The following is a 230,686-nucleotide window of genomic DNA, read 5'->3' as shown; positions in this document are numbered from 1 at the left end:
GGCCATGTAGCGGCGCATACTTCGACTATTCGTGTAGGATCCGGTGGAATCATGCTTCCAAACCATTCGCCATTGGTGATCGCGGAGCAATTCGGTACCCTCGAAGCAATGTTTCCAGGCAGAATTGATTTAGGACTAGGGCGTGCACCGGGAACAGACCAACGAACGGCCCATGCCCTTCGTGGGGCAAACTACACCAATGGCGATGATTTCCCAGAACAATTAGAGCAACTGCAAGCCTATTTTCAGGGTTCTGGACCAGTACGAGCAATCCCTGGGGAAGGAGCCAATATCCCAATTTGGTTGTTAGGTTCTAGTGGGTTTAGTGCAAGGTTATCAGCACAACTCGGCATGCCGTTTGCTTTCGCCAGTCATTTTTCACCTGAAAACACATTACCAGCCCTGAAATTGTATTATGACAACTTCCAACCGTCGGAGGAGTATAAAGAGCCTTACGCAATGGTAGCAGTAAACGTTATCGTGGCAGATACGGATGAGGAAGCAGAATTTCTCGCCACTTCCATCAAACAAAGCTTCCTAAACATGATGAGGAATACACCAACACAGTTGCAACCACCAGTAGAGAATTTGGATGAGCTCATGAGCCCATATGAAAAGGCCGTTTTAGAAAAACAATTAGGTTCCACAATCATCGGAAGTCCTAACAACGTAAAAAGAAAGCTCCAATCCTTCTTAGATGAGACAAAGGCAGATGAAATCATGGTGAGCACAATGGTCTATGACCACAATGCTCGACTCCACTCCCACCAACTCTTGGCAGAAATAATTGGGTGATAGGAAAACAACACTGTGTAAACAGGGGACGGTTCTTATGCTTCCTTTTGGAAGCATAAGAACCGTCCCTTTGCTTTGGAAACACAGTATATAGAGGGGGGCCTATGCTTGCAGAAGGAAATAATCCTTTTTCGTCGAATAATGCTTTCGATAGGATGAAAAGGGGGATGTAACATGCATTTAAAATCAAATAAGTTAATGGCAGCGACCAATTACATGTTAGATGAAGTAAATGAAATTTATTTAAATTGTCGAAATGTATTAATACAAAACAGGGTATTTCAATGGGATGACCAATACCCGAACAAAGAGTATTTTAAAGAATGTATAGAAAATGAATGTTTATTTGTTTTAATGAACGATTCGAAAATAATAGGGCATGTTGTTCTTAATGAGTGGGAGCCAGAAGAGTGGGAATTGGTGACATGGCAAGCAAGTAACCCGATTATTATTCACTCTTTAATGGTTGATCCTCGCTTCCAAGGCAGGGGGGTAGGAAAGGATTTTGTTAGACGATGTGAGGAGTTTGCTATTGAGAAAGAATACAATAGCATTCGATTAGATGCATTTTCAGGTAATGAAAATGCGATCCGATTATATCATCATCTTGGTTACCAAAAGAGGGGCAGAGTTTCTTTTAAGACAAAACCGGAGGGATACCAAGAGTATATTTGTTTTGAGAAAACACTTTAAACGTTAATAGGTTCCCGAGTTGATGGTGTTTAGGCTATGCGCAGGAGCATGCTCGGGAGTGCTCACTCCACTAGTTACAATTGAAACAGCTGAACGTTTGCTACGAAACTTGCACATGATGGTGAAACGAAGCAGTTGGTTAATACCCTAGAGCTCCTTTCCTTGTTCCTTCGGTCAACCCTGCTGGAGCGAACTATAGCTTTTATGATTATATGCAATGGAAAAAATATGACCAATCACTGTAGGCCAGAAGTCTGTAATTATTGGTGCGTTGACCTTCCCACCCCATCCTTCCTTTTAAATTCGTAACGATGCTGGTGATTATGATAAACTAAATTATCTAATTAAACTTCTCTCGGAGGTTAAAATGATCTATTTAGAAACGTCGAGATTACGATTTCGCGATTGGCTAGAAACAGATTTAGAACCGTTTAGTCAATTAAATGCAGATGAAGAGGTTATGAGGCATTTTCCTAAAACCTTATCAAACGAAGAAACACTTAGTTTCTATCATTCCATTTTATCCGAGTTTAAGGAATGTGGATTTGGTTTATATGCAGTGGAAGAAAAGGTAAATAAAGAGTTTATTGGATTTATTGGATTTCATCGGGCTTTATTTGAGTCTGACTTTACACCGTGCATAGAGATTGGCTGGCGTTTGAAGAAAGAGGCATGGGGAAAAGGATATGCAACTGAGGGAGCGGAAGCCTGTTTGCGCTATGGATTCAACGAATTGGGTTTTAGCGAAATTTATAGTTTCACAGCCGATACAAATCAACCTTCCAAAAACGTAATGAAAAAAATCGGGATGAATTTTGTGAAAACGTTCAATCACCCGAAAGTGGAGAAAGATAGTCACTTACATAAGCATGTTTTATATCATATGAATCATAAAATAAATGCATAAATAGGATCACAGCGGGGGCGACCCTTATAAGGAAGGAAATGTAGGAAATGAAAGCTAAAACCAATAAAGGATATGAGAAATTAAAGGTTATCTATGAAAAAAACTTAAGTGTGGACCTGCTTGCTGAGGATCTTACTACATGTAATCTTCACGACTCTTCCCCTGCAATCAAACAAGAAATGACCGAGAAGGACTTTGATATCTATGGAGTAGAAGAGAATGGGAAGATAATTGGTTATGTTTTGCGAGATAGGCTGACAGATGGGAAGGTTGAGGACAATTATCAAACTTTTCACTCGGGGGATCTCGTTTCTGATTCTACTTCTTTAATCGAATTGCTAGAAATTCTCCAAAATAAAAATTATCTTTTTGTTTTAGAGAGGAATAGAGTGACGAAAATTGTGACCTTTGCTGATTTGCAAAAACAACCTATTCGGATGTTGGCCTTTAGTTTGATTTCTCTTTTAGAAATGCTATTGATTTCACTCATAAGAGAAGAATATCCGAATGAAAGTTGGAAAGAGAAGATTTCGAAGGAAAGGCTCAATAAAGCAGAGGAAATGTTGAACATTCGAATTGAAAAAAATGAAGCTTTAACCTTATTGGATAATACCCAATTAGCTGATAAGGGAACAATCGTCGTAAAAACGGATAAGTTAACGGAACAACTAGGCTTTGAATCTAAAAGCAGGTGTAGGGAATTTTTCAAAAATATAGAGACATTAAGGAATAATACCGCACACGCTCAAGAAGAAATCTATCATAATTCCGCAGAATTAATCGATATTATTTTGGAACTAGACAGAGTATTAGATAGCAATGCTAGAAGTGAAAGGTAACCTATGTGACCTATTTCTGTGACAAGAAAACTCAATATGCCACAATTACTGTTTCCAATAAAAAAAAGAGACAAGTTCAAGAACATATACTTGAATTCGTCTCTTTTTTGTATCTCGATGTTTGAAGGCAGCCCATTGCTTATCCAAATATTACTAAGACAAGGAACCTGTCCCTGTGTCTTTCCCTTTGATTTCTAACATACCTCTTTTTGAGAGAAAATGCTTTTTAAAATACGGGATAACAAAGCGATCGAGGCCATAGTAATATCTACTTTTTCCAATTAATAATAGAATCATTGCTATGACGAATAGCTGTCCATCTAGGCTAGAAAACCCAACGCCGGCCATGATAAAGTTCGCATTCATGAAAGCACCAGCAATTAACGCAGGAACTGTCGCTAATCCTGAAATTAATCCCAAGCCAACTAGAAGTTCTCCCCATGGGACAAGAATGTTAAATAACTCGATATTTGGTAACGCAACTCCTTCGAGGAAGCTGGCATACCAACCTTGAACTCTAGGATTCTCTCCACTAGCACTTGCAATTGCTCCATGTAAAAACCCACTTGCATCAAATTCAGATCCAAGTTTAGAATAACCTGCCTGTAGCCATTGAACACCTAACCAAATTCGTAGGGCCGATAGCCCAAGTGCTACTATTCTTCCATTTAAATGTTTTCTCATGATGAAATTCTCCTTTTATTTTCTATACGCTTATTTTAACGAGCCAATTCATCTATTACCGTGATTGAGGTCAAATTTCAGGATTTTATTAGAGGGACAAAATACCTTGTCCCAGCTGTCCTCGGACCGACATGGATTTTACGGCCTAAGTTGCCGGTCCAATGGACAAGGGACTGTCCCCAATTCTTTAGATGAAAAATAAAATGAAATTGCAGAATAGTATATTATTAATGTTATAATTTTATTAAAAAGTTCTCTTATAATGGAAGCATTACTTTGAGGTAACATGACGAATCAGGAAAGGGAGGCTTAACTAGTGAATACAAAGTACCTAGATTTGCTGGCACAAAAATATGATAACGAAGAAAAAGTAGTTACTGAAATTATTAATCTAGAAGCCATCCTTAATCTACCAAAGGGGACAGAGCATTTCGTTAGTGATTTACACGGGGAATATCAAGCATTTCAACACGTGTTAAGAAATGGCTCGGGGAAGGTAAAAGAGAAAATTGAAGATCTTTATAAAAAGGTATTAACGGAAAAAGAGATAAAAGAATTTGCAACCTTGGTTTACTATCCTGAGGAAAAAATAAAGTTAATTAAGAATGGGTTTGACAATGAACAGGAATTACATCAATGGTATACAGTGATCATTGAGCGGATGATTAAACTCATTTCTTATGCCTCCTCTAAATATACCCGATCGAAATTACGTAAAGCATTGCCTAGTCAGTTTGTTTATATTATCGAAGAGCTTCTATACAAAGCAGATGAATTCACCAATTTTAAGGAACCTTATTATACAAAAATTGTTCAACAAATTATATCTCTCGGTCAAGCGGATAAGCTGATTACCGGTCTGGCCTATACGACGCAGAGATTGGTTGTTGATCACCTTCATGTGGTAGGGGATATTTACGATCGTGGACCTGAGCCTGATAAAATTATGGAGGCGCTCATTCAACATCATTCGGTTGATATTCAGTGGGGAAATCATGATGTCCTATGGATTGGTGCCTTTGCGGGTTCAAAGGTTTGCCTTGCGAATATTATTCGGATTTGTGCTCGTTATAATAATTTGGATATTATTGAAGATGTGTATGGAATTAATCTTAGACCACTGCTGAATCTGGCGGAAAAGTATTATCAAGATAATCCGGTCTTTAGACCAAAAGTCCAACCAGGTGAAACCATCTCCGAGGAAGAAAAACTACAGATTACGAAAATTCATCAAGCGATTGCGATGATTCAGTTTAAACTTGAAAGCCCAATTATTAAGAGGCGACCTAATTTTGACATGTCTGAAAGACTTTTACTGGAGAAAGTCGATTATGATAAAAAGGAAGTATGGATTCGTGGTACTGCTTATCCACTTGAGAATACTTGCTTTGAAACCGTGAACCCTTTGCAGCCAGATCAGCTCTTGGAGGAAGAAGCACAAGTGATGGACAAGTTGTTATTTTCGGTTCAGCATTCAGAAAAGCTCGCCAGACATATGAATTTTCTGATAAAAAAAGGCAGTCTTTATTTGAAATATAACGGAAACTTGCTTATACACGGCTGTATTCCTTTGGATGAAGAAGGAAATATGGAAAAAATGATGATTGAAAACAAAACCTATGCAGGTCGTGAATTGCTGGATATTTTCGAACATTATTTACGCCATGCGTTTGCACATCCTGAAGAGACAGATGATCTTGCGACAGATATGGTCTGGTATTTATGGACAGGTCAATATTCCTCTCTTTTTGGTAAAAGAGAAATGACCACCTTTGAAAGGTATTTCATTAAAGATAAGACCACCCATAAAGAAATGAAGAACCCTTATTACTATTTACGTGAAAATGAAGAAACGTGTCGTAGCATCCTAACAGAGTTTGATCTTGACCCCAATCAAGGTCATATTATCAATGGACATACACCTGTTAAAGAAATCAATGGAGAAAATCCAATTAAAGCAAATGGAATGATGATTGTCATTGATGGCGGCTTTTCAAAGGCTTATCAATCCACAACGGGTATTGCTGGTTATACGTTATTATATAATAGCTTCGGCATGCAGCTTGTCGCCCATCAACATTTCAATTCGAAAGAAGAGGTACTACTCAACGGCACAGATGTTTTGTCCGTCAAAAGGGTGGTAGACAAAGAGCTTGAACGAAAAAAGGTTCTCGAAACGAATGTTGGAGCGGAATTATTACAGGAAATAAGTATTTTGAAAAGTCTGTTGGAATATCGCTATATGAAGCGTGAGAAGGGGCCAAAGGAAAGTGTTCCTGTAATTAAATAAAAAATCCCACTGCTAATTTTTCTACTTGAAAATTGCAGTGGGATTTTTTTTATGTATGTGATAGTTAAGGACGTCTAACTCTTTAATACCCAAAGTATATGATTCAACAAACTCTACAACTTTCGGGAATGCCAGGCTTCCGGAACAAGAAAAGCATCGGCTATCACAACTTCATACTATGCAACAAAAATATTATCACTTACTTCTTAAAATGGTAAAATCATATATGGAGGTGTAATTGTGAAAATATTTAGTTTATTTTCAATCGCCTTGATATTTTTAGGGTTATTATTATTCGGATTAAATAATAGATGGCTATTCTGAACCGATTGTCCTTTTTAGTTTTATTTCTTTTTTAGTTGGAGTTGCACTAAGCTTTATAGCAATTGCTAAACGGGAAAAAGAAGTTTCGGGGTCAGTCCCCCAGTTGGGTATCGCTTTACTTTCATTGGGGGATGCCCATTTTTTTAGAAAATTGTCTGACATCTATAAATATAAAAAAAGTATTATAAGTTGAATAGAATTTATTTGGAGGGGTTATTTTGAAAGGAGAAAAAAGTTTAAGGGTTTGTAATAAAGGACATAAGTTTTATAAAAGTAGTGATTGTCTAAGTTGCCCTACTTGTGATAAAGAGAATAAACCTCTAAGTGGCTTCCTTTCGAAACTAAGTTCGCCTGCTAGAAATGCCTTGGTTGACAAAGGGATTGATACATTGCAAAAACTTTCAACGTACACCGAAAAAGAAATTTTAAAAATTCATGGGGTTGGACCAGCTTCCTTACCAGTCATGAGAACTTCCTTAGAAGAAGTAGGTTTATCATTTAAAGAATAATTTTGGGTTTTCCTATTTTTATACAGAAAAAAATGGGACACGCCCCACCATTGCCCTAAAGAAACGCCAGCTACCTATCCAGGCAGCTGGCGTTTTTGGAACGTTAGTTGTTAAACAAGCGAATTAAAAAACCTTCTTCTTCTACATGAGGCATAAAAGAGGTGACTCCATAGCTAGAAGCAACAGCCATAATGACTGTCCATAGCGCTAAACTGATCATCATCCAGCTGGTCACCAGCTTCTTTTTCGATCCGAAGCTCATCCCCATAAACGCCGATATATGAGATCCAACGAAAAAAGGGCCGATTATCGTTAAGCCAGGCAGGCCGTATTTATCAAAAAGTACCCTTGCACGTTTTTCCTTTTTCGACTCCTCCATAACTTCAGCATCAGCTTCTTCCATGATGGACTCCGTTTGTATACCACCTTGCATCCGTTTTTGTTTTCGCTTTCTCAGCCATTTCTTTACATAGTCGACAAAAACAATTAACAGTATCACCGTCAGTGCATTTCCTAAAAAGGCCAATATTGCTGTCGGTACCGGGGACAGGCCTCCGATGACAGCCAATGGAATCACAGCAACAAGTTCAAATAACGGAATGGCTGCCAAAACAAATACCAATAGATACGATAAAAACATAGTCACTATTCTCCTCTTTATTCATATAGTTTTTTTATTTCCGACCAGAAAATAACATATTGCCCGATTCCAAGTAGAGTCAGAACGATGACAGGAATCAACTCAATCTCTTTAAACAGAGCGACCACAACAATGGCTGCCGGAATCGAAAAATAATAATAGATATACACTTTTCGACAAGCCCGGTACGTAATATGTTGATGCCCTTCATCTTCTTCCTTCAACTCATAGGGGATAAGGGTGAAAATACGAAACTTCTGGTCTGGGAATTTACGATTATAATAAACCATCACCCCAAAATAGATCGTGACAAAAATGGCATAAGCAACGGAAATTATTATAAACAGGTCATTCCACTGCTCCATAACTATGCTCAGTGAATAGATCAACGCAATACCAATCAGGAATATACTCATTGTAAAAGGTGAACGTAAAAACCGTTCCATCATTCTTCATCCTCTCCCTCTATCCAAAACACTTCCTCTAAATCGACTTTCAACGCTTTAGCAATTTTCAACGCCAACAGCACGGAAGGGGCATAGTCACCTTTTTCAATCATCCCAATGGTTTGGCGGGTGGCTCCAACTAATTTACCTAAATCAGATTGACTATAACTATGTCTTGCTCTTAATTCCTTCACTCTATTTCTAAGCATATAAAAACAACCCCTCTTACCGTTTCCTGCCAATTTATTGTAAAGTAAACTTAACATTAAGTCAAATATAATTGTCATTTTGTTAAGTATTCATACCAATGATTTTAGTTTCTTTCCATAACTGAACCCGTAACACCAATAAACAAGTCTCTAAAAATGTTCTATCACTATACCTTAATTTCCTCATAGGAGTATTAATCTTAATGAATAAGCGCCATGTACCATCCAATAGTGATGATGCATTTTTTAAAAAACCAAAAAAATCTGTAATGCTTTTCTTGCAACAAACAGCTGAATGGTGTTGCTATTATTCTTTTACTAACGCCCTGTCCAAAATGAGAAAACATGTCTATATAAAAGATGAAAAGTTCTTTCAAACTGACTAATTGTTTTGGCCAAAGGAGGGCTATCAAGATGAGTATACTTTTGATTAATGAAACACAGATGTTAGTAATGCCGAAGTTAGCAAAGAGGATTGGTTTAAATGAAGCGATTTTTCTACAACAGCTTTATCAAAGGTTGAATGAAAGCAAGCATGTCCATGATGGACATCAGTGGGTGCCTACCTCTTATGAAGGCTGGCATGAGCAATTTCCGTTCTGGTCCATGAGTACCATTCGCCGAATCATCTATAAGCTTGAACAAGAACAATTGATTATCACAGGAAAGTATAATCAATTAAAAATAGATAAAACCAAATGGTATCGAATTAATTTTGACGCATTAGAAGCAGTCTACGGCGAAGGGATTTTTGCCAAAGTTGTTCAGAGATGAGGGGATCTGAGCGTTCGGACAATTAGAGAGGAACTGTAGTGCCAGGCACCACCCAGAATTTGGATGGTGCCTGGCACTTTTTAATAGACCCTGAGAAAAGGAACTTGACCCAATGTCTCACTTCATCTTTTTCCGAATGACGGCAATCAAAAACAAGAATGGAATATAGCCAAAGAGAAAAATGAGTCCGCTATAGTTGACGATTTTGGCAAATGGAATGGAATATTGAATTTCATTTAATTGAACATTTACAAAGTGAAAAACGACGAGTAAACCTACTAATAGGTAAGTCGGTTTTACCTTAGGGATGGTTAATTTTATGGATCTAATCGCCGACCACATTGTAATACAAATGACAGGCATCACGACTAATAGCCAGGTGAAAATAAAGATAAACTCAAATCGTTCTAAAAACGGAAAGGTAATAATTTTTATCATCGTTAAAGTAGGCCAGGTTAAATGTTCTAGCTTGCCTTGGGAAAAAAATAAAAAGGTAATGATGGTGATGGATGTATATAATATGGTTGTATAAAATAAAGCGATATGCCCCCATTTGCTGGACGTTTCACGATTTTTAATAAAAGGATAGAAGACGAGGATTGTCTCAAATCCTAGAAAGACTGGTGCAGCTTCTTTCGCAGAGATGAGGTAGTCCTTCATTCCATATTGTAAGACCGGCTGGAGATAGGAAACCTCAGCATATTGCAATAGATAGAGGAAGGAAAGCAATAGGAAACTAGGAATAACCACACCCCAAAAAGAAATGGCCGTTACAATTCTAAAGCCACCGGAAACAATGTATAGGATAATAACAGAAAGCAGCAAGGAATATTCCCAAGGGGTGATTCCATCAAATACCCAAACCGGGAGAATATCGATATAGTTATGGAACGCAAATAAACTAAAAAGCAAAAAATAGCCCGCAAGGAAAAGATTTAAGGCCCCACCAAAATACTTTCCAAAAACATCTTTGTGAAAGGAAAGGATGTCCCCATTGCTTGATTGTTTTAAGATGTACAACATCATGAAAAAGATTATATGCAGTAATAACCCAAAAGCGAGTACAGATACCCATGCATCATGCCCTGCTCCCTTAACGATATGTGATTGGAATTTTAATACACCAATTCCCGTTTGAGTGCTATGCATCAGAAAAAACAAAAAATAGGGAGAGACCATATTACTTTCTTTCACAATTGAGTTCATAAGAATCCATCCTAATAAGCTAGCCTTCGAGGCCAGAATGTATGATTTGTAAGTTCACGTTTACATGGATTGGTAGGGTTGGATACAGTTGATAGAAGGATTCTTCATCCCAGTTGCGATCCTTAGAACGCACGATATTCCCAATCCCAAGAGGGTCCACCTCATTTTCTTTAAAGGTTTCTAGCAAGTCGCTAACACCCTTTTCTAGATTCGTTACAATGATTTTCTTCAGCTTGTTAATATCTTCTGCTTTTTCAAGATTATATTTACGTGAGTGCTGAGAAAGGGTCATTTCTAGTTGTAAACGTAGATTGATTTGTTCTTCCTTCGAATCCCAATCCCAGTTGCTTTTACTTCGGAACCCCTTAACGATGATGATTTCACTACGATCCTTCTCACCAGGAGGTATTTTAAAGGTTGCTAGTGATTGATAATCTTTAATTAAGGAAAATAAAGCCGTTTGTTCTGGATTTAATTGGAGCTTAAATTTATCATCTTTAAACACCCCCATTCCTTCTGCAGTTACCATCTCTTTTTCGTCTATGGTTACGATAGGAACGTAAGCATCCAATCCTTCGCCATAAAAGTGATTTAAAAAAACATGGAGGTTCATGGTCGGGAGGCTTTGTCCTTCCATATTATGTTCGATGCGCTCAGCTAAGGTAAGGGATTTTTCCTTTTTAAAAGTGTTTAACGTCTCCTTTGCAGAATGGGTAGAAACAGCGATTTGAATATTTGTCCCGAGCTGAGGGGTTGTCATAAATCGGTCCACCATATCTTGAATTCCCGCTTCCGCATATTCTTTCCCGAACAACAAAACCCTGATTTTTGATAATTGTACAGGAGTGCTGGTATGTGCACCCATTCTAGGGACAAACAGAACGCTAGAAGGAGTTTGTTCCTCCAAATATTGAATTTGATCACTGCCTTTGCTTTTTGTGTATACAGGAAATAACGCCGTACCAACTAAATCACCATTATCTGCTTGATCGAACCCAAATACATGAACAATACTGATTTTGTCGATGATTCTTGTTCTAGCGCAGCCAAGAAGACTAACGATACATACTAGAATTAGGAAAAAAACAAGATGCTGTTTCCGCTTTTTCATTGATTCCCCAGCCTTTATCGAAAATTATTCGGTATTCAGACCTTCATCTGGGTCTTTATCGTTCGCTGGAAAGTACCTCTTTAAACTTAAAGGTCTTAAATACCAAGGTCGTTTGTTGTAGTTTACATAATTGGGTCTTACAAAAGAGCCAACCACACCGCCTTTTCGATAAGGATAAAGCGGGAGAAGATAGGGAACCCCTAATGATTTTAACCGTGATAAATGAGTAATCAATAAGATTAAGCCTACATAAATACCTAAGCCTCCCCAAATAGCCGCTAGTAGGATAAAAGGATACCGCAATAATCGTACGGCATTGGACATTTTATAGATGGGAGTGGTGAAAGAAGACAACGCGGCAAGGGCGACAATAATTAATAAAATATTACTCGTAAGGGCTGCTTCAACAGTTGCCTGACCAATAACGATGCCTCCAACAATCCCAAGAGTTTGTCCAATTTTGGTTGGGAGTCTGGCGCCTGCTTCTCTCAATAGGTCAATCGTAACCTCCAAAAATAACACCTCGATGACAGGCGGGAACGGGACATTTGCCCGTGAAAAGATAATCGGCCCTAGGAGGTCCTTAGGGACTACCTCAAAATGAAAAGTAAAGATTGCGATATAAAAGGCACTAGCAAAAATGGAAAACAGCATCCCAAAGATTCGAATCAATTTAAAAAACGATGCAATGATAGAGGGGAGATAGAAATCCTCAGGGTTTGAAAAGAACTCCATCAATGTGCCCGGTCCGATAATTGCATAAGAAGATTTATCACTTATCACTACAATTTGCCCTTGCAGTAGGGATCCTACTGTCCTGTCTACTCGCTCTGTTGTGATAAATAATGGAAAAGGCGTTTTCGTATTGTCTGAAATTAACTGTTCTAGTTGGGTATTGTCAAAGGAAGTATCAACATCAAGCTCCTGAATTCGCTGTTTTGCTGTGTCTATATAATCTGGATTTGTAACGCCGTCTAAATAGGCGATGACGACCTTTGTCTGTGCTCTTGACCCAACCACTATCTCTTCAAAAATCAGATCAGAAGTACTAAGGTGGTCTCTTATTAAATGAAGATTTGTGGTAAGGTCCTCAATAAAGCCGATTTTCGGTCCAATCACGCTAAATTCGTTTTGGGTGTCATTGGTTTCTCGTTGCCCCAACCGAGCATAATTTATATTTAACAGGGCGAATTCGTCTTTCTTGTCTTTAAAATAAACAGCTACTGAACCATTATGAAGGGCTTTTTCTAACTCAAGGTAATCTTTTGTGAATTTGATTCCTTCGATTGGGATCATATTCGTTAAATCAGAAAGCTCCATTATGGCAGAAGCTTTTTCCTTAAGAAAAGGTAAGACCGACTTTTGAAGAACACTTGGATCGATTAACGTTTTATAAAAACTGATTTGCAATGGATGGTCTTTTTCAAAGGGAGAAATGGTCGTAAAATCGCTTGATTTGTTTGCTCTTTCAAATACATCGCTGACTGTCTTATCTACTGTTTCATACTTTCTTTTGTCTAATGGTTTTCTTCTGCGCTTTCTAAACATGTCTCCACCTTATCCCAAACAGATTACATAAAGTAAGCTTAGTATTTAACAACAGAACTGGAATTATGTTCATAATAAGGAAAAACTGTGAGAAGCGGATAGGCAATCTTCCTGGACGGATCTATGAATCCTTGGGGAATTATAATGGTTGTTTTTATATAAATGGTTACACAAACGCCCAGAAATTTTCTGAGCGTTTTTGCATGTTGTTGGTAAGTCCCCTGTGGAGTATAGGGTTTCTTCAATGGGGGCTTAGTACCTACAAACTATAATATTTTTCATTCCCATGTCCTTTCCCTCTCCTGCTCACTATATAAAAAGTGAAGGGAGGTGAGGGACAATGGCACAAGCAATGTTGAAGGATTCTCGGATGACGTTAGTTTTTGAAACAGGCTTAAATGAGAAAGGCGAGCCGATTTTCAAAGGGAAATCTTATGCGAATGTGAGAAAAGAGGCGACTGCGGATCAGCTGCATCAAGCAGCAACAGCGCTAGGCGGACTTAGTGCGTATCCGCTTAGCTCGGTGGAACGTACCGACAATCACGACATTATCTAATTTTAATTTCAGGGTAGGAAGGAGGTGAACAAGATGGCGAAGACATTGGAATTGCAATTTGGTACCGACCTTGGAAAAGTCGCTCGGTTAACGGTAGATAACCCAATTGAGCCGGTAGATCCAGCTGCCTTAAAGGTGGCAATGGACTCAATTATTGCCTCAAACGCATTCTTCTCGGCTTACGGAAATCTCGTTTCCGTTGGCGGTGCGCGCGTGGTCGAACGTAATGTCACAGAGTACGAAATTATCTAATCATAAACAGGCCGGATTCCATTAGGAACCGGCTTTTTCTATAAAACGGTGAAAAATTAGAAGAGAGGAGGAAGGAAGATGCAAGAGCTCATTCCGCTAATAAGTGAAGTAGGGTTTCCAATCATTGTCACCTTATACTTGCTTCATCGAATTGAAGCCAAGCTCGACAATGTCGTCCAATCGATTCAGAACCTACCGTATCAGATGAAGGAGAGCGAGTACCACGAAAGAAAAATTATGTAGGTTTTTTTGTGGGTCAGTCCCCCGGTGGAGTAAAGAGTAACTCACTGGGGGTCTGCCCCCATTTTTCAATTCTTTTATTTGTTAAAAATATGGAATTTATCCGTAAGAAAGGGCAACCTACAAATACAATAACTTGAACTTATAATTCTCAACGAAAAGTATAGATAAATGGGGGATACATAGTGGAGAAAGGTCAACTAGAGCTGATAGATCAACTCATAAAAGCAGAGGTGGAACAGACTAACAGAATAACCGAATATTGGCAGGGATTCTCTGATTTCTCCCATTGGCAGACCTGGGTTGTCCTTGCTATGTTTGTGATTCCACTCGTAATCCTTGTTCTGTTTATTGATCGGAAAAAGGTTTTTCATCTTGGATTCTACGGGTATAGTGTGCATGTGTTTTTTGCTTACACGGATATCATTGGGATTGAAAGAGGAATATGGTTTTACCCATATAAACTTCTCGCGCTCCTTCCTTCTAGTTTTACTCTTGATGCCTCATTGGTGCCGGTCATTTATATGCTCTATTACCAATACATCCTGAACAGAGGGAAGAATTATTATTTATGGATGTTACCTTTATGCTTACTACTAGCTTTTTTCATGAAACCACTTATGGTTGGTATCGGATTATTTCATTTTCACGGCAAGGAGAACTTTTGGTTACTTTTCGCGGGTTATGTGTTTGTCGCCTTAATTTCTAAATGGTTAACGGACTTTTTTATATTTTTAAGTAAATCGTCAAAATGGAGTTTAAACACAAGGAAAACGACGTAACGGGTAAATACATTGTTTCGGAGTAGGGGGATGTTTCTCTTTGCTTGCTAAAAGAATACTTATAATATAGAAGCAAAGGGTACGTCTCTTTAGGGATAGCAAAAGACCTGTTGGCGCAACTAAAAGCCTACGGTCTTTTTTTATTAGTTCCCCATTCCTTAAAAATGATGGTTTAAAGGCTATTTCTTTAAAGAGAGTAAACTTATCGGTAAGATAATTTCTACGCTTGTGCCATTCGTATCGCTCCAAAACTGAACACTTCCGTTATGATTCTTTATGATTTGTTTAGAAAGCATCACTCCTAGTCCAATCCTGCCTTCTTTTGTCGTAAAGAATGGCTGCCCCATTTTCTTTACTATTTCTTGAGGCATTCCAATACCCGTATCTTTAATGGAAATTTTGATATTTTTATCATTGTAATGTTTGCTTTCAATCGTTAGTGTTCCACCATCGGGCATTGATTCAAAAGCATTTTTTATCAAGTTAATAAAAACTTGTTTTATTTGATTTCTATCACATAGTAAGATTCCATTTTCAAAATCATAACTCACGTCAATTTTTATATTATTACTAATTGCCTGGGTATGAAATAAAGTTTTAACATTTTCAATTAGTGATTTTAAATTTTCGTTTTTAAAGTTCGCATCATTAGGATTTGCTAGAACTAAAAGCTCACTTAAAACAACTTCTATTTTCTCAATCTCACCTTCTACTATTTTGAAGTAATCTGAATGCTGCACTTCCGCTTTCATCAACTGCAGGAATCCTTTAATTGAAGTGATTGGGTTTCTAACCTCATGAGCAATTCCAGCAGCTAACTGGCTAGAAACGGATAACTTTTCAGAATTAAGCAGATCCTCATGTGTTTGTGTCCTTTCTAAAATGATGGATTGGAAACCAACAATTTCATCAAGAACACTTATAGGCATACTTATCATCTTTATCTCGAAAGTATCATTCAGCTTATTAGTCATTGTGCAATCGTATGATTGAACTTGACCAAGAATAGACCTTTCAAAATTTTGAAAGACCTTATCTTTATCGAGGGGAAACAGTGACTGTAATTCCATATACTTTAATTCTAAGTAGGAATAACCCGATAAAGTTTCGAAGGCAGAATTGACTTTTACAACCTTCATATCTAAATCCAAGATACACATGGCATCGTGATTGTGTGTAAATAAGGGAGAACCCTTTACGAAGTCTTCTTCTAAGTACTCCATTAATATAGAATTCTTTTCACTTTTCCTACGACTTGTGTTCGTTGCTGACATTTCTAACTTTCCGCCTTTCTTATAAAAAAAAGCCAAGATGGAATAAACCCATCTTGGCTTGTGTTTAGCTCTTTGTCTAACTCACTGCTACCTTCATTTGTTGTGGAGAGATGATGAATGCGATGACACTTTTATCTAAAGTGAAGTCCCAATCTACAAAAGAGTCATCAATCTTCGTATTAAGTATTTTTTCGAAGTTTTCATTATTATGTAATAATCGTTTTTCAAGTTTTCTTTTTGCTAACTTTAAAGTTTCAGAACTCCCCAAACGAATTAATTCTCTTTCTATCGGTACTAATATTCCTTTACGGGTCACAACTAATGTTCGATTGTTTAATAAAAAAGAGGTGATTGCTTCGGGTACCTTTTCAGCCTGTTTACTGACATTCGAAATTTCGTCATGAATTTCGGCTTTTCCATCAAATTGGTTTTCTAGATTAGGGTCTGGGGAAGAGGCGATACAAACAAACATCCCACTTCTATTATGTAAATTCCAATCATAGTAAAATTCCTTAACATCCAGTTCCGTGAGGACTCGAATATAGGCCTTAAACTCAGGAATGAGTGTTTCCATTAACATATCCCTAGTCGTTTGAACAATTTCCTCTTGATCCTTATTTAGCAGTATATTTTCGGTAGGTGAAGTGAAATTCCGTAAATAAACGGTTATGATACTCTGATTGATCGAAACAAAAACGGATTCGGGGCCCTTACCAAAATTTTCACGAAGTGTTCTGCCAATATAACTTGCCAATTCTGTCTGAATCTTTTTGTTATCCAAGAGAACCATCCTTATTCAGACAAAAGCATTGTATCTTTTGTCCAGTTTTATTTTAGGTTTTATAATAAAAAAAATCAATACTTTAAGTAAACTTGGTAAGAATGTGGATAAAAGTCTATAGGTGTATGAATAAGGGACTAACTCATTAGAGTATTATTTCTAGGTAGTAAATATTGATAGAGAAGATATTTTTGTGAAATAGTCATATCTAACTCAATCTCTATGCTTAAAAAGTAAACTTCCTATGTTTACCGTAACTTAAATGTGGAATAAGTATACTGTTAATTATTTTGTGAAGGAGTTTACCTATGCATTTGGTACCAGACGAGTTGTTACTTGATAGCTATCAGAAAGCAATGAAACGAAATTTAGATCAACAATTCATTGAATTATTGGAAGAAGAAATAAAGAGAAGAAATCTGGTTGCAAGAACAGCAAACGATTCAGTAGAGAAAAAGAAGTTTAATTTCTAATAAAAATTCCAGGGTGACCTCTATATTAAATAGGGATACTTATGGTTCCCCCAAAAACCAATGAATGGAGTATGATATTGGTAGTTGACTTAAAAAACAGCCAAAGGTATGTGACCGTGTTCAAGTTCTAGAAAATCTAGTAAGTTCCCCAAATCTTCGTGGTTAGGGTTAATAGCTCCACGGAAGGTTCCCCCTAAGTTTTTGGGGGGCTGTCCCCCAATAATGGCGTAAAGTGTTACTTCAGTAGGGGACTGGCCCCATTTTATTTTTCTTTTGCAATTTCAGTTCTATTAGGTGCAAGTGGCGGCTGTTCCAACCATTTATTTTTAACCATAAGATTGTACCATTTCTTTGTTAACAGAAGATTTTTTAGAATCGTACCTTCATAAGCGGTCACAAGGTCTGTTCGCATGGCTGATGCTAGACCTGCCCCGTGATAGTTTTGTGCAGCTTGAAATAAGAAACCGATATGATACAACATTAACTTATCTGAAAAAGGAGAGTCCGTCGAAGTTGTCACTTCTGTTTCCCAGGATTTTGGAACTGGTAAATTATCGGTTTGCATTATTTTTGAAAATGTTTTTATTTGACCATCAGCCACGTCCTGGGAATAGGTTAAGAACTTTTTTACTTCCTCTGTTTGTGCGACTTGACTGAATGCGATTGAAAGAGTTTTTGCCATAATACTTTTCTTAAGGTTGAAAGAAATGCTTATGATCTCTGTTGCTGCTAACTTTCTACCCTTTCCGAAAAATCCATCTATGAAATCTTGGGTAGTAACAAATTCAGGGTTTTTAGTTGGATAAAATAAAGGGTCTCTCTGAAAACTTCCTTTCTCAAGCAATAAATCAATTGTTTGATGATACATTTTTTTCCCATCATTATCACAGGAATCGTAAAAATACCGTAGGTCCTCTCTTACAGAAACGCCCAATGAAGTGGAGTGTCCTAGCAAACCATGCAAAGTCATGATGTGTAAATAATTTAGACAAAATATATCTGTGAATAATCTTGGTTTACCTTTAAAGAGGTCAGAATCAGTAAATCCAATTGGAACTGGAAATCCATCGTTCTCCATAAAAGTTACGATTTGTTGTTTTTGCTTTTCGAATGTCTTGATAGCATCCTCAAAAATAGCCTTAATTTGCTCATCTTCAATAATGGAAACCATATATCTGTTTATAATATCAACGGCTGTTCCATTTACATACTCTCCCCACAGAGTTCCTATTTCGGAAGATGTGAGTTTTAATTTTTCCTTTTCCATCTTGTCACCCTTTTCCTTTTCTTACATCTTGGATATTATTTACCAATTGGGCAATAGATATGAAATTCATGGACTTAAAAATATAGAAAAGCTGAAATTACTAAAAAGGCAAACAAAAACTACGCTCACCTTTTTTTACAATAATGCAATTTAGACGACACTACTCAATGCTTAAGTTAAAGACGGCATTCTTAATAAGGATGTCAATCTAGCGGTTAATTTGCTTGCTGGTTAAGACCCTAATCTAGTCGCCAATATCATTATGGTTGAGAACGAGCTAAAGAGAATCCCTAGGCATTGAAGTATAATGGTAATTGATGAGACTATGGTTATTGTTAATCTGTGAAACAATTTTATTCAGGTTAATACCACAAATAAGGAAAACCTATTATTTAACGAACTTTTGGCGGTGAATTATTTTACTAAGTTTTTATTGTTGTACTGCATATATGCAAAGTTAGCGGTGCACTAATAAAGATAAGGTTTACTTCAGAAAAATAAGGTATATTATATTGGGTGAATAGATTCTCTTTAAAGACAAGAAAAGTAGGTGAACAAATTGGGGAAATATCAATTGGATACCAAAGGTAAGGTAGCTGTGACAAAGTTTCATGAAAAACAGAAGCCTGCCAAATTTGATAAAAAGCAGCATCTTGAAAAAATACGTGCAGAGTATTTGAAAAAGAAGCAAAAACAAACAGATCAATAAGATGAATGAAAACATAGGAAGACTTACATCTCCCTACGCTTGAAATACGAGGTTTTTCGTAACGGTCAATTAGAGAAAAGCACGAAAATAGTTTTATGGTATTGAATAATGTTTAAAAGATCCTTCTTCAAGTAAAGAGGCTGTTAAAAAAATGAACCAACAAGCCACAATGAGTACAGAATAAAAATAAGGTATAAAAAAGCATTGGTAATAAAAAACCAATGCTTTTTTCCTCTTGAACTAATGACGAAAGAGTATGATGTTGTTTAAAATTTCTTTGTAGTTTAATCCTTAACTTTTAAATCCAAGATTCAAACATATTCCTAGGTAAAATTAATTTAACCAGGCTTTTGCTTTATCTTTTTCATGATCGTTAAAATGTTTAACCTCAATCGTGGGTAGAATGTCAGTTAGTTTGCTCCCCAATTCTATCCAATTATCATCACTAACAACGGCAATCTTATGAAAATCATTCCAATGTTTAATATCAAACTTAAAGTCTTCTATTAATCCATTCAACGAGTATTTGGCATCTTCCACAGCCAATAACAAATTAAGTTCTTCCTGATTCTCTTTTTTTTGGTTGAAATACTGTTCAAATTCATGAATATCGTTTTCACTGATCTTACCCTTAACTTCTACTTCAATAATGTGGTTCATTTCATTTGAGTTGATTGAAATCATAAATTCATACCTCCTATATTTGGTGGATTCCCTAGTTCACAAGAATAAAACATAATCCATCATGAAATCTATTTAATCCATAGAGTAAAAAGGATGTTCTAAGGAAGAAATAAAACCAGTACAACTTTATCAAAGGAATTCGTAGTTTCGATTAGCAAGAACAGAGTAACATAATTTCATATCTTTCACCTAACTTTCATCAAATTTTGACAATCAAATGAACATAGCCTTTATTGTGAGAAATGTCACATCCACTCTTTGTGATAGTTGTTAAAGTTTAGACTGTTAATAATTAAATATGTCAGGCTAACTAATTATAAAAGAGTAGGAGATAGATAAAATGAGTATGTTTTGTTATCAATGTCAAGAAACAGCAAATGGAACAGGCTGTACGATTGCTGGTATTTGTGGGAAAAAAGATGATTTAGCGAATATGCAAGATTTACTGGTTTATGTAGCAAAGGGACTTGCTATTGTTAGTACAGAAGCTAGAGAACTAGGATTGAAGAATAATGAAGCAGATAAGTTTATTGTAAATAGTCTTTTTATGACAATCACAAATGCAAACTGGGATAAAAATGACTTTTTTAATAAAGTAAGAACAGGTCTAGCCCTTCGTGAAGAGATCAAGTTATCGATTCGTGAAGCTGGCTCTGAAATTCTCAACAGCAGTGACTTTGTTACTTGGTACGGGGAGTCTACCTTTGAGTTTGAAACGAAAGCCGCTTCCCAAGAGGTAAGCATTCTTGCAACAAAAGATGAAGATATTCGCTCTTTAAGAGAATTAATTACGTATGGGTTAAAAGGATTAGCTGCATACATGAAACATGCCGAACATTTAGGTTATACAGAGGACAGTCTTTATGCGTTTATGCAAAAGACTTTGGCGCAAATCACAGATGATAGTGTGACAATGGAAGACTTGATTGCCCTTTCAATGGAAGTTGGAAAATATGGTGTTCATGGCATGGAATTATTAGATACCGCAAACACTTCCACTTATGGACATCCGGAGGCAACAAAAGTAAACATCGGTGTTGGCAAAAACCCAGGAATTTTAATCAGCGGCCATGACCTTAAAGATATTGAACAATTATTAAAGCAAACCGAGGGCACTGGTGTGGATGTGTATACACATAGTGAAATGCTCGTTGCCAATTATTATCCAGCATTTAAAAAGTATGATCACTTCGTTGGGAACTATGGAAATGCTTGGTGGGAACAAAAGCGTGAATTTGAAAGCTTTAATGGTCCAATATTAATGACAACAAACTGTATTGTGCCACCAAAAGATTCTTATATAGACAGAATGTACACAACTGGGGCTACAGGAGTAGAAGGGGTTACGTATATCGCGGAGAACGAAGATGGAACAAAAGACTTCTCAGTGATCATTGAGCATGCAAAACAATGTGAACCTCCTACTGAAATTGAGAACGGTGAAATCATTGGAGGCTTTGCTCATAATCAAGTGGCACAAGTGGCCGACCAGGTGCTTGACGCAGTGAAAAAAGGAGATATTAAACGATTCTTTGTTATGGCAGGATGTGATGGACGCCATAAAAGCAGAACGTATTATAAAGAGTTTGCAGAAGAGCTTTCTAACGATACCATCATACTAACAGCTGGCTGTGCGAAATATCGATACAATAAGCTTAACCTAGGTGATATCAACGGAATTCCAAGAGTGCTTGATGCCGGTCAATGTAACGATTCTTACTCACTTGTGATGACCGCATTAAAACTAAAAGATGCCCTAGGCTTAGAAAGTATCAATGATCTGCCATTGTCTTATAATATCGCATGGTATGAGCAAAAGGCAGTCATTGTCTTCTTATCCCTACTATACCTAGGTGTGAAAGACATTCACGTTGGTCCTACATTGCCAGCATTCCTTTCACCAAATGTAACAAACTTCCTAGTAGAAAACTTCGGTGTAGGAAGCATTACCAATACAACAGACGATATCGATATGTTCATGGGTGCGGTGACAGTCTAATCGGGGACGGTTCTCCTGCTTCCAAGGAGAAAGGGGACCGGGCCTATGTCCCGGGGTCCCGTCACTAGATACGAGTCTCAGATTAGCTCCCTAAGTTGATATAAATAATGAGAGACTAGCCGCCAGCTAATTCGTTGGCGGCTTTATTATGGTTGTCATTCTTGAATTGTTACCGAGTAAGATGGTAAGAGATAATTTGTGGGTCTGACCCAATAATCTAGTTATAAGTGGCATTGCAACTTTGATTGTTTCTGACAATTTTGTTAACTAACAAAAAATTTATATATATCCTATAATAAGTCTGTTACGATTTGATTAGATTAATATCCTTCTATGATTTCTCCACACTTTTATTCCTCTAAAAACCTCGAAAGGAAACCACATTATGACAACTAAATACCTCGACCTAAAAATGGATTTTATGTTCAAGCAGCTTTTCGGAGACCCCCGTAGAAAATCAATTACGATTGCATTTTTGAATGACTTGCTCAGGAGGAAAGGTGATAAACTTATAACAGATGTCCAATATGAAAATACTGAGAAAGTGAAGGAAGAATCTGATGGAAAGTCAAGTCGTCTTGATGTAGTTGTTTTTACTTCCAATCATGAAAGAATCAATGTAGAAATCCAGGTTAAAAGTCAACTGGATCTGCCTGAACGGCTTCTATATTATTGGTCGAAGCTGTATTCCTCTTCAATTGGTTCAGGTGATGAATATGATCGCCTTGTTCCCACAATTATGATCACGATTGTGAATTTTCCTTTATTTCTACAAGAAACAGATGAAGTCCACAATGTATTCAAATTATTCGAAGAAAAAGCGCATTTTCAGTTGAGCTCTCATATAGAATTTCATACACTTGATTTATACCAATTTATTTTAAAATGGAAAAAATATAGACGTGAGTTGAAAAAGAAATCATCATCTGAATATCCATGGCTTATGATGTTAGCAGCAACCAATATCCAAAATAAAATGGTAAACGAAGAGATGATTCAAGAATTGGAGGAATTTGCGATGAAAGAACAAGAAATTCGCGAAGCCTTAATAGAATGGGAAACGCTTAGCAGCAATAAAGAAAATAAAGTGTTGTATGAAGCAAGAGCGAAGTTTCTACGAGACGAACTTGCATGGATCTGTTCTGAAAAGAAACGGGCAAGGGATGAAGGACTGAAAGAGGGCAGAGAAGAAGGAAGGCAAGAAGGAAGACAAGAAGGAAGACAAGAGGGTAGACAAGAGGGGGTAGCGCAAGGAATTGAACTAAGTCTTAAAAAGGTTGTTAAAAATGCGTTAAATCAAGGGATGACATCTTCTATGATCGCTGAACTAACAGGGTTAAGCGAGAAAGAAGTAAAAGAAATGATAAAGTCCCTGTGACACCCCATTACGAATACCACAGATGATATCGATATGGTTGTTTCACAGTTTAAGAATCTTGGGGTCAGTCCCTCGGTAGAGTAAAGCGTTACTTCGGTGGGGGCTGCCCCTTTTTCATTATAAATAGTACTATTTTTCAAGGTTGCCTTTAATAAACGGTTTAAATTCCACAACAGAAGATAATTTTATTAAGGTAGACGGTTCTCCGTAAGGTAAAGTAGCATCAATAAACTCCTCAAGTAATTTCACTGATTCCGTTACCACTTTAACTAAATAACTATATTGACCTGCTAATCGATGGCATTCTACTACTACTGGGTGTTCCTTGCAAAAATCCCTGAAGTCCTTTCCTTGTTTCGTGTCGAACAAAATAAAAGCTGTTACATTTTTATTGAGCTTTTCAGGATCAATGATCGCCCTATACCCTTTTATCACTTCTTTATCCTCAAGTTTTTTTACTCTTTCGTTGGTTGCATGAGTAGAAAGTCCAATCTTCTTTCCTAATTCTGTCATTGATATTCGAGCGTTGTCTTGAAGTTGAATAAGAATGCTTTGATCAATTTCATCCAAGGGATCCGCCACCTTTGCATTAAAAATTTAAGTGTAGATGTATTATTAACGTTAAAATTTAAGTAACTTTTAAAAAGACCTTAAAATAGTTATGTAATGAAATTAATATACCATATAAAATTATAATCAATAAAGTTATAGAATTTTTATCTAATGGGGAGAGAAATCAAATGGAAGTATTTCAAGCTAAAATGGAAGATTTAGAGGGAGCATCAAATTTATTTAATTTGTATCGTTTGTTTTATCAACAAACATCAGATTTAGAAGGTGCCAAGACTTACATAAAAAATCGTTTAGAAAGCAAGGATTCGATTATTTTCGTTGTTAAAGATAAACAAGAGTATGTCGGATTTACTCAACTCTATCCTACGTTTTCATCCATATCCATGAAAAGAGCATGGATATTAAATGACTTGTATGTAGGTGTAGAAGCAAGAAACCAGGGAGTAGGAGAAATGCTCTTACAGAAAGCAAAAGATTTCGCTATTGAAACTGGTGCTAAAAGTATTAGTTTGGAAACAGCACCAGATAATTACGGTGCTCAAAGATTATACGAAAAAAATGGATACAAAAAAGACTCTCAATTTTATCATTATGAATTAGATCTGGCAGAATAGCCTTTCCACATCAATTTAGATAATTCTGCTTCATTCAACCTAGCAGAGAGTGTAGGGATGAAATATGAGTGTACAAAAAAAGGATTTATTTTTGAACATGGAGGATGGACAGATCATTTCATTATATTATATTATAAAAATTCTATTGACTAAATCCTGCTAAAAGATAAGGCGATTGTTCACTGAGAACAGTCGCTTTTCACTATCTGCAGGTTTTGGGGTCAGTCCCTCGGTGGAGTAGAGCGTTACTTCAGTGGAGCTGACCTCATTTTTTATTTTATTTCTGATGGTTGATGAAACTGTCTTTTAATAGTCCTATTCGCTTGATTTCATCCAAATGAATTTCTGATAATGTTTCGATTAGTTCACTTCCCTTTGGAGTCACTTCAATGAGGACACTCCGGCCGTCTTCTGGATTTTTGCGTCGGGAAACCAATTCTAAAAGCTCACAGCGATCAATCAATCCAACACATGAATGATGCGTAATCTGTAATCGTTCCGCAAGTTCTCTCGGAGTGGCATAATCACGGCCTGGGAACCCTTTAATGGCAAGAATTAATTGGTGTTGCTGAGGGGTCAACCCAACCGCTTGAGCCGCTTTTTCACTAAACTTCTGAAATTTTCGTAATTGATACCGATATTCTGCTAAATATTCATAAATGTCTTTAGATAACAAAAATTCCACCAACTTTCCACTATCCTTCTCTTGTTAAATATATCTTAACACGATATAATTGAGAAAACAAAATATCGTAATGCGATATTTTTATGGAGGTGTCATCCATGGATATGTGGACATTGCTTTTCCCAACCTCGGTGACGGGTGTCATTATTTTTATTGTCGGGTTTTTGTTAACCATTTATTTGCATCTTAAAGTGTATAAACTTTAATAATTATGCCTAACCATGCTTAGATTTTTGGGGTCAGTCCCCCGATAGAGTAAAGCGTTACTTCAGTGGGGCGCTACCATCTTTTCCGACTTAATTTTCTACTGAGAAATCTAGTCGGTTTTTTTGCGTTTCCGTTATTTAAGGATGTTGATCATATAGTACTCATGATAATTTTTTTGTGAAAAAAGAGTGTGTCTGGCAACAGATTTTATGAGTAAACCATGCTACTATGAAGTTTATAAGGTCGTTTATAATAACAAAGCCTTATCGAATTTAGCCTAAGTGAAGTAGCATACTAACAATAGAAGAACGAGGGATTCAATTGAGTAAAAGAACAAAATTAAAAAAGCGAAAAGCAACCGATTATTTTGAACAAGATACAGACGACAACTTTTATTTTATAGCGGGTTACACAGATGGTGGTGCACCTTATGGAACGACCCGGGAAGAAATCATTGCAGAAGAATTGAAGATTAGGGGAGCAGTGAAGAAGGATGCCAAGAAAGCTGTAGAACTTATTCATATTGCCATTACCGATATTGCTGAGCAACTGACCGGACAAACGAAGAAAGAAAATGTCCGTAAAACACTATCTCAATTCTTTTGCGAGGACAATAATCGTCTTAGCTATCAAAATATGATTGTAGCCGACCTTATAGGTGAAATAGCCGGGATTATCCTTACCTATCCTGGAGAAGAAGCTACTCGACTAGATGAGCCAATCTTGAAACGTTTAAGAAAGAAAAGAAGGAATGAGGAAATATTCTTTGATAAAGAAGCAAACGAAAACGACTTTTATATAGACACCTTATGCGTGAATGATCTGTACAGGGGTTATGGAATCGGAACCATTCTTTTAAAAGAAGCAGAAAAAATGGCAATAGAAAAAGGATATTCCAGAGTTTCCTTGAATGTAGCGCAGGATAATCAAATGGCAAAAAAACTATACCAACGAGTAGGATATTCGGAAGAGAAAGTCATTCAAATTAATAAACATTCCTATGATTATATGGTCAAGAATCTTAAGGAGGTAGAATAAATACGGAATTTTGGGTCAGCCCCCCGGTGGAGTAAAGCGTTACTTCAGTGAGGGACTGACCCCATTTTTCATTGTAAATAACAAATTTAATTTAAACCTACATACATAACTATTCCATTAACTACGGCTTGCTAGTATATAATATCTACTAAAACAAAATTTTTTACATACCCAAGGAGAGTAGATCATGCAATTTCAATATGAACAGATTAACTATTCAGCTGATCTGCCTGTAAATATATTTACCCAGACTGTTGAACGTTTCCCATATCATTGGCACGAAGATACAGAAATCCTTCTTGTTTTGGAGGGAGAACTGGAGATACGGATTGACCGAAATAGCTATAAACTTGAGAGTGGAGATATTTTTCTTGTAAATGGGAATGAGCTTCATTTTATTCATTCGCATACTAGCTATGGAAAAACTCAGGTATTAGCTATGCAGATGGATAGCAGGTTTCTAAAAGAACATGGAATGGATATCGAGCAAAAACGATTCTACCTGAACTCAAGAGATGAGTATAATGCACCTAAAGTGGTTATGGATGAGCTGAAATACATTCTTGCCAATATGATGGATTTGGTCATAAATAAAAAGAGTCTTTTTCAACTAAAAATAAAGAAATGGTTATTAGAGCTCGCAGTGATTCTCTTGGAACATTTTGAGGTAAAGGCCAAGGTAGATGATAAGCAGCTAGATAATGACCAGAGATTACTAGAGATTTTAAAGTTTATGAATAAGAACTGCATGAAGGCAGGTTTAAGCTTACAAGATATTGCGGATGAATTTAACTTGAATCCTCAATATTTATCTCGATATTTTAAGGCGAAGGTTGGCGTGTCATTTAAAAAGAAATTAGACAATATGCGATTGAATAAGTCGTTACTAGCCTTGCAAATAACAGATGAAACAGTCACTGAAATAGCCTTGAAGTATGGTTTTCCTGATAGTAAAGCTTATTATCGAGTATTCAAAGAAGTTTTAGGGACTACACCTAGAGAATACCGAGATGCCTATAAGGTGGAAGTCGAGAACAACATTTCTAAGGATTATCTTAGTATTAATAGCAATGAATCACTTGCCAATTTGTTTAAGTATCTCAAAAAGGGTGGGAATAACCAGGAAATACAGCAACGTGAGTCTCAGTCTGTGACTGTTGATCTAACTAAAACTAAAAGATCAATCAATCATACCTTTACCAATTTGCTGACTTTTGGCTATGCTCCACTTGCTCTGAGAAATGATTTTAAACAACAATTAAATCAAATTCAAAAGGAAATAGGCTTTAAGTATGTTCGATTTCATGGGATTTTTGCTGACCAACTCCTTGTATACAATATTAAATCCGATGGAACATACTACTTTAATTTTAATAACGTCGATGTGATTATAGATCACTTGCTCGAGGCAAAAGTTAAACCTTTTATTGAAATAGGGTTTATGCCCAAGGACTTAGCCACGACTGAGCATACGATTTTTTCGTGGGAAGCTTACGTGTCACCCCCAAAACAAATGGAGAGATGGAAAGAATTAATTGAAACATTTGTTAGGCACTTGATTAATCGGTATGGATTGGATGAAGTTAGAACATGGTATTTTGAGTTTTGGAACGAGCCGGAAGTTCCATTCTTCTGGAGAGGGACCAGGGAGGAGTTTTTGACCCTATTTGCCGAGACGTACAAATCAATCAAATCAATTGATTCCAAAATGAAACTAGGTGGGTTTAGTAGTATTAATTTTGCAAATTACCAATCATGGATCGATGATTTTAATCAGTTTGCATCAAAAACAGAAATAGATTTAGATTTGGACTTTTTCGCTTTTCATGTTTACAACCTTACTCGAAAACCAAACGTTGATCGACAAGTAAATAAAAAAACTTCCTATGAGGGGATCAACAGTGTGACAGCTTTTAAGACCATCATGATTGGCGATGAACAAAATCTGACGTTAAATATTGACTCAGTTATTGAAAAGAGTAGAGGTTTCCACAAAGATACGAAAGAGATTTGGATCACTGAATGGAATGGCAATAGTGATAGCCAGGATTTACTGCATGATACGTGTTACATGGCAGCTTTTATTGCCAAAAATGCCATTGAAAACTTCGAAAAAGTAAATGGAATGGGATACTGGACGTTTACCGATTTATTTGAAGAATTTAAACAGAAAATTCACCTGTTTCATGGCGGGTTCGGTCTCATGACCTACAACGGGATAAAAAAAGCTGGATACCATGCTTTCTATTTTTTAAGTAAACTCGGAGATGAGTTAGTAGTAAAAACCGAAAATATGATTGTTACTAAAAGAGGCGTGGATTATCAAATATTAATTTTCAACTACAGTCATCCTAACTATTTATATCGCACCTTTGACTACTCACAATTGTCTCCGACTAGTCGGTATTCTGTTTTTGATGATGAAAAAGTCCAGGCTTATCAAGTGACTTTAAATGGTATCCATGGGAACTATCGCATGAAAAAACAATATGTAAACAGGGAGCAAGGTTCATCCTACGATGCCTGGGTTGATATTGGTGCGCCCGTAGATATAGACGATGAAACGGTTTGCTTCTTAAGGGGAAAAGCGGAGCCTGGAATGAAGATAGAGGATATAACCGCAAATGATACCTATTCTCTGATAACAGAACTGCAACCACATGAAATTCAATTAATAGAATTCAAAAAACGATACTGAAGTTGTTATCAAGCCATTCGCTAGGAGATAGAGCGAATGGCTTATTTATATACTTGAGTTCGTATTCACCTAAACAAATCAGTTTTATGTCAAAAATCGTAACAATCACTCATATGATTCACTTCTATAGTAAGCCCGGTTTTTCAACTATCTTAGAAATAAGTCATTAATTGGAGTGGATATTCTATTGTATTGGAATGAAGTATATCCTAGTCCTCTATATACTTGACTTACCTGCTTCGTTAGATGGTGCAATCATTTGATAGCGTTTTCTATTTCCACTCTATGCGTAGAAATTGGCCGTTTCATTACGGTGGACAAGCGGGCTTTAAAAGTTCAAATGGAATATCACTTAGAACCAAGTAGGCATCTGTATGTTTTATATGAAAGTTAACAACGGGATTTTTCTTTAAATGAAAACAGGGAAAAGGGTAGGAGGAGTTCATCATGATGGAATACTTTAAAAAGAGAAAAGCCTGGAAGCAAGAAATCGTTCAACGAGTGCGGGAGGATAAGGCAAAGCATAAAGAGAGAAAGCAAGAAATAGCTGCGTTGCCTACTTCAGAACGAAAAGAAGCGATTAAAAGCGATAAGCTTTTGCAAAAAGGACAAAAACAACAAAGAAAAGACGAACTAAAATCATTGAGCCGTAAAGAAAGAAAAGCAGCGAAAAAAGAAAATAAAATGTACAAGAAAATAAAAAATCGACCAAGACGAATCACAGGCTGGTCCGTCGTTGCTCTACTGATACTAACTGCTGGCGTAACTGTAGGACCAACAGTTTCTAGCCTCGTTGGAAACATAACTGGAAAACATATTACCATTAACACAACAAGTGCAGAAGGTGTCAAAGCCAGAGAAGCTGCTGATGTTGTCGCAGAAAAAATTGCGAATGAAGGAATCGTTTTATTAAAAAATGAAAACAACTCACTTCCCCTTGTAGATAAAAAACTCAATGTATTTGGTTCTACGGCCTTTAGTTTTAAATATGGCGGGGGTGGTTCTGGTGCTTCAGACCAATCTCGTGCAGTAAATTTATTTGAGGCCCTTACGAATGCGGGGATTGACTATAATCAGGAATTATATGACTACTATACAGGATTGCCAGAGCTACAGGAAGTAACAGGTCAGTCTGATACTGGACTTGTTCAAGTCGTTAAAGGAATGGTAAGTGGTGAAGGGGCAGCTGGAGAACCAGATGTAACAGAGGCTGCATTAAATCAAGCGAAAGAGTACTCTGAAAATGCGATGATTATTATCCAAAGTGAAGCTGTAGAAGCATCCGATGTAAGTAGTGATCAATTAAAGTTATCAGATGAAATGCATGATTTAATTGTAAAAGTAGCTGAGAATTTTAGTAATGTGACAATCGTTGTAAATGCCGGTAACACTTTAGAGTTAGGATTTGTAGATGAATATCCAAGTATTCAGTCGGTTCTTTGGGTTGGAACCCCTGGGCCATTTGGAACGAATTCACTTGCAAAAGTATTATCAGGTGAATTAAATCCTTCTGGCCGTATTACTGATACCTATGTCTATGATGTTAACTCCTCGCCAGCGAGTGAAAATTTCGGGGACTATAAATATGAGAATCTAGATAAAGCTTACCTAAATTATGAAGAAGGAATTTATGTAGGATATAGATTCTATGAGACGTATTTTCAAGGAGATGACCAAGGATACAAACAAACTGTTCAATATCCTTTCGGTTCTGGTCTGAGTTATACGACATTTGATTGGAATATCGTCCATTCACAATTAAATAATGAATCTATTGAATTACAAGTTGAAGTGAAAAATACTGGCGAAGTAGCGGGTAAGGACGTAGTTCAAGTGTACTATTCTGCTCCTTACACACCGGGTGGAATTGAGAAGTCTGCTATTAACTTAGCTGCCTTTGCAAAAACGAAATCACTAGAACCAGGAGAGTCTGAGATATTAACGATTAAGTATGATACAAGAGATATGGCTTCTTACGATATGGCAAATGAGAACTATATTTTAGAAAAAGGATCCTACCAAATTAAACTCGGTAAAAATGTCCATGTAATAGACAGTACACTAAATTTGGATTTACCTGAAGATATTGTGTACAAAACAGATGCTGATACAGAGACAGAATACAAAAATCGGTTTACTCAATCAGAAAACGAGTTAAGTATTCTTTCTCGTAACGATTGGGAAGGAACATACCCATCCGATCAGGATGATTCAAAAGTTGCGACAGATAAAGTGATTGAAAGAGTTGAAGGACATGAATTCAATAATGATGTGGAAATGCCTACAACAGGTGCTGACAATGGGCTCAAATTAGAAGATTTAAAAGGATTAGATTATGATGACCCTAAGTGGGATGAATTCTTAGACCAATTAACTGTTGATCAAATGATCGATTATGTGTCAGAAGGTGCTTATCACACAAGAGCAATTGATGAACTTGGAATTCCGAATACAGTATTATTGGATGGACCGGCTGGATTTAATTTCTTCTTTAAGAAGTTTGAAGCAGGCGCATACCCAACTGAAATTGTCATTGCATCCACTTGGAATAAAGAGTTAGTCTACGAGATGGGTGAAGCGATTGGAAAAGAAGCAAAAGCATACGGAATTCACGGATGGTACGCTCCAGCTCTTAATATTCACCGTACAGCACAAGGCGGTAGAAACTTTGAGTATATGTCAGAAGACCCTGTATTAAACGGTAAGATTGGTGGAAATTTGTCGAAAGGTGCTCAGGAACAAGGTGTGATCGTATTTATGAAACACTTTATCATGAATGAGCAAGAAACAAATGCACGCTCCGGGTTATTAGTATGGTCGAATGAACAAGCCATGCGAGAAATCCACCTGCGTCCTTTCGAAATGACCGTAAAAGAGGCTGAAGTAAATGGTGCGATGTCTAGTTTCTCTTACATTGATGGAAAATGGGCAAACCCAGAATTATTAAATGGAATGCTACGAGATGAGTGGGGCTTTGAAGGCGTAGTTTCTTCAGATGCGGTATTCGGATTCATGGAACCACAAAAAGCCATCACATCTGGTAATGATTTAATGTTAGATATTTTATCGGTTACAAAGAACAAAAAACAGTTAGAAGAAGCATATGATGAGCATCCAGAAGCCATTACAACAGGACTGCGAAATAGCATGCATAACTCACTATATGCAACACTTCAAACGTATCTTTTTAACTAAACCTATTATGATAAATTGATAGATTAGAGAAGGCGGTCTTAGCTCGCCTTCTTACTATTTTTTAGGCTGTGTTAAAGTACATTGTTGATATTTCACAAGTTGATTGGAGCGGAAGGCACGAAGACTCCTGCGGGAGTACGGAGCTGGGGAGACCCCACAGGCGCTTTAGCGCCGAGGAGGCTCCCCGCAACGCCCGCGGAAAGCGAAGTGCCTGGAGCGCAAATCAACAGCTACCTTTAACAGAGCCATTTTTAAAAAAAGAGTGGCGGTGTACTATGAAATATAAAGATTTAATTAAACAAATGACTTTAGAAGAGAAAGCTTCCCTCATGTCTGGACAAAACTTTTGGAATACAAAGGCAATCGATCGTCTTGGAATTCCTTCCATTATGCTAACCGATGGACCACACGGACTTCGCAAGCAAGGTGGAAAGGCTGATCACCTTGGATTAAACAAAAGTTTACCAGCAACTTGTTACCCAACAGCAGCAACGCTAGCAAATAGTTGGGATAAGTCACTTGTATTTAACGTAGGAAAAGAGATTGGTAAGGAAGCTCGCAGTGAAAAAGTAAGTGTCTTGCTTGGCCCGGGATTAAATATTAAACGGAATCCACTATGTGGACGTAATTTTGAATATTTCTCTGAAGATCCCTACCTAACTGGTGAACTAGCGAGTGAAATGGTAAAGGGAATTCAGTCGAATGGGATTTCAGCTTGCCCTAAGCATTACGCAGTCAATAGTCAAGAACATATGCGAATGACCATTGATGAAATTGTCGATGAACGGTCACTCAGAGAAATTTATTTAACAGGATTTGAAAAGGTTGTAAAAGAAAGTAATCCGTATACGATGATGTCTTCTTATAATAAGGTAAATGGTGAATTTGCAAATGAAAATCAACATTTGGCTAATGACATTTTGTATTCTGAATGGGGATTTGACGGGGTTGTTGTAACTGACTGGGGAGGGAATAATGACCGTGTTGCAGGGTTGAAAGCTCATAATCAGTTAGAAATGCCATCTACTAACGGAATTACGGATAAAGAAATTGTAGATGCAATCAATGCAGGAACACTAGATGAATCCATATTAGATGAAGCAGTAGAACAATTGCTGAATCTTATCGATAAAGTACGTTTAGATGATAAAGAATCCGTGCAAGTTGATTACGAAGAACATCACAACAAAGCTGTTGAAGCAGCGCGTCGATCAATCGTACTTCTTAAGAATGAAAATAGTATTCTTCCACTAAAAGCGGGAACCAATGTAGCAGTTATTGGTGATTTTGCTAAAAATCCAAGATACCAAGGCGCAGGGAGTTCATTAATTAATCCTTATAAATTAAGTAATCCGTTGGATAGTTTACAAAAGTCATCTTTAAATATTGCTGGCTACGCACAAGGATTTAAACGGATGGGAACCAAGAGGAGCAAATTAGTGCAAGAAGCAACGAGTCTTGCAAAATCCGCTGAGGTAGTGCTTTTATTTATTGGTCTTGATGAAAGCAAAGAAGCAGAAGGGGTAGATAGAGAAGATTTAACACTAGCTCAAAATCAGTTAGAACTTGTTGAATCCTTAGCTAAGGTAAATAGAAATATTATTGTTGTATTATCTGGTGGAGGAGCCCTTGAATTACCATTTGCAGATAAGGTACAAGGAATTCTACACACGTATCTTTCTGGACAAGGCGGGGGTGAAGCTGTCGTTGATCTATTGCTTGGCAAATCCAATCCAAGTGGTAAATTGAGTGAAACATTCCCTTTGTTGTACACCGATGTTCCATCCTCCACATACTACCCTGGACATCAAGCAACTAGTGAACATAGAGAAGGACTATTCATTGGGTATAGATATTATGAAACGGCCATTGTACCTGTGCGTTATCCATTTGGATATGGGCTATCATATACTACATTTAAGTACAGTGATATGGTGATAGACGGCTTAAATGTAAGTTTTCATTTGACAAATACAGGTGAAATTGCAGGGGCAGAGATTGCTCAATTGTATATTGAAAAGGTAGATTCGGTCATTTTCCGTTCTAAAAAAGAATTAAAAGGTTTTGATAAAATCTACTTGGAACCAGGTGAAACGAAGCAAGTAACTATAGAATTGACAGAACGAGATTTCGCTTACTATAATCCTGAAATCAAGGATTGGGAGGTTGAATCTGGGAATTACAAGATTCAAGTAGGCAGTTCGATTCAAGAGATTCATTTAGAGGAAACTGTTGAGATGGCTGGAGTTTCTCCGTCTATATTCTTAAAAAGTGAATATCCACACTATGCATTGGCTAACGTAAAGCAAGTCCCTGATGGAGAATTTGAAAAGATTTTAGGGAGAAAAATCCCCCCTAAAAACTGGGATCGTCATAAAGATTTAGGAATGAATGACACGATTAATCAAGCGCAGTATAAAAACTGGATAGGAAAATTGCTCTATCGTTCGATTATGTTCTTCCATTTCTACTTTAAAAAGATTGGAAAACCATTAACGGCAAACAACGTGTACTTTGTGATTAACATGCCATTTAGGCAGATTGACCGCTTTACAGGTGGTAAAGTAAGTAAAAAGAATGTTGAGAGGCTGCTAAGGTGGATCAATCGATAGAGGTGTTTTGTGTTTTGGGGTCAGTCCCCCGGTGGAGTAAAGCGTTACTTCAGTGGGGGTCTGACCCTTTTTTCTTTTATGGTTCCTAATCAGCTATTCGGATGTTGCCAAGTAAAAAAAAGCGTCCCTTAAGAACGCGCGTACTCTAATTCATTTAATAATATGGTGAAATCATTACGTAAATAATTACACCTGTTAAGCTTACATATAACCATAAAGGCATTGTCCACCTAGCTATTTTTTTGTGACGCTCATTTTCCATATTCCAAGCTCTTGCAACTGAGGTTAGTGCCAGAGGAACAATAATGGCTGCCAAAAGAATATGTGTGATTAATAAAAAATAATAAATATAGGCCACTAATCCTGTACCACCGAATGGTGTTGATTCTGCTATATAATGGTACGTCGTGTAGGTGAGGAGAAAGAGTGCTGTAGTTGTAAAAGCAGCATAAATAAAGCGACGGTGTATCTGTACTTTTTTCTTTAAGATGGCAATAAGCGCTCCAACAAGAAATAGAAACGTGAAGCTATTTAAAATGGCATTCATTAAAGGTAGAATAGTAGGGTCGAAAGCTGTAAAATTCTCTACTCCTGGTATGCCCGCTAAAACAAAGATTACCCCATTTAACAAAATCGTCGTAGCAATAATAAATGGTTTGTAATTTCTCTTCTTTTTTAATTGTTTCTCATCATAGTTCATTGAGTTACCTTCTTTCTAGATGGTTCTAAATTATAGTTAGTCAATACAATATTAAGTGTCATCTTAGTAAAGTGCAATATATTAATTGACTAAGGTTTTTTTTCATTTTGTTACAACGACGTGCTAGGGTCATTCCCCCGGTGGAGTAAAGCGTTACTTCGGTGGGGGTCTGCCCCCTTTTTCCCTATAAATTGGGTTTTCAATGATAGTTGATGTACGAACAAAAGAAGCAATGGGGACGTAGCCCATTGCTTCTTTTCATAGATTTTAGTGCTAGGTTTGTGAACCGTGACAATGAAACAAGGTTCTTCAGGGGTGAACGATTAGGTTCTTATTTAAGGATTGTGACAGGTTAGACCTCCTACTGAAAAAGTCGATTATTTTTTGGTTTTTCTACCTTTTTAGTACTAAGCACAAAGCTGGCGATGGCTGCAATGCTACAAACATATGGGAGTAGAGAATATCCCCAAATAGATATGACATAACCTCCAATCATTGAGCCAATGGTGATTCCAATATATAGAGCGGTATTATTCCATGCCATAACAATTCCTCGTTCTCTTGGGTATTCCACTGCTAATCGTGCTTGGTATGATGTAAATCCTGCGTATCCAACCAAAGCCCATATAAACAGAAAAAAATAAATCCAATCAGCAGATGAAAAAAATACACCTAAACAAATGAGTGATAAAGTTAAGAAAATTAGAGTAGTCTTCGAAATCTCCCTCTCTCCGAATTTATCTGTTAATTGTCCACTGGAAAGACTCCCTAAAACCGCACCGACACCATAAAAAGTAACAGCCAATGCGATTTCTGAAGAGGAGAATCTATTTTCGGAGTAAAGAGCTGCGCCTAAATAAACATAAAGGGCATACATTGAAATCGCCCAAAGGGTTGTAACACTTACGGAACCAAGTATTCTTAGAATATTTCCTTCTAATCGCTTTGTTGTTGTATCACCTATAGGAATAGATTTCCACGTTTTGAAATTCACTACCGCCAATATGGCTCCTATGATAGCCATTACAACAAAAACTGAACGCCAACCTAGAAAATGCTCTAGTAACGTACCGAATGGAGCTCCTGCCCAAAGAGCCGTTAAGTGTCCTGAGACAACAATCGAAAGCCATGTTCCTCTTCGATCTGGTGGCGCGATATCTCCAATGACTGCGTAGATCAAAGGAGTGATTGAAGCAACGGACAAACCAGCTAAAATACGGCTAATAATTAGCCATAAAAATGAAGGAGCAAAAGCAGTTAGTGCATTAGAAATAGTGAATAGCAATAAGCCAAACGTAATAAATGCTCTCCGTCCCTTTTTATCTGAAAGCCACCCAAAAAAAGGAGCCGAAAAAGCATATGTAACCGCAAAAACAGTGACCATCCATCCAGCCATCGCTGGATTAACATGATAGGCTTTTGAAATGAACGGTAATAACGGGGACACCACAAATAAGTCAGTACCCATGAGAAACAAAGTTATGCAACCAACGCTTAAACTTACCCTGCCTTGCAACTCAAACATCCCCCATATAAAATGATTTTTACATGTATATTCCCCTGGGACGTAAAAAGGACCTTATGTAAGTTTTATTGATTATCAAGAGAGGGGTTCTGCTATTCTTAGCAGACAGCAAGCAAGTAATCTAACTCCTTCTTCAATTTCTTCAATGGATTAATTTTGGGGTCAATTTTGGGGTCAGTCCCCCGGTGGAGTAAAGCTTTACTTCAGTGGGGGACTGACCCCTTTTAGGGGCCATTATCATGTAATTGCACATGTCACGGCTAGAGAGATGCACAATATGCCAAAAGTTCAACTAGAGGTAAGTGAATAAATATCAATAAATGATCAGCTTGAAAAGAATGGACTTCCATTCTTTTTTCTTTTTATAAGAAGTTAGCAACTTCATTAACATTTCCTACACTTTGGTCAATAATTGCTTTGGGAAAGGCAACAATAAAAATCAATTGGCAAAAATCATGTGAATATTCAAATGATCCTTTGACTGTTTGAGTGATATTGCATATACTAATAATCAAATGAGTATTAGAGTGAGGCGGGATACATTGAAGAACAATGATGTTTGTGAAATTACCTGTTTCGATGAACCTAAAGTAAACCGACTAAAGCAGGAGATTTCTCAACAAAATCCTGCAGAAGTTTCGAAAATTTTTAAAGCATTATCGGATGAAACTAGAATAAAGATTGCTTACTCACTAAGTCTTGAAGGGGAATTATGTGTATGCGACGTTGCAAATATCGTCGGGTGTTCAACCGCAACTTCTTCCCATCATTTAAGGCTTCTTCGAAACATGGGATTAGCCAAGTACCGAAAAGAAGGGAAGTTGGTTTTTTACTCCCTAGATGATGATCATGTAAAACAATTGATTCACATCGCCTTTGCGCATCAAAAGGAGGTGGCATCTCGTGGATAAAGCACTAGAACAAGAAAAGAACGTCTACCGAGTTCAAGGGTTCTCTTGAACAGGCTGTGCTTCTAAGTTCGAAAAGAACGTAAAACACCTGGATGGTGTTTCAGATGCAAGTGTCAATTTTGGAGCTTCCAAGCTAACGGTATATGGAAATACAACCATTAAGGATCTGGAGAAAGCGGGAGCTTTTGAAAATTTAAAGGTCATTCCTGAAAAAGAAAGATTTGATGAAGTGAAGGAACCATTCTGGAAGAAACACTCAACCGTCATTGCTTCGTTTATCTTCCTTTTAATTGGATGGTACTCAGGACATTTAGATGGAGAAGGAACGCTCACTTCTGTTTTAGCCTATGCCGCTTCAATTCTAATTGGAGGGTACCGACTCTTTATCACTGGGTTAAAAAACCTCTTGCGCTTCCAGTTCGATATGAAAACGTTGATGACGATTGCCGTCATCGGTGCAGCTTTTATTGGTGAATGGGGAGAAGGAGCGACCGTCGTTATTTTATTTGCCATCAGTGAAGCGCTTGAAACCTATTCAATGGACAAAGCCCGACAATCGATCCGTTCATTAATGGACATTGCGCCAAACGAAGCACTGATTCGCAAGGGAAATCAAGAAATGTTGATCCCAGTGGATGAGGTTGAGATTGGGGACATCATGATTGTCAAACCCGGGCAAAAAATTGCCTTGGATGGAATGGTTGTAAAAGGAAATTCAGCGGTCAACCAAGCAGCCATTACTGGAGAGTCTGTACCTTTAGCCAAAGCAATAAATGATGAGGTATTCGCCGGTACTCTGAATGAAGAAGGACTGCTCGAAGTTAAAGTAACCAAACACGTGGATGACACTACGATTGCGAAAATTATCCATTTGGTTGAAGAAGCTCAAGCAGAACGAGCTCCTTCTCAAGCGTTTGTGGATAAATTCGCAAAGTATTATACTCCGCTCATTATGCTCATTGCTTTAGGAGTGGCTGTGGTTCCTCCGTTGTTCGGAGCCGATTGGAACACTTGGATTTATCAAGGATTAGCGGTATTAGTGGTTGGATGTCCTTGCGCGCTCGTTGTCTCAACACCAGTATCGATTGTGACGGCCATTGGGAATGCGGCCAAGAACGGTGTCTTGATCAAAGGTGGAATCTATCTCGAAGAAATGGGCTCCATCAAAGCCATTGCTTTTGATAAAACAGGAACCTTAACAAAGGGAGTTCCTGTTGTCACCGATTATCTGCCCCAAAATGGAGCTACAGACGAACTGTTCAAAATGATTGCGGCTCTAGAAAATGGATCACAACACCCATTGGCTTCAGCCATCATGAAGAAAGCAGAAGAAAAAAACTTAGATTATCAAAAGGTTGAGATCAGTGACTTTACTTCAATCACGGGGAAGGGCATCAAAGGAAAGATTCAAGGCGAGACTTATTATGTAGGAAGCCCGAACTTATTTGAAGAAATCCTTCCGAACGGGATAACCCCCTATGTAAAAGAAAAAATTGAAACGCTACAAAACCAAGGGAAAACAGTGATGGTTGCTGGAACATCAAAGGGAATTATGGCATTAGTCGCTGTTGCCGATGAAGTACGAGAAAACAGTCAGAAAGTAATTGAAAGCCTGCACTCTTTAGGGATCGAAAAAACAATCATGTTAACGGGTGATAACTCAAGGACTGCACATGCCATTGGTAAACAAGTTGGCGTTACCGATATTAAAGCAGAGCTGTTACCGCATGATAAACTCAACTATATCAAAGACCTTAGAAAAGAATTTGACCGTGTTTCCATGATTGGTGATGGCGTAAACGATGCTCCTGCACTTGCTGCCTCAACAGTAGGAGTGGCAATGGGTGGTGCTGGGACAGATACAGCTTTAGAAACAGCTGATATCGCCCTAATGGCCGATGACTTAGGGAAGCTTCCTTTTACGGTGAAACTAAGTAGAAAAGCATTAGCCATCATTAAGCAAAATATCGCTTTCTCAATAGGGATAAAGCTCATCGCATTGTTGCTCGTTATTCCAGGTTGGCTTACTCTCTGGATTGCAATCTTTGCGGATATGGGCGCAACATTACTTGTTACCTTAAACAGCTTACGACTTCTCCGAGTGAAAGATAAATAACCAAGAGCTTCCCAGCAATGGGAAGCTTCTTTTAAATAGAGTAACATCACCTTCAATTAATAATATCTTAAACAACGTAGACACCTACACTTTCACTAAAAGTATAGCAAAAACATAAGAGAAGGGGGAAATGTGGTTGAGGGAGTAGGTAAAGATTTAAGGAAATTGACTTAGTTGAACATGAGCTATCATTTATATATGTATCTTACTGCACAGTACAATGATACTATTGATTAATTTGTCGTCTTGATTTCTAATTTTGGGGTCTAATTTAACTCTTTTCAAATCAAATATCATCTTTAGAAGAAAATAATGACCTATTTGATTACCCCTCAATTACAGATACAAATTTGGAAAATTTAACAGTTCCAACATTAGTGTTAAACGGTAGTAAAGATTTTCACGAGGTTGAGGCGGCTACCTACATAAAAGGGAAAAATAAAGATATTGAAATTGGGTTAATTCCAAATGCGGGGCATACAGCAAATATTGACCAATCAGATATTTATAATCTTTTGGTTAAAGAATTTATAAATAATACAATGAACTAAGATGGATCTTTTTCAAATTAAGATGCAGCATTAATTCCAAGTTAACAAGAGGATTGTTAATCGTGGCGATCCTGTATATATATTTATATAAAGAATAATAGGAAACCTGCGTTAAAATTAATATGTGAACAGTTGTACTTAAATTAACGGGAGCTAATTTTGAATTAAAGGTTTTCCACTTTGTTTAGAAATGAAATTTAATTATGAAATCATTGAAGTAATGGTAAAATTAAGGTAGGGAGGCGATTGTATGAAAAAGGTGGATGCACAAGCCGCAAAGGTATTGGAAGATATTTTTCAAGAAAAAGATCAGTCCTTTGAATTAAACGGACGGAAGTATAAAATTGTGGCTATTGATAATAATGATGAGTTTGAAACTACTGTAGCTGAAGATGTTGAAAGAGATCCAGAGTTAAAACGAAAATTGTTACAAGCTAAACAGGATATAGAACAAGGGAATTATTTTACTTCGGAAGAAATGCGAGAAATGATACGGAGCGGTCAAGTATAATATGAGGTTCATTTGGTTGGAAAACACAAAGGAATCATTTGAAAATATAAAAAGTCAGCATTTTTCCTATAGTGAGACCATTGAATATAAACTAAACTTATTAGAGCGTATTGAAGACAAAATATTAACACTTGGTACAAGTACAAGAGTAGATAAACCTGAATGGAAAGGAACTCATAAAGTTCTCGTAGATAAATTTGTTATTTACTATTCCTTTTCTGATGACAAACAAACGTGCTTCATAGAATACTTTAAGCACTCTAGTCAGAATTATTAAGCTATCCTTAATTGTTAGGGATGGCATTTTTGAGTTTCGCCATACATTAAAAAAATTTCTCGGATTGTGAAAAGTTAAATATACTTTTATTGAGCCGATTAAGTGCCAAGTGAAGTATAGGAATCTAATTAAAGCTGGGTTACTTCGGATACCGTCATTTGTCGAATGAAAATAAACTAAAGGGTAAGAATGGGATCACAATGATTCCGTCCTTTTATTAGATATACATATAGGTTCGTATAAAATTTATTAAAACAAGAAACCAGCTAAAGTAAGCAACAGATTAAATATAATCATTTTCTATTGAATTGGTGCTTATGTTCAATAAGAAGTAGGAAAGACACCTGATTCATATGCTGCGCAGTAGACTTATACTGAGCAGCATTAGCATTATTTTCAATTGAGTCTGTGAAACGATGCACTTAAGCTAACTGGCAGATTACCACAACAACGGTAATACTTCTTTTGTAGGTATTGAGCAAAAAAGCACATGAAGTATGTATGTTAGGATTAAGTTATATATCTTTTTAAGGAGGGGTTTTGTATGGGGGCCTTTGTAATTGACGGCTTTATATGGCAGTTAATCATCGTGCCTATCATCACGATTGTACCAGCACTTATTGTATATTTTAAAACAAAAAAATGGTGGTTAGCACCATTAGTAACACTCGTTTTAACAATGATTACAGATATAATTTTTTCTGCGCTATATCATTCTTCTGTTTCTTTAAGTTCTTGGTGCATAGCATTGCCAATAACTGTTACAGCAATTGTTTGGTTGATAAAAGGAATTAAATTCGGTTTTGCCTCAAATCATTAAACATCTTCAACTATCGGGCAGTTATGTTGAAGAACATAGAAGAGAAAGCAGTGCCATTTGTGCGTAGTACAACCATTCTGCCCAATAGAAAAGAATATTTCATAAATTGGCCCGATTACGAAGATCAAAAGTTTAATTCCTTGGAAAACAAAAGGAAGATCAGGACTTTCCCTCTTGAAAATCGTTGAGGCTCTTCTAAAGCTAACAGCAAGTGGTAATGTAAGCCACATCCAATATCTCTATTACAAATCAACTGATAACAAGAAAGGAACGCCACTACGGCGTTCCTCTTTCAATTAAGCCGCTGCTTTCCTCTTTACTTCTACCTGACCACTGGCCTTTGCTTCTTTCCAAGCATAATAACCGAATAACACAGCTACAAGTAGATACCCGATTGTGTAATCAGGTGCAGCATTTATCGCTAATTTTGGTGCATGAATAAATCCGATGAATGATAATAATGAAGCAATAAGTGAGAAAATAATCGCCTGTTTAAAGTTGCGATCAATAATCGCTACTGTCATGGCACCTAGTAAAATAGCAGTAAACAAGGCACCTTGTCCTAATGGAACAATTCCAAGAGAAATATTTGAGACGACCTCGCCTGCTGCATTATTAAAACGCGTCATGACGTAATTAGCGAGATATGGCAACATGGCAATGGCAACAGCAGGATAATACTTTTTATCATTTGACGTGAACGCGGTACCAACCATAGACATTCCAACAAATACAAGGATTGGAGCAACGGCTGCTAGTGGAATAATGGCTGCCATCGCAGCAATGACACCTGACATAGCAGCAAGTCCAAAGACAATCGCATTTAAAATACTATAGCCACGACCCGCACCCATTTGTTTTGAACCAACCGTTGCAATATACACGGTTGTTGGGAACAACCCACCAAAAAGCGCTCCAATCATGGTTCCTGCCCCGTCAACAGCTTGGCATTTTCGAACATCATACGAATCACCAACTGCAGACATGGCATCAACATTATTCATCGTCTCAATTGCGTTATAGAGAGTAATCGGAATCAAGACAGCTAGGATCCCGATGAGGCTACCAAACAAATACGTCATTCCTTCAAAAGGAGCAATGGTTGGTAGAATAGGATAAAAACCAATATTCGCTAAGCCTTCTTGAATCGCTGTGGGGGACTGATAGCCTAGAGTAAAGGCTAAGATCGTCCCAGCGACGACAGCAAATAAGGAAGCAGGAATACGAAATGGCATTGCAAGCTTACCGACGATTCCAATAAGAATAATGGCTAAAGAAACGAGACCGACAACTGGGATTGAAAATGTATTAAACAGCATTTCACCCGCAACAAAGGTTAAAGCGACACCAGCAATTGCCCCTAGAAGAGCAGCTCGAGGAAGGCGGTCGCGAATCCAATTCCCACTAAAGCTTACTAGAACTTCAACAAGTCCACTTAAAAAGGCAGCACCAACCGCAATTTTCCAGGCGAGTTCATGGTCACCCGTTAGTGCATTGGCAGGAGCTAGAACACCGAATAGGAAGACAAACATGACGGGTGTACTGATTCCATATGATAGAGCTGTTACATCTGTTCGGCCTTCACGATGGGCAAGTTGCTTCGCCATATAAGCATAATAGAGGTTCCCTGCCATGACAGCAACGGCAGCACCAGGAATGACCTTTCCAAATACAATACTTGCTGGAAATCCCATTCCAAGCATGGTGACAGCAATCACGACAAAATTGGCTAAGTTATTTTGAAACAGAGCAAAAAAAGCATCGGTATCTTCTTTTTTATATAAAGGATAATGAATCGTTTTAGAAGTCATGGTGTACTCCCCTTTTAAATGTTTGATAGTTGTAATTCATCAACAAATGTGACTTGACCCTTTTCTAACGAATGGATTCTTGCAAGTGACTCAACACGGTAGCCTTGATCTTCAAGTTGTTGTCGTCCATCTTGGAATGATTTTTCGATGACGATACCGAGACCCACGACCTTAGCACCAGCTTGTTGAACAATATCAATTAATCCAAATGCGGCTTGTCCATTCGCAAGAAAATCATCAATAATTAGCACGCGGTCATTTTCAGTAAGAAAATCCTTAGAAACGGTAATATCGTTCGTTTCTTGTTTTGTAAATGAATACACCTGGCTCACAAATACATCACTACTCATCGTTAGAGATTTCTTTTTTCGTGCAAAGACAAGTGAGGCCTTTAAATCTCTTGCAGCCGTCATACTTGGCGCAATTCCAGAAGATTCAATGGTTAATACCTTTGTAATTGAATCTGTTTGAAATCTCCTAGCAAACTCTTCGCCTACAGACATCATTAAATCAACATCAATCTGATGATTTAAAAATGAATCGACCTTCAATACGTCTGATGACAACACTCTTCCTTGTTCTCTAATCGCCTGTTTTAACTGATTCATTCTCCTCACTCCTGTAACAAACAAAAAACTCGAATACCAAGGTCTCTACACGTACGACGAGTGAGACTTTGATATTCGAGAAAGAACATCAAAACATCACTCGTAGTCGAACCATTTAAGGTAGTCCGGTAGAAACTTGTAGGCCATATCCCCACGATTATACGAGATTGTTTGTATGTATTTTTCTAATGGAGTAAGTATATCTAAGATTCTAGTAAATTTAAAGCATTTTTTACTAAAAAGCGAATGAAATTATTTTTACCAAATTCATTGTTCGTATTTATCTAAAACGCAGGGACGGTTCTCCTCATACTATCTAAAACATTTGACTTTGAGTTAGATTTTTAAATTTCACGCTGATTATTATTCATGTGGAACCACAAAGCTATGTTCAAAAAGATTTTCATAAACGAATGTATCAGTATTTCAGCTTACTTTATAATAAACACAAGAAGCCAGTATTGCCGATTGCCATCTTCGCTCACAATCTAAAGCGAAATGAACGCAATCAATTTACCGTAACATTTCCATTCTTCCATGTATTGACCTTTGATTTTCTAAAAGTAGAATTAAATAAAATAAATTGGCGTGATTATATTCAATCAAATAATCCCGTGGCTGCGGCTCTATTAAGCAAAATGGGCTATAGTGAAAAGGAAAAGGTTCAGGTAAAAAAAGAATTTCTGCGAATGCTAGTAAAGATGGAATTAAATCCTGCAAAGGCAGAACTCATAAATGGTTTTTTCGAAACGTATTTATTCTTAAATAAACGGCAGGGAGGAACAACTCATGGAAGAGATTAAACAGTTGGATAACGAAGAAGCAGAACAAATCTTTAAACTGCCCAATTCTTGGAGAGAGAAAGGGGTAAAGGAGGGAAAAATGGAAGGGAAAATAGAAGGGAAAATAGAAGGGAAAATAGAAGGGAAAATGGAGGAGAAGAGACAAATAGCACTTGAAATGTTAAAAGAAGATCTATCAGTCGAACTCGTTAGTAAAATTACAAAGCTCACTCGAGATGAGATTGAAGAGTTAAAAAAGAAACTATAGAAGTGTACAAAAGAAGTAGAGCAAAACCGAAAATGTAGAAGGCTAACGATTAGATAGCCGTTTTTCAATGGGGAAAAACGACTTATACATCTTAGTTGAAATGGGTGTTATCCTTCATGATTTAAGGGGAATTCTTTTATAATTTTCACACCGTCTATTATTAGTACCGTGGAGTCAAATGCCCATTTCTTAACCTCTTTGGGATCTCCCCCGTCTTTAATTCTATACTCTACATGGAAAGACCCTTCTTTTCCTGAATCAATCATACCAGTTCCACCACTACCCATTGGCAGCATTTTCATATACTTGCTATCCTCAACCAATTCCATTTTTGAAGCTAATTTTTCACCTGGCCTAACAACGACCTCAAGACCATAATAATACTGACCAGGATAATCGAACTCACTTTTAAATGGTTTTGGACCTTCGTTCTTCATTTTAATATCATAGCGGAGAATATTTTCAGCCTTAATGATTGTAGTATCAATCGAAGATAGTGATATTTGTTCCGTTTGATCGAAACCAGGAAGGATGAAAAACGCAATAGTCGAAATGAACAATAATAGCTTTCTCATAATCACTCAACCCCTTATTTATTCTTTGCTTTCCTCAGTAAATGTAAATGTTTCTTTCAACGATCTCCCTTGTCCACCTTCAGTCCAAACCACTTCCACTTCTAACTCGGTTGCTTTCTCTGCCAAAAGAAAATTACGAAATAGATAAGGTTTTCCGTCGTTCATTTGTTTTGCTAAGGCAATGGCCCATTCATCATTCTCCCTGCTACAAGGAACACTGTTTGGACAACTCACTAGGGAATATTTTGTTTTGGAATTGGGTTCATTTCTATATAAGTGAACTTTGACCGAATCCACGTCATTTCCAATTTTATCAATTTTCAAAGAATAGGTAACAAATTTCCCTTTGATGGGTTTTACCAAATCCTTCTCCTTTTCGGCTTCGCCAACATGGACTGCCCACTGTTTTGATTTTTGGGCCTGGGGTAACTTCTCAAAGATTAAAGCCTCTGCTGCTAATGACGTTGAGATAAAGGATGTAAGTAAAAGCATACTAATACATAGAAACAGCTTTTTAATGACCACACACCTCCTGATAAAATCAGTATATTTTGCGTGAAATCATGGAGAATATGTAAATGTTCGATATTAGGGAGGAATTAGCCATGACAGAAAGACCGATCAACCAATTTAATTTTAGTCTCGAAAATGAAGAGGGAGAGCTTGTGGTAACAGGGAATATTAGCGGAGAATCAGAAGTTCCTTCATTTGACGATTTAAAATTTGAAGCAGTGATTGCTTTATTAAATTCAATCGATAAAAAGAACTTCAGCGAAGTTGAAAAAAAACATCTTTTTGAACAATACATAAATGAAATAGAGGATACCCTTACGGAAATAAAAATACATGACCAATTTCAAGGCGAAATTAAATGAAAGAAGGGGCTAGAAGGTTTGGGGTCAGTCTCCCGGTGGAGTAAAGCATTACTTCAGTGGGGGTCTGTCCCTTTTTTAATCCTTTATGACTATAAAGGATTACCTTGGTAATGAGAACAAACAATGGCTTTGAAATGCCTTGGAATTACACGAACCAGAACATAAGTGGCTTCAATTTTTATTCTAACTTGTTCAACAAACGCAGCAGGTTAGAAAAATTTGAAAGAGACCATAAATAGGATAAAATTGATAATAATAAACCATGTTAGAGGTGTTTCAATGGATGATACAATTAAGTCTTATTTTACAAACCTTGAAGGGAAAGACAAAAATTTACAATATGAAGCATTTCAGAATATAATGCATGCTACAAAAGAAAAAGTAGACTGGTCTTATGAAGTATGGGATCAATTGATAGGGTGGCTTTCTGATCGCGATAATCACCGTAGAGCTAGAGCAGGACAGTTTCTATCTGCTTTAGCAATCAGTGACCCTGAAAAACGGATGCTTCATGATTTCCCAGCGTTATGGGAAGTAACAAAAGATTCGAAATTTGTAACTGCTCGCCATACTATACAATCAATTTGGAAAGTAGGGTTAGCAGGACAAGAACAAAGAGAAATGCTTCTCGATCATATGATTGATAGGTTTAAAAATGGAATGGACGAAAAAAATTATACCTTGATTCGATACGATATGATTGTGGGTTTAAAAAAATTATATGATGAAGTAAAAGATGAACAAATTAAGGAAATAGCAATGGATTTGATTGAGAACGAAGAAGATAGCAAATATCAAAAGAAATATATGTCCGCTTGGAAATAATGAGTGATTAAACTTGGATTTTGGGGTCAGTCCCCCGGTGGAGTAAAGCGTTACTTCAGTGGGGGTCTGACCCCATTTTTGGCACTGCTTAATCAAACAAACCGGTAGCGTTCCTTTGTCATTTGTTTATCCTTTAGTTTATAATTATTATTAAACATTCTAACTAAAAAACTTAAGGAGCTAAAAACATGTTAAATTCAGATTTGGATAGGCGGTTAGAACCGCGCATTAAAGAATTGTATCAATTACATAAGGAACGATCGGCAAATATTGATTGGAGTTATCATGAATTTATTCCATGGGATAAGGCGATGTCTTTTAAACGTGTTCCATGGGAGGAAAGTCAAGTAACCCTACCAGAAGGTGTCATTGTTGCAGTTGAAACAGCCTTGCTTACCGAGGTGAATTTACCTTGGTATACTTCACATTTGGATTATACTTTCAAAAATTCAATGGAAGTAATCAATGATTTCGTGCGCACTTGGACAGCAGAAGAAGATCAACATTCGAACTTACTAGAAACGTATTTATTAGTTACCCGGAACGTAAATCCTACAAGATTGCATGAATTAAGAAGGAGAGTCGTTGAAAACGGGTGGTTTCCAGATTTCACGAACCCACTCGCAACTATGGCCTATACGTCATTGCAAGAGTTAGCGACACTAGTTTTCTATAATAATGTAGCCAAAATAGCTGGTCCACACGACAAAGATCTATCGACATTGCTTCGGCGTTTAGCGAAAGACGAAGCGCTTCATTATGCATTCTATCGTGATACCGTGAAAGCGCATCTTGAACTTGATCCGAATTTCATTGTTTTCTTTGAGGACGTAATTATTAATTTCTCCATGCCAGGTGCTGTTATGCCTGACTTTACCGAGAGAATGAAAACCATTGCCATCAATGCCAATTATGGTCCGCTACAATATTTTGACCAAGTATTAGATGTGGTTGTGACTTATTGGGATATTGCGAACTTACAACCTACCACCGACGAGGCAAAGCAATCACAAGCAAATATATTAAACTATCATGGCCGTTTAAAAAGAATTAAAGATCGCCAACTTCAAAAAAATAAAAAGTAGACAGATGAAAGGATTATGAATCATGAAAACAATGTGCGAACTATGTGAAAAAGAAACGAATGACAAAGTAAGTTATTTGGAACTTGAAACATGGGAATTTGAATTTTTAAAAAAGGAACAAAAAGATTTTTACGCCATCTGTTACGATTGTTTTGACAAACATACCAATCATTTTATCGATCAAGAAGTGGATCTAGAATTGAGGAAAAAACGTGCTCTTTCTGTAAATAAAGAGGTTCAAGATGAAATTGAGGCTATTCTTGAAATGGAAAGCTAATCACTTAGGCATTTTGGTGTCAGTCCCCCGGTGGAGTAAAGCGTTACTTCAGTGGGGGACTGACCCCATTTTTCTATTTATGGACCTACTGAGTTTGCTATCTCAACTAAAATTTCTGGTTTTACTTTGTCTGAAACAGCTTTATTAATGCTTAGAATATACTGCCAACCCTTTTTTTCGAAGATCAATAGGTTAAATCCTTCTGCAAAATCCGTACTATATAAGGCTTCACTTCCGTCTTTTAGTTTGAAGGTTTGATCAATAGACTCTTTCCTTAGCTCAAGACCGTACTTAATGGGCTTGACGTCAATAGTATAGTGATTTTTTGGTTTATCTTTATGATGGTATACAATTTCGAAGCCATCATTTACGTCACCCTCGAGGTCATTAAGCCTTCCGAAGCTGTGAGTGAATTCAATTGGCGGAATTTGGACTGGCAATTCAATCTCATGTTTGAAATGCGCTCTACTTTCTACCAATGCTTCATGAACTTCTTTGTAACCAATATCATAAAATGACTTCTGATATTCCTCGCTAGTATAGTTCGCTTTAACTACATGTGAAAGAGAAAAGGATAGCACAATGAATAATACCGTAAATTTTATTATTTTGATAAGGATCTCCTCCGCGTTTTTTTCCAATTTATATTCATGCGTTATTATCTACCATTATTCTCTTAAATATAATAGAAGTGTTGGGGTCAGTCCCCCGGTGAATCAAAGCGTTACTTTAATGGGGGACGTATAGGCATCTAACTAAAGCTGGGTTACTCCGGATCCCGTCATTTGTTGAATGGAAATAAACATTGGCTAGAGAGGATAATACATGTATTTGATAGGCTAAGTATTTTCCATGAATAATTAAAAACATAATACAGGAATACTACTCCTTATTATGATTGTTAAAGGAGCGTCCCATGCTTGAAAGACAAAAACACCTTATTAAGCATTGACCTAACCAAAGAGGATATACATTCTACTAACATCAACCTTATTTTAGATTCCATCAATCAAATTGAGGCAAATCAAAGCTTGAATAATCGGTTCGCTTCTATTGAATTACATACTATTGAGGAAGATGAATCAGATTCAAACCAGAGGAGGACGAAGAGGAGGTTGTATTTCACGGAACTAGTTAAAAAATTGCCCTACTTCTTGTTTTACATCAACCCAATAGGAGATTCTCACCTTAAGATCATCACATATTTAGCTGATGATATGAAAAGTAATAGGAAAGAAGAACCTCGTCTGTCAGGAAAAGTAGGATACAAAATGATTGAGGCCATTGAAGATCATGTAACTAGAATTGGCTTTGAACCTGAACATGAGGGATTATTGGAGCTTTATCAACTCATCAGCGATTCAATTAAAGAAGAAGACCTTCAATGTGGATTTCTGTAAGATTATGTAAGCATAAATCTTAAGAATATAAGGAGAAACCTGAGTTCCTATTAGAACTCAGGTTTTATCTGTTTTTAAAAGACGATGATGGATCTTTTCCCAATTTTAAATGTAAGACCTGCTTTTAAAACAAGAAAAGTCGAATTGTCCAGGCAGCGTTAAGAGTGAGCATTTAACCAGTCATAAAATGGCACTGGACGGGTGGGAATTGTTTGTGCCACGGGTATCTTTTGGTTCTTTTTATCGTTGAAGAAGGCCATTTTACGAATGGCTGCTTCTGTATAGGCCCTTATCTGGTTTCTAGGAATATTCTTATACCGATTTGTTTCAATCGTTTCTTTTATAAAGGCATGGGTGAGTGTGTTCCATGTGACAAGTCACAGTGACTTATCACTAAAAGGTTTTGTGTAACTTGTAGAGGATAATTCAATTGGTAGGTTGAATGAATATAGAGAAACCAGTAAATTATATTGGAACAGAAAGGTACTAACAATGAACTATGAGATAATTAAAGCGAGTTTGGATCATTCGGAAACACTTACAAACTTAATGCAATACTATATTTATGACTTTTCAGAGTTTATTGACGCACACGTTGAAGAAAATGGGAGATTTGGTGAGTATCCCTTAAATGACTATTGGGCAGAAGATCATCATTTTCCATATCTAGTTAGATTTAGCGGAAATTACGCAGGTTTTGTCTTAGTAAAATGGATAAAAACAGAAACTAAATCATACTTTTCAATTGCTGAATTCTTTATTATGAAAAAATATAGGAGGACTGGACTGGGTAGATCAGTTGCAAAAGATATATTCCGTTTACACAAGGGGAACTGGGAAGTTTTTCAGGTTTTAAAAAACGAACCAGCACAATCATTTTGGAAGAGCGTAATAAAAGAGTATACAGGCGGACACTTTATTGAACGATTAGAGGCTGGAAAAAGAATCACACAAGAGTTTGTCAGTTGATTTAATAAACGCAAAGGTTTGGGGGCAGACCCCCGGTGGAGTATAGCGTTACTTCAGTGGAGGTCTGACCCCTTTTTTTATTTTTTATTTTTTTATGAAAAATTTTTTCAGTATTGCTGTAAACTTTTTGAAGGGAAATGACTCTTTATTAGTGAGGGACGTTAGAAAGGGGGGAGCTATGGATTCTCAGCTACTGTTGGAAATATACAAAAAACAAGCAAAAATGATTTATTTTTATTTGAAAAAGAACGGTTGTAGCCATGAAGATGCAGAAGATATTGTTCAAGAAAGCTATATGAAGTATATGGCCTATAGTAGTGGTGTTCCTTCGGATAAAGCTCTTTCATATATTTTTACCATTTCTTTAAATGAATTTAAAAAATTGTTAAAGAAAAAAGGAAAAGAACAAGTGATTTTAATTGATGATGATCGCTTCTGGAACAACTTTGCGAATGACCAAAACACCGAATCTAGCGTTTTGAATATCGAGATGAATCATGAAATCGCACTTACTCTAGAAGGTATTCAAGAAGTCTTTAAACAGTTACTGGTATTAAAATATGAATTTGAACTTAGTTATAAGGAGATTTCATTATTACTAGGAATGAAGGAAGAAACGATTAGGACGTATTTATTTCGGGCTAGAAAAGAATTTCAAAAGAATTGGAGGGAGCTACATGGATGAATACTCAGAGGATATTTTTGATGAGAAGAAGATAAAAAAAGCTATAAACAAAGGTAAAAGGAAGTCGTTCATAACGATTGTTTTCGTTTCTATCATCGTGTTCGTTCTACTAACCATAGCCAATTTCGCAATTTCAGCTTATTTTAGCCAAAAGGCATTTAAGCAATGGGATGCTTATGTACGACTTAGCACACCGAACGGATACATCAGTGAAACAGTGGATTCAAGGGGTATTCTAGGAGGTATGAGCCATTATAAGATTTCAAAGGACATGAAAATTAAATCGATTGTTATTGAACAAAAACAATATCAATTCGGTTTGAATCCATCTGTATTGATTTCAAGAGGTGCAGGTAGCAGCATCGGAGTCACGGGAGAGGATTGGCAATTATCTTATAAAGAAAATGGTTGGAGGGAAATGCTGTTTTTTCATCCAGAGGTTGATTACAAAAAATATAAAAATGATGAAGAATTGATTGAAAGTATGGATGGGGAAAAAATATATGAGGTAGCTCTATCCTTTGATCAGCCATATAAGCCAAGTGAGCTTCCTACCCTGCAGCTACCAGAAATGACTTGGTTTTGGCTAAATACCTATAGCAATACCCAATTAAACACGTTCAAACAAGAGGCGAAGGAATACGACTGGTCTGCAACGTTTATTAGGGAGAATGAAGCATTAGGCTTTTCCATAAGAAATTCTTATCCTTCAGCGTCAGACTGGGCATATGAATATGAAGAGTTCCTAGAGTTGCTGAATACGAGTGCTTCCAGTGAACACCAAAAAACCTACAATACTATGAAAAATATTGGTATAGACGATGTAGAAATACTAGGCGTAATCGTTTATGGGACGAAGGATGAAATCGTAGAAATTATGAAGGATCCGACCATTAAAGCCTCTTCACTAGGGGGGATCACTGAGAACTATTAGTCGAAATACGAGGTTTTTCGTTAATGAAGGTTTGGGGTCAGTCCCACGGTGGAGGAAAGCGTTACTTCAGTGGGGGGGGCATTTTTCATAAAAACTTGACTCAAACCCCTATTATTAAATTATTTTTATTTGGACCATATATTGATGTATAATTAATTTAGAAAGTATATAAAATAAAAATTGACCGAGCACTGGAATGCTCAGTCAACACAACTACATGCCGCATGAAGAGCGGCTGACCTAGAAAATCTAAAAGGTGTTTTGAAAAAGGTAACACCCCTTTATCCTTTGGTCGGGCTGGGGGCGGTTACTTTTTTCTATTTACGACAATCATTATGATTACTGTAATCAATCCAATTAGAACTAAATTCGATTGAAAGGTTTGGGGTCAGTCCCACGGTGGAGGAAAGCGTTACTTCAGTGGGGGTCTGACCCCTTTTTTCAAATGCTTTACGCTTTAATAGTTTTGTATTAGGTCTACATAATTACTTTAATAGAGCAACACATGTCAATTTAGCGTTCTCACGTCTTGCCTATGAAATACGTGCAATGATGTACAATCGTCTTAAGCCTATCGGGAAATACGCACATCCAACGAATCCACCACCAACCTACAAGAAATTTTATAGTTTAGGATTCAAGACTTTTAAAATTGCAGGTATTCACCTTTTCCCTATCGCGAATGTTCAGACAAAAAACGTGATTAGTTTTACACAAAGTCTAACACCATTCACGGTGAAAGGTCGAGCGCAGATTCATAAGAACTTGCACAAGAATATCAAGCAAGAAATAGCTCTTTTAATGGAGTCGAAAATCCCGACACGCAGTGTCGAATATATGGATAATCGAATAAGCCGATATAGTATGAAAAATGGAAAATGTGAAATCACAGGATTATTTCTTCAAGCACATGACTTGCACTGCCATCACTTTATTCCTATACAACTCGGTGGAAGCGACAAGTTTCATAACCTACGCATCCTTCATAAAGATGTACATAAACTTATCCATATGACAGATATAATTAAGATGAACCTACTCATGAAAAAATTGGGTATCACAGAACCGGTGCTACAGAAAATTAATAAATATCGGGAAGCATGTGAATTAGAACAAATCAAATAACCCAAAACAACAAGAGTAACTTGAAACTTATAATTAACAAAACCATCGTTAGATGGAACGCGGAATGCTAGGAAACTGGCACGTTCCGTGTGGAGCAGGGGAAAAGCCGGAGATAACTTCAAACGCTTACCTTTAGTGGAATAATGGCTTTCATATATCGAGTACACTCACCATTTCTTAAAGGAGATTTGGAATACTCCTTAAAAAAAACAAAAAGCTACCGTACTTTGGTAGCTTTATTTTTCTTTAGTCTTGAGCAAGCTTATCCCTATTTAGTGAAACAGGAGGTTTCTCCATCCACTCATTTTTTATCATAAAGGATTTTATATTTTCTTCATATTGATACACATCTGCAATTATCTTTGCATATGTAGTTTTTAAATCTTTTCGGATACTTACTGCTGCACTATACCCATAACTGGCGATACCATCACGATTAAGTTGGTCTAATAGATAAGATATTAATTTATCTGAAAAAGGAGAGGTTTTACCATCCAAAACATTCGTATCCCAAGTCATTGAAATAGGCAAATCATTTTGAACTAAAATATCACCTAATTTGTCTATAATATTTAAAGCTAATTCTTTTCCATGTTGCAATAAACTCATTAATTGCTGATTAGATGTAGATTGAATAAATCCAATTAATAAGTTTTTACCAATATAATTCATAAAAACATTTTTGTGTAGCTCATTTGCTTCTCTTGCCGTTAATTCTCTATTATCATTAAAGAAGTTACCCAAAAATCCTTTATCTGCAATTGGGTTTGTTTCATGAGTGTAGGTAATTGAAGGAGGTCTTACAAATACTCCCTTTTCCAATAGAATAGTTGTTGTACGTTCAAATAAACTTGAAATGTTTTTTAATTGTTCATGGAAAAAATTACGGATATCCTCCCTTACTGAATCGGATAGTGCCATACTTGTTAAGGACATTCCAATTTTAGACATATTATTTAAATAAAATAGTATAAAAACATCCGTATACATCTTAGGGGCATTTGGGTTTAAATCATCTTTAATGTTAAAACCTTTGGGGATTGGATAGTTTTCACTTCGTAGAACAGATTCAAAAAATTGTACAGCAGATTTAGAAATAGAACCCGCCTCACTACAAAGAGATTTTACTTCTTCTAATTCTGTTGTTAAGGTCAGATACTCCAAAACAACACTTGACATACTATTATTCATTAACTGTTCCCAACAGTGTGCTAACTCACCCGCAGTTAACTTTACAGCCTTTGTATTATCCATATAATCAATTCCTTTTTAAGTTTAATTTTATATTCTATAACAAGTATCTGGTATTTTTTTATTAATTATGTAATATTGCATGGAAAATTAATATTTTTTGGTTTGACAAGGGAGATATCATAACTAAAAGGGCTTTTCAAATATTCAGCTAAAATGGGGGACTTTAAAAAAGTTTGTGAAATATTGCACTTAAAACTATCGGAGGCTTTAGTTTAAGAAGACATTTAAATGAATGCAAAAATAGCTTGGTTCTTAAACCAAGCTATTTCTATATTAATAATCAACACAATTCTTTAACAGAGCCTTAATTTAAATATTTGTAGCTTTTTCTATCTCGAAAATAATAATTTCACCCATATGATATGGGAAAAAATATGTACAAGTATAGAGGAATTAAACTTTGTTATATTTATCCCAGTAAATTCAGATGTACAATATACTTTAATGGGCAACAAAATCGTTGATACATTTGATAATGTGAACCCTGATAAAGTTAACGAATCACTCGGTTTAACAGACAGTGAGCCTTCCAATTCAACCAGTTCAAACACAAACGGTGATATTTCTAGCGTTGATACAAACGGTAATGGACAGGTGACAATTAAAGAAGCAAAAGCAGCAGGTTTCAGTATGCCAATAACGAGTGATCACTGGTTATACCCCTATATGCGCGATAATGATAATGACGGTATGGTGGGTGAGTAAGGTTTTCACAGAGTATTATTTACGAAGGGTAGTGTCAGGATCAATCTTAATAATGTAGGGAGAACCTGAGTTCCTATTAGAACTCAGGTTTTTATCTGCCTAATGAGATGGTGTGATGAATCATTTTCCCGATTTTCAATATCGATGACTTGCTTGAAACAAGGAAAAGTTCGGTTGTCCAAGCAACGTTAAGAGTCGGCATTTAACCAGTCATAAAATGGCACTGGACGGGTGGGAATGGTTTGTGCCACGGGTATCTTTTGGTTCTTTTTATCGTTGAAGAAGGCCATTTTCCGAATGGCTGCTTCTGTATAGGCCCTTATCTGGTTTCTAGGAATATTCTTATACCGATTTGTTTCGATTGTTTCCTTTATAAACTCTTGGGTGAGTGTGTTCCAGGATCGTTTGCTCCATCTACCTGGGGCATATTCGACATAGAGCTCATTACAAACATTTTTTATGGCTTTTTCAAATTCATCTAAATGGGAGAGAGGGTGGTCATCTTGTGAATTCACAATGTTTGTTTGATCTCTATTTATTTGTTCTCTCTTTCTTTTTTTCTCTTTATTTAATAGCTGTCGATTTTCAACTGTTGAAAATGGACTGTTCAATTTCAACTGTTGAAAATCAACAGTAGAAAAGGGGTCTACATATCCTTCGATTGGAGCGATGAGTAAGTGATGATAAGGTTCACTGATGTGTTTCACTTTAAAGCCAGCCTTTTCAACCTCTAAAATCAATTCCTCTACTTCACTGTCTGTAAAGGGAACATCGGAAAGATGGTAAAGATGAATATTCTTCCTTCCATCCCGATAGGTCAGTTCAACCCAGTATCCAAGTTGTTCAAGCACCGCAATCCCACTGGAAATCGGGCCCCGACCATACGTGCTGTATAGATGGGTTTTACGAATGACCCAATTTTCGGGCATAGACATTAAATGGGCCAGTACGCCAATGGCTCGAATATCGGTCAAACGTTGTAATGGGTGATTGTGAATTTGAGCAAAATCTTTCCTCTTTTGTCGTTTAATGATTCCGTTCACAGATGGGGTTCTCCTTTTTAAAAGGAGATAAATGGCTTATTATCTCCTCATTTTTGGTGTTTTATTTTTAGATGGGAAAAGCGTATATAACACTCACCCACAATCGTTCATATTTATTGTCGTTGCTTCTTCTTTTTCTTGCGTTTTTTTGGATCTAGAATGAAGGAGAAAGTACTATTTGGCCCACGTGCGGTTATATCCTCAAGTTGTTCAGCGTTTTGGATTTTCGTGTTGAAGGAAGAAAGTCTTGATGGAATGAGTAATGTGGTGCCGTTTGTGAATCTTACAAGTGTTTGTCTGTTCATGCTGATGGTGCGTCTAATATGGGCCGGATTAAGCCATGTTGTTTCAGCATTTTTATGTGATTGCGTCGGAAACAGAACGATTCGTTCAACCGGATTCACCATGATGGGGCACATTTGAATATCCCCAAGCAATCTCTTTGATGCGAGTATGGCTCCTTTTAAATCGTAGCCAACCCAGCAAATGCTTTCATCTAGGATTTCGATGGGAGATTTGTCAACTATAAACGTCCTTTCGGTTTCACGAACTAAGGTGCACAGTTTGCCATGGCGATCATAGAAACCAGCCATGCTCATAAATTGCTGATTAATTAGATAATGCCTTTTTATTAACATCGATTCGGCTCCTTTGACCCGCAGTTAGGAGGTCGGTTGTAATGTATCGTTTGATCTTTTTTCTGTTGAAAGGCACTAGTTGTTAGTCACTCATATAGGATTCATTCCACCTTTAAACGATATATTTACTTTTATGGGAAGGATCAACTAAAACCGTATGTGTTTAGTTGATCAAAAGTAGTTTAGATTTTGAAAGGGTTTACAAAAAAGTGTGAGAAAATATGAATTCGTATTTGTTGGCTCGTAGGTGAGTGGAGAGAAGGGAAAGTATTGAGAGCTTTCCCTTTCATCTCTTTCTTTAGGTGGGATAGGACTGTATTGGCTGGTATTATAATTCTTTTTTTATTTCAACTACTAGATCAAGAATATCGATATCTAGTCCAATAGCCAAATTGTAGAGTGTGCTAAAACGGGGGTCCTCCTCATTATTTTCGATGGCTGAAATGGTTCTTAATCCAAGCGAGCTATGCTCTGCCAATTCCTCCTGAGACATCAACTTCTGCTTCCTCAGTCTTTTAATTGCAGGACCAATGTTCATTACTTTATGTTTCGTCACATTCAATCTCCTTTTAAGACTATTGAATAATAAGGAGAATTTATGTGACATGCAGATAAGTGCGCATTTGTTTATTGGGGGCAAAACTTTTGTCTAAGTGCAAACTATTTGTCGCAGTAATCGAAATTTTGTTTGAAAAACCCTGATTTTATACGGTTTTAATGAGGGCTTTTTTTTATTTCTGAAGACTGAAAAAATTGTCGAAAAAAGGACAGTTGTGGTAAGTGCGCTACTAAGCTAAAAAAAGCCATGCTAATTTAGGAAGCAGTGCGCTGTCGCCTCGGATTTTTAGAAGATTGAGAGGTTTTGAGCGGCATTTGGGGCAGCCACCTGATCCCAATATTTTTGGAGATTTTAATACCTTTGGAATTGTGGTAAACGACAGGGCGGCTTAGTTTACCCTCGGGGCGTGCCAGGCACCACAAATTCTTATAAACTCTTTATCTGATAAAATTCGAGCTTGTTCCAGTTCATTTTCGAACCTAGTTCTAACGAAAATTAAAGGCTCTGGTGAAACTAAGGTGATTGGCGGGATTATAAATTCCCGTTCTTCTTTTAAGTAGTGTTTAATATCCTCTTTGTGATTTTTATCGAGAAACCGATTTTTAATTTCCGACTTAATGATTTCCTGATTTTGTTTTTTCACGCTTGAGGTGCTAACAAAATTTCCGACAGCCTCAAGGGTTTAGGGTCAGTCCCCCGGTGGAGTAAAGCGTTACTTCAGTGGGGGTCTGAGCCACTGGCCAATTGAGCCGATTAAGTTTAAGAGTGAAATATAGGCACCTAACTAAAGCTGGATTCTTAAGGATACCGTCATTTGTAGAATGGAATTAGTATTAGTATTTCAAGATGAAATCACATTGGTTTCATTTTTTTTTTTTTTTTTGACTTTTGCATGTTTTTCTGTTGTTTAGCAGCTATAATTTTTTTCAATGTTATTCTATATATGTTAAGTGTAAAATTTTTATAGATATATGGACGGATCAAGGGGGGATTAATAGATGTATAACGGTAAGTACATAAAATTATATGAGTATCTTAAACAAAAATCTAAGGAGGCATCAGAACAAAAACTTACATTTACTGAAATAGAAGAAATTTTACAGTTTAATCTACCTAAATCAGCATATAATTATCCAGCATGGTGGGCAAATGAATTACATGGAACTCATTCCCATGCACGTTCATGGATCGATGCTGGATGGAAAACATCTGAAGTTAGGATGGGGGATCAAATTACATTTCTACTTAAGAAGAAAGATATAACTGAAAAGAAATTTGTTGAAGCTTTAAATGAAAAGTGTAAAAAGTTAATGGAATTTAAAGTATATACATATAATTGTGACTCCAATAGGTTAATGGATTTTGAGGCTGAAGTAGATTTAAAAGGTGAGAAAATTTATTTGAGATGTGAGGCTAAAATTGGAACTAAGCCTAACGGTATAGCATCAAATGATAGACCTAATTCTGTTCATAAATTATTTGGCTTAATATTAAAAGGTAGAAGTCTTCCTAGAGCAACGGAATCAACCGATTATAAAGACGCCTTTGCTTTTGTTATTCCTAAAAGGGATTTTGAATATTACCAAGGCAGATACGAAGAAATCCATGATGACTGGGTTTTATTTGGATCTATTTTTAATTGTAAGTTTGTAATTACATTTGATGAAAAAACTCAAATCCTAGAGTTTTACAAGTGGGATAAATGCTGGATGGAAGAGGAGGTTTACGCATCCTACTAAATAAGAGCAGATAAATAACTGTCCAATGTGAAAACAATGCCCCAAAGTTGCGTTTATCCAAGAAGGGATAAACGCTCTTTTTGTCGAATTAATACGAACGGACAGGCTAGTTGAATCAAAAAGCGACGTAGGGGTGAATTGATGAAACGATTTGTTATACCAATTTTAAAGGCAGTCGCAATAGAGCTTTTAGACGGAAAGAAGGATGAACCTATGTTTAGCATTAAATGTTTAAAATGTGGGTGTGTTAGAGAATTAGAATATAATTTTTCTAAAAGATCCGGGGATATAGAGATTTTTAATGACGATAGCACATTAAGTACTGATGAAATCATTGTATCTCTTAAATGCTTCAAATGTGGAAATAACTTAAACAGTTCAGAATATTAATGCACAGTTCAAAACTGTTCAGCTGGAAGAACTAAAAGGCCATGTAAATCATAGTAATCATGTTTAAATGTCAATTTGTACATATAAGGTAATTAAAGGAGAGACCAGCGTGCTTGAAGAAATAAAAGAGCTTCCACCACGGAAAGTAGCAATTGCCCAACGTCAGTTAGATCAACGTTATATCAATAAATCTCAATTTTTCCAAGGATTTACATTATTTATTACCTTCGCGAAAGCTATATCTTATGTATTTCTTGTTAATTGGATTTGGAATCAACTATCAGGGCCATCTCATACAAATATATTTGGAAAATATATAAGCGAATGGTATCAATCAATGTCTGATTTGTTTGGAGTAGCTCATGAATCGAATCAAAAAGTGTACGAAGAAGCTGATATAGCACTAGTGGTTCTATGGATTACAGGTGTAGTTGCTGTTTTGGAGGTTATTTCAAATCTTATTGAGATTTGGAAACCACGAAAAGGACATGAAATCTCTTCATTTACTTTAGGGTGGATAAGCCCATTCCTAATCACTGTAATTATTTTTCTAATTGTTTTTCGCAGGTAATAAAATAGCTCTATAAAATTCCCTTTGATACTTTTCTTCTCACCCTCGAAAGTAAAGGCAAATACTTCTTATTAATCTTCTTCGAACACAAAGTGACAAGTCACAGTGACTTGTCACAATCAAAACTTGGAGGGTGAATAAATGGAAGAGGAAAAAATAATTGATTTTATGATGAAAAAGGGTTTTAAGAATCCTGAGTCCCTTAGTGATAAGGAGAAACTAAAAAATTTATGGATGATCTATAAATCTTAAGACGAAACACAATTTTGGGGTCAGTCCCCTGGTGGAGTAAAGCGTTACTTCAGTGGGGATCTGACCCATTTTTCCATTTTTCGACTAAATGCTATATTAATAATTTCGACAAAATCTATCAATCTTCTGGTGGTGCCAGGCACCGAAACCAATAGCTTTTATATGGAACAACAGAGGTTGATTTTTAGGAGCGTTGCAGTCTTTGAGAGAAGTGGGGTAAGAAGACAGACAGGCAGATATAGGGAAATGATATTGGTTTATACCTATTAACCGAACAGGTGTTGACATGTTGACCAGTAACATTGGAGTAAGGAGATGAATAAGCAGAGGATTGTAAACTTATACTTAGTCTTTCAATTCTATGGAAGAAGGCGTAAGGTCATACTCACGAATGATGTCTTTTATTGGATTGCTGTTCAAATATAGCTGAACCATCTGATTTTTGAACTTATCTGTAAACTTTCGTCTCGCTCTTTTGTCATCGTAAATTCTCCTAATTTGTATTAGATGCTGTCTACGTCACCTTAACTTTTCTGTCCAACTAAGTGTAGTGCTTAGCCTATCCATTCATTCTTTTAAAAAAAGTCCTAGAAAATAACTCCATGCTTTAGGGCAATATAAGAAAAGGGTTATTTTTAATTTTGGGAAATTAAAAAGTTAGGGAGAAATGAAATGTATTGCAAAGTAAAAAACGGATATGCGGAAATTGGTGATATTGTCACTAGGATTGATTTTTATGGGGAAAGTGGAGTTGATCCACATAACCTATACAAAGTAACCGAATTTGATGAATACCAGGGGATAAAACAAGTTAGATTCCGGAGATTAAAAAAGGGCACATTGGAATTTTTAACGGCTAATGGACAACTAGCTGGCGGTGATATGATGAGTTTTGATGAGGCTACATTTAATTTAAGGATCATAGAAAAGGCTGAGAAGACTCCAACTTTTTGGAGCAAATTAATTAAAATGTTCCAAAATAAATGAAATGGAGTTAGTATAGTTTCGTGGGCACAGTTTAATTAAGTCCTTACAATTATTTTGAGAGGACGTATCCAAATTGGAACGTAAAGCTACAGGCAAAAAATATAATGTTGACTTTAAGAAAACGATTTTCGATTTGTATCATTCCGGTAACTCAGTTAAAGAATAAGCAGCGAATATGGAGTAGCAGAAGTAGCAATTTATAAATCGGTGAAAGACTTTACCTCCGAATTTTGGGGTCAGTCCCCCGGTGGAGTAAAGCGTTACTTGGGTGGGGTGTCTGACCCATTGACCCATTGGCCTTCAGGATCCAACTATCTTTATCTCTAATTACTACACTACGCACGTCAAACCTTCAAAACATGTGGAGTGCTGCGTCTTGCTTAGATAACGTTAAAGAGTTGCAGATGGTAACGAGAACCTATAATAGATTCCCGTTATTCCGACTGCTTTTATTTCAATTGAGAAGGCGGATAATGAATCATTCAGCGTGCTCTATTATTGAGGTGTAGTTTTTATAACAGGCCAAATAGTTTTGGTAAGTACAATGCAACCTCTGGAAAGACAGTAGTTATGAACAATGTTGGAATCCATGCGAAAAGAATTATCCACATTGTCGGTCTCATCATTTCATTGATTGGTGTATTGCCAATTCTTGACCCAAGGTATAAGAATGGAGCGGTTGGGGGGGTTACGCAACCTAGTCCAAGATTAACGCCCATGATAGCTGCAAAGTGTATTGGATGAAGATCAAGTGAAATTGCTACTGGTAGTAATATAGGTGTAGAAAGAAGGATGGCACTTGTATCGTCCATTAGCATTCCTATAATAATCATGAATAAGTTAAGCATGAAAATTAGAATGAGTCTATTTTCTGTAACTGACATCATAAATTCAAGAATCATATCAGGTACACTTTCCATTATGTATAATCTTGAAAGCATCATAACAGATAATAGCATGATCATAATAACACCAGCTGTAGTTCCAGCTATTATTAAGGCCGTTTTGAATGTTTTCCAATCGAGCCCTTTGTAGAAAAGTATTCCAATAGGAATTGTATATAGTACTGAAACGGCTGCAGCTTCAGTTGGAGTTAGGAAACCGCCATAGATACCACCTAAAATGATAAAAGGTGCAATTAAGGCAGGTATAGCTCTTCCAGTTCTGTTACCTAATGTTTTAACAAAAACAGTCTTTTCTATTTTTTCTGGTATTACTAATGTTTTGCAGTCTCTTAGCATCCACCAGTTGGTGAAAATTAGTAAAATTACGAGTATGATTCCAGGAATTAGAGTGGAAAGGAATGTAGCCAATACGGATTGGCCAGCGATAAAGGCAAATAAAATCATGTTCAGACTTGGTGGGATCAAAAGTCCCAGCAAGGCAGCACTTGAGATAAGTGCAGTAGAAATTCCTCTTGGATATCCTGCAGCTGCCATTCGCGGAAGCATAATAGTTCCGATACTTGAAAGGGTAGCAAATCCACTACCAGAGATGGAACCGAAAAGGGCACAGGATATAACCATTACCGCTCCAAGTCCTCCCCTGATGCGTCCTATAAACGTTGTGACAAAATTTATTAAACTTTCACCAATTCCGCTCTTTTCCATAAGTTGACCTGCAAGTATGAAAAGTGGAATTGCCACAAGGATTAGGGAACTTACCTTACTAAACCCATATGGTAAAAGGAAAGTATAATCATATCCACCAAAAAAAACAATTACTAGGATAGAAGCAAAAAATGCATAGGGTATTTCAACACCAAGTAATAGAATGACAATTAATACAAGAACGGCTACTAAAGAAATCAATTAATATCCCTCCTTCCTTTAATCATTTTTATCATTGAATTGGATCTTTTTTACCCATATTAAATAGAATCTTTTTATTCCATCATACAAATAAACTAAGTGGAAAAAGCTTCCTACACCTAATCCAAATAAAAGTGAAGATTGACCCACTATTACTGGAATACGCCAAACTGGGGTTGCCTGATCATTAATCAAATTCCACTGGAATAATTGAATGGCCCATAGAAAAAATACGATACCAAGAAAAACACTCAAGGTATCACGTACTAGTGAGAGGATATCCTTTAAAAGTCCCTCTTTCATCATAATAACGATGATATCCGCTTTTATATGGCTTCTTTCATAAGAACCATAAGCGCTTCCAAGCATATAGAGCCAGAAGGCACAAATAATAAGTATTTCTTCGTATCCAAGTAAATTGTAGTCAAGGGAACGGGCTATAACAGCAGCAAAAGCAATTAGTGTTACAAGTATATTGCTGACAATTAAACCAAACCTTAAAAACTTTACTAAGGCTGACCAAATAAATGATTTTTCTAACTTGTTTTCAAGGTTATCCATTATACGTCTCCCTCCTTTGATAGTAGAAATAATAGGGACGGGAAGGGGTACCCTTTCCCGTGTGTTAAGGCAATTGTTAGCTTGTTAGTTTGACTTAAGTTTTTCAATTTCAGCTCTCATACCATCCATTAATTCCTTAGATAACTGCTCCTCAAGCTTAGGCCAAGTAGTTTCTCTAACAAAATCAGCATAAACATCTATTTGTTCTTCAGTGAATTCAATAACTTCAACGTCATAATCTTCAGCTAATTTCTTCTTGTAGGTTTCTTCATTTTCTTGTGCTAATGTAAAGCTCTTTTCACTTTGTTCATTGAATGCAGCAATAACGATTTCAGCATCTTCAGGGGAAAGTTTTTCAAGGGTCTTTTCACTCATAACATAGCTTGTTGCTTCTGCATGTAAATAGTTTACATACATGTAATTGATTACTTCACCAACCCATGCATAGTTGATGTTTGGTGTTCCACCTACCCAACCATCAACAACTTTTGTTTGAATAGCTGTAGGTACTTCTGCATATGGAACGGTAATTGGAATGAAACCAAGTTCTTCTTGAGGGATACGGAATGTAACCATGCCAGGACTTCTTGTTTTAACCTCTTTGTTTACCCCTGGAGTAAACATATCAGTTGGTTCTTTTACAAACGCTTGACCAATAAATCCTTCAATCACGAAACCAAGGAATTTAACATCGCTTTCAGCTGTTAATTCACCTATTTGATTAGAAAGGTAGGAATCTGGAGCATACAGGATTTTGGCTTCATCAAAGTTTTTAGCGTAGTATGGAACATACGCTGCGCCAAGCCTTGCGTCTAAAGCATCTGGAATTGTTATTTGTCCGGCATCGATTGTACCTCTCATGATTTCTTCATAGACAGTTTCATATCCACCTAACTGGCTGGCCGGGAAGTATTTAATTTCAACTCTGCCTTCTGTTCTTTCCTTTACGATTTCAGCAAGTTCATTGTTTAAACCAGTTGCAATGTGCTCTAATGGAGCATCAGATGCTAATCTTAAAACGATAGGATCGCTAGACCCATCACCAGCAGTTTCTTTTCCACCGCCACAGGCAGTAAGTGCCACAATTGCCAGACCAAGCGAAAGAATGAATGCCGCAAATTTTTTAGTTCTCATTGTTCTCCTCCTTTTGTTTAACTGCTAATTAATTAGCAGTTAGTGTTTTATTAAGAGCCTTTTCAACGGCTACATATTCATATCCAAGGTCTCTAGCTATAGCTTCATAAGTAATTTCTCCGTTTGCTGTGTTTACTCCGAGTTTTAATGCGCTATTTTCTTCTATAGCTTTTGAGATTCCTTTATTCGCAATCTGTAAGCTATAAGGTATAGTTACATTTGTAAGTGCGATTGTTGATGTCCTTGGAACAGCTCCCGGCATGTTGGCAACTGAGTAGTGAACAACGCCATGCTTAATGAATGTTGGGTTATCATGAGTGGTTACATGGTCAATAGTTTCAACAATGCCACCTTGATCAATGGCAACATCAACGATAACTGATCCAGGTTTCATGGTTTTAACCATCTCTTCTGTTACTAGTTTTGGAGCCTTAGCTCCCGGAATTAATACTGCGCCAATCAAAAGGTCCGCTTCTTTCACTAACTGGGCAATATTATACGGGTTAGACATTAGTGTCTTAATCTGGCTTCCAAATATATCATCCAATTGCCGCAAACGCTCGGCACTTAAATCAATAATGGTTACATCGGCACCCAACCCAATAGCCATTTTTGCAGAATTTGTTCCAACAATTCCTCCGCCAATAATTGTTACTTTGGCACAACTTACACCTGGAACACCTGCAAGAAGAATTCCTTGGCCCCCATTCGTTTTTTGTAGAAATTGAGCACCAATTTGGGCGGCCATTCGCCCAGCAACTTCACTCATTGGGGTTAGAAGTGGAAGTGTATTTCTTACGGCGATTGTTTCATAAGCTAGGGCAATCACATGTTTTTCCTTCAAGGCATTTGCTAATTCAGGCTCAGCTGCTAAATGTAGATATGTAAATAGAATTAATCCCTCGCGGAAAAATTGATATTCACTTTTTAAAGGCTCCTTAACCTTTAAAATCATTTCTGCCTGGTTCCATACGTCTTTCGTGTTATCTATGATTTCTGCACCTGCATTTACATAATCCTCGTTATTAAATCCACTACCAATCCCGGCATCCTTCTCAACAAACACTTTATGACCACTTTTAATAAATAAAGTAACTCCTGCTGGTGTTATAGCTACCCGATTTTCATTATTTTTTATTTCCTTTGGTATCCCTATAATCATTCTGAATCCCCCTAATTCATGCTTAATAGATACAGTGACATACATATTTAAGAGACTCTTGATTTATCCATAAACTACCCCCAATTAGTAGATTTGACTATTCTGTATTTTCCGAATATTAATCTCACTTTATCATGAAAGCGTTTTATTTACACTGGACAAAATATATAAAAAATTAGAGAATAATATTACATAATGTAAAATTATTCTGATAAGTCGGACAATTAATGCGTGCAAATGCTATAATTTCTCACATATTGTTTAATGCAGGGTATTAATTGGATTGGGGGAGACATAGGTATGAAAAAAGATGTCAAGTTATCGGTAGAGGAGATATTGCAACAGAAAAGTTTTCAAAGCGCAATAATTGTGGCAGGGAAAAAAGGTATTACAAGAACGATAAAATGGGTTCATGTTATGGAAATTACGAATATAGGTAATCTATTAAACGGAAATGAACTGATACTAACAACTGGTGTAGGGTGGGGTGCTAGCAAAGAAACTTTGCTTTCGCTTGTAAGACAGTTAATAGAGCGTGATGTGGCTGGACTCTGTGTGGAATTAGTGAAATATGTAAATGAGATCCCCAGTGAAGTAATCCAGTTAGCAGACCAATTGCATTTTCCGATTATTGTTTTTAATGAAGAAGTAAGGTTTGTTGATATCACCGAAGAGATACATACATTAATTATTAAAAAGCATTATCAAATGGTATCGGATTTAGAGGAGTACTCACGAAGACTAAATGAAGTGATGCTGGAGGCAGATCCTAAAGAGAGCGTTTTAAAAATGTTGCAAAAACAATTACATATGCCTGTTATTTACTTATCAAATGATGGTCACTATAGTATTGCTTCCAATAAATCTGAAAAGGAAAACCAAAACCTCCTTCGTTTGGTAAAAGAAAGCAGTTTAGGAAAAAAGGAATATATCTCCCGGCAAAAAGTTAAAGTATTTAATCAGGAGTATGCTGAGTTAGTCATTATAGACAAGGAAGATTCTGTAACTGAATTTGAAAAATTATTATTGGACAGAACGGTAACAGCACTTGCTCAACTCATTTTACGTGAATTATGGACGGAAGAAAGAAGAAAGACAAAACAAATAGATTGGATTCAGAGATGGCTAAATGGAGAACAAAACGAAGAACAGGTAGAGAAATCACTTCAAGAGATTGTTCCAGGTATAAAGCCGAAAAGGGCGATTGTCCTTCTGATCAAGGTGGATTTGGAACCAGATGATCCAAACATGACCTATTTAAAACTATTTTTACGCAATATTTTTCAGACCCAAGGGTTTCATATATTACCAGCACCGATGGAAGATTCGCTTGTAATAATACTGATTGATAATAGATTGCAAGAGCATTATAAACATAGAGTATCGACAGCGATTGAACAAATAGTAAAATCAAAATATTTCACCAGTTATCCTTATCCCCATTTAAAAATTAATGTTGGTACACCAGTTCTCCGTTTGGCAGATGTAAAGAAAAGCTACGCATTTGCAAAAGAGGCCTCCGTTATTAGAGAAAAGATACCAAATGAAGTGACTAGTTATTTTTATGAAGATCTACACATTTATAGAATCATTAATGCCGCCCAACATCAAGGAATATTATATGAATTCATTTCAGACTATTTAAAGCCCATCATAATATACGATCGTCAAAATAACGCGAAACTTATGAATACATTAAAGTATTATTTACAATTCAATGGCTCTAAAAAAGAAACAGCAAGTCAGCTTTTTATTGTAAGGCAAACACTTTATCACAGACTTGAAAAGTTAAATGAGTTACTTGGAGAGGACTTTATGGAACCGCCAAAAAGACAAGCGATTGAATTTGCTGTTGCAGCATATGGGTACATGGATGGGGTGAGGAAAGTGCCCTTCAAGGATTTCGAAGACTCACTGTAAGAAATAGACTTGAAATTGTGCTGAACGTAACGTAGTTTTACAAAAACAATTTACACTTTGTCTAATGAAAACGCTTTATTTGATTAATATACTTATGTTAGATAGTTTAAAATTTTGTAAAATTATGAATTATAGGGAGGCTCTTTTATGGTTGTAGTTAAAGAAATACAAACACTAAAAAATTTTATTGGTGGCCAGTGGATATTATCGGAAAGTAAGAAAGTAGATGAAATTCCAAATCCGGCTACTGGCACAATAATTGCCAAACTGCCAATCTCCACACGTGAAGATGTTAATCAAGCGGTTACGGTTGCACAAGAAGCATTTCAAACTTGGAGGAAGGTACCGGTTCCTCAACGTGCACGCATTCTATTCAGATATCAGCAATTACTAGTTAAAAACTGGGATGAGTTGGCCAAACTAATTACCGTTGAAAACGGCAAGAGTTATAAAGAAGCATACGGGGAAGTGCAACGCTCGATAGAATGTGTCGAATTTGCTGCAGGAGCTCCTACACTAATGATGGGCAATCAGTTACCGGATATTGCGACAGGTATTGAATCTGGTATGTACCGATACCCAATTGGGGTAATTGGTGGCATTACGCCATTTAACTTTCCGATGATGGTACCTTGTTGGATGTTCCCACTAGCCATTGCGTGCGGAAATACCGTTGTGTTAAAACCATCTGAACGCACCCCGCTTATGGCTAATCGCCTAGCTGAGTTGTTCAAAGAGGCTGGACTACCGGACGGGGTACTAAATATTGTTCATGGAGGGCATGACGTTGTAAATGGCGTCCTTGAACATGAGGATGTGCGAGCGATTTCTTTTGTTGGCTCACAGCCAGTAGCAGAGTACGTTTATAAAACAGCTGCAGCGAATGGAAAAAGAGTTCAGGCACTTGCTGGTGCAAAAAACCACTCAATCGTTATGCCAGATGCTGACCTAAATAATGCGGTTACAAATATTATTGCATCTGCCTTTGGATCAGCTGGTGAACGTTGCATGGCTGCATCTGTTGTAGTAGCCGTTGGAGATATAGCGGATGAGTTAGTTAACCGGTTAAAACAAGAGGCTGATGAGATACAAATAGGAAATGGAATGGATGAGCGTGTGTTTCTTGGGCCGGTTATCCGTCAAGCACATAAGGAGCGAACCATTCAATATATTGAAATTGGCGAAAATGAAGGAGCCCTCCTTGTCCGTGATGGCAGGGGAGAAGGGGACCAAGATCATGGCTATTTCGTGGGCCCAACCATCTTTGATCATGTGAATACAGATATGAAAATCTGGAAAGATGAGATATTTGCCCCTGTATTATCAATTGTCCGTGTAAAAACCCTTGAAGAAGCAATCAAGCTTACAAATCAATCTGAATTTGCTAATGGTGCATGTCTATATACAGATAGTGCAAATGCTATTCGCACGTTCCGTGAGGAAATCGATGCCGGTATGCTTGGGATAAATTTAGGTGTACCAGCCCCAATGGCATTCTTCCCATTCTCAGGTTATAAAAATTCATTTTATGGTGACTTACATGCCAACGGCCGTGATGGAGTTGAATTCTTCACTCGCAAAAAAATGATGACTGCTCGTTATTAATAAAAAAATTTTGTTGAAGTGGGGAGATAAAAGTGCTAGGTACGGATCAAGGAAAGGATCTACAGAAAAAAGATGAACAATATATCTGGCATTCTATGAGGGGGTCGGCTCCTTCACGGGGAAACTTAATCATACAAAAGGCCAAAGGTGCTTGGGTCGAGGACGTTGAGGGGAATAAGTATTTAGACGGGATGTCTGGCCTTTGGTGTGTAAATGTAGGCTATGGGAGAAAGGAACTGGCTGAAGCCGCTTATAATCAGCTTCTTGAAATGCCCTATTTTCCACTTACCCAAAGTCATGTTCCAGCCATAAAATTGGCCGAGAAGCTTAACGAATGGCTTGGTGATGATTACGTTATATTTTTCTCAAATAGTGGATCAGAAGCAAATGAAACTGCGTTTAAAATTGCGCGCCAATACCACCAGCAAAAAGGGAACCCTGAACGATACAAATTCATTTCTCGCTATCGCGCGTACCATGGAAATTCAATGGGTGCCCTTGCAGCAACGGGGCAGGCCGAAAGGAAATATAAATATGAGCCATTAGCTCCGGGATTTATCCATGTGCATCCACCAGATGTCTATCGCAATCCAAATGACGAGCAAACCCTTGAAAGTGCTCAGGAAGTGGACCGGGTAATGACATGGGAATTAGGCCATACTGTGGCGGCTATGATAATGGAGCCGATCATAACAGGCGGTGGTTGCTTGATTCCACCTCAAAACTATATGAAAAAAGTCAAAGAGATTTGTGAAAAACATGGGGCTCTACTAATCTGCGATGAAGTCATTTGCGGATTTGGACGGACAGGTAAGCCGTTTGGTTTTATGAATTATGATGTAAAACCAGATATTATTACGATGGCTAAAGGAATCACAAGTGCCTATCTTCCACTTTCTGCTACTGCAGTAAAAAGAGAGATTTATGAGGCGTATAGCGGTAATGAACAATATGATCGCCTTCGCCATGTAAATACATTTGGCGGAAACCCAGCAGCTTGTGCACTTGCACTAAAAAACCTTGAGATTCTTGAAGAAGAAAAACTAATTGAACGCTCACAAACTCTAGGAGAACGACTACTAAAAGAGCTAGAAGAACTAAATGATCTTCCTTATGTAGGTGATATTAGAGGAAAGGGGCTTCTTATCGGTATTGAATTGGTTGAAGATAAAGGAACGAAAAAGCCAGAAAATTTTGATATCGTTAATAAAGTCATTAGCGCTTGCAAAGAGAGAGGGTTAATTATTGGAAAAAATGGAGACACTGTCGCAGGCTACAATAACATCCTACAACTCGCACCGCCATTAAGTATTACTGAAGATGATTTTACCTTTATTGTCAAAACACTAAAAGAAAGCTTTCGTAGTATTGAAGTTTAAAATTTTTTATGCCTTGGTGGGGGGACTTTATGTCCCCTATTAATCTTGGAAATCCAGGGGACCAGGTTTTCTTAAGGAGTTGGGATGTACCCAATTTTTTGCTTTGTAGAACACATATAAACCATAATTAATTGGGGAAAGCCAGGGAAGACAACCAATCCTTTTTGGATTGATCAGGTGTTAAACAGATTGTAGCTAGGGAAAAAAGGCAATCAAAAAATCAAGAGATTTGGGGTCGAGATCTGGGGTCAGTCCCCCGGTGGAGTAAAGCGTTACTTCAGTGGGGGTCTGACCCTTTTTCCCCATTTCACAAAGGAGTTAAAGCAAATCGCAGAACAATACCAGGTACCGATTATTCTTCTATCACAGCTTTCAAGTGGAGGTCATCAAAAGGAAAATAAACGGTCACGAATTTCTTACCTCAATGAATTAGCTAGCATAGCAGAGAATGCCGATATCATGCTGATCCTGAATCGGGATGAATCTCTCCATAAAGAGAGTAATGGAAATAGCATTGTAAAACTCGATATTGTTAATGACGCATCTGTTTTGACAGTTAAGTTTTTGTATGTGAAGGAGGTTGGGGGATTTGAGGTGGTTTTGTAGAGTAACTAGTAATGTTTTGTAGGTTATATAACCTTTAAGATAAAATCACAAGCTAAAAGACTAAACTAGTTCTTCGACAAAACCCATCAATCTTCGGGTCGTGCCAGGCACCGAAACCACACATAATGCCTTTTGTGAACTGTTATGTTGGGAAAGGAAAACTTAATTATAACTTCTAAGAAATGTAACATTGATTTCTTAGAAGAGGATAGGTAAATAATAAATAATGATGGATTTATTCAGTTAATTCGATATTATGATATTAGGAGTGCTTGTCGCTTGGTGTTGTTTTAACTTTCATTATTTTTATTTTTCGATTAACATTTGAAATATATTTTCATATCACTAATTTTCATGGGGAGTCCGTTTATGAAAACTATCTATCATTGGATTGCTGTTGTTATTTTACCTTTATTTGGTTTGGCTGCAAGTTTATTTACACAATTTTTTGCTGGAACTATAGAAGATATTTCTATTGGATTAATCGCTTTCATATTATTTGTATTTTTAGAGATAATTGCACTGATAATACTTTTCCATAATGAAAAATATGAACGAGTCGAATTGTTACATGGAAAGGACTTAGAACAAAAAAAAGATCAAATAAATGAAATAAAGCTTGAACTTGCTAAAAGAGAACAGGATTTACGAGAACACACTCGAGGATTGTGGCGTGAATTTGGGGTTCTTAATCGAATTAAGCAAAGTGAGATGATTTATGAAACGTTGGAAAATTTCACAAAAGCAAATTCCTCGGTAATTGCTGTTCAAAGATATAGTTACTTCATTCAACGTAATAAAGATGTAACTAGAATAAAAATTCAGCATCAAGAAGGATATGCAATGGAGGGCATTAATCAGAATGCTTTGTTGCAGCAATATTTTGAATTACCATCTGATTTATTGAAAAGATATGAAAAAGCAGTCTTATTATATAGAAAAACTAATGATAATGACTCAGACGAAGAAATTGTTAAGTTATCTATTGAATTATTACAAAAACTCAGTAAAATCCCACCGGGGAATGCATCAGTAGAAAACGCAATTGAGTTTGCGTTTTACCAAATATTGTTAGACCTGACAAACTTACAAGCACAACTAAGAATGAGTAGTTTGGAAAAAATAATTGATGAGTTAAATTCCTTGTCTCGAACAGGTATATTGAGAGGGATCATTTACGACAAACCTCTTTATGAATTTAATTACTCAAGTAAAAGCGATGTTAAAAATGGCAAAGAAGAAAGGAAGTACTTAACAATTAAGTTAAAGTTGTCAGACGGAACTCAGAGTATTTTTGTTCTCACTTTAGAGAACAGGGGCACAGAGACTGAAGTTGGTAACTTGTCTGCGGAGTTAATTAATATTCTGACCAGTAAGCAAATAGCTGTTGAAGAAGGTTTACAAAGGGTTTATAATTAAGTTATGTAAGGAGGTTGTATCATGGAGAAGACTGTTGTAGTTAAAGAATCGCGTGGTAAAACAACCCTCGAGAAGTTTATGGAGCTAAGTAAAAGTTTAGGGCTTGATGTTGAATTGAGAAAGGACCCCCTTTCGCCTAATGATCCTCATTATTCAAGAGCAATCCCACTTAATTGGGAAGATATTGCTGGTAAGAGATACAATAGTAGATAAATATAAGATATGTATATTTTTACAATAAGAAAAGAAAGGAAGTAAGCACATACTTCCTTTTTTCGTATTTCTTAAAATAATTACTAATATACTGATATTACTAATAAAGTATGTCTTCTTAAACCAATTCAGGTTGTAAATAAAATATGGTACCTAATTTTGGGGTCAGTCCCCCGGTGGGCTAACGCTATACTTCACTGTGGGCCCCTTTTTTCTCATCGAGAGAGATAGAGAAGTGTTAGAAGTGGTTATGTAGGGGCTAGTGAGATTGAGCAGGTAAGTTTGTTTTGAATAAAAAGGTGTGAAACATCATCTAATTATCCAGATGGTGTTTCACACCTTAATCGTGTGTTGAATTTAGTTCTTTAGGGTCTGCTCTCAAAAGGAAATGCTGTTTATATGTAAAAATTACTCTGTGCTTTCGTGAATATGTTCTATTTCTTTTAATGTCTTTCCATTTTCTGCTTTCCATTCAGTTAATCCGTTTGCATGACCGCCAACTACAAAGGCAGCTGCATATGAGGGACTGCGGAAAAGAACATCCTCTTGCAATATACCATTAACATCAACTTGTGATTTTTTACGGATATCTTTGATACCAGAGGGTATGCTTTCAGAATCGATGGTTTCAATGTGGCTGCCTTTTAGCACCACGAATCCCTCGTTGGTTTGTTTGCACGTAGCTTCAATGGTGATACCACTTTTTCTGCTTTTTCGCTTCAAGTACAGTAACAACTTATCTTCATTATATGAGGTTTCTGGTTTTTCGATTTGCGTTTTTACCTCAGTCAAATTTTCAAAAACCTTATGGCCCAGTGTACCCATAACCAGTTTGGCGTAATCGATGAGCTCCTCAAGTTCACTTTCTTTTTCCTCCGTGATGTTCCCAGAGGTAGGGTCATTTCCATTCTTGACAAGATATCGTTTGGCATCCGTGGCTATTGCGCAAAAACGATTCTCAAGATAACTTATTTCAGTTGGACCAAAAGAGTTGTTTGAGGTCGGATAAATTTTGGGGTCAGTCCCCCGGTGGAGTAAAGCGTTACTTCAGTGGGGGTCTGACCCATTTTTTATCTAGAAACTTCTTAAGAAGTGGAGCACATACCACAATTTATTGTTGTGTGGAACATTTATGTGAAACAAGATTAATCGGGTTGTGACAGGCACGGCAACCTAGACTGGTCCTTTTAATTTTGTATACATGGGAACGTATGTTCCTGTATAATAATATCAAAGGAGATGATTGATATCGCATTACGTGATAGAGGGAAAATGAAATGGAAAGGGGCGTTTTTTATGCCCGAACAGGTAAAGGCACAGCATGAGTTATGGCGAGATACTCAACGGCAAATAAAGCCGATCATCGACGAAGATGAAAAGGAGGAATTTGACCAGCAAATAGGATATGCGATGGAGTATAATTTGCCGGTGAAGTTAACGATTTGGGGCGATGGATTCACGGAGGTTATAACAGGTAAGGTGTATTATATTGACCAGATTACACATCAACTACGGATAGAAACAAAGCCTGGTGAGTTTGAGCGAGTCGCATTCGCTAGTGTGATTGGGGTAGCTGTCGGAGATTAGGCGTCCTCACATGCTAATGTGTGACCTCAAGGTGAATACCCATGATAAGATGCTCTTTTTATTGTTATAGGGTCCATTGTGAGAAATTCCATATATGTAAATTAGATACCAATGAAACTACATTCAATCCATCTTATAATTATTAAGAGGTGGTTTATGTGTTTGTTTCACCAATGCTATTACAAAGGTCAGAACAGCCTTTTGATGATGATTCGTATATAACAGAACTCAAGCTAGATGGAATAAGGCTGTTACTTTCTAAGTTTGATAACAAGGTGCAGCTATATACCCGTCATAACAATGAGGTTACAGACAAGTTTCCAGAGCTTTTAACAATCGATATTCCAGATGGTACGGTTTTAGATGGCGAGATTATCGTTACAGATCAAGATGGTAAACCCGACTTTGAAGCCATAATGAGCCGGTTTATGTCAAAACGTAAATTGATAGACAATGGAACTTTAAGTTATGTTGCTTTCGACGTTATACAATATAAAGGTGAATCTCTTACTAAATTGCCGTTAATGGAAAGGAAGAAGCTGCTAGAGGAAATTATTAAAGAGGATAGTGGTCTAGTAGCTAAAGTGAAATATATAGAAGGTCACGCTTCTCCCTACTTTGATTTGGTCCAGCAACAAGGTTTAGAAGGGGTAGTCCTAAAGCGTAAAGATTCTCGATATGAGGTCGGTCAACGTAGTCAGGCGTGGCTTAAGGTGATTAATTACCAATTTGAGGACGTTCTTATTTCGGGGTTTAGAAGAGGAGAATTTGGGCTGCTGCTGACCTTCCTAGATGGTAAACCAGCTGGAATAATGGAGTTCATGCCACCAGATGCATGGAAAGAATTATACAGAAGTCAAAAGGTTATTTCAGAGGATAAAAAATATACTTTTATTGAGCCAGTTAGATGCCGGGTGAAGTATAGGAATCTAACTAAAGCTGGGTTGCTACGAATTCCGTCATTTGTTGAATGGAAATAAACTAGAATTTTAGGGTCAGTCTCCCGGTGGAGTAAAGCGTAACTTCAGTGGGGGTGACCCCATTTTTTAAATTAGTCAAGAATGGTACATTTCCCCTCACTGGTTGTAATCATGTTGTTATTATATTTATTGAAAGTATAATAAAGGTATAATTTATTCCGCTTTTTATAAGACTGTGCGGTAATAAGAGAAGGGGTGATGTTTTGTTAGTATCAGAGGTAAATTATATGAAGGAAGCATACGGAATGCTTTATACTCTCGAGAACTCTCTTCGTATCTTCGTTAGGCAAAAAATGATGGAGGAATATGGTGTAAATTGGTTTCATGTAGCCCCAAGACTAGAGTTAAGACGAGGACCCAGAAAAGACTTTGAGAGTTTATGCTTACATGAACTTGAAAGTGTATATATACGAACGTATGAGAGTGCATTTTATAAACTACCTCTTGAATTCTTCATGAGACTCCGCGATGTTTACCCACTCAGAAATAAAATTGCACATTCTTTTCTCTTAAGTGAAGAGGAGTTTTCAACTTTATTCCAAGCATATCATTTTATTTTATCAGTTATAAAAGAAAGAGTACCAACATGAATAGATGCCTAAATATATATTTATTATTAGTTTCAGAGTCTCAGCAAGTAGAGAACTTTTTTTTTAATGCTATAAAGCTAATCAGACCTAGGTTAACAACGTTAATCTATGTAAACATTCCGATATCTTTAGAATAAACATTATAATACTATTATAGGAGAGTCCTAAAATGAAAAAGACAATGAACTATTTAATTTTACTATTAACAATTATTTTTATGGCTGGTTGTACCAACGCAGAAGATTCATCCATTACAAATGTAGAAACAGATCCAAAAGAAGTAGCTACAGTTGAAACAAATGATAATAACGAAAAAGAAGAAACTGTCACTATGGATGTTGATGAACGAGTAGTAGAGGAAACGACGAGTGTTCCGGTTGTGAAGGAAACACCAACCCAACAAAATAATGAACTGTTCTCAGGATACGAACTTATTGTAGTTGATGGTGGTGATTTGTCTGGATATCGTGAACCTAACGTCGCCGTTGACATTGGATATGGGGACCGTGAATATTGGGCATTTACTAATGAATACGGGCAACTAGTACGCGTCATTGCTGACGAAATCATTCTACAAGATGACAGTACCGAACCTGTATTATCGTCTGGCAGATACTATTCTGATGAGGCAAAGGTTCCTGGTGTCGAAAGTGACGTTTTAGATGAAGGACATATAATTGCTGATTCTCTCGGAGGGGTATCGAATGCTTATAATATTACCCCACAAGATAGTACGCTCAACCGACATGGGGATCAAGCATATATGGAAAGAGTAATCCGTGACGCAGGTGGAGCTACTAATTTTGAGGCAATTATCACATATCCGAATACAGAAACGCAGATTCCTTCAAGTTATCAGTATACCTATACTTTAATGGGCAACAGAATCGTTGATACATTTGATAATGTGAACCCTGATAAAGTTAACGAATCACTCGGTTTAACTGACAGTGAGCCTTCCAATTCAACCAGTTCAAACACAAACGGTGATATTTCTAGCGTTGATACAAACGGTAATGGACAGGTGACAATTAAAGAAGCAAAAGCAGCAGGTTTCAGTATGCCAATAACGAGTGATCACTGGTTATACCCCTATATGCGCGATAATGATAATGACGGTATGGTGGGTGAGTAAGGTTTTCACACAGTATTATTTCCGAAGGATAGTGTCAGCATCAATCTAAATAATTTAGGGATAAACCTGAGTTCCTATTAGAACTCAGGTTTTATCTGCTTTTATGAAACGATAATGGATATTTTCCTGATTTTATATGTGGGTGACTTGCTTTTAAAACAAGAAAAATCGGGACGTTCAGTCGGCGTTAAGAGTCGGCATTTAACCAGTCATAAAATGGCACTGGACGGGTGGGAATGGTTCTTGCCACGTGTATCTTTTGGTTCTTTTTATCCTTGAAGAAGGCCATTTTACGAATGGCTGCTTCTGTATAGGCCCTTATCTGGTTTCTAGGAATATTCTTATACCGATTTGATTCGATCGTTTCTTTTATAAAGGCATGGGTAAGTGTGTTCCAGGATCGTTTGCTCCATCTACTTGGTGCATATTCGACATAGAGCTCATGACAAACGTTCGTTATGGCTTTTTCAAATTCATCTAAATGGGAGAGAGGGTGGTCACCTTGTGAATTCACAATGTTTGTTTGATCTCTATTTATTTGTTCTATCTTTCTTTTTTTCTCTTTATTTAATAGCTGTCGATTTTCAACTGTTGAAAATGGACTGTTAAATTTCAACTGTTGAAAGTCAACAATAGAAAAGGGGTCTAGATATCCTTCGTTTTGAGCTAAGAGTAAGTGATGATAGGGTTCACTGATGTGTTTCACTTTAAAGCCAGCCTTTTCAAGCTCTAAGATCATTTCCTCTACTTCACTGTCTGTAAAGGGAACATCAGAAAGATGGTAAAGATAAATATAAATATTCTCCCTTCCATCGCGATAGGTCAGTTCAACCCAGTACCCAAGCTGTTCAAGCACCGGAATTTTGGGGTCAGTCCCCCGGTGGAGTAAAGCGTTACTTCGATGGGAGTCTGACGCTTTTTCAAAGGTATTTACTTACTGCGTGTATATCGAGACACGTATTTCTCCAAATCGAAACCATAATCTGTTGTACTTTCCTTTCCGAAAACACTTCCCAATAATTTTCCACCCATTTATGAACCCTTTTCCACTTATTTTCAGTATAATAAAGAGAAGAAGTATTAAAGGAGATTTTATAGATGGGCTATCAATCCGAAGCGCAACTCGAGAAAAAGTTACATACACATCTCGTTAATAAAGGCTATATACCCGTAAAGATTACAGATTACGATGCACTCCTTGCTAACTTTAAAAACCAAACTTAATAAATTTAATGAACACAAATTAGATGGACAACCTTTAACTGATACAGAATTCAAACGTACTTTAACCCTGATTGAAGGCAAAAGTATTTACGATTCTGCCAAGATCTTGCGCGACAAGTTATTGATTGAACGTGAGGATGGTTCGCAGTTATATGTAGAACTCATGAATACAAAAGACTGGTGGAAGAATTTGTTCCAAGTAACAACACAGACAACAGTCAAAGGCACCTATATAAATCGTTATGATGTGACGATCCTAATCAACGGGCTACCACTCGATCAAATTGAACTGAAACGTCGCGGTTTAGACTTTAAAGAGGCGTTCAATCAGATTCAACGTTATCGCCGTCATGATTTTGGGGTCAGTCCCCCGGTGTAGTAAAGCGTTACTTCAGTGAGGGTCTGACCCAATGTCACTTAAGCAATTCCGAACAACAGGTTATGCTTGTTTTTCTAAAGAAGATTTTTCCAGCTTTTAAATATACGAAATGAAGTTATTGGAATAAATCTGCTAATGTGGAGTCTCGAGTTATTAAGCCTATAAAAGAGAAATTAACCCCCTTGTTTTAAGGGGCTAACTATTCGCAAGAAATATGGTAAAGGTCGTGGAAAATAATGAAACAGTAGAAGATGATATCTAATTAACATCCAAAAAATGGTGGCGATTTTGGTAAAATTATTAAGGTAACACAATTCAATTTAAAAGGAAGATGACGATGACACATAATCCCAGTATTACAGGCTTCGACGTACTAATTGATCAAATTAATAGCACTGCGGGTGATGTTCAAAGAGAGCGCGGAACACTCTTTGAAAAATTAGTATTGGCCTATTTAAAAAATGAACCAACCTATAAGCGCCTTTATCAAAGCGTTTGGCTTTTACATGAAGTTCCTGAAGAATATGGGATTCCTAAAAAGGATACCGGTGTTGATCTAGTTGCCCAACAATTCAATGGAGACCTAGTTGCTGTTCAGGCTAAGTTTTATCAAAGAAAAGTTGGTAAGTCTGAAATCAACTCTTTTGTTGCTGAGTTGGGTAAGACTTATTACCAAAGAGGACTTATTGTTTCGACAGTCGATGATTGGAATCAAAATGCACTGGAGACGGTTGCTAATAACCAAAAAGGGATCGAAATAGTCGGTCTGTCTGACCTACGTAATTCTCAAATTGATTGGTCTCAATTTAGTTTTGAACTTCCTGAAAAAGTAACTGTTCGCTCACCTAAACAACTACGTTCTTACCAGCAATTAGCTTTAGAATCAGCCGTTAAACACTTTCAAGAAAATGATCGTGGCCAATTAATTATGGCGCCGGGTACAGGGAAAACATTTACGAGTTTAAAGATTTCAGAAGCACTTGCTAAGCAAAGTAACAAGCAATTTAAAGTTTTATATCTGCTACCTAGTATTCAACTCTTAACACAAACATTGCGTGGTTGGAACAATGATACGGAACTTTCTATGTCAAGCATGGCGGTTACTTCAGATCGTGATGCGTCTCGTGGTAGTGATGGCACTGAAGATATTAAGTCAACGGATATTGGTTATCCCGCTACAACTTCTACAAAAAAGCTATTAGCCAATTGGAAAGATATTGAAAAACATTCCCAACAAGATGATCTAGTTATCGTATTTAGTACTTACCAAAGTATTGATGTGATTGGTAAAGCACAAAAGCAAGGATTCCCTGAGTTTGACCTGATTATCTCCGATGAAGCTCACCGGACTACTGGAGCTCATGAATCAAGTAAGGAAGCCAGTGCCTTTTCTAGGGTGCATAGCAATAGCAATGTTCAAGGTGTCAAGCGGATGTATCAAACCGCTACACCTAAGATTTATGGAGAAGGCGCGAAAAAGAATGCCCAAGAGAAAAGTATTTTACTCTCTTCAATGGATGATGAAAGTAAATATGGTCAAGTATTCTACCGCATGGGATTTGGTCAAGCCGTATCGCATGGGATTTTGACGGATTACAAAGTTATGGTACTTGCGGTAGACGAAGCCGCAATTCAAAAGGATATGCAACGTACGTTAGCAGATCCTGACAATGGATTAAACATTGATGATGTTGGTCGTATTGTGGGAATTTGGAACGGCATGATGCGCCGTAATGGCTATAAAAACCCGATTAAAAATAGCGCCTATGATGGTGCTCCTTTAGAACGAGCAATTGCTTTTACCCGTACAATTGAGGATTCAAAAAAGGTTTCACAACAGTTTGAAGAAGTCGTTAATGAATATCTTGGTGGGGAAATTGAAAGTGAAACTGTTCATCTATCAATGCGCCACGCTGATGGTTCGATGAACGCTTTACAAAAGGGAGAAGTGTTGGATTGGTTAGCTAATCCAAACAAACCTGCCAATGAAGCACGTATTGTTTCAAATGTCCGCTTCTTAACTGAAGGGATTGATGTGCCAACTTTAGATGCCGTTATATTCTTAGCACCTAAAAAATCACAAGTTGATATTGTCCAAGCAGTTGGTCGTATCATGCGAAAAGCAGAAGATAAGGATTACGGATATATTATCCTACCCGTTGTCATTCCTGCAAACGAAACACCCGAAACGGTCCTTGATAATAACAAAAATTATGATGCTGTTTGGCAAGTCATCAATGCTTTACGTTCAGTTGATGAACGTTTCGAAGCCATGGTCGACAAGCTTAATATCGCCAAACCTAAGCAGCTTAAAGTCATTGGAGTTGGTAGTGCCCCAGAAAAAAGTAATGATCTTGACTCATCCAATGCTAATGGTCAACCAGCGTATGTTCAAACTGAATTGAACCTAGAATGGGACAAGTTTGAAGGGGCCATTTACGGTAAAATCGTTCAAAAAGTTGGTGATCGTAAATACTTAGAAAATTGGTCAGCCGATGTTGCTAAAATTGCACAACGTCAAATTAGTTGGATTAAAACCAAATTAGCGGATAAAAAAGACCCAATTAGTATTGAATTCAAAAAGTTCGTGACATCATTAAAGCACAACATCAACGAAAGTATCGATGAAAATCAAGCCGCTGAAATGTTGTCACAACATTTGATTACGAAACCTGTGTTTGAAGCCTTATTTGACGAATACAGTTTTGTAAAGAATAACCCTGTCTCAATGGCCATGGAAACGATTGTTAAAGAACTCGAGCAGGCTGGATTTGCCAAAGAACAGGAAAGCCTTGAACCCTTGTATGAATCCGTTCGAATGCGAGCAGAAGGCGTTGAGAAGTCAGAAGATAAGCAAAAAATCATTGTCACTCTCTACGACAAATTCTTCAGTACGGCGTTTAAATCAACTACTGAACGATTAGGAATTGTCTTTACCCCAATTGAAGTTGTCGATTTCATTGTGAAATCAGTGGATGACGTGTTGCAAAAACACTTTGGCAAGTCATTAGGGAGCGAAGGTGTTCATGTGCTGGATCCATTTACTGGAACCGGAACATTTATTGTACGCACTTTGACTTATCTAAAAGACAAAATGGATGCGGGTGAAATTACCTTATCTGATATTACGCGTAAGTTTTTCCAAGAATTACACGCCAATGAAATTGTCTTGTTGAGTTACTATATTGCGGCGATTAACATTGAGGCAACCTTTGATGATATTAACGGTGATGAACAAGGCTATGTGCCATTTGAAGGCGTTGTTCTAACAGATACCTTTGAGAGTACAGAAAATGAAGATACACAAGATGATACTTATTTTGGAACAAACGATGAACGTTTGAAACGTCAGCAAGAAGTGCCAATTACGGCAATTGTTGGAAACCCGCCGTATTCAAAAGGACAATCTAGCGAAAACGATAATAATAAAAATCTCGAATATCCAAAACTGTTCGAGTCAATCGCTAAGTCATATGTCAAAAATTCTAAAACTACTAGTGTCCTGGGTATGTACGATAGCTACGTTTTATCAATTCGCTGGTCATCAAACCGTATTAAAGCAAAAGGTGTAATTGGATTTGTATCAAACGGATCGTATATTGATAGTCAATCCGCTGACGGTCTCCGAAAATCACTCTATGAAGAATTCAACCACCTTTACATTTTCAATTTGCGAGGCGATCAACGTACGCAAGGTGAAACTTCACGTCGAGAAGGTGGTAAGATATTTGGTTCAGGTAGCCGAACGCCAATTGCGATTTCTATCCTTGTCAAAGATGGTAGTGAAGATCATGAAATTCACTACCATGATATTGGCGACTATCTCAGTCGTGATGAAAAACTGTCAATCTTACGTAATAGCCAGTCAATTACAGGTATCAATTGGAAAACTATTACGCCTGATAAGAATAACGACTGGATTAATCAGCGTGATGAAAATTACTTAAATTATCCCGCTTTGGCAGATGAAGCCAATGCAATTTTTGGTATGAAAGATATTGGAATTGTTACCAATCGTGATGCTTGGGTAAGCAATTTTTCTAAGCAAGCTGTATCTCATAATGTGGCACGTATGATTGACAACTATAATGCTGAAGTTGATAACTTATCAGATTTAACAATCAAATTAAATGATAAGACTGTTATGGATTATGTAACCGATGATGAAAGGAAAGTATCTTGGTCACGAAGTTTGAAACAACGTGCTGCGCGACATGAAAAGACGGTATTTGCGTCAGAAGATATCTTGTTATCTATGTATCGACCATTTACTAAGAAGTATTTGTACCGAAATCGTTTCTTAAACGAAAACGTTAGAAAGACTTACCAAACTTTCCCGAAATCTAATTCGAAGAATTTATTGATTAATGTTGCTGGAGCAGGATATAAAGGTGATTTTTCAACACTTATTACTCAAAATGCAACATTTATGGATATGATTAGCAAGTCACGTAATTTCCCACGTTATGTTTATGAAGAGAGCGGACTGTTCAACGGTCGTGTCGATAATGTTTCAGGTGATGATGAATTTTACTATGTCTATGCTGTTCTTCACACACCGGCATATCGTCAAAAGTACGCCAATGACTTACGAAAAGCATTACCACGAATCCCACTTCTCAAAAACAAAGAGAAGTATGTCGAGATCGGTCGTAAACTTACTGATTTGCATTTGAATTACGAGGATCAACCTAGTTGGCCAGAAGTTGAGCTTCAACTAACTGGATCAACCCCAAATTATCGTGTTGACAAAATGAAGCACAAAAAAAAGCATAATGAAAATGGTAAGTCAGTTAATGATAATTCAACGATTATTTACAACGATGCTATTACCATCACAAATATTCCGGAAAAAGCGTATGAATATGTCGTTAATGGACGTTCTGCTATCGAATGGATTATTGACCAATATCGTGTGAAAAACGATAAAAAATCAGGGATTACAGATGATCCAAATGAATTTAGTGATGATCCAAAATACATCTTGAATCTCCTACTTTCAGTGATTACTGTAAGTATGCGTACGCTCGAATTAATTGATCAGCTACCTGAATTTGAAGTAGATGAACAAAAATAGGGGTCATATTACACAATATTCCCTCGAAAATCCTTGACAAAACAACCCCCGAAAACGTTAATACATTTAACGGGAGTGTCAATTTGAGATTTATATTGCACCAATTTTAGAACTTATTTTGCGTCATAATACACAAATAAACAAGAGTTTGTATCAATTAGATACAAGCTCTTGTTTTGCTAAAGCCTCCTTTAATTGAAGATATAACTGGGCAGAAGTTAAGTTGACAATATTCTATTTATTATAAACGCATATAATCCGATGAAATCAATCCATTCACTTATGTTGTTTGGGAAACTAAGAAGCAACACATATAACATCGAGTATAAAACAACAAAATTACTTGTTTTCACTAAATTACTTCTTAACTCTCTCTTATACGAGCTTTTCAATGTTCATGAAAACCTTTTTATAATCAAGATTTTTAGCTGGTGGCGGGTTGGTGGCAGATTGGTGGAAAATTTGAAAATACTGCCACCAATTACATTTGTTTAAACACTACTAAACAAAAACTAGAGCCTATTAAATCAACGTTTTCCGACACAAACTGTTATAATCCTATCAATCTATCCACCTTGACAGGTTGGAGGTGGTTTTGAAAGTGAAATAAACACCCAGCTTGACTAGGGGTTAGATTTTATAAGTTGAACAAAGCTACATTTCTAATTTGGCTTCTTATCTACAATCAACACTCAACACATGTGGAGTGTGGAAACAAAAGTAGCTAGAAATAACACACCAGCTTTACACTTCCAAATAAAATAATTTTACACAAATTTTACACATCACCTCAGCAAAACCTTATAATATCAAAACTTTAAGACCTATCTCGACCCCGACCACCAGTATCGATAGTATTATTGGAGTATCCTGAGTATAATTCCTTGGATTTGGTGCCTGTCACCACCCGAGTGGTGTCGAAATTTGTAGAGCAAAGAACTCTTTTATCTACTGAAAGGTTATTTAGTTTAGAAATCGTTTTTTACATTATAGTGAAGAAGTTGGCATTTTCGGGAACGGGTGCATATATGGAATTACTAGGAGCAAAGGGACGTACCATTTGCTCTTTCGGCATGTTTTAATTCGGAAAAAAATTCTTAAGCCTTGTTGATAAGGAAGTATAAACACTAGTGCCCCTAACTACATAATTATATAAAAAAGTCAGTTATCACTTTATTAAGGATAACTGTCTTTTTTTATATAAACTTACTAAAACGTATGTTCGCTGACAAACTGTTGTCATGATGATGTGTTACAATAAATGTAAATTAAATTAAAATGCATGGAGGCAAACTGTGGAACGTTTAATTCGTCTATTGAGGATAATTAATATAATACAAGAATCCCCCGGAATTAAGGCAAGGGAACTAGCTGATCTCTGCGAAACATCGGAGAGAAATATCTATCGGGACTTGGAAATCTTAAATGCTACAAACATACCAATCATGAATGAGGGTCATAGTAAGGGCTACAAATTTCTTGGGAGATTTAAACAATACCCACTTAATTGGGACGAGGATGAATTGCAGGCTTTTGAAGTCCTTCCGGTATTGCTAGGTGAAAAATATAAAACCAAGGCATTTATGTCTGCTTACGAAAAAGTGATGGCAACCCATAAAGTAGAACAAGTAGAAAGAAAAACATTTTTATCTAATATATCAAAGGCCATCCAGAGTGGAAAATCAGCTGAATCCCTTGAGGAAAAGGATTTATTACCATTCATAATTGAAGCTGTCTTATCATCACGCTCTATTGAAGCTATTTACCATACACAAAGTAGGAATACAACAACCACACGTAAAATCGATCCATATTTCTTAATGCCACGCAAAGATCGCTTGTACATTATTGGCTATGACCACAAGAGTAGTGAAATTAGAACCTTTCGTTTAAACCGCTTTCAAAGTATAAAAGTAGTAAATGAGAAATTTACTAAAGACGATATAAGTTTGGAAAAATATTTGCAAAATACATGGTCGATTATACGTGGAGAGAAGAGAATTGATTTTAAAGTCAAATTCAGTCAAGAAATAGCCCGCTATATAAAAGAAGAAGAATACAACCTTCCGCCTAAGTTGACAGAACTGACAGACGGCAGTTTATTGTTCGAGGTTACAGTAAATGATGACCGTGAAATCTTAAAATGGATCATGCAATATGGACCGGATGCTGAGATACTTGAACCGGAATCCTACCGATTGAAGATGAAAGAAATGTTACAAAAGTGGAACAATTTCTATCAGTAACAGAATTAACTTATTAAAAAATAGTTTACAAAAATGACAATTCTATGTATGTTTGAATTAAAAAGATTCTCTAAAGAATCTTTTTTGTGGAGGTATATATGGAAAGGCATTCAATTTATTTATATAAAAAATTATCTAAGGTAGCTCAATCAAAGCAATTGGGGGAGGATTCAACAAAGTTTAGTATTCACCTCAATAAAAATTACACCCAGATGCTAGAGGAATTTGCAAATAGAACGGATACATCCAGGGCAGAAGCAGCGAGGCTTCTTTTATCTTCTGCATTAGATGAAATTGACAACCTTTATAACTTGAAAAAAGACGAGGGCTTTGATTACAGTTATACGGCTGAAATGGAAAAGTTTCTTGAACAGGAAGAAATAGAGCTATTGGTGTACCAGTATAATCGGAAGACAGATCGACTTAGTGAATTAGAGTTAATAAAAAAATCTTTAGACCGGAATGATGAAAACTATGAATTACATATCAATTTGATTGAAAAGGAAAAAGAGATTCTTACAAATAAACTAAAGGAAGCCGGGTGGATAAAAGAATGATTACTTTAGATGTTTCTGAAAGAGATGAGGTATTAAAAGGCTTAAGTACTCAACAAAAGGAATTTATTGATCTATATGTGAAAAGAGGGAAAAGGACTTCATTCGCCAATGTTTTAGCGAGGGATAAAGGTATCGTTTTACCTCATTCTGCCACCATTGAAGAAATAGAAATGATTTTAGATGAGTGGGTATTAGAAGATTATATAGATAATGGCTTTGTTAACCCTGAAACCCCATGTGAATGTGGGAAACCTCTTAGGTACCAGTATATTGTTAAACATCTAACAACAAATCAGATTCGTCGCTTTGGTATTACTCACTTCGAGGAGCATACTGGATTACCTGCCGATATTATAGCATCGGTTAAAAAGGGATTTAATCAGATTGATTATGAGCGAGATGAACTGCTTTCTAAAATTAGAGACGGCTGGTCATTAATTGATTATATTTCAAATATTCCAGAAGATTTACAGCTGGCGAAGGATATTAAAAGTCATTTAGATGCAGGTATACCTCTTCTCGATAGGCAACTAAACAGATTGAAAAGAGATATTGATAGCCATCTCGAAAGGAAAGAGGAAAAGGTTATTTTAACACCACCAAATCCAACTCGGCATGTATCTCAAGTAGAAAAAAACACAATTCGAGAACAGGCTACCTTTGATTTGTTTAAAGATTTCAATGAAGAATCCCCACCATCTACCAAGAGAATTCAAAGGTCAAATTATAATAATCTAAGTGCAATAAACCAGTATCTAGATGAAGGGGTTACTAGTGCAAGAATCATATCCGAACTTTTAATTAAGCACCACGGAGCAAGTAATAAAAGATATATTACAGGCAAACCGAGAATTTATGTTGAGGTTTGTCAGTACCTTGAAGGTTTAGTTGATGATGGGAAATTATCGTTAGAAGAAGTTGTAGAAAAAGTAGACCGCTCTTACAAAATAGTAAAGGGAGAATGGTAAATTTGATATCTATCAGTCTCTTTTTTCCTAAAAAGTATAGTCTGTATCAAGAAAATTTTGCTAATAATATAAGTTAACAAATAAAGATGGGGATAATATGATCTCGAAGGAAGTAGTTAATTTTATAGAGCGGTTTATGTTAAAAAGTGGTGAAAGGCTTGAATCTTACGATAGCCAAAAAAATGTTGATACTTCTTTGGTTGATTTAAAAATAGTTAAACAGACTGAAAGAACATTACGGGTAGTTGGGTTTATTACTTTATCAGTTCTACAAGGAGAAGATGAACCAATTGTTTTGGAAGAAGAGATATTAAAGTTGAAGCTAACCACAAAAAAGAAAATACAACTAAATGAATATGACCACAAAACCATTAAATGGTTAGAACAAGGTATTATTTTCAAAGAGATACGATTTAAGAAGGATGGGAGAACACTTGATGTTCAACAGTATCGAATCGGATACCGATTGTATAAATACCAGCAGGACCAACTTCGAAAAAAGGAAATGCAAATAAAACAAGAGTTTAATAGTTGGAAAGAAGGAAGCGAGTTATTAGCACAAAATCCTGAGAAATCCTTTTCTGAGGTTCGGAAAAAGGGTGTTACCTATTGTCTATCATTTATTAATGAAATTTCAATGAAAGATGTTTCTGAACTTAAAGCACTGTCCAAATTTCCAAACTTATGGTCAGTAGAGAAAATAATTAAATTCCTTCATTTTCTTACTGGCTTTTTAAAGTTAAGTATGAAAAAAGCAGATTTTGATTGGAAGGAAATAGGTGCATCGTATTATAAGCAAATTGGTGGCTCTAAAGAGTTTGATCAATATAAAAACGAGTTCATTGAGCAATTGGAATCGGTTACGCAGTGTCCGATTGCTATGCTTGGAATGACTAGCCTAGGCAAAATTACTCCATTATACTTTGCTGGAAAATTAACTGGAAAATACTCCTCTTATGAATATGGGCCAGTCCAAGCGTTAACGGACTTATCTATTGCTGAAGAGGAATATGCAACAAATGCAACTACGCTTTGGCTTGTTGAAAATCGGGGTATTTTAACAAGATTAGCTGCAGAAAAGAATTTTCTTAAAGGGAATCGCTCCCTTGTCCTGTGTGTAGATGGTCATCTTCGTTCGTCTCATAAGTCTTGTATTGTTCAGCTATTAACAAACAGCAACATAAGCCAAGTGATTTTATGGAGTGATTATGACCCAGATGGTGTTAAAATCTCAAAAGAACTATATATGGCCATTTCCAAGATTCATCAGGATAAAGTCATAAAATGGGTTGCTGCGGACCAGAGTGTAATTTTGACCTGGGACGATTATGAGAAATATATGGAAGCGTTCCTGAAAGATAGAAAAATGGAGCAAGAAGAAGTAGTAGGAGGTGTTGGAGATTGGAAAAAGTGGATCAATCATTAATTTCTATTTTTCAAACAAATCAATCTGCTCCTGAAGTACTTCAAACAATGCGTGATATTGCCTCTTTATCTGGTGTTTTAAGCGAGTTAGGCTCCCAAAGTTCTTTTCAATCACCTGCGGAAATTTTGCGTTTTCTTAAAATTATCCAATTAATTAACGAAGCTGCCCTTGGTTTGGGTGACCCAATCGAAAACGCAGAGACCGTTTTTTATCGATACCGGAATCGTTACAATGACTCCGAGCCACCTTCTAAAAAAAGAGTGGACCAAGTGATTAATGTCCTGGTGAAATATAACTGGATTTCCAAACAATCAAGGCAGTTGAAAATGAGGGAAGTTGGGAAAAGGATGATGGATGCTTTAATCCGTTTAGCGAATGATTCCTTGGCCTACTATATTCAAGACGACATTGGTCGTTCGTTATTTCAAGCAAGGCGTGATGCTGAGTTAAGTGAAGCCTATGATGATAATGGAATTTCTGGTGGCAATAAGATTGCAAGTATGATACGTAATGTAGAAGATGCTGTCCAGTTAATGAAGGAACGAGAACTGGAGATGCTTGCTGACCGAAATGCACTCCCCCAGCTAGAGTTGATTCACAATTTAATGGAGGATTTAGAAGGAAGATTAATAGAACGCTTCCGGCAATTTCAAACCGTTGAAGATAGCTTAATACTATCTAATTTAATGCAGAAAGGTACAGCTGTTCTCGCAGAGGGTACAAACTTAAGCTTAGGAATGATTAATAAATATTTAAAATTTACCCATATGCAAAAAACACCTTTAGCGACAACGATTCAACCCGAAAAAGTCAGGGGATTTATTATTCAAACCTTTGATCCTCCTTTAGATTCCGATATCCCTAATGTCTATCAATTGTTTAGTTTTATGGAACAAGGGCAATACGAAGAAGAAGCTACAGATGGGATGTGGATGCCGGTGAAGTTTGCCGCACCACTGTCGCCTATAGCCATTGATGAGGCAATGCAATTCATAGAATCATATGAACCGGTTCTATCTCCGGTAAATGAAACGGAAGAAGAAATAGAGTATGGTGCTGAGGTAATTTCAGAAGAAGAAATGGATGATTTAATGGGTGATTCTAAATGGCTATTAACTAAATCCATGATAGAAACAGAGGCAATTGAAACTTATTTAGAAGACCATGATCAAGCACCGATGGAACAAGTTGTCATTGAAGCAACCTCCAACCAATGGAGTGACGCTGTAAACGCAATTACCGCGATAGCTGCATTGGTTGGAAGTAAAAAAATAAAGATTGAAAAATCGAAAGAAAATAGGAATCTCTTAAAATACGAACGAGATTGGGAGTGGATGGACCGTGACGATGGATCGAGCATTATCCGGAACCGACAAAAAGAAAGAAGACTATAATTGGTTGGACCAAGAAGAGGATATAAATGTGAATCCACTTCATGTGATGCAATCTTTGAAAGGGATGTTAACAGAAGCGGAAGAATTAGCGTTTATGAACATCTTATTTTCATCATCAGCTTCCATCCGTTCTGGAAATTTTGGACTATCACGTAAAGAAGTAGAAAAATTGTTGCACATTCAGGGAGAAGATGAAAAATTCTTCTCGTTCCTAATTAGGGTAAATCAGGCGGTTAGTCGTTACATGAAGGTTATTTTTGATGACCGACGTGACCAGGTGATTGTGATGATGAGGGTGCCAGCAAGAGCAGCTAGAAATACACTAACAAAAGAAAGTCTTTCGATTCTTTTATATATGTTCTATCAGCAAGAGGTACTCCAGCATGAGTTCACGTTATTCGACCAACTACTTGATGCCTTTGGGCATGAAACGACTAAAGCCAATCAGCGAATTTTGTTGAATATTGATCCACTGAAAAAAATTGGTGCAATTGAAGAATATGATACCAGCTCTCAAGAGAAGGCATATCAGCTAACAGCCATAGGTGTTCATGTTTTTTCAGATTCGTTTTTGCGGCGTACAACGGAGTTTAGCCAATCAAACCAACTAAGCAAGGAAGAAGTACTCAGGTTTTTCAAAAGATACAATCTGTATAAGAAAGGAGAAACCGAATGATTCCGTGGAGATTGACTTTTTCAGGTGTTCGTGACTATCCTCCAACGTTGATAGACTTATCTGGTGAAAAAGACCATGTTATGATTACAGGTCCAAACGGTGCGGGAAAATCGACGATCACCTTTTGTATGGGGGCCGTGTTGTACTCCTCTAAAGTAGACGTGGAGGGGCTAAAATCCCGAAATTTGCCCCCAGATGAGACCTGGAAAGCAAAGATGACATTGCTTTTTTGTAATGAAGGTGTTATGAAAATCGATGCACCATCTTTTGTTGAATTCTCCCTTAGAATTATTCAAGAACCGGGACAACCGATAAAAAAAGAGTTTAGTATATCTAGTGGCGATATAATCAATAATTGGGATCATTCCATTCGATACACCTCTGGAGACAGGTTTTATAATTTTACAGCTTATAAGAAGGACCTTCAATATAAATACAAAGTAGATCCTGATTTATTTTATTTAATTTGGTACCAGCAAGAGGTAAACCAATTTGCGGTCATGAACCCTGAAGAACGCTTTCGTATTTTTAGTCAGATGCACGGAATTGACAAAGTCCAGCGTGATTGGGAAGAAAGCATGGAAAAGGTAAAGGAGACAGAGGAAACGCTGAAATCAGCCGAAAGCAATGTGAAATTCATGAAAGCTGAGCTTTCGTTAAAAAAGAACGCATTAGACCGCTTTTTAGCTAATCAAAAGAGACTGACTGAAGGCGGAAAATTATACATTGGATCATTACTTCAACTAGAGGTGTCCTATAAAAAAGAAATTGAGAGGCTTGGAGAATTAGTCGAACAGTTAGAGGGAGATCTACTAGATGCAAAAGATGATTTAGTAATAAGAAAATCGTTAATGGAAAAATCTGTTCTCGAAATTGAAACCTATAAAACTAAACGAGATAAAATGGAAGTTCAGATTGAGTCAGACTCTAAAAAGTTAGCGGTAATAAGCGATAGCATCAATCAAATTCAATCAAGATTGGACGTGCTGGATCAAGAACTAGAGACCATCACAGAAAGAAAAAATAAGGTGACACGAACAGAAAAAGAAGTAAACTTAGCTTTGGACAAGCTAACGGAAGTACAAAAGAAAACCAATTTTGAATTTGCCCAGAATAATGATCATTTGAATTCTAAAAAAGATGCTGTAGGTGAAGCGGTAGAACGAATAGCAAAAATTTCCCACCAAGTAGAGATTGATAGACAAGCTGAGAAGAGTCATCTTGAAAGGCTGAGACAATATCAAAGTAGTCATGCCGTGCAACAGACTATTGATTCATTGAATGCAAAGACAGTTAGAAATAGAGAATTGGAGTTTGATTATACGCAAAAGCTGAATGATTTTAATATTGAATTAAGTTTGCTAAATGAAGATCGTGACCTCTCCGCTCGACAAATTGAATCCATGAAATATTTTCAATCCCAACAAATAAAAGCATTCGCCCTTCGTGAGTTAATTGAATTAAATGAAGGCGCAAAAATAAAAGATGAACATCTATATAATTCGATTAAATACACAATTTTTTATGATGGAAAACAAGCAGCTGCTCCAAATGATTTATATCATGTTCCGTTGAAAAATATTATTCCCGACAGGATGATTACGGAACTGCCTTTGCTTCAAATTAGGGTTAAGGATGGAATTAGTGAAGAAGTTCTTCCTTGTGCAATAAAAGCACTATGGTGGATCGAACAATTTTTTAAGGACAAGTCTATCTCGATAAAAAACGGGTTAATAATTGACCCAATGGGAATACGTGGTTCCCAAGAAAAAAATCGTTACATCTTAAGTGTAAAAGCCTTAAGAATCCGTATGCAAGAAGTAAAGAAGCTGATAGAGGATTATACGATTAAGCTTTCCGATGTAAAAGACGCAATTGCAGCAGAAACAAAGTCCACTCAAGAGTTGAATAGCATCATTCATCAAGTTCGTGAATCTGAGGCGTTTATGGTATGTGAGCAAGAAAGGATACAACGAAAAAAGAAATTAGCGGAAGAAATAGCTGCTAAAGCAAAAATGGAAGAAGAAGTTAAAGAATTAGAAAAAGTAAAAGACAAATTAGTACGTCTGCAAATAGAACACGAAAACCTTGAGCGTGTGTTAAAGGAAGAAGCATCCATCTATGAAGAGCTTGGCAAAATGAAAGACAAGTACGAAGAACGTAACCGACTACAAAAACAATTGGATAATGAAAAACATCGTTTTAAGTCTGAAAAACGGAATATTGAACTTCTTGAAGACAATATCGATGAGTTAAAACGAACGATTTCTACAACGGATCGGCAAGTTAGTAACATGGTTGACGCAATAGAAGGGGCCAACCAGAGCATGAATAGAATAGAAAATCAAAAGAGCAACAAGATTGATGAAATGGATTCTGCGAAGTTGGAACTCGTAAATGTAATTGAGGAGCTATCGGAATTAAAAACAATAGTTGCTGAGCTTTATTCGGAAGTTGCAGCTAATGTTATCTTAGAGAGGATCCCATCAGTTGTTCAGATAAAGAACAACCGTGAAAATGGAAAAGTGACTTTTGACCATGCTCGAACAGAACCGGATATCGATCCAGCTGCACAAGAAAATTATCAAACAGTTAAGCAGGAATATGAACGCTTAGAAAGTGAATATAAAAGAACCAATATCCTTCTGGAACAAGATAAAGAAAGAATGGAAAACTTAAAGGATCAGTTAGAAACCACAATCAATATGCGTGTTCTGGAACTCCAACAGCGTTTTAAGTCATACATGAGTCAATTCCAATTTGAGGGAGAGATTAGCTGGGAGTCCTATGAGGACCGTAAGAAAAGGACCCATTTTCATTTATATATTAAAGCCCGTAAGGAAGGTCATCGAGGTGCGATGGAGGATGTTAGTATAAAAGCTCGTGGCGGAAAAGTGGGGAAAGGAGTCTCAGGCGGGGAGGAATCATTAAGTTCCTTGCTTTTTGCCCTTGCATTGCTGCAAAACTTACAGACTTCACCAGGTTTCATTGTCCTCGATGAATTTGACAGTGCTTTGGATGAAAACCGCAAAGCAAAAGTGTTTGATTTATACGTGCAGGAGTTGAAACGAAAACTCATTATCCTGACACCAAAATCACATGAAGAAACGTATCTGAATAAATTTTCAAAAGCATTTGTGGTCCAACATGATCCAACTATTCCTAAAAGCAAGGTGGTTGGGATTGTAAAAAAAGTTAGTAGTAGGGAGTAGACTAATAGCCTGTTGGCATTGTAGTAAATTATTTTGATCACTGGAAAAATTAGGGCTACTTTAGTAGCCCCATGGTTTTTATGTAGAATTGCTTTTATCCACCTATCCTATAATTTAGCTGTTCTCTTCCTCTTAATAACCTTTTTCTCTCTACTAAGTAAAGGTTCAAATAAATCTTCGTAATCTAAGGGAGACAATATTTCTACAAAAGCACCATCCAATTCTACTCCAATTTCTTCATTGAAAATATAATCAAATAGATTTTTAATCTTTTTTCTAGCTTCATCATATAAATCTTTGTTTATACCGTTAACTATATTATGGATTGTTTCTGTTTTCTTGCTATTAGGAACGTCATTTAGTCCAATTGCGCGTTCAAAGTTAGGTACTGATCCAAATATTCTAGTTGAACTTGACTTCAATTTATATATATTATTGCAATTAGTTAGCTGTGCTTTTAATGTGGAATTTATAAACCGTTCATGATTATCAATATCATGTAATATAAAATATGGGGTTTTAAATTGGTTTAAAATTTTCATTAAGGAACAGATGGTTGCTTTTCCTCTTGCTCTAATAACATGAATATTAAGGTTCTGGTTTTTAATATACTGTTTAAGTGCAATATACTCTGTGTCACCTTCTACTATTATTATTTGTTCAGCAAAAAAGAACTCATTTATATATGAATCTACATAATTCAATAATTTCATATTATTTACATCATTTCCATCAAATTGAGAACTTGACGATTGGTATAACTCAATTGCTTTTGATTTTCCAATTCTTAATACCTGAATAGTAGTATGATTTTCAGAAAGGTCAATTAGAATTGGTGAATGAGTAGAAATTATTAATGGCATTCTATCCCCAATTGAATATAATGATCTACTTAATGCCCTAACCGCTTCCGGATGTAAGAAAGCCTCTGGTTCATCAATAAGGAGCATTTTATGTTCATTTGTCCCTAGCAGACCTTGTTCAATTAAGTTTTGAATTATATAAATTAGGCTCATTCTTTGTATTCCAGTACCCTGGGTAGAAAGGGGCATATCACTGTTCTGTTTGTTCCCAATTAATACTCCGGAATCTGTAGACTTTACAATATCTGAAATAGAGAATCCATTACTTTCTCCGCCTTGTACAGAAACGCGTAAATATTCATTTGAAAAAACACTTTGTAAATTTTTTGATACATTTTGGCTGACATTTTCTAGAGAAGTATCGGTTTTCTTTTTAATTTTCCTTAATAATTTGGGTATGGAACTTTTGAGTTCCGCATAATCCTTTTTAATTTGTTCTAATTCCTCACCTTCAACATCTTCAACCTCCAATCTGTTTAGTTCAGTAGTAATAATTTGTGAGTAGATTTCTTGTACTTGTTTATCAATTTCTTCAGTAGTCATATAAGGGGTTATGTAGTAAGGACTATTTTCTAATATTCTATCAAGTGTTTCCTTTAATCTATGTCGGGCCTTAATTTCTACATCCTCTTCGTCATAGTATTTCCCATTATCATTTGAGTACTTCTTTTTGATGGTTATAGTTTCACCAGTCTCTTCATTAATAATGAATTCAGCTTCTAATTCAATAATCTTTGTTTCATCTTGATTCGAATAACATTCAATTTGAATTTTCCCTTTAGCAGTAGTAGGGAGATAAAACTGATTGATTGCCTCTAGGAACGTCGATTTACCAGTGTTATTCCTTCCTGTTAAAATAACAATGTCCTCTTTTGAAAAATCAATACTAAATTTTTCATTAAACACCTTATAATTTATTACACTAAATTTTTTCAACCTCAAACAAAGCCCTCCATTTACATGTTCTAAATTTTCAAATTAATTATATCAAAGTTTATATTATCCTACATTAAAACCATCATATTTAATTGCCACTTAGTATTATATAAGAGTTTTATTTGACTATTATAAACTATAAAAAATTTTGTACTCGTGCGGTTTTTGCATTTAATGAATCTATTATTGGTCTGTGGAATCTTTATGAGGGACAAAAAATTTCAGAAGTAAGCTGTTAACAATCCTGCGATAGTCACAAAACCTCCACAACTTCATAAAACCCACCCTGTCCGCTATCACCCATTAACCCCTATATCAACATTGAAAGCAATTTTCATAATGGAAAGGATAGTGGTTCGTGATGGCAAAATATCGTATGGTACAAACTGAGTTTTGGATGAATCCGGTTTTATCTGAGGTGATGACTCCAGAGGACAAATATTTTTATCTGTATTTGCTTACGAATCCCCATACGACTCAAATTGGAGTCTATAAAATTAATAAAAAACAAATCGCCTTTGATATGGGATATTCGATAGAGAGTATTGGTTCGCTAATGGATCGATTCATTCATCACCATAAGTTGATTCGTTACAATCCGGAAACGAGAGAACTCGCGATTAAAAACTGGGGGGAAGATAATTTTCATAAGGGCGGGAAACCGGTTATGGATTGTATTCTTTCCGAATTAAAAAAGGTGCAAGATCTTTCGTTGATCCAATATGTTGCGGAGGCGATCCATAAGCAGGAATTTAGAAACCTTTATGAATCTTTTTATAAACAAGGAGAATGCATTGACAGCAAGGATGATCGAGGTCAAGAAAGCGAAGAGGGCGACCTTTTAGAAGGGGATAACGATACGTCAACGTGTCGTCCTACGATACGTGGGCAAAAAGAAAAAGAAAAAGAAAAAGAAAAAGAAAAAGAAAATGAAAAAGAAAATGAAAAAGAAAAACAACAACAAGTCTTTAATCCAAATAAAGAGAAGAATCCAGATAAGGTGGATTTCAATCAGGTTGATGAAAAGAGTGCTGACGTTCAAGAAATTATTGAGTTTTGGGACCAGAATGGATTTGGGTTATCAAACATGAACGGCAAACAGCAGCTGTTAGCTTGGTTAGATGATTCAAAATTTTTACAGGCAAAAGCAGTGATTTTAAAAGCGATGGAGATTGCTTGTGCCAACAACAAGCGAAGGTTGAACTATGTGGTTGGGATTCTGAAAAACTGGGAAAATGAATCGTTGCTGTCGGTTGATGAAATTGATTTTTATCAGGAGAACCAAAAGCCAGTGCAGCAATCTAGGACGTCAACGCAGTCGATTCCTACCGGAAGAGCAATTCCTGGTGAATTTATCTTTGACCCTACTGCGGGGGAATAATCATGAGTATTGCTGAAAAGACGTTTTTAGGGAGCTTGATGAAAGCGGAGTACTTACTCAAAGATACGGTGATACAACCTGAACAGCTAGAAAGTACCCGGCATAAAGAGTTAATGCGACGAATGATGGAATTTACCCAAGCTGGCAAACATATTGATTTACTTCACTTAACCACCTTACCTGACCTCAAGTCATTCGGGGGAATGTCGTACCTTTCCGAGCTGTTGTCGTTTGCGGATGTTGAGAAATTTGATCAAACGGAGAAGCTCATTCTCGATCTGTGGAAGGAGCGGGAAAAGCGGAATATCTTGACGGTAGCGGCGATGAATGATTGGGAGATTGCCAAGGTCATAGCTGAGTTGGATAAAATCAACCAAGGGAAAATGGAGGATCACGCGTCCATCCAACAAGAATTGGCAGATGTCTACGAGGCACCTTGGGAAGACCAAGCAGCCTTGAAAAGTGCGACAACGGGCATCAATCAGCTCGATGAAGTCATAGGAGGCTTTCAGGACGGGGAAGTGACGATTTTAGCGGCAAGACCTTCAATGGGTAAAACCGATGTGATGCTGCATTTTGCGAAAATGGCGGGTTGGGCAGGGTACCTACCACTCGTGTTTTCCTTGGAAATGCCTAAAAAACTAATCACCTCCCGTTTAATCGCTTCGACAGGGGGCTTCAACCGGGCAAAAATGCGGGATCCGAAAAGGATGCTGAGTCCTGATCAAAAGAATCGCTGGTCGGATGTGATTGCCAATCTCGCCGAAACTCATATTCAAATCTTTGATGGAGCTGGCCAAAGTGTAGCTGAAATGAGAGCAAAGACGAGAAAGCTGATGCATCAATTTCCAGCGAAGAAACCGATACTTTTTATTGATTATTTAACCCTGATTCATTCAGGTCAATTTTATGGTGGGAATATGCATTTGCAGGTAACAGAAATCTCTAAATCTCTGAAAAATATGGCGAAGGAGTTTAATTGCCCTGTCGTTTGTTTGGCGCAGCTGAATCGCTCGGTAGAGTCTAGAGCCAATAAACGGCCGATGATGTCCGATATTCGGGAATCGGGCAGCGTGGAGCAGGATGCGGATGTGATTTTATTCTTGTATCGTGAAAAGTATTATGACAAGGATACTGAAGATCATTCCCTTGAAATCATTGTCTCGAAAAATCGAAATGGGGCGGTGGGTTTCATTAAGGTGAATTACAACGAGCATACAGGAAAGATTGAGGACCATAGGGACCAAAGTTTAAAGCTTGCATAACCTTTTTCGTACGAAGAGAATGACTGATCAATTTTAACTTGAGGGTGTGCTTTTATGCTTGTGGAAGAACTTTATCTAGAGGCGTTTCATTTAGAACAATCCTCCTTGGCCCATTATCTCTGCCATCTACTAGCAGAGCGGAAAATTTCCATGGATGACCACATTGATCAGATTGACTTTCATCAAGCCGATCATCAGAAGGTAGCGGAGATGATTCAAAACAATCTACTAGGGATTCGGAAGCTAGGTATCTACTCACTGAAACGAAATGCGAAGGAGTTTGTTTTTATCTATGCTTATAGTGACCAAGAGGCCATCGAATTCTTTACCGAAACCTTTCGGCACGCCCCATTGAATTGTCATGAGTATCCGCTAGATTTTGAGCTTGCGAGAGGGAATGGGGTGATTACGTTTCGGGAGATGAGGAAGGAGTTTGGGAGTATTCCGGTTGTTGCGGGGTATTTTATGAGGGTGTGGTGAGAGTTGGATGATGACTGACCGTGTTGGGTTTAAGCGTTTATGTACTAGGGCCCCCTAAGTAAGGCATGGTGGGGGAAATTTTGACATAAAAGTGTTCAAAATTAATTAGCAAAAAGTTTTCAAAACTATAACATAAAGATAGATATATATTGGAAAAGGGAGCATAAAGAGATTAATAAACCTCTTTATGCTCTGTAAACAGAAACTACTTCATTATCCTCAACAGCAAGGTATAGTGTTCCGGGTGCCTCAGGTAAACTCTTTTTTATATAATCGTTTGATATGTTATTTATCTTTTTAATTTCTTTCTTAATGCTTCTCTGTTTTTCAATTAAATAATTCTCAGTAGTAAATATTGTGTTGAATTCTGATGAGTAGGAATCTAATTCAATTAAAAAGTTCTTTCTATTTTTCTCAAACAACTTGATTAACTCATTAGTGTTTTCTATTGAATGATCGATAACTGCTTGAGAATCACCATAAAGTTCCATTAACTTTATACACGCAGTTACATTCATAATAAATAGGTTAAGTAAGTTTTCATAATCATTGTATTCTGTAACTATCTTATTTAAATTGGTTAATTGTTCTTTTGTTTGCCACATCCATACTTTCTTCTTAAGATCTGATACTTGAACAGTAACATCTTCTAAATCCTTTAATATTGAGTATATAGATGATATATTTTCACGATAAATACTCTCTAATTGGATTATTACTTTATCGCTAACCTCATTATTTTGATAGATTGTATATGCTCTTTTTAGGTAATCATAAGATCCTTTTGCATCTCCATAGTATTCATTTTTTCTCATTGCTATTAACCGATCTAGAGAAACTTGGATTTTTTCTAATCCTCTTCGGATTTCCTGCAAATGTTCTTGTGATACTACAACCGTAAGTGTATTCAATGCAAGGGCTTTTAATTGTGTAGGATTATATTTTTGCATCTTTAGGTTTGCATGTTCAATAACTGTTCCTCTTTCATTTACTGCCATTGCACGCTTGTACCCATCCTTTTTGATTGAATCCATAATTCTAGCAGTTCCTTTTTTTAATTCCTCTTGCAAGGATTCTGAGAATACTACTTCATATACTTCTTTACCTTTGTTTAAATGTGGAGTATATGACTTGACTATACGTAATAAATCATTGGAATGTTCCTTTAATTTTTCATTTGATTCAATTCCTTTTTTTGATTCTAAAATTGAGGAGTCTATTTGTTGAACTGAAAATGGAGAATCGAAAACATATAGTTCTTCCTTTTTTTGAGTATCTTCCATTTTCATGTCCTCTTGCTCAACTTCTATGATACTTGTAAAAACATTGCTCTGGTTTTTCTTTTTTAAAAGAATGAAAGTTAGAATGGTAATGGGAATTAATGTTAGAAGCAAAATATATAATTCATACATAAACAAACCCTCTTTCCAAATATTTCATGTAAGTATTATACTATAATTGGTAGAAAGATAGATACGGTCCTAACTCTCCCAGAAGAGTTGAATTAGAAAATTGTTAAGGTGGTCTTTTTGTGTTGGGACTAATCGCTATATTTGATGAACAAACAGAAGAATTGATAATGAATATTAAGGGCATTTGTAAAAAGAAAGAACTAAATTATAGAGAAGAGGATAAGAATTGAAATGTACTAACTGTAATAAAGAAAACAATAACTACTTAACGAAATGTAAGTATTGCGGTAATAGATTTATACCTTTAGAAACAAATAGAACAGAGTTAAAATATTGTGAATGTGGTTGTCCTGTTCCATTAACAAACGGAAGAGGATATTGTGTAAATTGTAAAGAAGGTATCTATAGTTCTGAATTTTTATAATTTAGTGAGATAGGGTTTCATTGTGTAACAGATTTACCAAATTGATTGTTGTAAAGAGGAAGTGTAGAGGAAATGAAATTAAATCCAGTGATTTTAATTATTGTGGCTGTTTTAGGGGTATATGTTGGACTAAGTATTAATAAAGAACAACCAGTTCCCTCCGTTATGAGTGAAGAAAAAACGATCAAAACAGATTCGGTAGAACAAGAAAAAGTAGAAAATTCGAAAGGGGAAAGATTAAGAGAAGGAGCAACCTCGGAATACAACTACAAGATTATATACGAAGTTGAAAAGAGATATGATGGGGCTTTATCTTACTATGTACTAATTGATCCTGTTAATGTAGAAAACACAAAATTTAAGGATAAAATGAACTACATCGTGAATGATTTAGTTAAGAAAAAAGGGAACAAAATTTCTGTAGAAATTTATGACAATAAAGATGCTCTAGTTCTGCATTATAAATTATATGGGGACATGTCTCTTGGACGGGTTTTAAATAATGAAGAATACATATTTGTAGGAAATCATCATGTTGCTGGTTTTTCTGGAGAACTCAATACTGACTTATTCTTTAATACATTGTATTATTATCCAGCGGCTAATTCGGAGGATAACCCTCTAGTAGGTAAATATGCAGGAGCAATTGAATACAATCCGAAGTAATAGCGATTTAGTGAGGGAATGTCAGGTAATATCTAGGGTGTGGCAGATGCTTGGCACCTTTGGGGCAAGGAAATTAGGGGAGTTCAACACTGAAGAAACATGGGGACGGTTCGTCTGTCCCGCATAAACACATATTTCTCATCACTATCCAGCCTACAAAAAAATTATAAATGCTACCAATGCCATGATATTTAAGTCATCGGCCACAGTGAATCATTTATATTGAAAGTAGTAAGCATAAAAAATGCGTAAAGCCACACTCCATCTCTCCTTTTACTTGAATGGGACCTGGGAACCGTCCCTGTGTCATTGTCTAATTTCTGAATCATTTACATAAAAAGCAGTAACCCTATACATATAGGAGCTACTGCTTTTTTTTATGACCAAGAGAATTTATATCTGAGCAAGAGGTGGGAACCAATGGCGTTTCGGTTTAGAAAGAGTGTCAAAATAGCAAAGGGTGTTCGTCTGAATTTTGGTAAAAAGGGAATGGGGGTTAGTTTTGGCACAAGAGGGATGCGTTATTCTATCCATTCATCTGGTAGACGAACAAAGTCAGTTGGAATTCCTGGAACAGGGCTATCCTATGTAGAAACATCTACTGGGAAGAAAAAGAAAAAAGTTCAAAGCGCCGCTTCTTCCTCTTCCGCTAATCATCTGGCAGAGAATCAAGCTCTCGTGGAAGAACATGAACACTATATTCAAACAATCACATCTTTACATAAAATTTCCCCAGAGCCAATCCTTTGGGAGGAAATCCAAAACATGCCAGCACCATTTACCTCAGGGGAAATCGGGCCATTGCAGCAAAAAGCGATCCATCACTACGAAGCTTATGCGCCCAACTTAATCGAACGAATCATCCCGAAATTAGCGGAACGTAAAAGAGAACGGTTCGCTTCCGCCATTGAACAAGCCAAACAACAGGATGAAAAGGATTACCGGGAGTGGCAGGAATTAAAAAGCTTGGCAGATGCCGTTTTAAGTGGTCAGCCGGAAGCTTACAAAAAAGTCGTTGCAGAAAGCAGCGAGTTTGCGGATTTACCCTATCAATTCCATATACACGATGCACATCGTGTAGAGATGGAGTTTCAAATCAATGGGGATGAAATTCCAACTGAACAACTTACTTTAACGAAAACAGGAAAAGTATCGAGACGAAAAATGGGGGCAACTAACTATCATGAGATAAAGAAGGATTATGTATCAGGTTATGCGATTTGGGCAGCACGTCATTTGTTTGCTTCCTTACCAGTGGAGAGGTGTTTGATTCATGTGACCGAATATGCATTAAATACAGCAACTGGTCATATGGGAAACCAAGTTCTTCTCTCGATTTCATTCAATCGGGATATTTTGGATAAACTAAACTTCGCCAGACTTGACCCTTCTGACGCGATGGGAAATTTTCAGCATCATATCGACCATTTAAAGACAAAAGGCTTTCGACCAGTGGAACGAATGACGGAATGGTAGGTGGTCCATACAATGAGAATCAATTGGAATATAAAAGAAATCCTTAAGTTTTTATTCCCAGAGTGGCAAGTCATTCGCAGCATAAAAAGGCATGGTTGGATCAATAAAGAAGGAGTAACTGCGAAAACAGCAAGTAGGCCAACTCAGCCTGTAAGACATAATCAAGGGACGAAATCAATCCCAAGGCCAACCAGGTCAGAAGAGAATCCAGCTGTTCGCTATCAATCAACCGTTCCTCAGGATAGTAGAGAAGAAAAACAGCCAGCACCTCAGGGTGAAAGATTAGAAGGAGACTTTAAATGGATTCGAAGTGAATTGGGGAGAAAAATGATCGGGCAGAAGCGTTATTTGGATGAACTTTGCCTTGCATTTAAACGACCATTTGTTACGGGCATGTCAAAAAACAAACCGAAAAATACACTCGTTCTTTTTGGTCACCCTGGGTCTGGCAGACGGCAAAGTATTGTCCTAATGGCTGAGTTGCTCAAACAACAAAATTTAGTGAAGCACGAGACGGTCTCGATGATGGATCTATCCTCTTATGCAACAGACTCTGAATTTCAATTATTTTTATCGGACTTATATAAATGTTTATATGCGAAAACAGATGTCGTCTTATTTGAAAACATCGATAAAGCACCATCGAGAGTGCTAGATGCAATCGGGCAACTAACCATATCTGGAAGTTATGCACTTCCAGCGCGTTATATTATGGATAAAAATAAATTGGTTGAGGCAACTGGAGCATTGCTCCAACAATCAATCAGTGAAATCTATGCGAATGGAAAATACCTTGTTTTTCTTTATGAGAAGTCGGAGCAAAGCTTACAAGATGTAACTGGTTCGAAAATGATTGGGGCGATGGATGACCTAGTTCATATGGAGCGGTATACCGATGAAGAAATCAAGCAGTTGGCAGAACGAGCCCTCATACAATTGCAAGAAAAAGCGAGAAGCCAACTATTGATGAGGCTTGAATGGTCGGGTGGGGTGATTTCCTATATTGCAGGGAAATTTTCAGGTTCAACCGGTATATCTGGTTTAGGACTTGTTGTGGAACAAGAGATTTTTAAACCATTGGCGGAATATAAGTTGAGAAATCCGCAAAATGATCCTGTTCCGGTCCATTTAATGATAACCGATGGCAGGATTATGGCACAGATTCATCAGGAAATCATCCCATTACATCAATATGTCCGTGATACAAACCAAACAGGAATCGAGCAGATTAAGAAAGAACTGGACCGGATTATCGGATTAAAACAAGTGAAGGACTACGTCTTGCAATTGGAAGATCATGTTAAGGTCCAAAAGCTTCGGCAAAGCCGAGGGATGAAAAATGCGGGGATTGCCATGCATATGGTGTTTACCGGGAATCCCGGTACAGGGAAAACGACGATTGCTCGTATTGTTGCGAAATATTTAAAAGCGATTGGTGTGTTATCCACCGGTCAGTTAAGGGAAGTGAGTCGTGCTGATTTGGTTGGGGAATATGTTGGACAAACAGCTAGACTTACAAATGATGTGATTAAATCCGCTCTCGGTGGGGTCTTGTTTATTGATGAAGCTTACGCTCTTTACCGAAATGAACATGACACATTTGGTGTGGAAGCCATTGATACGCTTGTCAAAGGAATGGAAGATTACCGTGATGACTTGGTGGTCATTCTTGCAGGGTATAGCAAGGAAATGGAGACGTTTCTAAAAGCAAATCCAGGCTTAAAATCGCGTTTTCCTAATTTCATCCATTTCCCAGACTATACTTCAGAAGAGATGTGGGAAATAACGGGAATGATTGCGAAACAAAAAGGGTATACCATCGCAGAATCTTGTCAGAAACCATTAATTCAATTTTATGACAAGAGCCAAATTAAAGGGAAAAACGACAGTGGTAACGGCAGGCTTGTGCGAAATACCATTGAGGCGGCGATTTTAAATCAATCTCAGCGGCTGATTCATGAGCAGGATGCAGACATGAATGAATTGACGTATGAAGATTTTAAATTTGATGAAAGTACTACCTTTGATTTGGAAGCCAATCTTGCACCGATTATTGGACTGGAGCATGTGAAAGATTTTGTTCGTAACCAATATCATTTTTTAATCGCCCAGGAAAAGCGGCGAAATGCAGGATTTAAGGTGGATACATCGCAAACTTTGCATATGATTTTTAGCGGGAATCCTGGAACGGGGAAAACAACGATTGCAAGAATTGTCGCAACTATGTTTAAGGAAATGGAGCTATTAAAATCCGGACACTTGGTTGAAGTGGATAGCGGGGGCTTGACTGGGCAATATGCAGGACATACAGCGAAGAAAACCGAGGAAGTCTTTCGTTCTGCCCTCGGTGGGGTGTTGTTTATTGACGAAGCCTACGCACTTGCGACAAGTGGTGGAAGCTATGGAATGGAAGCAATCAATACTTTGGTGAAGCTGATGGAAGATTTTCGTGAGGATATTGTGGTCATTTTAGCTGGATATGAAAAGGAAATGGATGATTTTTTACAGGTGAATACTGGACTTGAATCGCGTTTCCCTCATCGCATTCATTTTCCAGATTACTCACCAAATGAATTATTTGAAATTGCTAAAATCCAAATTTCTTATAAAGGGTTTATCCTTGCTCATGAAGCAGAGTCTGTTTTATTAGCGGAAATAACAAAGAAACACCGGAGAACGATTGGTGAATCTGGCAATGGTCGGATGGTTCGAAATTTCATTGAAGAAGTGACCCGAAATCAATCGGTACGGATTGCCATGAATGATGTGCGAGTGGAAGGATTGAATGTGATTTTACCGACGGATATCAAGCCAACAGAAAAAATCTTGAAGAATTTTGATTTAGAAACAGAGTTAGCTAGCATCATCGGTCTGGATGAAGTGAAGGAGTATATCCGTAGTCTGCAAGCTCGATTACGTTTGGAACAAGAGCGGAAAAACTTTGGCTTGAAAGTGGACGAAACACAGACGATGCACATGATTTTCCGAGGAAACCCTGGTACGGGCAAGACCATGATGGCAAGAATTGTGGCCCATGTTTTATATAATCTTGGTGTGATCCAAACGAATACATTGGTGGAAACCGATCGCTCCGATTTGGTGGCTGGCTATGTTGGGCAAACGGCAATGAAGACAAAAGAAGTGATGATGAAAGCGATGGATGGGGTCCTTTTCATCGATGAAGCCTATGCACTTGCACAAGGTGGCCAGAATGACTTTGGCAAGGAAGCCATCGATACCCTTGTCAAACTAATGGATGATCATCGTGATCGGCTGGTCGTCATTTTAGCTGGCTATCCTGAGGATATGGAGCACTTTTTAAACTTGAATCCTGGCTTACGTTCAAGATTTCCTCATATCATTGATTTCCCGGATTATTCTTCGAATGAATTAATGGAGATCGCGGAGAAGTTTTATGAAGAAAAGGGCTTTGTCCTAACAGAAGAGGCAAAGGACAAGCTAATGGGGATATTCCAACGTGTAAGCTCGGTGGATCATTTCGGAAATGGTCGTTATGTACGCAATTTATATGAGAAATCATTGAATAACCAGGCAAGTCGTTTGAGTATGGAGAAGCGCTTAACGGAGGAAATACTCACAGCGATTCATGCGGAAGATATTGAAGAGGTGTAAGGTGATGCGAAAAATACTAGGGAGTACGTTGGCGTTTATATATTTACTCTTTCCAATGAGCTTGGTCCTGCTTATTCTCATTTTTACCCCATTGATGTTTTTTTCGTATGTTAGTGCCATTCGAACTTCTGGGTTTGCAGGGCCGGATACAGCTCTTTCGATGATTGGGCTAAGTGGCTTTGTGATTGGACTTTCATTACTGATTTCACCTCTTCGGAGAATCTACGGTGTTTTTCCGTGGTTGTATCCTTTTGTGAAGATATTTTTTGTTGGCATGATTATTTTAAATATTGGCATCTCCATCCTGAATGTTGGTTATCAGACGGTAAGTGATACGAGGCAAACATTATTTTTTATCTTAATGGTTGTTTTTGTTGTCCTTGGACGGCTAGGGATGAGTTTCTATTTTCATCGGAATCCTGTTCTTGAAGAAGGTGAGGAAGCATGAGGCAGAATCAAAAGGATTTGCGAGAACGGATCAAACGTGCGAAAGAAAAATCAAAGCATGCTGCACAAATGAATGCTAATGAGGAAAATCAGGCTGATGATGAGTTGGGATATGATGAAGTCCAGCAGGGAAAGGCTGGACAGATTCTCGAACAAGGGAAAGAGCAGGATGGAGTACCTAATGATAAGGGACGAGGATTCCACGGGAAACAATTAAAAGGGATGAAGCGGTTAGGGTATCTTGCGATCGCCATTGGAGTGGTGGCGATGTTCTTTACGAATACGGCAACAGTGGATACATCTGAGTCGGCAAAAAATGCCCTTGAAAATCAGGTGTCAACAGGCATATCTGCCGGTGTCGTACTCCTTCAAGAGGATGAAAACCTTGGGGCACAGGATTATACGATTACTCATTCCTCTGATGCGGATGAGACGAAAATTTGGGTATGGGATTATGCGGCAGAGGATGGCGACTATGTACAAGTTTTGGTTGATGGTACGCCCAGTTCGGAGTCATTTATGATTCAGCATCAACCAAAGGAACTCATGGTGCCGTCAACTGGATCCGTCCAAATCAAAGGCATTCGTGATGGTGGTGGGGGGATTACCTATGCCGTGCGATATGACATGAATGGAACCAGTTATTTTAATACCGCGCCTGAGGGCGAGTTTAATACCTATGAGTTGGTGAGGGAGTAGGTTTGTAGGCGCGGGATGGAGGGGTAGGTTATGTCCCGCACAAATACATATAATTTAACAGGTGACAGACACCTTCCAGATAATTGGAGGGTGCCTGTCACCTGTTTTTGCTAATACATCTCTCTCAACATCTTCTTTGCCCGAGAAAGCCTTGTTTTAATTGTCGAGAGATTTAATTTTAAATGGGTTTCGATTTCTTTTAACGATTGGCCCTTAAAGTAGTAGAGAGTAAGGACTTCCTCATACATCGAAGGGAGTAGGCTTAATTTGTTTCTGAGTTCTTCCTTCTCGCAAATGTTTAAAACCTCAGTTTCAGGTGTGCGGACCACAGCAATATGAGACTGCTCGAAATCTTCATGAAGGAAATCTCGTTGACGGGATCTCTTTCGTAAAAAATCAATACAATGATTGACCGCGATTCGATACATCCACGAATACAGAGAACAATCGCCATTAAATTTTTTGCGAGATAGATAGCATTTGACGAGGATTTCATGGGAAAGGTCTTCCGCCAAATAGCGATCTTTTACAAAAGAAAATGCGAGGCCATACATTTTCTTTTGATATTCTTTATAGAGCTCATTCACTTTTTGTTCATTCATTCCTTGGTCCAATATGGCTTGATCTGAGTTTGTGTTCACCACAGCCTCTTCTATAACCGGCATGGTTTAACAGCTCCTTTTATCCTCGTTTGCTAGAAGGAAAGAACCATTCTCTCTCCGCTCAAAACAAGGGAACGGTCCCTCCATTTTCCTAAGGGCGGTTGGAACCTTTATCCACTTCTATTCCACAAGCATTTCATGCAGGTATAATTCGTATTGGTTCTTTGCCTTAGGATCGTCTAAAGTGATTTGTCCTTTAAAAAGGATGTCTCCGGTTTCCACATCTGCAACGATGACATCTGCAGCATTAATGTTTAATTTTGGAGTTAATTGCTGGCCAGATAGATAGAGTTTCCCGTCCTTTATCGTTGTCATTGGAGCAGACCCATGTCCATCTTCACCTGATAGTTGGAGCCTATACTCTTCACCAGCTTGGCCGTCTGCTAAATGATACGGAGTGACGAAGATTTCTTGTCCCTCTATTCCAATAAAATAAATGGTAGAGCCATCAAAGAAGCTAAGCTCGCTATTGAATGGCAAGTCTGACACAGAGATGCTTTCTTTCTCTTTTGTTGCTAAATTGTAGGAAATGACCTCTTGTTTCACCACTTCTTCTCGGTACGATTCAGGGTCATGAATCACTTTTATTTCCTTTTGTAGAAGAATCATGTGGTCATTTGCTTCTGTCGGACTTGTTCGAATGACTTGTGCTACGATGTGGTTCCCTTCTTGCCCTTCTGGAACCTGGGAAAAGGTGTCATCATTGCTTAATGTCTGATTAGCTAAATCGATGGTATAGACATGTTTTTCATCAAACGAGCCTTCAGGATTTCGAATCATGTTATTCGTGATGATGTATAACTCGTCCTCAATTATTTGTAAATCTTCCATATAAGCATAGTCCATATTTTCACTATCTGGAATATCGACCGTAAATGACTGCACGCTAGCATCTTCTTTGTTTAAAATCGAGATAGGAAATTTAAAATCATGCGAATGGAACGAATCAGTTTTATAATCAACATCTGCGTAGGCCAGAAACTGATTGTTCTCAAAAAAGGAGTTTACGTTTAACCCTTTGCCACGCATAAATGAACGATACTTTTCCTGATATTCCTTAATCACTGCCGGCGGCTCTCCGATGATCTGGTCGAGAAAACTACGACGCTCATATGTAGAACCTTCCGAACTGATTTTTACATCCGTACTTGTATAATCCATCGAGGAAGTATCTGAATAATAACCCACTAACTTCAATGGTTCGATCTCTTTTGCATCACCGCTTTGTGTGTCAATCACAAACTCTGGATGATTTGCTTCTGACGTAACAGATTTTACATAGAAAGTCCCAATACTAAGGATAATCACAACAAGGATGCTCATAAACTTCCAGTATTTTCTCATTTTAACCACTCCTTATACGGTGACCTTATTCTTTAATAAGAATCCACTCACCCAAATAGATGCCGCGAATACAATCAAACCCATGACGATTTCAAGGACAAATAATTCAATTGGATAAAAATAACTATTTAGAACGAACTCGTGTAAAAGTAGTGGCAAAATCAACACAATCACAGCGATGCCACCATATAGAAGGCCCGCAAATATTCCTTTCCACTTGAAACTTCTTTCAAATAAGATCCCGGTGAAGAGAATAGAGACAGCCAACAATCCTAAACCATAATGGAAGATAAATTGCATGATGCTACTTGGATAAATGAGCGTTAATTCAGGCATCGTCGTTAGAACTTCCACCACACCCATATCCAATCTGAATTCATCCGGAACCATAGCTTTCATAACCAACATCTCAATTGGGATGATTATGAGTTGAACGGCGACAAAACCAAATGTCATGATAAGAATCGTTGTAATCTTTGCAAAGAAAATATTCAACCTTGATGTAGGGAGCATTAATAGTCGGTAAATAAATGTGTTTTTCCCAATCCAATCACGATACCAAATAAAAAAGATATAAAACGCAACCCCGGCGATACACAACGCGATGGGGCCGAAGAACCAGGAGCTTCTTGCGATTTGTAAAAAGCTCATTTGACCGAAATTTTCAAGAAACTCCGCCTGTGGCATCATTTCTTTATACATTTTTTCATTCGCCATGTTCAGATAACTTCTTGATTGCACAACCACGCCGATCATTTGGGCAACAAATGTGATGCCTAGTAGAACCGTAAAGAGCTTCGCAATCCGGTTAAATTCAAAATTAACGAGTTGCAAGTAATTTTTCATTTTTGATACACCTCTCTCATCACGTCAATGACAGACTTTCCTTCCTTTTCACGTGCCTCTTCTGCACTAAATTCCTTTGTTACCAAGCCGTCATCTAGGAGAACAACCTTATCAAGCAAATGTTCAATATCTCCGATTTCATGTGTCGTGATGATCACGCCGCGATTCTCGATCAAATGGCTGGTAAACACATTGGCAATTTCCTCTCGGCTGAACAGATCAATTCCCGAGAACGGTTCGTCCATTAAGACATAATCAACATCAAGTGCTAAACCTAGTAAAAGATTCACCTTTGCGGTATTTCCTTTTGATAGCGAAGAGATTCGATTGCTTGGGTCTAATCGAAAGAAACCGAGCAACTCGTTGGCACGCTTCTGATTCCAGCAAGTATAAAAGTCTTTCATAAACTCCATGGCCTCATTTATTGTCATGTTTGGAAGCATCGTCAGGCTATCCGGGATAAAGGTGATTTTCTCAAATGAATGTTTATCAATCGGTTTCCCGTCGATTAAAATCTGTCCTTTCTGAAAGGGGGTAAGTGCCATGATTGCCTTTAAAATCGTTGTTTTCCCGACGCCATTTATTCCTATTAAACAAGTGATTTCACCCTTATTCGCCGTAAAAGAAACGCCTTTTAAAATTTTCTTCAGGCCGTATCTCTTTTCAACCCCTTTTACTTCAATCATGTTTAAACCTCCTTCTCACTGTTTTCTGTGTACTTTTCCTTTACCAAGTCAAGCAGCTCCTCGACTGGAACATTAATGGAACGAACAGATGTCACAAACTGATCAACGGCTTCGACTAATAGCTCGGTTCTCACCTGACCTAATATCTTGTTATCTGTCGTGATTTTACTTGGGTGATTCTTCTCTGTATAAATCAAACCTTGTTCCTCCATTTCCTTGTACGCTCGTTGCGCTGTGTTCGGATTCACTTTCATTCTATTTGCCAGCTCCCGTCTTGACGGGATTTCCTGTCCAGGCTCTAATTCACCAATGGCAATCTTCTCCTTAAAATAACGGACAATCTGCAAATAAACCGGATCACGATTATTAAAATTCACATTCATGGATACAACTCCTATCCTTTCGATACCACTGAAGTGTGTGTATTAAGTAGTTCATACACTTGTTATAGGTGTATTATATGGTTAATACACTTGAGGTGTCAAGAGGGGGATGGACACAAAATACTTTTTTAAAAAGATGGGGACGGTTCCTGTTTTGCCTTGCTTGATAACCTTCGAGATACACCAAGTTCGTCCTGGTGTTTACTATTCTAAATTCACTATGTGCTAAATTCAAAGATAACACTAGTTGCGCTCGTCCAATATATTTCCTGAATATTTGTTTGGGTACCCGTAACAGTCTTTTAAGGATGTTCCCTTCTACCTACAGCAGGAGGGATGAGCTTATTGAACTATCAAATATATTTGCTAGACTTCGTGCTTGTTAGGAAAGAGTATGATTTCGTTTTGGGACATGGAAAAGGAATTTGGGGGTGTCCTGCTATCGGGGAGTATTTTACACGGGGGGAAGTGAAAGATAGAATAGAGGGTCGGTTCCTCAACGAAGTAGAGTTTACTTCACTGGGGGACCGACCCTGGTTTTTTAATAACCCCTAAGTAGTGATTTGCTTAATCCATAAATACCGATGACGCCCAAAGGTGATAAACCACCATACTGCGAGGAATTTAAGGCCGCTTAATCCTCCGCATGTAAATTCCAATGTTTCTTCCTCTTGGACTTCAAATTCAATTTTGTTACTAGTGCACCAATCAATTTTTAGATAGAGGGTATGGAAACCTGGACTTATTGAGGTTTCAAGTGTACCTCCTGATCCCAAAGAGCCAACCTCTTTCTCATCTACGATTACTTTATAATCTCTGAGTCTATCAGGATAGCTTGTTTCACGTTTTATTCGAATCATTCAAAAATCCCTTTCTTATTAGTTAGTATCTGTGGTTATAAGTTAGGATAGTGTCCTCAACAAACATCGATACTACTAGACTAACATAATTATCCAATTTATTGGTATAGGTGACTTAAGATGGAACTGAAAATTTCACTATTTTTTGGTGGGATTGGGGTGTTTAGTCCAACCAGCTTTTTTTATCGAACTCCTCCATAAACGTTTCTATTGTTTAGTTCATTGTACCTAGGGCAACAATGTCTAGTATGAATTCATATACCGAGGAAGGAACACTGTATGGTTTTCTTACTTTTTTCTATTGTCGTTTTTATCATAGTGGCTTTATTCGCTTCAAAGAAGTTACCTAGGCATGAGTTATACGCAATTGCCCTGTTTTCTATTGTGTTAGGTTTTTCTACTGATATCACGTTAGATCTTAAATATGATTTTTATGGTTATTTTAAAACTGGGGTAGATTTCGCTGGCTTTTTGCCAATTTTGTTCATTTTTCCTACTTCAGGTGTTCTATTTATGAACCTTTTTCCTTTTCGTCAACCGATTGGGAAACAGCTACTGTATCTATTGGGTTGGACTGTATTCAGCCTAATTTTTGAATATCTATCCATTGCCTCAGGGTATTTTTATCACAACGGTTGGAACTATTGGTTATCTGCGGTTACTTACCCTTTTTTACTTTTATTTCAGCTACTTCATCTCAAAATACTTAGGGTGTATTTAGGGAGTGATTAGCTTCTATTGTTAATGAAAAAGAGAGTGGTTAACATTTGATAGGGCTATGCACTGTGGGAATTGCGGGGTTTTTTAGAATGAGTATTGTATTGGCTGCCACGTGCTATGTCGTCTCGGATTTTCTTGTTTATCAAGTGTGTTGTACATGAGTGTGGATCAAGATTATTCGAACTTTAGTAAAAGAAACTACCGAAATTATCAAAGTTACTTTAAAAATATGGTGGATTTTTAGTAGCGTTAATTTATAATATCAGGTAGGAGGTGAGAGAGCCATGAATGAAGAAAAAATCGAAAGTATGTTATCACAGTTAATTAAGATGGTAGGTAACATTCACACTGAACAAATAGAAACGAAGCAAGAACAGCAAGAAATGAAACAAGAACTACGAGAAATGAAGCAAGAACAGCAAGAAATGAAACAAGAACTACGAGAAATGAAGCAAGAACAGCAAGGAATGAAACAAGAACTACAAGGAATGAAGTCAGAACAGCAAGGAATGAAACAAGAACTACGAGAAATGAAGCAAGAACAGCAAGGAATGAAACAAGACCTACAAGAAATGAAACAAGACCAAATAAATATTCAAGAAAAGCTTCAAGAACTAGAGAAAAAGGCAGAAGAACGGCATAAAGAGATACTAGAGCGCTTTACGAAAATCGAGACGGATCAAGACTTTATTTGGGAGAAAACTGCGAGGCAGGAAAGAGAAATTGCCCAGATTAAAGGACGATTAAGTTAACTTCATTAAATCTCCAAAATCACTTACTTCAAAGATTCCTTGGTGCCAGACACCATCCAGAAATATGAAAAATTGATTCCTCCAATTATATGGCCCACATTTAAAATACTAAACACAAAAATCCCCTGTTGTAGTTGAAATAGGGGACTTTTTTATGCAAAGTATTGTTTATCCCTCCTTATTTTTCCCTATTATAAGGCTGGAAATGTTAGAAAACTATATAGCCAGCAGTATAGAAGAATACTATAATCAGACAAGGGGAAACTCCCAATGCATTTCATCCATCACTTTCCAAATAACTACCCAGGTCAGGTGAGAAATCAGTATGGAACAGACTTTGCGAAACAATAAAAAACGAGGATTGTATCCAAAAGTGAGATTTACTTTAAGGCTAAAAATGATTGCGCTGATGACCTTGTTGATTTTCGGGGTGTTTTCCATTTTTGTTGTATTCCTGAATCAGTTCATTTCCAATATCATTGAAGACCAGGTAGGGAAACGGGCATTAAATTTGGCCCATAGTATCTCCTATATGCCAGAGATCAAGGAAGCGTTTCACTTGGAAGATCCTTCCTCGGTTATACAAGCCATTGTGAATCCTATTAAAGAAACAACCGGAGCTGAATTTATTGTGGTTGGGGACAGCCAAGGAATCAGATACTCTCATCCAAATCCCAGCCGGATTGGAGAAAAAATGGTAGGAGGAGACAATGACCGAGCCCTGCTCTTTGGCCAATCCTATGTTTCAAAAAAGAGCGGAACACTTGGGTTATCCATCCGGGGGAAGGCGCCAATCTACTCAGATGGGGAAATCGTGGGTGTCGTTTCCGTTGGCTATTTGAATGAGAATGTGCAGAACATTATTACCAATCAAAGCAAATCCATTTGGTATACACTTGGGATTGTTTTACTGATTGGGATCATTGGAGCCATTGTGATTTCCTCTTATATTAAAAGAGTTTTGTTTCATCTAGAACCAGAAGAAATTTCTTATCTTTATTTACAGAACGAGGCGATTTTACAATCTACACATGAAGGGATTATCGCCATTGATAACAGAGGAATCATTCAAGCTACCAATTCAGCTGCAAAACAAATCATTAGCAGGGATAAAGGACAAGAAGATTATTTTGGAGCATCGATACAAGAGGTTATACCGGGTTTTCATTCTTTTGGAGAGAAGTTTAATGACAGAGAAATGGTCCTAGGCGAAAACATTGTTCTTGTGAACCAAACCCCATTATATAGTGATAATTCGATCACGGGTGCTGTTTTTACTTTTCGTAAAAAAAGCGAGTTACAGATGATGACAGAAGAATTGTCGCGAATCAAGCAATATGCGAACGCCCAACGAGCGCTGACGCATGAGCATTCCAATAAGCTCCATATCATCCTTGGACTATTGATTCATAATAAGTTGCCAGAGGCGATTGAGTTTATCAAAAAAGAAAATAATCTTCAAAGTAAACGGGTCAAGTTTTTAACAGAAAAAGTATCCGATCCCTTAATTCATGCTTTATTACAGGGGAAATTCAATCAAGCACAAGAGTTGGGCATCACCTTATCTATTCAACCTGATAGCCATCTTGATTTTCATTTTAATGAAAACCAAAAAGACGCGATTTTAACAGCCTTAGGCAATGTCATTGAAAATGCATTCGATGAAGTCAGAGAATCTAAAGACAGGAAAAAGGAAGTTTCTATTTTCTTTTCTGATTTGGGTGATGATGTCATTTTTGAGATCGAGGATTCGGGCAATGGAATAAGAGACCAGGACTATCCGCACCTATTTGAACAGGGTTTTTCTACTAAGAAAGGGCAGCACCGAGGTACGGGATTAGCGTTATCAAGGCAAGTGTTGCAAGAGATTGGCGGAGAGATTTATTTGGAAGAAGGAGATTTGGGAGGAGCTTGTTTTATCATAAGCATACCAAAAGACATGAGGGGATAAACATGACTGAAATATATTCTGTGCTAATCATAGAGGATGATTTTAGGGTGGCTGAAGTGAATCGGCAATATGTTGAAAAGGTAGAAGGATTTACGGTCCAACATGTGGCTAGCAGTGGGAAGGAGGCGCTCACTTACCTTAAAGGGGCGAAAACGATTCCGGATCTGATTTTATTGGATGTGTACATACCTGATGTTGAGGGATTGGACCTTCTTTGGCAGATTCGCACTAGCTATCGTCAAATCGATCTCATTGTCGTAACCGCTGCCAAGGAAGTAGGCATCATCCAAGAAGCGTTACGCGGCGGGATTTTTGACTATATTGTCAAACCATTTGACCATGTACGGTTTGAACAAACTTTAATGAGATATCAAGATTTCCGGCAGCACCTGGATGCTAACAAAGAATTAAGCCAGGAGGAAATTGATTTCATTAAGGGAAATAAGGAGTCTTTACGTTCTATTTCTGCTTCTACAACAAACAGTCATCATCCAAAAGGGATTGACCCAATTACCCTAAATGAAATAACTACTTTGTTTGAGGAAAAGAAAGTGGAGGAAATTACGGCGGTAGAGCTTAGTACCGAAATTGGTGCAAGTCGATCCACTGCTCGCAGGTATTTGGAATATTTGGTGCTCACCAATAAAATCGAAACAAAATTAATTTATGGAAGTGTCGGAAGACCGGAGCGAAAATATGTCCTTCGTGAAACTTATGAACAAAATTAATCTTATGCGTATTATTTTACTTATGTAGTCATTATTTCACCATCCCTTCCTATGTGGTAATTTTTTATTAATCTAAAAATTTAGATATGTTTCTCGTACTCTCCTAGTATGCGCTAGCATCTATAAAACTAGTTAGTAGAGAAAATACATCATGTAGGAAGGGGACAGGTTATGAGTTTAAGTTTGATTGGTTTTATGATTATCTTCGTTATTGTTGCCTTGCTTATTAGTGGAAAAGTGACGCCGATTGTTGCGATGGTTTTACCTCCGATTATTGGGGCACTGCTAGCGGGCTTTGCCTTTTCGGAAATAGGTGTGTTTTTTGAAGAGGGAATTGGTTCTGTCGTTTCCATTGCCATCATGTTTATTTTTGCAATCATTTTCTTTGGAATCATGCAAGATGTGGGACTTTTTGATCCGATGATCAATAAAATGGTAGCCCTTACAAGGGGGAATGTGATTACGGTTTGTATTGTAACCGTTTTTATCGCGGCCGTTGCTCAATTAGATGGATCGGGTGCTTCTACCTTCTTAATTACCATTCCCGCCCTTCTTCCATTATACAAACGTCTGAACATGAATCCGTATTTACTCTTACTCCTTATTGCGGGAAGTGCGGGTATGGTTAACATGCTTCCATGGGCTGGGCCGCTTGGACGAACAGCTTCCGTACTTGGAATGGATGTCACCGAATTATGGCGACCCCTGATTCCGATTCAAATTATCGGGATGGTCATCATGGTACTTCTAGCTGTTTTCCTTGGAATGCGTGAAAAACGTCGAATTGAAAGAATGTATGGTTCCTTAGAAGTCGCAGCCGCAGTTGAATTGGCGTACGAAGAAGAGGAACAGAACGATACAGAACACGATGAAAAGAAAAACAGTTTAGCTCGTCCAAAACTGCTGTGGATCAATGCAATCATTGCTTTAGCGGTGATTGGGGTGCTTATGACAGGCATTATTCCCGCTGGATTAGCGTTTATGATTGGTGTGAGTATTGCACTTCCTATTAACTTTCCGAATGTGAAAGACCAGATGGGGAGAATTCGCGAACATGCACCGAATGCCTTAACCATGGCAACGATTATTCTTGCAGCGGGTCTGTTTTTAGGAATCCTTGATGGGACAGGAATGTTAAATGCCATCGCCAATGATATCGTAGGAGTCCTTCCGGGAACGATCGCCCCGTATCTCCATTTAATTGTTGGTTTCTTAGGGGTTCCATTTGATTTATTATTAAGTACAGATGCTTATTACTTTGCGTTATTGCCTGTCGTCGACCAAATAGCAACAGGATTTGGAATCGATTCTTTATCGACCGCTTATGCGATGATTATTGGGAATATTGTTGGGAAATTTGTTAGTCCTTTAGCACCAGCAGTCTGGCTAGCTCTTGGTTTATCTGGATTAGAAATGGGACGTCATATTCGCTACTCTCTATTTTGGCTGTGGGGGATTAGTCTTGTTTTAATCGCCATGGCTGTATTCATCGGGATTATAGCTGTGTAATAGGATTGAAGTGGTACAATTATGTATAGGGTTGTATGCGAAGGTAAATTTGGTAGGACTCAGCTGAATAGGTATGTCCTAAAGCCTCGCCTTTATGGATGGTTTGGTTTTGTGTGGGAACAACTAGAATATACATGCTGTGAGAAGAGCATGAGTACGGAGATGGTAAGGAAATGTCAATGAAAGTAATGCAAAAAACGAAAACGATTGTTCGTTATCAAAATCAAAGTGGCCAAGAGTACTACGGAGTGGTTGAAGACGGTAAAATCTTTCAATTAAACAGCAGCTTCGATGAAGTGATCAACCATCAATTCGAATTTGATGGGGTAAAATGGAACCTGGAAGATGTCAAGATCATGCCCCCTGTAAAACCTCAAAAAGTGGTTAATTTTGGCTGGACCTATGCCGAACACGCAAAAGAGACTGGCGGGGAGGCCAATCTGAAGGAGCCGTTTTTATTTTTAAAACCGACCACTAGCTTGATTCCAAACGAGGGGGAAATCGTCCTTCCTCCGGAACGTTTAACGAAGCAGGTTGAGTTGGAGGGGGAAGTGGCTCTCGTTATTGGAAAACGAGGGAAGTATATAAAGGAAGAAGAAGCCTTAGATTATGTGTTTGGCTGTACGATCTTCAATGATGTGACGGCTAGGGATCTAACAAAAACAGATCCCCAATTTACACGAGGCAAGGGTTTTGACACATTTGGACCGTTGGGACCTTGGATTGTAACAGGTTTGGATCCAACGAATTTACGAATTGTTACCACTTTAAACGATGAAGTCGTACAAGATGGCAATACGAATCAGATGTCCCTTTCGATTCCTTATCTGATCAGTTGGGTGTCACAGGTTATGACATTAGAGCCAGGTGATGTTCTAGCTACCGGTTCCCCTTCCGGCAGTTGTCCGATGAAATCGGGGGACGTCGTAACGGTGGAGGTTGAGAAAATCGGGAAGCTGCGTAATTATGTAAAATAAATAAGGGAAAAACGAACTTTAGCATTCACTAAAGTTCGTTTTTTATCGTAGGCTTGGCTCGTCTAAGGATAAGGTACTTCAAGTTTTTTTAATAGAGAAAGAGAAAGGGGGCGAGAGTATGCAACTGATTGGGTCCATTATCCTGAATATCATTACGCCTGTCTTTATTCTTATTGGTGCAGGTGCTTTCTTACATAGGAAATTCAAGTTTGATTTGAATACACTGTCTAAATTAACTACCTATTTGCTGCTTCCAGTCATTGGTTTTGTCAATATCTATGAAAGTCGAATTAGTGCTGAAATGCTCTTGTCTATTTTTTTCTTTTGGGCCTGTCAGAGCGTTAGTCTGATTTTTTTGACGGAGGGTGTGGCAAGAATTTTTAAGTTTGATAAAAAACTAGCTTCTACCTATAAAAACAGTGTGGTACTTAATAACTCCGGAAATTTTGGACTCCCTGTAAGCCAACTTGTCTTCGTAGGAAATCCGGTTGGGCAGTCCATTCAGATTCTCATGATGGTCTTCCAAAATCTCCTGACCTATACCTATGGTTTGGTCAATTCTATTTCTGCGAACACCACTGACTTCCGGGGGATTATGAAAGAGTTCCTCAAGATTCCAATCCTTTATGCCTTATTGCTTGGATTGATTTTACACGCTTTTTCGATTCCACTTCCTGACTTTTTGTGGAATCCGATCACCAGTGTGGCGGACGCATTTCTCGCAGTTGCGTTAATTACACTTGGAGCACAGAGCGCCTACTTAAAATTTCATAAATTATCTCTGCCGCTTATTCTTAGTTTGAGTGGACGGCTAATCATTTCTCCAGCCGTAGCTTTAGTGATCATTTTTGCTTTGAAATTGGACGGTACACTTGCCCAGGGATTATTGATTGCGAGTTCCTTTCCGTCTTCGCGAAACAGTGCGCTATTTGCATTAGAATACAATAATTACCCTGAATACGCGGCACAAACCGTCATCGTCTCCACAATAGCCAGCAGTATAACCGTTACCTTTGTTGTTTACTTATCCAAGATCTTATTTTGATGCCGGATCAATAAAATAGGTAGTTCCTTTTCGGTGGATAAAAATACGAAATAGCATACAAAATCGCAACCCAAATAACCTAGTGACGACGTGATAATTCCTATGTTAAATGGTCTACCATTTGCTATTTTGATTTTATAGACCAAGTGGGTAGTTACTAGACTAACGGGCAGTAGTGTTAATAAGCAATGATATGCTTTTTAAAAGGGGGAGATTAGTTGATTTTAGAAGCAGTTATGCTACAAGTTAAACAAGGGATGGAAGAGGAATATGAGGAAGTATTTCAAGAAGCATCAAAAATCATATCATCAATGCCAGGTTATATAGTTCACGAATTACAACGATGTATGGAAGTTAAGGGGAAATATTTATTGTTGGTGAAGTGGGAAACATTAGCAGACCATACAATTGGATTTCGACAATCGAAAGAGTATCAAGAATGGAAAAAACAACTACATCATTTCTATGATCCATTTCCAACTGTGGAACACTTCGAAAATGTTCCACTTTAATATGTTATTCAACTTTAGATGATAGGAATTGAAAAAGTAAAGAGTGGTAATCAAGTTAAAATTGGCTATTTTTATATAGGTATGGCTATTATTGCGTCAATAGTAATTATTAAAAATCTCTCTGAGAACTTGTTATCTTAAAAGCTTCGTCCTTCCTAAGGTGCTTTAGTTTTATAAATCAATTATAGAAAAAGACGCTTGAAATTAAAAATCCAGGCGTCTTCTGTTTGCTATTTGTACTTATATTCATGGTGATAAACATAGTGTGTTTTATAAGTTATTTCACCTGTTTTAGATTTTCTCCGCAGTATCAGAATTACCTTTTTTGTACATCTTAAGAAAACTTGTGGACGGTCCTTCTGCCTCAAAAGAGGGAGGGGAGCCTTCCACAAGTTTTTTTGGTCGAATGATTGATGGAATTAACTAATGATTTGACACTGTGACAACCCGGATCATAGGGCTTTTTTTTTATTGGGAATGGTCCCTAAAGTCTGTACTCGCAATCGTTTCGACTTCGAATTGATTATGTGTATACCTTACGACTGAGACACCGCAATTATCATGGTGTGGAAAACGAGACATTTGTGCTAATTGCATTAAATAAATACCGATTGTGACTCCGTGTGAGAACACGAGGATGTTTCCGCCTTCGTTTTTATGAGTTTCAATAATCTCTTTAATCATCGAAGTGGTGCGAGTATAGAGCTGGGTGTAGCTTTCGCCTTCTGGTGGAGCCAGGTTCATGTCGTTTAGGGCAAATAATCTTTCGAGGACATCTCCATATCGCTCAGAGATCTCCGATGCTAAAAGAGATTCCAGGGCACCAAAATTCATTTCTTTTAGCCGTGGGTCTGTTTTAGTTGGTAGATTCCTATGACCTACTGCGAAGTTAGCAGTGTCTATGACTCTCTGACTTTCACTAGTGTATACAGCAGTGAATTCAATGTCTTCCAAGCCTTTCCCCACGGACCTCGCTTGAGAAATGCCGCGGTCGGTGAGGGGGGAATCGCAGAATCCCTGTATCCGTTTTTCGGTATTATATTGAGTTTCACCATGACGAACAAAATAAATCTTCACTTCTTTTTCAGAGGACAAGCTATAACACCTTCTTTGTTTTGGGTTGTTGTACCGTGAATGTTTTATATTTATTCATTATATCTTTACTTAGCTAAATAAAACTAGAGGGAAGGGGAGTTCTTTATCTAGATTGGAACATTCATCTCGAACCAAACTACCCGGTTTGCTTAATAAGTCTTAGTGATTGGCGAGCTATACCAGACTTTCACTACGATACCCTCCATATAGCTGCTAATTTTCTCTATTTATTATAGGTATTTTATGGTGGTTGGATCTCAGTCTGGGAGTTAGAGCATGGGAAAAAGGGTCTTTTAGAGGGGATTGGGCGAGGTTTTATGTATCCTTATTAGGTTTGATAAGAAAATAGGGCACTACTAGGGAGGTTTCTGTCATGAACATGCGAGATAGTGTGAAGGGTTTGTGAATTTATAGGGGTGGGGGTAAATTATATTACCCTTAGGGAGAATATAATAAAAGGATGCAAAATTATATTCCCTCTGAGAGACGTTATATTCCCTAAAATGGCACGGATATTCCCTCGAGGAGAATATCTAACATAGTTTATTCTCTCAAGGAGAATATCTAACATAGTTTATTCTCTCAAGGAGAATATCGAACCTAATTTATTCCCCTTAGAGGGAATAAATGGACAGGAAATTCCCCTAGAGGGAATAAAACGCTTAGCAAATTTCCTCAAACAGCTACTAAAAGGTGCGACAAGCCACCGAATCTAGATTGCAACATATAGAAGGAGGAATTCCCGTCGAGAATCGTAAAGTCTTGGAGGTGGGGGATAGAAAAGGCAGCGAACTTCACCGCTGCCTTTTTCTCCATCTAATGATCCACCGTTGACTGGAATAGCTGATGCAAATCATCTCTGTTATGGATCATGTCTTCTAATGTATATCCATTTAGGACGTTTATAAAGGCGAGAAAGGCTTCATATAGTGCGTGCTTTAGTTTGCATGCGGGAGAAATCGCACAATAGCCGCCTTCCTGAAAACAATCAACAATATGAAAATCCTCTTCAGTTTTTGATACAACGTCTCCGATATTGATCTCTTTCGGCTTCTTGGCGAGTTTGATACCGCCGTTTCGGCCGCGAATCGTCTCAATATAGCCAAGCTGGCCAAGCTGATGAATGATCTTCATTAAGTGGTTTTTCGAAATACTGTAAACCTCAGAAATTTCTTTTATCGTGCTTAGTTCATCTTCCTCTTTTAATGCCAAGAATATTAGAACCCGTAAGGAATAATCGGTATAGTTCGTTAGCCTCATGCTAAAAATCCCCTTGAATGGTCTGGTTAGTTCCATTATATCATTTTTTAAAAAATGTGGTGACAGTGATTAACTTCTCTAATTCTACTAAAATTGTGACAAATTTATGAAAGATGTATTTAAAATGTATCTTTTGTTAGCACTGTTATTATATTATAAACATGTAAAATAAATATATCTTTTGTAAATAAACTATTTTTTGAGAAAAAGGGGACGGTAACATGTTAAATGAAAAAACGATTGAAATTATTAAAAGTACGGTACCAGAATTAGAAAAACACGGAAAGGACATCACAAGCCACTTTTACCAGCGTATGTTTAGTAATCATCCAGAACTTCTGAATATTTTTAACCATGCGAATCAGCGACAAGGGCGTCAGCAAACTGCATTGGCGAATGTTGTTTATGCAGCTGCAGCGAATATTGACAATTTAGGGGCCATTATTCCGGTTGTAAAACAGATTGGTGAAAAACACCGTGCATTAGGTATTTTACCAGAGCATTATCCGATTGTTGGGGAGAATCTTTTAGCGGCCATTAAGGAAGTTTTAGGCGATGCAGCGACAGATGAGATTATTGACGCTTGGGCGGAAGCGTATGGGGTTATCGCAGATGCATTCATCGGTATTGAAGCGGAAATGTATAAAGAAGCAAAAGAGCAAGAAGGCGGTTGGGAAGGATTTAGATCCTTTGTTGTTGCTAATAAGATAAAAGAAAGCGATGTCATCACTTCTTTCTATTTAAAACCTGAAGATGGAAACGAGATTGCTTCTTATCAACCAGGACAATATCTGACTGTAAAAGTTCAGCCAGAAGGAGAAAATTATACACATATCCGCCATTACAGCTTATCGGATGCGCCAGGAAAAGACTTTTACCGCATCAGTGTGAAGCGCGAGGACAAGGGTGTTGTCTCAAATTACTTACATCAATCCCTTCAAGAAGGCGATAAAATTTTGGCGAGCGTGCCTGCTGGTGATTTCGTTCTTGAAGCAAAAGAAACGCCAGCTGTCTTAATCAGCGGTGGGGTCGGATTAACACCGATGGTCAGCATGGCGAAAACGATCGTTGAACAGCAGCCAGAGCGTGAAGTTACGTTCATTCATGGTGCACTAAACAGCAGTGTGCATGCATTAAAAGAGGAAATCGCGCAATTAGCGACCGACAATAAAAATGTTAACAACTTTGTCGCTTATTCTGAACCAACTTCGGAAGACCGTGCAGCGAAGAACTATGATAAAGAAGGATTCATTGATCTAGCCTGGTTAAAATCAGTGGTACCTAGCAATCAAGCAGACTTCTATTTCTGCGGACCACTGCCATTTATGCAAATTGTGTATCGTTCACTTAAAGAATGGGGTGTACCTGCAGAAAACATTCATTTCGAATTCTTCGGGCCAGCCAGTCAATTAGAAGAACCAGTTTCTACTTCATCCTCTAAATAAGATAGCATTTTCTCTTTTGCTCGCCGTATGGCGGGCTTCTTTTTTTAATTGCGATTAGAGCAGTGGGGGTCAGGCGCCGAGATCTTACGCCATTAGTTGACGATGTATTTGATTTTTAATTGTTTTTCAAATATAAAACATTATCACTTTTTACCACTTGGAAAGTTAAATCATCCTCCGCACTAAGCACTGAAGCAGAGGTTACACCTATTTGATTTTGACTCGTAAAATAGATGCCATATCCATTGTTTTCAGGGTATCCATATAAATAACAAACTACTTTTCCATCCTTTAGAAAAACAATTTGGTTCATTCCTTCACTTACCGTTTCACTGATCTCATCCCATTTATATCCAATTGTTTTATATATGGTATCTTTTGGAGTATAGGGGTCAAAAGAATATGTTACATCCCATTCAAATGGGGTTATATCCATTAAATTTACTATTTCTACAGATTTATCAATAGACAACACTTCTTCTTTTAATAAATATGCATTAACATCCCATAAATCCTTCTTTATTAGATTCACTAAAACAAAAATAGACATAATAACAATAGATACTATTACTATTGTATTTTTATTTTTCATATCAACAATCCCCTCTCACATCTTGAACACTTCTGCACCATTAGCTTAACTTCCTTTTTTATCCCTAAATAAAACTAATATAAACATACTAATCGGCATAATCTCGGAGATATTTTAAGTATAATAGGCTTAACAGTCACTTACGAGGTAGGAGGTTCAATCGGTGAAAGTCACTAATAAAATGATTGATAAGCAGTTAAGGCTGAGAGGAAGGCTTTATAATCTATTAATCAGTAAACCAACTGAAACGAAGTATATAAAATTTATGCACACGGTAAAGAAACAAACGGAGAATCGCAAAGGAAAAACCATTGAGGGATTGCAATTGAGGGAAGAGTGGGTGACGCGGAAAGATGGTTCAAAATTGCGGATTTGTATTTATACCTCTCACAACCAAAAGAAAGATGTCCCTGGGGTTCTTTGGTTACATGGTGGCGGGTATTCACAAGGGATACCTGAGTTGTTTGCGAGTACCTATAAAAGACTAATTGAAGCTAGAGACTGTGTGATTGTCGCTCCTGATTATCGTTTATCAATAGAAGCTCCTTATCCAGCGGCACTAGAGGATTCTTACGCTGCGCTTTTATGGATGAAGAGTCATGCAAAGGAACTTGGCATTAGAGAAGATCAACTTGTCGTAGGCGGGGAGAGTGCCGGCGGAGGCTTAACTGCAGCGCTTACTCTTTATGTTAGGGATACTGCAGAAGTAAATATTGCCTTTCAAATGCCTTTATATCCGATGATTGATGACCGCATGATCACGGAATCGGCAAGAGAAAACAATGCACCGATTTGGAATTCAACAACCAATCGCTGGGCTTGGAAATTATATCTAGGGGATAGATTTGAGAAAGAGGTACCGATTTATGCGGCAGCTGCCCGGGCAACCGATTATCATCATCTTCCACCGACGATTACCTTTGTTGGGGATATCGAACCGTTCCGAGATGAGACGATTCAGTATGTAACGAACTTAAAAGAAGCGGGTGTCCCAGTAGAATTTCAATTGTATAAAGGCTGTTATCATGGCTTTGATATCATTAGCCCAAATGCAGAAATCAGCAAAAAAGCCACATCGTTTTTTATCGAATCATTCAAACATGCAGTTGACCATTATTTTGCAGAACAGGATTAGGGAGCAAAGGGACGGACCTTTTGCTTCTTTTGATAAGGCTTACAGAAAGTCAAACATTATGGTAGTGAGAAGGTCTAATTTCACTTTGTGCTAAATTCAAACTGAAAAAACATTGTTGCTTGTACCATATATTTGTCTTAACAATCTATTTGGACACTCATACCGGTCTGTTAAGTTTTACTCTTCTTTTTAGAAGGCGGTTTTCACAAAGATTGTTGCTTTCTTTACCATAATGATTAACTGTTATAATGGTGAATATGGAGGTGTTCGGTGGATTTTCTGCCACTCATGACATGCCTGAGCGTAATGGTAATTAATGTTTAAGGATAGGAGAGGTGGTTCAATGGATAAGGAAAAGTTAAAGGTAGTAAATAGGTTGCAGATGATAGCTTTGGTTTTAACCGTAGTATTCTCGTTTATACCTGCCATTGGAGCGATTTACATTGACCCTAACGCATGGATTGGAGTTAATGGAGATCTCCTGTCAGTCATATTTATTTTCTTTATCAGCTACTATTCGTGTAAGATTGTTCTAAAGTTGTGGGGGTCTGTTGCAAAAAGACTGTGAATTCGGAAAAAACATGGCCGGTTGTACTCATTTTTTATTTAGTAGCATCAAATTAAAACTCATAAAGTTTCCGATAACAGCCTTTTATAAAGAGGCAAACTTTGATGTGGACAAGGCCTGCGACATCCCGAATTTACTTGTTTCATAGGATGGTATCATGATTCTCGATGTTGTGATGAGCCTGTGACCTGTTTTTTTGTGAAACGAGGTCATTCGGGTGTGTCAGGTTTCGAAGGGGATACCTCTTGTTCATCCAATGGGATGTACTCGGAGGAAATGAAATAAAAAAATCATATAAAAAATAGGACTGTTAAAATGATTATGTTCGGGCCAAGTGTTTCTTGAAGCTTCCGATGACATAAGGCAAGAAGCACATCACAGCTAACAGTAACACCACATAAAAACTGTTTAAATAGTTATTATCTTCTACAATGTCGGCGGCTGACTCCTTTTCAAATGCCTCCACTTCCGGTACCGTTCGAACCTTGTCATTGGGTATCAATACTTTTTCATCAGGATCATAGTAATAAAAGGCATGGTGCTTTGTTGTAAACAAGGAGTCTTTCACGGTTTTATAATGGGCAGAAATCATAATCACGTTACGAGTTTCCATTTCGACTTTTTCTTTTAAAAACTCCTCTTTGGTCTCATCGAAGGCATCTTCTTTCTCTGTTATATAGGATTCCACTTCAGTGAGGGCTTTCTTGAATTCTTCAAATGTTCGGGCCTGATCCATCCCATCCGACATCAACCTTGTTCCTTCTTCGTAAAGTTCTTTGTGCAAGGCAGCCTCCTTTTCTTCTTGTAGAGATATATCATCGACTACCGTTTCAATCGTGATTTCCTGCTCCTGGCTTTTATGAATGATGGTAGAAGAACCTTCCTTATAATAAGAAATCTTTTCTCTGTTTGCCTCCTCCACCGCTTTTGATAACTCATCTGTTTTTGTAGCAAAGGTTTGGACAGGAAGTACTAAAATCAACAACATGAAAAGAACGAAAAACTTCTTCAACTCATCCCCTCCTAATTTCAAAATTATTCCAGTTGTGGTTGACCCTTTAAAAATATGACGAAACCGGTTTTTTTAGAATTAGAAAGATTCATACAGAATGTGCCCCAGGATTTTATATCCTGTTTTTTTATAAAAAAGATCTATTCGGTTGTGACAGGGGCCTTGCGTCAATAGTTTGACTATTGTGAACATTATGAGCGGTATTATGGTATACTCGATGTAGTTTTGTTACATATTGTTAAACTGAAGGGGATATAAACGTGGGGAATACGCGAGAAAGACTGTGGACAAAGGACTTTATTCTTTTGTTTTCTATCAATTTTTTCTTAACATTTATTTTTTACCTGTTGATGGTGACTATGGCGGTTTATGCGATGCAGGAGTTTGATGCTTCAACTAGCGTAGCTGGGTTGGTCGCTGGAATTTTTATCATTGGGGAAATCATTGCAAGGTTTTATATTGGTCGTAAGATTGAAAAAATCGGTCGAAAAAAAGTATTAATGATTGGGTTACTTTTACTCGCCCTAACTACTCCGCTTTATTTTATCAATCTGGGAATTGCTGTTTTGCTTACCACGCGATTTGTCCATGGTATTGCGGTTGGAATAGCGGGTACAGCAGCCGGGACGATTGTGGCCCAAATCATTCCTAGAACACGTAAAGGCGAAGGAATTGGTTTTTTTAGTATGAGTATTGCGTTGGCTGCCGCGTTCGGACCATTTATTGGACTGTATTTAAGTCAACATGCAACCTATGAAGTTATTTTTTCTCTGTGCTTTGGTTTGGGACTCATGAGTTTAGTGACGGCTTTTTTTCTATATGTCCCAGATATAGAAGGAGAACAGCCGGAAACTAGTGAAAAAAGAGGGTTCCAATTAGCGAACTTTTTAGAACCAAGAGCTTTGCCGATTGCCCTCATTACCTTAATGGTTGCTTTTTGTTATTCGAGTGTGCTTTCGTATATTAATTTTTACGCGCTTGAACGAGATCTTGTTGAGGCTGCAAGTCTCTACTTTATCGTCTATTCCATTGTTATTTTACTATCGCGTCCGTTTACTGGTCGATTGATGGATGCGAAAGGCGCCAACTATGTGATGTATCCGGCCTTCTTTCTCTTTGCGGCAGGGATGATTGTCCTGAGCACCGCCACCACGACCCTCGGCTTTTTATTTGCTGCGATGCTCATTGGTTTGGGATTTGGCAATATCCAATCCTGCGCTCAGGCGATTGCGGTAAAATTGACGGCTCCTCATCGAATGGGTTTCGCCACTTCGACTTACTTCAATGCACTTGATGGAGGTCTCGGGCTGGGTCCGTATGTAATCGGCTTTATCATTCCGTTAATTGGTTACAGTTCACTTTACACTTTGCTCGGGTTTTTCATTCTGTTTACTGCGATTCCTTACTATTTCCTTCACGGGAAGAAGGACCATTTTTTAGTGGAGAAACCTCAGGCGTCTGCATCTGTTTAGAGATTTTCAATGTCCGTTACACATTAGAGAACTGGACGCTTGGTTCACAGGTATGTTTCACGTCTCAGCCATGTTAAAAAGCTTGATCAGGGCACTGTCACGCCGACAGTGGTCCTTTTTTAATTCTAATTCATACTTTACAGGTAGGAATTGTAGGGTTATAATGTAAGTAATAAAACAAACCAAATGAATCAGACAAACTAAACGTGTCCACCATAAGAAAAAACTGAGGGAGTGGTCCTGATGAGAAAGAATACTGAAAAAAGACGGCAAAAACTTATTAATTTACTAATCTTATTTAACGTATATAAAAAAGACGATAAACAGTTACATGAAATGACACTTACAAAATTAGAATATGAATATAGAAGAAACAAATTGCAAAACCATCCTCACGGGGAGTTTGGTTCGATTCAGTGGGTGTGAAAATAGATTCATATGTTTCTTTCATTACCTAAGACTGTATGGTGTTATGCACTTGCAGTCTTTTTTCTGTCTTTAGGAAGTATAGCTGAGAAGGAAAACTCAGGTGTACACAAAATTGTAGAAATGTCTATTAGATTCCCAAAGATTCCTTTATCCACTATGATATAATTTTTCCGTAAAGGAGGTTCATCGAACGATAGATAACAAACCCTGTAATGTTCCCCTCAAATTCACACCATTTAAAATCCACTACTATACTTTTTCTATTAAAATAAATTCACTCGAAAACTAAATAGATGGGAATGTTACCGGTCAATTATTCATTTTAAGGAGCGGTACTATGCATGCTGTGCTGAGAAAGATTGCTAAGGGCTACACTGTTTGCTACTCAGAAGTTTTCCCCGACCAAGACAATGATTATTTCCACTTAGCTTATATGGGAAAGCTGTTTCTTATTGCAGATTCCTATTGTCTGAATCCAGATTGTACCTGCCAGGAGGCAGCACTAAACTTTGTTCAAGTCTATCCCCGGGAAGACAAGAAGAACGCTGATAGTTTTATGGTTAGATTTAAACTCAATGGCAGGGGATATAAAATTCATGAACAAGGCCATTTCCATCGGCGCGAAATTAAGAGCATCATGATGCATTTTAATGCGGATAAAAAAGTAGGGAAGCTGTTAAATGAACGATTTAAAGAAATGAGAGAAAAAACTAGTGAAATACTGAGTTAATTTTAAAGCTAGAAGAAAGCGTCCCCGATGAATAACTCCTAACGCTATAGTCTAACGGGGTTTGACGTCGAGTTTGAAGAAAGGTGTTGATGATCATTGGAAGTTGGTCACCCAGAATATGATTTTTTATGGAAGGAGGTCATTACGGAACTATTTGAAGAGTTTCTTTTATTTTTCTCACCTGAGCTATACGAAGAGATTGATTTTACTAGTCAACCTGAATTTTTGGAACAAGAACTTCATACCATTATTCCCGATTCCAAAAGCAATCATCGTTACGCTGATAAGCTTGTAAAACTGAAATTGAAAAATGGTCTGGAACAATGGGTTTTCGTCCACATTGAAGTACAAGGAGGATATAAGAAAGATTTTAGTAAAAGAATGTTTCAGTATTTTTACCGCGTAATGGATTTGTATGATCAACGAATTTTCGCCCTTGCTATTTTTACTTCAAACGTTTCTACAGTCAAAATGAACTCCTTTCATTATGAATTCTTTGGTACCCATTTAAATTACCACTACAATACCTACAGGATCGCCTCACAATCGGAAACAGAACTTCTTCAATCAAATAATCCCTTTGCTTTAGCCGTTTTGGCAGGATTTTATCTGATTAACAGCAACAAAGATGTCGATTTAAAATATAAATATAAACAAAAATTGATGAGACTGATTTTAGAGGATAAAATGAATGTAAGAGAATTGAATCGGAAAACGATTCAACAGCTATTTATCTTCATCGATCATATTCTACGTTTGCCGGACAACGCAGAAGGTAAAATGTATAAAGAATTAAAACCATTAATTAAAAAGGAGGATGCACATATGGGTCTTTCATTAGAAGATACAGCCTTCGCCAAATTCGCTCGTAAAGAGGCACGTGAAGAGGGGCTTAAAGAGGGGCGAATTGAGGGAATAGAACAAGGAGAAAAACAAAAAGCAATTGAAATCGCTACAAGGATTCTAAAAAAAGGCGGGGCTGAAGAGGAGGTAGCGGATATTACTGGATTACCATTAGAAGATGTTATGAGACTGAAGGAAAGTTTGGATTAGGAAGTCTTATCACAACTCTAGGTAGGTCGGTTTTGACAGCTGATAATTACTTCTTTGCAAGTTGATTCGTGGAAAAGAAGCGTTTCGACCTGGGTCATTTCCAAAATAAGTATTTCGCATCTTAGCTGTCCTTTTTAGAGTGAAAATTAATTAATATGTTTTCATGAGACCATATGATTGAATTGGGAAAATGGTGGTGCGAACTAGAGAGAAGCAAAGGGACGGACCTTTTGCTTCTTTGTTGTTAAGTGGTTTATTTATATAAATTAGGAAGCAAAAGGTCCGTCCCCATTTGCCCCATCTGTTACAATAATAATAGAATATTATAACTATTATTAAGGTGGGGATTACATATGGAAAACCATGTATTTACAGTGAAGGGAAAATGGGAAGGCGATCGTTTGGGGCTTGGAAAGATTGAGGCTGAGGATTGGGAGACGGTGATTTCAACGCCAAGGCAACTAGATGGTCCTGGGACTGGAGCAAACCCAGAAGAATTATTGATTGCCGCAGCTGCCAACTGCTATTTAATTACGCTTGCGGCGATTTTGAGCAATCGAAAGGTAGAATATTCCCAACTTGAAATCAGTTCAGATGGCATCGTATCGAAAGACGGGAAACATTTAAACTTTGAAAAGATTATTCATAAACCTGTTATTCATGTTTCAAATCTTGATTCCGAAGAAGCAATTATCCAACTAGCTGAACGAGCGGAAAAGGCTTGTTTCATCTCGCAAACATTGAAAGGGAATGTTGAAGTGAGCGTGGAACCGGTAGTGAGGCGGTCTAGCTAACTATTGAATTTGCCCTTCATTTGTTGCAGATTTTTAAAAATGAAAAAGCGTTCGGCCTAAAAGAAAAAAGGCAGGCACTGTTTACACGGTGCCTGCCTTACGCTTTTATGCAATAACTTTTATATAAAAATAGATGTCTTGGCCATCCTTCACCGGATCAGTGATTAGCTCGTAGCCATGCTTGACGGCTTCTTCTGGAACACTTTGGAAGGACTGTGGACAGTCGGCGATTATCTGTAACACTTCTCCAACTTTCATGGTTTTCAGCGCATCCAGCGCATAAATAACAGGGTAGGGTCAAGGCTCCCCGCGAATATCTAATGTGTAATCAATCTCAACGTCTTGTAACAAGAGTTAAACCTCCTTTGTTGCTAGTTTTGGAGTTTCTGTTTTGGTGATTCCTTTTCCATAGCGGAAGCGCTTTTCCCACCAGCTGGAGAAGAGGAACCAAAGGGCCAACATGGCCAGCGTTCCAATGAGTGCACCTGTATGTCCCCAAACTTCAATTAAGTTCACTGCTGGCCAATCTTTCGCTAAAGCATTAAATATACCAAGATGATCCCAACCATAGGCGAGAAGGGTGGCACCGACGATATTGCCTGCGCCGACGACCCAGAACAATACCTGGCCCTCCATCGCTCGATACATCATTCCGGTTTCACAACCGCCGGCGAGAACAATACCAAAACCGAACAACAATCCACCAATCACGGTACTTGGAGCCGCTATTTTAATGATTTGGGCGGCGGCACCGGTTTGAATATAGATAAAGGTAAAGACGACACTGACCATCATCCCGACAGAAATGGCTTTCGACATCACCGCGCGCCCACTAATCCACATATCCCGGAAGGCAGAGGTAAAGCAAATTTGGCCACGTTCAATCAATATCCCAAACAAAGCCCCTGCAATCGCTCCAATCGCAAGCAGGTTCTGGCCGACAGCGAATAAAAATACGACCACCCCGGTGTAAACAACAGCTAACAGTAAACCTATAACCGGCTGGAGATTGCTCTTTTTTGCCTTTCGTTTTAAGGCCACTTTTCCTGCACCTTTTTGCAGGTTTGGTTTACCTAGCCACCATTTCGTGTTAACGACTTTTACCCCCAAGTAGGTTCCGATCGCGGTCATCACCATAAACACCCAGGCATGAAAGGAGAATTGCGGAACTCCGGTAAAAAAGGCAGCGAGGTTGCACCCAAGGGCCAAGCGAGCACCAAACCCGGCAATGATTCCGCCAATAAATCCCTGGACAAGGCGACGTCGTTGGTTGGGGATGCGAATTTTAAAGCTATTGCTAATCAAAATCATGATTAAAGCTCCAACTAACATCCCAATGACAATCCAACCATCCGTCCGCTCGAGTGGCGTTCCTTGCAATCCAACTAGTTGAAAATAATCCCACTCCGACGGATCGATTCCAACCCATTGAAGAACATGGCCACCAAATCTAGTGAATTCCCCAGTAACCGCCCAAACCGTTCCTGTGAGACCGAAATACAAGGCACTCACCAGTCCTGCAAGACTAATTGCCACATAAGGATTCCAATATTCCTTAAATATTTTATTGTACAAATCCATCGTTAAGCTTCATCTCCTCTTATTTGGGAAAGTGTCTGAAAAATGTGAAACCTAAGACAGTGTCAGGATTTCATATTTTGAAGCTAATTCAATGAAATGGTCCATTCCGCTTATTCTTCCTACAACAAGGTCGCCCTCAATCTCATAGTAGTCCACACAAGTTTTACAAGCGAGAACGTCGACCCCTTTTGCTTCGAGATCCTTTAATTGGAGAGAAACAAGCGAGCGTTCTGTAAGGGTGAAAACCCCACTGTTCATGCAAAAAACAGCCTCAGGAAGCTCTTCTTTTTGCTTAAGTATGGTGAAGAAGGTTTCCAACACTCCTTCTCCTAAAACTTTATCTCCCTTCCCAAGCTGATCGGATGCAAGCAAAATAACCTTATTCTTCAAACTTTCCACCTCACTAAAATGAATTGATTTGATTCGATTTTGGAAAATATGTACGTCAGTAACACGAGCGAAGCTAGAAATGGGCCCACCAAGACAACTACCTAGAATGTTTAGCAAAAAACAAATACTAATCCCAAACTAATTATAAAAGCTAGCCCATCAAAATATAAATTCAACTTATCTGTATCACCCAAGCCAATCCATCGGTTTTATCGATATGGGGACGGTTCTTTGTTTGCCTTTTTTTATGAAGGGGGTGTCCGAATGAATCTAAGGGGATCAGTTGGGGATTACCATGGTCGGGCTGTGATTCTCTTGTAGGGTAAGCGACTTGTTCTCGTTAAGGTATCTTATCATGAGGGTAATGAAGAGGTGAAAGCCTGTCTTCCTAAGGAGAATGCTTCCACCTTGAAGAAGAAAAGTGGGAAAATGAAAATCCCCCCAAGTGGTAAATTTGGGGGGCACTTTTAGATATTTACCCATGTAATGTACTTAGATTTGAAGTGGTATTACAACGGTACTTCTTCTGCCGTATCCATGACTTCTTCTGGAATCACAATTTCGTCAATTTCATTGTGTTTCGAATATTGACCATCCATTCGCTGGGTGAGTTGAACCGTTTGATCTTCAACCATGATTTCCATATCCATGTTCATATTTATGGCTTTAGGGAAAAAGGTTTCTTTATCAATAATAATGTCGTAAGCGACTGCATGGATTTTTATATTTTCCAACTCCTCAGTGTCTGCGGCCATATCGGCAGGGAGCGTTTGCTTAATGGTTTCTTGGATAAAGTCATTAAATTCCTCTCCAGATGCAGTTAGAGTGAGGTGATATTCATTATCCTTTTCTTCAAAAGAGAAATCGTCACTAAATTCTTGCAGCCTTTTAATTTCCTCTCCAGGATTGGTTTGTTGATTGGATACTTGCAGCAATTGATCCGTCATTTCAGAAGGAAACTTCATCCAAGTCCCGCCCAAGGGGTCATGCATGTAAAACCCGTCCTTTGAAAAATAGCTTTCGGTCTCGAGCGTTTCCTTTGTATTCGGGATACTCATCTGCATTTTTTGATAAAAAGAGATAGGATCTGAAACGACCTCCATAAAAATCGAGGAGTTGAGTTCCATATTTGCTTCTTCTAGGTCAGAGGCAATTTCTTGGACTAAATTCATGTCCACCGCGAAACTGTGAAGATCTTCTGAAGCTGTAGTGGTCTTTTCAAAAACCTCCTCTAATGTTAAAGATTCAGGCGCAGTTTCTTTTTCTGTAGCCGTTTCTTCCGTTGATTCGTTTTGGTCCACTGTTTCCGTGGTTCCATTGCATGCAGCGAGTAGTAGGATGAGCAGGAACCCGATAAGAATCGTGGTTAATTTTTTCAAGGTCAACACTCCCTTTTTTTTCCTCCTGTAATGTACGTTTTTCTGAGTGAAAAGTTTCGGTTTTATTTTGAATAGTCTAATAAATTTTCGCTTTATGTGTTGAGAATAGAGGATCTCTTGAAAGGGGGAAAAGGGTTAATTCCGTTTTGGGGTGGGCAAAAAATCGTTAAACCAGAATAATTGCCAGTCCACTGAACAATTCTATACAAATAAGGGATATTGACTTGTTATTGGTGACTGGAGCGTTTTTATCCCCATTTTATCACCAATAACGGCTCTGTTTAATTCGGGGAGCACAATGCTCGGAGCTTTTTGAAGTAAAGACATTTAGGAGGGTGAGAAAAATAAACTTCGGCTCAATTACAATTGAACTTATTGCAGGCTATATTGGGTTATTTGTTATAACGAAGATCTTAGGTAGGGGAACGATTACTCAACTGACCCCTTTTGATTTTATAGCAGCTATCCTTTTGGGGGAACTAGTAGGAAGTGCAATCTTTGATAATGATGTTAAATTGTCTCACCTTTTTTACGGATTATTTATTTGGTCTTCATTAGTCTTTGGGACGGAATTAATCACCCAAAAATTTAAACGGACAAGAAAACTCCTTGAGGGAGAACCGGCAATTGTGATACGTCATGGGAGAATCCAGAGAGAGGTTTTAAGAAAGAATAGGCTGGATATTAATCAGTTACAGCATCTTTTACGTGTCAAAGATGTGTTCTCCTTAAGAGAGGTTGAGTTTGCCATCCTTGAAACAGATGGGCAATTAAGTGTGCTAAAAAAACCCCCGTTTCAGTCACCAACCATGTCCGATTTACAGTTGTCATATAACCGTGTAACTTTACCTGTCACTCTGATCATCGAGGGAGAAGTGATATGGGATAACTTAAAATCCATTGAAAAAGACGAAGAGTGGTTAAAAAACGAACTAAAATCAAATTCCATTCAAAATTATAAGGACGTTTTGTATGCAGATTACAAAGCGGGTGAGGGAGTTTTTGTTGATCAATATGGTTGAGTTAACAAGAATTTCATTCTCCGTGATTTCGTCGTTATTCGTTTTTCTAAAATACTTAAAGTTTAGAGGAAGCAAGGGAACCGTCCCCTTGCTTCTTTCATAATAGGGGCTAATGATATGAAGGTTTTGTCAATGATTCAGCCATGGGCGACGCTTTTTGTTGTTCGGGAGGCTACATATGAAACAAGGTCCTGGAAAACGAATCATCGGGGACCACTTGCTATACATACTAGTAAAAAAATCGATAAAAAAGTCTGTAGCCATGTGGCCATTCAGTCGCTCCTTGGTAAGCATGATTACACAATAGACACTCTCCCCAATGGAGTAATTATTGCCGTTTGCAAACTTGTCAATTGCTTGAAAGTTGTTGAAAACAACGAGACTTGGGCCGTTTTGGAAGATGGCCGGATTGTATCAGGTAATGATTATTTTTTAGGCGATTATAGAGTCGGTAACTATGCTTGGGAAGTTGAGGGGATGAAGGGGTTGGATGAGTGTGTTCCCGCAAAAGGGCAGCTGGGGTTATGGGAGTTTGAATTATCAGAGTAACACAGTCGGGAGAAATCTCTCTTATGAGTAGACAATCGGAACTCTGCGCAAATCCCAGATGGTGACGATAAAAGCAAAAGTGAGGCTTGTATACATTAGATAACTTTCTCCATTCGTACTAACCAGACAAAAAATAACTAGGGTGAGGTATTTACCATATTGGTGTTAAGATCCAATTCTGCTAAAATATACACACTGGGGGTACTTTCCCCGTTGCCATTTGGAATTGGAGTGAACTGAGTGTCTAAGGATAAAAATAACCTCCATACTTTTCAGTCAGCAGAAGAGGAATTAAATTTATATAAACGTTTAATCGCAGAGCTTCCGGTAGAGATTGACTATTTTGATGAAAAAACGAACCTAAGAATTCGGAAAGCGAAACAGGATTTATCAATCTCAATGGAAGAAGTTCGTGAAAATGGTCATGCACCAATCCATTTAACTTACCCGTCGCTTAAAAATAGCTTCGAGGAGCTAGAAGCTTTTCTACAACCCATGCTTGATTTAGTGCCGCATCATATTGTTTTTATTAATAAAGATGGAATCATCACGCTTTGCAATAAGCAGACGGTCAATGATTTAAATGGAAGCCAAGTGAATGTCATTGGCCAGCATATTTCAACCTTATTAAGAATGGATGACTCCCAAATTAAACTGCTAGAAACGCTCCGAACTAGGGAAGAGATTCATGACTTAGAGGTCTTAGATTCAAACTACGGCATTATTAATACGAGGATTATCTATGATGAAAATGGTGAGATTTTACGGGTCGTTGGTCTCTTTCATTTCTTAAATCACTTAAAAGAAGCAGAAAAAATGAATATGATTGGCCAAATATCTGCGAGTATTGCACATGAAGTTCGTAATCCATTAACAACTGTACGAGGGTATTTACAGCTGGTTGGACAAGGTCAGATGGAAGCAAATCCTCACCTTTTTCAAACGCTGCTTATCCCTGAGTTAGACCGGGCAAATAAAATTATCAGCGATTTTTTAATGGTTTCGAAATCTTCACCTATGTTGAAGGAACCTAAGTTAGTCATTGATTTTATCAATCATTTTAAGGGTTTGCTGTACAGCGAAGCCATTCTGAAAAAGATAGATCTCCATGTGAGCATGAGCGAGGAATTAGCAGATACTCTTATTCTTATTAATCAAAGTGAACTCATTCAAGTATTTATCAATTTATTCAATAATGCGGTGGAATCGAAGGGAATTCATGACCTGGAAATTCGTCTACTATGTACGAGGGAAAAGAACACTATACTTTTTCAGTTTAAGGATAATGGGAAAGGGATTGAGAACGAACATTTAAAGTATATTTTCGATCCCTTTTTCTCCACGAAGGATACAGGAACGGGCTTAGGATTATCGCTTACGAAGAAAATTATTGAATTACATGGTGGGACACTTTCCGTATCTAGTACTCCGCATAAAGGAACTATTTTTACGATTAAGATTCCGATTTATGGGGTGGAGAATGAAGTTTAATGAACGTTTCAATATAAAAGTGAGGACCTACCTTCATCCATCCTTTATCTTCTTATCAAGATAAAGTTCTTCTTCAACTCGGTTTCATTAATGGATAGCCTTTTTGTTAAGTCTTTCGATCGTAAAACAAACTCTTTGATTCCGATAAATTCAGATTCAGCAATTAAGTAGAAATGTGTTCCTTTGTTGATTCCTTTAAATGGTTTCTTTAACTTATATATTTTCATTCGTTTATCTAGTTACTCCTACACTGTTTAAAATAAAGAATCTATGCACTACTCTCCAATTTTAGGAGAGTTTTTATTATGGATTAAAACTAGCATCCACAAGATTAGCTTACCACGTTTATGAGGATTCATATATAGTAGACACTAACAAAAGGACTTGTCTGAGAACGGCAAGCTGTGAAAGGGGAATAGTGCTTAGCCGGTGTTGCCTTTTTATTATAGTAATAAAATCTGGCAAATTCGACTGATTCTTATTGTCTTACATACGACCTACCGTTTTGAAGCTTCTGTCTTATAAAACGGGACGTTTTTACTATAACAAGATAGCTTGCTAGGGAATATTTACCATTAAATTGAGTTTTTAAAAGATTCATATTACTCATGAAATAGTCAGACTTTTCATTCATAATGAAACCTATCAATTATTTAGGAGGTCGAAATATATGAAGAAAAAGTTGATTATGCCTGTTGCTCTGTCTTCAGCCTTATTGCTAGGGGCGGTGCCTATGAGCAGTGTGTTTGCGAATTCCGATTCTGCTAGTGTAAGTAGTGTACAAGCTCAGAAAAAGTGGAATGAAAACGCAAATGTTCCATTTTTCGTGAAGGAAAAACATGCACAAAAATTCTCAGCGAGCAACTCTACCAATGCAGTAAATTATCTTAAGAAAAATGAAACGAAAACCAAAGTGAAGAACCCGGATAAGAACTTAAAGGTGAAGAATGTTGCAAAAGATGAATTGGGGATGACGCATGTTCGTTTTAACCAAGCGGTGAATGGCGTTCCTGTGGAAGGGTCTGAGGTGGTTGTTCACTTTAACAAGGAAAACGAAGTGGTTGGTGTAAACGGTAGAGTGAATCAGACGTTAGTTGAGGAACCAGTGAATACAACTGCTTCTATCGGAGCAGAGGAAGCACTTCAAATCGCTAAGTCCTCTGTCAACGCTCCTAGTGAATTTACATACGAACCAACGGCAGAGCTTGTTGTTTATCCGTTTGAAGGTAAAAACTATACGGCTTATAAAGCGAACGTGAATTTTATGGGAGATGCGCCGGGCAACTGGTTTGTGTTTGTCGATGCCAACACTGGAGCGGTCATCGATAAATATAATGGCATCATGCATGCCGATGAAATTAAAACACAAAAGGGAGTTGGGTTAGGAGTTCACGGTGCCCATAGAGAATTGCATGTTTCTCGTGTGAAAGAACCGAAATCTGGTACTCAGTTTGCTTTAGCAGATTTCTCTCATCCAAATCTTGAAGGGATTATTACCTACGATGCTAAAAATGACGGTTCCGCTAGTAATGATACGGTATTTACTGGGAATTCTGCTTCCTTTAAGAGTGATTATGATCGTGCCGCGGTAGATGCACACTATAATTCCGAAAAGGTGTATGAGTATTTCTTGAATGAGCATGGCCGCAATTCTCTTGATGGGGAAGGAATGGCTATCCAATCCTTTGTTCACTATGGTCAAGATTATAACAATGCATTCTGGAATGGTCGTTGGATGACCTATGGCGATGGAGACGGTGAGTTCTTTATTTCTCTATCAGCTGGTCTTGACGTCGCGGCTCATGAAATGACTCATGGTGTTATCTCTAAAACAGCTAATCTGCAGTACCGCAATCAATCTGGTGCGCTTAATGAATCGATTGCAGATATCTTCGGTGCCCTTGTTGATGATAGCGATTGGGAAATGGGAGAAGACATTATGGCGCCAGCTGCGAAAGCGGACGGTGTTACAAGATTACGTAGCTTAAGCGATCCAAACAGTGTTGTAGTAAGCAATGCACAAAGAGCAGCGTATGCTACGGATGATCGCAAGGTTTATCCAGACCACATGGATGAGTTTTATGACATGCCATTAAACGTTGATAATGGCGGTGTTCACGTGAATTCTTCGATCACCAACCATGCTGCGTACTTGATTGGGCAAGAGATTGGTAGAGAGGCATTAGGAAAGATTTTCTATCGTGCTTTAATGGTTTATTTAACATCAACATCTGATTTTAGCGATGCGCGTGTTGCGGTTGTTCAGTCGGCCATTGATCTATATGGTGAAGACAGTGCAGAAACTGTTGCAGTAAATGAAGGATTTGACGCAGTAGGAATCTACGCTTCAACAAACGAATAAACACTCTAGAGTTGCACCCCAATTGTGGACAAAGGTCTTTCAAGTGGGGTGCATTTTTTTATACAAAAATAATTGAGGTTGGATAGAGCAACATGTATACTTGCTCAATAAACTCTTTTATCAACGTAGGGGGATTTACAAGTGAGCTTCAAACCGAAAGCGATTTTTTTAGACATGGATGGGACGATTTTAAATCATAAAAATAAGGTCAGTATACATACGAAAGAAGTAATTGATGACGTGCGAAGTCGGGGAATCTTTGTGTTTATAGCGACAGGTCGTGCATTTGATGAAATAGAAGGAGTTGTGCCAGAAGGGTTTCAAGTGGATGGATACATTACATCCAATGGTATGGCGGGGTATGTCGGGAGTGAAGCTGTCTTTCAGCATAGCCTTAGTCGTGAATTGGTGGAAATCATTATTGAAAAAGCTAGAGAAAATAAGGTCTATTATGAGCTTTTCCCATACGGAGCAGCTCGAGTTACTTTAAAACAAGACCAACCATATGTGGAAAATGAAATTAGAGATCCGAAACCAGAAACCGTTGGCATCAATGAATGGCTCTCACGGAAGCAAGCCATTAAGGATGAGATTGATTGGAAGGATCAGGTGGAAGGAACTGAGTTTTCGAAGTTTTATTTTTTTGCAAGGACAAAAGAGCATATCAATCGTTGGAAGGACGAGCTTGAAGTATTAAAAAAGGAAATAAGGTTTAGTACCTCAATTTCTTCTGACCACAATGTTGAAGTAATGGTCGCTGACATGAATAAAGCAACGGGCATTGAACAGATGTTAAAACAGTTTGATTTATCGGTAGAAGACACGCTGGCAATTGGGGATAGCGACAATGACTTACCTATGTTGAAGTTTGTTGGCTATTCCGTCGCGATGAAAAATGCATCCGAGCGGATTAAAGAAGTGGTCGATGACGTAACCGATTTTACTTGCGATGAAGATGGCGTCTATCACTACCTTAAGGAGAAATTTAATATATAGCGGGAGGGGGAGAAGAAAAACGGGTCTTTTTTTAGATGTAGAAATCCAAAAAGCTTAACAAATAAAAGGAAAAGAAGATCATACGAAAATTTGCTCTGCTTTTTAACGTTAGTTCTACTAACTATTTATAATAGAGGGAAGAACTCGCCTTAATTGGTTAATGGCCTTGAAAAAAGCTTAAATAAAGGGAGAAATTCCCCCTATGGGCTCGAAAAACGTGAAAATGTGGGATTTTTATCTGTATAAGGGGAAATCTCCCCTTATAGACCTTCAAAACAAGCTCTAGTCTACAAATAAGGGGAAATCTCCCTTTATTTTGCTTTCGCTAGTTTTTCAAGTAAATTTCTAGATAAAAAAAGTCGCTAGATTATCAAACAGATAATCTAGCGGCTTTTTTAGTAGGACAATGAAGTGTCCTTAGTTTCTGATGAGGTAATCAAATGCACCTAGTGCGGCTGTTGCACCTGATCCCATAGAAATGATGATTTGATTGTAGGCGCTGTCTGTACAATCTCCTGCAGCGAATACGCCAGGCATTGTCGTAGATCCGTTTTTCTCAGTAATGATTTCACCGATGCGGTTGCGCTCTAGTGTACCTTCTAGCCATTCTGTGTTAGGAACAAGACCGATTTGGACGAACACACCTTGTAAGGCAACATGATGCTCTTCGCCTGTTTCGCGATCTTTATAAGTAATTCCAGTTACGTTGTCTGTACCAGTGATTTCTTGAGTAGCGGCGTTGGTGACAACCGTTACGTTTGGTAGGCTGTGAAGACGCTCTTGAAGAACTTGGTCTGCTTTTAATTCAGGAGCAAACTCAAGAACTGTTACGTGTTTCACAATTCCTGCCAAGTCAATCGCTGCTTCGATTCCAGAGTTTCCGCCACCGATAACAGCAACGTCTTTTCCTGCAAACAATGGACCATCACAGTGTGGGCAATAAGCGACACCTTTGTTTTTTAGTTCTTGTTCACCAGGGACGTTCACATTACGCCAGCGAGCACCCGTTGAAATGATTACGGATTTACTTTTTAGAACCGCACCATTTTCAAGTTCAAGCTCGAATAGTTCTTTCTTTTCTAAGCCCTTAGCACGGACTAAGTCCATGACATCGATGTCATACTCTTTCACATGCTCTTCAAGAGCCATCGCAAGTTTCGGACCTTCTGTTGCTTTTACAGAAATAAAGTTTTCGATGCTAAGAGTGTCAAGAATCTGACCACCAAAGCGCTCAGCAACAATTCCTGTTTTGATTCCTTTACGTGCTGCATAAATCGCTGCACTTGCTCCAGCAGGACCACCGCCGACAACAAGAACGTCGAATGGACCTTTATCAGTGAAATCTTCTGCACTTGGGCCTGAGCCAAGTTTCGCAAGGATTTCTTGAAGGGTAATCCGGCCGCCGTTGAAGAATTCGCCATTTAGGTAAACGGCTGGTACCGCTAATACGTCTTTCGCTTCAACTTCTTCTTTAAAAGCTGCACCGTCAATCATTGTGTGCGTAATACCAGGGTTAAGAACACTCATAATGTTTAGCGCTTGGACAACATCAGGGCAGTTGTGGCAAGTTAAGCTAACATAGGTTTCAAAGTTATATTCACCTTTAATGTTCTTAATCTGATCAATCACACTTTGATCGATTTTTGGAGCACGGCCACTTACTTGAAGTAGTGCTAAAACTAATGAAGTAAACTCATGTCCTAGTGGAACACCAGCGAACGTGACGCCAGTTTCCTCGCCGACACGGTTGATGCTGAAGCTTGGAGTGCGATATAATTCTACTTTTTCTACAGTGATTTTAGATGACATAGATGCTAGCTCTTCAACAAGAGCTAGCATCTCCTTTGACACGTCATCTGAACCTGCACTGACTTTAAGCAGAATATCGTTTTCTAATAGTTGTAGATACTGGTTTAATTGGGATTTAATTTCTGCGTCAAGTGCCATTCTTATCGCTCCTCTTAAATCTTTCCTACAAGATCAAGGCTTGGCTTAAGTGTTTCAGAACCTTCTTCCCATTTAGCTGGGCAAACTTCGCCTGGGTTGTTACGAACATATTGTGCTGCTTTGATTTTGTTTACTAGAGTGCTTGCGTCACGACCAATTCCGCCAGCGTTGATTTCAACAGCTTGTACAACACCGTCTGGATCGATGATGAATGTACCGCGGTCAGCAATACCTTCTTCTTCGATTAAAACGTCGAAGTTACGAGAAATTACGTGAGAAGGATCTCCGATCATTGTGTAAGTGATTTTGCCGATTGCTTCTGAAGAATCATGCCATGCTTTGTGAACAAAGTGAGTATCAGTAGATACTGAATATACTTCTGTTCCAAGTTCTTTTAGAGTTGCATATTGGTTTTGAAGGTCTTCAAGCTCAGTTGGGCAAACGAATGTAAAGTCTGCAGGGTAGAAGCAAACTACGCTCCATTGACCTTTTAAGTTTTCTTCTGTTACTTCAACAAAATCTCCATTTTTGTACGCTTGTGCTTTGAAAGGTAGAATTTCTTTTCCGATTAATGACATTAGTTGTTTCCTCCTAGAGTTATGTATTTTGAATTACTACTAGAGTGTTCTGTGTTCTACTCTATAATAATTCTAATTCAATATAAATTATTATATTAGAGTTATTTATATTGGTCAAGTGTAAGCAATGTTTTTCTAAACGAAATTATAATCTTTTCAGTTTGTAGGGGTCAATTTATTCGCATTAGAATCTATTAATTCTCATCTGTTAGAGATGAATGAGAGATGAGGGGGGAATTATGCGTATAAAGTATTCTGTAAGAAATTGGGCTTATGAAGATGGTTAGGCTCAGAATTCTTCGCTGAAATGATCTTCATCGGCCTTATGAAGAAGGTTCCGTCCGGAATTCTTCCTTAAAATCATCGTCATTGACCTTATGAAGATGATTACGGCCAGAATTCCTCCAAGAAGTCATCGTCATCGACCTTGTGAAGTTGGTTCCGCCCAGAATTCCTCCCTGCAACCAGCGTCATCGGCTCAACGAAAATGGTTACATCCACAATTCATCCCTGATTTCGGTCAGATCTCGCTTCACCATAAAAAAGGAAGCAAGAGAACCGTCCCTGAATGACATATCTGTTTTCGGACACGATACTAGTATACTTTGACCACAATAGGAGAAATTTACATGCCATTTAAGAATCGTAAGTCTGATGTGGAAGTGGAGCTTGAGTGGCTAATAAACGAACTGAAGCCTTCGAGTGATATTTTACATAAACCGCTCCGTCTAGATGATAAACAAGCTGAGTTGGTCTATATCAAGTCGGTCGTGGACGGGGCGCAACTGCAACAGATTGTTATTAAGCCTTTTTTTGAATTAGCGAGTGAACAACATGTAGAAGCCTATTTAAAATCATTACCTAATCAGCAAGAATTCACTTCAAAAGAACAAGTCCTTTTAGAGCTCACAAAGGGCAGTGTCGTGGTGAAGTTAAAGGACGAGTTGTTGTTATTCGAAATCAAAAAGGTTAACACCGATACAGTAAGAGAAACGAATATTGAGCCGACTATTATGGGACCACAGTATGCGCTAAGTGAGGATTTGGCGACGAATCTAAACTTAATTCGTCAACGATATCATAAGCCTTCGCTTACGGTCGAAACGATGGAAATAGGGAAGAAAAGCAATCAGTCATTAGCCATCATCTATGATGAGGAGTATGTTCTTGATGGGGTACTTGAGCAGATTAAAAGCCAATTAGAATCATTAGATGAACCGGTTGTACAAACATCAACCCAGATACAGAGGTTTATAAATAACCAGAAACGCTCGTTAATCCCCATCATGATGATGACAGAACGAACGGATCGGGTCGTTTACAACCTTGCGGGGGGAAAAGTGGTTTTATTATTGGATGGCTCTCCGACGACAATAATTGCCCCAGCGATTTTTTGGGATTTTATGACGTCGATGGAGGACAATTATGGGATGTATTGGGTCACCAAGTTTTCCAAGTTTCTTCGTTATCTTGGTTTGTTTGTCAGTCTCATTCTTCCAGGGCTTTATGTCGCTGCGACATCGTTCAATCCTGAGGTGTTCCGGGTCGAGCTTGCGCTTTCGATTGCTGGTAGCCGAATAGGGGTTCCATATCCGTCGTTTATTGAAGTGTTGTTTATGTTGATTTTCATGGAGCTCCTTACCGAGGCAAGTATTCGGCTTCCGAAAGCAGTGACAGGAACGGCGACAACGGTTGGCGGGTTGATTCTCGGTACGGCAGCAACTGAAGCAGCGCTCGCTTCAAACATTATCATTATCATTGTAGGTGCGGTTGCGATTTCAACCTTTGTCATTCCAATTAACGAAATGAGCTTTGCGATTCGCTTTATGAGGTATTTGTTACTATTGGCTGCAACGTTAGCTGGTCTGGCTGGATTAACGCTTGGCCTCATTGGATTATTGATGTACGTAGCCAATCGAGATAGCTTTGGAGAACCTTATTTTAAAATCTTTTTTAAAAAGAAGCAGGCAGAAACTAGGGTGAAGCCGTCATGAGCCGTTATTTTTACTATCTAGTATTTGTAAATATGTTAGCCAATGTTGTGGCGTCTGTTCCGAAGATTCTTCTAGCCAAGAAGTCGGAGGGAGCCATTGTCTCGATGATTTTAGCGATATTCATAGGGCTAGCGTTATGCTATATAGTCGCCAGATTTTTTAATGCTTTTCCTGGGCAAGGGCTGCCTGAATTGATGGGAAAATACATGCCAGGTTGGTTCGGTAAGCTCTTGCTTCTGTTCATCGCCGGCGCATGGTCAGTGGCAGGGTTGATCACACTTGTTACCTACTCCTTTTTATTAAAGCGGTTCTTGACACCTGACATGCCTTTGGTGTTTATCACAAGCATTCTCCTGTTTTTTATCTCATATGGGATTCTAATGAAGACGAGCAGCGTCCTTTACACCGTTGAATTTGTCCTATTGTGCTGCCTACCAGTTATTGTCCTCATCATGATAAAATCCTACACAACTCCAGAACTAGAATGGGACTTCATTCGGGAAGCGATGATGCATACATACGAGCTACCAAGTTTTTCAGCGCTTTCGGCATCAACTTATTTATTTTTAGGAGGATTCAACCTTATTATTTTCAATCGCTTTTTTACGAAAAAGCATAAGATTACCATAAAACAAATCCTCCTTATCGGACTGTTGGGAGGGGGAGTTTTGTTTACGACCTATTTTATTCCTATTGGGATGAACGGTTTTGAAGGAATCGAAAAAATTGCCTATCCATGGATTTTTACAAGCGACACCCTTCGATTAGATCTAGGGGTAATTGAGCGGATTCTCTTTGTTTTTCTGATTTTGTATTTGGCGATTTCCTTTTTGAGTATTTTAATACACTGGCATGTCGTTCTGGAATTGACAAAAAGTGTGATTACAACCAAACGGTTCAAGTTCAAAGACATCAACCTAACTCCATACATTATCGTCGGTGTCATTTGGTTAGGGAGTATCCAGATTACGAAGTATCTTACCGAATATCAACTAAGCTTGTTTTCAAGTTATTTTTTCAATCTATTACTTTGTTCCCTTTTTGGGTTGATTAGCCTTTTTTGGTTTATTTTAAGGAGGGCGAAGTCTTGATAAAAAAAGTTCAGCGCTTCGGAAAAACACTTCTACTCTTAAGTTTTGTCGCGATGCTTCTCATTCAATCAGGGTGCGGGTTTAAGGATATTGATAAGCGGATTTTTGTGTTATCGATTGGCGTTGATCACACAGATAATGAAGAAACACCGTACCGGGTGATTTTAAAACTTGCGGTTCCATCAGGGTCAGTTAAACAATCAGGTACAGAATACACCTATTTGACGAAGGAAAGTGAATCATTAAGTACCGCGATTCGGCACTTAAAAACTCAAACCGATAAGGAACTTGATTTTGGTCATGCAAAAGTGATTGTCTTTGGGGAAGGAATTCTTCATCACGAATTAAAAGAAATCATGGATTTTTTCATAAGAAGACGGGATATTCAAATGGTTTCATATGTAGGTATTGGTAAACCATCAGCTGAAAAGGTGTTAAAAGCAGAGCCTGAATCGGAAATGGCAGGGTCTCACGCTTTATTTAACTTCTTTGACCAAAATGGGGTGGAAAGTCAGCTTATTGTAACCTCTTATCTATTTGATTTTAGGAGAAGAGTGTTCGGGAATGGTATTGATCCTATAATGCCCGTTCTATCTACAAATGAGGAAAAGAAAAGGATTGATATTAACAAGGCACTCATCGTCAATGACGAGAATAAGACCGTCGAGTTAAATCAAAAACAAACAGCCGTCTATAACTTAATGTCCAATAACTTCGAACGTTACGATGTTAGGGTGAAAAATGACGATCAGAACTTTACGGTGGCCATCGATACATCTGAAGTGAACTTTCAAATCCAAGTCGATTCTAAACAACAGCCAATCATAAAAATGGATGTGGAAGCGGTTGGGATTATCCAAGAATCCGACAGGGAAACAGATTTTAGAAAACTTCAAGACTACAGTGAGGCCGCTAGTAAAACCATTAAGAAAGATTTAACCGAAGTCCTAAAGATGTTTCAAAAGGAAGGGGTAGATCCTCTAGGCTTTGGCCTTAGATATAAATCAACTAGACTTAACAACAATAAGCGAAATGAAGAGTGGCAAGAACTTTATCCAAAGGCAACTTTTGAAGTAAACGTTAACGCATTGATTAAGAGTACGGGTGTCATTGAGTAGAAAAGACTGGAGTGTAAGTCTTTTGACGGGAATGGTGGCGGTAAGTCAGACGAAAGTGTCTGGCTTATTTTTTTTGAATACAATCCCATAAAAAAGGAATGGACTTGTGTTCTATAGAATGAATACTAGTATCACACGATTAACAAAAACTATGAGAGGGAGGGGAGTTGACATGATGTGGAATCTGTCAAAAGAAGCGAAAGAAAAATTTCTAAAATGCAATCTCTTGCCGATTCATGAATCCGACGAAGAATGGGAGGTAACCTTAAGGGAAGCACAGGAAGAAGGGGAAGATCTTCAGGGGCGTTTGACAGCCGAGCTTGACGAGGTGAAAGATGAATTGGTTCAGATTTTGCCTAGTCGTTTCCTACCCTATCTAGAAAATGGGCAGTTAAATCAGCCTACCTTGCCAAAGGCCGTTCGTGAAGATTATTTACAATGGATGCGGGAAAACGATAAGAAATTTGAACAAATCCTAGATGCTGCTTATGAACAGACAAAGCAAGCTGTAGCAACCTTGCCGTCTACCGTTCAGGAAATCTTTGCTGAGAGTTTGCATGATTCGACGATTGAGCGATTGGAAAGGGAGAGGGACGCTCTTCACCTGTATCTTAATACGGATGGTGGTTTTTCAACGAAAGCGCTCATTCAGTTTACTTTTAAGGGGATTGTCTCGGAAGAAGGTGATCATCCTATTGAAGTGGGAAACTGGTTGGTGTACGACGAATTGCAGAAGACCAAGGATGGATATGGATTTCGAGTGTTGTTTGACTCTCCGGATAATGAATGGACGATTGAGATGAAAGACCTGGATGCTCGGTATTATTATCGCCCTAGTCTCTTTGTGAGATTGAGAGATGAAGAGAAACTAGAGGAAACGACCTTGATGGAGTATGCGGAACAGCTAAATCCAGATCAACAGTATTGGTTGATCACACCCGATGTGACGTGCGTGGTCCAATCTTTGACTGATAAAATTATTTTGGAAAACGGGAAAATTGAGTTTGAAGCTGAGGAACTAGTTGTTACAGTAGGAAACGAACGGTTTACATATGGGCTAGAGGAATGCAATCCAATTCAGTTTATTTACACAGATGTGTATGAAGATCCATATGCCGAAGCGAACGAACCTGTACCAACTGATGAGCTCGAGCAAGCCGCATTGAGTGATGAATTAGAATGGCAGGTTCGTGCCTGGAATACGATGTATCGGAATCCTCAAGAGCTGGCGGATATTATCAATCGAGTATTGCTAAAAATCGAGATGACCGAAGAGAATGAAATGATTTTAAATGTGTATACGAATCATTTTTATGAGGAAGGGATTTTAACAGAAGCTGTTATTGAAAAGTTCAAGGCCTTCATGGAGTAGCGGGAATTTTTCATTTATGAATGAACTTATTGAGATTCCTAGTTCATAAGCGATTGCGTATGCTTTGTACTTATCAAACTTAATCGTTAGAATGAGGGCAACTTATTTTTTATGGAGGGATGTTTCTAATGCAATCATTAAAAGGGAAAAAAGCATTGATTACAGGTGGAAGTAGAGGGATTGGCCGTGCAACAGCCATTGCCCTAGCGAAACAAGGCGTTGAACTCGGGTTGATTGCCCGTTCAGAGGAAAGCTTCGAAACCGTTCGAGAAGAATTAACTGATCTTGGCGCCACCTTTGTTACGGCTACTGCGGATGTTTCGCAAGAGTCTGAGGTTCAAAAAGCAGTTAGTAAGATAGAAAATGAACTTGGGGGCATTGATATTCTCATCAATAACGCCGGGGTTGGTGCAAGAGGTTCGTTTCTAGAGCTTTCTACGGATGAGTGGAAAAAGGTACTGGACACCAATGTCATGGGAATAGTCTACGTCACAAAAGCTGCACTGCCAGGCATGATCGAGAAAAACAAGGGCGACATTATCAATATTTCCTCGATGTCTGGATTAAAAGGAACGGAAGGCTCGAGCGCCTATAGTGCTTCGAAGTTTGCTGTGATTGGCATGAGCGAATCCCTCATGCAAGAAGTACGCCGCCACAATATTCGCGTGAGCGTATTAACGCCAAGTCTTGTAGATACTGACTTTACACGTGGGAGAGTCTCAGAGCCACGGGATCCTAATAAATTCATGCAAGCAGAGGACATCGCAGAACACATCCTCGGTTTGCTCCAACTAGAGCAGCGCATTTTCATTAAAACCTCCGCACAGTGGGCAACGAATCCGTTTTAGCCGGCGGTTCTTTGAAGCATGGGGACGGTTCTGCTGCTTCCTTTTGATGATTTAGGTAAACAAACGTTCAGTAGGAAGCAGAAACAGTCTCTTTGTTATATCGTTTTAAAAACCGTATGAATTATTATAAGTGGAGTGTAGAGTGAAAGGCTAAGGGATTTCTAAATAAGGGGTATTTTAGGGACTTAGGAGTAGGATATTATATTTGTTTGTATATACCTCCGCGACTGTCGATATCTTGAATAGAATGACGAGTTTTTCGCTGAGAACAGTGTAGATAATTCTATATTTACCTATTCTGATACGATAGATATCATGGTATCCAATTAACTTGATGATACCTGGGTATGAGTAAGGATTCTCAGTTAGAGCGTGTAGAACGTTAATAATACGCTCCCTAGTAACCTTGTCACTTTTATCAAGAAACTTTTTAGAGCTCTTAGATAACTCTAGTGAATATTTACTCATTTTCTAAAAACTCTTTACGTAATTTATCTACTGTGTAGGGGAGGGTTTGACCTGTCTCATATTCTTTACGTGCTTCATTGATTGCCTGAACTTCATCATCTGTCGGTTCTTCTTCAGAAATCGCGAAAAGCTTAATGACCTTTACAAGTTCATCTAGTTTTTCCTCAGGTACTGTTTCAATTAATTTATGAATATCCTCTCTTCTAATTGCCATTTCTTCATCTCCTTTTTCATTATTATATCGCAGCAATCATTACCATAACAACTTAGACATTAGCAGCGTGGGGACGGTTCTTCTGCTTCCGAAATGTGTGATTATAATAGAAAAGGAAACTTGGAGCAAAACGGCTCGAAGTTTCCTTTTTTAATGCTAAATTACTAGATTCTACTTCATTTGTTGTAAAAGTTGATCAATCGTAGCATGGTCCTCCGGCGCCGTATCGATATGACTCCATGTTACCTCGCCAGACTCATTAAACAGCCAAGACCCACCTTGAATGTAGACATCGTGTGTTTTCATGGCTTTTTTGACAAGGGTCTTCTGCTCTTCATCGCTAGGAAAGAAGGTTTTAGAACCACCTTTTAACAAGGCTTTTCCGGCTTTCAGAAGGAGCTTTGATTTTGCCATGCTAACGTGTCCCATTTCACGGTAAAGAGCACGGGATGGATCGCCATAGATTGGGAACGGGTATGGCCCAAACGCTTCATCAAATTTTTCTAAGAAAGAACGATTCGAAGGGGTAATAATTAGAACCTGATAACCTGTTGCAGAAACTTCTTGGTATCGATCACGCAACTGCGTGAGCATTTCTCGGCAAACCGGTCAACCAGGGTGGCGAACGAAAACTACTAAGCTTTTTTGCCCGTTTAAAATGTCACGAAACGATTTATCTTCATGCGTAGGTCTTTGTAATAGAAGATCCATGCTTTCACCTCATTGTTTGTATTTGTTAACGCGTTACTTTTTGTAAACTTTCAATCATTTCGTTCATTTGTTTCAATAAACCCAAGTATTCGTCTTTCGTTAGTCCAAAATGAGGGATGCACTTTTCTGGAAAATTTAACGCTTCTTCTCGCAGCTGTTCCCCTCGCTCTGTTAAGGCGATATAAACCTTCCGCTCATCCTCTGTTCCACGGACTCTTTTCACTAACTCTAATGCTTCCATTCTTTTTAACATCGGTGTAAGTGTCCCGCTATCTAAATATAGGCGTTCGCCAATTTCCTTTACCGTTAGACGCTTATGTTCCCAAAGAACCGTTAACGTTAAAAATTGCGGATAAGTAATGCCCAACCCATCTAAAAAGGGACGATACAAACGGGTGATTTCCCGCGAACAGGCATAAATAGCAAAACAAAGTTGATTATCAAGCTTTAAAAATTGTTCACTATCCATTGAAGTAAATCCCTCCTCCACAATTAAATTGTGCACAATTTAATTATTGTATTAGTTTTCGAATAAGTCAAGTGGGGACGGTTCTTCCGCTTCCGTATCGGTTTTGAAAATGAATCAAATAAAAAGCCACTCATCTTTTTGCTGGGATGAGTGGCTTTTTACACTTTATTATTACACTTGTATAAGTTTTATTATTTATATTACTGAAGTCTATATATATATACATCCTCAATAAAACTGTTCCCAATTGTATTTCTTGAAAATCGGATACCATTAATATCAGTAGGGGAGGTCTTGATGGCTGAGCCTAAGATTTTTATAAGGATGTTTGAGGGACTAATAACGGATATATTCTGTAATTCAATTCCAATTGAAGGTTCTGAATGGTCGATTACAGTTTTGATTTGTGTGTATGCTACCTTTGGACCTAAATCGTCGACTAGCTCTGATGCAATCATCAGTCTCCATTGCTCAGACTCTGAGTTGAAAAACCAAAAGGCAGAATGAACATGAAATTGTGCCTGATCTAAGCTCTTAATTAAAGTTTCTCCATTTTTAAAATCCATTTCTACCAATGCTGTTTTATCCATTGAAATACCCCCTCTTCCGGGTCAGTAATTGCCGCAAAAATATCCTTGGCTTTCTTCTCATCAGGATTCTCGTATCGAATGGACTCGTTCCAGTCCTTAATAAGCGTCCAGTTTATCACCATATCATCAGTGATCCTTAATCCTGAAGCTGTTAGTAAGTTATCGAGATTATGTGTGTAGATTTTTTTCACAACACTTTGTGGAGGTGGAAAGTCATGCTCTTTTGTTTTCTTTGCAATACATTAAGGGCACATTCAATGACATACCCGGCTAAGTAATATGCTCCTTGATACTGACCATTTTCATAGAGTACTTCTGCATCTTTCAATCTCATCTCAGCAATTTTTGGAAATCAACCCTAGTCATAACTGCTTCCATCTTACAGTTTTCCTTCTCTAAAGGTTGCTCTATACTTTCATTTGAATTTTACCATGTATTCAAAAGAGAATATCCTTATTTATTACAATTTCAAAATGTTGATGGTAACAGGTAACAAATAGTTCTAAGCATGGGGACTAAATAAGCGGGCAATAAGATAATGCCTATCTGTATATAAAACGAATCCAATAGATCAAACATTAAATGCACTTATCTTACTATAATTTTCATTTCCTATTATTTACCCTATCTAATAGAATAGAACTAATAGACTATTTATAAGGATGATTATCTTGGACGTAACCATGAAGAAAGTGGTCGAGGCTAGTTATTTAACGGCAGACTCAGCGGCGCATTACCGCACAATCCTGCGCTATTTTTATCATCAGCATGAAAGAATGAGGGATTTTATAGCACCAGAGGAAATTCTCGACTATATGCGCTCAATCCCAGCATTCTCTGAATACCAAGAAGATCAGCTACATCAACAACTAGGGCAGCTTGTGAAATGGAATAACTTAATTGCCCGTCAAGATATGACGAGTGCAAAGACCATTGAGGAGTATAAGAAAAAGCGATTTCGCTATCAATCTACTCCTTATACAATAGAAATCGAAAGAATGCTTGTTGTGTTAGAAAAGAAAGTCGGCGACACCTTCCAAGGTTCATTGGAACGATCGCAATTTGATCGCCTTCTACAAGCATTGATTACCCTGCAAACAGAAATCGAAAAGGGTTTATCGAAAAACGCTGAAGAATATATGCGAATCTGGGAAGATGTTTTCCGTTATTTTCAAACCATCCGTACAAGTACAGCAGACTATATTGCCTATATTAATAGTGAGCAGACAGACCAACGGATGCAGACGGAAGCCTTTCTTGTTTATAAAAATCAATTTACAACCTATCTACGAGATTTTATCGTCTCGCTTCAAAAAACTTCTCTGCAAATAGGGGAACGACTAAACGAGCTATCATTAGGAAAATTAGATTCCTTTTTTCAAAAATTAATTGAACATCGCCGGTCCATCCCTAGACTCGAAGATGTCAGTTCATCTGAACAAGAGTGGAAAACGGAGTATCAGGAATATTGGGGCTCCTTAAGGCAGTGGTTCCTAGGCTCCACTTCTCAACAAAGTGAATTGGAAGTCCTGCAATGGCAGACAAACGAAATGATCCGCCGAATGACGAGGTATGTCCAACGGATAGGCGAAAGGCAACAACATTTTCGGAGCCGCAAAAATGATTATCTTCATTTAGCCAAATGGTTCGCCAATAGTCCGTCACTTGATGACGCCCATAAAATCTCTTCCGTTGTTTTTGGGAGCATGACGATTCAGCATTTGCAATTAGAAGAAGGTACAACCGATAATCTGCATTCTGATACATGGGAGGAAAATCCAACCATTTTAACCTTAAAGCCAAGGACAAACCGTTATCGTGAAAAAACAAAGCCAGGGTCAATGACTTCTAACGCGGAAAAAAAGACGCGTCAACGAGAGCAATATCTCGAGGAACGAAGACAAGAACGAGTTCTCATTGATCAATATATGACCGAAGGCGTTATTCAGCTTTCTGCCTTATCGAAAGTCGAACCTTTCATTCGTAAAGTCTTATTGGGCTGGATTGGGAAATCGATGGCAAGTAAAGACCGGAAAGTGAAGACAGACTATGGATTGGTGGTTAAGGTAACGATTGATAAGGAGAACAGCATTTTACTAGAGTCCGATGATGGAACGTTAAAAATGCCCGATGCTTTGTTTGAATTTGAAGAGCAGGGAGGGAGCATGCGTTGAAGCTAGAGCAAACACTTGAGTTTGATGAAAAGGCCATTCTAGGAATGGATCTGTTGTTTCATCATTACTGGATTTTGCGAACGGAACATCCAGAATGGTACCAATTAATCCGTGAACGAGAAAAAGTTCTTCGTCGATACATTGACGAAAAGTTTGGACTGCGCTTAATTGTTCACCAGCATTTTATCAAGCTAGAGAAGATCCCGGTAGAACCAGAGCGGTGGATGGGCATTCAAGATTTTCAGGAACCAATGGATTATGCGATTTTTTGCTGTGCGTTATCTTTTTTAGAAGGGAAGTCGGTGGATGAGCAGTTTCTCTTATCAGATTTGAGTCAGGAAATTCAAGTGGATTATCCTGGTGACTTTCCATTGGACTGGACCCTTTATGTTCATCGAAAATCCTTGATTCGCGCGATGAAGGTTTTGGTTGATTTTCAATTAATCCGCACCATCGATGGCGACATCGGCCGGTTTGACCATAATGAAGACCAAGAAGTATTATATGAAGCGACCCTTTACAGTCGCTACTTTATGCGCACCTATCCCGATGATTTTAGTAGCTATCAAGATTGGCAAGAATTGTTAAAAGAAGATTGGAAACTGAATCAAGAAGACGAACGCCGGAAAAGAGTATATCGGAAGCTGTTCTTTTCTCCGGGCTTACATCGGATTGATCAGCAGGACCCGGATTTTTTATATATACGGAACTTCAGAAACCGATTATCAGAAGATATCGAGAGTCATAGTGATTACAAATTGCATTTGTATAAAAACACGGCCTTTTTATCGGTGGCACAGGCTAAACAATATCAGCAACTATTTCCTACCTCGAAGGCATCAACTGATATCATCCTTCAGTTTTCAAACTTTTTGCATGAACATCTTGACCGTTATACACCAAAAGAAAATGGGGAGATTGTCATGACAGAAGGGGAAATGGAGGCAGTACTCGAGGATCTTCGTAAACGATATGAGCAAGGCTGGTCAAAGTACTTTCGAGAAAAATCCACAAGTGCGATTAGGGTTGAGTTAATTGAAAGCATGAAAGACTGGATGATGATTGAACTAGACGAAGAAAGTTCACTGATTAAAATAAAGCCTTTGTTGGGTGTACTAGCAGGAATGTTTCCGGAGGATTTTGAAGGAGGAGAAAACTAAATGTCAACCAATAGGTGGGTGATGAATCGAGCGGGTCTATTAAATTTTTGGTATTACGATGAAGAGACTTTTCAATTTCAAGATGGCAAGCTTTTACTCCGCGGATCTAATGGTTCGGGGAAATCGGTGACGATGCAGAGCTTTCTCCCAGTTTTATTAGATGGGAAGAAATCCCCCGATCGCCTTGATCCCTTTGGGTCAAAAGCGAGACGAATGGAAGATTATTTGCTTGGTGAAAAAGAAGTCGTCGACCGCGATGAGCGGACAGGGTATTTATTTATTGAATATAAAAAACAAGATTCAAATCAATACGTTACCACAGGAATTGGGATGCAAGCAAAGCGGAATAAGGGGATTAAATCATGGTACTTTCTTATCACCGATAATCGCCGGGTTGGACTAGACTTCCACTTAGCGCAAAAGCATTCCGGAGAGAAAGTCCCGTTATCTGCGAAAGAATTAGAAAATCGGATTGGCCAAGGTGGGTATGTGGTTCATACCCAAAGAGAGTACATGGAGCTTGTGAATAAGTATGTATTTGGCTTTAACTCGACCGAAGCATACGAAGACTTAATCAAGCTATTGATTCAATTAAGAAGCCCAAAACTTTCAAAGGATTTTAAGCCAACGGTAATCTATGAAATCTTAGAGTCCGCGTTGCCACCGTTAACTGATGATGAGTTGCGGCATCTGTCCGACACGATTGAAAATATGGACCAAGCAGCCCAGCAACTAGAACAGTTAGAGCGAGAATCTGATTCGATTCAAAGACTTGAAAAAACATATGATACCTATAATAAATTCATTATTGCCGAAAGAGCACAACAATGGAAACGAGCTCAGCAAAAGAGCAAAGCTGCTGAGAAGCTTGTTCAAGACTATGAAGGGCAATTTGAGAGTTTAGGGAAAGAAATTGAACAACTGACAACGAATTTACAAACATATAAACAACAAAAAACGGTGGCTGAACAAGAAAAATCTTCCTTACAGAAACATGAAGTTTGGTCGTTAGAGGAACAAAAGGGGAAAAAAGTAGCTGAGTCTGAAACTCTCTCATATGAAGTGAAGAACCTGCAAACGAAATGGGATGACCTAAATACAAAACTTCGCAGTAAATGGAAGGAAAAAGAGACTACAGAAAATGAACAGTTTGGCTATGAGCAAAAGGCAAAAGAACTTTTAGACGAGTTAGCGCTTGATGCTGAAAATGCAGCCTTCCATCAGCATGAAGTAAATGTAGACGATTATGAACGCTCTTCATCAGACTCCTTTGATTTTACCGTTTGGTTAAAAGAAGCAAAAGACCACCAGGGGCTATTAGTCGGGGTGGAAAAACTAGCAGAAAAAGCAGAACGTTTAGGAGAAGAGCACAGTCATTTACAGCGTGAGTCTTCGGAGAAAAAGAGAATTGTCGACGAACACATCAAGGAATTAGACCACCTGCAGGAGTGGTTTGATGAACAACATCAACAATTGGAAAGCAATGTCTTTGAATGGATGGAGGAACACCCGAAACTCGATTATTCTACAGAACATCGGCAAGAAATTGCTAGATTGATCCAAGGATTATATGAACGAAACCGATATGACCAAGTCCGGGACAAATTGTATTCCGCCATTCATGATTTTGAAGCAGAAGTGAAAAAAGACATCGCTGTAACCAAGAATGAGCGCAATGGAAAGCTAGAACAAATAAAAGAAACCGAGGACGAACTGCAAAAGATTAAAACGCAGAAGATGTTAGAGCCTGAAAGAGCAAGGGGAACGGAACTTCATCGTGAAAAATTAATAGAAACTGGACAAGCTTTTTTACCATTTTACGCTGCTGTAGAATTTCAAGATCATGTAACCGAAGAACAACGTGAACGAATTGAATCGGCTTTAAAAAAGACTGGTGTCTTGGACAGCGTGATTGCCGAACGGTCGATTACTCCAGAACAAGATGCTGTAATTGTGACAGAGCCCCGATTACTAGGCTATACACTTGCTGACTATTTAATGCCGGACTTAGACGAAAATAGCCCAATTTCGAACGAATTAGTCGATGAAGTGCTGCGCTCAATTCCACTTGAAAAAGACGGCAGCGGGTTTCATCTTGATGTTGATGGTTCATATTCAATTGGATGTCTAGTTGGCCATGCCCCAAACGAAGGGCCGTCTAAATTTATTGGGCGTACATCACGCAAGCGTCATCAACGAGAGCAAATCCAGTTATGGACAGAAAAACTCCAGCAACATCAAATGGAATTGGATCAGATTCAGCAAAAACTACTAGCTTTAGATGAAAACCTGAAAGAAATTGAAGTTTGGAAACGAGAAATTCCGAATGATACAGATTTATCTGATCTTCATGACCAAATGGTGAGAAAGCAACAAGTGATCGATAGAGAACAGGAATTACTCCGTTTGATTGATGACAAATGGAAGCTTACCCATGAAGAATTAATGAATACAAAAAAAGAACTTCGTAACCGGGGCAACCACCTGAACATTTCGTTAACGATTGAGGAGATTAGTCAGGCGCTTGAAGCGGCTGGAAGTTATGTTGAATTTTTATATAAATTCGAGAAGAATACCATTCATTTGTTGAATGCTCAATCGCGGATAAATGACCATAAAGAAAGAATCGAAGAAATCGAGGTAGAGTTGGATTCGATTAAAGGGGAGCAAAATCGGAAAAGTGACCAACTTTCTCATTTAAAAGCAGTGATTCAATCCATCGAAAAACAACTCCAGTTAAAAGGGATTGATGAAATAAGAAACAGAATTCGGGAGGTTCTACAGTTATTCGATGAGGCAGAAATGGAAATAAATAGAATTCATCAAGCTCTCCCTAAAAAACAAGCCGATCAAGAACGGTGCGCGGAAAAGCTTGCTGATGCAGAGAAAGAGTTGCATTTCTGGCAAAACATGAACACCGAATGGAAGCATATTGTCGAAACTGAGAAAAGTCGTGGCTTCTTTGAAGTTGAAGGACAGGACCCTTCCGCCATTTATGGGCAGTTCGAGCCGATATTTACAAAATACGAACGTTCGAAGCTGTTAGAACAACTTTCAAAAGCTTTTATTAATGAACAAACCCATTTAACCGAATATCGAATGTTTGAGTATACAGAAGATGTCGAAACACCGGAGTGGTTTAGCGAGGATTACGGGGAGCATTTTGAGCCCTATAAAAATGAATGGCGACAGTTAAGGGGCCGACGAATAATTCAAATGGAATATCACGGCCAACGGGTAAGTCCATACTTTGTTTCCTCTACATTGAAGAAAGAGCTAGCAGAACAAAAAGGGTGGTTGGATGAACAAGACCGACAGCTCTATGAAGATATCATTGTGAAAAGTGTGGGGGTCATCCTCAGGAACCGAATTAAACGTGCGCAAAGCTGGGTAAAAGAAATGGATAAAATTATGGCTAATCGAGATAATTCATCTGGTTTAATTTTCTCGATTGCTTGGAAGCCACTTACCGCTGAATCAGAACAAGAATTGGATACTCAGGATCTTGTAAAACTTTTACAAAGAGATAGTAAGTTTTTAAATGAAGAAGATTTAGAGCGGATTACAAAGCACTTCCAGTCGCGGATTGCGAAGGCAAAAGAGCTCATTCAATTACGTAATGAGGGCTCTACCCTTCACCAAGTGTTGAAAGAAGTGTTAGATTATCGGAAGTGGTTCACTTTTGTGCTTTCCTTCCGTCGCGTCAACGAACCAAAACGGGAACTGACAAACAATGCATTCTTTAAATTTAGTGGGGGAGAAAAGGCGATGGCGATGTACATTCCACTGTTCACTGCTGCCTATTCTCGCTATAAGGAAGCAAGCGAGATGGCGCCTTTTATTATTTCGCTAGATGAAGCATTTGCTGGTGTTGATGAAAACAATATTCGCGATATGTTCGAAGTTGTGGAACAGCTCAGGTTTAACTATATTATGAACTCACAAGCGTTGTGGGGAGATTATGATACGATTTCCAGTTTATCAATCTGTGAACTAGTCCGCCCTAAAAATGCTGACTTCGTGACGGTGATTCGCTACCAATGGGATGGCAAGCAAAAGTCGCTCGTCATTGATGAGCTTGAACAGAAGGAGGAACTGGTCCTAAGTGAATAAGAAGCTTCAAGTTTTTAAAGAAGAGCCAGGTTTCTTCAAACTGTTTCAGTTGTTTAAGCAAAAGTACCGTTCACTAGGAAGGGTAGGGGGAGCGGTAAGTGTCAAAACGTTTACCGAAGTGGAACTTGAATCAATTGCCGGCTTTCTTGGTCAGTCAAAGGAAAGACTGCAAGAAAAAGGGAGTATTGCGTTACTCGATTTTGAAAAAGAATTAGTACACACAGGCTATGCAGATTATACTCTATTACCTTTGTTAGAGGCTGTGTTACAGGAAAAGATCTTTACCAAGAAGGAAGAGTCCGAACGAGAGCAACAACAAGAGGATCAATTCATTGATTCTCTTGTAAAACAAATTCCTGATGGTAGATGGTGGTTTGAGTGGATTCAAGCGAAATCCTCTGATACAAGGTGGATATGGTCTCTCTATAAACAAAATAAAGAAGAAGTGTTCGAGAAATTGCTAACTGTTTTTCGGGCATTTGCTGACCTTCCCAAAAAAGGAGAATTTGAACGTCTTCCGTTCTTTTCGCAAAGAACCACGGGGAATCCACATTTTTTTGACACCAATGAGGTTGGCGGGAAATTGCTGCTCCATTGTATGTATGTGAACCAAATCAAACAAGGAAATACTGATGCCGTAATTCCGAGAACAGTGGAGGAATTAAATGACCTTCTTGCTGAATACGGAATTATGAGAGATGACCTGTGGAACTTTGTGACCTGCCAAGGCTTGCTTGCATCAACGAATAACAAAGTGCATCCTGTTTGGCAAGCGGCTATCAACACTCACTCCGTCATGAACATGCCGATAAAAGAACTAACTAAAGTCGATAGAGTCTGGCCAGCATTTGGAACGAAAGTATGGATTGTCGAGAATTCAAGTGTTTGCTCGACCATTATGGATGCTGTTCCGACAGCCCCAATCGTCTGCACTCATGGGCAACTCAGGGTTGCGAGTTGGCAACTATTAGATCGACTTGTTCAATCAAATTGTACACTCTATTATTCTGGGGATATTGATCCAGAAGGCATTGTCATTGCTGAAAAATTGAAGAAAAGATATCAAGACAGGGTTATTCTATGGCGAATGGATCAGGAAAATTATAAAGGAAGTTTGTCTAATGAGGATATTTCAAGTAGATTGTCTAAATTGGATAATCTCTCTTCACCTGACTGGAACCGTTTAATCACCATGATGAGAGAGGTAAAACTGGCAGGTTATCAGGAAGCGATTGTTTCAAGTTTGATCAGGGATATTGAGAGGAATCTGATTTAGTCAGCTTATCGATCATACTGGGATGTTTTTGATTGATGCACCTTAAAACTAGTTTCTTAACTATCCTGGTTTTAATAATTACGTTAGCAATAGCAAATGGATTCTCTCGGAGTTGTTCAATAACCTCTTTGACCTTGTGCTTTAATTTTGGCGGTAACTTCTCATAGTACTTTGCTGCGGGTTTCCTTAGTTTTACTGTATATTTAGGCATGAGAATCATCCCAATCAATGAGATCTTCATTTTCAATATCAATTTCAGCTTGTTTTAATAGCTTCTTTTCTTTTTCAGTTAATGGGGAATTATCAGCTTCGACAATAATGTCTTTTTCATTATTTTTTTCAATAACACCCCTGATGAGATCATACACGAGTTTCGTATCTTTTTCGTTCACAAGATCTATAAGTAAATGAAGATCCTCTTTGCGAATATTCATTTTACCACCTCTAGAATAGATTAATTTACTTCTATCTATACTCAATAAAAATCTTTCTGGAAGCATGGGGACGGTTCTTCCGCTTCCATATCAGCTATGAAATTAACAAACCCTAACCCTAAGGAATAAAAAGCCACTCATCTTGTTGTTAAGATGAGTGGCTTTTTAGGTTGAAGTCGGAAGCAAGAGAACCGTCCCCAGAATGATTTTCGGACAACCGTCATAGGTATTATTATGAAGGCTTATGAGATGGAAGGGGTGGTTAGGATTTTTGCTCGGGCGGCAGCGTTGGTGATTGGGAGTATTTTGCTTGGGATTGGGATTAATGGTTTTTTGGTTCCTCATCAATTGCTTGATGGGGGGATAATTGGTATTGCCCTTATTCTTCAATATTATTTTGATTTTCCGGCGGGGCTTTGGTCGGCGTTATTAAGTATTCCATTAATCATCTATGCATGGGTGAAGGACCGGAATCAGTTTCATGGTAGTTTTTATGGGATGATTGTGACGGCTGTGTTCATTGATTTATTTGCTCCCTATCAGTTTTTCCTGCCGATATGGCTTAGTGCGATTCTAGGCGGGGCCATTTGTGGGATTGGTGTGGGCATTATGCTCCGATATAAGACAAGTACTGGAGGTACGGACCTGATTGCTTATTTTGTTGCGAAAGCAACCCCTTTAAATATAGGGTTTATTATTGCTTTTATGGATGGGTTAATTGTCCTACTAGGTTATCAAACATTAGGTCTACAAAGTGTGGTTTTTTCAACGATTACTATTTTAATTGCGGGCTACCTTGCTTCTGTTTGTTATGAGCGCTTTTGACTGCTGATCTGATAGGAACCTATCCTTTGGATCATTGCTGCTGAATGAACGAGAATGATAGGAACTGGACTGGATAAAAAGGGGTTTAACACCCCTTGTAGGTATTTAAGCTATTTAATAATAGCTATTTTGTCCATTCTAGTTTTGGGTCTTTTTTATTTCTGAATATAAAAAATATTCACTCTAGGATAATCGTTTTATGTATAATAAAGGGGAGAAGATATCCTAATTTTTATTGCAATCAAAGGAGTTGAAAGATTTGTCCATCACCAATCATACCGCTACTGAACTAGCAAACTTAATCAAGCAAAAGGAACTTTCACCGGTAGAAGTCGTAAGCGCTTTCCTTGAACGAATCGAAACGCATAACTCGAAGTGGAATGCTTATGTCACATTAAATGAGCAAGCCATTGAGGAAGCGAAAAAAGCAGAGGACCTAATGATGAAGGGAGAGGAGTTGGGGGAGCTTCATGGGATCCCGGTGGCGATTAAAGATTTAACCCCAACTAAAGGGCTACTTACCACCTACGGTTCACCGGCTTTTAAAGACAATATTCCTGATGAAGACCCTATCTTTTTGAAAAGAATCAAGGCCGCCGGTGGTATCGTATTAGGGAAAACGAATACACCGGAATTTGGTCACAAAGGGGTAACCGATAATCCTTTGTTTGGCGTGACGAAAAATCCGTGGAATGAAAACTTAACCCCTGGTGGATCAAGTGGGGGCTCAGCAGCAGCCGTAGCCGCTAAGCTTGCTCCTTTTGCCGAGGGAAGTGATGGAGGAGGCTCGATTCGTATTCCGGCCGCGCTCACTGGGATCTTTGGCTTCAAGCCAACCTTTGGGGTCATACCACATGAAGGAGAGGACAATCTCTATGGTTCCGAGCATCCATACTTACATAATGGGCCGATGGCACGAACCGTGGAAGATGCCGCTTTGTTATTTTCTGTGATGCAGGGCTATGATGCGAACGTTCCGAATGCCGTTCCGACTTTAAGAGATGATTTTACGAATTTGGATGGAGATATGAAAGGCTTAAAAATCGCCTACACCCGCGATTTTGGATTGTACGAGATTTCTGAGGATGTTGGACAGGTTGTGGATCAAGCCGTTGGGCATTTTGCTGAGCTTGGTTGCGAGGTTGAAGAAGTTGATGTCGATTTACGAATGAGTTTAAAAGAACTCACTCGTGCTTTTTCAGGAATGTGGTGTGTTAAATTTGCGGCTACCTATGGAAAGCTGTATGACAACGACCCTGGTAGTTTTTCTGAGGGGATGGCCAAAATGATTCATATTGGCCGAAAATATAGTGCAGTCGATTATAAAGCCATCGAAATCAAACGGACCCTTGTTTGGAAGGAAATTCAGAATATCTTCAACAACTACGACTTGATCCTTTCTCCTGTTTTAGCTACAACAGCATTTGAACATCATTTAGCCGGTCCATCGATGATTAATGGAAAAAGTGTGAACCCTGCGACCGATTGGATGTTGACGCAAATTTATAATTTCACAGGACATCCTGCCGCTTCTTTACCAGTTGGATTAACGAGTGGTGGACTGCCAGTTGGTTTACAGGTAGCTGGAAACCGGTTTGCGGATCATCTTGTTTTGCAAGCATGTCATGCCTATGAACAAGCTTTTCAAACCTACGTGGAACCTTTAGAGAAAACCTATAAATAACCTTAGGGTAAAATCAGAGTGCAGGAGTTGTACTCTGAATTTTTTTTTGTAGGCTCAATTTAAGTTGAACACTATTTATTTAGATAAAATAGCCAAAAAGACCTGGACTGGACAGTGGTAGTTCGCTATCGCCGGTTAGGACTTTATCTGAAAAATAGAGGGAGAAATTCCGCTTAATTTGTAAATAGCACTGAAAATAGCTTAAATAGAGGGAGAAATTCCACTTATTGGCCTCACAAAAGCGTGAAAATAGGTATTTTTACTTGAATAGGGGGAAAAACTCCCCCTATTCACCCTAAATCGTGATCTGATCATCATTTAACGGAAAAATCTCCCCTTATTCTTCAATCGTTGATGACTCAATCAATGACAGGACTTCTTTTTTACAAGTTAGTAGTTTCGTAAGGTTCATTTAAATTTGCTACTGAAAAACGTACTTTTTATTATGTTTTCCGCAGTATATTAAATGAACTGTTAAATCTTTTTATCCATGATAATATCTGTTTCTAAATAACCGAGTTTTTCATATAAGCCTCGTGCGACTTGATTGTGAGCAAATACGTGAAGACCTATACTTTTCAAACCTAATTCTTTTGCCACATTTTCTATTTCTTTCATTGCTTGTTTTCCATAGCCGCGCCCTTGGTTGCCTTCCCAAATATGTATGTCGAAAATAAACCCTTTATCGTTTGGATGTTGTGCAAGCCATATCATCCCTACTTCTTTGTCTTCATCCCTAATGGTATATAGGTGATTTTTTTCCGTTTTTTCTCTTTCTGGTAAAAGTCTTTCGTACTCTTTAGTTGCCTTACTTATCGCTTCTTCCTCATTCCAATTTCCAGCCTTAACGTGTTCATCGGCATATTTTTCAACAGCAAATCTTAGATACTCATTAAATTCACTAGAGTTCGTTTTATCTAATCTAACCAAATTTTCTCCCCCCAAATAGATAGTAGACTATTATTAAACCAAATTTTAACATATATTTTCCAGTTTTATTCAAAAAGATTGCTTCGCATAGGGATTTTTCCCGTGTACTATCGGGTAATACATGACCCCCTAAGGTAAGGGGAATAGTGATTAAATATTTTTTAATTAGGTTCAACCTTTCCTTTTTAATCATAAGCTTAGAAGTAAGGAGTGATTGAGGATGAAAGATGAGAAGGAACAGTTTGACGTTCAAACGATTAAACATATTCGAAATAGACTTGATTACATCAACTCCGTTGCGAAAAATTATAACCACGATAACCCAGAATTAATGGACACCATTCAGAGCTTAGCTAAAGTGGCGAACATGTTCGCAAAGATTAAGCTAGAAGAGCTAAGCGGAAAGTGTGAAACGACTAGCCCGCAAGGTTATATTGTAAGGGAGCTAGGAAGTTCGTATTCTAGAATGTCTGAATATGAAAAACAAAAAGAAAGTGAATTTCCAGAGTGGAAACTTTAAATTAAGCTAAAATAAATCTTCAGGTCTTTCAGAGATGGCGCCATCATTGGTGCTTTTTTTTGAGCTTTCGTTGACTGCAGGAGTGAAAACCGTGTTCTCCTTAATATTTAAAGATGTGTTATTTCCTCGTGCATCCTTTATACTAATAGTAGAAAATGAATTCACAAAGTTTGCGAAATCTACGATAATTTCATTAGGGGGATTGCATGAACTTAGCCATACTATTAGTCATCCTTATTGTTGTATTAGCACTTATCTTTACGATTGTTCTGGCAGGGAAAAGCGATGAAACGTACCGGAATGATACGAAAAGAAACACTACAAACTTGACACTTATTTATATCGTCGTCATTCTCTTGTCCTTCATTGCGGTGGGTGTTTATATTCGTTGGTTTGTTTAAGAAAACTGGGGACGGTTCTTTTGCTTCCTTGGAAGCAAAAGAACCGTCCCCAAGTATTAGGGGTGTGGGAGATTTGTTAACGGAAAAGGAATTATTGGAGATTAAGAGGCTTCAAGAGGTTTGTGAGTTAGATGGGGGATTTCAGTTGAAGCTGAATTTCGATATGCTTGAGAACCGGTCGGAGGACAGGCAGGAGGATTTCTTTCATTATGAAGGAGATCAGCTTGTTGGTTTTCTTGGAAGCTACTGCTGGGGAAGTAGGGTTGAACTTTGTGGCATGGTTCATCCAGATTCCAGGCGAAAAGGGATTTTTTCAAGCTTGTTAAAATTGGGATTTGATGAGGCGAAGAAACGAGATACGGAAACCATCCTGCTCAATGCGCCAACGGAATCTCAGTCTGCAAAGGAGTTTTTGAAAACGATTCCTTGCAACTTTACAGTTGCGGAATATCAAATGCAATGGCAGCCAACCGATTTAGTGGAGGATAATACCGTTACGGTGAGAGCCTCTTCTTCTAAAGAGGATTGGGAGGCAGAAATTCAACTTGAAATATCAGGTTTTGGCATGACCGAAAAGCAAGCTGAGGAAATGCAGCAGGTAATCAGCGAAAACAGCAGTGATCACAGGTTAATCATTGAAGTGGATGGAAGGATTGCCGGGAAAATGCGTGTTTCCGAATTAAATGGTGAAGCGTGGATTTATGGATTTACCGTCTTTCCAGAACTCCGTGGAAAAGGAATTGGAAGAAAGGCATTAACTAAAGTGGTAAAAATGGAGCTTCAAAAAGGCTTGCCAATTTTTCTAGAGGTCGAGGCAAAAAATGCCCACGCCCTAGGGCTGTATGAATCTTGTGGATTTAAAACCTACCATTCCCAAGATTATTACCTGCACAGTGAATAAAACATGGGGACGGTTCTTATGCTTCCTAGGAAGCATAAGAACCGTCCCCAAATGCTAGTTATCTTTTGTTTCAATAAAAAATGTGATGAGGATGAAGACAAAAAAGGCTAGTAGCAATAATGAACCGCCAATGATAAAGAACACCGTTACGAAGGTTTGGTTCAAATCAAACGGGTTCAAATTGTACATCCACATTCCAACGGTCAATCCTAATGTACCTGCCATGGCAAGGCCGCTATGAATGGTAACGAGTTTTTTAAACTTAACTGTATACACTTTGTAAAAAATTCCCCAAGCAAAGGCAGACAGCCAACCTACGAGTAGGATATGAGCATGAAGAGGTCGTAAAGAATAATCCATGCTCCCCGCCATTTGAGACCCGATAAAGGTGCCAATAAATCCAAAAATTGCTGAAAAACGAATTAATCGGATGCTCCAAACTTTTTCCATTTTCTCTTTTCCTCCTGTAGCTTCTCTAAACGATGAGTATGTAACATCTGCATACTAGAAATTGCAGTCTCTCTTTATTTTAATAGACTATCGCGAGAAGTCTAGTATTCTTTTTATAAGACTGTTGTCATAGGGGATTGTTGTAAAAATGAAAGAAAGATTAGAAGGTTCTTTATGTGCATAAAAAAACCACTTATCCTCATAAGTGGTCCTTAAATAGACTCTGTTGTTATCCCTCCAGCATCTCCTTCTTATTTTGCGCGTTAAACTCCAAAGGAAGACAGGCCTTTATTCGTTAGATTGTTAATAATTTCAGCCATTTGTTTCGGGGATTTGTCCATCCCATTTTTTAACCAGATCTCTAAAATATGAATGCTCCCACTGATGGCGAATAGGCTGACATACTCGGAGACTTTTGGGTCTTCCACCGCGTAGGAGTTTACCCAAGATTTAACGGTATGGTCATGTGCGACCGTCATTACCCGCTTTTTGAAACTAGGATCACCATGCTCGCTAAAAAGGGTTTCACAAACATCACTGTTTGCGGCCACATACTCGACGATTTTTTCTACCATTAGGAGAGCTTCTTCATCATGATTGAGATTATAGCTCATTAGGGTTTCATTCATATCTTGAATAATTTCTTCCTCTATTTGCGTGAGTAGGTCGTAAGGGTCTGAATAGTGGGAGTAAAAGGTGGAGCGATTGATGTCTGCCATTCCACAAAGTTCTTTTACCGTAATACTCGAGATCGGTTTTTCCTTTAACAATTGCATCATACTTTCCTTTAAAACCATTCTTGTATATTTGATCCGTCTATCTAATTTAGAACTCAAGCTAAATCACACCTTTCACACAGATATCCAACACAAATCATACTTATGTCGGATAATGAACAAAAAATAATAAACTGTTTGTTGATAAACCAACACGGTGTCTATTATAATGTTACAGGTAAACAGATGCAAGAAGGAGTTGGTTTCAATCGACATCGCAACACGAATCATAAAACATAAAAAATCAGTTGTTATTACATTTAGCATCATTGCTATCATCTGTGCGATTGCACAGTTTTTTGTGTCTGTTAATTACAATATGGTGGATTACCTACCAGAGGACGCTCAATCGACAAAAGCAATGGAAATCATGGAGCAAGAATTTGACGGCTCTGTTCCTAATACGAGAGTGATGATAAAGGACGTTTCGATACAGGAAGCGCTCATCTTTAAAGAAAAGCTCACCAACATCGACGGTGTCTCAGATGTGACATGGTTAGATGATGCCATTGACATAAAAACCCCTCTAGAAATGGCGGATCAGGAAACGGTAGAATCGTATTATAAGGACAATAAGGCCTTGTTTTCCTTTAGCATTCGAGACGGGGACGAAGTGGCAATCACCGACCGCATTTATGAACTGATTGGCGACGAAAACGCCATGGCAGGGGAAGCGCTCGATACGGCCACTTCACAAAAAATGGCGGGGTCTGAATCGATGTATGCCGCGGCATTATTGGTTCCGATTATCATTTTAATTTTAGTTCTTTCGACCAATTCCTGGATGGAACCAGTGTTCTTCCTTACAGCGATTGGCGTTTCCGTCATCATTAACTTGGGGACGAATCTTTTTATTGGAGAAGTATCGTTCGTTACCCAGTCGGTTGCACCGATCTTGCAGCTGGCGGTCTCACTGGACTATGCCATCTTCCTCCTGCATAGCTTTTCAGACTATCGTAAAAAGATAGAGGATCCCGCAGAAGCGATGCGACTCGCGATCAAAAAATCTTTCCCTGCCATCTCAGCGAGTGCGGCAACGACCTTCTTTGGGTTCATTGCGTTATCCTTTATGCAGTTTGAGATTGGTTCGGATTTAGGATTAAATCTTGTCAAAGGGATCGTTTTAAGTTTTATTAGCGTCATGGTCTTTTTACCTGCGTTAACGTTGTTGCTCTTTAAATGGATTGATAAAACGCAGCATAAACCACTGCTTGGAAGCTTTAAGAGTATCGGTAGTGGTGTGATTAAAATTCGCATTCCTAGCTTATTGATTGTTTTCCTTTTAATCGTTCCCGCTTTCTTAGGACAGAGTAAAACGGATTTTACGTATGGAATTGGTGAACACCCGGAGACCACTCGTGCCGGTGTGGATGTGGAGAAAATTGAACAGACCTTTGGAGATTATACAGCGATGGTGTTGCTCGTTCCAAGAGGGGATGTTGTTAAAGAAGAAAAGCTTGTCCAGGAATTAGAAAATCTTGATGAAGTGACAAGTGTTCTTGCTTATGCCAATCTGGTTAGCACAGTGATTCCTCCAGAGTACCTTGGGGAATCGGTTACCGAACAATTTTACTCCGATCATTATAGTCGTATTATTCTTCATACGAATACTGGAACGGAGGGGGAGGAAGCATTCGCCCTAGTGGAAACGGTCCAGAAGAAGGCGGCTGCTTATTACGAAGAAGACGTTCATGCCTTAGGCGAGAGCGTCACCTTGTATGATATTAAAACTACGGTCGAAAAAGACAATGTATTGGTGAATTTATTAACAGTCATAGCGGTTGCAACCGTCTTGTTCTTCACCTTTAAATCTATTTCGATTCCGGTCGTGCTGTTGTTGACGATTCAGGCTGCTGTATGGGTCAATTTATCGGTGCCTTACTTTACCGATACTTCGTTGGTTTATGTCGGCTACTTGATTATCAGTACGGTACAGCTTGCGGCGACAGTTGATTATGGAATTCTCTTTACGGAGTCCTATATGGAGAACCGCAAGGAAATGACTGCGGTGAAGGCGATTAAGAAAACGATTGATGAAAAAATCTTCTCGATTGCGATTTCTGCTTCGATTTTATCGAGCGTTGGCTTTATTTTATGGATTACATCGACGAACCCAATTGTCGGTTCCATCGGCTTGTTGCTTGGACGAGGAGCATTACTTGCGTTTATTTTGGTTGTTTGTTTCTTACCAGCCATGTTGCTGGTTTTTGATAAAGTGATCAACAAAACGACATTAAAAGCAAATTTTTATAAGGAGAAATGATGATGACAAAAAAACGTATTTTCACAGCGGCTTTGGCTGCTACACTTGTCTTGCCGTCATTTCTAGTCAGTGCTGCTGCAAATGAGTCTACACAAAAGGCCGAGTTTGCTGCTAAGGATGAGGTCGTATATGCGACCTTGAGTCCAACTGGAAAACAGCAAGAGATTTATGTCGTGAATATTTTTGATGTCTTGGAAGCTGGAGAAATCGTTGATTATGGCCCGTATTCTAGTCTAAAGAATTTAACGGATTTATCTGAGCTTGAGCATACTGGGAATAAGGTGGAGATTCCTGCATCAGAGGGGAAATTTTATTATCAAGGAAATATGGACGAAGCCTTACCTTGGGATATTGCGATTTCTTATCAGCTAGATGGGAAGAAAATTTCTCCAGAAGAGCTTGCGGGCAAAGAAGGACATCTTGAGGTTCGCATTCGTACGTCAGCGAATGAAAAGTTAGATCCCGTCTTTTTTGAAAACTATTTATTGCAAGTTTCGCTCGTTCTGAACCCAGATATTTATTCAAACATTGTGATATCCGATGATGGCATGGTGGCCAATGCCGGTAAAAACAAGCAAGTTACCTTTACCGTTATGCCCGAAAATGATGGGGACTTGAGCCTTGAAGCCGATGTCGTCGATTTCGAATTACAGGGCATTGAAATCTCTGCTGTTCCATCATCGATGAGTATCGATGCACCGGAAACGGGTGAGATGATTAAAGACATGAAATCGTTAACGGATGCAATCGGCCAGGTTAACGATGGGGTCGCCGAATTTAAAAATGGCGTTTCGCAATTAAATTCGGGTGTTGCAGATTTGAAAAATGGTTCAAAGCAATACCAAAATGGGATGGCTGAAATTAGTGGGGCCTCCTCTGAACTTGTGAATGCTTCAGCTTCGATTAATGGAGCACTAGAGGCCATAAGTAAAGGTATAAGTGAAAATGCAGACCAAATTGATTTAAGTTTACTTGAAGACTTGAATGAGCTAAAAGAGATCGAGGACCTGCCAACAGGACTTACTCAAGTTGGAACTGGCTTGCAGGAAATGGCTAATGAATTAAGGAAACTAAGAGGAAGCTATTCTGATGCTTACGCTAGCATAGAAAAGGCCCTTGAGGCGATTCCGGAATATACCGTTACAGAAGAAGAGATTCAGAAATTGTATGAAGTGGGCGCGGATCGTGCAGTAGTGGATCGATTGGTCGAGACGCATAGGGCTGCCCTTAAGGCAAAAGAAACCTATGAATCTGTTAAGCAAAGTTTTGCTGATGTTGATACACAGTTAGCGGAAATCATTGGATTCATCAACAATACTGGTGAAAAAATGGTTTCCATTGCAGAAGGTTTTTCATCCTCACTTGATGGCATCGATGTGCTCGGTTCGTTCGAACAGCTACAAGAAGGTTTGGCAACCATGTCTTCGAATTATAGCCAGTTCCATTCAGGTTTGGTGAGCTATACAAACGGAGTGAGCCAGTTATCAGGCTCCTACAATCAATTGCATTCTGGTATTGAAGAATTGTCAGGAGGAACGAACGAGCTAGAAAATGGGGCGGGTGACCTTCACGCTGGGACCAATGAACTCTATGAATCTACGAACAATTTACCTGAACAAATGGTCGAAGAAATCGATAAAATGATTGCCGAGTACGATAAATCAGATTTTGAAGCAGTATCATTTGTTTCTGATAAAAACGAGAAAGTGAATTCAGTACAGTTTGTGATTAAAACAGAAAGTATCACCATCGAAGAACAAGAAACAAAGGAAAAAGCCGCAGAAGAAGAAAAAGGATTCTGGGCTAGATTGATGGATTTATTTAACTAGGTCCGAGCTGTGCTCATGCACTGGAATTTGATTTATTATTAATGAAATAGGAAGAGATCAAACCACTTAGGTTTGGTCTCTTTGTATGTGGATGGATAATTTTACTGAAAGTTGATGAGTGGTAGCCATTCGACTTCTGAGGTAGGGGAGAGAGAGCAGTACAAGAATCTTATGAAGTTGGTTTTAGGCAGAAATCCTCCTGTAAATCATCTTCATCGAGCTTATGAAGATGGTTCATCGTGATATCCTCTTCGATTTGACCATATTAATTAAGCGCCTCCCACCACGCACGCTGCTAGCTGTGTGCCTAGAATGGAAACCAATATACTAATTTAACCGACTTATATTCATAGAATTTAGTGGTAAGAGAGTTGCCATCATGTTATAACATGAGTAATTGTGATTTTATGGTAAAGTAAAGAGTATCCATACTAAATAGCTAAAGTCCTAGAATCGGGGGGATCAATGATTGGTACTTTATTAAAAAAGTTAAAAAAGGATACAAAGGAAAAGCACTTAAGTGATTTATTATCTTTTGCGCTCGTCATCATGATCTTGAATAGTATCGGCTTTCACATGATTAGTAATACCAACACCATTACATTTTTCTTTTACTTTCTGATGATTCTTATCTTACATACCATTTTAGAAACAAGTTTTAGATTGAGTCTTGGATCAAGGAACATTGTCGTTGGTGTTGGTTCGTACATACTCGTAGCAGCAATCGTAGCTACATTAAGCACTTTTTTATTCTAGTACGCTATCGGTTGTTCTTTGTTAAAGGGAGGGGGAAAATATCATTAAAAATAAATCAAAATGGATTATGGTTATCTCAACATTGGTTGCGATTTTTATCGTATTTTTGATCAATCAATCATTAAAGCACACAACATTTGGAGAAGCTACGTCCGAAATGCTAGATGGCGAGCCTGTTCATAAACTAATGATGTCTGATACGAAAGGTGAAAAAGTGTTTGACCTCACAGATACTGAGGTAATTAAGTCTTTGCTCGAAGACCATTCTTCAATCGCACTGGAAAAATCGGATGGAGTAGGGGTAGAACTTATCTATAATTTGAGTGTGTATACGGAAGAATATGATATTTATGGGATAAAGGTTAGTCAGAATACGATTCTTATCGGTGGCAACTACTATTCCGTTAACGGGGAGAATGGTTTTTATCAAACCGTGGATGACATCTATAAACAACAAAACTAGCAGTTTATGGCTGCTAGTTTTGTTGTTTTATATAGAAATACTGAGGTGCTTAAAAACTGTTTTCTGATTAAGCCTTCTTCAACTGTAAATCTTCTACTTTTATTTTCCGTTCCCAAGGTCTACTTTTCCAACGTCTCAACGCGAGAAGGCCTCTAAACCATTCATCCATTCCTTGGGCAATCCAGATTCCGAGCAATCCTAACCCCATGTGGATCCCTAATAAATAGCTGAAAACGACAGCAACTCCCCACATAAAAATAATGCCGACGATCATTGGAAAGCGAACATCTCCAACCGATTTCAAGGAGTTCATCAATACGATATTCATCGCTCTTCCTGGTTCGATAAAAACAATCGCCCATAAAACCGGTAAACCAATGGCTAGAATCGTCGGATCATCTGTAAATGCACTTAAGACAGGATGACCAATCAATGCCAGGATTAATGACGTAATAAAGGAGGCGACCATCGCTATTTTCAACGTGCGAATGCCCCTGAGGAAAGCTCTCTCAAATTGTTTGCCGCCAATATATCGAGCAACCAACATCTGAGTACCCATCCCAATTGCTAACGTAAACAAAAAGCAAATCATCGAAATGTTCACGATGTAGACCCGAGCGGCCAAGGAGGAAGCGCCTAAGGTTACAATAAAACCTGTGATGATTAGTTGCGAAAATTGATACGATAAACTCTCACCAGCCGAAGGAATACCAATTGACAGGAGACCTCGGTAATCCTCGCGGTTCATCTTTACGATGTCTTGAAGCTTCATTGAAAAACCAAGTCTTCGGTACAATAAATAAAGCAAGACAAGGACAGCGACGACCCGTGCAACCACAATCCCCCAAGAAACACCAAGAACACCTGTGATCGGAAGGCCGAAAATCCCAGAAAGGGCCAGAACATTCCCAGCAACGCTGATTACGTTCATTAGCACAGTAACGGACATGGATTCTTTCGTGTAACCATAGCTTCTTAGTACCGCGCTAAAGGCTAGAGAGAGGGACTCGAAGAATAGCGAGAGACCACAAATCTGCATGAAGATCAATCCATAGTCAAATACTTTTCCTTGGACATCAAACATGCGCAGAAACTGTTCCCCAAAGAAAAAAACAATTATGGCAACAATGATCCCAAACCAAAAATTTAATCCAAAGGCAGAGTGGGCCATCTGTTTTGCTTGTTTCAACTGACCTGCACCTAATTTTTGCCCAATTAAAATCGTGGCACCAACGGATGTCACATTAAAAACTAAGATAAAGATATTTAGTAACTGATTCGCCACTCCAACCCCGGCGGCAGCTTCATCTGAATAATGGCCAAGCATCAAAGTGGCTATAATCCCCATGCTCATATGTAAGGCAATCTCAATAAAAAGGGGCCAACTTATTTGAAAAAGAGTTTGGTCTTTATACTTATTGGTATCAGTCAATCTACATTTCTCCTTTACTTTATCCCTGTAGAATACCAATCTATTTTAATCCTATTTTCAAAAAAGTAAAGGGGACGGTTCTGATTCTGCCTTTAGGCAGAATCAGAACCGTCCCCTTATAGTTAAGCTAATCTCATCTTAAAGTCTTGGTAACCAAATTGGCGAACCACTTGGCAATCTCCGTCTGTCTTTTTAACAGCGATTGCTGGTAATGGCATGCCGTTAAATGTGGTGTTTTTAACCATTGTGTAAATGGCCATGTCACCAAACACTAAACGATCTCCGCTCTTTAATGGCTGATCAAAAGAATAATCCCCAATCACATCACCTGTAAGACAGGTTTGACCACCGAGACGATATGTAAATGACTTTTCGCCAACTTCTCCTGAACCGAAGAGGGGAGGACGATAAGGCATTTCCAACACATCCGGCATATGACAGGAAGCAGATGTATCAAGAATCGCAATTTCCATTCCATTTTCGATGGTATCAAGAACCGTTGTTACTAAGTACCCAGCATTTAGGGCAACTGCTTCACCTGGCTCAAGGTACACTTCTAAGCCATATTTGTCTTGCATTCTCTTAATACAAGCTTCTAGTCTTGGAATATCATAATCTTCTCTAGTAATATGGTGACCGCCACCGAAGTTGATCCATTTCATTTGCGGCAACCATTCACCGAACTTTTCTTCCACCGCATTTAGCGTTGTTTCCAAATCGTCCGAGTTTTGCTGACAAAGAGTATGGAAGTGTAGACCGTCGACACCATCAAGTAATTCAGGACGGAAATGCTCGATGGTTACACCAAATCTAGATCCAGTTGTACATGGGTCATAGATTTCATGACCAACTTGTGTTGAACATTCAGGGTTGATGCGCAGGCCGACACTTCGACCAGCATCTAAAGCTTTCTGTTTAAACTTCTCCAACTGGGAGAAAGAGTTAAAAATCATATGGTCACAAATGGAAATGATTTCGTCAATTTCATCCTCACGATAGGCAGGGGAAAAGACGTGGTTCTCTTTTCCCATTTCCTCGTGACCAAGACGGGCTTCGAAAAGCCCGCTGGCAGTTGTACCAGTTAAGTACTCTGAAATAAGTGGATACATTGTAGTCATTGAGAAGGCTTTTTGTGCTAAAACAATCTTGCATCCTGTACGTTCCATGACGCCGTTTAGGATTTTTAGATTCTTTTCAATTAGCGCTTCATCAACTACATAACATGGGGTTGGCAATTCTTCAAACTTCATCTTAGTAAACGTACTCCGGATCTTTTACTTTCTTCGGCTCATCAACAAGAGTTGGGTTTAAATCTTCTTGCCATGGAAGTCCCCATTTGTTTAATGCTTCCATGAATGGATCTGGATCGAATTCTTCAATATTGAATACGCCCGGCTTATTCCATTTTCCAGTCATGATCATCATTGCACCGATCATTGCAGGAACGCCTGTTGTATAGGAAACAGCTTGAGAACCAACTTCTTGGTAACATGCTTGGTGATCACAAACATTGTAAACGTAATATGTCTTATCTTTTCCATCTTTTTTCCCTTGGAAAATACAGCCGATGTTTGTTTTACCAACCGTGCGTGGTCCAAGTGAAGCAGGGTCTGGTAATACAGCTTTCAAGAATTGAAGCGGAATGATTTGCTTTCCTTCGAATTCAATTGGCTCGATTGAAGTCATGCCAACATTTTCAAGAGCTTTTAAGTGTGTAAGATAGCTTTGGCCAAATGTCATGAAGAAACGGATACGCTTAAGTCCTGGTACGTTTTTCGCAAGAGACTCAAGTTCTTCATGGTACAACAGGTACATGTCTTTTTCGCCAACTTCAGGGAAGTTGTAGACGCGTTTGATTTCCATTGGTTCTGTCTCGATCCACTCACCGTTTTCCCAATATCTTCCGTTAGCTGATACTTCACGGATGTTGATTTCAGGGTTGAAGTTTGTTGCGAACGGATAGCCGTGATCGCCAGCGTTACAGTCAAGAATATCGATGTATTCAATTTCATCAAAATGATGCTTTAATGCGTGAGCTGAGAATACTCCTGTAACACCTGGGTCAAAACCGCTACCTAAAAGAGCTGTAATTCCAGCTTCTTCAAAGCGCTCTTTGTAATCCCATTGCCATTTGTATTCAAACTTCGCTGTATCTTCTGGCTCATAGTTTGCTGTATCCATGTAATGTGTTTTTGTTGCAAGACAAGCATCCATGATTGTTAAATCTTGATACGGTAAAGCTAAGTTCATCACGATATCTGGCTTTACTTCCTCAATTAAAGCAATTAGCTCATCTACATTATTTGCATCAACCTGTGCAGTTGTAATTTTCGTTTTTCCACCATCTAGTTTTGCTTTTAGGTCATCACATTTAGACTTTGTACGACTCGCGATACAAATTTCCTCGAAGACCTCACTGTTTTGAACACATTTGTGGATAGCTACAGATGCTACTCCACCACAACCGATAACAAGCGCTTTTCCCATTTTCAAAACTCCTAACTAAATAGATTTTCCGACCTAATGAGGGAATCCAAAACAATGAAACTAGCAAGACTAGGTTACTGATCTGTCCTCAAAAAGTTTTTAGACAACAAAAAAAAGCATGTGTAAATCGCAATTTCGCGCACAACACTTGCTTTAGATATAATCAATATTAAAAAGGCATAATTCATCCATGAATGCAAAAGGCATATATGTACGTCCGGAAAAAGAGCGCAAAGACGTACTGGAAGGAAGCTCTTTAATATTCAAAATATATCATAATAGGACTCAGAGTCTATATAGCAAATAATTACTAAGTACTCTTATTGACCGTTTCACAAGTTTTGTGCATATGCACTGGTTGTAAAGTAACCAACTTATAAAATTTGAGCTTTTAACTCAATCAATAAGGCAAACTAAGTTGCCAATCGGCATTTGACCCGGCTGTCCGTATGGCCTTAACTCCCGAAAAGGAAGTGGTCAAAATTATCTGCTTGGAAAGACCCGAATACGTTGAATATTAGCTTTCCAATAACGCTTCTCTAAATTAACACCTTCTTGTAAAAATATCAATAGTAAATTTAAAATAATTATAAATTTGTTTTCAGTCGAAAAAAAGCAAGAAAATTAGAGGAATTTGTCCCATATGTATCTAATACTGAATATCACGCTAGGGGACTATTATTCTGAGAGTGGATTCCTGTAAACTAATAGATATAAGGAAGAGAGATAGTTAGTAAAAAAGCCAAGATGTGCAGACATCTTGGCTTTTGGTTATCATAGGCAACCTTATATACAGGTCTTCCGATAAAAACTAATCCAATATACCTATTGCGAAATCGCTTCCATAGCCCCATTTACCGTAGTTTACCGTTCTAGTAGATTAAAAGAGTAGTTCCTTATTTCGACAATAATATACAAGAGGTGGAGCGAAATGTCAGTCAAGACGAAGTCACTAGCAATTGCACTATCTACTGGATTGGTCATCGGAGGTCTAACTGGAGTTCCTGGCTTAACCAACACCTTTGCCGATTCGTCGGCAAAAACAAAAAACGTTGCCCAAATGCAAAAGGCTCCCAAAAACGTCATCGTCATGGTAGGAGACGGAATGGGGTTGGGACAGATGGAGGTTGCTCGCTTACTAGAGTATGGCAAAACAGGCGAACTCCATATGGAACAGCTTGATAATGTCGCTTTATTGAAAACCTATTCTGCTGATAACTTTGTTACAGATTCCGGTGCAGCTGGAACGGCAATTGCGACAAGCGTTAAAACAAACAACGAGTCCATTGGTGTCGATGCAAATGGCAATCCCGTGGATAGTATTTTAGACTTGTTCCAGGCAAACGGGAAAAAGACCGGCCTCATTTCTACAAATACCGTTTATGATGCAACACCGGCTGCCTTTGGATCCAGTGTTTCAAATCGCTGGGAAGGTAGCGCTGCGATTGCAAGACAGCTTTATGATAGTAATATTGATGTTCTCCTCGGTGGAGGTGCAAGTAACTTTACTCCCGAAAAGCAAGAAGGGGTAGATTATGTAGAGAAGTTCCGTGAGGATGGCTATGCGTTTGCTACTACGAAAGAGGAGCTAAATAAAGTAGGTACCCCAGATAAATTGCTAGGATTGTTCCATCCTTCTTATATGAATTATAAGCTTGATGTCGAGGAAACAAATTCACAAGAGCCGACACTAAACGAAATGACAGCGAAGGCCCTCGACGTTTTATCTAAAGGGAAAAATGGTTTCTTCTTAATGGTTGAAGGTGCCCGTATTGACCATGCTGCCCATGCGGCAGACGTGACAGGTGTTTGGAAAGAAACGATCGAATTCGATAACACCGTTAAAGACGTAGTCGAGTGGGCTAAAGGTCGCAAAGACACGCTTATCGTGGTATTGGCTGACCATGAAACAATGGGCTTCTCGGCTGCAGAAACGATGGATATTGAAGCGTTAAAAAATATTGAAGTTTCTCCAGAATATATGGCGGGACAGCTTGTAAAAGATGCAAACGGTGAATTTGCTGCTGAAAGTGTAAAATCTGTATTTAAAGAATACGCAAACATCAATCTGACAGATGAGGATGTGGCTGAGTTCACGCAAAACCTCAAAGATAACGAAGGGAAGGTTTATCCTCAGCATAAAATTGGCTGGGAAATCGGAAGCGTTATCGCAAAAGCCTATAAGGTTGGTGTAATGGATCGCGAAATCCGCGCCGAAGGTTCAACAGGTGGACATACTGGAAACATGGTCCCTGTATTTGCAACAGGTGTTGGAAGCGAACGATTTGAAGGCGTTCTAGACAACACGGATATCTCTAAACTCATTGCTGAAACAGCAAAACTTAAGACGATTCCTGGTGAATAAAACCATATAGATTAGAAGAAGCAGGGAGAGACTCTCTCTCGCTTCTTTTTATTATCTATAGAATAATTTTGAATCTGAAGAAGAAGGGGACTTTCTGTTTTATCAAATCTTTTCTTTGCTTTTAAAAAGACCGAAGAATAAAGGTTTCTCCTGTTAACTAGTCAGAATTCAATTCTATTTTGGTCTCCTTTTCGATGCGGATTTGCATTGTAAATTGTTATCTGTTAATATTAGGAAGAATTATTTTTGTTCGTTCGGCAAGGATCGTTAAAGTGATTAAAAACTTTCTGACTTGAAGACGAAACAAAGGATAGTAACAAAATGTGTGCACTGCACGAGGAGGAATTTTTAAATGGAAACAGGTACAGTAAAATGGTTTAATGCAGAAAAAGGATTCGGATTTATCGAGCGCGAAGGCGGAGACGATGTATTCGTTCACTTCTCAGCTATCCAAAGCGAAGGCTTCAAGTCTTTAGACGAAGGCCAAAAAGTTACTTTTGAAGTTGAGCAAGGTCAGCGTGGACCTCAAGCTACTAACGTTCAAAAGGCATAATAGCTTGTTAAGAAAAGGCTCTATTGTAGAGTCTTTAAGACTGCAGCTAGACTCGTTAAATCGAGCTTGGCTGCAGTTTTTTTGTTTAGAGGGTCATTTAGTCTATTGATTTCCGTTCCAGGCGCTTCGCTTTCCGCGGGGCGGGCGGTGAGCCTCCTCGTCGCTAATGCTCCTGCGGGGTCTCACCTGTCCCACTGATCCCGCAGGAGTCTTCGCGCCTTCCACTCCAATCAACAGATTTTCTCAAATTTATTTTGGACTAACCTGAAGCGCTCCCTTCATCTAAAAAGAAAGGCCTCTTAACAAATCATTCTTATCCTCTTTTCCAGCTAACAATATACTCCGTATGCTCATTTAATTCTGCTAGATTGGGGTCTTCTACTAGCCAGCTTCCATCTAGATTCAGCTCTTCACAAGCTAATTCAAACTGGCACATGGCGATGCCCATGTCCAATAGTTGCATATCATAGCCTAAACTCGAACTGTAATTAGGTGTATGTTCGATATAGAAATGACAAGTTTGTCTGTCCTCCGCTAGGACAAGTCTCCATGGTTGTTTATTTGATGCAGAAGGTCCTAATCTAACCATTTCAATGGGGGTTTCCCATTCAGCGGCGTTCTCCTTTAGTAAAGGTGAATTAAAAGTTGCATCGTAAAACAGCTTTTCCCAAGGCTTTTTATTATCTGCTTTAACCACGAAACGTAAAGCTTTATCAAAGACTCGCTGTTTTTCTTTCGGATAGCCTAGTGGTGTAACGCATGGAATAAACTCTCCTTCGTTTAAAGGAATCTCTTTTTCAAAGGAATTTCGATTGAACGTACCACCCATCCAGCACGTCCCCATTCCCAACTCTGTTACCAACAAAACAAGGCGGTGAAAAATGTAGGCATACTCGACAAGTGCATACTTTTCGTTTTTCGCTGTTCCAATCAAATAACCGACTGGATTTTTAATGAACCCATAGGTTCCAAGCTTGATCCCTTTGTCTGTAACGTTCTTGTCCACTTGAATAAAATCAATCTTGCCTTTGCCCCCAAATGGTCCTATTAAGTTTGCTTCCGCGTTTATAAAATCCACTATTGTGTTTACGTCTGCATCCGAAAGGCTTTTCCCATCGTATGTTCGAACGGACTGACGCCCACGCATGGTTTCGATAACTGACCGATTAAACTTCATCGTTTCACCTCTAAAAAATAATGATCTTATCCTATTATACTACCTTTTGTCCGATTCGTTTGAATGAGCCTGTTTTAGACCTGTATATTCGAGCGTGAAAATGACGATCTCGTGTCAGGCGGGATCTTTTTTGTGTTCACATTTTTAACACAAAAAAAGGGTGTGGGATGGATACAGTCTAGTTAAAAAAGATTATTATTTTTCGAATGATGATGTATTAGTGCTGCTTTGCAACCTGCTCCAGAAATGGCTTGTACCCCCATGAACATCCACAAGAAAAAACGCAATGAATAATAAATGAATTTTTTTGCTGAAATCATACATGCCAGTGATATTACTCACTACGGCGATAACCGTTCGCAATTATGATTTAAGTATGAAAACCAAGAGGGGGGAAATTCAATGAAAGCTACAAAATTGAACAAAAAAGAAGAAGTTCAACATGAGCAAGTCCAAGAAACATCGAAGGTAGGAACTTGGATTTCGGTTGGTATTTTAGGAGCAGTCATCCTTGGTACTTACTTTTTGTTATACGGATTATATATGGCTAGGTTATAGAAAGGGGAGAGAAGAACATGCATTTAGATGAGAAGATTTGGTTGTTTTTAAGTTTCGGTATGATTATGATTTTTATGATTTTTACAGGGTACCAAGCATTGGCACTAGGATACGGACCTCCGAGTCATAAGGAGACGATTGACCCACAAAAAGTCGATCAAACTGCACCATTTAACGAACCAGGGATCAAACAAATTGGTGAAAACGAATATGAAGTTGTTATGACTCTACAAATCTTTAGCTTCACACCAATGGATATTGAAGTTCCTGCTGGTTCAACTGTTCATTTCACATTAACTTCAAAAGATGTTGTCCACGGTTTCCAAGTGGCAGATACGAATATTAACGCAATGGTTATGCCTGGGCATATTCAAAAAATCACCCAAAAGTTTGATGAGCCAGGAGAATATTTAGTGTTATGTAATGAGTACTGTGGTGCTGGTCACCAAGCAATGAGTACAACGATTACGGTTAAATAAAGGGGGGAAGTAACGTGCAAACAGCAATAAAACAAAATTCATTTAAAGATAAAGCCAATCAGGCTTTTGGAATTAGTATAGAAGACGCTAGAATCTCGAAATCATATTTATCTGTAGCCTTTATCGCATTACTTTTAGGTGGTCTTCTAGGTTTATTACAAGGATTAAATCGTGCAGGTGTTTTAACTTTACCTTCATGGGCTAACTACTATCAAATTTTAACCGCCCATGGCTTGCTTTTAGTTGTTGTCTTATCGGCGTTCTTTACCATCGGTTACTTCTATGCCGGACTTTCTCATACATTAGGTGGCCTACTTCCGAAGGTAAGGAAAATGGCTTGGATTGGCTTCTGGATGAAGATTTTCGGATTTGTCCTAGTTGTTATTCCGGTCTTAATGAATGAAGCTTCTGTTATGTATACATTCTATCCGCCAATGGCCGCGCATCCTGTGTTCTACTTTGGTTTAGTTTTCATCGTATTAGGGATTTGGATGCTTTCAGCGGGTGCCTTTACCCAAGTTGCCAATTGGAGAAAAAATCACAAAGGGGAACACCTTCCGATTCTCTCATTCTTTGCAACTGGTGTTTTCGTCCTACTAGTTGGCGCAACAGCGTTTGTCGCAGTTGAAGTAATATTTATGATCATCCCTTGGACACTTGGATGGGTGGATGGTATCAACGTTATGCTCTCTCGTACATTGTTCTGGGCATTTGGACATACAGCCGTTAATATTTGGTATTTAACAGCTGTCTCCGCATGGTATGTTGTAATACCGAAAGTAATCGGCGGAAATCGCTGGAATGACCATTTAACTCGTATGGTTGTCATCCCATTAGTTATCATGAATATTACCGGTGGATTCCACCACCAAATCGTTGACCCTGGTATCTCTGAAGGGATCAAATACATGCACGTATTCATGAGTTTAGCGATTGGTTTTCCTTCATTAATGACCGCTTACGCGATGTTTAGAGTATTCGAGCGTACCGCAAGACGGAAAGGCGGAAAAGGTTTACTTGGTTGGTTCAAGAAAATGCCATGGGGCGATGTTCGTTTCTTAGCTCCATTTATTGCGATGGCTGCCTTTATTCCAGCTGGAGCCGGCGGGATTGTACAAAGTACAAACCAATTAGACCAGGTTGTTCATAATACAATGTGGGTAGTTGGACACTTCCATCTAACATTAGGGATGTCTGTAGTCATGACATTCTTCGGAATTAGTTATTGGCTCGTTCCATATCTTTCAAAACGGGTATTAACACCAGCAATGAACAAATTAGGTGTGATTCAAACAGTGATTTGGACTCTTGGTATGGTCATCATGGCGATTTCCATGCATATTGTCGGCTTATTCGGATCACCGCGAAGAACGTCTTTCACAACATATGGGGATTTTGCTGAAACTCTAGGTTGGAACCCTTATATGGCAGCAGTAGGAATCGGCGCAACGTTACTTCTAATCGCCGTTATTCTTCAGGTGTATGCCGTATTTAATCTTATGTTCTTCGCTCCAAAAGGAGTAACAGAGTTCCCAATTGCTGATACAGAACCAGGAGAAGCGAAAACTCCGTATTGGACAGAACGTTGGGGCATTTGGGTAGTCCTTATGATCCTCGTGATTTCGATGGCCTATGTTATTCCGATCGTTGACATGATTGTGAATGCACCTCCAGGATCACCGCCATTTAAAACTTGGTAATAGCTACGATTAAAGGGATAGCTCGTCTTAGGGCTATCTCTTTTAACTAAAGGCTGTTTTCGTAAATATTGTTGTTAAAATCATAAAGCCGATTTTAACGCAGGAAAAGCTATTTTGTAGGTTAAAAGTAAATTTGCAAGCTCTTTTCTCTAATTGTTGGCTATTTACTGTATAAAGATAGACCAACCACTTAGTGTATTCAGCTTAAATAAGCAATAAAGTCGAGAAAAGAGCGTTACTAAAAATAGATTGTGGGAAGTGATCTCCGTGATCAAAAATCGACAAACATTATACTCGTATCTGACTGTTTTGCTGTTTGGGTTTGTTTTATTCTTTGTAGGCACAGATGGATTTACCGCCTATACGGCTGAAACGGCGAGGGTCACAAAGCTGATTGAGACTCAGCCGGAATTTCCAGAGGTAACCTTTGAAGATAGTGAAGGACGAACCTATTCGATTTCAGAGTTTGAAGACAAATATGTATTCATCACTTTTATCTATACAGGTTGTACGACGGTTTGTATTCAATTAGAAGAGAATATGGCTCAGGTTTACGATCAAGTTCCTAGTGAATACATGGGCAAAGAGATTGTTTTTTTAAGTATAAGTTTTGACCCAACCAGAGATGATCCCGCGACATTGAATCGATATAAAAACAATTTTAACAGTGACGGAGAGACTTGGCGGATGGCGAGAATCAATGACCAATCAGAGTTGGATTCGTTACTCGAGGAATTCGGCGTCATTGTCATCCCTGATGGGAACGGAAATTTCGGTCATAATTCAGCTTTTTATTTAGTGGATAGACAAGGGGCATTAGTCGATGTGATGGATTATACAGAGGTAGATGCAGCGGCAAATAAGTTGGTTACTATCATAGAAGCAGATAAGGGGGAATAATCGATGAGTCAATTTATATCCGGTCTAGTGTTATTGATTGTGTTGATGATTCCTCCGGTTGCTAGATTAATGGAATCCGTCATGATTATCCATATGCATATGCAAATGCCACTATTAGTGATTGCAGGATACTTTATGGCACGTTTATTTATGGACCGGTTTCCGAGCTTTTTTGAAAAGTACAACCAAAACGGGCTCCCTGGGATTCTATTATTTACGATTATCATGGTTTATTGGATGTTGCCAAGGACCATGGATGAAGCACTAACTGTACAAACCGTCGAAGCTTTTAAGTTTATTAGTTTACCATTTCTAGCTGGAGTGCCTCTGCGTGATAGCTGGAAAAAACTTAGTAAGGTCGGGAGAAACAACCTGATTACATTATTTACCGTCATGTTTCTTGGGTTTGGCTGGTTGTATATCCAATCAAACTCGCAATTGTGCAATAACTATTTAGTCATTGACCAAATCATCCTCGGGTGGGGTTTTATTACCATGGCCATCTCGATGGTGATCTACTTGGTTTATAGTTTGATCGTCGATCCCTCAAAGTATGAGTAGGACCCCCCTACAAGAAAAATTTATCATTGTACATTTTTATAATACTACAGTAAGATAACATAGGAACCACTTTTCTAGGGGGAGGTAATGATGAGACAGGATATGGTACCTTCTCTACAGAAGGCTCAGAAAACTTCATTATCAGATACACAAAAATCATTAGGTATATTTTCGGATATAAAATCACTTTTTAAAGGGCCTGTTTTGTTAGCGAATGTATTGCCAGTCTTTACTGCATTTTGGCTAGCGCTTTATTTTAATGATGCTTCTTTTGGGGCTCACTGGAGCTTGTTCTTACTAACGATTATTGGAAGTACGTTGGTTGTAGGTGGTGCGCTCGTTTTAAATAATTGGTACGATGTGGATATCGATACCATCATGGATCGTACGAAAAACCGGCCAACCGTAACAGGGAATTTTTCACTAAAAGCAGTGTTAACCCTGGGAATTACCTTAACGATACTAGGTTTTATCCTTTTGCTCTTTACAACGATAGAAGCAACCATCTATGCGTTCATCGGGTGGTTCACCTATGTTGTCTTATATACGATGTGGTCAAAACGGAGATATGCATTTAACACGATCATAGGCAGTGTTTCTGGCGCGGTTACACCTTTAATCGGCTGGGCTGTCATTGCACCTGTTAACCATATAGTCCCGATTGTATTGTTTCTTATCTTATTTATTTTTCAAATGCCTCACACGTTTGCTATCGCGATGAGAAAGTATGAAGAATATAAAGCGGCAAAAGTAGCGATGCTCCCGGTTGTCCGTGGGTTTAAAGTAACTAAACGACAAATGGTTCTGTATATCGCCTGTTTACTACCGTTGCCGTTCTTCTTAACGTCACTAGGTACGGCATTTATTGTGATTGCCACCTTGTTGAATATTGGATGGCTAGTGGTCGGCATAAGCGGTTTCTATGTTAAAGATGATATAAAATGGGCGTATGTAAACTTTCTATACTCCGTTAACTATATAACAATCTTGTTTGTGTCGATGGTTCTTGTGACACTTAAGGTATAAAAAGCTAGGCAAATCTCTTCACAAGGGATTGCCTAGTTTTTTTTGTCTCTTAAACAAGTATGTTGATTTCCGCTCCAGACACTTGCTTTCCGCGGGGCGTGCGGTGAGCCTCCTCGTCGCTAGCGCTCCTGTGGGGTCTCACCTGTCCCGCTGCTCCCGCAGGACACTGAATGGCTTCTTCGATTATGCCCACGCACGAGAAAATGCGCACTTCATTTTCGAGGAGTCAAGTGTCTTCCGCTCCAATCAACAGTTGGCAAAACTAATTGTCTTTAACAGAGCTTTTAATAGTTTGTGACAGCTTTTACTAACTAATATCAAATTTATCCAAGCGTCAAAATTTTTAAATAGGAGGTTTTATACCTATCAAAATAGGTTAATAGATAGATATACACATTAAAGGGAGCTGGTAGTAATGAAAAATCAAAAAAGTGTTGCACTCGGTACAGTTATTGGAGCAGCGGTTGGGGCAACAGCGACATTACTCTCGTCTCCAAAATCGGGCGAGGAAATACGAGAAGATCTTTCGAATCAATTTGCGAAAGGGAAGGATAAAACAGGGGAAGTAACGAACGAGTTGAAAAATAAGATAGGAGAGCTTTCAGAATTAATCAATGAAAGCACATCAAATGTCTCGCAAGCAGTAAAAGACAGAAGCGAAAAAGTCATCAATGAAGCAATGGAACTCATTAATAACAGAGAACCTCAAGAAACGATAAACATCGATAAATTAAAAGAGGTTGTCAGGGAACTGATGAAAGAGGAAATGCATGCGAGTGAAGAAATAAAAGAAATCGTAGAATCAGAAATCAAGGACATCGAAGCTAAAGTGAATAAAGATATTACGGATTTGAAAAAGACCGTAAACGAGTAAGAAATAACAAATCTAAAGTCATTAAGCATGAAGGGATCAGGGCATAACTAGCTCTGGTCCCTTCATGTTTTTACTAGGCTTTTTTCTCAAAGACTGTTGCTTTCAGGCTTAAATAGAACTTTAATGCTTCTTTCATTTTATAAATAATTGACCATTTATTAACGGCCATAAAAATAGAAATAAGAAAACAATTGTTATGGAGACGATATAAGAGATCCTATTCACTGCACTTCTATTATTATTGCCTTTTAATAAAAACCTCTTAACTAGCAGAAACACGCAAGTAATTGGGATAAATGCTAGAACGAAACCAAATATAGCACTGCCGATATTAAAATTACTAATCGTTCCTTGAAGCATCAATATTAACCATAATACATAATATAGTGGAAGTAATACGATATTTATGACAAGATATATCAGGACTACTTTTAGGTTCGTGTTCATACGTTCCCCCATGGTAATTAATAACTACTTAGATTAGTATATTCTATCCATTTACATTAGCGGAAGGCTTGTTTTTTAACTTTTGTCTAGAACTTGCTCCGTATATTTTCAGGTTAATCTACCTAAATGTTAGTTTTAAGGTATATTAAAGGCGCGTTGATAGATTTAAAGAAACACCGCAAAATTGGACATTTAATATCTATACAGACGAATATAAATAAATAAGAAAATATTAAGTAGAGGGATTGGATCGTATGAATGAGGAGTTAAAAACTAAGGCAAATAATAGTTATCGGTTGGCGGAGCAAAAAGCTGGTCACTATTTTGAAACGCTCTATGAGCAGCTCGTGGGAAATGCATATGTCCCTTTACTGACAAGAGATCTTCAATCCTGGAAACATCATCACATCCATCGTCCGTCATTCTTCTCTTTTTTTTCACGACGAAAGGATAAACCTGATTCAAAAAACTATCGGCATTATATTCAATGGTTAAATCTAACCGGCAAACTAGATTCCTACCTCCAACGAAGCATTTCATATATTTATATGAGAGACCTGGGAAAAGACCTGAACGCACCTGATACTCAAGCTTCTGTTCGCAGGGTGGTTGACAATTTAAAGGAACAACTGACTTCGGAGCAACAGGAGCACACCGAGACGTTTAGTATGGTCGGACTCTACCGGTGGGCTGAGAAAGAAGCGATTGAGTCGACAATCATTTGGCTGACCCAAAAACTAAAGACTGTCGCCTCTATCATACCGGGTGGGATGGATGGTGAACATGCCCAACGAAAATTGATTAAAATTATCGCTGGGGTAGTGATGCATGTAATCGAAGAGATGGATACGGACATCACTCCTTTGGAACGCTCTCAGAAACTTGATCAAGCGATTAGGCTTGGTTATTCTTATGGTCTGACCTATCCCTTTATTGACGATCTTTTAGATGCTAGTGTTCTCTCATTGGAAGAGAAGCAGCAGTATTCCGAGTTAATCCGAACAACGCTAATTACTAGAACTGTACCGGAATTGGGGGTGTGGATGGGGCGAAACAAAGAGCTGATACAATCGATTCATTCCGAACTTCGAGAAGCCTTTGAGTATATTAAAAACCATCAGCGAGAGGAGACGCTACACTCTTTCTTCGAGCAGTCTTATGTCTTTTTTCATTCTCAGGAAGTGGACCGTGTAAAGGACTTATATAATGGAGATTACACGAATGAGGAAATTTACATACCGGTCATTTTAAAATCGTCTTCCTCACGATTAATTGTTCGTTCCGTCATCAGTGCTCCTGAGGATGAAGGCTTTGACCATCGAACTTTCTACTATGGGATTTACAATCAACTAGCAGATGATTTTACTGACATGTTTGATGACATGGAGGCAGGTGCTGTAACTCCCTATACCTATTATTTGAAGTATCACAACACTCGCCCAGATCTCGTAAACCCTTTTGAACTATATTGGACGGTCATCTCCAATCTGATTCATAACGTCTATCAATCAGATCCCCAAACCACGGAAGTCATTTTGGACCGTGCGATAAATGGTCTGAAACGGTATAAAGAGAAAGTGGGTACACATAAATACAATGAAGTGATGAAGATCTTTGCTCCAGAAGACCCGAAATTTCATCAGCTTATTCAAAAAATGGTGTCAGATGCAGATGATGTTGATTTCTTTGATAAGCTGCTTCGCGACCATATGATTATGAACCTTAAAAATGACCGGAAAGAGCAGGACGAGTTTTTAGATACCGTGAAAACGGTTCGAAATCAAATCAATCGTGTCCTACCCATCTCTAAAAATGGGCTTGCTTTTTCTGAAGAAGATCCAATAGTAGACGCTGCAAATTACAGTCTTGACGGGGATGGCAAACGATTGAGGCCAATTGTGACCTGGGTGATGGGCGTTAACGGGTATGGGCTATCTGAGTCAGCCATTGTTCCGCTTCTAAAATCATTGGAATATATGCATACAGCATCCTTGATTTTTGATGATCTCCCATGCCAGGATAACGCTTCTATCCGCCGGGGACGTCCGACAGTACATGAGGTGTATACGATTGGAGTCGCTGAATTAACGGGTTTGTTTTTGACCCAAAAGGCGATAGAAGAACAAGCATCTCTTGAACAGTTTCAAGCCAAATCGGTGCTTCAACTAATCCAATATACTTCCAAAGTAACAGCGGAAATGTGCAAGGGACAGGCCATGGATTTGGAGGCTAAAGGCAAATCACTAACGCTCGACCAATTGAACACGATGTGCTTTTACAAAACGGGAATTGCCTTCGAGGCGTCTCTGATTATGCCTGCGATCCTTGCGAATGCGAAGGAGCAAGAGATAGAGGTGCTGAAAAAGTTCGCCCGACACGCAGGGATTGCTTTTCAGATTAAGGACGATTTGCTAGATGTCGAAGGGAATGAAGCACTGATTGGAAAACCCCTTGGGAAAGACGCCGAAAACCATCATTCAACTTTTGTGTCCATCCTCGGACCTGAGGGTGCCCGAAAAGAAATGTGGCAACATTACTGTCTCGCGATGGAAACCTTGCAAGAAGTCCCTAGTAATGTCACGTTTTTAAAGCATTTATTGACTTACTTTGTGAACAGGGAGCAGTAAGTTTTTGTATAGTTTAGATTGACCAATAACCGGGTAATTATCTGTTCCGGTTGAGAGTTATCGTTAAGTTTTTATCGAAAGGCTGTGTCAATGGTTGCAACCTGTGGATTGGAGCGGAAATCGACCACTCATTGAACACGGCCAAAAAATTTATCATTGTATTTACTTAATAAGGCAAAACTATAGTTGCAGTCAATGGTAAAAATCAAAGCGGGGGAGAGGATTTATATCATTACTTATAATGAACTGATTGAAAAGCTTAAGGAATATGGTGTGACAGATGAAAACCTACCGTCGGTGGAGCAGCCGAAAGTAACCATTGAAAGAGAAGTGAAAGTCTTTAATAATGACTTTAACATTTTACAACTAAGTTTACTTCATTCCATGATTTCTGTTAATGAATGGGAAAACCAAAAGTCCTTTTATATTAATTGGAAAAATACCGATATGAAATCGAATTTAAAACGATTTGTTCTTTATTATAACCAGCAAAAGGGCATCCTACGACGAAAGTATGTCTATCGAAATGGAATTGAGCCTAGAAAAGAAGAAAAACGCCCTGTGTCGAAGGACCAAATGCTAGCGGCAGGAAGCAAGGGATTGCTGGCCGTCCTCATGGAAGACTTTAAACAGATTGATTAGATAAAAAGGAGGAGTTACCCTGTATTATACGGGAGCTCCTTCTTTTTTGAATACACTTGACCAGGAAAAAACTTAAGTAGAGAATAGTATCGAGGATAAATGAAAGGGTTGAAAACGTATGATTGAAACAATCGTTCAGCAGCAAATCGAATATTATAATAGCCAAGATCTAGAGGGCTTTGCGAGTACATATGCAGACGACATCACCGTCCACAATTTTCCGGATAATACGATTACATTAAGCGGCAAACAGGAACTCATTGAACGTTATCGTGAGACTTTTAAAAAGAAGATGCATGCCGAAATAAAAAATCGCTCCATTGTTGGCAATAAGGTCATTGATTGGGAAATTGCCACAAATGGACTCACCGGGGAAAGTACCAGTCTAATGGCAATTTATGAGGTGGAAGATCAGCTTATTTCAAAAGTGTGGTTCATTCGGGAATAGGGGAGGAGCGGGAAATCCCTCTTTATCCGGAAATAAGTCGATGAAAGGAATAGGATGGGCAATCGCCTCGTCCATAGATAGGGCCTTCTCAACGGTGAGAAGGCCTCTTTTTCTGTCGTTTCATGAAAATTGCTTTTGCTGACTCGACTCTTTTTCAGGTAGTTTATCAATAACCTTTGAGTCTTCTGCGTTTACCGCATCCCTAATAACTAGAAAGAAGAAGTACAGTGTCGCGAAAAAAATGGCCATCGCGCCGATAGTTGTTAACCATAGCCCTAACACATAAATCCCCTCCTTGGAGAATTTATATGCAGAGGGAAAGACAATTAGATGTTTTTATTAAAAGGAATATAACTTCCACTAGTGACAATGTCGTGAACCTTTATCGTAGACAATATTAAATTTGCCGGAATCAATTACGTATAAAAACAAAAAAATAATTTTAAAATGAGATGATAAGGTAGAAAGGTGTTCTCCAATGGTACCTCTGCCGTGGGAACACCTTTTATTTTGATTGTTTTTATCTGAAAATATTAAAAAGTTTAAATTTTAAGTGCAAATATGTTAATTATGGTTTATAATAACAACAACTTAATACTTAGACGCTTTTAAGCGTTAAAGTGTTATAAAACTGTTTTAGGTGAATGACAAAATAGGGGGAATACATAATGAAGGGGAAACATTTACTAGCGGTTCTTTTCACTGCGCTGTGTTTAATGATGCTGACAGCATGTGGGGGAACGGAAAAAGCATCAACAAAAGAAGCGAAAGCAGATACTCCGGCAGAAGAAAATAAAGATGTGATAAAAATTAAAGTGGGACATATTTCGCCAGATGGTCAGGCTTATGCGATTGGTTTTGAGGAATATGCCAATGCGGTGGAAGAAGCCACAGATGGTCAGGTTGAATTTGAGATTTTCGGAAATGGCTCATTAGGCGGCGAGCGTGAGTTATTAGAAGGAATCCAATTAGGTACGCTAGATATGAGTTTGATTACAACAGGTGTTGTGACAAACTTTGTTCCAGAAGTAACTGTTATCGAATTTCCGTTTTTATTTAGGGATTTAGATCATGCGTATAAAACGCTAGATGGGGAAGTCGGGCAAGAGCTTTTAGATAAAATGTCCGAAGCCGGTTTTAAAGGAATTGCTTTTTGGGAAAATGGCCAACGCCATCTAGCCAATAGCCAGCATCCGATTAAGACACCGGATGATCTAAATGGGTTAAAAATGAGAACGATTGAAAGTGAGCTTCTCTTAGATACTTACAGCGCTCTAGGAACAAACGCTACACCAATGGCGTTCCCTGAAGTATATAGTGGCTTACAACAAGGTGTCATCGATGGATCCGATTTTTCAACAGGTGTCTATTGGAGTACGAATGTCTATGAACAATCAAAGTATTTCTCTGAAGTAGGACTATACTATGCTTCTGCGACACTAGTCATCAATGAAGAACTTTTGGACTCCATGCCTGAAGATGTTCAAAAAGTCATCCTTGATCTTGGGAAAGAGTACGCCCAAAAGCAACGCCAAATTTCTCAAGATCTAGAAACTGAACAAAAACAAAACTTACTTGATAACGGAGTGGAAATTATTAATGAAGAAGACCTTGATATCGAGGCATTCCGCGAGAAAGTCCAACCAGTTTATGAAAAGCATGCCGAGCGTTACGGCTCTTACATTGAAAGAATTCAAAGTGTAGAGTAATGAAAAAATAACCTCTTCGTTTCCGAGATTCTAGGAAACAAGGAGGTTATTTTTTTTCATCGTGGCTGAATTTCATATCCATACCTACCGTTCTTTGGATTTTCTAAATAAGGAACCTATGTTTATCTTCGGTGAATCCGTCTGTTTTTGCTTGAGTCCCAAAAGGTCCCAATTGTAACGATTTTTCCTCACTTTGTTGGTCTAGAGATGGCTGGTTTTTCAGACGAATGATAATCACCTCTTCATGTTTACACTCATTGTTCCGATCGCTGCATATCCGGTAAAAATCATCAAAATCAATGAATGACATCTAGATAACCTCCTTTCAATATTAGTATATCGTTTTACAAAAAAAGGAAACGTTGATTTTGTGAAAGTTTATTGAAACTTCCGGCTAAGTGGGGATGTTTCGATAACTGGAGATAATAATGAAAGAGAACTCCTTTATGACCAGATTTAGTATTTTTTAGTGAAGGATTCGAAGGTAGTTTTAATCAAGATTATCAGTGTCATAGGATTTCCCACAAGAAATGACTGGATTTCTGCTACCAAGTCCTGTTACACTACATAGGTTGAACTTTTTAGGAAGAGGGTGAGAACATGATTCAAGCACTCATTATTTTCGTTGCCCAGCTGATTTTGGTTCCGGTGCTCACATTGAGGACGATAACCATGGTTAAGGGAATGAAGGAAAAAGCGGCGGCTCTCGGGATGCTCGAAGGTATTATCTACGTGGTCGCACTTGGAATTGTTTTTAGTGATCTTTCGAATTACTTGAATATGGTAGCTTATGCACTGGGATTCGGTGTAGGTATATATCTCGGTCAAATTTTAGAACAAAAGCTGGCCATTGGCTTTGTAACAGTTGAAGTGAATATCATGAATAAAAATGAAGAGCTAACTAGTCATCTCCGTGATGAAGGGTTCAGTGTTTCCACAGCAGAAGTGCAAGGAATGCACGAAGCTCGTAGATACCGTCTGGACTGTACCGCTAGACGCGACCGTGAGGCGGAATTTATTAAGATTGTTAGTACCTATGAGCCTAGCGCCTTTATCGTATCTTATGAACCTCGTAATTTTAAAGGTGGATACATTACCAAGGCAATGAAGAAAAACAAGAAAAATAAACAGGTCAAAAATAAGGCTGATACTTCAGTATAGTTAAGAATGTTGACCGGGAATGGATATAAGGCCCAGATTGATTTTTACTAACTGTTGTTTGGAGCGGAAGGCGCTTGACTCCTGCGGGAGCAGCGGGACAGGTGAGACCCCGCAGGAGCGCGAGCGACGAGGAGGCTCAGCGCACGCCCCGCGGAAAGCAAGCGCCTGGAGCGGAAAACAACTGACACGTTTAACCAGCCTAATACAAAAAGGAAGCCCCATCTAAATTTTTTTAGACGGGGCTTCTTTTTTTCATATTCCGATTCCGAGACATCATTAGGAAATATTTTTTAATTCTTCTGTTAATCGTAGAAATTCACTTTTGTTTTTGTCTGTTAAGGACTGGTCAATTTTTTGACGGATTTGCTCTTTCCGGAACTTTAGCAGTGCCGTGTCTAATACCATCTCAGCAAATAGCGAATCAATCACATTTACTTTAGGTTTTGGTGAATTAAGCAACTTCTTTTCCATTAAAATCACTCCCTGACCTTTTTTCTATTATACCCACTATTATTAAAATATTCAAACAATTTAAATTGGAAATTTGATACAGGGGCTAAAATAGGTGTTGGATATAGAAACTTTTTTAAATCATTTCAATGGCAAGTGGGCATTACACGTGACTTTCTTTCCATTCTCCAGGGGCAATAATCATCTCTAACAACAGAATTGGGATCATCATTAGTTAGAATGGTTTCTATGTGTTTAGGAGGTTACCATTATCATACTGATTTTTTGGAGGAGATCCTACAAGTATGTCATAAAAACGAACATGGAAATTTCAGGGGCTATTTGAGTGGGTGTTCTTTCCTATTTAAATATCTAGTTCCAATGATTCATTTTTTGTTTCCTTCAGTATGAATAGAGGAAACGTATATCAAGAATGCCTAATGGACGAGGTATCGTTTTATGATCATCATCTATTTCCTATATTTGGAGGGCAAATCCAATGGTCGTGTCACATATTGTCTAAACTAGCAGGGCAATCAGCGAAGGGGAAAGCTCATTTTAGCAAATTCCCGCTTAAGACAGGATTATTCATCCTGAGAGCGACTGAGCGTTTGCTCAGGTCACAATTTGACCATTTCATTGACTATCTCGCCTTTATCCTGCTCAATTTCCGATATCCCCTTGAATATGTATCTCAGCGTGTTACGATAGATAACGTTGTAAAATAAGCGAACAATTTTGTAAATGGTTTGTAATCATCTTAGGAGGATTTGCATGTTAGACAATGAAACGATTGCCTTTTTGGGAGCCGGGTCTATGGCGGAGTCCATGATTTCAGGGGTTGTAACAGCTGAGAAAATGCTTGGAGGTCAGGTATATGTAACCAACAAGAGCAATGCTGACAGACTGATGAACCTTCGGACAAAATACGGGGTGCAGGCATTGCCACAGAGCGAACTCCCTTTTGAAGAGATTGACTTATTTATTTTAGCGATGAAGCCTAAAGGGGCTAAGGAAGCACTTGCTTCGATAAAAGATAAACTCAAACCCAATCAGGTCGTTCTATCCGTATTGGCTGGAATTACCACGGAGTTTATGGAGCAGCACCTAAACGATGACCAGCAAGTGATCCGTGTGATGCCAAATACATCAAGTATGATTCAAGAATCCGCCACCGCTGTTGTGGCCGGAAAAAATGCAACGAAGGAAAATGTTGAACTGGCGACAGAATTGCTTGGATGCATGGGTCAGGTTTATATCATAGAGGAAGACCAGATGGATGTGTTTACAGGATTAGCCGGAAGTGGTCCAGCATATTTCTATTACTTAATGGAACATATGGAACGTGTTGGAGTAGAGAACGGAATCGATGAAGAAACAGTGCGTAAAATGGTGGCACAGACCATTTATGGTGCGGCTAAAATGGTCCTAAACCAGAATGAAGCCCCATCTTCACTGCGGGAAAAGGTAACTTCACCTAATGGTACGACTGCTTCAGGGTTAGAGGCATTAAGCAGATTTAATGGTGGGGAAGCCATTTCACAGGCAGTCCAGCATGCGGCGAAACGCTCAAAAGAAATCAGTAAAGAGCTTGAGGGTGCAGCTGTTAAACCTTAAGACGGTAACAAGCTGCGATTGTACACAGGAGGTATTAGATGTTAAAGACAGAAAAACAGATAAAAAGAGTTGTCATTAAGATTGGAAGCAGTTCACTCACTAGTATGCACGGGGAAATCAGTCGTAAAAAGCTCGAGAATTTTGCGGAGCAAATTGTGGCATTGAAGGATGCAGGCTATGAAACAGCCGTGGTTTCTTCCGGTGCGGTAGCAGCAGGTTATCGAAAACTTGGATGCATCGAGCGACCAACTTCACTCCCAGAAAAGCAGGCTGCAGCATCCATTGGCCAGGGTCTATTAATGGAATCTTATTCAGAACTCTTTTTATCTCACGGGTATGTGGCTTCCCAAATTTTAATCACAAGAAGCGACTTCGCCAATGAAAACCGTTTTGAAAATATGCAAAACACAATGAATGTCCTGCTAGAACGAGGAATCATCCCAATCATTAACGAAAATGATACGGTCACGGTTGACCGATTGAGATTTGGTGACAATGATACGCTCTCCGCAAAGGTTGCTGGTCTAATTGATGCGGATATGCTCATCATCTTGTCAGATATAGATGGCCTATATGACAGCAATCCAAATGAGAATCCGGATGCAAAGCTTTTGGAAAAAGTCCATAGCATTACACCTGAGATTGAAGCGGCAGCTGGTGGGTCAGGAAGTGCCGTTGGAACTGGTGGCATGAAATCAAAGATCAAGGCTGTGGAAATCGCAATGGCGGCTGGAATTGATTCCTTCTTAGGGAAAGCCGGATGTGAGGATATGCTCATTGATGCCGTAGCCGGTAAGGCCAAAGGGACTTATTTTGAACAGGAACCGGACGCCCTCAATTTGGATAATAAACAGCAATGGATTGCTTTTCACTCAGGTCCAGAAGGGAAAGTCACTGTTAATTCCCATGGTAAAAAAGCGATTATTGACAACCACGAGGATCTCTACCGATTCGATATCGAGGATGTAAAGGGTGAGTTCAAGGACGGTGCCGTGGTTCGAATTATTGATGAGGACGGAAACGAAATTGGCCTCGGTAGAGTGAATTTTTCAACGAAACAATTGAATGAAGATGTTGAAGAAAATGAAAACGAGCTTGAACCAGCAATTGCAAAAGAGACATTTGTATGCTCCCTTGATTTTAAATTATCAGCGCTCGGTTAAAACAACTATTTTAGGAGGGGTTTAATGACGACAGTATCAACAGTGATTACAGTAGAAGAACAGGCAAAGAAGGCAAAAAAGGCGGCAAAAACACTTGGCATCCTCACAACAGAGGAGAAAAACCAAGCCTTGCTTACGGTTGCCGATGCATTGGAAAAGGATTATCAGTCAATTATTACAGCTAATCTGATTGATTTAAAAAACGGAGAAGAAAAAGGATTTGAACAGGCGTTTATGGATCGTCTTTCTCTTAATAAGGACAGGATTTTTGATTTTGCCGAAGGGCTACGTCAAGTCGCGGAACTTCCTGATCCGATTGGCGATGTGATGTCAGGATGGACGCTCGAGAATGGCTTAAAGGTAGAAGAAGTCCGTGTTCCTCTAGGTGTGATTGGGATGATTTATGAAGCACGTCCGAATGTGACGGCAGATGCAGCTGGTTTGGCATTAAAATCGGGTAATTCGATTGTGCTAAAAGGTGGATCTTCCGCACTAAATTCGAACAAGGCGATTGTGGAGATTATTCATCGCGCCCTAGCTCTAACGTCGATTCCAAAAGAGGCTGTTCAGTTTATTGACAGTATCGACAGGGAAGCCACTCAGCAGCTATTTACGATGAAAGAGCATATTGATGTTTTAATTCCAAGAGGTGGAGCATCACTGATTAATGCCGTCGTAGAAAATGCGACCGTTCCCGTCCTTGAAACGGGTGTTGGGAATTGCCATATTTATGTGGACCGTGTAGCAGATGTAGAGAAGGCGATTGAAATTCTGATTAACGCTAAAACAGACCGCCCAGCCGTTTGTAATGCAGCAGAAACTTTGATTGTTCATGAAGAATGGTTGAAGAAGAATCATAGTTTACTAGCTGACGCGTTGCAAAAGAACGGAATCACGCTTCATGGGGATGAAGCAGCGGCTAGCTTGCTTCCGGATGTTCAGCCTGCGACAGAAAGTGATTGGGCGAATGAATATCTTAGTCTTGATTTAGCGGTGAAGACGGTAAGTAACTTGGAAGAGGCGATTGATCATATCGATGAATATGGTACAAAGCATTCTGAAGCAATTATTACTGAGAATAGTGATACGGCTAAGAAGTTTATGCAGTTGGTGGATGCAGCAGCTCTTTACCATAATGCATCGACAAGATTTACTGACGGAGGCGCACTCGGATTTGGTGCCGAAATCGGAATCTCAACCCAAAAGCTTCATGCAAGGGGACCAATGGGATTGCCAGCCTTAACGACAAGAAAATATCTAATGTCTGGCAACGGGCAGGTAAGATAATCTTTACTAAAAGTCTCAGCGAAAGCTGAGGCTTTTTTCATGAATACGGAAAAATTCGTGAGTTCAAATGGCCGGTCGATTTGTGTACGGGCATATGGTATAATCATTTACTTAGATAAAGATTTTTGCTCAGGATTGAACGGAAGCTCGAAAAGCCTCCGGCTAGCGAGACAATATGGAGGTGTCAAACAATGAATAAACGATGGACAATCGATAAAATCAAAGAATTTGTTGAGAAAAATTCAGAAAGTAAATTGCTATCGACAGAATATCACGGTTTTTCTCAAAAATTACTATTCAAATGTGCGTGTGGAAGTAATTTCGAAAAAACATTTACGAAATTTAAAAACAATAACCAACGTAAATGTGACGTGTGCCAACCACCAAAAGCGTCACGGTAACGTATAGTCAATAACAAAGTGCCGATTTCATAACAGAAGTTGGTGCTTTTTTTTGTTAACTGTTTTCTTCTACTGAACAAGGAATGTTGATTTCTGCTCCAGGCGCTTGCTTTCCGCGGGGCGGGCGGTGAGCCTCCTCGTCGCTTGCGCTCCTGTGGGGTCTCACCTGTCCCGCTGCTCCCGCAGGAGTCAAGCGCCTTCCGCTCCAATCAACCGGTTTCATACCAAGTCCTCTTTCACCAAACAATGAAACCATTGCAACAATGTTTGCTAAGACATACTTTGTTTTATAGGTGTATGAAGGGTTAGTAACAGATGATTTACAAATAGAATCACTTTTTCAAATACGGACAGACCCTGTCAATCTCCTTCGAATGTTTTAGAGGATATCAATTTAGGGGGAACTAAAACATGAAGTTGAAGAAATCTATTATTAGCGGCACAGTCGCATCTGCACTTATTCTTTCATTAGCAACACCAGCTGTTTTTGCAAATGAGGATGTAGTTGAACAAGCGGAAACAACTGTAGCAGAAGAAACCGTAACAACTTTGGAGCAGGCACCAGTTCTAGATGAAGAGACAATTCCTGCGACTGAAGTGGAAGAAAATCTGCCTACCGATGAAGAAGTAGAAGAAACGACTACAACTGAAGATGCTTCAACGGAAGAAGATGTTCAGGAAGAGGAGCCAGCTTTAGTTCCAGGCGATTTCTTCTATTTTGTAAAGATCATGATGGAGAAAGTAAGGCTTGCTGTCTCGTTTGATGACTATAAAGAAGCTCGTCTATTAGCAAATTTCGCAGCAGAACGAATTGCTGAAGCGAATGTATTATTTGCTAACGGCCAAACAGAGGAAGCAGAGGAATTATTAAGAGAAGCTATTGCTACCCAAGAAGAAGCGGCTGAAAACCTAGCTGTTTCTGGAGAGCCGGAATCAGAAGTTGCAGAAGTAGAAGGGGTAGTTGTAGAAGATGAAGAAGGTATCGTAGCTGAAGATACGGAGGAAGATGTTGTCGAAGTGAAGCTCGCGAATAACATTGACGCATTATCTGCAGCATTAGCTCATGTGAAGAATCCGAGAGCTCAACAAGCTCTTAGGAAGAATATTGAAAAGTCTTTTGCTAAATTAGATAAAAAGCTCTCAAAGCTTGAGAAGAAAGCTGCTAAAGTAGCGACGGATGAAAGTGAAGAGGAAGTAGAAGAGCCAGTAGAAGAAACGGTTGTTGAACAAATAATTGAGGAAACAGAACCAGTCGTTGCTGATACTGTTGAAGAAGAAACTACTGAAGAAGCACAACCAGTAATCGCAACTCCAGCTGCTGAAAACAAACAAAAAGTCGAAGAAAAACGTGCCCAAGCTGAAGCGAAAAAGCAAGAAGCTCAAGTGAAAAAAGAAGAACGAAAACAACAAGCGAACGAACAAAAACAAAATGGCAAAAATAACAATGCAGAAAATAAAAAAAATCACGAGAATAAAGGGAATGGGAACGGCAATAACTAAGGTCATTAAATGTGTGAAACGGAAAGAGGATGAAGCCATTGCGGTTTCATCCTTTTTACTTGTTATTTATTCTGTTCCCATTCAAGTAGAAGAGTTTTAGTGTGACCAATATCTCCTAGTGTCACAATTTAGACGCGATTTTTTCAATAACTTCAAATAATCAATCCATAACTACGAATAATCAATGCATATTTTCTGTGAATCAATCAATAACCTTCCAAAATCAATGCATAACTTCCAGAGCTCTGTTCCGTTAACAAGGAAAGCTAAATTTTATTATTAGGAAGAGTTGTAGGGATAAGGTTGCGCGCCATTGATATAAAATATAGTAACTAGCGAAAATAAAATAACCGGAGATTTTCCGGTTAAATGCATAATGGGGCTCGTATTAGGCGAAATAAGGGGAGGTTTTCCGACTATGACAATGAAAATCCCTTATTTTCAGGTTTTTCGAGTTGATAGCCGGAATTTCTCCGCTTATTTAAGCTAATTTTAAAGCAGATTACTAAGTAAGCGGAACTTTTCCGTCTATTGTTAAGTGTTAAAGAAGGCAGTAGGTATTACAAAAAAACAGGGCAAAATCCAATATGGTTGCCTGCTTTTTTTAGGCTATTCATCCTGTCCCATTCCAATCGAGGTTTACTCGCTAAGTGCTCCGTTTGCTGCCAAATGCTGCATCTCAGCTTTCATTGGATAGATATCTAATATGTATATGGATTAGAATCTTTAGGGTATGGTTAATATAGGAAAGTTTTTATTCTGATCAAAACAAGGAGTGAAAATAGTGAGCAATAATCCGTACATTGTTGATACCAATTGGTTGTCCGAAAGATTGGATGATCCTAAGTTAAGACTATTAGATGCAACGACCTTTCTGAAAATACCTGATAAGGAAGGGGATGTAGGTGTTTGGTCTGGGAGAGATGCGTATAATGAAGGCCATATTCCTGGTGCCGTATTTGCTGATTTATTGAAAGATTTATCAGACCCTAATGGCAAGCTTCCTTTTACAGTTCCGCCTCGTGAACAGTTTGTAAGAGTAATGGAAGAACTAGGGGTTGGAGAAGGGACATATGTGGTTATTTACGATCAAGGTGCAATGGTAGGCAGTCCTGTAGTAGCTGCTCAGTGGGCATCGCGCCTAGCATGGCAACTTAGATATGAAGGTTTTGATGATATTTCTGTGCTTGAAGGCGGCTTTCAAAAATGGAAGGACGAAGGAAGGTCGGTTTCAACGGAAGCTGGTCATTATCCACGTGCACATTTTACCGGTGAACGCCGACCCAATTTATTGGCAACGAAAGAAGATGTAAAAAAAGCGATGAATGACGAAAATGTTGTACTGATAAACAGTTTGTCGCCAGCCGATTTTAAGGGAGAAACGAATACATACCCACGTAAAGGCCATATTCCGAACAGTGTTAATGTATTTTTTGGAAACCATGCAGATGAAAAAACAAGGGAAGTATTTGATGATTCAAGGCTAAGAGAATCATTTGAAAAAGTGGGAGCGCTCGATCCAAATAAAAAAGTCATTACCTACTGTGGGGGTGGAATCGCTGCCACTTGGAATGCACTGATCTTAAATAAACTGGGACAAAAGAATGTTGCTGTTTATGATGGATCGATGAATGAATGGGCAAGTGACCCAGACTGTCCGCTCATTACCGGGAGCTAATCCATGTGTAAAATTAAAAATGTCCTTCACTAACGCAGTGAAGGACGATCATAAATCTAATATTCAACGATCCCATCAGCTATTATTATTTTTTCTCCTTATTATACTGATCCAACCCTTTCTTAAACAGCTCAAGGATGAGATCATGTTGGGTTTTGCTCATCGTATGATTTTTGATTTCGTTTAATTCCGAGACTAATTCGGCATCTAAGTGAAGATTGACTGTTTTGCCTTTATCTTGCGGGAAAATCTCGATGCCCTTGTCTTTTTCTTTTGCTTGACCTTTAACCAGCATACTCTCCTCGAACCAGGATTTTTCTGGTATTACAATCCGTTCGCCTTCGAAAAAGATTTCGGAAAGGTCGTCCTTAAAAGAGATATCAATCGTATTTTCGGCCAATCGGTTGGCCTCTCTAATTTTACGAGCCAATTCCTGGTTGGCTACGGTATTTTCAAGCCTGATTTTTGCCTTCACGATTCTTTCAGCTCCCCGCTTACTAGTGTTAACCTGCTTTCTTTTACCGCTTGGATGATGTCAAACGTTCCCTCGACTTGGATGTTATAGAGAAACTCTCCATCTTTTAAATCACAGGTAATGACGATTCCAATCACGGTAGAGGAATCACCATCAATCATCTGGACACGATCAAGTGTTTCAAATTCTGGAAGCAAAAGTCCCTTTTCATATAAAAAAGAGAGGGCCTGAACTTTGGGATACAAGAATCTTTTCTTTCCTTGTTTCGAATGCAACGCCCAAAAGCGTTCTTTCTCATCGATCACTTCTCCTAAATAGCCTTCATCCGCCCATCTTTTGATCGTGGACATATTTACTTTTTTACCGACCTTCTTATCTATTAAATCCACGATTTCCTTTGAGGAAACGAACTTCTCTCGCTCTATTTCCTGCTCATCTAGTGCATGAAGTTGCTCACGCAATTTTATTAGCTCTTGCTGGTAGTCCGCCACTTTTTCTTCTATTGATTTAATGTTGGCTTCTAATTCATTCCTTTTCAATCTATGTCACTTCTCTCTGATATTTAAATACGGAATTAGATCTATCTTTATTTTACAAAAATTTTCACAAAAAATAAATTGAAGAACAATGAATCGGCCAAAAAACTATGAAAAAGATGAAAAAAAAGTGGGATATCTTAACTTTTACTAGATATCATTTATTACTAATAATATTTTGGTTTAATTAAAGATATAATAAAATGCAATCAATAGTATTGACATTGAGTTTTTGATATCATACTATTAATTTAAGAATATTTAGACAAATGACCAGGCGCAGAATTGGTCATCACTGAAGAAACAGTAAGCATTGGAGGGGACTCACGCATGGAAGTTTCAGAAAAAACAAAAATTTCTAAAAATCTTATTGGTGAAAACTGGACAGAAGCTTCAACTGGCAAGACGTTTGTCGTAACGAATCCCGCAGATACAAGAATGGAACTAGGCATCTGCCAACAATCCGGTGAGCAAGATGTGATAGAGGCTGTTGAAGCAGCAAAGAAAGCATTGAAAACATGGCGCACCGAAGCTGCTCCTGAACGCGGCCAATATATTTTACGAGCCGCCGGATATATTGAAGAACGCTCAGAAGAGTTTATTAAACAACTAATCTTAGAAGTTGGTAAATCATATGCCGATGCCAAAGCAGAAGTGGTTCGAACCATTCGAGCCATGAGGTATCTTGCTGGGGAAGCGGAACGTTTAACTGGTGAAACGATTCCCTCTTGGGATAAAGAAGTAATTGGTTATACGAAGCGTGAGGCAATAGGGGTAGTTGGAATTATTACTCCTTGGAATGTGCCACTTGCGATTGCCGCTTGGAAAATTGCTACCGCTCTTTCCTGCGGTTGTACGGTCGTCTTTAAGCCTTCCAGCCAAACACCAATCGTCAGTCTATGGTTAGTGGAAGCATACCGGGCAGTTGGATTGCCTGCAGGTGTCGTCAACTTTGTGACTGGACCTGGATCAGCTGTCGGAAATGCGATTGCCAACCATCCTGATATAAAAGCGATCTCGTTTACGGGTTCAAACGGGGTAGGCTTAGGAATTAATCAACTCGTTGCTAAGCGCGGTGCACGCTTCCAAGCTGAAATGGGAGGGAAAAACCCATTTGTCGTGCTAGAAGATGCCGATTTGGAACTTGCAACGGACCATGCGATTGCTGGTGGGTTCGGTGAGAGTGGCCAGCGTTGTACGGCAACCAGCAGGATTATTGTCCTAAAGTCAATTGCGGAAGAATTTATTGCCCTCATTAAAAAGAAGGTCGAGAATCTGAACGTTGGGAATCCGATTCAGGAAGGAACTCAGATGGGACCAGTGATTGATCAAGGTTCGATGGAAAGTGTTTTAAATTATATCGAGATAGCTAAAAAAGAAAACGGTGTGTTAGTAACTGGGGGAGAACGGTTAACAGACGGAGATTGTGCTCATGGCTATTTCGTTGCCCCGACTGTTTTTAGAAAAATGACGCCAGATATGACGATTGCCCAAGAAGAAATCTTTGGACCTGTGATTAGTGTCATGGAAGCAGAAGATTTTGATCAGGCGATGGAATGGGCGAACAACGTTGAATATGGTTTATCTTCAACGATTTTCACCAATGATCTTGAAAAATCAATGAGGTTTGTCAACGAAATTGAAGCAGGATTTACCCATGTCAATATGCCTTCTACCTATAGTGAGCCACAATTTCCGTTTGGCGGAATCAAGGGTACAGGAATTGGCGGATTTAGAGAAGTAGGCAGTACGGCAATTGATTTTTATACCGAGTATAAAACGGTGTATATCAAGCCGCACGGAAAAAAGTGAGGAGGGACTAACGAATGCATTTAAACCGGGTGAAAAATAAGAAAATTTCATTAGATGATTTACGAGCTAATTTTATTGAAATTGAACCAGCTTTAACACAAAAGGAAGCCATGGATGAAGCCAATCGCTGTCTTTACTGTTACGACGCTCCCTGTATTAAAGCTTGTCCGACAGATATCAACATCCCGTCTTTCATAAAGAAGATTGCTTCTGGAAACTTAAAAGGTTCCGCAAAAGTGATTATGGAAGCGAACCCGGTTGGGGCCAGCTGTGCGCGTGTTTGTCCGACAGAAGAATTATGTGAAGGCGCCTGTGTTCTAAATGATGCCTCTCTGCCAATCATGATTGGAAACCTCCAACGCCATGCAACAAACTGGGCAATTCATAACAATCAGCAACTGTTTAAAGCAGGTGAAGCGGTCGGGAAAACGGTAGCGATCATTGGTGGCGGTCCAGCAGGACTTTCAGCTGCTCGTGAATTGGCCCGTCTTGGCTACGAAGTTACGATTTTTGAAGCAAAAGAAAAAGCAGGTGGGTTGGATACTTATGGCATCGTTTCGTTCCGCTTACCACAGGAAGTCTCCCTATGGGAAGTCGAACAAATTGAAAAGCTTGGCGTGAAAATCCTGACCAACACGAAAGTCGGAAGAGATATCCAGGCAGAGGAAATTATCGATAACTATGATGCCGTGATTTTAGCGGTAGGGATGTCGAAAGTGCCAATGCTCGGAATTGAAGGAGAAGATGCGGAAGGCGTCCTCGATGCAATCGACTTTGTGGAAACCACGAAAACGCCACCACTTGATCCACAATATATCGGCAAGAAAATTGTCATTATTGGTGCAGGAAATACCGCGATTGATGCAGCGACTTGTTCGGTTCGTCTTGGCGCAGGGGATGTTAAGATGGTCTACCGCAGAACCGAAGCCGAAATGACCGCTTACGAGTTTGAATATGAATTCGCGAAACAAGATGGCGTCGAGTTCCGCTGGTTAACGCAACCAACAAAGATTGTTAAAGATGAGAGCGGCAAAGTAAAAGCGTTGGAATGCGTTCGCATGGAGCTTGGAGAGCCAGATGATTCAGGCCGACGTCGTCCGGTGCCGGTACAAGGTTCTGAGTTTAGTATCGAAGTAGATGCAGTCATCAAAGCGATTGGCCAAACGCGTTATGTTTCTCTGATTGAAGAGTTTGGATTAGACCATAACCGTGGCATCGTAAAAATCAACACCGAAACGCATCAAACCTCCAATCCAAAAGTATATGCCGCAGGCGACGTAATCTTTGGAGATGGACAGGGAGATGCCATGGTGGTAACGGCCGCGCAACAAGGCAAGCTAACCGCCCACGCAATTCATAAAACCTTAATGGTCGACACAGTAGCAGTCGAAAATGTATAAGGAAATTTTACTATAGGCAGGAGGAATTCAAATGGCAGATTTACGGGTAAACTTTGCCGGAATAAAGGCGCCAAATCCTTTTTGGTTGGCTTCTGCTCCACCAACGAACTCAGGTTATCAAGTTCAAAGAGCCTTTGAAGCAGGCTGGGGTGGAGCTGTATGGAAGACATTAGGGGATCCGATTTTAAATGTCTCCTCGCGTTTTGCAGGGACCCATTTCGGAGGACAGCGTGTGGCCGGTTTCAATAATATTGAGCTAATCACCGATCGTCCACTTGAGGTCAATTTAAAAGAAATTTATGAGACGAAAAAGAGATTTCCGAATCATGCGGTCATCGCTTCTTTAATGGTTGAGCCGAACCAAGAAGCTTGGCATGAAATTGTTAAACGGGTCCAAGATGTCGGTGTTGATGGATTCGAATTAAACTTTGGCTGTCCACACGGAATGGCTGAGCGGGGGATGGGAGCAGCTTCTGGTCAGGTACCTGAACTAGTTGAGAAGCAAACGTATTGGGCCAAGGAAGTGGCTGAAGTACCAGTAATCGTTAAGCTTACACCAAATATTACAGATATTACTGCGACCGCTTATGCAGCCGTCCAGGGTGGGGCAGATGCCATCAGTATGATCAATACGATTAATAGTTTAGCAGGAGTCGATTTAGATTCTTGGAATACGATTCCAAATGTGGCTGGGAAAGGTGCTCATGGAGGGTACTGTGGTCCGGCTGTTAAACCGATTGCTTTAAACATGGTTGCTGAATGTGCTCGCCATCCTGAACTGAATCATATCCCAATTTCAGGAATGGGCGGTGTCTCGGACTGGAAAGATGCCGTTGAGTTTATGTTGATGGGTGCAGGTAGCGTCCAAGTCTGTACAGCCGCTATGCATCATGGGTTCAGCATTGTCGAGGACATGATTGATGGGTTAAATAACTATCTTGATGATAAAGGCATCGCAAACCTAGATGGACTAATCGGGAAATCCGTCCCGAAATATTCTGACTGGGGCAATCTTGATTTGAATTATAAAGTAGTGGCACGGATCAATAATGATACCTGTATTAACTGTAACAAGTGTCATATTGCCTGTGAAGATACTTCACACCAATGTATCGACATGCTGACGTCAGCAGACGGAAAGCCAGAACTTCGAGTTCGTGAAGAAGATTGCGTTGGTTGTAACCTTTGTTCCATCGTCTGCCCAGTTGACGGAGCGATTGATATGGTCGAAATTCCAAACGGAGAACCAATGACGTGGAATGAGCGCCAAAATGCTATTAAGCTAACAGTCTAATTTTCTAAAAGGATATCACTCTTTTCAGTTAAACGCTTGTTGAAATAAAGGAGGAAACTTTATATGAAAAAACTAATCAAAAATGGAACAATCGTCACAGCAGCCGACCAATATGAAGCCGATGTCCTGATTGAGGACGGAAAAATCGCCGCAATCGGTAAAAATTTAAGTGAAAACGTCGATGAAATCATTGATGCCAAGGGTTCGTATTTGTTCCCTGGTGGAATTGACCCTCATACTCATTTGGAGATGCCTTTTGGAGGAACGGTTACAGCGGATGATTTTGAAACAGGTACGATTGCCGCTGCTTTCGGGGGAACGACAACGGTTATTGACTTTTGCTTAACAGATAAGGGGCAACCATTAAAAAACTCGATTCAAAAATGGCATGATAAATCACAAGACAAAGCCGTTATTGACTATGGTTTCCATCTGATGGTGGGTGAGGTTAATGAACGTGTCTTAAATGAACTTCCGAAAATCATTGAAGAAGAAGGAATTACTTCCTTTAAAGTATTTATGGCCTATAAAAATGTTTTCCAGGCCGATGACGAAACTTTATTCCGTACCCTATTAACTGCTAAAGAACATGGCGCCCTTGTGATGGTTCACGCTGAGAATGGGGATGTTGTTGACTTCCTTGTCAACAAAGCGCTAGAAGAAGGAAATACCGATCCGATTTATCATGCGTTAACGAGACCACCGGAAGCAGAAGGGGAAGCAACTGGAAGGGCTGCGGCATTAACAGGACTTGCTGATTCTCAACTGTATGTCGTCCATGTCTCTTGTGCGGAGGCAGTTGAAAAGATTGAAGCCGCACGTAAAAAAGGTTTGCGTGTCTACGGGGAAACTTGCCCTCAGTACTTAGTACTTGATCAGTCTTACTTAGAAAAACCAAACTTCGAAGGTGCCAAGTATGTATGGTCACCACCACTTCGTGAAAAGTGGAACCAAGAAGTTTTATGGAATGCGCTGAAAAGTGGTCAATTACAGACATTAGGTTCTGACCAATGTTCGTTTAATTTTAAAGGACAAAAAGATTTGGGCTTAGGGGATTTCTCAAAGATTCCAAATGGTGGTCCAATTATCGAAGACCGCTTCAGCCTGTTCTTCTCAGAAGGCGTGAAAAAAGGCCGCATCTCGATTAATCAATTTGTTGATATTGTTTCCACACGCATTGCCAAGCTGTTTGGGCTATTCCCACAAAAAGGAACGATTGCAGTTGGTAGTGATGCGGACATTGTTATCTTTGATCCAAATGCCGAAAGAACGATTTCAGCTGAAACTCATCATATGAATGTCGATTATAACGCGTTCGAAGGAATGAAAGTAACTGGGGAACCGATTTCCGTTCTATCACGTGGCGAGTATGTCATTAGAGATAAAGCATTTGTTGGTAAACCAGGTAACGGCCAGTACTTAAAGCGCAAACGCTTTGAAGCGTCTCCTGACAGCTCAGCTGAAAAAGTATTGCAATAGAACAGAACAAAACCATAACAAGGCTCCTGGCTTGTGAGTGAATACTGACTAACGATGAAAGGAAGGATTTCTCCTTCCTTTTATTCAACATCAAAGCCTATTCCGAAACAAAGTCTTTATAAAAGGAGAAATGTGATGAAGAAAAATAACAGTTATCTAAAATCGCCTGATTTATTACCAATTGCACATAGTGAGAGGAGTCTAGGTACCTTTGGCTTTTCGATGATGTGGATTGGGATGGCGGTTGTCCTGGCTGCTTTTGCTCTTGGCGGCACGGGAGTTCAATCCATTCCTTTGGTATGGGTGCTTCTGGCTTCATTTATTGGTTGTTTAATCATTGGTGTGTTTATGGTCTTAATCGGTGACATCGGCATCGAGCATGGAATTTCTTTTCCCATCTACCTTAGGGCTCCGTTCGGAATTGTCGGTACACATATCCCTTCTTTACTACGGGGGCTAGCCGCTTCGATCTGGTTCGGGATCAACTCCTACTTTGGTGCAGCAGCAATCAATGGGATTTTAAATGTTTTAACAGGATATGATAACTGGTTTGTCTGCTTTTTAGTGTTTGTTGTCATCCAGGTGATTAACACTTCGATTGGGATTAAAGCGCTTGAGAAATTCGCTGATTTGGCGGCGCCCGTTCTTATTCTCATCTCGATTTGGATGTACGTAACACTCGTTGATCAAGCAGGGGAGACGGGAAGGAATGTCTGGAGTTGGGTGGAAAGCCCAGTCACAGGTGCAGCGCTGTTTACAGCCTTTATGACGGTTATGATTGGAAATATGGGCTATTGGTCAACATTGGCTGCTGACTTCTCTACGCTTTCTCGCTTTGTAAAAGCACCAAAATTTGAAAGAAGCTGGTTCAAACGAAACAAAAGTACATTAGTTCCAACACTAATTGCCTTGCCTTTAACTCAAACTTCAATGGTTCTAATTGGTGGCTTAGGGTATATTGCCCTTGGAAACTATGATCCAATCGCAGCGATGCAATCCACAGCAAGCGGCTTCGTGTTAGCGATTTTGCTACTAATGATTGTCTTTGCTCAGTGGTCGACCAATACAACAGCCAACCTAGTCCCAGCCGGAACAATTTTCTCAAACATCGGCGGTCCGAAAGTCTCGTTTTATGTTGGGGTAAGTTTAGCTGGTGTCATCGGAATTGTCACTCAACCTTGGCAGCTGTTTGATGCTTTACTACCGTTTCTTTCAATCATCGGAGGTTTGTTAGCAGGGATTGTTGGGATTATCTTTGCTGACTACTATATCGTGCGCAAGCGAAGAGTTAACGTGCCAGATTTGTATGAAATGGATGGCCAATATAAATACCATATGGGCATTAACTGGGCGGGTATGATTTCCTGGGGAATCAGCGGTGTTATAGCACTTGCGTTACCGACCTACTCTTTCTTTGCCGGATTTATCGTTGGTGCAGTCCTCTATTATGTCTTAACAAAATACTGGTGGTTTAAAAAGTATCAGCAAGCCGAACTCATCAATCCAAGTGATGAAAAATATCTGGGTATCACAGTAGGTCGTGACTGGATCATCGATACATCAGACGCCACCGAAACAGTTGATAGCCCAGCAGAAACAGGAACCGTAGGGGTTTAAGTTTTTAAAATTGAATAAAAATTCACTTGGCAATAAGGTAGGGGCCTTTAGTGCCCGTGGGGCGTGAAAATTCGCCTGGTCGGTAAGATAGAGAGGCTCTATGTGCCCGAGGAGAGTGAAAAATCGCTCGGACGGTAAGATAGAGTGGTTCTATGGTCCCGAGGTGAGCGGAAATTCGCTCGGTCGGTAAGATAGACAGATATTTTGGGTCTATTAAAGGGCGTTGTTGATTTGGCTACATATTGAATGTAGCGGAAGGCATTCGACCCCGTGGATAGCTATTACCGTTGCGGAAATCAACTCCTCTTTACCACAGCTTTAGTATTAAAAATAAACCCCTTAATTTAAAGGAGGATGAAAAAATGTCATCTTATAACGAATTCCTAGAAGAAAAAACGAAAATCGATTCACTCATCGAACAAGGCTATCAAATCGCCAGTGTACGTGAAAACTTAAGCGGTGCATTCGTTGAATTTGCGCCTGCAGATCAAAAAGAGGAAAACATCACCCTTCATATTTTAACAGCAGATGCTCGAAAACATTTCTCAAATATCATCATTGCTAATCATAAAAAAACAAATTCGGTATCGGCATAATTAAAAAGAAGAGGGGAGTGACACGGATTGAATATGAAAGAAAGAGCCTTGGAGCTTCACAGAAAGCATTCAGGGAAACTGAATGTTGGAGTTAAGACTCCAGTGAAAGGTCCAGAGGATTTAAGTTTAGTTTATTCACCTGGTGTTGCTGAACCTTGTAAGGAGATTGCTGTCAACGAGGAAAAAATCTATGAATATACGATAAAAGGCAATTTTGTTGCTGTTGTCACAGAAGGGTCGTCCGTGTTAGGGCTTGGAAATATCGGCCCAAGTGCGGCGATGCCTGTTATGGAAGGGAAAGCGGCTTTATTTAAACTGTTTGCGGATATTGATGCCATCCCTTTGTGTTTGAACACTCAAGACGTTGATGAAGTAGTAGAGACGGTAAAACGTCTTGAACCGACTTTCGGTGCGATCAATCTCGAGGATATCTCTGCTCCGAACTGCTTTGTGATTGAGGAGCGTCTAAAAAAAGAGATGAATATCCCCGTTTTCCATGACGATCAGCATGGAACAGCCATTGTTACAGCCGCTGGATTGATCAATGCCCTTTCATTGGTAAAAAAGCGACTGAATGAAGTAAAAATCGTTGTAAATGGAGCCGGGGCGGCAGGAGTGGCCATCGTGAAACTCCTTTTATCCATGGGAGCAAAAGATATTGTTCTATGTGATTCACAAGGTGCGATTTACGAAGGTCGCCCGTTCCGAATGAACCCGCTGAAGGAAGAGCTTGCCAAGCAAACGAATGGAAAAAGAATTGAAGGCTCGTTAGGCACGGTGATAAAGGATGCGGATGTATTTATTGGTGTCTCCGCCGCCGGGGCTTTAACGGCTGAGATGGTTGAAACTATGGCTAATGACGCGATCATTTTTGCGATGGCGAATCCAGACCCAGAAATCATGCCTGTTGAGGCAAAGGCAGCGGGTGCTAGGGTTGTTGGCACCGGTCGTTCTGATTTTCCCAATCAGGTGAATAATGTCCTAGCTTTCCCAGGGATTTTCCGAGGTGCCCTTGATGTGAGAGCAACTGAAATAAACGAAGAAATGAAGATCGCAGCTGTTTATGCGATTGCGGAAATCGTCGGAACCCATGACCTTCACGAGGACTATGTGATTCCGTCTCCATTTGATGAGCGGGTCGTCACTCGTGTAGCGTACGCGGTATCAAAGGCAGCGCTTGCGAGCGGAGCAGCGAAGGAATCAGATGTGGAGAAAGGGAAACTACCAGTCTAATTTTCTAGTTTTTTATAAAAAAGTTTTTTTACACACTAAGCCACGAACGATGAATGGAGGGAAAATCATGCAAGAAGTTCAAACAGAAAACAAAACGTTAGTTCAAAAGGATAAAGAACATTTATGGCATTCAATGAGCCGGTTTAACGCAAACGCAAACCCGACGATTGCTACAAAGGGTGAAGGTTCTTGGTTTACAGATATGGAAGGCAATAAATATTTGGACGGCGTTTCTGGCTTGTGGTGTTTAAACCTAGGGCACGGTCGAAAAGAAATCGCTCAAGCCGCTTATGACCAAATGGTGAATGTCTCTTATTTCCCGCTTACGCAAAGCCATGTACCAGCGATTGAACTATCGGCAAAGCTTAGCAGTTTGTTGAAAGGTTCTTATACGACTTATTTTTCAAATAGTGGTTCAGAGGCAAACGAAGTAGCTTTTAAGATTGCTAGGCAATATCATGCCCAAAACGGGAACCCTGGTAAATATAAATTTATTTCGAGATACCGTGCCTATCATGGATCAACGATAGGAGCACTAAGTGCAACTGCCCAAGCGAACCGCAAGGGGAAGTATGGTCCGAGCGCTTCCGGCTTCCTGCATGTTCCGCCGCCATATAGCTATCGTAGTACCTTTGAAAGCGATCTAGCAGCTGCGGAATATATCAAGGAAGTGATTACATGGGAAGGCGCTGATACCGTTGCAGGGATTATTTTAGAACCATTTATCTCTGGCGGTGGTGTTCTCATCCCTTCAAAGGAATATCTAACAAGGGTTGCTGAGATTTGTAAAGAAAATGATGTCCTGTTAATTGTCGATGAAGTGGTATCGGGCTTTGGACGGACAGGTGAGATGTTCGGGTTTATGCATTCGGCAGGTGTGCAGCCAGATATCGTGACGATGGCTAAAGGGCTTACAAGTGGCTATATGCCACTGGGAGCAACAGCCGTTCAATCCTATATTTATGAGAAATTCAAAGGAGAGGGCGACAAACAGCATTTCCGTCATGTATCTACTTTTGGTGGACATCCAGCGGCATGCGCAGTTGCCCTTAAAAATATTGAAATCATTGAAAACGAAGGAATCGTTGAGCGAGTTTCTCAGCTTGGTAGAAGTGTATTAAATGAGTTACAAGACTTGGAAACTCTTGATTGTGTAGGAGAGGTACGTGGTGTAGGTTTCTTATTCGGAATCGAGCTGGTTGCAGATAAGCAAACGAAAGCCCCTGCCGCCGAGGAGTTCTCAGGGAAAGTCATTGCAAAATGTAAAGAAAAGGGACTCATCATTGGCCGAAATGGCGACACGATTCCTGGTTATCAAAACGTCCTCATTCTTGCACCACCATTGTCATCAACAGATGAGGATTTACGTTTCCTTGTTGATACAGTCAAGACAGTTATTGAGGAATGTGAATCTCAAACCGTTTAATAGTAAGAAGCAGAAAAAGAACAGGTCGCATGCCTGTTCTTTTTCTGTTTTTTTATACATGAATATCGTTTGGTAGAAACAAGTGGTGTATTTTTGAGTGGAGTCTATGAGGTATCCTTTCTAAATTAAGAAGGCTGCTGATTGAGTTCATGGATATTAAAAACAAGTTCTACTTCAATCTTTTCAACTTGATGGGCTTGATCATACAGGACATAATAAATAATTTCATCATTGATGTGATAAATAATTCCATCATATGAATGATGGAGAAGGTATTCCATGATGACTTCACCGATTTTTCGCGAGATTTCTAGTGAATTTTCCGTGGTTTCATCTTCTTCACTATACGGAAAAGCAATTTGATCAAACTTCCAATTCAGAGCATCCTTCCTTAAACGGGTTTCACTATATTTATAGTTCAAGATAAATGGGTTATTCAAATGGATTTTCTGCTTCAAAATGACGGCCTGTTCATCTTTTTCTACTTCCGCATGGCAGAAGGCATATCGAGCAGCGAGCACTTGATCATTGACTAGATAAAGCCCTTGTCCGAATGAAGATCTAGCCGCAACTCCATTAAGAAAGTCTCTGGATTCTGTACGTTCATACCATTGGTTTTGAACAACTGCTTGCGCTTCATTAAAGCTAACTCCCCGGTAGGCTGTTCTTTTCATTGGTAACAAATTCCCCCTTACAGCATGTTTAGAAATTTACGGGTTAATACATATCAGTCTGTTGCGATTCCTTCTAAAAGAGATCAGGTTATATATTTTATATTAAAAGGCTCGTATGCTGATTTGCTCTTTAATCAACTTGACTTAAAATCTACATCGACCTTTTAACACAGACTATTTAAAATGAAAGCGTATACAAAATGAATAACCTTCAAAAGAAGTAGATTGTTTTATTAGAGAATCATCATAGGTAGGGTTGTATACTCATCGTATGTATCTAAAATAGATCTTTAAGAACCTTCTGTGTGTTTAATCATATCAATCAGTATTCCGCTTAACTATTGGTTTGTTAGATATTCTGACAGTGTTTTTATTAAAAGGAAAAAAGGGTATACCTCTATATTATACTAAAAATTCAGAATTCCTAGTATTTTTTAGAAAAATAGGATAATTTACTCAAAAAAACTTCCCTCAGGAACTCATTGAGAGGGAAGTGGAATCATTTCTATTTAACTTCTGCACTGATTAAGATGGAACGGTTTCTAATGCTTTGTCTAGAGAGACGTATTCATAGCCAAGGTCTTGGGCCACGGCTTTATAGGTAATCGCACCACCAACTGTGTTCACACCAAGCGCCAGGGCCTTGTTATCCGTGATGGCCTGTTTAACCCCTTTGTTGGCAATTTGCAGTGCATATGGGACCGTTACATTTGTTAACGCGAGTGTCGATGTTCGTGGGACAGCGCCAGGCATATTCGCAACAGCGTAGTGGACGACACCATATTTTTCGTAGGTAGGTGCATCATGAGTCGTGATTTTGTCCACCGTCTCGAAAATTCCTCCCTGGTCGACGGCTACATCGACAATCACTGATCCCGGTGACATCGAGCTTACCATGTCTGCTGTGACTAATTTCGGTGCTTTTGATCCAGGAATCAGGACGGCGCCGATCACCAAATCGGAATTTTTAACAGCCTCAGCGATATTTAATGGGTTTGACATCAAGGTTTGAATGCTTGCGCCGAAAATATCATCGAGTTGACGTAGACGATCAGGATTTAAATCAACAATCGTCACATCCGCTCCAAGCCCAATCGCTATTTTGGCTGCATTCGTTCCAACGACCCCACCACCGATGATGGTCACTTTTGACCTTGAAACTCCTGGCACACCGCCTAGTAGGACACCTTTTCCACCCTTAGGTTTCTCAAGGAATTGAGCACCAATTTGGGACGCCATCCGCCCTGCGACTTCGCTCATTGGTGTCAAGAGAGGTAAGGTACGATTTTCTTCAACCGTTTCATAAGCAATCGCCGTCATGCGGCTGTCGATTAGCGCTTTGGCGAGTTCAGCTTCAGCCGCTAAATGGAGGTACGTAAATAGAATCGCATCTTCACGGAAATATTGGTACTCAGATTGGATCGGTTCTTTTACTTTCATAATCATGTCAGCCTGGGCCCATATCTCTTTAGGTGATTGAACGATCTTGGCGCCTGCTTCTAAATAATCTTCATTCGTGAAGCCACTGCCTAGACCTGCGCTTGCTTCGATTAGTACTTTGTGACCTGCTTGTAGGAAGGTGGCTACTCCAGCAGGGGTGAGGGCAACACGATTTTCATTGTTTTTAATTTCCTTAGGTACTCCGATTAACATATTCATTTCCTCCTTATTAAATAACAGATTTAGAGGTTCAAAGACTTCTAGACCAAACGCTTTAACAACATAAACGATCTGACCAAACAAACAGGAATAAGTAATTATATCTATTTAATTATATAATATTTTAAATATTTAGGCAATTATAATTGGTGTAAATGTATATTGATAACATTATTTAATATTCAATAAAGCAAGTAAAGTTAATGTATAATTAAATTTGCTGAAATCATGAGGATATTTTACGTTGAAGAATAAAAAAAACCGGATATCCGTTGGGAGGAAATCCGGAGGTGGAGAGATGATAATGAACATCATGTAGGAAGGTTTTATTTGGATTGCAAGGAAAGAACGGTTTCAAGAACGACATTCACGCCTTTTTCGCAATCTTCGTAAGTGGTCAACTCTTCTTCACTATGGCTCTTTCCATTAATGCTTGGAGCGAAAATCATTGCGGATGGTATATAGCTTGCAAGGAACTGAGCATCATGTCCTGCGCCGCTGACCATTCTCTTGTATGAATAGCCTAAAGTTTGAGTGGCTTGTTCGACGGAGTCCACAATTTCTTGATCAAACCAAACCGTATCACGTCCCCAAAGCTTCGTTGCCTTTACTTCACAGCCTTCATTAGCAGAAGATTGAGTTAAACCTAAGATAATTTCTTCTACCTTTTGAATCGTTGCTGGGTTTTGGTGACGGGCTTCTAGTGTAAAGATGACTTTATTAGGGATGACCGTGTGGATATTCGGTAGAACGTTCAGTCGGCCCATTGTATAAACTAAGTCATTATCAAGGGCATTTAACTTCGTACGTGCTTCAGTAATAAGGTTGTTGGTTGCAAACAGGGCGTCTTTTCTCATTGCCATTGGCGTAGTCCCAGCATGGTCAGATTCTCCTGTTACTTCAATTTCATAACAACACATGCCAAGCACGCACTCAACAACCCCAATAGTAAGGTTCTCGTGTTCGAGGATTGGACCTTGTTCGATATGGATTTCGATAAAAGCTGTCGCCTCTTTTAAACGGTTGGCTTCATCGCCCTCGTAACCAATGGATTTCAACGCTTCTCCAAACGTGATTCCATCTACATCCGTACTTTGAACCATCTTTGCTTTATCAAATTTTCCTGACAATACACCAGAAGCCATCATTGAAGGTTCAAACCGTGCGCCTTCTTCATTCGTGATATTGGCAATCGTGACAGGGATTTTTGGCTTGACGTTGTTATCGACTAGCGTGCGGACGACTTCAAGACCGGCTAGGACTCCTAACACTCCATCGAATCGGCCACCTTTTTTTACGGAATCCAGATGAGAGCCAATCACGATTGGTGGCTTATCCTCCGTGCCAGCAAGTGTAGCGTACATGTTTCCCATGTCATCTACCTTCACGTCCAGGCCTAACTCTTCACAACAAGAACGAAAGTAATTTCTAGCTAACCGATCCTCTTCCGATAAGGATAACCGAGTCACTCCGTTATTTGCTGTCCGTCCAAAGTCGGCAAACTTCTCTAGAGAATCTTTTAATCGCTCGCCATTAATCAGCATCTTTTGTTTTTGCATAATTGCACGCTCCTTTTATTATATTTATTCTCAGTATATGTATTAAAAACATATAAAAGAATTATTGATATAAATAATTCTACAAAATATTTCATTTTCCTGCTTTAGTTGGACTTTTGTTAATAATTTTTAGCTTGCAAAACTGGGTTGTTGATTTCCGCTCCAGGCACTTCGCTTTCCGCGGGGCGTGAGGTGAGCCTCCTCGTCGCTGCGCTCCTGTGGGGTCTTCCTTGGCCTGGCACTCCCGCAGGACACTGAATGGCTTTCTTGAGAGGCCCGCGCACGAGAAAATGTGCAGTTCATTTTCGAGGAGTCTACGTGCCTGGAGCTCCAATCAGCAGTATGTAAAAGTTCCTTATTAATTCGAGCACATTAATGGACAATCATGGCTTTGTATTTGAAACTAAGAATAGAAATATATTTAAGAAAGGCTGTTTTCTGATTGTATTGTATTAGTGGAATGGAGCGGAGGACACTTGACTCCTCGAAAATGGAACTGCACATTTTCTCGTGCGTGGGCAAACTCGAGAAGCCATTCAGAGTCCTGCGGGAGATAGAGGAAAGGCTGAGACCCCGCAGGAGCAAAGCGACGAGGAGGCTCAGCTTCCTCCCCGCGGAAAGCAAGTGTCCGGAGCGCAATGGAACGGACCAGTTTTATAGTTACCTTTGTTAAAAACAACAAAGTATACGAAAATAGCCTTAAGAAAAAGGGAATCTAATCGTTAGTTGAAACTCATCATAAACGTGTGATGGAAAAGGAGCGAGAGAGATGAAATATAATTTTGATGAAGTCATTAATCGAAGAAATACGTACTCGATGAAATGGGACGGGGGAGAGTTTTTAAAAGAATTCGGTCTGACGGAAAGATACGATGAAGACACCATCCCATTATTTACAGCGGATATGGACTTACCTGTTCCTCAGCCAATGATTGATGCTCTTCATAAAACCGTTGATCACCGAATCTTTGGCTATTCAATCTTTCCTAATGAGTATTTTGAAGCCATTCAACATTGGTTTAAAAAGCGACATGACTGGGATATCAAAAAAGAAGAAATTGTTTTTAGTCCTGGTACGGTTCATGCAGTGAATGTAGCCGTTCGGGCATTAACAAAACCAGGTGAAGGGATTATCATTCAAAGACCTGTTTACCCACCATTTACTTCAGGTGTAGAAGGGAATGGGCGAGTGGTAAGGAATAATGCCCTAAAATATGATGAAGAGGGTTATTATACGATCGACTTTGATGATTTCGAGGCCAAAGCAAAAGAAGAAACCACGACGATGTTTATTTTATGTAATCCTCATAATCCAACAGGACGAATCTTTAAAGAAGATGAGCTTAAGAGACTATCAGACATTTGTGCAGCCAATGGGGTTGTAATTGTCGCAGATGAGATCCATGGGGATTTGATTAGACAAGACCAAACGTTTACACCGATTGTAAAGGTAGCAGGGACAACCGACCACATCGTTACTTGCACGGCAATTAATAAAACCTTTAATGTGGCCGGTCTTCATTGTACAAATGTCATTATTACTAACCCTGAGCTACGGAAAAAGTATAGTCAGGCCATGGGCATGAACCTGCCATCGCCATTCATGGTATCAGCCCTCATTGCTGCTTACCATGAGGGAGAAGAATGGCTAGATCAATTGAAAGAATACATCGACGGAACCATGGAATGGGTCGTAAACTTTTTAGCGGAAAATATGCCTAAAGTAAAAGTAAGGATCCCAGAAGGAACGTATGTGATGTGGATGGACTTTAGTGGCTATGGCATTTCGCCGGAAGAAGTGCATGACCGTATCTATAACAAGGCGAATGTGGTTCTTGAAGATGGCAAAATGTTCGGCCAGGAAGGCCTTCCGTTTCAACGCATCTGTATTCCATCGCCTAGACCAATCATTAAAGAAGCATTTGAAAGAATTGCGAAAGAGTTTGAGGACTTAAACTAAAAAACGGTTCAAAAGTAGTATACCCATATAGGTGTTTATTCCCTGTACGGGAATATATATTCTCCAACAAGGAATATAGTTTCTCTTACAGGGAATATAGCTTCTCCCACAGGGAATATAAATTCTTCCACAGGGAATATATTGCTTCTAACCAGAATATATCAACATAATCCGAAAGAAATACCTCGGTTAATTTAAAAATACCCGACAGGTAAGCCCCATTTCTAAAAAAATGGGGTATTTTTGCGTAAACACCCGTCCAAACATAATATTTACAGCTTTGGAAAGCATAAAAGGAAAGGAGGTTGTTAAAATGAAAAAGCTCTTACTATTATTATTCATGTCATTTGCTTTGTTCACTTTAGGCGGTTGTGGAAACAATGAAGCACCACCTGAAGAAGGAGAACAAATCGAGGAAATTGAAGAAGAAGATGAAATTGGTGACGGCGAGATTGATGACGAGTAAAACTTTATGATTTGCAAAGAGCCAATTCCCAAATGGAAAATGGCTCTTTTTATTTTATAAAGCTGACACAGAATCTCTACAATTAACAAGAATAGATTCTGCTAAACTTAGAGAAAAGGGAGGCAGAATGATGAAAAGATTTATGGTCTTATTAATGGCTACTTTCATAATAGGGGGCTGTTCAGCTCAAGAGGTTACCTCTGAAAAGTCGGAGTATAAATCGGTAACTTCCGATGATAATAAAGAACGAAACTTTAAGGATGTTACTTCCGAGGAAGCGATAGATATGCTGACTGACCCAGAAATAAATATCTTGGATGTTCGAAGCCCAGAGGGATTTTCCGAAGGGCATATTCCCAATGCCGAGAGTATTCCTTTAAAGGAGTTAGAAGCAAGTTACTCTACTTTGGACAAAACGAAAACGTATTTAATTGTTTGTAAGGCTGGAAAAACGTCAGAGACGGCGAGCACACTTCTTGCGGAAAATGGATTTGAGAATATCTACAATTTGACTGGTGGAATGGATCGTTGGACAGGTGAAGTAATTAACTAATTTAGACGCATGTAAAAGCTGGATGTTCACGAGCATCCGGCTTTTGGTTTTAGAGATACTAAAAATATTTTTCGAGAGTGAAACCTTTAGACAATTGAAACCGTTAATACTATTAGTAAAAAGGACGGGTGGATGAAAAAGATGGAGTCTAAAGAATATTTATTAACTGAGTTAAAAATAATTGAAAAATGGGAAAAAGACCAGAAAGGTTTATGGTTCTGGGAGAAACTCAGTCGCCTTCCATTTAAACTGTTAGACAAATTCACCCCTAAGTTTATTCAGGATAAAATAGGAAGTCTATTAGATGAACTTGGTAGTTATATTCAAACGGGCGGTCAATATCTTTCAAATGAAAAAGCTGTATTTCAATTCATTGAAAAAAAGACAGGGCAAAAAGTCAACGACTTAGCAGAGTTAAAAGATGTACCCTTAGAAGTGATGAAACAGGCTTCTACTGATTTAACAGGTAAACGGAAAAAGGCAGCGACTGTTCAAGGGGCTACTACCGGAGTGGGTGGAATCTTCACACTTGCCATTGACATTCCTGCCGTGCTCGCTATCTCATTAAAGACACTTCAGGAAATCGCTATTATCCATGGGTACGACCCAAAAGACAAGCGTGAGAGGGTATTTATTTTAAAGTGTCTACAATTCTCTTCAGCCGATGTTGTCGGGAAGCAGGCGATTTTAAATGAGCTCTCATCATTCAATCATAAAAAACAAGAATCAACTGAGGTCATGTCTCAACTTCAAGGCTGGCGAGAGGTGTCCTTGACCTATACGGAACAATTCGGTTGGAAAAAGCTTCTTCAAATGGTTCCTGTAGCAGGGATTCTTTTCGGTGCTTTTGCCAATCGCTCGATGATCAATGACCTTGCCGAAACCGGGACCATGCTTTATCAAAAGAGAAGGATTTTGGAAAGGTTGGAGAGCCCGGTTCATTCCATAGAAGACCAACCACAGTAGAAAATATACAATCTGTAAAATAAAGAAAACCGGTCAAATGACCGGTTTTCTGCTTTATTTTTCTTGTCCAACAGCCTCAAGTAAAAGGTCAACGATATGAACGCCTCGCATTTTATCTGTTAACCCCTCGCGCTCAATCCCAAGTTTCATCTGTAATAAACAACCCGGGTTGGCGGTAACCACTGTAGTCGCAAGGGTTGCTTTTGTCTGGATCATTTTATAATCTAGGATTTGCATCGACATTTCCGATTCAACGATATTGTAAATCCCAGCCGACCCACAGCAACGGTCCGCATCCTTCATTTCTCGGTATTCGATTCCTTTAATGGCTTGAAGCAAAGCCCGCGGTGCAGAAGCGGTTTTCATCACATTGCGCAGATGGCATGAATCTTGGTAAGTAATCACTTGTTCGGGAAGTTCCAAGTGATTCTTTTTATGAAAATCTAGTTCATAAAGGATTTCGGATATATCCTTAATCTTAGAGACAAAGGCTTTCGCTCGTTCCTTCCAATCAGGATCATCCTTCAATAGATGATCATAATCAATGAGAAAGGCCCCACATCCACCTGCATTTGTAATAATAAAATCAACCTCTAAGTCTTCGAATGCTTGAATATTCCGCTTGGCAAGTTCCTTGCCTGCATCCTTTTCGCCACTATGACCATGAAGGGCCCCACAACATGCCTGATCGGGCGGAATCACGATTTCACACCCAGCAAGTTGGAGCAATTTCATGGTCGCATCATTGCTTTCAAGAAACATCGTATCCATTAAGCAGCCTTTGAAAAATGCGACTCGCTTCGTTTGAGGTCCAAGCGCTTCAAGAAACTCGGGACGGTTTTTCATCTTCTTCATCGTTGGTACTTGTGGAAGCACTTTTTCCATCGTGGCTAAATGATCAGGGAAAAGCTTCATCATCCCAGTTTTCCGTGTCAATGTTTGCATTCCTGACCGCTGGTAAAAACCTAAAAGCCCCGTTACCATTTGCATGCGATTTTGGTGGGGGAAAAGCCCATTAAGAACGGCATTTCTCACCATTTTTACCGGCAATGAATGCTTTTTGTTTTGATTAATAATATCGCGTGCTTCCTCAAGAAGGTGGCCATATTTTACCCCAGAAGGGCAGACGGGTTCGCATGCACGACATCCGAGGCAAAGCTCAAGTGAACGCTCAACCTCTTCATCTGGTTCAATGATTCCATCTACAACCGCTTTCATTAAAGCGATGCGGCCGCGTGGGGAATGGGCTTCTTTCAAGCCGGATTCGATATAAGTCGGACAGGTTGGTAAGCAGAAGCCACAACGCATACAATTTAACAGCTCATCCTGATTCATTCGCTCTTTAAACTGTTCTTGTATTACCTGCTGTTCTTTCACTGTTGTCATCTCGTTACCACCAATCTCTTCCTGCTGTCCTTAGCAAAAACCTTCCCAGGATTCATAATATTGTTTGGATCTAAACCAGATTTGATTGCCTGCATGGCAGCAATTCCTTCTTTTCCAAGTTTCCATTCAAGATAAGGCGCCTTCATCACCCCGACACCATGTTCTCCGGTAATCGTCCCGCCAAGTTCAATCGCCAACGCAAAAATCTCCGCAAACGCTTCTTCTACGCGTTCCATTTCTTCATGGTTTCGTGCATCGGTTGGGCAGGTAGGGTGGAGATTGCCATCGCCCGCATGGCCAAAGGTGCAAATATCAAGCTTGTACTTTTCGGCAATTTTGTTAATCCCATTCACCATTTTTGCAATTTCAGACCTTGGGACTGTGGCATCTTCTAAAATCGTCGTCGGTTTTAAACGTGCACATGCGGACAGGGCGGCACGCCGTGCGGTTGTCAATGCTTCTGCTTCTTCCGCTGTTTGTGCCACTTTTACAGAAACGGCCTTCTCTGCATGGCAAATCTCCGCCATCTTCTTCATATCTTTTTCTACGACTTCAGCTGGACCATCCTGTTCAATTAAAAGAACGGCTTGGACATCCGTTGGCAGTCCAATCTGTGCAAAGTCCTCGACCACTTTCAGGGTAGGCTGATCAAGAAATTCAAGTGTCGAAGGGATAATTTTGTTGGCGATAATCTTAGAAACCGTCTTAGCAGCCGCTTCAAGGTCTTGATAGAGGGCCAGCATGGTTTTTTTCGTCTCAGGGATGGGAATTAATTTTAATGTCGCCTCTGTTATCACACCCAAGGTTCCCTCGGAACCTACATACAAACGAGTTAAATCATAGCCTGCTACATCTTTCGCAAGCTTTCCGCCTGTTCGGATAATGTCTCCATTTGCAAGAACCACTTCAAGGGCCATGACATAATCACGGGTGACTCCATATTTTAACCCGCGCAGGCCACCGGAATTTTCATTGATATTCCCACCCATTGTGGAAATCTTCATCGAAGAAGGATCTGGCGGGTAAAACAATCCTTTCGCTTCCACGGCATTGATCATATCAAGGGTGACCACACCAGGCTGGACAGTAACCGTTAAATTTTCTTCATCAATTTCTAGAATCTTATTCATATGTCTAAAGAGAAGAACAAGTCCGCCTTCCGTTGGGCATGTCCCACCACAAAGATTCGAACCTGATCCCCTTGGAACAATTGGGATTTTATGTTCATTACATAGTTTCACAATTTCAGAGACTTCCTGTGTAGTACGAGGACTAATTACACCATCAGGCATCGATTGAAAATTAGGAGTCGCATCATAAGAATAGACTAAACAAGCAGACTTCGAATCCTCAAAATTTTCCACGCCAACAATCGCTTTCAACTTCTGTTTTACATCATTCGATAACATTAGACATCTCTCCCAACGTCAAGTTACCTTAAGTATAAGTAAAGAGAAGGCCGTGCGCTATAACTATTTTGGGGACGGTTCTCTTGCTTCCTACTCCGCTGGCAATGAATAATAAGCATTCATACAAAGTGTGCTAAGATAATAGGATATCTTATATAGAAACCATACAGCTTACTAGGATGGGAGCTTTAGACAAGCTAAAACTCAGATTTATGGTGTAAAGTTCAAATAAGCTATGGTATGATTTGTTTGCTAATTAAATAATCCGTTTTAAAAAACGGGAGAGGTTGTTAGCTACCCTCTTAAAAAAACTAATGGAAACAGGACTGCTTTCTTTAGTAGTCCTGTTTTCTTATTAAAGGAGAGTTTTACAGTGAAAAACGATAAAGCCGTCGTAGTGTTTAGTGGAGGACAGGACAGCACCACATGCCTTTTTTGGGCGATGGAACAATTTGCTGACGTAACCGCCGTGACGTTTGATTATAACCAAAGGCATATCACCGAAATTGAATGTGCGAAGAAAATCACAAAAGAGCTTGGTATCACACATCATATTCTTGATATGAGCCTCCTGAACCAACTTGCGCCCAACGCGTTAACGCGCCAGAATATCGAGGTTACAGATGGAGAGGAGGGCGAACTGCCGTCCACATTTGTACCAGGGAGAAATCTCTTGTTTATGTCATTCGCAGGTGTTCTTGCCAGCCAAATCGGGGCAAAACATATTGTCACCGGGGTTTGCGAAACGGATTTTAGCGGGTACCCAGATTGCCGTGACGTTTTTATCAAATCCTTGAATGTGACCTTAAACTTATCAATGGATCAGCAATTTGTCATTCATACTCCATTAATGTGGTTAAATAAAGCCGAAACGTGGAAGATGGCTGATGAGCTGGGAGCTTTTGATTTTGTCCGTGAAAAAACACTCACTTGCTATAATGGTATCGTTGCTGATGGCTGCGGTGAATGTCCGGCTTGCAAGCTTAGAAAAAACGGTCTTGACGAATATTTGAATGTTCGAAAGGAGCGCTAAATCATGTACGGATTTCGAATTGTTGAGAAGCTACAAAAAATAGATGAAGACATCAAACGTGACCAGTTAAAGTACCACAATAAACGCGTTATGGTCAGTAAAGAGTTTACCTTTGACTCCGCCCATCATCTCCATGCCTATGAAGGAAAATGCAAAAACCTGCACGGACACACGTATCGCGTGATTTTTGGGCTGAGTGGATTTGTGGATGATAGAGGCTTAATGATTGATTTTGGAGACATCAAAGAAATATGGAAAACAGAAATCGAAATTTATCTTGATCATAAATATTTAAATGAAACGCTCCCACCAATGAATACAACGGCTGAAAACATGGTCGTCTGGATTTATGAAAAAATGGCCGCGGCCCTTCAGGCTGAAGAAAGAAAACAGCAGTATAAAGGAGCAAGAGTAGAGTTTGTTCGGTTATTTGAAACACCGACTAGCTATGCGGAAGCAAGACGGGAGTGGATGGAAGTTGAGTAAAATCCCTGTGATTGAAATTTTCGGTCCGACCATTCAAGGGGAAGGAATGGTCATCGGGCAAAAGACGATGTTTGTTCGAACCTCTGGTTGTGACTATTCCTGTGATTGGTGTGATTCTGCCTTTACTTGGGATGGAAGTGGGAAACATTTAGTGCAGCAAATGGACGCTGAAGAAATCTGGGAGGAGCTGAAGGCGGTCGGTGGTGACCGATTTTCGTTTGTCACCATTTCTGGAGGCAATCCTGCGCTTCTTAAAAATCTAAACCATTTAATACAGCTATTAAAAACCAACCATATTAAAATCGGTTTAGAAACACAGGGAAGCAAGTGGCAGGACTGGTTCCTCGAAATCGACGACCTTACTCTATCCCCAAAACCGCCAAGTTCAAAAATGACAACGGACTTTGAAATACTTGATGACATTATTGCTCAATTACAGCAAACAAATAATCAAAGCTTTAGCTTAAAGATTGTCGTTTTTAATGAACAAGATTTTGATTATGCAAAGGCCATCCATAAAAGGTATCCGGGTGTTCCTTTCTATCTTCAGGTTGGTAACGAAGATATCGCCAACTCCGATAATGAAAAACTATTATCTGAGTTAATAGGAAGATATGAATGGTTAATTGACCAAGTCGTAGGGGATTCAGAGCTTAATGATGTAAAGGTGCTCCCTCAATTGCATACCTATGTATGGGGAAATAAAAGGGGAGTCTAACAGACTAATAGTCTCAAGTAAAAAACCGGCTCACATGTATGGTTGTGAGCCGGTTTTTTCATCGTTTAGCGTACAATGTCAAATACTTTTTTCAAGTTTTAGGGTAACTCAAACACGCTTACTGCATTTACCTAATTTTACCAGTAACGATTAACCAAGTTTTTATTGAAACAGGTGCCATCTTCTTGATTCAGAAATGGGCTTTTCACTCGCTTCTTGGTCTGCATTGATGCAATCTGGCATTGAGTACAATTTTTATATTAACGTACTGATCCGCATTTACAGGACGAGTGGGATAAGGCTAAACATCGAGGTCAGG

The 230,686-nt window shown here is 38.7% G+C and carries 215 protein-coding genes, 3 pseudogenes and 1 riboswitch (1 of these 219 cut by a window edge); of the genes and pseudogenes, 143 read left to right on the top strand and 75 right to left on the bottom strand.

Annotated features, from left to right (window positions below; translation table 11 throughout):
• From BMX30_RS09370 to BMX30_RS09355, 4 genes are all read left to right on the top strand, one after another.
• Positions 1–795, top strand: the 3' portion of a protein-coding gene (locus BMX30_RS09370; protein WP_090744143.1) for an LLM class flavin-dependent oxidoreductase. 213 nt of this gene lie to the left of the window's left edge; the window shows 795 of its 1,008 coding nt (coding positions 214–1,008); its start codon lies off the left edge, out of view; it ends in the stop codon at positions 793–795.
• A 174-nt stretch (positions 796–969) separates the two neighbouring features.
• Positions 970–1,488 carry a GNAT family N-acetyltransferase gene (locus tag BMX30_RS09365; RefSeq protein ID WP_090744140.1) on the top strand — a complete coding sequence of 173 codons (519 nt, stop codon included), beginning with the start codon at positions 970–972 and terminating at the stop codon, positions 1,486–1,488.
• Positions 1,489–1,855: 367 nt separating this feature from the next.
• A complete protein-coding gene (locus tag BMX30_RS09360; protein WP_090744137.1) occupies positions 1,856–2,395 on the top strand; it encodes a GNAT family N-acetyltransferase in 540 nt (179 codons plus the stop codon).
• 47 nt (positions 2,396–2,442) lie between these two features.
• Positions 2,443–3,234 carry a hypothetical protein gene (locus BMX30_RS09355; protein ID WP_090744134.1) on the top strand — a complete coding sequence of 264 codons (792 nt, stop codon included), beginning with the start codon at positions 2,443–2,445 and terminating at the stop codon, positions 3,232–3,234.
• Positions 3,235–3,387: 153 nt separating this feature from the next.
• Here BMX30_RS09355 and BMX30_RS09350 read toward each other — a convergent pair whose 3' ends face one another.
• Positions 3,388–3,918, bottom strand: coding sequence for a DoxX family protein (locus BMX30_RS09350; RefSeq protein WP_090744131.1), 531 nt, complete (start codon positions 3,916–3,918; stop codon positions 3,388–3,390).
• 316 nt (positions 3,919–4,234) lie between these two features.
• Between BMX30_RS09350 and fbp the strand changes: the two genes are divergently transcribed.
• Both fbp and BMX30_RS09335 read left to right on the top strand, forming a co-directional pair.
• On the top strand, positions 4,235–6,208 hold the full coding sequence (gene fbp, locus BMX30_RS09345) for a fructose-1,6-bisphosphatase (RefSeq protein WP_090744128.1): 1,974 nt from the start codon (positions 4,235–4,237) through the stop codon (positions 6,206–6,208).
• Positions 6,209–6,750: 542 nt separating this feature from the next.
• On the top strand, positions 6,751–7,041 hold the full coding sequence (locus BMX30_RS09335; protein WP_090744126.1) for an RNA polymerase alpha subunit C-terminal domain-containing protein: 291 nt from the start codon (positions 6,751–6,753) through the stop codon (positions 7,039–7,041).
• A gap of 103 nt (positions 7,042–7,144) precedes the next feature.
• Here BMX30_RS09335 and BMX30_RS09330 read toward each other — a convergent pair whose 3' ends face one another.
• From BMX30_RS09330 to BMX30_RS09320, 3 genes are read right to left on the bottom strand one after another with little or no spacing between them, the layout of a single operon-like run.
• A complete protein-coding gene (locus BMX30_RS09330) occupies positions 7,145–7,681 on the bottom strand; it encodes a small multi-drug export protein (protein WP_090744123.1) in 537 nt (178 codons plus the stop codon).
• A gap of 17 nt (positions 7,682–7,698) precedes the next feature.
• A complete protein-coding gene (locus BMX30_RS09325) occupies positions 7,699–8,130 on the bottom strand; it encodes a hypothetical protein (RefSeq protein WP_090744121.1) in 432 nt (143 codons plus the stop codon).
• Positions 8,127–8,336: a helix-turn-helix transcriptional regulator gene (locus BMX30_RS09320; RefSeq protein WP_090744119.1), complete on the bottom strand. Its 210-nt coding sequence runs from the start codon at positions 8,334–8,336 to the stop codon at positions 8,127–8,129. Before BMX30_RS09320 ends, BMX30_RS09325 begins: the two co-directional genes overlap by 4 nt.
• A 203-nt stretch (positions 8,337–8,539) precedes the next feature.
• On the opposite strand from BMX30_RS09320, the gene BMX30_RS23790 reads away from it, so the two are divergent.
• Positions 8,540–8,722, top strand: coding sequence for a hypothetical protein (locus tag BMX30_RS23790; protein WP_090744116.1), 183 nt, complete (start codon positions 8,540–8,542; stop codon positions 8,720–8,722).
• 28 nt (positions 8,723–8,750) lie between these two features.
• Positions 8,751–9,110: a hypothetical protein gene (locus BMX30_RS09310; protein WP_090744114.1), complete on the top strand. Its 360-nt coding sequence runs from the start codon at positions 8,751–8,753 to the stop codon at positions 9,108–9,110.
• A gap of 117 nt (positions 9,111–9,227) precedes the next feature.
• On the opposite strand, the gene BMX30_RS09305 is transcribed toward BMX30_RS09310, so the two are convergent.
• Genes BMX30_RS09305 through BMX30_RS09295 form a run of 3 tightly spaced genes read right to left on the bottom strand, consistent with a single transcriptional unit; the run spans position 9,228 to position 12,975 of the window.
• Positions 9,228–10,316, bottom strand: a complete 1,089-nt coding sequence (locus BMX30_RS09305; RefSeq protein WP_090744112.1) for a GerAB/ArcD/ProY family transporter — start codon at positions 10,314–10,316, stop codon at positions 9,228–9,230.
• Positions 10,317–10,335: 19 nt separating this feature from the next.
• Positions 10,336–11,427 carry a Ger(x)C family spore germination protein gene (locus BMX30_RS09300; protein WP_090744109.1) on the bottom strand — a complete coding sequence of 364 codons (1,092 nt, stop codon included), beginning with the start codon at positions 11,425–11,427 and terminating at the stop codon, positions 10,336–10,338.
• Between the two features lie 24 nt (positions 11,428–11,451).
• Positions 11,452–12,975 (bottom strand): spore germination protein, encoded by a 1,524-nt coding sequence (locus BMX30_RS09295; RefSeq protein ID WP_090744106.1) that lies wholly within the window; start codon positions 12,973–12,975, stop codon positions 11,452–11,454.
• A gap of 340 nt (positions 12,976–13,315) precedes the next feature.
• On the opposite strand from BMX30_RS09295, the gene BMX30_RS09290 reads away from it, so the two are divergent.
• The 4 genes from BMX30_RS09290 to BMX30_RS09275 all read left to right on the top strand — a co-directional run bounded on the left by BMX30_RS09290 (position 13,316) and on the right by BMX30_RS09275 (position 14,805).
• Positions 13,316–13,531 carry a DUF1659 domain-containing protein gene (locus tag BMX30_RS09290; RefSeq protein ID WP_090744103.1) on the top strand — a complete coding sequence of 72 codons (216 nt, stop codon included), beginning with the start codon at positions 13,316–13,318 and terminating at the stop codon, positions 13,529–13,531.
• A gap of 33 nt (positions 13,532–13,564) precedes the next feature.
• On the top strand, positions 13,565–13,783 hold the full coding sequence (locus tag BMX30_RS09285; RefSeq protein WP_090744099.1) for a DUF2922 domain-containing protein: 219 nt from the start codon (positions 13,565–13,567) through the stop codon (positions 13,781–13,783).
• Between the two features lie 78 nt (positions 13,784–13,861).
• On the top strand, positions 13,862–14,026 hold the full coding sequence (locus tag BMX30_RS09280; protein WP_090744097.1) for a YvrJ family protein: 165 nt from the start codon (positions 13,862–13,864) through the stop codon (positions 14,024–14,026).
• A 182-nt stretch (positions 14,027–14,208) separates the two neighbouring features.
• Positions 14,209–14,805 (top strand): CBO0543 family protein, encoded by a 597-nt coding sequence (locus BMX30_RS09275; RefSeq protein ID WP_090744094.1) that lies wholly within the window; start codon positions 14,209–14,211, stop codon positions 14,803–14,805.
• 179 nt (positions 14,806–14,984) lie between these two features.
• Here the strand turns inward: BMX30_RS09275 and BMX30_RS09270 are convergent, their stop codons facing one another.
• Both BMX30_RS09270 and BMX30_RS09265 read right to left on the bottom strand, forming a co-directional pair.
• Complete coding sequence (locus BMX30_RS09270) at positions 14,985–16,079, bottom strand: ATP-binding protein (protein ID WP_139195388.1); 1,095 nt, start codon at positions 16,077–16,079, stop codon at positions 14,985–14,987.
• Positions 16,080–16,155: 76 nt separating this feature from the next.
• Complete coding sequence (locus BMX30_RS09265) at positions 16,156–16,869, bottom strand: Na-translocating system protein MpsC family protein (RefSeq protein WP_090744088.1); 714 nt, start codon at positions 16,867–16,869, stop codon at positions 16,156–16,158.
• A gap of 299 nt (positions 16,870–17,168) precedes the next feature.
• On the opposite strand from BMX30_RS09265, the gene sda reads away from it, so the two are divergent.
• Positions 17,169–17,333, top strand: a complete 165-nt coding sequence (gene sda / locus BMX30_RS09260; RefSeq protein ID WP_090744086.1) for a sporulation histidine kinase inhibitor Sda — start codon at positions 17,169–17,171, stop codon at positions 17,331–17,333.
• A gap of 262 nt (positions 17,334–17,595) precedes the next feature.
• Here sda and BMX30_RS09255 read toward each other — a convergent pair whose 3' ends face one another.
• Entirely contained in the window at positions 17,596–18,600 is a 1,005-nt protein-coding gene (locus tag BMX30_RS09255; protein WP_090744085.1) for a DUF3231 family protein, read from the bottom strand.
• A 574-nt stretch (positions 18,601–19,174) separates the two neighbouring features.
• Here BMX30_RS09255 and BMX30_RS24065 point away from each other — a divergent pair.
• Complete coding sequence (locus BMX30_RS24065; protein ID WP_280139952.1) at positions 19,175–19,309, top strand: hypothetical protein; 135 nt, start codon at positions 19,175–19,177, stop codon at positions 19,307–19,309.
• Positions 19,310–19,642: 333 nt separating this feature from the next.
• On the opposite strand, the gene BMX30_RS09245 is transcribed toward BMX30_RS24065, so the two are convergent.
• The gene (locus tag BMX30_RS09245) at positions 19,643–19,993 is read right to left on the bottom strand and encodes a SpoIIAA family protein (RefSeq protein WP_090744073.1); all 351 of its coding nucleotides are present in this window, start codon (positions 19,991–19,993) and stop codon (positions 19,643–19,645) included.
• Positions 19,994–20,339: 346 nt separating this feature from the next.
• Here BMX30_RS09245 and hcp point away from each other — a divergent pair, with 346 nt between their 5' ends.
• Both hcp and BMX30_RS09235 read left to right on the top strand, forming a co-directional pair.
• Entirely contained in the window at positions 20,340–21,992 is a 1,653-nt protein-coding gene (hcp, locus tag BMX30_RS09240; protein WP_211482064.1) for a hydroxylamine reductase, read from the top strand.
• A gap of 385 nt (positions 21,993–22,377) precedes the next feature.
• On the top strand, positions 22,378–23,370 hold the full coding sequence (locus tag BMX30_RS09235; protein ID WP_090744067.1) for an Rpn family recombination-promoting nuclease/putative transposase: 993 nt from the start codon (positions 22,378–22,380) through the stop codon (positions 23,368–23,370).
• A gap of 129 nt (positions 23,371–23,499) precedes the next feature.
• Here the strand turns inward: BMX30_RS09235 and BMX30_RS09230 are convergent, their stop codons facing one another.
• Positions 23,500–23,940, bottom strand: a complete 441-nt coding sequence (locus BMX30_RS09230) for an Lrp/AsnC family transcriptional regulator (RefSeq protein ID WP_090744064.1) — start codon at positions 23,938–23,940, stop codon at positions 23,500–23,502.
• Positions 23,941–24,110: 170 nt separating this feature from the next.
• On the opposite strand from BMX30_RS09230, the gene BMX30_RS09225 reads away from it, so the two are divergent.
• Positions 24,111–24,557 carry a GNAT family N-acetyltransferase gene (locus tag BMX30_RS09225; RefSeq protein WP_090744061.1) on the top strand — a complete coding sequence of 149 codons (447 nt, stop codon included), beginning with the start codon at positions 24,111–24,113 and terminating at the stop codon, positions 24,555–24,557.
• A gap of 277 nt (positions 24,558–24,834) precedes the next feature.
• Here the strand turns inward: BMX30_RS09225 and BMX30_RS09220 are convergent, their stop codons facing one another.
• Positions 24,835–25,242, bottom strand: coding sequence for a MarR family winged helix-turn-helix transcriptional regulator (locus tag BMX30_RS09220; protein WP_090744273.1), 408 nt, complete (start codon positions 25,240–25,242; stop codon positions 24,835–24,837).
• A gap of 528 nt (positions 25,243–25,770) precedes the next feature.
• Between BMX30_RS09220 and BMX30_RS09215 the strand changes: the two genes are divergently transcribed.
• From BMX30_RS09215 to BMX30_RS09200, 4 genes are all read left to right on the top strand, one after another.
• Positions 25,771–26,487 (top strand): GNAT family N-acetyltransferase, encoded by a 717-nt coding sequence (locus tag BMX30_RS09215; protein ID WP_090744058.1) that lies wholly within the window; start codon positions 25,771–25,773, stop codon positions 26,485–26,487.
• Positions 26,488–26,674: 187 nt separating this feature from the next.
• Positions 26,675–29,185: a GH39 family glycosyl hydrolase gene (locus BMX30_RS09210; RefSeq protein WP_090744055.1), complete on the top strand. Its 2,511-nt coding sequence runs from the start codon at positions 26,675–26,677 to the stop codon at positions 29,183–29,185.
• A 447-nt stretch (positions 29,186–29,632) separates the two neighbouring features.
• Positions 29,633–32,380: a glycoside hydrolase family 3 N-terminal domain-containing protein gene (locus BMX30_RS09205; protein WP_090744052.1), complete on the top strand. Its 2,748-nt coding sequence runs from the start codon at positions 29,633–29,635 to the stop codon at positions 32,378–32,380.
• A 275-nt stretch (positions 32,381–32,655) separates the two neighbouring features.
• On the top strand, positions 32,656–34,992 hold the full coding sequence (locus BMX30_RS09200; protein WP_090744049.1) for a glycoside hydrolase family 3 C-terminal domain-containing protein: 2,337 nt from the start codon (positions 32,656–32,658) through the stop codon (positions 34,990–34,992).
• Between the two features lie 154 nt (positions 34,993–35,146).
• Here the strand turns inward: BMX30_RS09200 and BMX30_RS09195 are convergent, their stop codons facing one another.
• Positions 35,147–35,692, bottom strand: a complete 546-nt coding sequence (locus BMX30_RS09195; RefSeq protein ID WP_090744046.1) for a DUF420 domain-containing protein — start codon at positions 35,690–35,692, stop codon at positions 35,147–35,149.
• A gap of 361 nt (positions 35,693–36,053) precedes the next feature.
• The gene (locus BMX30_RS09190; protein ID WP_090744043.1) at positions 36,054–37,217 is read right to left on the bottom strand and encodes an MFS transporter; all 1,164 of its coding nucleotides are present in this window, start codon (positions 37,215–37,217) and stop codon (positions 36,054–36,056) included.
• Between the two features lie 542 nt (positions 37,218–37,759).
• Between BMX30_RS09190 and BMX30_RS09185 the strand changes: the two genes are divergently transcribed.
• The 5 genes from BMX30_RS09185 to BMX30_RS09160 all read left to right on the top strand — a co-directional run bounded on the left by BMX30_RS09185 (position 37,760) and on the right by BMX30_RS09160 (position 42,403).
• Entirely contained in the window at positions 37,760–38,128 is a 369-nt protein-coding gene (locus BMX30_RS09185; protein WP_090744040.1) for an ArsR/SmtB family transcription factor, read from the top strand.
• On the top strand, positions 38,121–40,244 hold the full coding sequence (locus tag BMX30_RS09180) for a heavy metal translocating P-type ATPase (RefSeq protein ID WP_090744036.1): 2,124 nt from the start codon (positions 38,121–38,123) through the stop codon (positions 40,242–40,244). The genes BMX30_RS09185 and BMX30_RS09180 overlap by 8 nt, the downstream gene beginning before the upstream one ends.
• A 350-nt stretch (positions 40,245–40,594) precedes the next feature.
• Positions 40,595–40,795: an alpha/beta fold hydrolase gene (locus BMX30_RS09175; protein WP_090744034.1), complete on the top strand. Its 201-nt coding sequence runs from the start codon at positions 40,595–40,597 to the stop codon at positions 40,793–40,795.
• A 250-nt stretch (positions 40,796–41,045) separates the two neighbouring features.
• Positions 41,046–41,306 (top strand): hypothetical protein, encoded by a 261-nt coding sequence (locus tag BMX30_RS09170; RefSeq protein ID WP_090744031.1) that lies wholly within the window; start codon positions 41,046–41,048, stop codon positions 41,304–41,306.
• An 821-nt stretch (positions 41,307–42,127) separates the two neighbouring features.
• Positions 42,128–42,403 carry a hypothetical protein gene (locus tag BMX30_RS09160; RefSeq protein WP_090744027.1) on the top strand — a complete coding sequence of 92 codons (276 nt, stop codon included), beginning with the start codon at positions 42,128–42,130 and terminating at the stop codon, positions 42,401–42,403.
• A gap of 296 nt (positions 42,404–42,699) precedes the next feature.
• Here BMX30_RS09160 and BMX30_RS09150 read toward each other — a convergent pair whose 3' ends face one another.
• Together BMX30_RS09150 and BMX30_RS09145 are read right to left on the bottom strand one after the other, a co-directional pair.
• A complete protein-coding gene (locus BMX30_RS09150; RefSeq protein ID WP_090744021.1) occupies positions 42,700–44,214 on the bottom strand; it encodes a uracil permease in 1,515 nt (504 codons plus the stop codon).
• A 14-nt stretch (positions 44,215–44,228) separates the two neighbouring features.
• Complete coding sequence (locus tag BMX30_RS09145) at positions 44,229–44,822, bottom strand: xanthine phosphoribosyltransferase (RefSeq protein WP_090744017.1); 594 nt, start codon at positions 44,820–44,822, stop codon at positions 44,229–44,231.
• Positions 44,823–44,905: 83 nt separating this feature from the next.
• A riboswitch (purine riboswitch) is annotated at positions 44,906–45,007 on the bottom strand.
• Positions 45,008–45,283: 276 nt separating this feature from the next.
• Here BMX30_RS09145 and BMX30_RS23785 point away from each other — a divergent pair.
• Positions 45,284–45,625, top strand: coding sequence for a hypothetical protein (locus BMX30_RS23785; RefSeq protein ID WP_211482063.1), 342 nt, complete (start codon positions 45,284–45,286; stop codon positions 45,623–45,625).
• On the top strand, positions 45,612–45,872 hold the full coding sequence (locus BMX30_RS23780) for an RpnC/YadD family protein (RefSeq protein WP_211482062.1): 261 nt from the start codon (positions 45,612–45,614) through the stop codon (positions 45,870–45,872). The genes BMX30_RS23785 and BMX30_RS23780 overlap by 14 nt, the downstream gene beginning before the upstream one ends.
• Before the next feature lie 107 nt (positions 45,873–45,979).
• On the opposite strand, the gene BMX30_RS09135 is transcribed toward BMX30_RS23780, so the two are convergent.
• Positions 45,980–46,447, bottom strand: coding sequence for a hypothetical protein (locus BMX30_RS09135; protein WP_090744014.1), 468 nt, complete (start codon positions 46,445–46,447; stop codon positions 45,980–45,982).
• Between the two features lie 18 nt (positions 46,448–46,465).
• The gene (locus BMX30_RS09130) at positions 46,466–46,972 is read right to left on the bottom strand and encodes a hypothetical protein (RefSeq protein ID WP_244532546.1); all 507 of its coding nucleotides are present in this window, start codon (positions 46,970–46,972) and stop codon (positions 46,466–46,468) included.
• Between the two features lie 80 nt (positions 46,973–47,052).
• Between BMX30_RS09130 and BMX30_RS09125 the strand changes: the two genes are divergently transcribed.
• From BMX30_RS09125 to BMX30_RS09110, 4 genes are all read left to right on the top strand, one after another.
• Entirely contained in the window at positions 47,053–47,322 is a 270-nt protein-coding gene (locus BMX30_RS09125; protein WP_139195387.1) for a hypothetical protein, read from the top strand.
• Between the two features lie 279 nt (positions 47,323–47,601).
• On the top strand, positions 47,602–48,147 hold the full coding sequence (locus tag BMX30_RS09120; RefSeq protein WP_090744007.1) for a hypothetical protein: 546 nt from the start codon (positions 47,602–47,604) through the stop codon (positions 48,145–48,147).
• A 188-nt stretch (positions 48,148–48,335) separates the two neighbouring features.
• The gene (locus BMX30_RS09115) at positions 48,336–49,232 is read left to right on the top strand and encodes an acyl-ACP desaturase (RefSeq protein ID WP_090744004.1); all 897 of its coding nucleotides are present in this window, start codon (positions 48,336–48,338) and stop codon (positions 49,230–49,232) included.
• Positions 49,233–49,254: 22 nt separating this feature from the next.
• Complete coding sequence (locus tag BMX30_RS09110) at positions 49,255–49,509, top strand: hypothetical protein (RefSeq protein ID WP_090744002.1); 255 nt, start codon at positions 49,255–49,257, stop codon at positions 49,507–49,509.
• A 77-nt stretch (positions 49,510–49,586) separates the two neighbouring features.
• Here BMX30_RS09110 and BMX30_RS09105 read toward each other — a convergent pair whose 3' ends face one another.
• Entirely contained in the window at positions 49,587–50,150 is a 564-nt protein-coding gene (locus BMX30_RS09105; protein WP_244532545.1) for a hypothetical protein, read from the bottom strand.
• Between the two features lie 279 nt (positions 50,151–50,429).
• On the opposite strand from BMX30_RS09105, the gene BMX30_RS09100 reads away from it, so the two are divergent.
• From BMX30_RS09100 to BMX30_RS09080, 5 genes are all read left to right on the top strand, one after another.
• Positions 50,430–50,909 (top strand): hypothetical protein, encoded by a 480-nt coding sequence (locus BMX30_RS09100; protein WP_090744000.1) that lies wholly within the window; start codon positions 50,430–50,432, stop codon positions 50,907–50,909.
• A 492-nt stretch (positions 50,910–51,401) separates the two neighbouring features.
• Positions 51,402–51,878, top strand: a complete 477-nt coding sequence (locus BMX30_RS09095) for a GNAT family N-acetyltransferase (RefSeq protein ID WP_090743997.1) — start codon at positions 51,402–51,404, stop codon at positions 51,876–51,878.
• 178 nt (positions 51,879–52,056) lie between these two features.
• On the top strand, positions 52,057–52,563 hold the full coding sequence (locus BMX30_RS09090) for an RNA polymerase sigma factor (protein WP_090743994.1): 507 nt from the start codon (positions 52,057–52,059) through the stop codon (positions 52,561–52,563).
• Positions 52,556–53,497, top strand: coding sequence for an anti sigma factor C-terminal domain-containing protein (locus BMX30_RS09085; RefSeq protein ID WP_090743992.1), 942 nt, complete (start codon positions 52,556–52,558; stop codon positions 53,495–53,497). The genes BMX30_RS09090 and BMX30_RS09085 overlap by 8 nt, the downstream gene beginning before the upstream one ends.
• Before the next feature lie 549 nt (positions 53,498–54,046).
• Positions 54,047–54,622: an HNH endonuclease gene (locus BMX30_RS09080; protein ID WP_211482061.1), complete on the top strand. Its 576-nt coding sequence runs from the start codon at positions 54,047–54,049 to the stop codon at positions 54,620–54,622.
• Between the two features lie 246 nt (positions 54,623–54,868).
• Here BMX30_RS09080 and BMX30_RS09075 read toward each other — a convergent pair whose 3' ends face one another.
• On the bottom strand, positions 54,869–55,876 hold the full coding sequence (locus BMX30_RS09075; RefSeq protein WP_090743990.1) for a DUF3231 family protein: 1,008 nt from the start codon (positions 55,874–55,876) through the stop codon (positions 54,869–54,871).
• Positions 55,877–56,308: 432 nt separating this feature from the next.
• On the opposite strand from BMX30_RS09075, the pseudogene BMX30_RS09070 reads away from it, so the two are divergent.
• Positions 56,309–56,581: pseudogene (locus BMX30_RS09070) on the top strand (DNA/RNA non-specific endonuclease); the annotation flags it as partial.
• 188 nt (positions 56,582–56,769) lie between these two features.
• Here the strand turns inward: BMX30_RS09070 and BMX30_RS09065 are convergent.
• The 3 genes from BMX30_RS09065 to BMX30_RS09055 all read right to left on the bottom strand — a co-directional run bounded on the left by BMX30_RS09065 (position 56,770) and on the right by BMX30_RS09055 (position 58,818).
• Positions 56,770–57,624, bottom strand: a complete 855-nt coding sequence (locus BMX30_RS09065; protein ID WP_090743987.1) for a hypothetical protein — start codon at positions 57,622–57,624, stop codon at positions 56,770–56,772.
• A gap of 113 nt (positions 57,625–57,737) precedes the next feature.
• Positions 57,738–58,262: a competence protein ComK gene (locus tag BMX30_RS09060; RefSeq protein WP_090743984.1), complete on the bottom strand. Its 525-nt coding sequence runs from the start codon at positions 58,260–58,262 to the stop codon at positions 57,738–57,740.
• Between the two features lie 328 nt (positions 58,263–58,590).
• Complete coding sequence (locus tag BMX30_RS09055) at positions 58,591–58,818, bottom strand: helix-turn-helix domain-containing protein (protein ID WP_211482060.1); 228 nt, start codon at positions 58,816–58,818, stop codon at positions 58,591–58,593.
• A gap of 1,001 nt (positions 58,819–59,819) precedes the next feature.
• On the opposite strand from BMX30_RS09055, the gene BMX30_RS09045 reads away from it, so the two are divergent.
• From BMX30_RS09045 to BMX30_RS09025, 4 genes are all read left to right on the top strand, one after another.
• The gene (locus BMX30_RS09045) at positions 59,820–60,560 is read left to right on the top strand and encodes a DUF7662 domain-containing protein (RefSeq protein WP_090743975.1); all 741 of its coding nucleotides are present in this window, start codon (positions 59,820–59,822) and stop codon (positions 60,558–60,560) included.
• A gap of 141 nt (positions 60,561–60,701) precedes the next feature.
• A complete protein-coding gene (locus BMX30_RS09040) occupies positions 60,702–60,950 on the top strand; it encodes a hypothetical protein (protein WP_090743972.1) in 249 nt (82 codons plus the stop codon).
• Between the two features lie 109 nt (positions 60,951–61,059).
• Positions 61,060–61,521, top strand: a complete 462-nt coding sequence (locus tag BMX30_RS09035) for a hypothetical protein (protein WP_090743969.1) — start codon at positions 61,060–61,062, stop codon at positions 61,519–61,521.
• A gap of 924 nt (positions 61,522–62,445) precedes the next feature.
• Positions 62,446–62,760 carry a hypothetical protein gene (locus tag BMX30_RS09025; protein ID WP_090743964.1) on the top strand — a complete coding sequence of 105 codons (315 nt, stop codon included), beginning with the start codon at positions 62,446–62,448 and terminating at the stop codon, positions 62,758–62,760.
• A 512-nt stretch (positions 62,761–63,272) separates the two neighbouring features.
• Here the strand turns inward: BMX30_RS09025 and BMX30_RS09020 are convergent.
• The 4 genes from BMX30_RS09020 to ald (BMX30_RS09005) form a co-directional block, all read right to left on the bottom strand.
• Positions 63,273–64,571 (bottom strand): TRAP transporter large permease, encoded by a 1,299-nt coding sequence (locus tag BMX30_RS09020; protein WP_090743961.1) that lies wholly within the window; start codon positions 64,569–64,571, stop codon positions 63,273–63,275.
• Positions 64,572–64,589: 18 nt separating this feature from the next.
• Positions 64,590–65,132 carry a TRAP transporter small permease gene (locus tag BMX30_RS09015; RefSeq protein ID WP_090743959.1) on the bottom strand — a complete coding sequence of 181 codons (543 nt, stop codon included), beginning with the start codon at positions 65,130–65,132 and terminating at the stop codon, positions 64,590–64,592.
• A gap of 84 nt (positions 65,133–65,216) precedes the next feature.
• Positions 65,217–66,266, bottom strand: a complete 1,050-nt coding sequence (dctP, locus tag BMX30_RS09010) for a TRAP transporter substrate-binding protein DctP (RefSeq protein ID WP_090743956.1) — start codon at positions 66,264–66,266, stop codon at positions 65,217–65,219.
• 28 nt (positions 66,267–66,294) lie between these two features.
• Entirely contained in the window at positions 66,295–67,428 is a 1,134-nt protein-coding gene (gene ald / locus BMX30_RS09005) for an alanine dehydrogenase (RefSeq protein ID WP_090743953.1), read from the bottom strand.
• A gap of 300 nt (positions 67,429–67,728) precedes the next feature.
• Here ald (BMX30_RS09005) and BMX30_RS09000 point away from each other — a divergent pair, with 300 nt between their 5' ends.
• From BMX30_RS09000 to BMX30_RS08975, 6 genes are all read left to right on the top strand, one after another.
• Positions 67,729–69,348, top strand: a complete 1,620-nt coding sequence (locus BMX30_RS09000; RefSeq protein WP_170843835.1) for a PucR family transcriptional regulator — start codon at positions 67,729–67,731, stop codon at positions 69,346–69,348.
• A gap of 147 nt (positions 69,349–69,495) precedes the next feature.
• Positions 69,496–70,953: a CoA-acylating methylmalonate-semialdehyde dehydrogenase gene (locus BMX30_RS08995; RefSeq protein ID WP_090743946.1), complete on the top strand. Its 1,458-nt coding sequence runs from the start codon at positions 69,496–69,498 to the stop codon at positions 70,951–70,953.
• A gap of 32 nt (positions 70,954–70,985) precedes the next feature.
• On the top strand, positions 70,986–72,332 hold the full coding sequence (locus BMX30_RS08990; RefSeq protein WP_090743944.1) for an aspartate aminotransferase family protein: 1,347 nt from the start codon (positions 70,986–70,988) through the stop codon (positions 72,330–72,332).
• A 219-nt stretch (positions 72,333–72,551) separates the two neighbouring features.
• The gene (locus BMX30_RS24235) at positions 72,552–72,938 is read left to right on the top strand and encodes a DnaB-like helicase C-terminal domain-containing protein (protein ID WP_090743941.1); all 387 of its coding nucleotides are present in this window, start codon (positions 72,552–72,554) and stop codon (positions 72,936–72,938) included.
• A 369-nt stretch (positions 72,939–73,307) separates the two neighbouring features.
• Complete coding sequence (locus BMX30_RS08980) at positions 73,308–74,357, top strand: hypothetical protein (RefSeq protein ID WP_090743937.1); 1,050 nt, start codon at positions 73,308–73,310, stop codon at positions 74,355–74,357.
• A gap of 21 nt (positions 74,358–74,378) precedes the next feature.
• Positions 74,379–74,570, top strand: coding sequence for a hypothetical protein (locus BMX30_RS08975; protein WP_090743935.1), 192 nt, complete (start codon positions 74,379–74,381; stop codon positions 74,568–74,570).
• A gap of 408 nt (positions 74,571–74,978) precedes the next feature.
• Here BMX30_RS08975 and BMX30_RS23890 read toward each other — a convergent pair whose 3' ends face one another.
• Positions 74,979–75,362 carry a DUF4357 domain-containing protein gene (locus tag BMX30_RS23890; RefSeq protein ID WP_244532544.1) on the bottom strand — a complete coding sequence of 128 codons (384 nt, stop codon included), beginning with the start codon at positions 75,360–75,362 and terminating at the stop codon, positions 74,979–74,981.
• A gap of 504 nt (positions 75,363–75,866) precedes the next feature.
• Between BMX30_RS23890 and BMX30_RS08965 the strand changes: the two genes are divergently transcribed.
• The 4 genes from BMX30_RS08965 (at position 75,867) to BMX30_RS08950 (ending at position 78,862) form a co-directional block, all read left to right on the top strand.
• A complete protein-coding gene (locus tag BMX30_RS08965; RefSeq protein WP_244532543.1) occupies positions 75,867–76,157 on the top strand; it encodes a YolD-like family protein in 291 nt (96 codons plus the stop codon).
• Positions 76,158–76,315: 158 nt separating this feature from the next.
• Positions 76,316–77,137, top strand: a complete 822-nt coding sequence (locus BMX30_RS08960) for an ATP-dependent DNA ligase (RefSeq protein ID WP_090743930.1) — start codon at positions 76,316–76,318, stop codon at positions 77,135–77,137.
• A gap of 203 nt (positions 77,138–77,340) precedes the next feature.
• A complete protein-coding gene (locus BMX30_RS08955) occupies positions 77,341–77,727 on the top strand; it encodes a hypothetical protein (RefSeq protein ID WP_090743927.1) in 387 nt (128 codons plus the stop codon).
• Positions 77,728–77,896: 169 nt separating this feature from the next.
• A complete protein-coding gene (locus BMX30_RS08950) occupies positions 77,897–78,862 on the top strand; it encodes a DNA/RNA non-specific endonuclease (RefSeq protein ID WP_090743925.1) in 966 nt (321 codons plus the stop codon).
• A 187-nt stretch (positions 78,863–79,049) separates the two neighbouring features.
• On the opposite strand, the gene BMX30_RS08945 is transcribed toward BMX30_RS08950, so the two are convergent.
• Positions 79,050–79,718, bottom strand: coding sequence for a hypothetical protein (locus BMX30_RS08945; RefSeq protein ID WP_090743922.1), 669 nt, complete (start codon positions 79,716–79,718; stop codon positions 79,050–79,052).
• A 242-nt stretch (positions 79,719–79,960) separates the two neighbouring features.
• Between BMX30_RS08945 and BMX30_RS08940 the strand changes: the two are divergent.
• From BMX30_RS08940 to BMX30_RS08895, 9 genes and pseudogenes are all read left to right on the top strand, one after another.
• Positions 79,961–80,444: pseudogene (locus BMX30_RS08940) on the top strand (type I restriction endonuclease); the annotation flags it as partial.
• Between the two features lie 358 nt (positions 80,445–80,802).
• Positions 80,803–85,542, top strand: a complete 4,740-nt coding sequence (locus BMX30_RS08930) for a DEAD/DEAH box helicase (protein WP_090743919.1) — start codon at positions 80,803–80,805, stop codon at positions 85,540–85,542.
• Between the two features lie 1,295 nt (positions 85,543–86,837).
• The gene (locus BMX30_RS08925) at positions 86,838–87,788 is read left to right on the top strand and encodes a helix-turn-helix transcriptional regulator (RefSeq protein ID WP_090743917.1); all 951 of its coding nucleotides are present in this window, start codon (positions 86,838–86,840) and stop codon (positions 87,786–87,788) included.
• 98 nt (positions 87,789–87,886) lie between these two features.
• A complete protein-coding gene (locus BMX30_RS08920; RefSeq protein WP_090743915.1) occupies positions 87,887–88,345 on the top strand; it encodes a hypothetical protein in 459 nt (152 codons plus the stop codon).
• Positions 88,342–89,313 (top strand): DUF3895 domain-containing protein, encoded by a 972-nt coding sequence (locus tag BMX30_RS08915; RefSeq protein WP_090743912.1) that lies wholly within the window; start codon positions 88,342–88,344, stop codon positions 89,311–89,313. The genes BMX30_RS08920 and BMX30_RS08915 overlap by 4 nt, the downstream gene beginning before the upstream one ends.
• 97 nt (positions 89,314–89,410) lie before the next feature.
• Positions 89,411–90,739, top strand: a complete 1,329-nt coding sequence (locus tag BMX30_RS08910) for a toprim domain-containing protein (RefSeq protein ID WP_090743908.1) — start codon at positions 89,411–89,413, stop codon at positions 90,737–90,739.
• Positions 90,715–92,133 (top strand): hypothetical protein, encoded by a 1,419-nt coding sequence (locus BMX30_RS08905; protein WP_090743905.1) that lies wholly within the window; start codon positions 90,715–90,717, stop codon positions 92,131–92,133. Before BMX30_RS08910 ends, BMX30_RS08905 begins: the two co-directional genes overlap by 25 nt.
• Positions 92,134–92,179: 46 nt before the next feature.
• The gene (locus tag BMX30_RS08900) at positions 92,180–92,809 is read left to right on the top strand and encodes a hypothetical protein (protein ID WP_090744264.1); all 630 of its coding nucleotides are present in this window, start codon (positions 92,180–92,182) and stop codon (positions 92,807–92,809) included.
• Positions 92,806–96,021, top strand: a complete 3,216-nt coding sequence (locus BMX30_RS08895) for a coiled-coil domain-containing protein (protein ID WP_090743902.1) — start codon at positions 92,806–92,808, stop codon at positions 96,019–96,021. Before BMX30_RS08900 ends, BMX30_RS08895 begins: the two co-directional genes overlap by 4 nt.
• A 107-nt stretch (positions 96,022–96,128) precedes the next feature.
• Here BMX30_RS08895 and BMX30_RS08890 read toward each other — a convergent pair whose 3' ends face one another.
• Positions 96,129–97,826 (bottom strand): ATP-dependent nuclease, encoded by a 1,698-nt coding sequence (locus BMX30_RS08890; protein WP_090743899.1) that lies wholly within the window; start codon positions 97,824–97,826, stop codon positions 96,129–96,131.
• Between the two features lie 355 nt (positions 97,827–98,181).
• On the opposite strand from BMX30_RS08890, the gene BMX30_RS08885 reads away from it, so the two are divergent.
• Genes BMX30_RS08885 through BMX30_RS08875 form a run of 3 tightly spaced genes read left to right on the top strand, consistent with a single transcriptional unit; the run spans position 98,182 to position 100,946 of the window.
• Complete coding sequence (locus tag BMX30_RS08885; RefSeq protein ID WP_244532541.1) at positions 98,182–99,201, top strand: DnaD domain-containing protein; 1,020 nt, start codon at positions 98,182–98,184, stop codon at positions 99,199–99,201.
• A gap of 2 nt (positions 99,202–99,203) precedes the next feature.
• Complete coding sequence (locus tag BMX30_RS08880) at positions 99,204–100,466, top strand: replicative DNA helicase (protein WP_090743897.1); 1,263 nt, start codon at positions 99,204–99,206, stop codon at positions 100,464–100,466.
• A 54-nt stretch (positions 100,467–100,520) separates the two neighbouring features.
• Positions 100,521–100,946 (top strand): hypothetical protein, encoded by a 426-nt coding sequence (locus BMX30_RS08875; RefSeq protein ID WP_090743895.1) that lies wholly within the window; start codon positions 100,521–100,523, stop codon positions 100,944–100,946.
• Between the two features lie 185 nt (positions 100,947–101,131).
• Here the strand turns inward: BMX30_RS08875 and BMX30_RS08870 are convergent, their stop codons facing one another.
• The gene (locus BMX30_RS08870) at positions 101,132–102,358 is read right to left on the bottom strand and encodes a hypothetical protein (RefSeq protein ID WP_090743892.1); all 1,227 of its coding nucleotides are present in this window, start codon (positions 102,356–102,358) and stop codon (positions 101,132–101,134) included.
• A gap of 496 nt (positions 102,359–102,854) precedes the next feature.
• Here BMX30_RS08870 and BMX30_RS08865 point away from each other — a divergent pair, with 496 nt between their 5' ends.
• The 5 genes from BMX30_RS08865 (at position 102,855) to BMX30_RS08845 (ending at position 109,703) form a co-directional block, all read left to right on the top strand.
• Positions 102,855–103,448, top strand: a complete 594-nt coding sequence (locus BMX30_RS08865) for a hypothetical protein (RefSeq protein WP_090743889.1) — start codon at positions 102,855–102,857, stop codon at positions 103,446–103,448.
• Positions 103,449–103,868: 420 nt separating this feature from the next.
• A complete protein-coding gene (locus tag BMX30_RS08860) occupies positions 103,869–104,924 on the top strand; it encodes a DUF4236 domain-containing protein (RefSeq protein WP_090743886.1) in 1,056 nt (351 codons plus the stop codon).
• A gap of 12 nt (positions 104,925–104,936) precedes the next feature.
• Positions 104,937–108,557 (top strand): AAA family ATPase, encoded by a 3,621-nt coding sequence (locus BMX30_RS08855; protein WP_090743882.1) that lies wholly within the window; start codon positions 104,937–104,939, stop codon positions 108,555–108,557.
• 4 nt (positions 108,558–108,561) lie between these two features.
• Complete coding sequence (locus BMX30_RS08850; protein ID WP_090743879.1) at positions 108,562–109,005, top strand: hypothetical protein; 444 nt, start codon at positions 108,562–108,564, stop codon at positions 109,003–109,005.
• Entirely contained in the window at positions 109,002–109,703 is a 702-nt protein-coding gene (locus BMX30_RS08845; RefSeq protein ID WP_090743876.1) for a hypothetical protein, read from the top strand. Before BMX30_RS08850 ends, BMX30_RS08845 begins: the two co-directional genes overlap by 4 nt.
• Before the next feature lie 110 nt (positions 109,704–109,813).
• Here the strand turns inward: BMX30_RS08845 and BMX30_RS08840 are convergent, their stop codons facing one another.
• From BMX30_RS08840 to BMX30_RS08810, 6 genes are all read right to left on the bottom strand, one after another.
• Positions 109,814–110,368: an RNA polymerase sigma factor gene (locus BMX30_RS08840; RefSeq protein ID WP_090743873.1), complete on the bottom strand. Its 555-nt coding sequence runs from the start codon at positions 110,366–110,368 to the stop codon at positions 109,814–109,816.
• A gap of 117 nt (positions 110,369–110,485) precedes the next feature.
• The gene (locus tag BMX30_RS08835) at positions 110,486–111,709 is read right to left on the bottom strand and encodes a hypothetical protein (RefSeq protein WP_090743870.1); all 1,224 of its coding nucleotides are present in this window, start codon (positions 111,707–111,709) and stop codon (positions 110,486–110,488) included.
• 12 nt (positions 111,710–111,721) lie between these two features.
• A complete protein-coding gene (locus BMX30_RS08830) occupies positions 111,722–112,555 on the bottom strand; it encodes a hypothetical protein (RefSeq protein ID WP_090743867.1) in 834 nt (277 codons plus the stop codon).
• On the bottom strand, positions 112,552–113,241 hold the full coding sequence (locus BMX30_RS08825) for an ATP-binding cassette domain-containing protein (protein WP_090743865.1): 690 nt from the start codon (positions 113,239–113,241) through the stop codon (positions 112,552–112,554). Before BMX30_RS08825 ends, BMX30_RS08830 begins: the two co-directional genes overlap by 4 nt.
• A 2-nt stretch (positions 113,242–113,243) precedes the next feature.
• Positions 113,244–113,624, bottom strand: a complete 381-nt coding sequence (locus BMX30_RS08820; RefSeq protein WP_090743862.1) for a GntR family transcriptional regulator — start codon at positions 113,622–113,624, stop codon at positions 113,244–113,246.
• A gap of 551 nt (positions 113,625–114,175) precedes the next feature.
• Positions 114,176–114,484, bottom strand: coding sequence for a hypothetical protein (locus tag BMX30_RS08810; RefSeq protein ID WP_090743857.1), 309 nt, complete (start codon positions 114,482–114,484; stop codon positions 114,176–114,178).
• A gap of 279 nt (positions 114,485–114,763) precedes the next feature.
• Here BMX30_RS08810 and BMX30_RS08805 point away from each other — a divergent pair, with 279 nt between their 5' ends.
• The 8 genes from BMX30_RS08805 to BMX30_RS08770 all read left to right on the top strand — a co-directional run bounded on the left by BMX30_RS08805 (position 114,764) and on the right by BMX30_RS08770 (position 122,678).
• Positions 114,764–115,216, top strand: coding sequence for a CBO0543 family protein (locus BMX30_RS08805; RefSeq protein ID WP_090743855.1), 453 nt, complete (start codon positions 114,764–114,766; stop codon positions 115,214–115,216).
• A 272-nt stretch (positions 115,217–115,488) separates the two neighbouring features.
• Entirely contained in the window at positions 115,489–115,956 is a 468-nt protein-coding gene (locus BMX30_RS08800) for a hypothetical protein (RefSeq protein ID WP_090743852.1), read from the top strand.
• A gap of 325 nt (positions 115,957–116,281) precedes the next feature.
• On the top strand, positions 116,282–117,907 hold the full coding sequence (locus BMX30_RS08795; RefSeq protein ID WP_090743849.1) for an ATP-binding protein: 1,626 nt from the start codon (positions 116,282–116,284) through the stop codon (positions 117,905–117,907).
• Positions 117,908–117,909: 2 nt separating this feature from the next.
• Positions 117,910–118,635, top strand: a complete 726-nt coding sequence (locus BMX30_RS08790) for a response regulator (protein ID WP_090743847.1) — start codon at positions 117,910–117,912, stop codon at positions 118,633–118,635.
• 171 nt (positions 118,636–118,806) lie between these two features.
• Positions 118,807–120,144 carry a CitMHS family transporter gene (locus tag BMX30_RS08785; protein WP_090743844.1) on the top strand — a complete coding sequence of 446 codons (1,338 nt, stop codon included), beginning with the start codon at positions 118,807–118,809 and terminating at the stop codon, positions 120,142–120,144.
• Positions 120,145–120,317: 173 nt separating this feature from the next.
• On the top strand, positions 120,318–121,121 hold the full coding sequence (locus tag BMX30_RS08780) for a fumarylacetoacetate hydrolase family protein (RefSeq protein ID WP_244532540.1): 804 nt from the start codon (positions 120,318–120,320) through the stop codon (positions 121,119–121,121).
• Between the two features lie 118 nt (positions 121,122–121,239).
• Complete coding sequence (locus BMX30_RS08775; RefSeq protein WP_090743840.1) at positions 121,240–122,166, top strand: AEC family transporter; 927 nt, start codon at positions 121,240–121,242, stop codon at positions 122,164–122,166.
• A gap of 218 nt (positions 122,167–122,384) precedes the next feature.
• Positions 122,385–122,678: an antibiotic biosynthesis monooxygenase family protein gene (locus tag BMX30_RS08770; protein WP_090743837.1), complete on the top strand. Its 294-nt coding sequence runs from the start codon at positions 122,385–122,387 to the stop codon at positions 122,676–122,678.
• 468 nt (positions 122,679–123,146) lie between these two features.
• Here BMX30_RS08770 and BMX30_RS08765 read toward each other — a convergent pair whose 3' ends face one another.
• The 3 genes from BMX30_RS08765 to BMX30_RS08760 all read right to left on the bottom strand — a co-directional run bounded on the left by BMX30_RS08765 (position 123,147) and on the right by BMX30_RS08760 (position 125,033).
• Positions 123,147–123,773, bottom strand: coding sequence for a histidine phosphatase family protein (locus tag BMX30_RS08765; protein WP_170843834.1), 627 nt, complete (start codon positions 123,771–123,773; stop codon positions 123,147–123,149).
• A gap of 675 nt (positions 123,774–124,448) precedes the next feature.
• On the bottom strand, positions 124,449–124,589 hold the full coding sequence (locus tag BMX30_RS23500; RefSeq protein WP_170843833.1) for a hypothetical protein: 141 nt from the start codon (positions 124,587–124,589) through the stop codon (positions 124,449–124,451).
• A complete protein-coding gene (locus BMX30_RS08760; RefSeq protein ID WP_090743832.1) occupies positions 124,590–125,033 on the bottom strand; it encodes an Rrf2 family transcriptional regulator in 444 nt (147 codons plus the stop codon).
• 221 nt (positions 125,034–125,254) lie between these two features.
• Between BMX30_RS08760 and hmpA the strand changes: the two genes are divergently transcribed.
• Positions 125,255–126,478 carry an NO-inducible flavohemoprotein gene (gene hmpA / locus BMX30_RS08755; protein ID WP_090743830.1) on the top strand — a complete coding sequence of 408 codons (1,224 nt, stop codon included), beginning with the start codon at positions 125,255–125,257 and terminating at the stop codon, positions 126,476–126,478.
• A 115-nt stretch (positions 126,479–126,593) separates the two neighbouring features.
• Here the strand turns inward: hmpA and BMX30_RS08750 are convergent, their stop codons facing one another.
• Entirely contained in the window at positions 126,594–127,070 is a 477-nt protein-coding gene (locus tag BMX30_RS08750; RefSeq protein WP_090743827.1) for a hypothetical protein, read from the bottom strand.
• Between the two features lie 163 nt (positions 127,071–127,233).
• Here BMX30_RS08750 and BMX30_RS08745 point away from each other — a divergent pair, with 163 nt between their 5' ends.
• Positions 127,234–128,205, top strand: a complete 972-nt coding sequence (locus tag BMX30_RS08745) for an alpha/beta hydrolase (RefSeq protein ID WP_244532539.1) — start codon at positions 127,234–127,236, stop codon at positions 128,203–128,205.
• Positions 128,206–129,092: 887 nt separating this feature from the next.
• Here the strand turns inward: BMX30_RS08745 and BMX30_RS08735 are convergent.
• Positions 129,093–129,785, bottom strand: a complete 693-nt coding sequence (locus BMX30_RS08735; RefSeq protein ID WP_090743821.1) for a hypothetical protein — start codon at positions 129,783–129,785, stop codon at positions 129,093–129,095.
• Between the two features lie 260 nt (positions 129,786–130,045).
• Here BMX30_RS08735 and BMX30_RS08730 point away from each other — a divergent pair, with 260 nt between their 5' ends.
• The 5 genes from BMX30_RS08730 (at position 130,046) to BMX30_RS08710 (ending at position 134,263) form a co-directional block, all read left to right on the top strand.
• Entirely contained in the window at positions 130,046–131,257 is a 1,212-nt protein-coding gene (locus BMX30_RS08730; protein ID WP_090743819.1) for an MFS transporter, read from the top strand.
• A 243-nt stretch (positions 131,258–131,500) separates the two neighbouring features.
• On the top strand, positions 131,501–131,683 hold the full coding sequence (locus BMX30_RS08725) for a Fur-regulated basic protein FbpA (protein WP_090743817.1): 183 nt from the start codon (positions 131,501–131,503) through the stop codon (positions 131,681–131,683).
• Positions 131,684–132,023: 340 nt separating this feature from the next.
• Positions 132,024–132,416, top strand: a complete 393-nt coding sequence (locus BMX30_RS08720) for a hypothetical protein (RefSeq protein WP_090743815.1) — start codon at positions 132,024–132,026, stop codon at positions 132,414–132,416.
• 96 nt (positions 132,417–132,512) lie between these two features.
• On the top strand, positions 132,513–133,469 hold the full coding sequence (locus BMX30_RS08715; RefSeq protein WP_090743813.1) for an RpnC/YadD family protein: 957 nt from the start codon (positions 132,513–132,515) through the stop codon (positions 133,467–133,469).
• Positions 133,470–133,822: 353 nt separating this feature from the next.
• The gene (locus BMX30_RS08710; RefSeq protein WP_090743810.1) at positions 133,823–134,263 is read left to right on the top strand and encodes an OsmC family protein; all 441 of its coding nucleotides are present in this window, start codon (positions 133,823–133,825) and stop codon (positions 134,261–134,263) included.
• A gap of 105 nt (positions 134,264–134,368) precedes the next feature.
• On the opposite strand, the gene BMX30_RS23775 is transcribed toward BMX30_RS08710, so the two are convergent.
• The 4 genes from BMX30_RS23775 to BMX30_RS08690 all read right to left on the bottom strand — a co-directional run bounded on the left by BMX30_RS23775 (position 134,369) and on the right by BMX30_RS08690 (position 137,622).
• A complete protein-coding gene (locus tag BMX30_RS23775) occupies positions 134,369–134,548 on the bottom strand; it encodes a sulfurtransferase TusA family protein (protein ID WP_280139951.1) in 180 nt (59 codons plus the stop codon).
• Positions 134,549–134,617: 69 nt separating this feature from the next.
• The gene (yedE, locus tag BMX30_RS08700) at positions 134,618–135,844 is read right to left on the bottom strand and encodes a selenium metabolism membrane protein YedE/FdhT (RefSeq protein ID WP_090743808.1); all 1,227 of its coding nucleotides are present in this window, start codon (positions 135,842–135,844) and stop codon (positions 134,618–134,620) included.
• Positions 135,845–135,895: 51 nt separating this feature from the next.
• Positions 135,896–136,234: a DsrE family protein gene (locus BMX30_RS08695; RefSeq protein ID WP_090743804.1), complete on the bottom strand. Its 339-nt coding sequence runs from the start codon at positions 136,232–136,234 to the stop codon at positions 135,896–135,898.
• Between the two features lie 509 nt (positions 136,235–136,743).
• A complete protein-coding gene (locus BMX30_RS08690; protein ID WP_090743801.1) occupies positions 136,744–137,622 on the bottom strand; it encodes a DUF6612 family protein in 879 nt (292 codons plus the stop codon).
• Between the two features lie 326 nt (positions 137,623–137,948).
• Here BMX30_RS08690 and BMX30_RS08685 point away from each other — a divergent pair, with 326 nt between their 5' ends.
• The 3 genes from BMX30_RS08685 to BMX30_RS08675 all read left to right on the top strand — a co-directional run bounded on the left by BMX30_RS08685 (position 137,949) and on the right by BMX30_RS08675 (position 140,675).
• Complete coding sequence (locus tag BMX30_RS08685) at positions 137,949–138,635, top strand: DUF421 domain-containing protein (protein WP_342028066.1); 687 nt, start codon at positions 137,949–137,951, stop codon at positions 138,633–138,635.
• A gap of 117 nt (positions 138,636–138,752) precedes the next feature.
• A complete protein-coding gene (locus tag BMX30_RS08680) occupies positions 138,753–139,184 on the top strand; it encodes an ASCH domain-containing protein (RefSeq protein WP_090743798.1) in 432 nt (143 codons plus the stop codon).
• A gap of 240 nt (positions 139,185–139,424) precedes the next feature.
• Entirely contained in the window at positions 139,425–140,675 is a 1,251-nt protein-coding gene (locus tag BMX30_RS08675) for an ATP-binding protein (protein ID WP_090743795.1), read from the top strand.
• A 44-nt stretch (positions 140,676–140,719) separates the two neighbouring features.
• Here the strand turns inward: BMX30_RS08675 and BMX30_RS08670 are convergent, their stop codons facing one another.
• Positions 140,720–140,902, bottom strand: a complete 183-nt coding sequence (locus BMX30_RS08670) for a hypothetical protein (RefSeq protein WP_090743792.1) — start codon at positions 140,900–140,902, stop codon at positions 140,720–140,722.
• Between the two features lie 443 nt (positions 140,903–141,345).
• Between BMX30_RS08670 and BMX30_RS08665 the strand changes: the two genes are divergently transcribed.
• Positions 141,346–143,037, top strand: a complete 1,692-nt coding sequence (locus tag BMX30_RS08665) for a M4 family metallopeptidase (RefSeq protein WP_090743788.1) — start codon at positions 141,346–141,348, stop codon at positions 143,035–143,037.
• Between the two features lie 141 nt (positions 143,038–143,178).
• Entirely contained in the window at positions 143,179–144,033 is an 855-nt protein-coding gene (locus BMX30_RS08660; RefSeq protein ID WP_090743785.1) for an HAD family hydrolase, read from the top strand.
• Positions 144,034–144,450: 417 nt separating this feature from the next.
• Here the strand turns inward: BMX30_RS08660 and ahpF are convergent, their stop codons facing one another.
• Together ahpF and ahpC are read right to left on the bottom strand one after the other, a co-directional pair.
• Positions 144,451–145,980: an alkyl hydroperoxide reductase subunit F gene (ahpF, locus tag BMX30_RS08655; RefSeq protein WP_090743781.1), complete on the bottom strand. Its 1,530-nt coding sequence runs from the start codon at positions 145,978–145,980 to the stop codon at positions 144,451–144,453.
• Between the two features lie 14 nt (positions 145,981–145,994).
• Positions 145,995–146,558 carry an alkyl hydroperoxide reductase subunit C gene (gene ahpC, locus BMX30_RS08650; protein WP_090743778.1) on the bottom strand — a complete coding sequence of 188 codons (564 nt, stop codon included), beginning with the start codon at positions 146,556–146,558 and terminating at the stop codon, positions 145,995–145,997.
• Positions 146,559–147,187: 629 nt separating this feature from the next.
• Between ahpC and BMX30_RS08645 the strand changes: the two genes are divergently transcribed.
• The 5 genes from BMX30_RS08645 to BMX30_RS08625 all read left to right on the top strand — a co-directional run bounded on the left by BMX30_RS08645 (position 147,188) and on the right by BMX30_RS08625 (position 152,981).
• The gene (locus BMX30_RS08645) at positions 147,188–148,552 is read left to right on the top strand and encodes a spore germination protein (RefSeq protein ID WP_090743775.1); all 1,365 of its coding nucleotides are present in this window, start codon (positions 147,188–147,190) and stop codon (positions 148,550–148,552) included.
• A complete protein-coding gene (locus BMX30_RS08640) occupies positions 148,549–149,643 on the top strand; it encodes a GerAB/ArcD/ProY family transporter (protein WP_090743770.1) in 1,095 nt (364 codons plus the stop codon). Before BMX30_RS08645 ends, BMX30_RS08640 begins: the two co-directional genes overlap by 4 nt.
• Positions 149,640–150,761, top strand: a complete 1,122-nt coding sequence (locus BMX30_RS08635; protein WP_090743767.1) for a Ger(x)C family spore germination protein — start codon at positions 149,640–149,642, stop codon at positions 150,759–150,761. The genes BMX30_RS08640 and BMX30_RS08635 overlap by 4 nt, the downstream gene beginning before the upstream one ends.
• Before the next feature lie 172 nt (positions 150,762–150,933).
• On the top strand, positions 150,934–152,133 hold the full coding sequence (locus BMX30_RS08630) for a DUF4085 family protein (RefSeq protein WP_244532538.1): 1,200 nt from the start codon (positions 150,934–150,936) through the stop codon (positions 152,131–152,133).
• 128 nt (positions 152,134–152,261) lie between these two features.
• Positions 152,262–152,981: a 3-ketoacyl-ACP reductase gene (locus BMX30_RS08625; RefSeq protein ID WP_090743764.1), complete on the top strand. Its 720-nt coding sequence runs from the start codon at positions 152,262–152,264 to the stop codon at positions 152,979–152,981.
• A gap of 177 nt (positions 152,982–153,158) precedes the next feature.
• On the opposite strand, the gene BMX30_RS24225 is transcribed toward BMX30_RS08625, so the two are convergent.
• The 6 genes and pseudogenes from BMX30_RS24225 to BMX30_RS23770 form a co-directional block, all read right to left on the bottom strand.
• A complete protein-coding gene (locus tag BMX30_RS24225; protein ID WP_090743761.1) occupies positions 153,159–153,449 on the bottom strand; it encodes a type II toxin-antitoxin system RelE family toxin in 291 nt (96 codons plus the stop codon).
• Complete coding sequence (locus BMX30_RS08615; RefSeq protein WP_090743758.1) at positions 153,442–153,663, bottom strand: hypothetical protein; 222 nt, start codon at positions 153,661–153,663, stop codon at positions 153,442–153,444. The genes BMX30_RS24225 and BMX30_RS08615 overlap by 8 nt, the downstream gene beginning before the upstream one ends.
• Before the next feature lie 171 nt (positions 153,664–153,834).
• Positions 153,835–154,260: pseudogene (locus BMX30_RS08610) on the bottom strand (peroxiredoxin-like family protein); the annotation flags it as partial.
• Between the two features lie 139 nt (positions 154,261–154,399).
• Positions 154,400–154,843 carry a MarR family winged helix-turn-helix transcriptional regulator gene (locus BMX30_RS08605; RefSeq protein WP_090743752.1) on the bottom strand — a complete coding sequence of 148 codons (444 nt, stop codon included), beginning with the start codon at positions 154,841–154,843 and terminating at the stop codon, positions 154,400–154,402.
• A 200-nt stretch (positions 154,844–155,043) separates the two neighbouring features.
• Complete coding sequence (locus BMX30_RS08600; RefSeq protein ID WP_090743750.1) at positions 155,044–155,433, bottom strand: hypothetical protein; 390 nt, start codon at positions 155,431–155,433, stop codon at positions 155,044–155,046.
• The gene (locus tag BMX30_RS23770; RefSeq protein ID WP_211482057.1) at positions 155,412–155,555 is read right to left on the bottom strand and encodes a hypothetical protein; all 144 of its coding nucleotides are present in this window, start codon (positions 155,553–155,555) and stop codon (positions 155,412–155,414) included. The genes BMX30_RS08600 and BMX30_RS23770 overlap by 22 nt, the downstream gene beginning before the upstream one ends.
• A gap of 549 nt (positions 155,556–156,104) precedes the next feature.
• On the opposite strand from BMX30_RS23770, the gene BMX30_RS08590 reads away from it, so the two are divergent.
• From BMX30_RS08590 to BMX30_RS08575, 4 genes are read left to right on the top strand one after another with little or no spacing between them, the layout of a single operon-like run.
• Positions 156,105–157,607 (top strand): TIGR02677 family protein, encoded by a 1,503-nt coding sequence (locus BMX30_RS08590; RefSeq protein ID WP_090743747.1) that lies wholly within the window; start codon positions 156,105–156,107, stop codon positions 157,605–157,607.
• Positions 157,608–157,651: 44 nt separating this feature from the next.
• Positions 157,652–158,767: a TIGR02678 family protein gene (locus tag BMX30_RS08585; RefSeq protein ID WP_090744245.1), complete on the top strand. Its 1,116-nt coding sequence runs from the start codon at positions 157,652–157,654 to the stop codon at positions 158,765–158,767.
• Positions 158,768–162,880, top strand: a complete 4,113-nt coding sequence (locus tag BMX30_RS08580; RefSeq protein ID WP_090743744.1) for a TIGR02680 family protein — start codon at positions 158,768–158,770, stop codon at positions 162,878–162,880.
• Complete coding sequence (locus BMX30_RS08575; RefSeq protein ID WP_090743741.1) at positions 162,873–164,156, top strand: TIGR02679 family protein; 1,284 nt, start codon at positions 162,873–162,875, stop codon at positions 164,154–164,156. The genes BMX30_RS08580 and BMX30_RS08575 overlap by 8 nt, the downstream gene beginning before the upstream one ends.
• A gap of 203 nt (positions 164,157–164,359) precedes the next feature.
• Here BMX30_RS08575 and BMX30_RS08565 read toward each other — a convergent pair whose 3' ends face one another.
• Positions 164,360–164,590, bottom strand: a complete 231-nt coding sequence (locus tag BMX30_RS08565) for a hypothetical protein (RefSeq protein WP_090743736.1) — start codon at positions 164,588–164,590, stop codon at positions 164,360–164,362.
• A gap of 249 nt (positions 164,591–164,839) precedes the next feature.
• Here BMX30_RS08565 and BMX30_RS08560 point away from each other — a divergent pair, with 249 nt between their 5' ends.
• Positions 164,840–165,415: a YitT family protein gene (locus BMX30_RS08560; protein WP_090743733.1), complete on the top strand. Its 576-nt coding sequence runs from the start codon at positions 164,840–164,842 to the stop codon at positions 165,413–165,415.
• A 259-nt stretch (positions 165,416–165,674) separates the two neighbouring features.
• A complete protein-coding gene (locus BMX30_RS08555) occupies positions 165,675–167,099 on the top strand; it encodes an amidase (protein WP_170843832.1) in 1,425 nt (474 codons plus the stop codon).
• Between the two features lie 474 nt (positions 167,100–167,573).
• Here BMX30_RS08555 and BMX30_RS08550 read toward each other — a convergent pair whose 3' ends face one another.
• A complete protein-coding gene (locus BMX30_RS08550) occupies positions 167,574–168,029 on the bottom strand; it encodes a GNAT family N-acetyltransferase (RefSeq protein ID WP_090743728.1) in 456 nt (151 codons plus the stop codon).
• A 220-nt stretch (positions 168,030–168,249) separates the two neighbouring features.
• Here BMX30_RS08550 and BMX30_RS08545 point away from each other — a divergent pair, with 220 nt between their 5' ends.
• The 3 genes from BMX30_RS08545 (at position 168,250) to BMX30_RS08535 (ending at position 169,851) form a co-directional block, all read left to right on the top strand.
• Entirely contained in the window at positions 168,250–168,549 is a 300-nt protein-coding gene (locus BMX30_RS08545) for a hypothetical protein (protein ID WP_090743725.1), read from the top strand.
• Between the two features lie 206 nt (positions 168,550–168,755).
• Positions 168,756–168,950, top strand: coding sequence for a hypothetical protein (locus tag BMX30_RS08540; RefSeq protein ID WP_090743723.1), 195 nt, complete (start codon positions 168,756–168,758; stop codon positions 168,948–168,950).
• 73 nt (positions 168,951–169,023) lie between these two features.
• Positions 169,024–169,851: a GNAT family N-acetyltransferase gene (locus BMX30_RS08535; RefSeq protein WP_090744242.1), complete on the top strand. Its 828-nt coding sequence runs from the start codon at positions 169,024–169,026 to the stop codon at positions 169,849–169,851.
• 54 nt (positions 169,852–169,905) lie between these two features.
• Here BMX30_RS08535 and BMX30_RS08530 read toward each other — a convergent pair whose 3' ends face one another.
• Entirely contained in the window at positions 169,906–170,301 is a 396-nt protein-coding gene (locus BMX30_RS08530; RefSeq protein WP_090743720.1) for a hypothetical protein, read from the bottom strand.
• Positions 170,302–170,564: 263 nt separating this feature from the next.
• Positions 170,565–171,137 carry a TetR/AcrR family transcriptional regulator gene (locus BMX30_RS08525; RefSeq protein WP_090743717.1) on the bottom strand — a complete coding sequence of 191 codons (573 nt, stop codon included), beginning with the start codon at positions 171,135–171,137 and terminating at the stop codon, positions 170,565–170,567.
• Positions 171,138–171,246: 109 nt separating this feature from the next.
• Here BMX30_RS08525 and BMX30_RS08520 point away from each other — a divergent pair, with 109 nt between their 5' ends.
• From BMX30_RS08520 to BMX30_RS08505, 4 genes are all read left to right on the top strand, one after another.
• Positions 171,247–173,340 (top strand): efflux RND transporter permease subunit, encoded by a 2,094-nt coding sequence (locus BMX30_RS08520; RefSeq protein WP_090743715.1) that lies wholly within the window; start codon positions 171,247–171,249, stop codon positions 173,338–173,340.
• 2 nt (positions 173,341–173,342) lie between these two features.
• On the top strand, positions 173,343–175,169 hold the full coding sequence (locus BMX30_RS08515; RefSeq protein WP_342028065.1) for a YhgE/Pip domain-containing protein: 1,827 nt from the start codon (positions 173,343–173,345) through the stop codon (positions 175,167–175,169).
• 465 nt (positions 175,170–175,634) lie between these two features.
• Positions 175,635–175,925, top strand: a complete 291-nt coding sequence (locus BMX30_RS08510) for a hypothetical protein (RefSeq protein WP_090743710.1) — start codon at positions 175,635–175,637, stop codon at positions 175,923–175,925.
• A gap of 67 nt (positions 175,926–175,992) precedes the next feature.
• Positions 175,993–176,388 (top strand): hypothetical protein, encoded by a 396-nt coding sequence (locus BMX30_RS08505; protein ID WP_090743707.1) that lies wholly within the window; start codon positions 175,993–175,995, stop codon positions 176,386–176,388.
• A gap of 67 nt (positions 176,389–176,455) precedes the next feature.
• Here the strand turns inward: BMX30_RS08505 and BMX30_RS08500 are convergent, their stop codons facing one another.
• The 3 genes from BMX30_RS08500 to BMX30_RS08490 all read right to left on the bottom strand — a co-directional run bounded on the left by BMX30_RS08500 (position 176,456) and on the right by BMX30_RS08490 (position 180,307).
• Positions 176,456–177,820 carry an MATE family efflux transporter gene (locus BMX30_RS08500; protein ID WP_090743705.1) on the bottom strand — a complete coding sequence of 455 codons (1,365 nt, stop codon included), beginning with the start codon at positions 177,818–177,820 and terminating at the stop codon, positions 176,456–176,458.
• A 122-nt stretch (positions 177,821–177,942) separates the two neighbouring features.
• Positions 177,943–179,070, bottom strand: a complete 1,128-nt coding sequence (gene nspC / locus BMX30_RS08495; protein ID WP_090743701.1) for a carboxynorspermidine decarboxylase — start codon at positions 179,068–179,070, stop codon at positions 177,943–177,945.
• A 1-nt stretch (position 179,071) separates the two neighbouring features.
• The gene (locus BMX30_RS08490; protein ID WP_090743699.1) at positions 179,072–180,307 is read right to left on the bottom strand and encodes a saccharopine dehydrogenase family protein; all 1,236 of its coding nucleotides are present in this window, start codon (positions 180,305–180,307) and stop codon (positions 179,072–179,074) included.
• A gap of 931 nt (positions 180,308–181,238) precedes the next feature.
• Between BMX30_RS08490 and BMX30_RS08485 the strand changes: the two genes are divergently transcribed.
• Together BMX30_RS08485 and BMX30_RS08480 are read left to right on the top strand one after the other, a co-directional pair.
• Positions 181,239–182,672 carry an alkaline phosphatase gene (locus tag BMX30_RS08485; protein ID WP_244532537.1) on the top strand — a complete coding sequence of 478 codons (1,434 nt, stop codon included), beginning with the start codon at positions 181,239–181,241 and terminating at the stop codon, positions 182,670–182,672.
• Between the two features lie 352 nt (positions 182,673–183,024).
• On the top strand, positions 183,025–183,225 hold the full coding sequence (locus tag BMX30_RS08480) for a cold-shock protein (protein WP_090743696.1): 201 nt from the start codon (positions 183,025–183,027) through the stop codon (positions 183,223–183,225).
• Between the two features lie 313 nt (positions 183,226–183,538).
• On the opposite strand, the gene BMX30_RS08475 is transcribed toward BMX30_RS08480, so the two are convergent.
• On the bottom strand, positions 183,539–184,402 hold the full coding sequence (locus BMX30_RS08475; RefSeq protein WP_090743693.1) for a nitroreductase family protein: 864 nt from the start codon (positions 184,400–184,402) through the stop codon (positions 183,539–183,541).
• A gap of 402 nt (positions 184,403–184,804) precedes the next feature.
• Here BMX30_RS08475 and BMX30_RS23495 point away from each other — a divergent pair, with 402 nt between their 5' ends.
• From BMX30_RS23495 to BMX30_RS08445, 7 genes are all read left to right on the top strand, one after another.
• The gene (locus BMX30_RS23495) at positions 184,805–184,960 is read left to right on the top strand and encodes a hypothetical protein (RefSeq protein WP_170843831.1); all 156 of its coding nucleotides are present in this window, start codon (positions 184,805–184,807) and stop codon (positions 184,958–184,960) included.
• A 17-nt stretch (positions 184,961–184,977) separates the two neighbouring features.
• On the top strand, positions 184,978–185,439 hold the full coding sequence (locus BMX30_RS08470) for a cytochrome c oxidase subunit II (RefSeq protein ID WP_090743688.1): 462 nt from the start codon (positions 184,978–184,980) through the stop codon (positions 185,437–185,439).
• Between the two features lie 14 nt (positions 185,440–185,453).
• On the top strand, positions 185,454–187,139 hold the full coding sequence (locus BMX30_RS08465) for a cbb3-type cytochrome c oxidase subunit I (RefSeq protein ID WP_090743685.1): 1,686 nt from the start codon (positions 185,454–185,456) through the stop codon (positions 187,137–187,139).
• A gap of 267 nt (positions 187,140–187,406) precedes the next feature.
• Positions 187,407–188,039 (top strand): SCO family protein, encoded by a 633-nt coding sequence (locus BMX30_RS08460; RefSeq protein WP_090743682.1) that lies wholly within the window; start codon positions 187,407–187,409, stop codon positions 188,037–188,039.
• 3 nt (positions 188,040–188,042) lie between these two features.
• Positions 188,043–188,600 (top strand): hypothetical protein, encoded by a 558-nt coding sequence (locus tag BMX30_RS08455; RefSeq protein WP_090743679.1) that lies wholly within the window; start codon positions 188,043–188,045, stop codon positions 188,598–188,600.
• A 90-nt stretch (positions 188,601–188,690) separates the two neighbouring features.
• The gene (cyoE, locus tag BMX30_RS08450) at positions 188,691–189,626 is read left to right on the top strand and encodes a heme o synthase (protein WP_090743676.1); all 936 of its coding nucleotides are present in this window, start codon (positions 188,691–188,693) and stop codon (positions 189,624–189,626) included.
• Between the two features lie 415 nt (positions 189,627–190,041).
• Positions 190,042–190,500: a YtxH domain-containing protein gene (locus tag BMX30_RS08445; RefSeq protein ID WP_090743674.1), complete on the top strand. Its 459-nt coding sequence runs from the start codon at positions 190,042–190,044 to the stop codon at positions 190,498–190,500.
• A gap of 132 nt (positions 190,501–190,632) precedes the next feature.
• Here the strand turns inward: BMX30_RS08445 and BMX30_RS08440 are convergent, their stop codons facing one another.
• Positions 190,633–190,947, bottom strand: a complete 315-nt coding sequence (locus tag BMX30_RS08440) for a hypothetical protein (RefSeq protein ID WP_090743672.1) — start codon at positions 190,945–190,947, stop codon at positions 190,633–190,635.
• A 254-nt stretch (positions 190,948–191,201) separates the two neighbouring features.
• Between BMX30_RS08440 and BMX30_RS08435 the strand changes: the two genes are divergently transcribed.
• From BMX30_RS08435 to BMX30_RS08425, 3 genes are all read left to right on the top strand, one after another.
• Positions 191,202–193,574: a polyprenyl synthetase family protein gene (locus BMX30_RS08435; protein WP_090743670.1), complete on the top strand. Its 2,373-nt coding sequence runs from the start codon at positions 191,202–191,204 to the stop codon at positions 193,572–193,574.
• Positions 193,575–193,769: 195 nt separating this feature from the next.
• Positions 193,770–194,216: a hypothetical protein gene (locus BMX30_RS08430; RefSeq protein ID WP_090743666.1), complete on the top strand. Its 447-nt coding sequence runs from the start codon at positions 193,770–193,772 to the stop codon at positions 194,214–194,216.
• Positions 194,217–194,334: 118 nt separating this feature from the next.
• Positions 194,335–194,664 (top strand): nuclear transport factor 2 family protein, encoded by a 330-nt coding sequence (locus tag BMX30_RS08425; RefSeq protein WP_090743664.1) that lies wholly within the window; start codon positions 194,335–194,337, stop codon positions 194,662–194,664.
• Positions 194,665–194,784: 120 nt separating this feature from the next.
• On the opposite strand, the gene BMX30_RS23490 is transcribed toward BMX30_RS08425, so the two are convergent.
• On the bottom strand, positions 194,785–194,946 hold the full coding sequence (locus BMX30_RS23490; RefSeq protein ID WP_170843830.1) for a hypothetical protein: 162 nt from the start codon (positions 194,944–194,946) through the stop codon (positions 194,785–194,787).
• 386 nt (positions 194,947–195,332) lie between these two features.
• On the opposite strand from BMX30_RS23490, the gene dctP (BMX30_RS08420) reads away from it, so the two are divergent.
• Complete coding sequence (gene dctP, locus BMX30_RS08420; RefSeq protein ID WP_090743661.1) at positions 195,333–196,373, top strand: TRAP transporter substrate-binding protein DctP; 1,041 nt, start codon at positions 195,333–195,335, stop codon at positions 196,371–196,373.
• A gap of 103 nt (positions 196,374–196,476) precedes the next feature.
• On the opposite strand, the gene BMX30_RS08415 is transcribed toward dctP (BMX30_RS08420), so the two are convergent.
• Positions 196,477–196,683, bottom strand: coding sequence for a hypothetical protein (locus BMX30_RS08415; RefSeq protein WP_090743658.1), 207 nt, complete (start codon positions 196,681–196,683; stop codon positions 196,477–196,479).
• Positions 196,684–196,973: 290 nt separating this feature from the next.
• On the opposite strand from BMX30_RS08415, the gene BMX30_RS08410 reads away from it, so the two are divergent.
• Positions 196,974–197,534, top strand: a complete 561-nt coding sequence (locus BMX30_RS08410; protein ID WP_090743654.1) for a DUF2179 domain-containing protein — start codon at positions 196,974–196,976, stop codon at positions 197,532–197,534.
• 19 nt (positions 197,535–197,553) lie between these two features.
• Positions 197,554–197,760: a hypothetical protein gene (locus BMX30_RS23880; RefSeq protein ID WP_090743651.1), complete on the top strand. Its 207-nt coding sequence runs from the start codon at positions 197,554–197,556 to the stop codon at positions 197,758–197,760.
• Between the two features lie 50 nt (positions 197,761–197,810).
• Here the strand turns inward: BMX30_RS23880 and BMX30_RS08400 are convergent, their stop codons facing one another.
• Complete coding sequence (locus BMX30_RS08400) at positions 197,811–198,005, bottom strand: IDEAL domain-containing protein (RefSeq protein WP_090743648.1); 195 nt, start codon at positions 198,003–198,005, stop codon at positions 197,811–197,813.
• A gap of 753 nt (positions 198,006–198,758) precedes the next feature.
• Here BMX30_RS08400 and proC point away from each other — a divergent pair.
• The 6 genes from proC (at position 198,759) to BMX30_RS08365 (ending at position 205,630) form a co-directional block, all read left to right on the top strand.
• Positions 198,759–199,601, top strand: a complete 843-nt coding sequence (proC, locus tag BMX30_RS08390; RefSeq protein ID WP_090743640.1) for a pyrroline-5-carboxylate reductase — start codon at positions 198,759–198,761, stop codon at positions 199,599–199,601.
• Between the two features lie 38 nt (positions 199,602–199,639).
• Positions 199,640–200,764, top strand: a complete 1,125-nt coding sequence (proB, locus tag BMX30_RS08385; protein ID WP_090743637.1) for a glutamate 5-kinase — start codon at positions 199,640–199,642, stop codon at positions 200,762–200,764.
• A gap of 24 nt (positions 200,765–200,788) precedes the next feature.
• A complete protein-coding gene (locus tag BMX30_RS08380) occupies positions 200,789–202,051 on the top strand; it encodes a glutamate-5-semialdehyde dehydrogenase (RefSeq protein ID WP_090743634.1) in 1,263 nt (420 codons plus the stop codon).
• 191 nt (positions 202,052–202,242) lie between these two features.
• Entirely contained in the window at positions 202,243–202,452 is a 210-nt protein-coding gene (locus BMX30_RS23875) for a hypothetical protein (protein WP_090743632.1), read from the top strand.
• 411 nt (positions 202,453–202,863) lie between these two features.
• The gene (locus BMX30_RS08370; RefSeq protein ID WP_090743629.1) at positions 202,864–203,952 is read left to right on the top strand and encodes a DUF5667 domain-containing protein; all 1,089 of its coding nucleotides are present in this window, start codon (positions 202,864–202,866) and stop codon (positions 203,950–203,952) included.
• A gap of 784 nt (positions 203,953–204,736) precedes the next feature.
• A complete protein-coding gene (locus BMX30_RS08365; RefSeq protein ID WP_090743626.1) occupies positions 204,737–205,630 on the top strand; it encodes a sulfurtransferase in 894 nt (297 codons plus the stop codon).
• An 85-nt stretch (positions 205,631–205,715) separates the two neighbouring features.
• Here BMX30_RS08365 and BMX30_RS08360 read toward each other — a convergent pair whose 3' ends face one another.
• Both BMX30_RS08360 and BMX30_RS08355 read right to left on the bottom strand, forming a co-directional pair.
• The gene (locus tag BMX30_RS08360) at positions 205,716–206,105 is read right to left on the bottom strand and encodes a hypothetical protein (RefSeq protein ID WP_090743623.1); all 390 of its coding nucleotides are present in this window, start codon (positions 206,103–206,105) and stop codon (positions 205,716–205,718) included.
• Positions 206,102–206,644 (bottom strand): hypothetical protein, encoded by a 543-nt coding sequence (locus BMX30_RS08355; protein ID WP_090743620.1) that lies wholly within the window; start codon positions 206,642–206,644, stop codon positions 206,102–206,104. Before BMX30_RS08355 ends, BMX30_RS08360 begins: the two co-directional genes overlap by 4 nt.
• Positions 206,645–206,971: 327 nt before the next feature.
• On the opposite strand from BMX30_RS08355, the gene BMX30_RS08350 reads away from it, so the two are divergent.
• The 8 genes from BMX30_RS08350 to BMX30_RS08315 all read left to right on the top strand — a co-directional run bounded on the left by BMX30_RS08350 (position 206,972) and on the right by BMX30_RS08315 (position 217,498).
• Positions 206,972–208,453: an aldehyde dehydrogenase family protein gene (locus tag BMX30_RS08350; protein WP_090743617.1), complete on the top strand. Its 1,482-nt coding sequence runs from the start codon at positions 206,972–206,974 to the stop codon at positions 208,451–208,453.
• A 14-nt stretch (positions 208,454–208,467) separates the two neighbouring features.
• The gene (locus BMX30_RS08345) at positions 208,468–209,853 is read left to right on the top strand and encodes an NAD(P)-dependent oxidoreductase (RefSeq protein WP_090743614.1); all 1,386 of its coding nucleotides are present in this window, start codon (positions 208,468–208,470) and stop codon (positions 209,851–209,853) included.
• 31 nt (positions 209,854–209,884) lie between these two features.
• Positions 209,885–211,147: an NAD-dependent dihydropyrimidine dehydrogenase subunit PreA gene (gene preA, locus BMX30_RS08340; protein WP_090743611.1), complete on the top strand. Its 1,263-nt coding sequence runs from the start codon at positions 209,885–209,887 to the stop codon at positions 211,145–211,147.
• Between the two features lie 63 nt (positions 211,148–211,210).
• Positions 211,211–212,626 (top strand): dihydropyrimidinase, encoded by a 1,416-nt coding sequence (hydA, locus tag BMX30_RS08335; RefSeq protein ID WP_090743608.1) that lies wholly within the window; start codon positions 211,211–211,213, stop codon positions 212,624–212,626.
• A 135-nt stretch (positions 212,627–212,761) separates the two neighbouring features.
• A complete protein-coding gene (locus BMX30_RS08330; protein ID WP_090743604.1) occupies positions 212,762–214,243 on the top strand; it encodes an NCS1 family transporter in 1,482 nt (493 codons plus the stop codon).
• Between the two features lie 362 nt (positions 214,244–214,605).
• The gene (locus BMX30_RS08325) at positions 214,606–214,839 is read left to right on the top strand and encodes a hypothetical protein (protein WP_090743601.1); all 234 of its coding nucleotides are present in this window, start codon (positions 214,606–214,608) and stop codon (positions 214,837–214,839) included.
• 27 nt (positions 214,840–214,866) lie between these two features.
• Positions 214,867–216,072, top strand: a complete 1,206-nt coding sequence (locus BMX30_RS08320) for an NAD(P)-dependent malic enzyme (protein ID WP_090743598.1) — start codon at positions 214,867–214,869, stop codon at positions 216,070–216,072.
• Between the two features lie 67 nt (positions 216,073–216,139).
• Complete coding sequence (locus BMX30_RS08315; protein ID WP_090743596.1) at positions 216,140–217,498, top strand: aminotransferase; 1,359 nt, start codon at positions 216,140–216,142, stop codon at positions 217,496–217,498.
• A 125-nt stretch (positions 217,499–217,623) separates the two neighbouring features.
• Here the strand turns inward: BMX30_RS08315 and BMX30_RS08310 are convergent, their stop codons facing one another.
• From BMX30_RS08310 to BMX30_RS08300, 3 genes are all read right to left on the bottom strand, one after another.
• A complete protein-coding gene (locus tag BMX30_RS08310; RefSeq protein ID WP_090743593.1) occupies positions 217,624–218,172 on the bottom strand; it encodes a hypothetical protein in 549 nt (182 codons plus the stop codon).
• 525 nt (positions 218,173–218,697) lie between these two features.
• A complete protein-coding gene (ald, locus tag BMX30_RS08305; RefSeq protein ID WP_090743590.1) occupies positions 218,698–219,825 on the bottom strand; it encodes an alanine dehydrogenase in 1,128 nt (375 codons plus the stop codon).
• Between the two features lie 332 nt (positions 219,826–220,157).
• Positions 220,158–221,390, bottom strand: coding sequence for a Zn-dependent hydrolase (locus BMX30_RS08300; RefSeq protein ID WP_090743589.1), 1,233 nt, complete (start codon positions 221,388–221,390; stop codon positions 220,158–220,160).
• 769 nt (positions 221,391–222,159) lie between these two features.
• On the opposite strand from BMX30_RS08300, the gene BMX30_RS08295 reads away from it, so the two are divergent.
• The 4 genes from BMX30_RS08295 to BMX30_RS08285 all read left to right on the top strand — a co-directional run bounded on the left by BMX30_RS08295 (position 222,160) and on the right by BMX30_RS08285 (position 225,335).
• On the top strand, positions 222,160–223,350 hold the full coding sequence (locus BMX30_RS08295; protein WP_090743586.1) for a MalY/PatB family protein: 1,191 nt from the start codon (positions 222,160–222,162) through the stop codon (positions 223,348–223,350).
• Positions 223,351–223,663: 313 nt separating this feature from the next.
• Positions 223,664–223,816 carry a hypothetical protein gene (locus BMX30_RS23485; protein ID WP_170843829.1) on the top strand — a complete coding sequence of 51 codons (153 nt, stop codon included), beginning with the start codon at positions 223,664–223,666 and terminating at the stop codon, positions 223,814–223,816.
• 127 nt (positions 223,817–223,943) lie between these two features.
• On the top strand, positions 223,944–224,369 hold the full coding sequence (locus BMX30_RS08290; RefSeq protein ID WP_090743583.1) for a rhodanese-like domain-containing protein: 426 nt from the start codon (positions 223,944–223,946) through the stop codon (positions 224,367–224,369).
• Positions 224,370–224,510: 141 nt separating this feature from the next.
• Entirely contained in the window at positions 224,511–225,335 is an 825-nt protein-coding gene (locus BMX30_RS08285) for an EcsC family protein (protein WP_090743580.1), read from the top strand.
• A gap of 54 nt (positions 225,336–225,389) precedes the next feature.
• Here BMX30_RS08285 and BMX30_RS08280 read toward each other — a convergent pair whose 3' ends face one another.
• Both BMX30_RS08280 and glcD read right to left on the bottom strand, forming a co-directional pair.
• Positions 225,390–226,721: a (Fe-S)-binding protein gene (locus BMX30_RS08280; RefSeq protein WP_090743577.1), complete on the bottom strand. Its 1,332-nt coding sequence runs from the start codon at positions 226,719–226,721 to the stop codon at positions 225,390–225,392.
• Complete coding sequence (gene glcD / locus BMX30_RS08275) at positions 226,718–228,130, bottom strand: glycolate oxidase subunit GlcD (RefSeq protein ID WP_090743574.1); 1,413 nt, start codon at positions 228,128–228,130, stop codon at positions 226,718–226,720. Before glcD ends, BMX30_RS08280 begins: the two co-directional genes overlap by 4 nt.
• Positions 228,131–228,503: 373 nt before the next feature.
• On the opposite strand from glcD, the gene queC reads away from it, so the two are divergent.
• The 3 genes from queC to queE are packed head-to-tail and all read left to right on the top strand — an operon-like array spanning position 228,504 to position 230,367.
• On the top strand, positions 228,504–229,163 hold the full coding sequence (gene queC, locus BMX30_RS08270) for a 7-cyano-7-deazaguanine synthase QueC (RefSeq protein ID WP_090743570.1): 660 nt from the start codon (positions 228,504–228,506) through the stop codon (positions 229,161–229,163).
• 3 nt (positions 229,164–229,166) lie between these two features.
• Entirely contained in the window at positions 229,167–229,649 is a 483-nt protein-coding gene (queD, locus tag BMX30_RS08265; protein WP_090743568.1) for a 6-carboxytetrahydropterin synthase QueD, read from the top strand.
• Entirely contained in the window at positions 229,642–230,367 is a 726-nt protein-coding gene (queE, locus tag BMX30_RS08260; RefSeq protein ID WP_090743565.1) for a 7-carboxy-7-deazaguanine synthase QueE, read from the top strand. The genes queD and queE overlap by 8 nt, the downstream gene beginning before the upstream one ends.
• Positions 230,368–230,686: the final 319 nt, after the last annotated feature.

Source organism: Mesobacillus persicus (assembly GCF_900109925.1).
Classification (GTDB): Bacteria; Bacillota; Bacilli; order Bacillales; family Cytobacillaceae; genus Mesobacillus_B; species Mesobacillus_B persicus.
The sequence above is the reverse complement of the archived record's forward strand: the minus strand, read 5'-3'. Positions and strand labels throughout refer to the sequence as shown.

Coding starts and splice junctions, on each gene's coding strand:
- BMX30_RS09365 (WP_090744140.1), top strand. CDS start 970: ATGCATTTAAAATCAAATAAGTTAATGGCAGCGACCAATTACATGTTA.
- BMX30_RS09360 (WP_090744137.1), top strand. CDS start 1,856: ATGATCTATTTAGAAACGTCGAGATTACGATTTCGCGATTGGCTAGAA.
- BMX30_RS09355 (WP_090744134.1), top strand. CDS start 2,443: ATGAAAGCTAAAACCAATAAAGGATATGAGAAATTAAAGGTTATCTAT.
- BMX30_RS09350 (WP_090744131.1), bottom strand. CDS start 3,918: ATGAGAAAACATTTAAATGGAAGAATAGTAGCACTTGGGCTATCGGCC.
- BMX30_RS09330 (WP_090744123.1), bottom strand. CDS start 7,681: ATGTTTTTATCGTATCTATTGGTATTTGTTTTGGCAGCCATTCCGTTA.
- BMX30_RS09325 (WP_090744121.1), bottom strand. CDS start 8,130: ATGATGGAACGGTTTTTACGTTCACCTTTTACAATGAGTATATTCCTG.
- BMX30_RS09320 (WP_090744119.1), bottom strand. CDS start 8,336: ATGCTTAGAAATAGAGTGAAGGAATTAAGAGCAAGACATAGTTATAGT.
- BMX30_RS23790 (WP_090744116.1), top strand. CDS start 8,540: ATGAATAAGCGCCATGTACCATCCAATAGTGATGATGCATTTTTTAAA.
- BMX30_RS09310 (WP_090744114.1), top strand. CDS start 8,751: ATGAGTATACTTTTGATTAATGAAACACAGATGTTAGTAATGCCGAAG.
- BMX30_RS09305 (WP_090744112.1), bottom strand. CDS start 10,316: ATGAACTCAATTGTGAAAGAAAGTAATATGGTCTCTCCCTATTTTTTG.
- BMX30_RS09300 (WP_090744109.1), bottom strand. CDS start 11,427: ATGAAAAAGCGGAAACAGCATCTTGTTTTTTTCCTAATTCTAGTATGT.
- BMX30_RS09295 (WP_090744106.1), bottom strand. CDS start 12,975: ATGTTTAGAAAGCGCAGAAGAAAACCATTAGACAAAAGAAAGTATGAA.
- BMX30_RS09290 (WP_090744103.1), top strand. CDS start 13,316: ATGGCACAAGCAATGTTGAAGGATTCTCGGATGACGTTAGTTTTTGAA.
- BMX30_RS09285 (WP_090744099.1), top strand. CDS start 13,565: ATGGCGAAGACATTGGAATTGCAATTTGGTACCGACCTTGGAAAAGTC.
- BMX30_RS09280 (WP_090744097.1), top strand. CDS start 13,862: ATGCAAGAGCTCATTCCGCTAATAAGTGAAGTAGGGTTTCCAATCATT.
- BMX30_RS09270 (WP_139195388.1), bottom strand. CDS start 16,079: ATGTCAGCAACGAACACAAGTCGTAGGAAAAGTGAAAAGAATTCTATA.
- BMX30_RS09265 (WP_090744088.1), bottom strand. CDS start 16,869: ATGGTTCTCTTGGATAACAAAAAGATTCAGACAGAATTGGCAAGTTAT.
- sda (WP_090744086.1), top strand. CDS start 17,169: ATGCATTTGGTACCAGACGAGTTGTTACTTGATAGCTATCAGAAAGCA.
- BMX30_RS09255 (WP_090744085.1), bottom strand. CDS start 18,600: ATGGAAAAGGAAAAATTAAAACTCACATCTTCCGAAATAGGAACTCTG.
- BMX30_RS09245 (WP_090744073.1), bottom strand. CDS start 19,993: ATGATTTCAATCAACTCAAATGAAATGAACCACATTATTGAAGTAGAA.
- hcp (WP_211482064.1), top strand. CDS start 20,340: ATGTTTTGTTATCAATGTCAAGAAACAGCAAATGGAACAGGCTGTACG.
- BMX30_RS09235 (WP_090744067.1), top strand. CDS start 22,378: ATGACAACTAAATACCTCGACCTAAAAATGGATTTTATGTTCAAGCAG.
- BMX30_RS09225 (WP_090744061.1), top strand. CDS start 24,111: ATGGAAGTATTTCAAGCTAAAATGGAAGATTTAGAGGGAGCATCAAAT.
- BMX30_RS09210 (WP_090744055.1), top strand. CDS start 26,675: ATGCAATTTCAATATGAACAGATTAACTATTCAGCTGATCTGCCTGTA.
- BMX30_RS09205 (WP_090744052.1), top strand. CDS start 29,633: ATGATGGAATACTTTAAAAAGAGAAAAGCCTGGAAGCAAGAAATCGTT.
- BMX30_RS09200 (WP_090744049.1), top strand. CDS start 32,656: ATGAAATATAAAGATTTAATTAAACAAATGACTTTAGAAGAGAAAGCT.
- BMX30_RS09195 (WP_090744046.1), bottom strand. CDS start 35,692: ATGAACTATGATGAGAAACAATTAAAAAAGAAGAGAAATTACAAACCA.
- BMX30_RS09190 (WP_090744043.1), bottom strand. CDS start 37,217: ATGTTTGAGTTGCAAGGCAGGGTAAGTTTAAGCGTTGGTTGCATAACT.
- BMX30_RS09170 (WP_090744031.1), top strand. CDS start 41,046: ATGAAAAAGGTGGATGCACAAGCCGCAAAGGTATTGGAAGATATTTTT.
- BMX30_RS09160 (WP_090744027.1), top strand. CDS start 42,128: ATGGGGGCCTTTGTAATTGACGGCTTTATATGGCAGTTAATCATCGTG.
- BMX30_RS09150 (WP_090744021.1), bottom strand. CDS start 44,214: ATGACTTCTAAAACGATTCATTATCCTTTATATAAAAAAGAAGATACC.
- BMX30_RS09145 (WP_090744017.1), bottom strand. CDS start 44,822: ATGAATCAGTTAAAACAGGCGATTAGAGAACAAGGAAGAGTGTTGTCA.
- BMX30_RS23780 (WP_211482062.1), top strand. CDS start 45,612: ATGGAAGAGATTAAACAGTTGGATAACGAAGAAGCAGAACAAATCTTT.
- BMX30_RS09135 (WP_090744014.1), bottom strand. CDS start 46,447: ATGAGAAAGCTATTATTGTTCATTTCGACTATTGCGTTTTTCATCCTT.
- BMX30_RS09125 (WP_139195387.1), top strand. CDS start 47,053: ATGACAGAAAGACCGATCAACCAATTTAATTTTAGTCTCGAAAATGAA.
- BMX30_RS09120 (WP_090744007.1), top strand. CDS start 47,602: ATGGATGATACAATTAAGTCTTATTTTACAAACCTTGAAGGGAAAGAC.
- BMX30_RS09115 (WP_090744004.1), top strand. CDS start 48,336: ATGTTAAATTCAGATTTGGATAGGCGGTTAGAACCGCGCATTAAAGAA.
- BMX30_RS09110 (WP_090744002.1), top strand. CDS start 49,255: ATGAAAACAATGTGCGAACTATGTGAAAAAGAAACGAATGACAAAGTA.
- BMX30_RS09095 (WP_090743997.1), top strand. CDS start 51,402: ATGAACTATGAGATAATTAAAGCGAGTTTGGATCATTCGGAAACACTT.
- BMX30_RS09090 (WP_090743994.1), top strand. CDS start 52,057: ATGGATTCTCAGCTACTGTTGGAAATATACAAAAAACAAGCAAAAATG.
- BMX30_RS09085 (WP_090743992.1), top strand. CDS start 52,556: ATGGATGAATACTCAGAGGATATTTTTGATGAGAAGAAGATAAAAAAA.
- BMX30_RS09080 (WP_211482061.1), top strand. CDS start 54,047: ATGATGTACAATCGTCTTAAGCCTATCGGGAAATACGCACATCCAACG.
- BMX30_RS09075 (WP_090743990.1), bottom strand. CDS start 55,876: ATGGATAATACAAAGGCTGTAAAGTTAACTGCGGGTGAGTTAGCACAC.
- BMX30_RS09060 (WP_090743984.1), bottom strand. CDS start 58,262: ATGTTAATAAAAAGGCATTATCTAATTAATCAGCAATTTATGAGCATG.
- BMX30_RS09045 (WP_090743975.1), top strand. CDS start 59,820: ATGTATAACGGTAAGTACATAAAATTATATGAGTATCTTAAACAAAAA.
- BMX30_RS09040 (WP_090743972.1), top strand. CDS start 60,702: ATGAAACGATTTGTTATACCAATTTTAAAGGCAGTCGCAATAGAGCTT.
- BMX30_RS09025 (WP_090743964.1), top strand. CDS start 62,446: ATGTATTGCAAAGTAAAAAACGGATATGCGGAAATTGGTGATATTGTC.
- BMX30_RS09015 (WP_090743959.1), bottom strand. CDS start 65,132: ATGGATAACCTTGAAAACAAGTTAGAAAAATCATTTATTTGGTCAGCC.
- dctP (WP_090743956.1), bottom strand. CDS start 66,266: ATGAGAACTAAAAAATTTGCGGCATTCATTCTTTCGCTTGGTCTGGCA.
- ald (WP_090743953.1), bottom strand. CDS start 67,428: ATGATTATAGGGATACCAAAGGAAATAAAAAATAATGAAAATCGGGTA.
- BMX30_RS09000 (WP_170843835.1), top strand. CDS start 67,729: ATGAAAAAAGATGTCAAGTTATCGGTAGAGGAGATATTGCAACAGAAA.
- BMX30_RS08995 (WP_090743946.1), top strand. CDS start 69,496: ATGGTTGTAGTTAAAGAAATACAAACACTAAAAAATTTTATTGGTGGC.
- BMX30_RS08980 (WP_090743937.1), top strand. CDS start 73,308: ATGAAAACTATCTATCATTGGATTGCTGTTGTTATTTTACCTTTATTT.
- BMX30_RS08975 (WP_090743935.1), top strand. CDS start 74,379: ATGGAGAAGACTGTTGTAGTTAAAGAATCGCGTGGTAAAACAACCCTC.
- BMX30_RS08965 (WP_244532543.1), top strand. CDS start 75,867: ATGCCCGAACAGGTAAAGGCACAGCATGAGTTATGGCGAGATACTCAA.
- BMX30_RS08950 (WP_090743925.1), top strand. CDS start 77,897: ATGAAAAAGACAATGAACTATTTAATTTTACTATTAACAATTATTTTT.
- BMX30_RS08930 (WP_090743919.1), top strand. CDS start 80,803: ATGACACATAATCCCAGTATTACAGGCTTCGACGTACTAATTGATCAA.
- BMX30_RS08920 (WP_090743915.1), top strand. CDS start 87,887: ATGGAAAGGCATTCAATTTATTTATATAAAAAATTATCTAAGGTAGCT.
- BMX30_RS08915 (WP_090743912.1), top strand. CDS start 88,342: ATGATTACTTTAGATGTTTCTGAAAGAGATGAGGTATTAAAAGGCTTA.
- BMX30_RS08910 (WP_090743908.1), top strand. CDS start 89,411: ATGATCTCGAAGGAAGTAGTTAATTTTATAGAGCGGTTTATGTTAAAA.
- BMX30_RS08900 (WP_090744264.1), top strand. CDS start 92,180: ATGCAATCTTTGAAAGGGATGTTAACAGAAGCGGAAGAATTAGCGTTT.
- BMX30_RS08895 (WP_090743902.1), top strand. CDS start 92,806: ATGATTCCGTGGAGATTGACTTTTTCAGGTGTTCGTGACTATCCTCCA.
- BMX30_RS08885 (WP_244532541.1), top strand. CDS start 98,182: ATGGCAAAATATCGTATGGTACAAACTGAGTTTTGGATGAATCCGGTT.
- BMX30_RS08880 (WP_090743897.1), top strand. CDS start 99,204: ATGAGTATTGCTGAAAAGACGTTTTTAGGGAGCTTGATGAAAGCGGAG.
- BMX30_RS08875 (WP_090743895.1), top strand. CDS start 100,521: ATGCTTGTGGAAGAACTTTATCTAGAGGCGTTTCATTTAGAACAATCC.
- BMX30_RS08870 (WP_090743892.1), bottom strand. CDS start 102,358: ATGTATGAATTATATATTTTGCTTCTAACATTAATTCCCATTACCATT.
- BMX30_RS08865 (WP_090743889.1), top strand. CDS start 102,855: ATGAAATTAAATCCAGTGATTTTAATTATTGTGGCTGTTTTAGGGGTA.
- BMX30_RS08860 (WP_090743886.1), top strand. CDS start 103,869: ATGGCGTTTCGGTTTAGAAAGAGTGTCAAAATAGCAAAGGGTGTTCGT.
- BMX30_RS08855 (WP_090743882.1), top strand. CDS start 104,937: ATGAGAATCAATTGGAATATAAAAGAAATCCTTAAGTTTTTATTCCCA.
- BMX30_RS08850 (WP_090743879.1), top strand. CDS start 108,562: ATGCGAAAAATACTAGGGAGTACGTTGGCGTTTATATATTTACTCTTT.
- BMX30_RS08845 (WP_090743876.1), top strand. CDS start 109,002: ATGAGGCAGAATCAAAAGGATTTGCGAGAACGGATCAAACGTGCGAAA.
- BMX30_RS08840 (WP_090743873.1), bottom strand. CDS start 110,368: ATGCCGGTTATAGAAGAGGCTGTGGTGAACACAAACTCAGATCAAGCC.
- BMX30_RS08835 (WP_090743870.1), bottom strand. CDS start 111,709: ATGAGAAAATACTGGAAGTTTATGAGCATCCTTGTTGTGATTATCCTT.
- BMX30_RS08830 (WP_090743867.1), bottom strand. CDS start 112,555: ATGAAAAATTACTTGCAACTCGTTAATTTTGAATTTAACCGGATTGCG.
- BMX30_RS08825 (WP_090743865.1), bottom strand. CDS start 113,241: ATGATTGAAGTAAAAGGGGTTGAAAAGAGATACGGCCTGAAGAAAATT.
- BMX30_RS08820 (WP_090743862.1), bottom strand. CDS start 113,624: ATGAATGTGAATTTTAATAATCGTGATCCGGTTTATTTGCAGATTGTC.
- BMX30_RS08810 (WP_090743857.1), bottom strand. CDS start 114,484: ATGATTCGAATAAAACGTGAAACAAGCTATCCTGATAGACTCAGAGAT.
- BMX30_RS08805 (WP_090743855.1), top strand. CDS start 114,764: ATGGTTTTCTTACTTTTTTCTATTGTCGTTTTTATCATAGTGGCTTTA.
- BMX30_RS08800 (WP_090743852.1), top strand. CDS start 115,489: ATGAATGAAGAAAAAATCGAAAGTATGTTATCACAGTTAATTAAGATG.
- BMX30_RS08795 (WP_090743849.1), top strand. CDS start 116,282: ATGGAACAGACTTTGCGAAACAATAAAAAACGAGGATTGTATCCAAAA.
- BMX30_RS08790 (WP_090743847.1), top strand. CDS start 117,910: ATGACTGAAATATATTCTGTGCTAATCATAGAGGATGATTTTAGGGTG.
- BMX30_RS08785 (WP_090743844.1), top strand. CDS start 118,807: ATGAGTTTAAGTTTGATTGGTTTTATGATTATCTTCGTTATTGTTGCC.
- BMX30_RS08780 (WP_244532540.1), top strand. CDS start 120,318: ATGTCAATGAAAGTAATGCAAAAAACGAAAACGATTGTTCGTTATCAA.
- BMX30_RS08775 (WP_090743840.1), top strand. CDS start 121,240: ATGCAACTGATTGGGTCCATTATCCTGAATATCATTACGCCTGTCTTT.
- BMX30_RS23500 (WP_170843833.1), bottom strand. CDS start 124,589: ATGGAGAAAAAGGCAGCGGTGAAGTTCGCTGCCTTTTCTATCCCCCAC.
- BMX30_RS08760 (WP_090743832.1), bottom strand. CDS start 125,033: ATGAGGCTAACGAACTATACCGATTATTCCTTACGGGTTCTAATATTC.
- hmpA (WP_090743830.1), top strand. CDS start 125,255: ATGTTAAATGAAAAAACGATTGAAATTATTAAAAGTACGGTACCAGAA.
- BMX30_RS08750 (WP_090743827.1), bottom strand. CDS start 127,070: ATGAAAAATAAAAATACAATAGTAATAGTATCTATTGTTATTATGTCT.
- BMX30_RS08725 (WP_090743817.1), top strand. CDS start 131,501: ATGAGAAAGAATACTGAAAAAAGACGGCAAAAACTTATTAATTTACTA.
- BMX30_RS08720 (WP_090743815.1), top strand. CDS start 132,024: ATGCATGCTGTGCTGAGAAAGATTGCTAAGGGCTACACTGTTTGCTAC.
- BMX30_RS08710 (WP_090743810.1), top strand. CDS start 133,823: ATGGAAAACCATGTATTTACAGTGAAGGGAAAATGGGAAGGCGATCGT.
- yedE (WP_090743808.1), bottom strand. CDS start 135,844: ATGGATTTGTACAATAAAATATTTAAGGAATATTGGAATCCTTATGTG.
- BMX30_RS08680 (WP_090743798.1), top strand. CDS start 138,753: ATGAAGGTTTTGTCAATGATTCAGCCATGGGCGACGCTTTTTGTTGTT.
- BMX30_RS08670 (WP_090743792.1), bottom strand. CDS start 140,902: ATGAAAATATATAAGTTAAAGAAACCATTTAAAGGAATCAACAAAGGA.
- BMX30_RS08665 (WP_090743788.1), top strand. CDS start 141,346: ATGAAGAAAAAGTTGATTATGCCTGTTGCTCTGTCTTCAGCCTTATTG.
- ahpF (WP_090743781.1), bottom strand. CDS start 145,980: ATGGCACTTGACGCAGAAATTAAATCCCAATTAAACCAGTATCTACAA.
- ahpC (WP_090743778.1), bottom strand. CDS start 146,558: ATGTCATTAATCGGAAAAGAAATTCTACCTTTCAAAGCACAAGCGTAC.
- BMX30_RS08645 (WP_090743775.1), top strand. CDS start 147,188: ATGCCATTTAAGAATCGTAAGTCTGATGTGGAAGTGGAGCTTGAGTGG.
- BMX30_RS08640 (WP_090743770.1), top strand. CDS start 148,549: ATGAGCCGTTATTTTTACTATCTAGTATTTGTAAATATGTTAGCCAAT.
- BMX30_RS08630 (WP_244532538.1), top strand. CDS start 150,934: ATGATGTGGAATCTGTCAAAAGAAGCGAAAGAAAAATTTCTAAAATGC.
- BMX30_RS08625 (WP_090743764.1), top strand. CDS start 152,262: ATGCAATCATTAAAAGGGAAAAAAGCATTGATTACAGGTGGAAGTAGA.
- BMX30_RS24225 (WP_090743761.1), bottom strand. CDS start 153,449: ATGAGTAAATATTCACTAGAGTTATCTAAGAGCTCTAAAAAGTTTCTT.
- BMX30_RS08615 (WP_090743758.1), bottom strand. CDS start 153,663: ATGGCAATTAGAAGAGAGGATATTCATAAATTAATTGAAACAGTACCT.
- BMX30_RS08605 (WP_090743752.1), bottom strand. CDS start 154,843: ATGGATAGTGAACAATTTTTAAAGCTTGATAATCAACTTTGTTTTGCT.
- BMX30_RS08600 (WP_090743750.1), bottom strand. CDS start 155,433: ATGGATAAAACAGCATTGGTAGAAATGGATTTTAAAAATGGAGAAACT.
- BMX30_RS23770 (WP_211482057.1), bottom strand. CDS start 155,555: ATGGTGATAAACTGGACGCTTATTAAGGACTGGAACGAGTCCATTCGA.
- BMX30_RS08585 (WP_090744245.1), top strand. CDS start 157,652: ATGGATCTGTTGTTTCATCATTACTGGATTTTGCGAACGGAACATCCA.
- BMX30_RS08580 (WP_090743744.1), top strand. CDS start 158,768: ATGTCAACCAATAGGTGGGTGATGAATCGAGCGGGTCTATTAAATTTT.
- BMX30_RS08565 (WP_090743736.1), bottom strand. CDS start 164,590: ATGAATATTCGCAAAGAGGATCTTCATTTACTTATAGATCTTGTGAAC.
- BMX30_RS08560 (WP_090743733.1), top strand. CDS start 164,840: ATGGAAGGGGTGGTTAGGATTTTTGCTCGGGCGGCAGCGTTGGTGATT.
- BMX30_RS08545 (WP_090743725.1), top strand. CDS start 168,250: ATGAAAGATGAGAAGGAACAGTTTGACGTTCAAACGATTAAACATATT.
- BMX30_RS08540 (WP_090743723.1), top strand. CDS start 168,756: ATGAACTTAGCCATACTATTAGTCATCCTTATTGTTGTATTAGCACTT.
- BMX30_RS08530 (WP_090743720.1), bottom strand. CDS start 170,301: ATGGAAAAAGTTTGGAGCATCCGATTAATTCGTTTTTCAGCAATTTTT.
- BMX30_RS08520 (WP_090743715.1), top strand. CDS start 171,247: ATGTTACAGGTAAACAGATGCAAGAAGGAGTTGGTTTCAATCGACATC.
- BMX30_RS08515 (WP_342028065.1), top strand. CDS start 173,343: ATGACAAAAAAACGTATTTTCACAGCGGCTTTGGCTGCTACACTTGTC.
- BMX30_RS08510 (WP_090743710.1), top strand. CDS start 175,635: ATGATTGGTACTTTATTAAAAAAGTTAAAAAAGGATACAAAGGAAAAG.
- BMX30_RS08505 (WP_090743707.1), top strand. CDS start 175,993: ATGGTTATCTCAACATTGGTTGCGATTTTTATCGTATTTTTGATCAAT.
- nspC (WP_090743701.1), bottom strand. CDS start 179,070: ATGAAGTTTGAAGAATTGCCAACCCCATGTTATGTAGTTGATGAAGCG.
- BMX30_RS08490 (WP_090743699.1), bottom strand. CDS start 180,307: ATGGGAAAAGCGCTTGTTATCGGTTGTGGTGGAGTAGCATCTGTAGCT.
- BMX30_RS08485 (WP_244532537.1), top strand. CDS start 181,239: ATGTCAGTCAAGACGAAGTCACTAGCAATTGCACTATCTACTGGATTG.
- BMX30_RS08480 (WP_090743696.1), top strand. CDS start 183,025: ATGGAAACAGGTACAGTAAAATGGTTTAATGCAGAAAAAGGATTCGGA.
- BMX30_RS08475 (WP_090743693.1), bottom strand. CDS start 184,402: ATGAAGTTTAATCGGTCAGTTATCGAAACCATGCGTGGGCGTCAGTCC.
- BMX30_RS23495 (WP_170843831.1), top strand. CDS start 184,805: ATGAAAGCTACAAAATTGAACAAAAAAGAAGAAGTTCAACATGAGCAA.
- BMX30_RS08470 (WP_090743688.1), top strand. CDS start 184,978: ATGCATTTAGATGAGAAGATTTGGTTGTTTTTAAGTTTCGGTATGATT.
- BMX30_RS08455 (WP_090743679.1), top strand. CDS start 188,043: ATGAGTCAATTTATATCCGGTCTAGTGTTATTGATTGTGTTGATGATT.
- cyoE (WP_090743676.1), top strand. CDS start 188,691: ATGAGACAGGATATGGTACCTTCTCTACAGAAGGCTCAGAAAACTTCA.
- BMX30_RS08445 (WP_090743674.1), top strand. CDS start 190,042: ATGAAAAATCAAAAAAGTGTTGCACTCGGTACAGTTATTGGAGCAGCG.
- BMX30_RS08440 (WP_090743672.1), bottom strand. CDS start 190,947: ATGAACACGAACCTAAAAGTAGTCCTGATATATCTTGTCATAAATATC.
- BMX30_RS08435 (WP_090743670.1), top strand. CDS start 191,202: ATGAATGAGGAGTTAAAAACTAAGGCAAATAATAGTTATCGGTTGGCG.
- BMX30_RS08430 (WP_090743666.1), top strand. CDS start 193,770: ATGGTAAAAATCAAAGCGGGGGAGAGGATTTATATCATTACTTATAAT.
- BMX30_RS08425 (WP_090743664.1), top strand. CDS start 194,335: ATGATTGAAACAATCGTTCAGCAGCAAATCGAATATTATAATAGCCAA.
- dctP (WP_090743661.1), top strand. CDS start 195,333: ATGAAGGGGAAACATTTACTAGCGGTTCTTTTCACTGCGCTGTGTTTA.
- BMX30_RS08415 (WP_090743658.1), bottom strand. CDS start 196,683: ATGTCATTCATTGATTTTGATGATTTTTACCGGATATGCAGCGATCGG.
- BMX30_RS08410 (WP_090743654.1), top strand. CDS start 196,974: ATGATTCAAGCACTCATTATTTTCGTTGCCCAGCTGATTTTGGTTCCG.
- BMX30_RS23880 (WP_090743651.1), top strand. CDS start 197,554: ATGGATATAAGGCCCAGATTGATTTTTACTAACTGTTGTTTGGAGCGG.
- BMX30_RS08400 (WP_090743648.1), bottom strand. CDS start 198,005: ATGGAAAAGAAGTTGCTTAATTCACCAAAACCTAAAGTAAATGTGATT.
- proC (WP_090743640.1), top strand. CDS start 198,759: ATGTTAGACAATGAAACGATTGCCTTTTTGGGAGCCGGGTCTATGGCG.
- proB (WP_090743637.1), top strand. CDS start 199,640: ATGTTAAAGACAGAAAAACAGATAAAAAGAGTTGTCATTAAGATTGGA.
- BMX30_RS08380 (WP_090743634.1), top strand. CDS start 200,789: ATGACGACAGTATCAACAGTGATTACAGTAGAAGAACAGGCAAAGAAG.
- BMX30_RS23875 (WP_090743632.1), top strand. CDS start 202,243: ATGAATAAACGATGGACAATCGATAAAATCAAAGAATTTGTTGAGAAA.
- BMX30_RS08370 (WP_090743629.1), top strand. CDS start 202,864: ATGAAGTTGAAGAAATCTATTATTAGCGGCACAGTCGCATCTGCACTT.
- BMX30_RS08350 (WP_090743617.1), top strand. CDS start 206,972: ATGGAAGTTTCAGAAAAAACAAAAATTTCTAAAAATCTTATTGGTGAA.
- BMX30_RS08345 (WP_090743614.1), top strand. CDS start 208,468: ATGCATTTAAACCGGGTGAAAAATAAGAAAATTTCATTAGATGATTTA.
- preA (WP_090743611.1), top strand. CDS start 209,885: ATGGCAGATTTACGGGTAAACTTTGCCGGAATAAAGGCGCCAAATCCT.
- hydA (WP_090743608.1), top strand. CDS start 211,211: ATGAAAAAACTAATCAAAAATGGAACAATCGTCACAGCAGCCGACCAA.
- BMX30_RS08330 (WP_090743604.1), top strand. CDS start 212,762: ATGAAGAAAAATAACAGTTATCTAAAATCGCCTGATTTATTACCAATT.
- BMX30_RS08325 (WP_090743601.1), top strand. CDS start 214,606: ATGTCATCTTATAACGAATTCCTAGAAGAAAAAACGAAAATCGATTCA.
- BMX30_RS08315 (WP_090743596.1), top strand. CDS start 216,140: ATGCAAGAAGTTCAAACAGAAAACAAAACGTTAGTTCAAAAGGATAAA.
- BMX30_RS08310 (WP_090743593.1), bottom strand. CDS start 218,172: ATGAAAAGAACAGCCTACCGGGGAGTTAGCTTTAATGAAGCGCAAGCA.
- ald (WP_090743590.1), bottom strand. CDS start 219,825: ATGTTAATCGGAGTACCTAAGGAAATTAAAAACAATGAAAATCGTGTT.
- BMX30_RS08300 (WP_090743589.1), bottom strand. CDS start 221,390: ATGCAAAAACAAAAGATGCTGATTAATGGCGAGCGATTAAAAGATTCT.
- BMX30_RS08295 (WP_090743586.1), top strand. CDS start 222,160: ATGAAATATAATTTTGATGAAGTCATTAATCGAAGAAATACGTACTCG.
- BMX30_RS23485 (WP_170843829.1), top strand. CDS start 223,664: ATGAAAAAGCTCTTACTATTATTATTCATGTCATTTGCTTTGTTCACT.
- BMX30_RS08290 (WP_090743583.1), top strand. CDS start 223,944: ATGATGAAAAGATTTATGGTCTTATTAATGGCTACTTTCATAATAGGG.
- BMX30_RS08285 (WP_090743580.1), top strand. CDS start 224,511: ATGGAGTCTAAAGAATATTTATTAACTGAGTTAAAAATAATTGAAAAA.
- BMX30_RS08280 (WP_090743577.1), bottom strand. CDS start 226,721: ATGACAACAGTGAAAGAACAGCAGGTAATACAAGAACAGTTTAAAGAG.
- glcD (WP_090743574.1), bottom strand. CDS start 228,130: ATGTTATCGAATGATGTAAAACAGAAGTTGAAAGCGATTGTTGGCGTG.
- queD (WP_090743568.1), top strand. CDS start 229,167: ATGTACGGATTTCGAATTGTTGAGAAGCTACAAAAAATAGATGAAGAC.